The following is a 188,559-nucleotide window of genomic DNA, read 5'->3' as shown; positions in this document are numbered from 1 at the left end:
GGAAAAGGGAAAGGTTAATACAATATTATGCCGAAAGAATTATACAGGGAAAATTATTCCTTCTTCAATCATTATCATTAGTGGGCGGATGGTGAGTCAATGCGGATTGCGAGATTAAAGGTGAAAAATTTTAGAGGGGTCAAAGAAGGCGAACTCTATCTAACGGAAAGATGTGTTTTGGTAGGCGATAACAATATTGGAAAGTCAACTATCTTAGAATCAATTGATCTTGTTCTTGGCCCTGAACGATTATCAAAATACCCTGTCTTAGACGAACATGATTTTTATGCGGGGGAATACTTAAATAAAGAAGGTACCGAAAGGGATATACATATTGAAGTTGTTGTAGTGGGCTTAAGCGACGAGCAGACAAGGCATTTTAGGAATCATATTGAATGGTGGAACACATCAACGAACAATTTAATCGAAGGTCCACCGGCTAGTTCAACAGATGAAAGACAGGTATTACCCGCGCTTAGAGTTGGTTTTTCAGGAGCGTACGATCAAGAAGAAGATGACTTCGTCGGCAAAACCTACTATCTGTCTCCACAAAAAGATGATGGTACTTTTGATGTTTTTGGCACAAAGGATAAAAGAATGTGTGGGTTTTTATATTTGAGAACACTTCGTACGGGTTCAAGGGCTTTAAGTCTTGAAAAAGGTTCACTGCTGGATATCATACTAAGACTAAAGGAATTAAATCTTCCAATGTGGGAGGATATATTAAACCAATTAAGGGAGTTACCGGTTGCTGAAAATCCCGAACTTGGAATATCAGAAATATTAACTTCAGTTCAGAAAACGGTTCGAACATATGTTCCATCCGACTGGGCCAATAATCCTCATTTCCGAGTTTCTGATTTGACTCGCTCCAATTTGCGTCGGATTTTAACTGTTTTTATGGGCACTGGGGCTAAGAGGGAAGACGGAAATGAATATGCAGCTCCATTTCAACATCAAGGTACCGGGACAATTAATACATTAGTACTTGCACTGTTATCTATGATTGCCGAACTAAAGCAAAATGTCATCTTTGCAATGGAAGAACCCGAAATAGCAATACCGCCATATACCCAGAAAAGAATAATTCATAGTATTAGTCGAAAATCTGCCCAAGCGATATTTACATCTCATTCTCCATACGTCCTTGAAGAATTCGACCCATCAGAAATTCTAGTTATTAACAGAGTGAATGGAAAGTTAAAAGGTGTTGCGGCGAAATATCCACCTACAATAAAACCTAAGAAATATAGGGAGGAATTTCGGAGAAGATTTTGTGAAGCTTTACTAGCTCGAAGAGTACTGATTACAGAAGGTCGAACCGAGTTTGACTCGTTTCCCGCAGCAGCTCGAAGACTTCAAGAGCTTGGTGAATATAAGACTTTTGAAGAACTAGGAATCGCTATATTAAATGCAGAAGCTGAATCACAAGTGGCTCCACTCGGCGAGTACTTACAGTCTCTTGATAAAATAACGTTTGCAGTTTTTGATAAACAAACTGAGGAAAGTAAGACTGCCATCGTGAAAGCAGTTAATTTCCCTTTCGAAGCAAATGAAAAAGGATTCGAGGATGTAATTATTAATGGTTCCTCTCCAGAAGCGATTTTAAGGTATGCTAAGGGACTTGTTGAAAACGGTGAGTGGCTAAGTCATATGAAAGCCAATGAACCCAATGACCAAATGGATCTAGGCCAGCTTAAAACTGTAATGAGAGAGTTTTTTGTTAAAAATAAAGCATCAGGTGTTACTGCCGACTTTTTAGGACAATGTGAAATAAGTGAGATGCCGAGCTTTGTGGTTGAAACCATTGTCAGTATTCAATCTATTGTTGATGGACGATCTGATTCAGTCGGGTCAGATAGAGAAGTTCCCCCAGAGGATTAAGTAAGGAGAAGTGTATGTTCGAACTCTCAGAAGATAAAAAGCGATTGTTACAAACCAATGGTCATTTGCTAGTATTAGGTGGTCCTGGATCTGGCAAAACGACGATAGCATTACTCAAAGCAAATCAATTAATAATTAATAACGTCATCGAAAAGGGACAAAAGATTCTCTTCTTAAGTTTTGCGAGAGCAACTGTTTCGAGAGTTGAAGAACAAGTTAGATCTGTTATTTCAAGTAACATACAAAGCCAACTAGAGGTTAATACATATCATGGATTTATATGGTCGTTGATAAGAAGTCATGGTTATTTAATTAACAAGCGGCGAATTATTAAATTGCTTACTCCTCATGAGGCTGCATCTAGACTAGCAAATTTTTCTGGAGATAGAGAAGGAGAAAAAAAAAGACTATTTGAGGAAGAAGGCATTCTACACTTTGACTTGTTTGCAAAGTATGGAACACAACTATTAACCGAAAGCCAGGCGTTATCGAAGGTAATCTCCAATGCTTATCCGGTTATAATACTTGATGAGTTCCAAGACACAAATTTTGACGAATGGCAGTTTATCCAAGCAGTTGGACAACTTAGTACACTAATTGCATTGGCGGATCCTGAACAACGAATTTATGAATTTAGAGGGGCGGATCCTTCTAGAATAAGTGATTTTATTTTTATTTATTCCCCTCAACAATTTGATTTTGGTTCAGAGAATAACCGAAGTAATGGAACCGATATTGTTCAGTTTGGAAATGATCTAATTAGCGGGAAGAATGTTGGAAAACAATACAATCAAGTTAAGGTCAACTTATACCCTTTTCGTCAAGGATTGAGTCCTCATTTAGATTTAAAAGTCGAGGTACTGAAGGCTCGGAAAAGACTAATAGCAAACCATACAAATGATTGGTCTCTTGCTATACTGGTCCCATCAAAAAGATTAATGCACGAAGTTTCCCTATGTCTAGATACACACCATATCTTCGCAAATAATAAATCACTACCCCGAGTTAGCCATGAATTGGCACTGGAAACTGCTGCGCCGTCACTTGCTGCTGTATTAGTTTCAAATCTATTGGATCTTGGATCAAATTCTAGGGTGGAGCATACACAACTCATTGCTGATTTATGTGAACATATGCGTGGAAGGAACGGAGATGCTTCTGCACCAAAACAAAGCTTGGATATATCAAATGCCCTTCAAGAATTTATTACGACAGGTAAGATACGTGGATCAAAGCGACAAATGATACTACAAGACTGCATCAACTTAGTAAATGCTTGTTGCAGCCTTGAATTTACAGGAGATCCCAGTCAAGATTGGAAAAATGTTTGTAGTCTTTTGGATGGTGCCTCCTCGGATCAACTTAAGCAGGTCGGAAAAGATATCAAATATTTAAAAATGCTGCACAGGGGATCGGAATTAAGATCAAGATTAGCTTCACTTTGGCGCTTATACGGAAATTATAGTGGTGCTGGAGAAAGTATAAAAGCAGCTTTATTGCAAGAATACTTTGCCAACTCCTCAAAAGTTTGGAGAGGAGTTCATGTAATGACAATACACAAATCGAAAGGAAAGGAATTTGACGAAGTAATCGTCTATGAAGGTCTATATCAGGGGAAAATTGTTCGAAACGAATCTACGAAAAAGGAGATAGATCAAGCACGCTTAAATTTAAGAGTAGCGGTGACAAGGGCTCGCCAAAATGTTCTTATTATTACACCCATTAACGATGTCTGCCCGTTACTTCGGTGAGCGAAAAAAAAGGAACCCATATAGGGTCCTTTTTTAGTTAATCATTAATCCAGATAGTTCACTGGCAAGTGTCTTTGACCCAGATAAACCTTTTAAATATCGAAGATGACCCGTAGTAGACCAGTCTACCTTCCTAAGTTTCTGAATCGATTGAGCAAAAGAAGAATAATCCTTGGTCTTTTGCTCATTTGAGAAAAAATGATTAAGGATCGAACCTGCAGCTATTGATAATGCATCAAGACATACGATGTGAGTGAGCCTGTGACCGCCATAATCAAGCCATTCATAGGAAAATGTATCCTTTATGGTGTTAAAGTAAAACAAAGATATATTGAGCTTCTCTTCTTTGTTAGCAATGCGACGTCGTCCTTCTTAAATAAGAAATGGAGGGTTCGATAGAGATTTTGCAAAGTTATATGACGACCTTTTGCTCTTTTCCCGATAATGCTGCCAATATTGTAAAAAGGGCTATCTTTACGAACAAGCAGCTCGGTAGCAACCCAACTCAATTCATCAGAATCACGCCTCAGGTATTTACTAAGGGAAGATCCAATCCCTTTTGCTTTGGTGTTAATCGTATCGAACAGCCGAATTTCTTCATCTTCGTCCAGGGAATGAAACGCTAAAAAGGAACCATGATATCAGCATTCGTTTCTTGGATATACCGCTTAATACCCCCAAGGCGATGTTGTCCGTCCATCAGAGATGCCTTTCCCTTACAAAACAACCGGCCAAAGTTAGGACGCTGCTTATCATAAGCAACGAACTCCCAATTCGAACAAGCATTTAATAATACCGGTGTAAAAAGAGCATCATCACCTTTAGACAAGTACAAAGCAAAATCGTGACATCGCTTAGGATCCACTGGCCGTTGATATCCTTTTCCGGATTCATTATCATACGGTTTTACAAAGGTAAGGTTCAATGCTATAGATGCAGGTACATTGCTTTGATAAATAACTTTACCACGCATTTTGCTTTGAATGACATTTTCTATAACAACTTGTTGGGGTATGGTTTGATCCATGTGTTAGTCACTCCATGATGAATTTTCATTGATCCCAATATAAAACTTATAAGTTCTTTTTACAATGGTATTTATAGTATAATGGTCTGTCTTCATACTGCTTACCTACTTACGCTTATTTAAGGTGGTGGTATGAGTGGCGGAACTCGCAGAGCTTATAGGAGCTCGAATCCGGCAAATTAGAAAGTCACGCGGCTTAACACAAGAACAACTTGGTGAACGCGCTCAGTTACAAAGTACATATATCGGTGGGGTCGAACGGGGAGACCGAAATATCTCTGTGGACACTCTCGATAAGTTGATCCGTGCCCTGGAAGTAAGCCCCTCAGAGTTTTTTATTTCGGTGATAATCCTATTGAGAAAGATACGGATAAAACTAAACTGATCCACATTTTTATTTCAAAACTTATGAAGCAAAAAGCCAGAATATACGCAAGATGATTAATATTTATAAAGAGATATTCGAATAAGTTTCAAAGAAGGGTCGCCGAAAGGCGGCCTTTTGTTTTGCGTCAAATCATGGGTTTCATAAGAACCTTTGTCGAATCGCTTGATTATCTGAAAAGTCGCAATTATCGTTCAAAATATAGGGTGATACGGATGTACACACCGGTAAAAATGCCGAGGAACACAAAATACGGCAGTAACTACTGGAAGGCAACCAGTCGCAAGATTAAACGAAGAGTTGAGTTTTTAGTGATTTGGAATACGACCATTGGATTTTAGTCGAATCCAACCCCAATATTGTTTCTTTTTGTGAGCAGCCACTAAGAATAAGCATACCCATAAAGTGAGATTGTAGAGTCTGTTTTTGATATGTGGGTTTTATACTCAGATGGAACGGAAAAATTCATTGAAGTGAAATATGAGTGGATTTCGATTCAAGGAACCCTAAGTCAATTAAAACCATAAGACAAACAGGAGCACAAGAAGATTGGTGTCTCCTTAACAATAAACCATATGAAATCATGACGGATACAAAGATCCGATCTAATGCCTTACTTTTGTCCAACCTCAAACAAATTATTTCTTATACACGGAATCGATTGGTTCCTATAGAGCTCGACCAATTTCAAATTACCCGTTTAGTACGAAATCGCAGACTAACCATCGGAGAAATTCAGCGTGATTTACACAGTTTAAAACCTCAACGAATTTTAGAGTCAATTTGTAACCTGATCTACAGCGGACATTTAGATGCCAACATTGAAGAATGTTTAATTGGCCCATCTCTGGAGGTGTGGTTACATGGCGAGACGTAAGATCATTGAAAGTGAGAAATACGTACCTGAGGATCTGGATGTTAAAAACTGGCCAATCGTTTTGACTGATAATCTAAGTGACAAGGATAAGGCTACTTACTTAAAGAGAAAAAAAGCAGTTGAAATGTACTTAGGTAATCAACCAATTAAAGAAATCAGGTATGAAACAGGGATTGACTTTGAATCACTACGACGGCTGGTGTTACGTTGCATCGACAACCGAGACGAGAATGGCGTGATTTTAGGCTTTCGTGCGTTGATACCGAATAAAAGATTAAAGGCTACACAAGAAAATCGAAAGAGAACAACTCTCACTCAGGGAGGTTCACCGAACTTCTTGATACATTTCCCCAACTTGCTGAATTAATTGAAAAACATCATTTCCAAACTAACAAGCAGCAGTTCTCGGACCCGAAAATGAAGGCAAAATATATCCACAAAAAGTTTTTGGATGAGTGTAGAGCAATTGGATTAACTGAAAATCAGTACCCATTTACTACCGAAACATTGGCCAAACGTTCATTAGAGCGTTATCTTCATAAACTAAATAATAGACATTTTTCAAAAGCAGCTAGTCGATACGGAGACGCGGCAGCTACCCTCGCAACAACTACGGGGATAGGTAGAGAACACAATCTATCGATTCTCCGTCCATTAGAAAGAGTGCAATTCGACGGCCATCGGATCGATGGTATGTTTTCAATTACATTCCGGACACCTGAAGGAGATGAAATAACAAGGGTTCTTGAGCGTCTTTGGTTGCTTGTCATTTTAGATGTTGCCAGTAGCGGTCATTGGATACCATCTGAGTACCAATCGGGAATTTTCAGGTAATGATGTAGTGCAATGCATTCGTAACGCGGTGGTACCGAGGGAGAAGAGGGCCCTTACGATTCCTGGCTTAAGCTACAATGAACGGGGCGGCTTTCCGAGTGATTGCATCCCTGAAATGCAATGGGCACTGTGGGATGAGATGTTGTACGACAATGGCAAAGCTAATTTATCAAATTTCGTATCCGATCGCCTAGAACAAATAATAGGTTGTTCAACAAATGCTGGACCTGTTGCAGTACCGGTTCGCAGGGGATACATCGAAAGATTTTTTGGTGTGTTAGAAGAATGCGGGTATCACCGTATGATAAATACGACCGGCAGCAATCCACAAGATCCAAGGAGAAGCGATGCCGAGAAAAAGGCTGTCAAATATTCGATTTCATTTGAGCATCTAGAAGAGCTGACAGATGTACTAATATCGGACTATAACGGAACTGTTAATGAGGGGATAAACAACTTTACACCTCTTGAAGTGTTAAAACAAAGAATCGAACGTGGACTTATTCCTCGGGTAATGCCTGAAGAGCAAAGGGCGGAGGTGGTTTTCCTGTCGATGAAAGTACCCCGCAAAGTCAACGGTAACTTAAAAGAGGACGTCGTCCATTCATCCATTATGAAGGTGTAGATTATAGAAATGAGGTTCTCTCACGCAGTCCTGATCTCATTGATACAACCCTAACTATTCTTGTAAATGTAGATGACCTAAGGGTTCTCCAGGCATTTCTTCCGGATGGCAGTGAGTTTGGAGCACTTACGGCAACTGGAAAGTGGGGGATCGTTCCCCATTCGCTCAAAACGCGTAAAGAAATCAACAGACTTCGAAAGCGCAAACTATTATTTTTCACTTCCGAAGACAATCCTATAGATTGTTATCATCGCTATCTTGAATCGCACGCAGTAAATAATAGGGCAAGTCGTAACAAACTCGCAGAAGAGAGACGAAGAAGTCAAAAATCGAGCACTAAGGAAGAAGATTCAAAATCCTCCGCATCTCTTGATGAAGTTTTATCAGAAGATGATGCAACAAGAACACGACCTATCACGCGTATCAATAAGAACTTGAAGACCATCACCTTTTAAGGAGGCGTTCAAAATGGGTTTTTCTAGTTCTGATGCAGAAACATTAACCGTGGATGGCCGGCCATTTGTCCACCCAAAACACATCCGATTGAAACTGGACGTTACTTGCTTCAAACCAATCAAATCGAGTCATTAAAAGAGACCATCGTTAGATGGGTAGACAACCGTGTTCCTGGAGGGATCGTTTATGGCCGGCCTCGCCTTGGAAAAACAAGAGCTATTAAATACTTAATGCATGTCTTACCTGCTGAATTTGATCAGAGGATTCCTGTCTATAGCTTAAAATGCAGGCAATACAAAGTGATTAACGAGAATGTGTTTTTTGAAGATATATTGAAGGACATCAATCATGCATATCCTTCTTCGGGGAAAGCCTCCCAGAAGCGCGAGAGGCTAACAAAATATTTAAAAGAAAATGTAGAGTCATCAGGACAGCACAGATTGGTTTTTTTCTTAGACGATGCACAAAGATTAGCGGATATCCAGTACGGCTGGTTAATGGATATCAATAACGAACTCGATAGTTTGGGTATCAGTCTCACGGTAATTTTAGTAGGGCAAAAGGAATTAATTCATCAAAGAAGCGCCTTTCAACAAGCAAAAAAATTCCAACTAATTGGTCGTTTTATGATTGATGATTATCGTTTTTCAGGAGTCAAGAATGTTGATGATGCTCAAACTTGCCTGGCTGGATATGATCAATATTCTGATTATCCTGAAGGGAGCGGATGGTCATTCACACGTTACTTCTTACCTGATGCCTTTGCTCGTGGATTTCGGTTGGAAGATTGCGCTGCAGATCTGTTCGATTGCTTTTGCTCAGCACGAACCGAGGCTGGGTTATTTCAAAAAGCGGAAATTCCAATGCAATACTTCACATTAACCGTGGATTATGTGCTTAGGCGTTATGGTAGAAATGGAGAAGATCTAAATCAAATCAATAGGCTACAATGGAACAATGCAATAAAAAACTCTGGTTATATTAAGGCCGAAGTAAATCAAGGTGTAGAGGAATGAAAGCTGCTAACATCATTCTGCTACCTGGACCGGCCAATCAGGAAACCAACTATACCTGGAATCCTTTATGGGTGAAGGAATACGAATCACCATGGGGAGTGTTTGAGAAATTTAAATACGCGAACAACATAACATCCAAAGAATTTCTCAGAACATTTGGAACCGATGAACTTCGATCTGTAAAGCATTTATCACTATTTTATGTCAATGCTAACGTCCATACCATGGGACGATTAAGTGAAGATATAATCTTAAAAATATTAAAGGTTCCTGTTAAAGCACATACCAGCGAGATCCTTGACTTTGTTCAAAAGAGGGTTCTCATAGAAGAGCTATTACGGAGTGATTTAGCTTATTGCCGCTATTGTATGCGAAGTGGTTACCATAGTATTTTCCATCAACTTAAGTTCATTCACAGTTGTCCGTTTCATCCGCATGCCAAATTATACAATTCATGTCCGACGTGTAAGAAGTCTTTTAAATATATGATTAATGATCCTTTTAGTGCTTTTCGTTGTCAGTGTGGAACTGAACTTTTTAATAAGCCAGACTATCATATTGTTTGGAGAAATCATAAGCCGAACATTGTTTTTCAGCCATTACAGAAATTATTACAACTAAGCGAGAACGATATAACCACGTTAAAAGAGATGGAATTTGTTCACTACAACGATGTAGAGGAACATCCAAGATTCCTTGAGGCTTATTTAAGTCGTTTAGATCCGACCTTATTAAAAACCGAAAAGATTGAGCATAAAGTAATTGTTTCTAATGAAAATTTACTTCAACAAGGCAACAGACAAGAAGAATATAGAAAGGCATACTATGACGGTGATCTGTGGACGACGGAAGGAATAGATAATAAAATTGCTAATGAAATATATAAGAGCACAGTTGCCACCTATAATGCGTTGTGTAACCGGATTCGAAAAACTATTTTGAAAGGCCACGAAAAATGCCTTAAAGAGTTGTTACGTGAGAATTACAAAATTATTTGCCCCTACGCTTATGCTTATTTGAATTGGAGAGTATGTATAGAGGGACTAAGATACCATTCGGACATTGCTACGAATTACTATCGTAAACGCAGATCGACTGAGAATACTGGTATCGATACGATATCTAACATTGACGTCTCAGTATTTACCAATCTCAGACTCGCATGGGATGGTAGCTTAAAATATAATGACGGAAATAGACGATATAAAAGTTTGACAGCGACAATATGGCTTATTAATCATTTTTTATACAGGCTACTGATGAACCACTTCTATAATTGGCTTGAGTTCGCTGATAAAAAAAGATATAAGAAAAAAGGACACGTTTATTTTTACTTTAGAAATCAATTCAAATATGAAGGTATGCCGCTATTCGCATTTTCACAAAAAGGTGATCAAATAGAACTCCATATGTGGGAAGATGAGAACCCCAACAAAAATAAAGAATATCGGTGCCCATTCCATTCTGTTTAGAAGGAGACCATGGTTTATTATGGTCTCCTTTAACATTAGGAATGCACTTATTTTGCTGATCTGTAGAGTGACGGGGCGCTGGCTGATACGTAGATTTTTCACATTTTCATGTCCCTGAATAGGCTTTTCATACCGACCATAGTTGGATCGTCGTCGCCAGGCGAATCGTGAATTTGATTTGCGGGCTGCATGCCGCCGCGTAGATGTATGACAAGACCGGCCCATATAATTTATTCCACGCATATGCTTGACTTGGAGTTAACTCCATATGGGATAATATCGCGGTATGTATGGGCACCCATTTGAGAAAGGAATGATGATATGGAGTACGTGAAATTGGGGAATACCGGCTTGGACGTATCCAGGCTTTGTCTTGGCTGTATGAGCTTCGGCGATGTAAGCCGATGGACGCATCCATGGATTCTAGACGAGGAACACAGCCGTCCGATCATCAGGAGGGCCCTTGATCATGGCATCAATTTTTTCGATACGGCAAATGTGTATTCGACTGGTGCGAGTGAGGAAATCGTAGGCCGGGCTTTAAAGGACTACGCGAATCGGGATGAGGTTGTCATTGCAACAAAGGTTCATTTCCGCATGCAAGATGGACCTAACGGCGCAGGCCTATCTCGTAAGGCCATCTTAAGCGAAATTGATAAAAGCCTGAAGCGACTTGGAACCGACTATGTGGATCTGTACCAAATTCACCGCTGGGACTATGACACGCCCATCGAAGAAACGATGGAAGCTTTGCATGATGTCGTTAAGGCAGGGAAAGCAAGATACATAGGCGCTTCCGCGATGTTCGCTTGGCAGTTCCTCAAAGCTCTGCATGTTGCAGATCTACATGGCTGGACCCGGTTCATCTCGATGCAAAACCATTATAACCTTCAGTACCGCGAAGAAGAACGGGAGATGCTCCCGCTTTGCAAAGAAGAGAAGATCGGTGTGATTCCTTACAGCCCGCTGGCATCCGGAAGATTATTACGCGACCCAGTAGAAAGTACTGCCCGATCCGAAACCGATCAGGCGCAGAAATGGAAGTATGATGCGATGATGACGGCCGATCGGCCGATCGCGGAACGTGTTGCGTCCATCGCTGCTCTGCACGGTGTTCCTCGCGTTCAGGTCGCGCTCGCTTGGATGTTGCAGAAGGAGATCGTTACATCACCGATCATCGGCGTGACGGGTTTGTCTCAGCTTGAAGAAGCGGTACCAGCACTATCCGTCAAGCTGACTACGGAAGAAATCGCATCACTTGAAGAACCTTATGTGCCACATCCTGTCGTGGGTGCTATAAAAGCACGTTCATGACCTTGAACGATGTATAGACATGGATAAGGAGGGGAACGGCGGTATGGCGATGACGATTGCGGAAGTAAGTGAGAGATTTGGGTTATCCCAAGATACGCTTCGTTATTATGAACGCATCGGATTAATTCCGCCCGTTAACCGAAACAGAAGCGGCAACCGGGAGTATACCGAGGAGGATCTCAAATGGGTTGATTTCATTAAGTGTATGAGGCAGAGTGCAGGGCTTCCAGTCGAAGCATTGATCGAGTATGTGGCACTTTTTCAACAGGGAGACGATACGCTCGTCACCCGCAAAGAACTACTTATCGAGCAGCGTGACCGGCTTGCGGTCAAAGTCGAAGAAATGACAAACACCTTCATACGTCTCAATGATAAAATTGCTCGCTATGAACAAACGATTGTGTTGAAAGAAAAAACATTACACAAGAATGATTAATTTTCTCTGGTAAGGTTCCGTTTACATGAACGGAACCTTTTTTATATGATCTTTAAGCAACCCCCTAAGTTAGAGATATCAATATTATAATTTCAACCGCAATTCCTCTCCAACAAATCCCCTAATTGTTCTGCTAATGCTTGATGCGAAATTGGTCTTTCATTCATAAACCACCATTCCACCACCCCTACATAAGCAGAAGCCACAAATCGGATAAGCATATCCTCGTTGAGCCCCTTGTTTTTCCCTTTGGTTACGTCTATTTCATCTTTAAACTCATCAATCAAAAAATCGAGGAACCGGCTGCGAAAGTAAGGGGCTCCTTTACTTGCCAACATCATCGAGAAGAAGGGGTAGTTCTCTTCGAAATATTTGGTCCAGATGAGTGATCCGTCTGCGAAATCCAGATCAGCTGCAGCCTTGCATCGTTCCCCGAGTTCGTTTATATGCGATTCAATCAGCTTGTCGAGCAGGTCATACTTATCCAGGTAGTGAAGGTAAATCGTGCCCCGACTGACGTTGGCGCGGTCAGTCAGGTCTTGAATCGTAATGTCGTCAAAGCTCTTTTCAGCCATCAGTTCTAGTACGGCATTTTTTAAGGCATCTTGGGTTTTTTTTATTCTTCGATCGACTTTAACCATAGTGGGACACCTCGTTTAATGGATCATAGTTAGACAATTTAGCTCCCTTTGTTCATAACTTAACAAACCGAATGGATCTAACCATTGTAGGTCTATTGTATTTGCTTATAATTTTAAACATAAGTTCATTAATGTATCAAGTATCATTTTTAGGTTTCTTGACTTGGAGTTAGCTCCAGAAGATACACTACACTAGATCTCCATTTGGAAGATCGACAAATCTTAGGGATATATAAACCTGAGTAAGCACCAGTCAGATCACGATCAAACATTCATAATCGAAAGGATTGTTTATTCCATGTGTGAACTTCATCAGAGCGTAACGGTTCGTGCATTAAGTGTTCCAGGTGCGAAAGCACCCTTTGAACGAACGACCATTGAACGGAGAGAATTGCGGCCAGACGACGTCTTGATCGATATTCAATATTGCGGCATCTGCCATTCGGATATTCATAACGCGCATAATGATTTTGGCCGCGGCGTTTTTCCGATGGTACCCGGTCATGAAATTGCAGGGGTTGTCGCTGCTGTAGGCCGTGAGGTAACGAAGTTCGCTGTAGGTGATCGGGTTGGCGTCGGTTGCTTTGTTGACTCCTGCGGTGAATGTGAATTCTGCCGCAGCGGCGAGGAGCAATTTTGCCGAAAAGGCGTCGTTGTTGTATTCAACTCCATGGATTACGACGGAGAACTGACCTACGGCGGATACAGCCAAAAAATCGTGGTCAAAGACAGGTTTGTTGTCCGGATTCCGGACGGTTTGGCAATGGACGTGGCGAGCCCGCTGCTGTGTGCCGGTATAACCACTTACTCTCCATTGAAGCATTGGAACGCCGGGCCTGGAAAGAAAGTTGCCGTGCTGGGAATGGGAGGCCTGGGCCACATGGCTGTTCAGTTCGCCCATAAGATGGGGGCGGAAGTTACGGTGCTGAGTCATAGTCCGAACAAAAAGGACGAAGCCTTTGGCTTCGGCGCCAGTCAATATTATGTAACCACGGATCCAGTAACGTTTACGGAACAGGCAGGTCAATATGACCTGATTTTAAACACCGTGTCTGCCAATATCAATGTGGATGCCTTGCTCTCCATTCTAAAGGTGGACGGGGCCCTCGTTCATCTCGGTCTGCCGAACAAGCCGGAGCAGTATAATGTCTTTTCCTTATTTGCCGGGCGTCGGATCATTACGGCATCCAACGTTGGGGGTATCCGAGAAACTCAAGAGATGCTGGACTTTTCGGCGGAGAACGGGATCGCTCCTATGATCGAAGTGATCCGGGCCGACCAGGTTGACGAAGCATACGAACGCGTCTTGAACAGTGATGTGCGGTATCGGTTTGTCATCGATATGGCTACGCTGTAACCAATCCAAAGGAGGAGAACGATGAAAGTTACGGAAGCAGCCCAACGCTATCATGATAAAATGTTTCCGGGTTACGAATCCAAGTTCTTGGAGACCGATCTGGAGTTTATTGAGCGCTTCGATAATTTTGCATTTGATGAAGTCGTCAATCAGGACGATTTGGACGACCGTACGCGCATGATGGCCATATTGTCCGTATTAATCGGCTGTCAAGGGATTGATGAGTTCAGTGCAATGCTCCCGGCAGCGCTCAATTTCGGCGTAACGCCCGTGGAAGCAAAGGAAATCGTTTATCAGTCCGTACCTTATCTCGGCATTGGACGGGTATTTCCTTATCTGCATGCCGTCAATGAAATTCTGGTTTCACAAGGGATTGAACTCCCTTTGCCGAGCCAAGCAACGACAACAACGGAAAATCGTTTGGAGGCAGGGATTCTGGCGCAGGTGGACATCTTTGGAGAAAGCATGAGGGACTTTTGGCAATCAGGACCGGAAGAAAGCAGGCACATCAATCGCTGGCTGGCGGATAACTGCTTTGGGGATTACTATACCCGGAAAGGCTTGGACTACAAGCAGAGAGAGATGATTACCTTTTGCTTTCTGCTCGCCCAAGGCGGTTGTGAACCGCAGCTGACCAGCCATGCCGCCGCCAATATGCGTCTCGGGAACGATAAGTTATTTCTCATTAAGGTGATCTCGCAATGCCTTCCCTTCATTGGTTATCCGCGCAGTTTGAATGCGCTGCGGTGCGTGAATGAAGCGGCAGCGAAATCGGAATAAGGAGGACGTTACCATGAATAATCTTACTTGGCTGATCACGGGCGTAAGCAGCGGCTTTGGGTATGAACTGACCAAGCAGCTGTTGGAGAAGGGCGACAACGTCATCGGCACGGTCCGCGATAAAAGCAAGGTCAAAGATCTCATCGAGAAGCATCCGGAGACGTTCACTTGCGAAGTTCTGGACGTGACCGATGTCCCGGCCATCCATCAGCTTGTTGACCAGTCCTTTGAGAAATTCGGCCGGATCGACGTCATTGTGAGCAACGCAGGCTATGGACTTTTTGGCGCCGCCGAGGAGCTTACGGATACCCAGGTGGATCACATCATTGCAACTAATCTTACGGGATCCATTCAGCTCATTCGTTCGGCGCTGCCGCATTTGCGGGGCCAAGGCGGCGGCCGCATTATTCAGCTTTCTTCCTATGGCGGACAAGTGGCATTCCCGGGCAACTCCATGTACCATGCGACGAAGTTCGGCATTGAGGGCTTCTGCGAATCGGTAGCACAAGAGGTCGCCCCGTTTAACATCGGAGTCACCATTGTTGAGCCGGGCGGAGCCCGTACCGAGTTCCGATATGGAAGCGCACGGGTAGCGAATCTGATGCCGGAATACGAAGGTAACCCGGCACATGGGTTTTTGAGCATGCTGGACGCTTCCAACGGTCTTGCTCCAGGTGATCCTGCGCGAATGGCTGCCCGCATCATTGAAAGTGTCGACAAAGAACCAGCGCCACTGCGAATGGTGCTTGGCTCTCAAGCCTTGGCAAATACGATTTCGACGTTAAAAGCACGGATTGCCGATTACGAGAAACAGACCGAATTGGCAGCTTCTACGGACTTTCCAGCAGGGGAATAGCGACGGAATTAACGGGCTTTACGCGCGGAGCATGAATCGGGTTCAAGTTCCTAAATCTATTTATATGGGAGAGGATATCGTATGGATTACGTTAAGCTGGGGAATACAGGCATGGATGTTTCGAGGATTTGTCTTGGCTGCATGAGCTTTGGAGAAGTACAGCCAGGGGGGCATCAATGGGTACTGAATGAGGAGAGCAGCCGCACAATTATAAAAAGAGCGCTTGACCTCGGGATCAACTTCTTCGATACCGCGAACATTTATGCCGGCGGCACCAGTGAAGAGATTGTCGGACGCGCTTTAAAGGAATATGCGAATCGCGATGAGATTGTCCTAGCGACGAAGGTCTGGGGGCGTATGCATCAGGGTCCCAATAGTGCGGGGTTATCCCGGAAGGCGATTATGAGCGAAATCGATAAAAGCCTAAAGAGACTTGGGACCGACTATGTGGATCTTTACATTATCCACCGTTGGGACTATATGACGCCCATCGAAGAAACGATGGAAGCCATGCACGATGTAGTGAAGTCAGGCAAGGCCCGCTATATCGGTGCTTCCGCCATGTATGCATGGCAATTTCAAAAGGCTTTGCACGTAGCCGAGAAGAATGGCTGGACGCGTTTTGTTTCCATGCAAAATCATCTGAATCTCATCTACCGCGAAGAAGAGAGAGAGATGATGCCGCTATGTAAGGACCAAAAAATCGCGGTAACGCCTTACAGCCCGCTTGCATCGGGTAGATTGATCCGCGATTGGTCGGAAACCACGCCTCGATTCGAAACCGATGTTGTTCAAAAAGCTAAGTACGATGCGACGGCTGATAAAGACCGGTTGATCGTTGAACGAGTGGCGGAAGTGGCTGACAAGCGAAGCGTTCCCCGCAGTCATATTGCCCTTGCCTGGGTGCTGCAGAAGGAGCAGGTAGCGGCTCCAATCGTAGGTGTAACGAAAATGAAGCAGCTTGAGGAGTCAGTGGGTGCTCTATCCGTAAAACTAACCTCGGAGGAAATTTCATTCCTGGAAGAGCCGTATGTTCCGCATCCAATAGTGGGAGCTCAGTAATAGGGGAAATCGTTTACGGACAGGCAAGATCCGCCAGGGCTTGAGCAAGATATCTCACCCGGATTGAAAGGGGGGCGCAATATGAATGAGGACAAGCAAAAGATCCTCGCGGTTTTTCAACAAATTGATGCTGCTATGATAAACAAAGATACGGAATCATTGGCTCGCATACTGGATGATGATTATGTACTCGTACACATGACAGGGTATCATCAACGTAAGGCAGAATGGCTTAACCAAATAGAAAATGAACAAATGAAATATTTTAAAACTATGCCTCAGACCACAACCATCACCATAGACGGCAATACCGCCGTTCTCCTGTGCGACACCAAAATTGATGCCAGAATTAATGGATTTAGAAGCACTTGGCCTATGAAGATAGAGATGCATTTTGAAAAACGGGGATATGATTGGATTCCAATACATTCGGTTGCCAGTAGTAACTAATTCTTTGAAGGAAAAGAACGTGGCATATCATGCATGTATTTTGGCGTGTAGCGCCAGTTACTGTGGGTTAGGATTTATGTAGGATAGTAATGTCAGGTTGTTCAACGCTGAACGGAGTAAGCACTTGATCCTCCTTCGGATAGAGGGACTCCAACGTTGAACGAGCACTTTAATAGAAATCACACTGGAGGTACTGCTATGCAGCACGTAATCTTAAATAATGGCGTGGAGATGCCGATTCTAGGCTTTGGCGTGTACCAAATTCCGGACGGTCAGCAATGTGAGCAAAGCGTCTATGACGCGCTTCTAACGGGCTATCGGTTGATCGATACTGCAGCTGCATACCGGAATGAGGAAGCGGTTGGCCGTGCCATAAAGCGGAGCGGAGTGGCGAGAGAGGAGCTTTTTGTAACAACCAAGCTTTGGATTCAAGACACCGGGTATGAACGGACAAAGAAAGCATTTGAAAACTCCCTGGCCAATCTGCAACTGGATTATCTGGATTTGTACTTGATTCATCAGCCGTTCGGCGATGTGTATGGTTCTTGGCGAGCAATGGAAGAGCTTTATCGAGAAGGAAAGATCAGAGCCATCGGCGTCAGCAATTTTCAGCTAGACCGCCTAACCGATCTGATTATTCATAATGAAGTGACACCGGCCGTCAACCAGGTTGAAACCCATCCGTTCTGCCAGCAAATTGAGGGTGCCCAATTCATGCTGGAGAACAAGGTACAGATTGAATCCTGGGGTCCATTTGCGGAAGGGCGCAATAATCTTTTCCAAAATGAAGTGCTGCTCTCCATCGCCGGGAAGTACAACAAATCCGTTGCTCAGGTTGTGCTCCGCTGGTTGATACAAAGAGGGGTAGTGGCTATCCCCAAGTCCGTTCATAAAGAGCGGATTATCGAGAACTTCAACATCTTCGACTTTTCTTTAAGTCAAGAGGATATGGATAAGATCCAAACGCTGGATTCGAACAAAAGCTTGTTCCTGTCCCATAACGACCCGGAGATTGTGAAATCCCTAAGCAGCTATAAATTTTGATTCTTAACCAAAAGAAACTGTCGGCGCTTCCGCCAGTTTCTTTTTCAAGTCAAGCTCGCCCAACATATAAAATCGCTCGGTTTGAAATCATAAGCGTCAGCATCAATTTGGCATGTCAGGCTAGAACCTTGGCGTGTATCGCTAGTCAAATAAGAGTCTCAAAGGGGTAAAATGATTGTCGTTGAGCTGAATAACACTTGGAGCGAGGATGGCTAAGCAACACGTAAACAAGATTACACAAGGAGGAAATAGAATGACTCATACAAATGAGCAGGAATCACAATCCCGACTATATGACAGAATCGTTGAACTCGAACACGTAAGAGCCTTAAGAGAGCTTGTAGACACGTTTTCAATACTGGCTGATCAGAAAGATACGCAAAAGCAGACCACGCTTTTCACCGCGGACGCAACCGTTGACTCTATTGTTGACGGTAATGTGGTCTCAAGCTTGCGGGGAACGGACGAAATCGGAACTGCATTTGAAAGCTTCTTGAAAAATTTCGATATCGTTTATCATTTCAATGGCCAGCACAACGTGTCGATCAGCGGAAATACAGCCAAAGGGACGCTTTATTGCCTGGTTGACCTTATTGCTACAGTGGACGGCAAGAAGATCAACAACAAGAGCGGCGTACACTATGAGGACGAGTATGTTTTTGAAGATGGACATTGGTTAATCGCAAAGCGAACCTCGACCTTTGCATGGCAAGACCGTCAGGAAATCAATACATGAGAAGTCGCCGGTGAATGAAGCTGTCTTTAGAGTTGACGGCTTCATTCATTTTTATCCTATCGCTTACGGAAAGGAGGAAACGAAGCATGACGACTCATTCACTTGACCGAATTAAAGTACCGAAAGGATTTTGGCTTGGTCTGCGTCACCTCGACATAACGCCCCAAGATGTGGTTCGTAAAGCTGATCTCCCGCTTACCATCGTGAACGACCAAGCGATCGTAAGTACTGCGCAATACTTTGCGCTTTGGCAGGCTTTCTCCGAACTGCTACCGGATCCTGCAGCAGGAATCGTTCAACTCTCAAGCAGCTTCGAGACATCCCAGCTGCCGCCGAGCGTAATGGCACCGTATCATGCGCGTGACTACCGGGATGCACTAAGTCGTATGGCTCGATACAAACAGTTGTGTTCGCCCGAGCGCATTCATATGGCCGAACAAGGTGAGTTCTGTACGGTCGAGCTGGTATGGCTCTATTCCGAGCATCCTGAACCACCCATGCTCATCGGCGTAACTTTAGCCTCGCTTATGGAACTGGGGCGCCGCGGAACAGGGAAGGCATTGATGGCACACGCGGTTGAACTGTCCCGCCCTGAAGGAAATGTTCAGGCATTGGAAGCATTCTTCGGCTGTCGTGTCCGGGTGGGATCGGAACGGACCAGATTGATCCTTAAGCGAACTGATCTTGATCGTCCATTTATCACGTACAACGAAGAACTGCTTGCCATACTCACGCCTGTGCTTGACCGGTCCCTTGAAGAAAAGCAGCGCACCATTTCTACAACAGAAACGGTGAAATGGATCATGAAGCAAAGTCTGGCCGCAGGACGTCCCGATATTGGGCTCATTGCCAGTGAGCTTGGGATGAGCGACCGTACCTTGCAGCGCCGGCTGACCGACGAGGGCACGAACTTTAAACAATTGTTGTCAGATGCGCGGCGCGAAAAAGCATTGGAGTACCTCTCAGATCCGCTGCTTGATCTGAAGGAAGTGGCCTTCTTGCTGGGCTACGAAGACCAGAATTCATTTTTTCGGGCTTTCCGGCATTGGGAAGGCGATACGCCCTCTAACTGGCGAGCCGAACAATTTGGGTTTACCGAGTCCAGCGAAGATGCTTCACGTGCACCGAAACTTCATTAAGGAATCGCATCGATCTATAACGTCTGCAAGGACGATAATCGAAGGAGGATTGGTTGTGAACAAGGTGCTGATTTTAGGCGCTAACGGGAGTATCGCTCGCCATGCCATTGAACGCTTTTTAAATGACACGGATGTAGAGTTGACTCTTTATTTGCGGAACGCAGGTCGACTTGAGAAGATGGACGGCAGCCGCGTCCGTGTTGTGGAAGGCGATGTACTGGATAAGGAAACACTGAAACATGCGATGGAAGGTCAGGATGTGGTATATGCCAATCTGGACGGTGACTTGGAAAGAATGGCGCGTACCATTGTGGAGACGATGAATGAAACGGGCGTCATGCGGCTTATTTTCATCAGTTCTATGGGCATTTACGGGGAAGTTCCAGGACAGATGTATAGTCCCATTCTGGATCCTTATCGAAAGTCAGCGGAGATCATAGAAGCTTCTGACCTTACTTACACGATCATAAGGCCGGGATGGTTTACAAACAAAAACGAAGTGGAATACAACACCACGCATAAAGGAGAACCCTTCAAAGGGAGGGAAGTTTCCCGCAAAAGCGTTGCCGACTTCATCGTGAAATTGGCGACTACGCCTGGACTTGAAGTCCAGAGCAGCGTGGGGATCAGTAATTCAAAATAAGGAGTTAGAGATAAGGATGGAGAAGACGAAACCATACAACACACGGGCGATTATGTTTTCACTGCTCATGTGCAGCTTCATCGGCATGTTCAGCGAAACATCGCTCAATATCGCCCTTAGCAACTTGATGCATGTATTTCAGATATCGGCGGCAACCGCACAATGGCTGACGACCGTATACTTGCTGGTTCTTGGTATCTTAATGCCGATGAGCGGTTTACTGCTCCAACGTTTTACGACGAAACAGCTGTTCACCGCATCGCTGATCAGCTTGATCGTAGGGACATTTGCTGCTGCCATTTCCGTCAACTTTGAAATGCTGCTGGCGGCCCGCGTGCTGCAGGCATTCGGTATGGGGCTGCTTCTACCGCTTATGTTTCATACCATCCTTCTCATCTATCCCACGGAGAGAAGAGGAGCGGCAATGGGACTTGTCGGGCTGGTGATTATGTGCGCGCCAACCACGGGGCCTACGATCGCGGGAATTTTGATTCAATATTTGTCGTGGCATTATATTTTCTGGCTGTCTCTTCCGTTTCTGATCATCGGTTTGTTCGTGGGGCTTAAAAACCTGGAGAATATTACGGAGGTTTCGAAGCCGCGGTTTGATCTGGCTTCAATCATCATGTCGACCATCGGATTCGGGGGCATCGTCTACGGCTTCAGTAAGGCCGGGGAAGATACGGGAGGCTGGACGCATCCGGCTGTAATCGCATCCGTCGCCGTCGGTCTTGTTGCTCTGGTGTTATTCATCGTCAGGCAGATCCGGATGCGCGATCCCCTCTTGAACATGGGAGTATTCAAGCATCCCATGTACGTCATGAGCGTGGTGATGGTTGTATCGAGCATGCTGATGGCCATGTCTCTGGCGATTATTCTGCCACTATTTCTGCAGAATGGCAAAGGACTCACTACGTTAACCACGGGACTTATGCTGTTGCCCGGCAGCTTGCTGAATGGGATTCTATCGAATCGCATGGGCCAATTGTTCGATAAATTCGGTCCAAGACGGCTGGTGATCCCTGGATTAGTCATTGCCGCCGTTACTCTATGGTTCTTCACGAACATATCATTAGCTTCTACTGTGGCCTTTATTATCACACTGCACATGGTCATGATGATCGGCTTGGCGATGATTTGGGTTCCCGCACAAACAAATGGCCTCAATCAATTGCCGCCGCACTTGTATGCCCATGGCACCGCGGTCATGAATACCGTGCAGCAAGTTACGGGTGCCATTGCGACAGCTGTCTCCATCAGTATTCTTTCAAGCGGCACGGAGCGCTACCTACGACATTCAACTGCTCCTTCGCAGCCTGCTGAAATCGCAAACGCTATGGCCACGGGGTCTGAACACGTATTCTGGTTCACGTTGATCGTAGCGGTGGTTGGCCTTGTGGTTTCGCTCTTTATCCGGCGAGTCGTTATCAATCATGCGGTAGAAGCAAAGCCAACTCATTGATTTTATTCTTGAGGGGAGATAAAACATGGTAAACACAAGCGAACAAGTCTGGATGATTACGGGTGCCAATAAAGGCATTGGTGCGGCAATCGCGAAGGAAGCCTTGGCTCAGGGGTTCAAAGTCGTTGCCGCAGCCAGAAATACGGAGGGAATGGAAGCAGCCCTCGGCACCTCTCCGAATCTGATCATCACGAAGCTGGATATCACCAATGAAGAGCAAGTGCATGCTTCTGTTCAAGCGGCTCAAGAGAAATTCGGGTGTATCGACGTACTTGTCAACAACGCCGGATATGGTCAACTCGGTTACTTTGAGGAAATTACAGAAGAGCAACTCCGACAACAAATGGAAACCAATGTTTTCGGGACAATGAGACTGACCCGAACTGTGCTTCCGGTCATGCGCAAGCAAGGTTCGGGAACCGTCATGGTGTTCAGCTCCATGATGGGGCTGATGTCGATTCCGGGGGGGGCGGTATACAGTGCCTCCAAGTTCGCATTGGAAGGGTGGGCCGAGGGACTGAAGGCCGAGTTGCAGCATTTCGGCATTAAGGTCATGCTCGTGGAACCCGGCCCATTCCGCACGGACTTTACCAATAAACAGACGTCGGCCAAATTTTCCGAACTCCAAATCGACGACTATTCGGCCCAGAGAGATTCGATGCATGACTTCTACTTTGCAGGTGAACAATTCGGTGATCCAGATAAGCTCGCAAAGGCACTCATGAGGGTCGCAGATGATACGAATCCGCCTTTCCGCTGGCTAGCGGGCAAAGGCATGGTAGATGCTGTCATTCAGCATTATCAGCAGCGTCTGACCGAGTACGAATCCTGGCGCGAAGTGTCTGATAATACGAATTTTGATTGAGCTTTCATTCGCAAACATAAGGAGGAATCGGCATGCAAAAGGTCACTTTAAATAATGGGGTGGAGATGCCCGTTCTGGGCTTTGGCGTCTTTCAGATTCCGGACGCGGAGGAATGCGAGCAATGTGCTGTCGATGCCATTACTGCAGGCTATCGACTGATCGATACGGCGGCTTCTTATCAAAATGAAGTCGCGGTTGGCAATGCCGTTAAACGCAGCGGCGTACCCAGAGACGAGCTGTTCATTACGACGAAGCTTTGGATCCAAGATAGCGGTTATGAGCAAACGAAAAGGGCATTGGAAAAATCGCTTGCCAAACTGCAGCTCGATTATTTGGATTTGTATCTGATCCATCAACCCATAGGAGACGTTTATGGCTCTTGGCGGGCGATGGAAGAGATGTACCGCGAAGGCAAGATCAGAGCCATTGGCGTCAGCAACTTCACGGCCGATCGCCTCGTCGATCTGATCATTCATAATGACGTAACTCCTGCTGTAAACCAGGTAGAAGTTCATCCTTTTTACCAGCAGCATGAATACGCTAAATTCATGAGAGAGCATCATGTTCAAATGGAGTCCTGGGGACCATTAGTGCAAGGAAAGCACAATGTCTTTCAGAACGATGTATTGCAGTCCATCGCAGAAAGGCATCAAAAAACGGTTGCTCAAGTGATTTTGCGATGGATGACGCAAAGGGGAGTTGTGGCGATTCCGAAATCGGTTCGCAAAGAAAGAATCATTGAAAATATCAGTATTTTCGACTTTGAGTTAACGCAAGAGGAATTTGAGAAGATTGCAACGTTGGATACGAATCAAAGTCTGTATCCACAGGCTAATCGACCGGAAACCATTCAATGGCTTGCTGACCGTAAGCTAGATCTTTAAGGTTTCTAATTTTAACTCGCAATAATTGCGGCAAACATACCAGTCTAGGGTTGGGGAATCACGGATTCCCTGACCTGTTTTTTTCATGCTAATGTATATTCAATTCATGAGATGGAACAGTAATTCAAGTATGTTCACGTCGCATTTTTAAGCACGTTCATGTCGCTACTGGACAAGAACATTTATCCATTAACGACCACGTAGATCGCGGTTTTTTATTTTAAGAACATATGTTAGAGCACAGATTATTCCCGGTGTTTGGCGGAAAATTAAAGTAAAGAGGAGGAACCAAAAGTGGCAAAACATGAAGAAGTTAAAAACGGCGTCATTTTCCCGGTGGGGGAGAAAAATGAAGCCTTTGCGCAATACTTTGTGGGACAAAGCTATTTGAAAACGCTGGTTGCTGATCAGAACGTTAATGTAGGCGTCGGAAACGTGACCTTTGAACCGGGTTGCCGTAACAACTGGCATATCCATCGAAACGGTTTTCAGCTCCTTTTGGTAACAGGCGGCGAAGGCTGGTATCAGGAAGAGGGCAAGCCTGCTCAGTTTCTAAAGGCCGGCGATGTAGTTGTTACACATGATGGGGTAAAGCACTGGCACGGCGCCTCAAAAGACAGCTGGTTCGAGCATATTGCTATTACGGCGGGTAGGCCGGAATGGCTCGAGCCTGTATCAGACGAAGAATATAACAAACTTTAAGTGATAAATGCCAAGTAACGGCAGCCATTCAGGCTGCCATTACTATTGGCTGAGATTAATCCATAAACTCAATGCGATCGTATACGGCTCGTCTGCAACTTCCAGGCAATCGGCATAAACGTTTATGCAGTTTTAATGTATATCTTATTCATAAGATAGAACAGTAATTCAAGTAAGTTCATGTCGCAAAGAGGAATTCAAGTAAGTTCATGTCGCATATTCAAGTAAGTTCATGTCGCTACACAAATGCAGTCATATCAAGTGATTAGAGCGATTTAGTGACATATGTATAAAATCCGAATTTAGTGAATATGTGTAAATTTACTGATTCTAAACATAAAAAACCAAGTATAGATGTCTAGCGTGTGGTAGAAAGCGTCCCTTAAGCATATGGGGCTTTTGGTTTTAAGAGCTCTCGGTGTTACCTGGTGATATGCAGGGCAGTCATCTGCGTTAAAGCGTTAAAGTATTTTTCTTATTGTATTTGTCCCATCCGCACGATTCGTATGTCCACATGGACATCATAGGAAGCTGACTTATACATGTCATGCCATTTATCGCTCGTCAAGTTCGAGTGATACACCCGACTGCGGAAAAATTCTCCGAATCCGATTGGGTCCGAATCTAAGGAGATTAATTTTTTTAACAAAATTTGTATCTGTTTTTCTGATTCATCATCCAATTTCTTTTGCAGGGTTTGAATGACACCAACTTGTCTGAAATCAAGTTGCGCGGAACTTTCCGTAAGCACTCCTTTCATTTTAATATTAACCTGAAATTTAAGTGGGTTTTGGCTAATCAGCTTTTTAGTGCAAGAGCTAGCTATGTTCTCAATCACGATTCGAACGGTCTTTTCTTTGACGTTCTTAGCGATGTCTCCCAATTGATTCGTAGCTAACGATAACTCTATGCTTCCTGATTTATATCTATCCCGAATTGTCTTAAGAAAGAAAGCTTCCCTTGGTCCAACCGTGCCCACTAATTTATCACCATTGAACAGAGCCACATTTTTCAGTTCTACAGAATCACCTTTTCTTTGTAGAAGCGGCACCATAGGGTCTGCCGTCGAATATAAGGCTGAGAGAAATTCATGAAGTGTACCCGAAATCATCTGTTCTCCCAATATATTCTGTTGGATGTCATCTACAATAAACGAACCTACATCCGAAAATTGCGTGTATTTATGCGTTAATAAATCTTCTGCACTTTCTTTACTGACTGCCATATAAATCGTACTCGCAACGGACGCATCTCGAAATAAAGTATCAACCAACGTTGAAAGACCTGACTGTGCAAGTTTATAGTCATAAATGACAACTCGCATCTGACCGGCGACAACTTTTTTATGCGATTGGCGATTCGCCGCAACACGCGCTCCTTTACTGGTCAAGGACTCCGAAGTGATTGTCAAGATGGTGGATTTGGAACTTGGGTCTATCTGATGGAGCACATACGTGCCTTTTATTTTATTGCCATCCACTTTATCATATCCTGATGCAATCACCATTCCTAATTTCTCCAGCACATTTGCTTTCAAATGTAATGTGAAAGGCAGACTTAATACTAACACTACAAGGAAGATAAGATTGAATCTTTTCAAGGTATCACCTCTGTGTGGCTTCTTTTCTTTTGCTTCCAAGAATGAAAATTAACAATGACAAAGAGAACCACTGGATACACATAAACGATATAGACAGCCAACTTAGAAAAAAGATTATTTATCCGATTTATCTGTATTCGGGATTCAATCAAAGAGCAAGCGATGCAAGCAACTCCTATAAATACATACAACCAGTATTTTTGTTTCCATGCAAAAGTACGTTTGAGTCCTCTCGTTGCCGCCCAACTGTACATGAGCAGATTTGGCACAATGACGAGAAGCCACAAACTGACGCCAATATACTCAAACCTTTCCAGAAACGAAAATTTGATAATTTTCAGCATGGTAAAAGTAGCCCAGTCCGTCTTCAAGAGTTCACCGCCGCTGTAAAAGACAATAGTAACAAACATAACTACCGTGTACACGAAGGTGACACTCATTAAGCCAATTTGTGAATATCGCTGGACTTTGGACTTATCTTTGGCATACGCATATATGAAATAGAGAATTTCAAACCCTGCCATTGTAAAGGACATCGACAAGACCCCTTTACTCAGATGGCTCATATCCGTTTCCAGTATCGGCAATATCCCTGTCCAGTCCGCATATTTCAAAGGAAAGTATAGCAAGAAGATAAGCCATATCGTAATAGTTACAAATATGAAACATGCTCCGACAATCGTTCGTAAGCCGCCTGTTACCCCGTAAAACACGATACTTGCAATCAATAAAGTAAGTACCCATGTTGGGGCATTAGGGAATAACCAGACCTGTATCATTTCGATATAATTACGCATTACAATGATGGTTGCAAATAAGAAATAAACCGTGTAGATCAGATTTGCGACATTTCCAAGAAATTTCCCATAAACCACTAAATGAATGTCATAAAGGTCTTTATTTTCGAATTTCGCCAACGTTTTAATCATCATCCAGACCACGAGTTGAGTGATGATACCTGTAATCAGAACAGTTATCCAAGCATCATGACCGGCTAATTGGTACACAACTCTTTGATAGCCGGGAAGCCCTACTCCCACCTGAGCGTCATGGATAATAAATATGAGAAGAAAGCTACTGTACATATACGTTTGTCGTGTTTTACTCATCAATATCCGAGCTTCCCTTCGGATTATTCTCCTCTGTATTGGCGAATACAGATCGTTTCGGTGCCGAACTGAATGGCATCCGAACGAGTCCATCCCGTTTGTTTTTATTTTCGATTGTATAAGGAGGATAGAAATAGGGTTGTCCCACACTGGACTGCCGAAGCAAATGCAAAATTAAAAAAGCAATGCTCATAGTAATGCCTAATCCCCCTATGATACCTGCGGAAATAATAATCGAGAATCGAATAATTCGAATCGTATTAGACATGGCAAATACGGGTGTAGTGAACGAGGATAGAGCGCTTAATGCAACGATGATGATTAAAATATTGCTGGTGAATCCGGCTTGTACCGCCGCCTGTCCAATGACAATACCGCCAACAATCCCCATCGTTTGACCTACTTTGGACGGTAGCCTTGCCCCTGCTTCACCTAATAGCTGAATGATGGTTTCCAGCATCAACGCTTCAATAAGCGGGGGAAATGGAACTCTCGCACGGGATTGAGCAAGCGGAACCAGAAATGCCTGTGGGATTGTTTCATAATGAAAAGTAAGTGCCGCGACATAGACTGCTGTTGCAAAGAGTGAAATCATAATACCAAGAACTCGCAATCCGCGTAGAAATAAACCTACAGTCCACCTGTAATAATAATCTTCAATGGATTTAAAAAAATCTAAAAACGTAGTTGGGCATATGATTACATTTGGACTGCCGCTAACCACAATAACAACCTTTCCCTCCAACAAGGGGAATATTGCCCGATCTACCCTTTCTGTCGTAATCGTTTGAGGAAAAGCTGAGTTGGGGTTATCCTCCATCCATTGCGCTAGAACCGTTGCATCCAATAGCGATTCCAAATCCAAGGCTTGTATGGTGTTAAGGATATGTGTAACCATTTCTAAGTCGGCTCGATTTCTCAAATAGACGACACGAATATTGTTTTGGGTATTTTCACCCATATTTATTGCTATTTCGCTTAAATCAGGATTAGGCAAATATTGATGAATCAGCGCTAAATTGGTTTCCAAATTTTCCGTAAAAGCGATTTGCGGACCTAAAATTTGACTCTCATTTTCTGGCTTCGTCAGCGCCCGTTCTCTTTGTTTGGCTGTATTAACCAGAATGCCATACTTATAGCCGCTAATATGGATATACGTCCAGCCTTGCAAAATATATTGTTGCATGTGATTCCAATTATCATCCAACAGCAATTGTCCAATTGGAAGCAAATCCACCAGCTTCTCAGGTGAAAGCAGTTCTTCTATTTCAATTAATCGATTGAGGATTTCTTTATTAAGAAGCTCCGAATCCACTAAATTGCTTAGATAATAAACCCCAAATGTCACCTTATTGGTTAATTCTCTACTTACAAAATCAGGAAGCATACGAAATGTTTCTTGCAACTGTATGTTCATTTGAGCCATTTCAGTTGCAAAGGTAAATGACGAAGATTCCGTCGCGTTTGGCTTGTTGAACTTTGGTTTGGATTTGAACAACATATTTTTTATAAAAAACATGATCGTAGCCACCATTATCCTGACATCTCTATAGTGTGACTAACATGCCCATTATCGATGTAGATTATGCAAATGTCCCCAGCATCATAGTATAACTTCCCAATCCCTTGGGAACGTAGGCGGCGCACCAAGAACGTATGACAACTTTGGAAGCCGGGCCAAGTCGTCGGCTGGGTCGGCAGCTCCGGGTACGGGCGTCCGGGCACGCAGGGCAAATTCCCGCCTCACCTGCATTACGGCATCTACCGCGACCGCGGGCTTGTGGAGTGGTCTGTTTCGATCTCATCTACAGTCCACCAATGGCTTGCTGCTATTAAACCAATAGCTACGCCAAAGTGTTCAACAAGATCACTATCTTCCAATAAACGATATGACTTCCCTTTGCCATCCTCCCATGAAACAAATGGGAGCTGCTCTGCTTTTTGTGCATGTAATTGTCTTAATCTTATAGAGAGTGCTTCTAACCGTATTTCACTTGATGGGTTAGTTATTGAATCTTTATTTGGAACACTACCAGTCTGTTTTGTAATTAATAAAGAAACTAAGTCTTTCCATTCATTTTCGTTATATAACGACTCGATTCCCTCGACATATGCTGCTGCAGCCATTCCAAGGTTGTACCAGTATGGCTCCACCAAGAAATGCTTCCGCAAGATGTCTCGTGCACAATCGGAATGAGCCGATCACCAGCAAGGAGTGCCGAAAGTTCTTTATCAGCGATGCCCTCTGCTGGAAGGCGGCGTAGCATCGCTGGGGTCGCTGGGGTCTCCAGCACAATCCCAACTCGCGAGTTCGCCAAGCCCTTGTCGATGGCGCGAAGCAACGGCACGCCGAGGCCAACGTCCTAAATTCTGTAGCCAACGTCCTGGCACCGTTACTATCTGAAATAAAGACAGTTGAACAGAAATCGGAGCTTGATGAAATTACTGAAATTGTAAGGTCGAAAATTGGTGCAGTTAGTCAACCAGCACATACAAAGCTTGCCGAACTTATGGGAAAGCATGGAATAGTTCGTCTAGCTGTCTCAGCGATGCGAAGTGTAGAAGAATTTAAACCGGTCGATCAAAGCATGATGATGGTCGAACTTATTGAAAAACATGTTGGTGTACAACTCCCAAAATTCGTTTTTCATATCTCCGATCATGCCCAGCAACGCTGGACAGAACGTGGTAATGGCACGGATCTATTAACAAGAATTAAATCAACCCCCCTTCTATTTGAAGACGAGATCAACAAACGTCGTGTTTATGGTGACGGGCAATTTATCTTCCCATGCAGCATAAATGAATCAGGTGAAAATATCGTAAAAACTGTCACAGAATATGGTGGTTCATGACTTACGGCCGACGGGTCCCATACGCAAACGAAGGGCTGCCAATCGAGAAGATTGGCAGCCTGTTTCGTTCTGAGCTTGATCTATCCTTCAGCCTTATAAATGTCTTAACTACTCTTCAAATTATTTAGAATTCAATGGAACCTCTAAGATTAATTCTGCTTTAGTATTCTTTACATTTCCGAGATCTTTTGAAACGGGATACTTAATCATCTTGGCTTCAGGATAAGGATTCAAGAAGCTCAGAACCTTTTCGGTTTCATCGAATTTAGGATTAATCCAGTCCGCTGCTTCGGTGCCAGTTAAAATGACTGGCATCCGATCGTGCACCGTGGCCACGAGATCATTCGGGGTGGTTGTGATAATCGTGGATGTTTGGATTTCATCTCCTGATGCTGGATCGCGCCAGGTATCGTACAAACCTGCGAACCCGTAAACCCCTCTCGAAGCCAATTGGAATCGATATGGTTGCTTACCATCTGCCTCCTGTTTCCATTCTAGAAAACCATCGCTCACGATAAGAATCCTTCCGAACGCGCGTTAATCGTCTTGTAAGCGATTTTGGCATCCTTGGCCCAGAAAGGGACCAACCCCCATCGAAATCCTTCGAGAACCCGCTTCCCGTCGCGCTCAATGATACATGGGATCGTTTGGGTCGGAGCCACGTTTACACGTTTTGTGTATTCGTAATTAACTTCATCAATGGAAAAGGTTTTAACAATCTCATCCAATTCAGCCGTAATCGTAAATCTCCCGCACATATCGCATCCCTCCTAAACTATATTTACCCCGGAAGGTGCTATTCAGTCAACCTCGTGACTAATCGAAGCGGGATTAAGAGTAATCATTTGGATTTCACTCTCTATCAAGCACACCGAGCCAATTGAAACCTTGTGAGATAAGCATGTATTATTTACCTCAATCCACAAATGCCTTTGAGGTTTATAATGGGATTGGGTGATGAAAATGTTCGTATCTCCAATGCTATTGCAATATGCGGCTGGCAATGAGCCTTTTGACAAGGAAAACCACATCGCGGAACTAAAACTAGACGGCATCCGTCTCCTCGTATCTACGATGGATGGATTGCGGCTATATACGCGGCATGAAAACGACGTTACACATAAATTTCCGGAACTGCATAATTCTCCACTGCCTGCGGGCACGATACTAGATGGCGAGCTCATCGTTACCGATCAACATGGCAAACCAGACTTCGAAGCAATGATGAGCCGCTTCCAATCGCGCAGCAGCCGAGTACAGGCTACCTTCTGTGCCTTTGACATTCTTCGTTACAAAGGGATAGATGTCACGGGATTGCTGCTTTCCAGGCGCAAGGAACTGCTCTTTGAAGCGTTCACGGAAACAGAACGCTATACGAAAGTCATGCCGGCGAAGGGCAGCGCGGTCCAGTATTTCGCAGCAGCCAGTGCGCTTAGCCTTGAAGGGGTCGTGATTAAGGACCTCCGGTCACGGTATGCAGTCGGCACTCGCTCGTGGTCCTGGCAAAAAGTCATTAACTGGACGCGGGCTGAAGTGTTCATCACGGGGGCGCGCCGCGGTCAGCTAGGTTGGCTAACGTCGATTGAAGAAAATGGTCGCATGCGACCGGCTGGCATAATTGAATTTGGGATTAACGACGAACACAAGCGTGCGCTACGGAGCGTTCAGCACAAGCTCATTTATAAGGAAGACAAGTTCGCCGCTCACTTCAGGCCAATCATCCGCGCGCGGGTAAAAACACGAAACTGGACGAAGAACGGCATGCTGCGGTCACCAGTGTTCGAAGAGTTCATCTTATAGCAATTATTCCTGGGGGCGTCCAATATCGGCGGTCCTTTTTTGCATGACTCTCCCTCCTGGGAATGCCATTTACCCACTCCGTCTTCGGCGAATGTGCATAGATTATTCCTAATGCATGAAACCGCGGAGGATGAAATAGATGAAAAAAAGTGATAAGCCGAAAGCAACGCTTGTGAGGAAAAGAACAAAGAAAAATGAAGGATTTGCAAAACAACAAATTGATTCGAATATTAACGAACTCGAATGGTTAGATGAAAAACGTCCCGATCATAAGCGCAAGCCTAGGTATTAATTTCCCTCTTGCGTGACGAACGTATATTCGGGTTATAATAAGATCATACGTTCGTGTGGAGGGGTTTGGATGTCGCTTGAAAAATACGTAGGTTGCATGGTAAGGATCGTATACGTTGATCGCGAGAACAAAATGACGCAACGGCTGATCGAAGTGAGGTCGGTTGTTGACGGCCGTATCCGGGCTTACTGCTTAAAATCCCGTGGGCCGCGGATGTTCACTATTGAGAATGTCCTTGCATTTGAGCCGGTGCAAAGCTATGCAGGTTAATCAATGTATCATCTCAATAGAAGAACGAGATATCATTAGGGAGAACATCATCTTAAAGATGATGCAAGAACGGATTGAACACAACCTAAAGAAGATTAAGACTTCAAAAGACCTGCTCAGCCCAACCTATATCACCGCAACGTATCGCTTACTGGATCTCATTCTTTCCGACATAGCATTAATCAATGAGCGTCTCAACGAAGCTAGTATCGAATGGCTGGATGGGGAACACTCAGAATTATTTGTACGGTATCGCATTGTTTGCCGCGGCCTTGAGGAATCAGTTGCGATAAAGCGGGATGTCGCCGAGAAACAGCTATCAATTAAGTTCGAGGAGTATTTTATTCGATTCATGGGGTCGGTTAAAAAGCGAGTTGCAATTTCAGGAATACAACATGTTAGTGCGGCTCGTCGCTTGTAAAGGACTCTGTGATTGGTGAACCACTTGTATTGCATGAGAACCACTTAATAAAGGATGTATGATGTATGCAGGGATTTGATCCACTGATTTCGTTAAAAACACATGTTGCTCTTTTGAGCTTGTATGAAGAAGCGAAAAATTTCGTGGAAGATAAGAAAGGGTTAACTTCCGCTATCGGCAAAATTGTGGGTCAGGCCATCGTCACGGAGTTGGACGAATCTAAAAAGAAAATGCGAGAAAATAAAATGTGGATCGACGAAAATCCGTTGTTTGGCAAACGATATCGCTATTCCTTGAACGGACGGAAATTCGAATGCGATGTTTCAGAAGCTGACTTAACGTTTTATCAGAGCCTCGTACAGCAAACAATTGAAACGAAAATCAGTTCACTTCCCTGAGAGTCGAAAATCAAAGGCTCGATCCGGAATATCGTCCATAAAAAACACCATGCCCCTATAAGCCGGGGGCATCGGCATTTTGAGACCAACAAAACTCATCATTTTTCTACTGGGAGCGGGACGCTGATCGTGAGGCGCTCCATCGTTGCCGTATTATCGGAAGGAAGGCTCTTGCCCATCTGCAGGCGCGACTCAATTTCCATTTGTAGCAGATCGGCAGCATTGACGCGTACTTCTTCTAAAGAATCGCCCTGGACGCCAAGGCGAAGTGCTGGAATATATCCGATAAAATCACCCTGAATCTTGTCTTCCTCGATCAAAAGTTGAAAGCTCATTTCAGTTGTTTGTTGGTTCATAATTGACTCCTCCTAGAATCGTTTGTGTAAGGACTGCACGGGCAGCCTAGTTGGAGAACTGAAGCTTTTGCTTCAGAACCCCTCAAGAACGTCCGTACATCCTATATCGCAGTAAGCAGAAGCTTCTCTATAAGATTTGATTCAGTTTTGAATTCCATGACACGCCGGAGATCGCCTGTACGTGCGTTTAGTACATAGAGCTGGTCATCATCCAAATGTTTCTTTCCGGAGAGGACTTTCATGCCTCCGATCCATTCGCGCTGAAATTCAAGAACTGCATTCAAGTCCTTAAGCGGCATCAGGTGTGTTCCGCAATCGTAGACGTACCAGGCGTAAATGCCGGGTTGTTGGTCGATTGTGTTTCGATCGGCTACCTCAAAGTCAGATCTGAATTTGGGGTGAGCGACGACTTCTTCGACTATCGCACGCATCTTTGAAATTAGCGCCTCTGGCGCTTTACGGGCGGATGATTCTTTGAAAATTGACGACATGGAATTACCTCCTCGGAATGATTACCTATTGGATGGCTTTATTAGAAGAACGTGTACTGATCCTCTTTAATAAAGGCGCTGAGCGTGTGTGGGATGCCATCCTTGCTTTTCATCGTGTGGCCGAGCTCTTGCTCCATTTGCTTCAGATACGCCCAATCATCGGGAAAGAGCTGCGATGTGCGGCTCATTTCGGCAGACGTATTGAAAATGCAGAATTTGCACGAGCAGCGTGTCACCCATTCATAACAGGGATGGAGATCGATATCATTATCTGCGCAAAGCTGTCTGACCTCAGTTTTGAGCATGTCCTTGATCGGCTTCAGCCAATGTACAATCCGGCTCTTTTTACCGGTTGCATTTGCAGAATGAATCTTAAAGACTGGCTTCTCGGCTCGCGATTTCGATTCCTCGGATCGCTCTCCGGTCAGCAGCAGGATTTTAATGTTATCGAATTGTCTAACCCATTTCGCATATACGTCCCGCTTCAAGTACGATGTGCAAAAGCGGCAAGTGGACGATGGAAACATACCGCGTTCACGGATCCGTTCTTCCAGGCCCAATTCATCCCAGATTACAATCAAGGGAAGATCGAGTTTCTTGCTCATGTACTCCAGATAACCATCCGTTTGTGGCCAATCAAAGAGTTGACGCTTGCCCGAATTGGGATCACCATCGACTCGCATGTGCACGAGCTTGATTTTCTCCTTCGGAATTCGATAGCCATGAAGAGCGACAAGCACTCTCGCAACGCTATCAGCTCCTCCGGATACATTCACATGCACCTCATCGTACTCCTCGAGCTGCAGCATCTCGGAAGGTAAATCTTGAAGCGCAAATGCTTCTGCTCCGCGTTTCAGTTTCATCGCATTAATCATGGCTAGCCGACCTCCTGGCTTGTAAAAAAAGAGAAGAGATCGACATTAGCTGTAGGCTTTGGAAGAAGTGTAAATGCCCCTTTAGGAGAGAAGAATAGCCCTCCTGTGCCACGATCGACATTGAACGTCATGTGTTCTTTGTCATATCGGAGGCGTTCGCCTAATCGTTGCTGTGCATCGCTGAGCGCATCTTGGTTCTCGGGAAGATCAGATTCTTCCACGGTGAAGAACAGAATTTGATGCGATCGGGCTGTTACCCAACCTCGCGGATTACTTTTTCGGCTTGGCTTAACTTCCGTCCCCCAGAAGCCATCGACGATAACGAAGTGGCCTTGGTAGCAGCATGATTTCATGTGAATGCTCCAACATTTCTTCTGCAGGTAGTAATGAATGATGGCTTTGTACCCCGCCGCAGTAGCCATTCGAATTTCCTCCCCTGTTTTGGGCATAAAAAAAGCCCTGAAAACACAAAAAAACACCATCTAAAGGTGTTATGTGTCTCCATGGCAAAATAAGCCCTATATGAATGTACCGTGATCCGGTGAACCCCTTCTCCGTCGAAACAATAGCGACAAAGAAAACAAAATCGTAAATCGTAATAAGTCTATAATAGTACATCCAACATTTTCCGTCAATCTATTCGACAAAAAGCGGGTGCACTCGAGGTGCACCCGCTTCTGTTTATAACGTATGAAGGAATTTCAATGCATCATCAATGGTACTGATGTCTACCAGCTGGACGTGAAGACCCTTGTCTTTGGCTAAGGCAACGGCTCTCTTATAATCCTCATGGTCGATCAAGCAAAATTCAAACTTTCCTTTCTCGGCGGCATCGAGCTTCAAGGATAATCCTCCAATGGATCCGGATGAACCACTGAGGTCCATAGTACCGGTACCGCAAATCTTGTGACCCTTAAGCAGATCCTCTTCCCCGAATTGGTGGATGAGTTCAAGCGTTGTCATCAGGCCAGCAGAATTGCCACGTGTCCCCGCATCGATGAACAAATCCGCCGGGAGTTTTTTCTGCAGGTGAGCTTCGGCCACCGTAATGGCATGAACAAAGCTTTCCTCCTTGCTTGCCTCTAACGAATCAACTTCACTCTGATAAGACATGGCTGAGGATTTCGAGGTTTTAAGCGGCCGCAGTTCGAAGCTTCGCCCAGCCGACTTCAATTCCTCTACTCTCCGGAGGGCGTCAATTCTCTTGTAGACCTTACCGCCATCACCAGTCGCAAGTACGTAGAAGTGATCCTGCCGCAGCGTGCGATACTTTTCGGACATATTTTCCACGGTAGCCCATGAACCGGATCTGTCGGATACCGTGAAGTATACCGGCGATACGCTTATGTATAACGCAAAGCCAGGAAGACTTGCCACGAAGAGAGCAATTAGGTAATAAATAATTGCGATCGTCATTCTGCTGCTTCGGCTAGCTTCATTGCGATTCAGGCGCCTGACAAGGAAAAAACATCCAACAATCGGAAAGATAAGAAGCAGAATCTCAATGGCGATTGTAGAGTCTTCGTACATAAATGGTTTCATGATTTCACTCCTAAGTCATATTTCGACATTCTCCTGAAAAATTGAGGGCGCCGGCAGCTCGCCCCGTTTTTTTAAAATGCAAATTCGAATTGTCCGCTCTTGGATATAGAGGATACAAGGTCCGGTTCGCGGAACGTCGGAACATCCGCACCGTGCGGATGAACTGTAACGCCGTGCTTCGCGGCCAAGGCGTTAAGCAAAGCAAGCTCTTTCTGATCCGCTTTGCGAGCAAAATCACCTCGGATGTCCTCGGCATGTTCAAGTACGTACTCCCTAAGCCTCCGATTGAATTCCCCGTGTGATCCGTATCCCAAGTAGGGATATTGGGCGAAGTGATCGATGAAGGCTAGAAATCCTTCGCCCGCATAGGTCTCTCGATAGCCGTGGATGTCGTAATGGGCGATAAAGCCAGCATGCTGATAAAGATGATGGTACAGCACCTTATCAATTTTCTGACTATCCCGCGTATCGACGACTTTTTCGAACTTCTTGAACAAGCGCTCATAATCCACATCACTCATTTCCAAATACCTCCCCGTAATAAAAAGAACGAGGATGCAGATGCACCCTCGTTTCCTCCTTGCGTCTCTTCTGGCCAGCTACAGCATTGTCTCACTCTTGGTCCTGCAGCTCGTTGCCTTCATCCTGTTCGTCATCGTCTTCCGATGTGTCAGGATCGCTATTGAACGAAGCGGGATAAACCGCGACGTCTTCCGCGAATACGGGCCGGCATGCTGCCATTCGCGCGTTGAAATTAAGCACATGAACAAGAACAGAGTTCGTCGCGAACAATTCGTTCATGACGGCCGTAATCTGAAATGCGGCCATCTCGTTTGCGATCATTCGCTGCGGCTGGTAAGGCACGACACCGCAGCTGTGCGAAGGTGGAATAGCATCCTTCGCATCGATCGGGTAGACATCATTGAGCGGTGGAAGAACAACGTGACCGTTCTTCTTTACGCCAACAACGATCTGACCGGAATAACCGCTTTCCCGATGCTCCCGGTTCTCTTCTTCGGTCCATTCTTCTTCGGGCTTGGCACCGCCTCCCGGAAGCATGACGCCTTCAATGCCGGCATCGATATAGATCAGATCGTCTCTCTTATTGAAGAAATCGTTCATGATGTTCCGGGAGTAGTCGTTGTCTACCGCTCCGATAAGCACATTCTGGATAACCTGCCCGCTGGCATGCATATAGTCCGTATGCGAGAACAGGGCTTCCAGCTGCTCTACCGATTCGATATACCCATCAGACGAGGAGCCGATTTTAAGGCCGTAGGTTGCACCATAGCGTTTAGCCAGAATATCCGCTTTTTTCTTCCCGATATCTGAGTGAATAAAGGGTTGGCGAAGCAGATTCTTCTCCTCTACCGTGTCCGGATCAGCAAGCATGAGAAACGATTTTACATGCTCGAATGCGTATAGCATTTTGGTAATGCGCTGCACGGCATACCCGCCGTTCCCGCCGCAGCCGATCATGACGATATAGTAGAAAATCCGGTTCATCGAACCGCCGTAAATTTTTCGGGATTCCTTATGAAAATCCAGTAATTTAATCATGCGAATTACCCTCCATGGAGTCTCTTAGTTTCCAATGAGTCATGTGGACGCGTCCTGGCCAGCTGAGCGGATAGCGAACTGGATCCATTCGCTTTGTCTCTCCCTCGGGGTAGGCACCTTCAAGAACCGTTTCCGGGGAGAGTGAAATGAATCGCCCAGCGACGCCGGCACGGATCTTGAGGTCATAAAAGACCTGGTAGGTCCCTTTTTGCAAGCGTCCTACCACGCCATACAGCATAGTTCCAAGTTCGTCCGTATCGTCAATGTCGCTGAAATACGCGCTCATTGTGTTATGAGAATGAATTTCCGCTACCTTGATAATGTGCGGCGGGAATTCCGTATAACAGGCATCGACCCGGAATTTGGATACGGATTGCTGCGGAACGTCGAGAAAGTAGCGTTCGTTTTCGGTGTCCCAGTAGAAGACGCCCATCACTTCTACATCGAAACAGGCGTAATCATAGAAGAGGTTAACCAGTTGCGCGAACAAGAATTCCGGGATTTTTGGAAGACTCATCTTAAACCCTTCACGACAAGGTTCCAACTCTTCGACGACATTCGTCTTGGAGACGAATACGCCGATTGGGTTCTCTCGAACCTCATAGTAGCCATCTCTGGCAGCCAAAATGTTGATGGGTTCCTTGTGCGCAAAAAGGTCCTTCGAGCGGAAGAAGAAGCCTTTCAGTCCTTGACTGAAGAAGGAGCCCTTCTTTCCGCCGGTGACCATAGGGCAGATGAGATTCTTCTTCTCATCCCAGTCCATCTTAGTCCGCTGTTTGGACAACTCGGGAAAATCCTTCTCGAGACGTTTACGAACGGCTTCCAGATCAAGATCAGCCAGCTGTTCTGCGCTGAAAAACTTCGTCAGAGAAAGCGTGTGTCCCGCATACGCAATGAACGTAGCAAGGTTGAACTCTGGCTTTTTCTCTTCCTTTTTTACTGGGCCTCCGCTGCCGGCCGCTTTGTTGTCGGTTCCTACTTCAGCATTGCCGCTTCCGCCAGCAAGTTCCGCACGGTCTGCTGCTCCCTCATCCAATTCCTCATCCTCGGCTGACTCTTCTTCCTCCTCATCCTCACGATCCGCCGGTTCGTCTTCGCATCTATCCTCGCATGCGTCCCCTGCGCGTCCCCTGCGCTGCTCCTTCAAACGTTTAGCCGCTAGATTCACGATCTTGTTGCCTTCTTCGGAATTGTTCCCTTCCGAAATAGCCTGATTAGTGGCAGCTGCCTGCGTTTGATCAGCGGCGGGTTGCTCACTAGGCGCCGGCGAAGCGGGTTGTTGCTGTGACTCCTCTTGCTCGGGTTTGGAAGATGAGGAAAAAAGATCGATACCACCAAAATAAGAGAACAAATCTGGTCCATTGTCTTTAGACATACGAATTACCTCCTGGTTATATGTGATTTTCAAAGAGCTCCATTTGTTTGCTTAGATCGAAGATGACATGTTCCGGATCCATTCCTGAAGTGTGACACCGGCAGGCTTTAGATACTCGTCCGGGAAAGATTTCCCTTTGAGCTCTTCAACCAGTTCACGATATGGCTTCTTACTGTTATTTGCGTTGCTGTAGTAACAGTCGGAATTCGGGGAGTTGAAAAAGAGCTCCGGAATAGTAGCCAATTGAGACACTCGTTCAATTTCAGGAAGCTGCTGTCCACCAAAGCAAACGACAAAATCGTTGACATTGGTATACGGATAGTTGTATAGCTTCGAATCCTCATTAGGAATCTCCTGATCCTCGAGCGCGGCTACAAACATTTCTGCGATCTGCATCTTCTCTGCGCGTACATGCAATTCGAATCCGACAATCAGCCGCGGAAACGGAACGTTTTTGATTCTCGCCTTCGCCGTCATCTGATGATAATAGACATCGCGGCGCTGCGGGGGAATCTCAAGAAGGACAAACCTTCTTGAAGTCGATTCCGAATAAAAGATCGCGTTTCTCGGCAAAATGGGTGTCCGGTTCGCATTGGTTTCTAAGGAGTGCAGCAAGGCGATGGCAACTTCTTCGTGTGAGTACGAAGCGGCCCCCATACTTGCCCCATTATGAAACTCCTCCATCGTAGCCAAAGCGTGCTCATGGATCGTAATAACCATTTTCGTTCCGGATTCTCTTTCCAATTCTGCAGCTGTTGTATTCATGCCGCCACTTCCCCTCTATTAGTTTGAATTACCGCCTGATCAAGCACATTGGTCAGCATGGACTGCATCGTCTCGAAGGAAAGTTGATCGTCTGGAGTAAGAGTAAGGCTAATTCCGCATTGCCCCATAACCCGCGAGAAGACAACATTCAGATGGTCTTCGAGAGACGTCGAGATCACGGTACCGAGGCGGTCATGAACCATCTTCAGCAGCATAAGACCTCGCAGCTTGCTTGTAAGGAGTGCTCTACGAGCACGTATCAATGCCCTGACTTCATTTCGAATGTCCACCATGACCTTGAGAAGAGGCGAGTAGCTGCCATAGTCGCCCTCGATCGTAATAATGAAGCAGTCTTCGGCCAAGTGACCTTTCATCTCAAATTCACAAAATCGCTCATCTTGGTGATGGAGCTTTTCTTTGAATAACCTATCGAATGATACGCGTTCGTCAGCATTCAAGAGCGGGTAAAATGCTTTGAGCTCAGGAAGCGGGATCCGGTACGTGTTAGACTCACTGCCCCAATCCGTGTATCCTTCTTCGATGTGTTCGACGTCATCAAAAATCAATTGGACCATTCGCCAAAAGATTTCCACCTGACCACCTTGGTATCTTCGAAAAAAATCGATGGCTCGATTCTTAACGTCAATTCCCGCATCGTGAGCGATCTTAAGGATTACGAAAGCATCATACGTAACGCGCATCTGTTCGACTTGCTCATCACAAAAATAGGACTTTTCCAATTACCTCACATCTCCTCTCTTAGAAAAACTCCACGTCTTCGCCACGTTTCTCTGGACTGGCAGCCTTTAGCGCCCGTATCGTGTACTGCGAGAGCAACAGTTCGTGAATGGCATTTCCCTCGTTTGGTCGATCACCTGCAGAGTACCCATCCAATCCCTCTACACCTTCGTAAGCGCATGCCATTTCCATTGCTAACATTGCTTCTTCAAGCGTGAACGAATTCCAATCGACTTCATCACTGTAATGCGTGTTGTGAGCGAATTCGATTGCCCGAAAGAGCCCCGAAGTATACTCTTGCAAATAAGGAGTAGGGGTCGGTAAACTCTCTTTCAAGCGAGACAGGTTAATTCGCATATTCTTATTTCCTCCTCGTTTTGGACGCAAAAAAGGCCTGGAAACAAAAAAAGCTCGCCTAAATAGGCTTACTTCTGTTTCCAGGCCAATTACGTCTACATGCTAAACTTGCGGTAAAACCGCATTCACCCATTCTTCTCCGAAAATATAGCAGAGAAGAAAAATCAAATTACTCGTAATGGACAAATTATAGCACATTTTAGTACTTGAGAAAACAAAAATCGGGAAGGTTTACCATTCGGTAAGCCTCCCCGTTCCTACGCTTTTTCAGGTTCTTGCGGGATGTCCGTTCTCCGCGATTCTTCATCGAGCTCCTGCAAAATGAAATCAAGTTCTTCCGTGGACATCAGTGGCGTGCTCTTCGCCTGATTCTTCTCTGCAGCTGATGCCGCTGCCTGGTTAAGATGATAAAGCAACATAGGAACGACTTCCTTCAATGGGCTTTTTTTGAGCGGCCGAAAACATAAATGCCGGGAGAAGCGCGTCCCGGAAAATAACTGCCTGCAGCTCGCGGCTAGAGTTTACGTTGAGCTTCCGCTGGATACTGGCCACGTGATTTTTAACAGTTTTTTCGGACAGGTTCAGTTCGTCACTAAGCACTCGATTCGTTGATCCGTTCAGCATAAGAAGCTCGAGAACTTGCCCCTCTCTACGGGTGAGATTGAACTTTTGTTGTACGTCTCTGAAGAGCATGCTGACATAGGGATGCTCCTGCAGCTCACAAATATCGAGATTCATCACTAATCCCTTCCTCTCAAGTCATTAGATAGATCCGGTACGGAAAAATACGAGATATACAAGAGCAACGGTTAAAAGAACGAACCCGCTTTCTACGACGGAGCCCATCTTAGTGCCGGTGCTCATAAGATTCAATTTCAGACGCCATTCGAATGGGTGTAAGGGGCGAATCCCGCGATTGGTCAGTGAGTCGGCTAAGAGATGTAACAGATACGATAAACCGCCGGCTAGCCAGATGGTATCGTCGTAACTAGCCGTTGAAAAATAGAGGATCGCTGCCCATCCTGCTACTCCATACACCGTATGCGTTAGCCCACGGTGCGGAAGGAGCGCGCAGAGAATGATGAGGCTGCCGATGATGTAGCTCCACGGAATATAGGTATGTCCAAAGAGAATCAAGCCGGCGCCGATCAAGATCATTGCTACGTTACGCAGCGATCTGGTGGGCATGAAGGATACAACGCCAATAAGGGCAGCCAATACGATATTCCACGGGGCGTATGCCTGGCTAAAGAAGAAGAGAAAACCGCCAAGCGCGACAAGCGCCAGTTGGATAAAACGGAGGATACGAGTCGGGATCGTACGGGACAGCAGGAGCGAATTAGGTTCATCGATGTCCGGTAGAAGCGCGCTAACCACCGTTACCGCGGCGATCGGCAGCGTGATATGTTGATTGGCCATTCCTAAAACGCTCAAGGTGACGCCCGTACTGATAACCAAATGGGATTTTCCCATCATTGCGACCACTTCCTCTCAAACAGGTAGAATTTGTACGATATCTTCTAATCTCTCGCTGTATTTACACTTGGGAAGGCTCTTTAGAACTGTCTTGCCGTAACGTTTGCTCCTCATCCGACTATCCAGAATGATGACCGCGCCTTGGCATTTGACTGACCGATTAAGTCGGCCAAACCCCTGTTTAAGCTTTATCATCATCTTCGGGAACATGTAGTCCACGAAGCTGTTCCGATTCGCCTTTTCGATTAACGCTATCTGCGCCTGGATGAGCGGTTCATTCGGCTGCGGAAAAGGCAGCTTCACAATGACGAGCGTCGTCAAAGCATCCCCTGCAACGTCAACACCGGTCCAAAAACTGGTACAGCCGAGGACGATCGTCCTAGGATTTGTTTTCAGCTGGAGAATGATATTTTCCCGATCGCAACCGGGGAATTGTACGAGCAAGGTGTATCCACGATCGATGCAGTGCTGCTGGAATTTTCGAGCTACTTGGTTCATCGCATCGAAGCTCGTAAACAGGACCAGCATGCGGCCGCCGGAGTACATTAGCACTTCTTGCAATTTCTCAGCTGCATAGTCGAGAAATGCGGGGCTATCCGGCTCCGGAGCGTCGTCCGGACAGATGATCATCGTTTTCTTTTCGTAATCAAAGGGGCTGCCCACCATCAGGCTATCGTACTCCTTCACCCCGCAGCGACCGGCAAAGAAGGAAAACGTCCCGTTCGTAGAGATCGTCGCGCTGGCGAGTACAACCGGCACTTTATCAAACAAGCCGTTTGCGAGAACCGCTTTAGGGAATAATGGTGCTGCATGTAGCGAAACGTCTCCGCGGCCGCGTACGGTTGCCCAATATGCCCATGACTTCTTGGCATTTTCGCCAATGAAGTCTAAATCATCATTGGATTCGAAGAGTCGATCAAGTGCATCAGATACGCCTTTCATTTTTAACGATTTCGCCCGCTCGATGAAATCGCCAAGGATCGAGCAAACCTCGGAGACGTCAATCTTCTCATTAACGAGCTTGAATGCCTTGTTCTCCATCTCTTTCCCTACCGCCGCATATAGTTGATCCAACTTCTGCGAGAAGGATTGACGTAATTGGGTGAGCTCGAGTTGAAGACTCTTATCCAAATCATTGAGCGCTTCACGTTTGAAGAAGAAGTCGAATAGCTGCTCAAACTTGTTCAGGTTCACTTCCTTCTCGAAGATATTACAGCAGACATCCTCGAGCTCGTGTGCTTCGTCAAAGATAACGGCATCGTATGGCGGGAGCGAACCGTTCCCAGTCTTTTTCCGCATAATTAGATCGCTAAAGAAGAAGGCATGGTTTGTTACAATAATATGAGCCTTTTGCATCTTCTCTTTCAAATCTTCAATCATGCAGTTGTCAGGCTTCTTAATAGCCGGACACGATGAGGCAGATATCCGGTTCCACAGAGGGTCGTCGATATCAAACCCAAATGCAGCTCGGTCCGCAATCTTCTCTTTGCTGACCTTTGTGAAAATGCGCTGAATCATCTTTGATTCCTGGCTGTTGCTACGCAAGGACTCTTGCCAAAGACCTTCTAGTTTTTTATAACAGGCGTAATGGGCTTTTCCCTTTACGAGCTGATATTTAAGATTATGATTCTCCATCTTCAGGATCTGTTGAACCCGCGGAAGCTCGATGTTTACGATTTGTGTCATGAGCGGTATGGTGTGCGTGCAGACAACAACGGTTTTCTTGTTAGCGACCGCCCACTGAGCTGCCGGAATTAAATATCCCAGGGACTTCCCCGTTCCGGTGCCGGCCTCCGCCATCAGATGTCTTCCTTCTTCGAGGGCTTGTCCAACCTTTGATGCAATAAGAACCTGTGGCGCGCGCGGAATGTATCCTTGGACGAGCTTTGATAGATGACCACCATTACCAAGAGCCCGCTCAATAAAATCTTCCAACCATATCACCTCCGATATCGGTATATTAATTAACTAACATATTAGTATAGTACTATATTACTATTAAAAATCCAAACTTTTATCAGCTTTATTTTTGTTGTTGTGTGCAACTTCCTCTTCATCTTCATTCGGCGTCTTATCTATGGACAAAGTAAACTGTTCCGAGGAGAAATCATCAATTTCCGTATATTGAACATGTTCGACTTTTTTTCGATCGACATCGTAGAGAAGGACAGATTCAGTCATCTCATTGACACCGATCACACGCGCAGAAAAGTTTAGGAATTGTCCACGGCCTTTGACAATATTAACGCGAATAAGAGATGTGTTTATTCGTAGCTGTTCAAAACAAGCTGCTATAGAAGTATATGATTCCAGGATGCCCACTCCGTTCTCCTCATACTCTCTCTGTTTTCTGATAATCAATAACAATATGAAAAGGATCGATCGTTTCAGTTGAAATTAAAAATCGGCCGCTCGCCGGTATCGGGAGTTGCTCTTCGGAAATAACATTCATGTCAGAAGGAAGCTCCGTAAATTTGGTATCGGCAGAAACGATCATTATGCCTCCATTTTCCACGGTCAAGTTCTTTCCCTTGCGTTTTACACGAACGGCAGCATAAGGTTTTCCAATTGAGAAGATGCTTCCTGTCGTTACGGGGTGCATAGAATTGCCTCCTTTTAATAGTCTGAATTGCCTGATCCGGAATTAGATCCTCCATCGCCTGTTAAGTCCGGAGTATTAATTGAATCGATATTTTGTTGGTGGCCATTTTCGTATTGATGATGGTTGTGAGTATGAGATGGGTTATCGTCATTCTTATGGCAATTTTCTGTCGTAATAGAGGAAACGACTGCGGCTCCGAGAACAACATTCAGCGGAAAGGATTCGTTAGTTGAACCAGTAGCAGTTCCAGTGTCAGACGAATGACGGGAATTTTGATTTTGCTTATTCTCACGCGGTGCGACTGTATTCGTCGAAGATGAACTCGAGCGATTAGAGAAGGAGGAGTATTGCGTTTTAATATCAAACGTTTTTCGGTATATTCGAGGCGCGTCCTGCTGCTCTGCATAAGCCGTTTTCTTAGGCTTGCTCGTGTAGCTGTAACTACTAAGTAGCTTAGCGAGGAGAATGGTGATTAGGACTAGTAGGCACAATACGATAATCACAGTTATCATAGTTCCACTTCCTCCTCAGAGGCTGTTGTCTCAAGTCTGCGCAGGATTCCTGATTGAAGAAGTTGATAAACTAGTAAGTGGTCTGCCTCCGATTGCGTGGCTGCTGAAATGTACGACCGGTTATTTCATAATGGTACAGGCTCAGTGCATGCAGAGCAAGCGGAGAAGTTTTAAGCTTCCCTTCACGTAGGCCAACTACGACGACTCCTTATTGGGTACGCACGTAATCACCTGGTCGTAAGGAGGACATTTCCGGATCAAACTCCTTCTGATCAACCCACCGATACTTCCACGTTTTTCCGCAATCGCTACTAACCTGCACGCGCATTTTTCCCATGAACAAAACCTCCCTATCTTAATAGCATACCAGTGATCAATTGATGATTAAAGGTTTATCGAGCAGCCTTTTTCTTTAGAAACGCCTCTAGCGGATCAGTAGGAACCTTCTTTTTAATATGAGGAGGAATATGCTCAAAGCAGTATATCATTCGAGATCGATCGAGATTGGGTATCGTACCAAGCAGCTCCCACTCGTCGCGCGTCAGTTTGGCTCCGCAATTTGTAAAGATGCAGTGACGATCGACGATCTCTTGCATCTGTAAATTCAGTTCGGCATTACCGGGAGGCGCGAAAAGAAGAAGGTGCTTCAGAGCGGGGTTACTACCCCAGTCCTTTTCATGCTGATAATATGGCGCAAGGTCTTGCCAGCCGATTTCCCATGTATCCAGAGCTTCTCGCACCGCCTCAGCCTTTGCTTGGTCCACCGCGGTAGAAAGCTGCTTAGCGTTCCCGCTCCCATCTATAAGAATTTCGCTGAATCCAATTCCATCCCGCGAATGCGCGCCGATCGTCACCCGGGCAACGACTTTGACATATCGATGAGGGACATTTATTTCAACATCCCGAAATTCCTGATTCCATTGGCTCTGGGTGGCCTGCTCTACGCGATCGTTGTACACCTGATTCGGGATGTAAGCGCGGCCGTTATCTCCCCGTTGCCTAACGGTGCCGTCCGGAAAGCGGGCTTTAATTTTGGCGATTACATCCTGGTAGTTGAGCTCCTCGTTCATAAATAGTGTGCCTCCTATTTCAGATTCATTCGCCCGAATTTATCAATATAGGCGTCGATACGCTCGTATACTCGCTTTGCTTGCTTAACCCGCTCCGGCAGCTCGCCCTGCAGCAACATCTTCAGATACACGAGGCCGGCGTCGGTGATTTTGTAAAACCGATTGTACCGGTTATCTCCATCCCAATGCCGCGTGACGTGTCCAGCCTCATACATAGCAAATAGGCGTTTGCTAAAGTAAGCATCGTTGACGCCGACGCCGCCTAGGATTTGCGTGATGAGCTGTTCCATCTCGCTATGGTAGCGCTGGCCATTCATCAAATCTGAAAGGACAAAGAAGTCAATGACTTGATGAATCTTAACCATCTGGCCAAGCGAAGCTGATTTCTCGATGGGATTATCATTTCGTGGCATAGTGATTCACTCCTCTCGATATGTACGTACGATTAGTACTGCCATCTTCCGCTTCACTTCCTCGCTCAAACTAGTCATTGGTATGGTAGTTTGTACCTGACCCATGATCGATTCGCATGCTAGGCAGATCGGCGCGCCAGCATACGCAGAGTCTGATTCCTTCGTACAAATGAAGCAGCTTGGAGCGGGCGTCTCATTTAGTGTCTCAATGATGTTATTGTACATGCCCGTGTCCAAGACGCCGCGTACGATTCCGCCGTTCGCATCCAAGTACACGTAGGACCGCGTCCAATAATGCTTGTATGCATAAAGAGCATCTTCCTGGTACATGAACATGTAGTTGGCCGTAGATTCCTCTTGCTCAATCACCGTCAGATCCAGCCGCGCAAGAGCGAGAAAGAGGGGAGCGAACTTCTCTTTCTCCGCAGTATTTAACATCAGTTATACCTTCATTATAACGAACGTGCATTCCTCCCCCATATTATACCACACATATACTTCCTAGCACTATACTTCCTAGCACCCTTCTGATAGGCTCGCTCGCCCACACTCGATTCGTCGGATCTTCCCCCTTTATACCCGTCCTTCCCCTTCTCTCTGTATCTAGATTCGAACCTAGCTGCAGAGCTGCAGCTCTTCCACTGAATCCGTGTTTATCTTTTGGTTTTATCCGTACCCAGTTGCAGAACTCCTCCCTGCAGCTTTATCCGGATCAAGTTGCAGGTCTCGATCGTCGGGGGGGGCCGGCGCGGCGCGCGAAGACCGGGGTAAAAAAGGAAAGCCGACATGGGAAAATATGTAAGAGTTGCAGGATGGACGCCGTAGCTGCAGGTCTGCCCGCCGGCGTCGATAATCCACAAGGGAGTGGGATGTCTCAGGCAGCAGGAGCGGGACTAAGGAAGTGCGCCATGAAGCGGGAGGTGCTAGGGAACAATCAGGAAGCAGAAATGCAGAATGGATCAAGGGAGAGACCGGACTATCGGACGGAAAAAAAGAACAATAAGCGCGCCGGGGCGGCAGGCAGATACAAAGTGCGCCCGAAAGAAGGCGACGGAGCATGACAGAAGGGTGCTAGGAAGTATATTCCTAGAAAGTATGTGACGAATGCGTCTCAGGTCGGTGCGCGGCTGGTGACCGTCTTTCGGAGCGCGCCGCTCGCTTCGCAGGCAAAGGCGGCGCCGACTATTGCCCCTGCCGGCTGCCGGTAAGCAGATATACTTCATACTGTCTACGAAAAATAAAGTATTAGAGTAATGTTGGGGCTACATATGAGCGAAAGAACCGTGGAGATGACTTCCATACGGTGGACAGTTAATCCCTTCCCTGCCAGGCGCTCGATTATATTGGGTTCTATTGATTCCATTCAAAACATACGTTATCTTGGATAAAGCGACATCCAAAAATCGGGGGATTGAGATGAAATGAGTGCTCAAATTAATGTGTTTCCTAATAAGGGGCTTTTCGCAACCTATGAAGACAAACTCAACAATGTAAGAGAAATGGGTAAATCCATCCCTGTTGAAGATGGGATTATGGAAATTGTGGAGGCTATAAACCACTTACCCTTCTTTTTGACTGAAAGTTCGTGCGAAGGAAGGCGCGGCAGACGCACCCGCGAGCATCTTGAGCATCCATTCGAGTATCCATATGTAGGGATCGGTGTTTTATATAATCAAACTAGTTGGCTAGAAGAATTCGCTGTTACAATTATCCGTTCTTATCGCGATAGAGTGCATCTCTCGATCCAAGCTGGAAGAAAGCCGAATGAAATAAACGTCGAAGTGAAGCCCTATCGACTTTCTATTAAATTAGATATATATGATCTTGATGCTTTACCGGAATTAGTCGTAACAATTCAAGAATTCGGAAAAAACATGCCTGCAGCCGAAACTTTGATTGAGAGCGAATCAAAATTTCAAGCGGATGAATTGGCTAAAGAAGCTAGAGCTTATGAGTATGTAGAGCAATTACAACGTAGTGTTCAAGCAGTTACTAAAGAACAAATCGCTGAAGTTTTAACAGCTGCTAATTTAAATGTAAAATCTCTTGGTAGCGTAGAAGAAAGAAACGGATATCCCCGTGCCGAAAATATAACTTTTGAAACATCAAAGTCTTTTCCAGTTAGTGATTTCCTTCGATTGTATCAAATCGTAACAGGTGGAAACGGACTTTGTTTCTGTCACTTTTATATTGAAGAAGATGACAATATCACAACGGAAATTGCAATTTACGTTTTTGATCATTCTCTCCTCGGGGTGTTAAAAGCATTCTTGCAAGATTGGATACAATCTCCTGATGGAAAATTGATTTAAAGAAGAGGGCTGCCGAAGTGGCAGCCCTCTTCTTTATTCCCCATTAGATAACAAGTTCTTGAAATAAAGTATTTTGACTACAGGAGAAGCTAGAGCGTCAGCCAGTCATGCCAACCATCGGTGATGGTGCCGAATGCGAGCCGGGTGTGGCCCCCAGATAACCAGGAGCACGAGTTGCGACACATCAGGCCGCGCGACCGGTACACATAAGTGGACAATCCCTCCCTCCCTTCGTCTCACTTCTAACTTGTGATAATATGGAATTACGAGATTCTATTCGATATTTATTAGAAGGTGACGTAATTGCGAAGTACGGGAATTGTCCGCAAAGTCGATGAACTTGGTAGAATTGTCCTTCCGATCGAGTTGAGGCGTGTTATTGGGGTAGACATCGGGGCATCCATTGAGTTCTATGAGGATGGCAGGAATATCTGGATTGTCAACAGTAAATCAGACAACCTTTTTAAGGGCTTCTTGGCGATACTGAACAGCGTCATATAGCCTAATGTTCCATGAATGCGATGCTTGTTGAACCAATTAACATAATCGTTTAATTCCAGTTCCAAGTGTCGAAGACTCTGGAAGTTCATTTGGTTCACGAACTCTGTTTTCATGATTTTGTAGGTGGCTTCGGCTACAGCATTGTCGTATGGACAGCCTTTCGCACTTAGAGATCGGCCGATTTCAAAGGTCCCCAGAAGCTCGTCTATCTTTTGATTTTTAAACTCGCTGCCACGGTCCGTATGAAACCATTGAATATGACGCAAATCGCCCTGGACGCTCGCAAAGGCGCGGGAAATCAGAGCAGCGTCTTTATTCGGACCTGCACTGTGGCCAATGATTTCTCGATTGAACAAGTCGAGCAGCACACAGATGTAATGCCACCGGTTCTGAACCTTTACATAAGTCAGATCGCTGACAACGAAGCGCTTTGCTTCCTCCTGCTCGAACTCACGGTCCAAAACATTCCCTGTTGTTGCTTCATTAGGAGCGGTTTTATGGGGCTTATATTGAGCCACAGTGTAGGTAGAAACTAGCCCTTGCTCGTTCATAATCCGACCAATTCTACGTCTGGAAACGACGAATCCGCGTTCCTGGAGCTTTACCTTGATCTTCCTTGTTCCGTAAGCATTTCGATTGTTGTGGAATATCTCTACAATCGCTTCGGTTATATCGTCTTCGTTCAATTGTTCTTTCGTGTCGTAGTAAAACGTACTTCTTGCGATTTGCAGGACGTCGCACATTGCTGATACCGAGTATTTATCACGGTTATTCTGGATGATAGCTACTTTCGTCCCATGATCAGCGCTGCTTGCTTTAAAATATCCACTTCCATTTTCAGACGCTGGTTCTCTTTTCGTAAAGCGATCAACTCGTTCTTGAAGGAACCGCTTGTCTGATCTTGTTTGATCCAGCGGTCTAAAGCAGAGGCTGTGAGGTCATATTCCTCCACAATCGCCGCTCTGGACTTCCCATTCTTATAGAGCTCCACCAATTGTTTTTTGAATGCTGGAGTAAAGGTGCGTCGTTCTTGTTTTGGCATTGTAGAGATCCGCTCCTCAATGATGATAGGTTCATTCTACAAGCCCTTATTTTTTCTGTCCAACTAAGTGTAGACGATCTTCATGCTTAAGGTATATCAAGGGTACTCGTGTTCGTTCTGTGGTGACGCGGGGTCGAACTTGTTGCAATTCAAAGGTAAACTGATCTGTCTGTCCTGTCATGTTGAACTTAAGCCTCCCCCTGCGCCGGACCCGGAGATAATTATAGACGTCGGCCAAGAGTTTAGACCTGCGAAGCGAACGAAGAAATCGGAAATGCTGGACCACCTTCTGCAGTTGCTTCGCACCCACCCGAAGTCGTCCCAGAAGGAACTGGGCCAATTACTAGGCGTAACGGCGGGCCGGATAAGCCAGCTCTGTAAAGAGCTCAAGGAACAGTCGAAAATGGCTTAAAGTAACCCAGCCACTTGCTTCATGGACCCCAAATCAATCACGGTTAAGTATATAAGGATGAAAAAAGCCGTTTTCCAAAGAGGGCAACGGCTTTTATTTTGACGATGGGGCGTCAGAGAGTCCACAACAAGAATCGAACCCAAAAATAAAGTATTAGACTGTGCAGCTTCGCGAAGTATGGCTGTCGTAGCCGGCAGCCGAAGCCGAGTCTAATACGTTATTTGCTAAGTCTACATCTTTAATTTCTCCTACTTTGATTAGGAGTGGCTATTTTTATATTTCCGAATAAATTCAGCGACCTTATTCTTTTCTCTGACATTATCCATGTTGAATCTACTGAGCCTCCGGTCGAATGATTGTCCCAACTCTTCCTGGATAATTTGCAGTACAAATTCCACTTGGGGGAGGTGGTTAATATCGTCATCATCGACGGACCAAAATTCACCTTTACCGCCAAATCCCCCCCAAGACATCCCAACCTGTGTTTCGAATTGGTCATCTACCTGAAATTCGAACTTTTCATAAAAGCCCACAAGTTCTATGGAACATGACAGGCCAATGCCTTTGCACTTTGATTTTAACTGATTAAGCATGCCTGTAAAAACTCCTTGTCGGCGATAATCTGTAGCGACTACAGTACTGCAGATCGAAACATCATCAGCACACGTTCTGTCTTTGATATATAGTAAATATCCGATAACATTCCCGATCGTATTCTCTCCCACGATAATGTGCGTCTGATGATCGTCTTTTTTTTGTAGTCGATCAAAGTAAGCCGATGTTCTCATATTTTCACGCATGCTGATGTACTTATAGAATGGTGAGTTTTTTTCAACTACATAGGTGCCAACACTGTCGGTGTTTGCATCAACAAGGCTCAGGATTTCTTGTTTTTGTGAGTCTGTTAATGGAGTCGTAATCTCTCTAATTGTATACATGGGGTGCTCCTTTGATTAGCTGCAGATTATTCTTCATATATGTCTACTGTCATTTCAACACCCATACCTTCATGCAAGTAACCTTTATGGACTTGTGCTATATCCTTCATGCAACCTAAGTCTATTGGAGCAACATTTAGACGCTCAATAACTTCCTTTTTATTAGTTTTAATTATCACTCGTGCTTCACTTTGCTCTGCAAAGCGGATGTTTTTTACCAGTAATTCTTTATGGTATTTTGGGCCACCAAAATCCATCCAACCATTAGAACCGTGTGTCTCAAAATCAAAATATGATACATTCCCAATTAATATTTCAGCATCTTCCAAACCAAGTTGCCTTAACGCTTTATACAATCTATTCTTAAATTCCTCAAAGTCGGAAATGACTATCAATGCAGGTTGGTCTTCTAATGGCAACTTTTCAATATCTTCCGGTAAAGAGTTGTCTGAGAAGTCTCTAAAATATGAAGCTGGTATATTAGCGGTTACCCTGTGTTGTCCCTCACTATCAGGACAAGGAAACAAGCTGTTTTTCATGATGTACACACAAAAGCAAGGCAGCTCTAAACTTCGTTTATCTTTCATAAATAGTCTTCTTCCGCTTGTTTCCTTGAGTAATGGTCTGGTATTAGGATTTAAGATGCAGCCAGACTCATATTTTTGAGTTAATTCAGATATACGTTCAACATCTAAACTATCACAAAATGCCAGGGTTCCCTCATAGCTATCTCCTCGTCCATCTCCATATTTTTTTGAGTAATCAATCCACGATTGGGGGGTATTGAATTTGATTGATCCTTTATCTAAAAAGGCATCAGCATATTTCGAACTAGTTAATCTAAACACAGCAGAAAAATCATTAGGTTTTGCCCATTCTCCCATAAAGCACCTCTTTTATTCAACGTCGTTTCCACATCCAAAACAACATGGTCTTCCGGATGATCGTGCCAATTCCTCATTCGATCTCTTGCCTTTACACTGACTTCATCCAACCAAACTTCGTGTTCGCGCTTGAACAGATCAGTCCCTTCAAAAATAAAGGACCCACGGTTTTGCATCTCGGGCAAGTACGTGCATCCTCATGAGCTGTTCGTGCTTTCTCGAGCGCCGCAAGCTGCTTGGCTGTAGGTTTTCGTTTTGGATGGGCCTCGTCCTCGTGGAATAATTGGACAAGCAGCCGTCGACTTCTTAGGTAAATCGTTCCGTGGACGGTTGGGCCGGGCTTTAGCCCCTTCTCATTCAACGCCGTTTTACTGAATAGCCCTTCGGGCACATCGTCCCAGTTTTTTAATGGATCGGTCCAGTTTGAACGTCATTCAAGAGGTCCGCCCTCCAATCACGGAAAATTTATATAAATTGATTGATTATGCTATTCTTGCGGTAATAAATTAGAAGTGGTATGCTTAAACTAGAATTAAGACGGGGAGCCACCCCCGTCCCGGATAACAGAAGTGCATCCCACGATGCGCGACTGATTCAGATGCTAATCAGCAAAAAACCCACGCTCGGCGGTCAACCTTGGCGGCGGGTTTTTTGCTGCTTTTTGCGTTTTAGCCAGCGATAAAGCTTATGGATTCCGAACCATAAACTCAAGAGTGCGGCCAGTAGTCGGACTACTGCAATAAGCGCATCAAGGGTCAGGATGATCACCCCCTTTGCGGAGAGCTACATCGTGACCTACCCACCTGTTATCCTTCCTCTATTATATCATTTCGAGGTAAAATCAGGTAGTTTAAATAGAATAAATGTTCGCGTCAGATGATGAAGTGCTATTGGAAATATATAAGCGAACCTGTTCTAAATGCCCCGCTCCCGTGCACCAGATGCAATCCGGATCAATAGCGCCTTTATTGCAAACGGGACATTCGATACTATCAAAATGATCGCCATCAATAACAAACACCACCGCGCGACTCATCCATTCACACGCTCCTTCTACACCGGATCCTCAACGCTTTTATTGAAATCATCAATATACTTCTGAAGCACCTCTCGTAGTCGTTCGTTCTGGAACACCTGCAGCGCGGAAACCTGATCGGCGACTCCGCACCATTCCTCCCAATTCAAATAGAGGTCAATTTCCACTGGTTTTGCCAGTGGCGTCTCCGAAACGTGACACCCATAGAGCTGCGTTAATACGCCGGCAACATCCGTTTGATCCATGCCATACGTTTCCTCCAGCTCCCATGATTCAAGCTGGATAAATGCGACAAGCACATTCATCGCATCCGCCGTGTAAGGCCCATTCAAGTACAGCGGCCGCGGCGATTCATCGTGCGTATGGGTCAGAACAAAATGCGTACGCGTCGTCATTCCCTGCATCAGCCGGTTAACGTCATCACACTTCGCCAGCTCATTCAAGATTGCTTCCCTATATCCCCTTGTGAAAACAGACAATATAACCCCTCCAAAAAGTGGTATATTAGTATACTGATATACAAGTATTGTACCATATTATTCAGCAGTGTAGCTCTCGAACCTCTTGGTGTCTTTCCACATCTTCTCGAACTTCTACTGCCCATGCTTTCGCGGATCCGCTGAGTGCAGATGCTGCCCGCAGCTGGTGAAATTCAAGACGGAGACGAGATGCGCGCCCAACCTTTAATTTCATATCGTACTTGGCATTGCTTTTAAAACAAATCACGTCGCCAATTTCCAAACCAAGTCTCGGCGCGACATTGTGCCTCTTGGAACGTTTGACATTTATTAAATACTGCGACTTTCGTTTCTCTCGTCAGCCTATCTCCAGCGCCGTCAGAGGAGCTCGTTCTAATCGACATATACAGTCGCCATTCGCTGGCCCTTGATGCCGGTTGGTATAATCTTAGTCGAAGAGAATGACCAACGTCAGCTACAGTCCCAGGTTCAAACCGGGCTCCTTCATGTACCAAGGTATGCTCATTACCAAGTGCACCACCCTAATCACTGGATTACTTCTTCGATTTTCGCTTTGCAGCACTAAATCTAGCTCTAAATCGATCCAGCACCCATTCCCGTTCGTAATGGTTTTCATCTGCAACCTCGTCACATATCTGGAATACCTCTTCCACAAGCTCGTCAATACGTTTCATTGCGTGCTTATAGAGCTCATCGTCTTCCACCATGTACACCGCCTACTATGCGTCATGAACTTTATTTTCCTGTCTACGCTCATTCCGGTTTCTTTTCGCCGAATGTACTAATTGCCCATTCTTCGAGGCTCATTCCATGACGTTCCTGGAACCCCTTGGTTTCATCGTCAGCATCAAAAACGAGCAGCTGACTCTCTTCTTCATCGACGATAGGCTTGCCGGCGGGTGTGCGACCGAGATTGTATTCGTTCGGTTTCGCGTGAAGCATCCGTACATAGTCGCCCGATTTGCTACAAGCGTTACCGACGGCAGTATTGTCAACTTGACCTGTAGTGAGAGCTCCGAATATAGCGCAATGCGTTCCTTCGGCATTCAGCTTGTCACAAATTCGGCAGGTCGGATAAATTTTTGCTTTGGCCATGTAGACCAACCTCCTCTGCTATTTGAAACTATCATATAACGAAGATTCTGTTTCTCAAAATTTTTTGCAGAAAAACTTTTCAGGCCGAATGTCTGAAGAAAATAAAGTCCTAGAATACTGCTGTTTTACTGAACTAACAGCTTGCTAAAAACGTTTGATTCTTAAATAGAGTCAAGTGCCTGGCTATATAAATCAATATCCATTGCAGGGACGGTCCCCAGGTTTTGTAGTTGAGTAAACAATTTAATAAAAAAGAAAATTAAAGACTCTTCATTTGAACTGGATTCAAATGTCCCATCCGGTTGTAGGAGGAAAGAACCGCTGTCCAATGTACAACCGATATTAAGGCGCTGCCACGGTTTTAAAGCTCCAGTCACCTCATAAAATGGTTTTCCGAATGGCGGCGTCCAATCGGAAGATGTGGTAATTATTCCAGCCACGATGTCGAATACCGGTCTTGGCGGATAGGTCCCCCCAGCATGAACGATAGGCACGGATGTACGCTTGAGAGCACGGACCGACTCTGCCTTATCTGCAGCATACTCAATATGCTGCTTGTTTAGTGATTGCTTTACTTCAAAGATCGCGTATACGCTCTCAGCCGGAATGTACTTAACACCAGAATGAAAAAAGACAAAGGGGGAGTATTGCTGGTCGTATATAACCAGGTCAATCTGGTCGCTGCATTTACCTGTATTATCGACAACAAAGGCAGAATCTACTGAATATCGGTTCGGCAAATAAGTACTAAGAAACTCGATCCAGCTTAATTCAACCGCAGCTCCTTTAGTTGGTGCATGTGGAACATGCCTGCGTATTAAAGATAGTTTCTTAATCATTTCCTGTTGCATTTCATTTCATGAAATAAATCTTTCATGTTCACTTTATTAGTCATATCACACCGCCTACCAAATGATGTCTTCCCAGTATTTTTGAGAACGGCCTTCTCTTGCCTTTTTCTGGATAGCTTCTTTCTCATGCTTATACAAGTCTTCGGAGTTAACATTGCTTGAATTCGCAGGATCAACGACCTTTTTTCCAATAAACTCATCTCGCAAATAATCCAATAGTGATGAAAAGTTGTTTGCGGGGGTGTTTTTACTTTTGCCTTTTAATGCTTCTATAACGGTTAATTCCAAGTAGATTGATGGGAAGTTTAGTTTGTGTAGTTTACGCCAAATTTTTAACAATACGATTTCTGGTATCCTACCAGAATTCTGCACCATGTTAATATGTTTGATTACATTAGTTTGAGTCCATGTCTCCCGCTTGCTGAGGCAAAGACTGTGATCGTTTGTGTTACCTGGTCTTTTCTTTGCTGGAACCAAATCGACTTGCTTTCCAGCAATGTTCAAACCAATAGAAACATTTTGTTTGCGCGGTTTATATCCCGCACTGTCAAAATAACTATAAAGCGAAACATATATTTCCTTGAGCGTATTATTTGTAGTTGATTTAAGCGAGATAAACAAATCAAGGTCTGAAGACAAGTTGATCGCGGTACCTTTTGCCCTAGAACCTGATAAGTAAGTATCGTTAAGACAATCCCCGGCCCAATGGGATATGAGGCGATTTAACGGATTAATCACATTTGTTTGGGTCGATACATCAATAGCAGATTGAATATAATATTTATTTGCAATTTTAAGCACGTATTCGTCGGACATACTTACCTCCAGTGAAAGGATGAGATTTAAACTTTAATCTGCTTTGACTTTTTTCGACTTTATTTCAAGTTTCCTACACTTGGAAATTTAAGTCAATATATAACCACACTTGCTGCATTATTATCATGCCGAAAAGCCCCTTGGTACCTTTCGGTACCTTGGGGCGTGTGGGTTTATGGAATGCCACTCAAATTTGGCGCGGATCGCCGTCTCTAGGCGCGAATCGCCTAACAAATGTGCAACGCAGATCGTCGGCACTCACGAGCGCTCGTGTTTCGGAGAAATGCTTCATCACTGAAGAATGTTCGCGGTTTCCGTTACTCCCTGCATCCGTTTGTGGGAACGAATGGTGCGCACTACCAGGTTTCTGGACCGACAAAGCAATAGCTGGAATCTAGCATTCACCTACTCTATCAATGGTATAGCCATAAAATTAATAATCCATACAAAAAGACGCGAGGATTACCCCGCGCCTTCTTATTATGCACTACGTATGATTCGATGTTTCAATGATTTTCTGGTATTACTGGTGTCGGCAGGCTTCTTCCCTTCCGGATAAAGAATATCTGCCGCTTCTTTTTGAATCTCCTCGAGCTCATCTTTCAAGCTTTCGGCTTGTTCAAAAAGAGCATCGACATCTTCCCAACCTGTTCTGGTAATCATGCCTGAGCCACCCCTTCCGCACTTCCCATCTTTGAATTCATTATATCATAGACAAAGATTAAAGAACATGCGTGCGCGTAAAAGCGAAGCGTGCGCAGGTCTTGTTTACTGAAACCGTCAAGTACTTCTGATTGCACGCAGAGAACGCCCAGAACTTCACCGTTGATTCGGATCGGAACACCAACGATCGAAGAATACTCGTCGTTAGGCTTAAGCTGGCCCGCAAAAGATGGGTTCGCGGATATATCAGGAAGATACTGTGATTCCCCGATATCCCAAACCATGCCGGCGAATCCTTCGCCCTTTTTCAGACGCATTTTGCGCGCGGACGCTGCCGAAATCCGAATATAATGCTCAATGCGAAGTTCATCCCCATACACTCTGAATAAGGAGACGGACTTGTCACTCTGATCCTTCTCAAGACACGTCAAGCACTCGGACAGAATGTTATTCAGCATCTCACTTCGCCATACATCACCCATATAGGAGAGGTATGCTGCGGATCCAAGGAGCCGGCTTGCATTCTCATGATGTCGTATGAGCACGGTCAGCTTTTTGGAGAGTTCCTCGATGACTTGTTCTTTTTCCAGAGCATGTCGATTCAGAGAGCGTACAATCTTCTCTGCCCGTTTCCCTTCGGCAATAGCCTCAGCAAGATGACCTCGCATCTCCTCGATCTCATCTCTTAAAAAGTGCGGCGCCTGGATGAAATTCTCATCGAAAAATGGGTTCGGAAAATCCGTAAAACCTAATTTCAAATCTTCACTGCGGCTACGCCACATCCCCCCAATGAAGCGGGTAAAGAAGACAATTAAGAAGCCAAGTCCCGCAAATTCAAAGAGATCCCAAATTGAAAAGTGCTCGGCCCAGCTTTCAGGAAGAAGCGATCCTGCAGCTCCAATCAGTGAAGCCAAAATCAGTACGGTAAATAAGAATGCCGTCACATAACATGTCCAAATTTTCCAAAGGGGCGTCCGGCGGATTCGCGGAGCCTCCTGTGGTGACAACTGGCTTTCCATGCTGTCTCCTCCTCGTTCGTTTCGAATTACCCACAAAGTAAACCTAAGGGAGCGGCCACCCGCTCCCCTGGTTGCGTACAATTAGAAATTGAAAGCGTACTGGCCTTCGGAAACGTTGTAGACCTTTTTCATTTTGATCTTCGTTTTCTTTCCTTCGGCAATCAGCTCCAACGTCTTGCCTCCTCCGACAGAAGTCCGAGGCCGCTCCTCGACCGGTTTAACCGCAAGGTTATAAACCCATCGGCGGAATGATTCAGTTTCCATCGGTGCCTGTTCTGAATCCCATATCAATTCGATATCACCAAGCAAGGACAAGGAATTTGCAGTAAGCCCGCATATTCCTTTTAGCACGTTTTGCTCAACAAAGTTGATCTGTTGCTCAAGGCGAGTAAAGAGATCTGCTGGCACTGTATCCTTGGCCCAAGCGAGTAATGCCGATTGCAAGGATTCTGCTTGATAAGTCCGAATAGAAGAAACGGGATCGGCCTCATAAGAGATAATCGAATCTACCGGTTCTTCCGTCTCCATTGCCGGGGCTGCTGCCGGTTTAACAACTGCAAGCTTCGACGCATCGATCGTCATTTTGCCCCAGATCGATTCTGCACTCTCCACGCCCGAGATGTTATTTCCGACAAAGCGCTTGGCAATTTCAGTCGCAAGGCTGCCACCCGACCCTTCCGTCAATGCCGCAAGTCCTTCCTGGCTAAACTGTCCTTCAAGCGCCAACGCGGCGCTCATCTTGGCCGCCATTAGATTAATGGCAAGTTCTTGCATTGTATCTTTGTAGCCGCTATAAACCGTCTCACAGAGATTTTGCTGCCCAATTCGCCAATGACGTCGACTCGCCTGGCGGACGATATTAAGACGATAGCCGGTTTGGTAGAAGAAGAGGGATGGGAAACCTAGCAAATCAAGTCCCGTGGAAACTAGAATGGGGTTAGTGAGTAAAACCTGTACCCCTTCTCTCTCCCTCTCCGCTATCCATTCTTCCCGCGCTGGCCCCTCAATATCTGTTTCCAAGACAGCTGTTTTGATTCCACGTTCCTCCAGCAGCATTTGAAGACGCTGTAGTGTCCTCATCTTGCCAGTAAACGTTGCATAGACCCCTACTTTCCGGCCGGCATTAATTCGTTCTCTCACAAATTTGATCAGCTGCCGCTCTTTTGGATAGAGAACCCGACTGCTTAAGCGATAATTGGGAGAAACGATTTCTTTACCCGTGTCCGGATGATAGACCCCTTCGAAATTGAAAGGCACGTCCGGATAGCTAAGCAGCGTGCTGAGCAGACTGCCTAGTAAAACGGATTGACCGCCGCCTTCAAGCTCCTTCACAACCGCTTCCCGTAGCTTACCCTCCACTTCAGCGAGGTTGCTCGCCAAATACCACGATGGAGCTACAAGACGTGCGGATTTGGAAAGCGAACGTTTCTTCTGCCCCGACCGGCGCTCAATTCTTGTCATGCAGGAGATAAATTGACGATCACCGTGCAAGGAGACGTTCATTGGCCCTTCCGTCAGCTCCGGCAGCACTTCAAACATGTCTGACATCTGAATGAAGACAGCAACGTCACTCAGCATATCCGTAAATAGCTGCGGAGCGGCGGCTGGTAATTCCTTCACGCTGGCACGTTTATTGCCATTGCTTGAGCTGTTAAGAGCGACGTCATCCTTTCGGATCTTGGTCACCTTTTCACGGACACCGTACAAATCGATCCACCGGCCGACATCGCCCCACTTAAATCCATTCTCTATCAATCTATTAGGGAACATTCGAAAGAGTAGCTCAAATAAATTACTAGCGTACCCATTCATGAGGCTACCCGTCATTGCTAGAGAGTGCTTTGAACATTCCATCAGAACATGAAACGCGTGCGCTTGCGCGCTGCCTCCGGTTAACTCATGGCATTCATCTCCAATCGCAAGATCGAACTTGTTCTTGAAATACCGTTTGAACAAGTCCGCGGGCGATACTTTCCTCGGTGATGCGCCGCCGTAAGCCCGGGATTCGCCCGAGAAGCTCCGCCTGTCCTTGTTTTTCGCTTGCCACAAGGGCGTACTGCACTCTTGATACTCATCTTTCTCCGGATCGCTGTTTTTGTAGAGACGGACAAGGTTCCTGCAGACAAGATTGTTCTTCCGTCGCGCTGGCTTGCCTTGCTTGTTGAAGAAATCCTCATACTCCATCGGCACGATACTGCCTTCTTCTTCTTTCATGAGCTGTCCGCCGCAGCAAGGGCACTTCCACCCTTGGAATGCGGTTTTTTGGTTCAACCGCTCCTTACCATCGAAGATCGTGCGTTTCATATACGTCCGATCGACCCATGTTGCTGCCGGCTCGAAGATGTATCCGAGTTTCGCTGTATCCCGTGCGATGATATACACTTCGATTTTAGTCGGCGCGCTCTCCATCTTCCCCGAGTCGCGCAGCTTGATGACGTCCTTGTAGTCATTAAGGAAGGTCACCTCGAACAGATTTTTATCGAGGAGAATCCCTACTTCCCGCTTCGTCTTCTTCACCAGATGATTCGGTACCATGTATATGACTCGCCCTTTGCCGTCCAACCATTCCGTGAGCTCAGCAGCAATAAGGGCGAAAAACATCCCAATGGACATGGCCGTTTTACCGGTGCCCATCATACCGCACAAAATTTGATTCCGGTTCTTCTTGAATCCTTTGAAGAGTGCCGTGACCACATGTGCTTGGGCGCTGAAGAGAGGCCGGTTTAAGTTCTCAAGTACTTCAAGCGGCTTGTCCCGTCCAGGATGATGGACAGGAACATATTCCTCATCCAAACGTCTAATTAAATCGGCGCCAAAGAGGGAAAGGTAATCACCGATTGATTCGATTTCATCAAGTGAAGTAGGTTCCCCCGCACGAACGCTATCCGTCAGAAGCGGGATCGCTGTCTCGAGATTGGTTTCTGCTGATTCGATGGTCTCCATAGTCAATTCAAATTGCCTCCTTTTCGTCATCCTCGGTGAGCAGTATCCGACCGCTTCGAATGCCAGAGGAAATGTACCCATCCAGGACGTCCTCGCCTACAAGTAATTCGTAGGCAACCAAATCACGGTATTCGCCCGTAAAATCATGAACGACAAGCGGAACAAGCCACTTGTCCCTCACAAGTTGGTTAAAGAGGTACGACGTCCACTCTTCAAGCAGCGGCGTCTCGTAGTACGCCTCTATTGCCCAAAAAAGCTTCTGCTGAATGTTGCCATCCCACGCGAAGATCGCGAAACTGTCCTTCTGCCTCTCCAGCACACATTCACTGGCAACAAGACCGGTAACGAACGTCTCATTCTCTCGCTGAGATTGATGCTTGTACTTCCCATTCGGCTTAATGGACCAGTAGGATTTGTCATAGCCCGTTTCCCCGATTCTTGGCGCATGACTGATTGAGAAGCTTACATCACTCGCTTTGCGCGAATGATGAAACTGAGCAAATACAGCCTGTACCCGCGAGTCAATATCGATAAAGTTGGCATAGACCAACTCGTGCGTCTGCCCTTTCTCAACGAAGCGGGTGACGACAAGCGGGGTATGTACCCTGACGATAATATCCTTATGCTGGAATGACATATGTTTCATTTCCCAATTACCTCCTGATTGTGCTCGAATTGATTATCCTTGGAGCGTACGAATAATGCCCAATCGGTCAACGGTCTTAAAGGTGATTTTGAAGATCTCCGTATCCGTAATGATCGTCTCGTTCCTTTGTTCAAGTACCGTCTGGGAGATTTCCTTCTTCACGATTCCCTTGAGAACGTGGAGCATGGGACCTCGCCCTACCTTGCCGTTCAGTCGCCCACTAGCCATTCGCAGCACCCGGTGCATTTCCTTATCCGGTAATAACGGCTGCAGCCTGGCTGCCGGCTTCTTCGGCGTAGTCCACTCCATCCCCCGCTTGGTCAGCTGAGAGTTGACCGATACCTCACAGACCTGATCCACGTCCATATGACTGGAACGGAAATATTTCGGATTAACGTTTCCAGCGAGCACTTTAAATAGCGGCTCGCCTTGGATCGGCAGCCGCTCAAGGCTACTTCCTTCCTCCATCAAGTCCAAGATCCGCTGAACAGCATCCCGATCGTGGAATTTCTCTTTACGCTTCCTCCCGATCGCGTACACCTGATGATAAGTATCATCGTGCGACTGGAATACGTGAATGTCGTCCAGGTTCGAAACCAACATCGCCACGATATCCTTGGTCATTCTCCCACGCGGAATGTTGTAGACGAGAATGCCGTCTACGGCCACGTACTGCATGAGGTGACGCAGGAATCTCTTTTCTTTTCGCTCCACTTTGGCATCTACCGTCTCGCTGTCGGTATCGTAAGGAGGGTTGAGGTACATCAGTCGGAACGTATCCCGGCTGATTCTGCACTGCTCATAGCCGCCGAACAAGGCAAAGGGAATCCGCGAACGCAGCTCCAAGTACTTTTGCTCGTTAGGCTCAATTGCGAAGCCCACTCCAGATGATTCCTCCAACAGAAGCTCGAGCGGGTGCCCGCTTCCTGCGCAAAAATCCGCGACGGAAAACGGGCCGGCTGGGAATTGCAGAAGACTTCGGATCGATAGCATATCCTGATCCGTTGTCTCAAAATTCCCCATACGCACCTTGTTTCTGATGATTCGGTCAAACATGCCCTTCATGTTGTCTGCTGACATTCCAATTACCTCCTCTGGGAATAAAAAAAAGAGCCAGTCGCAAATGCGATCAGCTCTTTCATCCAAAATTATAGGCTCAAACAAAAAAAGGCATACCTAGGGTATGGTCCTCTTCAATCGTCCAAGCAACATGCCATTTCTCCATATGGAGAGTCCCGCTCTTCGCTAAGAATAAGGAAGCGAAGAAAATCAAAAGTAAGTCGTAATGCCTATATTATAGCACGATAATGAAAATGATTGATAGACAAAATAGACCTCTAAAATCGTTTGGAGAATTTACCAACTGGGTTTATACTAATCGTATCAACACTTTAAGAAAGGCGGTGCATCCCATGTCTGCAGATCAACCTACACGTACACCAGATAACCCTGAACTGGCAGCCCAGTTAGATGAATTGAAGGAACGGCTTCACCTTAAAACGGACGAGCAGTTAATCTCGAAGGCCCTGTCGCTGCTCACGCAGATGATTGAACTCGAAGACAAAGGGTATAAAATCGGCGCTTGGAAGGACAACCTTCTGGATCGTGACGTCATTACCTATCAAATCCTGCCCGAAAAATAAAACAAGGCACCTCCCCTTCATGCGAAGGAGAGCAGCCTTGTTTTTTGTTACCGTTCATCGGTCTCGCTTCTTGGAAACGAAGTGAGCGCCAACGAACGTGCCGAATATCGAGAAGACAGGAACCGAGATTGTGGTAAATACTTGAACCGTCTTATCGACGTCTTTTGTCTCCCACAATTGGTACAGAATCAAGAACAAGAAGCTGAGAATGAAGATGGCAAAGATGATAACTCCCACCAGCATGAGCAAATTACGCTCCTTCGCTTGCTGAATGATTCGTACCGATTCTCCAGCATCCTCCTTCGCTTTAGCTTTTGCGGCAGCCGACGTGCTTTTGCTCTTCTTAGCCGTGTTTTTAGCAGGAGTACGTCTCCCCTTGCTTGCCTTCTGTTTGTCCAGCTCTGCATCCAGAGTGACGACTTGAATTTCTTTCTCGTTAATGTTCATGCCAATTACCCCCTTATTTTAAAGTGAATTACCTCCTTCGAAAAGAAACCCCGTTTCACTGCCATGATCTCAAACCCTTTGTCCTCCAGCTCTACCCCCCAATGAATGAAGGATAGCGTCTTTGAAAAAAGATGTTCCACGCTCGAGACGTTCAGTTTCTCCGAGAGGTATGTAAGCGTCCGGCGAAGAGGAGACATTCCTTCTTCCTTGGCCGCGCTTGCTTCTAATTGCCTTCTTAACCGCGCGAGAAGCGGATGTTTCGTTGGCAGCTGACTGATCAGCTGGCGCAATTCGCTCGCCGTGAATTCCATTTCAATGCGAACCATATCATTCTCTGCGATTTCTTGTTCCTTAATGGCCACCATTGGTCCAACTCCCATGCAAAAGGATAGAGACCCGGCAGCATGTGCCAGGTCTCCTCTGGAATTCCGAATTACCGTACTGGAAGTGCCACGACTACGACAGATGCGTCGCCATCATATTCAATGAAACCAGGGAGGGAAGCCCCAGCGGTACGCAAGGTAATGTTCTTCACCTCGCGATCGCCTACCAGAAGGGCATCCCGCAAATACATGCCATTGAATTTGATGGTTGGGAACCCGTCCTCGACTTTTGCATCCGGAAAGCTTTCGCAAATCTCACCGGTTTCGGATCGGGAGTGAACCGTGAACTCTCCGCTCTCATTTACTTCGAGCGTTACGCGGTTGTTCTCCACGCCAACGAGTGAAAGCATCCGATTGAGTGTATCGTCCAACATTTCACGCGATACTGTAAGCGCAGAACCTTCCCCAATCTTAGCAAACACGTTAAGAATGTTCGGGTAAGCACCATCGAGCAATCTGCCAAAATAAACGACGTTTTTGTCACGGAGGACAAGGTAATCATTTGTGATGGCAAGACCAACAATCGGCGACTTGAGCGAATCGATAATTCCCTTGAACTGAACCGCTACAATCATGCCCTCTCGAAATGCCTCGGAATTCTCAATCTTAATGTCCGAAATATAGCGATAGACCCGATGGCGGTTCGTCGAAACAAACCCAAGTTTACCCTCGTCGTTATAGAGATTGACCGCGGTGATAGCCGGCTGGTTCTCATCCGATCCTGCGAACCTGGAAGCATGCGCCCCCTTACGAAGCATCTCAATCGGGCATGAGAGGAAACTCGCATTGCCCGGCTGCGGCAATTCAGGATACTGCTCCGAGTTGAGTGCTTTAAGATTAGCCCGGCCGCGTTCACCATAGTTAAGCGTCACGGTGGAATCTTGCTGCTTGAAAGACAGATTCCCGTCAGGCATCCGCTTCACGAGCTCAATAACCTCTTTCGCACTCAAGCAGTAGCTTGCATCCTCGCCAGCGTCGTTCGTAACTGAAAGATGTTGGAGAACCGCTTGCTTCGGCATATCCATCGCCGTAATAAAAAGCGTATCACCTTTCAGATCAAACTTGAGGCACTGAAGCAGCGGGATCGAATTTGATCTTGGAACAATCTTGGAGCAGAGCACCAGAGCATCCAAGAGATCATTTCGTTCAACGCTAAATGCTGCAGATCCCGTAGCAATCGTTCCAAGCTGATTCTCGAGTTTATCCGTCGTTTTCGTGTTCTTCTCTTTAGTAGCTGTAGCCATTCCAATTTCCTCCCTGGATTTGCACGCAAAAAAGCCACGAAGAAAATGAAAAAAACATACGTGTGGTATGTTCTGTCATTTCTCCGTGGCAGTTACGTGCCTAATTTGATTGTTGTCCGTTACCGGACACTCCTTCACGTGCCGAAAATAAGACGGCTGTGAAAATGATTGAATCTTCGTAATGTATCTATTTTAACATGATTATCCAATCGCCTCAATAGTGAATTGGAAGAACTAACATCCGTGATGTGGATCTCCACAATTACTCATAGACGCCACCATAAATCCAAATAAGAAAATATTAGAAAAAATTTTGAGAATTGCATCCTTCGTTATATGATGATTAATAGAGTACGATCCGAGGCGTTTAGATTACGGAATGAATGAAATACGCAGTTTTAGGCGATAACCCTGAATAGCGAATAATAAAAAGGTGTGATAGGCATGGGAAAGTCCACTGTCCAATGGACATCATATCAATTGTCGAACATTTGTGACTCCCCAACTAAAATGAGGTTACATTATAGTTGTGAAGCAAGAAAAGATCCAAATTAATAGTTACATTATAGTTGTGAAGTGATAGTAAGGTAATCCCTAAAACCATCAAAACGAAATCGATTTAGAACTATCAACATCTTTACATTTAATTTAGATATTGATTAAGTAGCTTGTTGTAGTAATCTGGATACTTTTGAACAATCCCCTTAACATTAAGGGCATCTAGCTTTAGCATTTTGGCAATGTCCTTTTTACTGTCATTCGTTTTATTTAATAAACCACTTAGTTCAATCGCCAATACTCGATCAGAAAAGCCCATTTCATATAAATTAACAGACGAGCGTGTAGGCAATCCATATTTTATTTTTTTCTGAAGCTCTCCTAATTGTTTCAGCAGCTTTTCAACCTGCTCATCACCTTGCTGGGATGTAAATATCTCCATGACTGCTGCTAGTATTAAATTCCCCTCATATGATACCGCACTATCACATATCTCCAAAAGATGTTCAAGTGTGATTTTTCGATTTTGTTTGTTTCCTAATATTAAAGCTCCCGATTTTTGAGCCACTTCATATAGCGAGTAATAAGGTTCTCCCTCAATCCACCCTTTGACGATATCCTTCAATATATCTTTCTTATTTCTTATCAAACTTACTGAAGGTACTATTTTCGATATGGGTAAGGAAAGCAGGCCATAATTTTTCTAACAATACACTTTCGTTGAGATCTGTAAGTAGTTCATCCAAATTTTGGGACGCCCACTGATTGATGCTAATCACCTTATTTAGGCCAAACAAGGTTTTTCCGTAAATCCGTTTCTTCTCCTCTTCAGGTATCTTTTGTTCAATATTATTAGCTACCAATTTAAACAGTTTAATAATTTGCTCTTGTTGCTGTTCATCTCCAATATGATAGGCTAAGGTCCCTTTTGCAAGATCCTCGATTTGAGTTGATAATTCAAGGCTAAGCCAATTACTCATAATGTAACTTTCCAAGACCTGAATCACCTGTATTTTTCGGCCTAACTGGTTTCTAATTCCCTTTTCCGAAAAATTTCTCGTAGCCCCTTTTTGAGCGAGATCTTTAATAAAGTTTTCATATACTTCTTCCGAATCGTAATATTGCTCAATGACTGCTAGGGGATCAGCTCTGTAGTAACTCTTGCTATCATCGCTTAATATACGATCAAAAATGGTGAATAAAGTGCTAATGCAGGGCTCCGAATTACCCGGATTTAAGATATCTCTAGTCTGGTCCCAGCGCCACTTTTCGTTACGGACCATTTTTTTATCATAACCCCTAACTTCGTCCTTGCTTACACAAACTCATCATACTCTCCAACTAATCCTGCATCACGAAGAGCCTCATCCACTGTCATACTTTTCATGCTGCCATCAGAAACAATGAACCTAATATCCTCTTTATCAAACTCTTGTATTTTTTTATTGACCGCTCTTTTCTTAGACTTTGGTTCCTCATCCTTATTTCCGACATTAGTGGACGGACCCCCAGCTTGGCCATTTCAAGATATAAAAACTCAACGTCATTGCCCGCTTCCCGATTTTGTACCTCTACCCGCTCCGCGTAGTCCAAGGCTGCGTTGGCCGGACAGCCCATTTTCATAGCAAATGCGGTTAATTGGTCAATCAATATCTTGCGATTATGTTGAAGTAAAATTAACTTATGCTCATCGGAAAGTTGTCCATCTATTGTGATCCGGTGCTGGGCCTCCATCAGATATTCCTTAAAAGTAATCCAATCCGGCTTTAAATCCTCATACTCCGCAGGATCGATGTTCTCTCCTGAACGTATTCGGTTCGATTTCACTCCAAACCGTAGATGAACATCCTTCTTAAATGCGAGTAACTTCATCGTCAGTTATCTCTTCATAGTTATGCTCTACTAATTTTAATTGTTTACTTGATACGGTCATACAGGAAATCGACGATATGCATGACTTTCAGCTGATCGCCGGCCATATGCCTATCCGCGCCAAGCTTCATTTGAAGCAAACAACCGGGATTGCTGGTAAGCAAATAGTGCGCTTGCGTTGCCTTAACGTGTTCCATCTTGTGATCCAGCAGCTCGTTTGCCATTTCAGGCTGGGTGACATTATAGATTCCCGCAGAGCCGCAGCAGCGGTCGGCTTCCTTCATTTCTTTAAAATCAGCGTTGGAAACTCCCTTGATAAGCTCTCTTGGCGCCGACCCGCTCTTCATTACATTCCGCAGATGGCAGGAGTCCTGATAAGTGATCACCTCGTGCCTCTCCCTGTCCGTCGCCTCAAATCTAGGCAGCCGGCCCCGGTCGATCAGCAGCTTGCTGACGTCAATCACCCGAGCCGCGAACCAGGCGGCGTCCTCGTTCCACGCCGCATCCCCATGCAGCAGATGGTCATATTCAATGAGCAGCGCACCGCAGCCGCCTGCGTTGGAGACGATATAGTCGACTCCCGTTTCCTTGAAAGCCTGAATATTGGCACGCGCCAGCTGCCTGGCGTCTTCCATCTCGCCGCTATGGGCATGAAGGGCTCCACAGCATACCTGGTTCGGCGGAATAACGACGTCGAACCCGGCTTCCGAGAGCAGCTTGACGGTATTAACGTTTGTGCCGGTGAACAGGACATCCATAATGCATCCCCGGAATAAGGCCACGCGGGCAATCGGCTGGCCTTTGGAGGGATAAAAGCCGCCCAGCTGCTCGCTAACGCCCCGCGCGGTAGCCTCCGGCAGAATGCGTTCCATCTCCTGCAAATGCGGGGGGAACAGCCGCATCATCCCTGTCCCTCTCGCTATATGCCGCAACCCCGACTTCTGGTAGAAGGCCAGCGACCTGCCCAGCCATTTCATGCGGCTGCGATGCGGGAACACGCCCTTGAACATCAGCTTGCGAATTCCGGTAACCGGCAGGTTGTGGTCCGCATGATCTTCAATCGCATCCCTCGCCTGTTCGATCAGCTGTCCATACTTCACGTCGGCTGGGCATACCGGCTCGCAGGCCCGGCAGCCCAGACAGGCGGAAGGCCTGGTCGGGATCCATCAGGCCGTCGGCGACCGCCTTCATCAGCGCGATCCGGCCTCGCGGCGACTCCGGCTCAACCCCCGTCTCACGGAATGTAGGGCATGCCGGCAGGCAAAAGCCGCAGCGCATGCAATTCGTCAACTGGTCGTAATCCAGCTTCTCCAGCAACGTCCGGGACAACGGATTGCCGTGTTCGATATCGGGCTTTCTCGCAGCCGCCCCTTTATCCATGATCGATAACCACCCTTTTGCGCGTTTCCTTCGCAAACATTTTGCCCGGATTTAAGAGATTGTCGGGGTCGAAGGCCCGCTTAATGCCTTTCATTAGCTCAATCCCGGCTGTCCCTACCTTCCACTCCAGGTACGGCGCCTTCACGAGCCCTACGCCATGCTCCCCGGTAATCGTACCGCCAAGCTCGATGGCGGCTTCGAAGATGTCTTCAAAGGCTCGCTCCACCCGCTCGATCTCCTCATGGTCCCTGGCGTCGGTAGTTGCCGTAGGATGAAGATTGCCGTCTCCCGCATGCCCGAATGTAGCAATTGTCACGTTGTGCTTTCGTGCAATCTCGTTGATCCGCAGCACCATATCCGCGATCTTGGATCGCGGGACGGTGGCGTCCTCCAGAATGGTCGTCGGCCGCAGCCGCGCCAGCGCCGTAAATGCGCTTCTTCTGGCCGTCAGGAGCTTCTCGGCTTCCTCCCGGGTAGCGGCCACCTCGACCCGGTCGGCTTGCTCAAGCTCGCATATCTGCCTGATCCGCTCGATATCGCGCTCTACCGTTTCCGGATCGCCGTCCTGCTCGATCAGCAGGATCGCCTCCATATCAAGCGGAAGCCCAAGCTTCGCAAAATCGTCAACGACACGGATGGTCGGGTTATCCATAAACTCGAGCGTCGCCGGAATGATTCGCGACTCGATAATCCGGGATACGGTTCTGGCAGCCCCGTACAGGTCGCGATACATCGCCAGCATCGTCTTCTTGCTCTTCGGCGGCGGAACGAGCTTCAGCGTTGCTTCCGTAATGATCGCCAGCGTTCCCTCCGAGCCGATAAGCAGTTTCGTCAGGTCGTAACCGGCCACATCCTTCATCAGCTTGCCGCCGGTACGGATAATAACCCCGTTAGCCAGCACGGCCTCCAGGCCGATGACGTAATCCTTAGTTGTCCCGTATTTGAGCCCCCGCAGGCCGCCGGAGCACTCCGCAATATTGCCGCCTATCGTTGAAATCCGCATACTGCCGGGATCGGGCGGATAAAACAGCCCAAACGACTCGATATGCTCGATAAACTCGGCCGTGATGACGCCCGGCTGAACCACAGCGGTCAGATTCTCCTGGTCGATTTCGAGAATGCGGTTCATCCGGTGCATCACCATAACGACGCCGCCTTCCACTGGTACCGTCCCGCCGCATAGATTCGAGCCCGAGCCTCTCGATACCAACGGAACTTTGCAGGCGGCCAGCAGTTTCATGATCTCGGCGACCTGCCCGGTGTTTTCGGGGTAAACGACCCCATCCGGCAGCGCCTGAAGCATCGGTGTCCCATCATAGGAATGGGCGATTAGCGCTTCCTTATCGTCGCGAAAGTATCTGTCACCGACAATGGCGCGAAGCTGATGAATGAGCGCAGAATTCAACACGGTGTGTACACGAACCTCCTAACACTATACAGGATTCTAACTCCACTTAATCGGGCCGGTCATCCGACGTGCCCGCCTCGAATCCGAACTCAATCCGGTTCTGCATTTGTTCATTGCCGTTCTATAGCACGTATGAGTCGAAACAACTGGACTGTGGTTTCTCTTAATCCTTTCATTGCTTGCTCTTTCTTCATAGCTTCGTCCAGAGTGATTGGACTGCGTATGATCGAGAATAATGAGGTGAAACCATTGCTGTTCAGAACGGATGCCTCTTCCGTTACTGTTCCGGCCAGTCCAAGTACGGGAACTCCATGCTTCCGGGCAATCTCCGCCACACCTAGCGGCGCTTTGCCCATCTGCGTCTGCCCATCGAGTCGGCCCTCACCGCTAATGACGAAGTTGGCATCCTTCAGCTTCTCTTCAAATTTCGCGAGCTCCAGAATAAGGCCAGCGCCGGATTGAAGCCTTCCGTTCAAAAAACCTGTGAACGCCCCACCTAGTCCGCCCGCAGCTCCCGCCCCGGGAAATCCGTTAATCTGTACACCAAGCTCAGACAAGCAGAATGCAGCGAATCGTCTTAAACCATGATCCAGCAGCTTCACCATTGAAGGATCCGCCCCCTTTTGCGGTGCAAAAATATATGCGGCCCCTTCACTGCCGTACAGATCGATACGCACATCACAGGCGATTGTAAACGTACATTCCTTCAACTCAGGCAATAGCCCTCCGGCATCGGCTGCATGCACATGCAGCAGACTTTGTCCGCCGATATAAGCCGAATCACCAGACTGGTCCTGAAACCGAAAGCCAAGAGCCTGAAGCATACCGATTCCCGCATCGTTAGTGGCGCTTCCCCCAAGCCCAATTATAAAATGTCTGCACCCCTGGAATACGGCATCAGCAATCATTTCACCCAGCCCATAGGATGTCGTGATCATTGGGTTCCGTTTATCAAAGGGAACGAGAGGAAGGCCGCACACGGCCGCGGTTTCGATGACCGCGGTTTTGCCGTCGCTCAGTACACCGTATGTGGCATGAATTGGTTCCATTAAAGGCCCTGTAACCGCAACCGTGCGACGTACGCCCCCGCAAGCGGCAATAATCGCATCGACCGTACCTTCGCCGCCATCCGCTAGCGGCACAATTTCTATATTCGCTGACGGGTAGATCTCCCTTATTCCTGCAGCAACTGCCTTGCTGCCTTCCGTTGATGACAGGCTGCCCTTAAAAGAATCGATCGCGATGATAACCTTCATTGATGTCCCCTTAAGCTTCCGCGATCATTCGATTGGTTAACGAGCCTAACTTCTCTATTTCAATTGTAACGACGTCGCCCTCTCTCAGATAAACCTGCTTCTCCGGCGGATAGCCCATTACGACGCCCTCCGGTGTACCGGTAAGAATGATATCGCCTGGAACAAGGGTCATATGTTGGGAGATGTAACTGACAATTTCGTCGCAGCGAAAAATCATGTCCGATGTGTTGGAATGCTGGCGCACCTCGCCGTTCACGATACTTTTGATTTCCAGATTATTAGGGTCTCCTACTTCATCAGCCGTGACAAGATAAGGACCAAGCGGTGAAAATTTATCGCACGATTTGCCGAGCAGCCATTGCTGTGTCCTCATCTGAAGGTCACGGGCGGACAGGTCATTTACATTGCAATATCCAAAAACATGATCGAAAGCCTCCGATACAGGTGTGTATTTGCACTGTTTACCGATCACGATAGCCAGTTCAGCTTCATAGTCCACTTGCTTGGTAACCTTAGGAAGCGGGATCGGCTCCCCTTGTCCCGCCAATGTGTTGACAAATTTGTTAAACAATATCGGATAAAGCGGGATCGGCGAATTTGTTTCCTCTGCATGTTTCCGGTAGTTAAGTCCGACACAAATGATTTTACTCGGGGCAGTTACACAGGGCCCGATGACTAAAGCGGATTCGTCACTCCACAGATCGCTTATGGACAAGGCCGCTTCCGAGAGAGAAGATAATGCGTCAATCACAGCCTGCCCGCCCGCGATCACCTCCTGAATCTCTTGAGGAATATCAGTTATGGATAACAGGGCCGTCGCGCGCCCCACGTCTAGAACGCCATTTTCGGTCTTAATGCCGATGGCCCAGGTGTTTTCTTTCCGAAACGTTAGCAACCTCATAATTAACTCAGCCTCCTTGGGGATGGGTACGTAAAAGTAAAACATGAGGAAACGGGCTGCTGCCGATTTCACCCATGTTTTTCGGAACCGCAACGATTATTCAGATAGAAGTCCGAATTCAACGATAAATTGCAGATAGACCTTGGCCGACAGTTCAAGTTCGTGAATCTCGACATACTCGATGTCAGCATGCGCACTGCTCTGATCCGGGCCGTGGCAAAGAGTTGGGATGGAAAGATCTTTGGCAAATATCCCGGCATCCGTAACAAGCTTCTTGCCTGCCGCCGGTAATGGAATACCTCTGACTTTTCGCGCAGCCTCAACCAGCGCATGGACCGCGGGATCGTTTTTGTCAATCCGATATCCATCACGAACCTTTTGAAGCTTCAACAGGATATCAACCTTATTTCTCCATGCGATGTCGTCAAGCAGTAAACGGAGCTCGCGTTCGACATCGTCGTACTCCGTCTCCGGGCCGTATCGCCTCACACCGGCCAGTTCGGCCGTATTCGGGTGCTGATTATAGAACTTGCCGCTCTGTATGGCGCCGACGAAATACGATGCATACCCGATATCCTCAATGTACGCAAGACGCAGCTGCTCATTTCGTTCATCCAATTGCCGAACAATTTCCGCCATTACGCTTATGGGGTGGGGGGTTCCCTCCGGTGTGTATAACTGGTGGCTCGGTTCCCCGTTCCGTTTCACCACAATTTCGAACGTGGCGGAACCGAATTGGGCAATGGTGCAATCCCGGGTCGCCCCTTCCATAACAACAGCGGCATCCGCCTGCAGGTTGACGTTTTCAACTAGGGCATACAAGTCTTCCCCGCGCCCTCCAGGGCTTTCATGCAGGCTGTTGGCAACGATAATCAGTCGTCCCTTCAGCTTGTCTCTGCTGTCCCGTATTACTCTGATGACCTCGACAATACAAGCAAGCGACCCTTTCATATCGTTGGCGCCCCTTCCGTATACGCGGCCATTCTCGATGCGTGCAGGACTGTGAGCCAGGGGGATCGTATCCAGATGCCCGTTAAACAGAATCGTCTTACCCGACAATCCCCCTTCAAACACAGCGACAAGTGTCGGATTGTTCGGGAGGAACTCATAACGGTCCACCCTGCAGCCGGCTTCGGCAAGCAGCTGTGCGAAATGATCGGCAACCTCTCGCGAATCACCGGTTGGGCTTGGAATTTCTACAAGCTGCAAGGTATCGGAAACAATCCTTTCGATGTTCACGCAATCCAGTAATGGCGTAGTCATGGCTAAGCTCACCTCTTATGAATTAAAAGTCGCCGGCATTCGCCATATGCCCGCCATCTACCAAGAGCGTCGTGCCGGTAATATAGGAAGCTTCATCGGATGCCAGGAACAGGAAGGCATTTGCCGCTTCTTCAATCGTCCCCAGCCGCCTCATCGGCGTACGGTCCGTCAGAACCAGGGATTCAGCGCTTTTCGCTTTCAGTTCACGGTCGAGAGGCGTATCGATAAATCCCGGAGCTACCGCATTCACACGGATTCCGTACGGCGCCAGCTCCACAGCCATGGATTGCGTAAGCAGCACGACGGCTCCCTTGGACGCATTATAATGGGCCAGCATCGAACTCCCTGCAAGGCCATTCTTGCTTGCCATATTGACAATCGAGCCTTGGATGCGATTCTCCATCATGCGCTTGCCGATGAGTTGGCTTACGAGAAACATGGCGTTAAGATTAATGTCCATTATTTTCAGCCAACGTTCATACGAGATGTCCTCAAAGTGCTCCCGTACGGCAATCGCCGCATTATTAATCAGAATATCAACGCCGCCGAACAGCTCCCATGCATTTGAAGCGGCTTTCGCAACCTGCTCGGGATCGCCCAAGTCGCAAACCAATGTTGCAACCTGCGGCGCTTCCCCCATTCTGCTATCCGCCTCCTGCTGAAGACGACGCGCCGAATCGGCAAGTTCATCCTCAAGAACATCCAATAGGATGACCGAGGCGCCTTCGCGCATAAAGCGTTCCGCTACCCCGAGACCAATGCCCCTGGCACTGCCCGTAATCAATGCCCTCTTGCCATTCAGCCTATTCAGAACGACCACCCCACTTCATGGTTTTTTCGTTATCCCCGGCCAATAATGGGAGGCACAAACCGGGCCTCTTCCTTGTTAGCGGGTTTAAGAAAGTCAAGATCGCAACCTTCGTCTGCCTGGAGCACATGTTCCCCAAAAAGCTTCAGATAGCCGCGGGGATACCGAGCAGGAGCAGGCTGCAACTCCCTCAGCCTTACCTCGATCGTCTCATCGGAAAGCTCCAGGTGAAGAATACCTTGCTCTACGTCAACGGCGATGAGGTCGCCGCTCCGGACTATAGCGAGCGGTCCTCCTGCTGCGGCTTCAGGAGCAACATGCAGGATAACGGTGCCGTAGCTGGTGCCGCTCATTCGGGCATCGCTGATCCGGACCATATCTGTCACTCCTTCTTTCAGCAGCTTGGCAGGTATCGGAATTTCGCCCCATTCCGGCATTCCAATGGCCGAAGGGCCGCAGTTGCTGAGGACCAGTATGGTTGATGCATCGACGTCCAGATCATCCCGATCGATCTGGCCCAGCATACTCTCGTAGCTGTCGAATACGTACGCTTTTCCGCGATGCTTCCAAAGCTCCCTGGAACTAGCCGAAGGCTTGAGAATGGCCCCGGAAGGCGCTAAATTGCCTCGAAGCACCCTAATGCCGGATTCGACCTTGAACGGCTGATCCAACGGAACGATTACACGCGGATTATCCGGGCGCTGTGTATAAACCTCGGCAAGCGGCAGACCGAGGGCGGTTAGACAACCCGAATCCAGGCGGGGCATTAATTCATATATGACGCCGGACAGCCCGCCGGCATGGTAGAAGTCATCCATGCTGTATTCACCGCTCGGCTGCAGATTTACGATTAAAGGGATATCTTTAGTCATTGAAGCATACTGTTCCAGATGGATCCGAATGCCCAGCCGCCCGGCGATTGCGGTGAGGTGCAGAACGGCGTTTGTTGACCCGCCAAGGGCAGCCAATAGCTTGATCGCATTGTGGAAGGCCGCTTCTGTCATCAATCGGGAAGGCGTTAAACCTTCGTAAACCATTTCAACAATCCGCTTGCCCGTCTTCTCGGCGGCAAGCCGCCTTCTCGCATCTGTAGCCGGAATCGCGGCCGTTCCCGGAAGCATCATGCCTATAATTTCGGATAGGCTCTTCATCGTGGATGCCGTACCCATGACCGGGCAGCCCCCGGCTGTACAAGAGATACTCGTCTCGAGTTCTTTCATATCACTTTCCGACAACAGGCCCGCCTTAAAGTCATCCATGTATTTCCACAGGTCGGTTCCATAATTTACTTTCTTGCCCCGAAACGTTCCGGATGACCTGTGTCCGGCTGCAAGCTGAAGAACCGGCAAGTCGCAGCTTGCCGCGGCCATCAGCTGTGCCGGCGTTGTCTTGTCGCACTCGCACAGCATAACGGCGCCGTCGATGGGCAGCGCGCGAATCAACTCCTCGACATCCATCGACATCAGGTTCCGGTAAGGCAAGTCGGACGGCTTCATAAAATCGGAAGGTGTCGTAATCGTATGCAATTCCAGCGGGTAGCCTCCGGCCAGCAGCACGCCCCTTTTGACATGCTCCACTAGCTCCTTATGGGGTGCATTGCAGCTGAGAAGATCGTTCCAGGAATTAAATATCCCGATAATTGGCCGTCCTTGGTATGATTCCGGATTGTGCCCGCAAGCCCGCATGGCAGAAGCGTGCTGAAAACGGGTCTCGAATGAAGGGTGATTGAACCACTCTTCACTCCGCAGTTTGATTCCATCCTTCCCCGGCCTGCTCATGGTTTGATTTCCGTTCTCGTTCCGTTGCCTTGAACAGCGGGAATGACACGGTTAAGCTGTCCGGCGAGAGCAATCCACCTGTCGAGATGACTGTCGTCGGCAAGCTCAGGGATAAATCCCAAATTGAGGTAAGTTTTGATCGCAGGTATTCTAAAGTCATCCGTATGCAGCACGGCCCGTGTTCTGCCTTCCCTTGCCATATAATGCAAGGCAGCGAGACTCACCGCGTAGCCAAGCTTCTTCCCCGCATGCTCCGGAAGAAGGCCGACCATATGCAAATAACCTGTATTCTCCTTCCATTGCGGCCGATACCAGGCGGATGCGGTTGCCACCGGCCCGCCATTCTCCATGGATATGAATCTGACGCGCTCCGGCTTATAAGGATCGTCTGCCGCTATTCCCTTGTCAAAACGGTGTTCTCCCCCGAAAGAGGCTGTAATAATATGTTCCCACCCATCCTCGTCTCCCGGGCGCAGACTATGTTCAACATAACCTTCAGGCAATACAAGATCGGGCAGCATGCCGAGATCTTCCCGTACCATGAGCAATTGCGGCTGTTGCTGCTGTTCCATTGCACATTCGCTCCTTCCAGGGCTATGGGTTACAATTTGATGATTTGATCCGCATGTGACTTACTGTTGCGGAAGTCCGGCACATCTATTGTGCGGCCGCCGTTCATTACGGACAATTCCGACAAAATCGCGACGGCCGTCCATTCGCATGCGTCATAGACATCGATGGCCGGCTTACGAAGCCCTTTAATTGCCGCTACGAAGTCTTCGACAATGAAATAATCGCCCCCCCAGTGACCCGCTGCCCGCTGTTCCTCCGTCACGTTCTTGTAACGCTCGGGGAGAAATTCGCTGTAGTCGCTCAGAGGACGCCATTGCTCGCGCTCTTCGGGGTCGCCCATACCATCAAGCCAGATTTTGTGAGTGTCGCCCAGCCCCCGAGGCGCCTCGTAACATCCTTTAGTCCCCTGCAGCGTGTAGTAGTTCATATTGTGCGGCCGCTTCGAAATACAATCTACCCGCAGTTTGATCAGCTTGCCGCTCTCCATTTGGCAAAGCGTTATCGAAGTATCCTCCTGGCGGAACCTTTTGTCCGTGTGCCATCCCGATCCGAAGCACGATATTGACCTGATCCGGTCACCGCCGAACCACTGCATGACCGGCCCCAGGCTGTGCGTCGGATAGAAAGCGCCGCGTTTGCCCAGCTGCCAGTAGTTGCGCCAGGTCGGCGCGCCCGCACCGGCACCCTCGCGATTGTGGCGGAACGCCAGGCTGCGGATGTCGTGCAGATATTCGCCTTCACCAAAGTAGACATCGCCGAACAGGCCGGACTTCACCATCTGCAGAATTTGCTGGTTTTGCGGAATATAGCAATAGTTCTCGGCCATCATATAAACCTTGCCGGAAGACTCGACGGTCTCCTTCAGCCACCAAAGTTCATCCATCGTGACACCGGCGGTCACTTCGCTAAGCACATGCTTGCCCGCTTGAAGCGCCGCAATCGCCTGCGGCACATGAAGCTGCATCGGCGTCGACACGACAACCGCGTCAATATCGGAATCGAGCATGTCCTCGAAAACCCGGTACGTGTGCGGGATGCCGTGCTTGGCCGCGGCCTCCTTCACATAATCACCGTCCAGATCGCACAGCGCGGCGATCTCGACGTCTGCGATACAACGGAAGCCCTGAAGCGTGCTCAGCCCCCTTGCCCCTACAATGCCAACTTTAATCGTCATTGAGATGTCCTCTCCTCCTGAATGCTAATCACCAAAACGATTTGACGGCATACCCCGAACGCCTGCTTTATATCGATAGAGCCCGCCTGCTCCCGGCTGTTTGCGTAATTGTTCACCGTCCAGGCCCATTCTTGCGGTGGTTATGTACAACTCGTCAAGTCCGGAACCACCGAAGGTGCAGGATGAGACGAGAGCGGCCGGTACGTCGATAACAGCCAATCGTTTCCCGGTTGATGGATTCCAACAGGAGACCCGCCATCCCCCCCACTGGGCAACCCAGAGATTGCCCTCCATATCGCTGGTCATCCCGTCTGGAATGCCTTCATCACTAGGTATCTCTACAACTGTCCTGCTATTCGTAATGGTTCCTGTTTCGACATCGAAATCAAACGCGGCAATCTGCCGGGTTGGTGAATCGATGTAATACATGAGCCTTTGATCGGGGCTCCAGGTTATCCCATTGGAGCAGGATACGCCGGTAAGCAATTTCGACATTCGTAAATCCGGATGCAGGCAATACAGCGCACCTGTTGGCGAGTCGCCGTTCATGTGCATCGTTCCGGCCCAAAACCTGCCTTTACGGTCACACTTGCCGTCATTGAATCGGTTGCTTGGCATATGTGATTCCGGGTCAGCCAAAGGTTCCAGCAGCCGCGAGTCGGGGTCATAGCGATAAAAACCGTGCTGCGCTGCGAGAATCATTTTCCCCCGAGTATCCTGGACAGCGGCTCCGAGAAACTGTCCTATCTCGTGATACTTATCCGATCCGTCCGAAGGATTGTACCAATGAATTCGACCTGCCGGGATATCCACCCACTGGAGAATGCTGTTCTCGGCATCCCAGTTGGGACCCTCAGCCAGCATCGCCTTCACATCCAGCACCAACTCGGCTTTCCCCATGATGCGCCTCCTTGCTGTCATCTCACGCCAACCAACTGATCTCTTCGTTATCCATTCATTATAATGCTTGAACGGATCCGTTCTATTTACATGTCTTGACTTTCGTTATCCGATATTGTGCAGTTTATCGGAACTCGTCGGGATAGGAACGGAGTATAGGTTCCCAACTCAACCTTCTTACCGTAAGATTCCGTATTTGAATAAAACTTGCATACGCCTCAAAGCCGACACCAGTATGGATCTGAGCGTCGATCGGCTCATGGTCTGTCAGCTCCAGCAGAAGTTTCCCGTCAACACAGACGAAGCAGTGCCCGTCGATGCTCCCTGCCTGAATGCGGTATGTACGTCCGGGATCAAAATCGAACAAAGGCGTCGCGGCATTCAGTGTGTATCCGGGAGACTTCTCAATGCCCACTTTCCCTTCCCACCAGCCTTCAATTCCGGCGACATAGGCAGCGCCGCGCTGCCCGGTTTGCTCATCCCAGCTTGCATTCCACATCATGTCGATATCGTGCGTGCTCGGCAACACCGTTCTGCCTTCGAATTCGATGAGAACATTTCCGGGAAAGCTCCGTTTGCTCATGATGACGCCGGGTGCGTTGGCCATGTTTTTTCCGTTTAACCAGCCATCTTCGGTCCACCAATCCCCGCCGTAAATGCGCCAGTCCTCCCTGAAGTCCTCATCGGCGAAACGCGTTTCGTGTAGTACTTCGCAGTTGTCAGGATCGAACTGTTTATTGATTAATTGAATCATGGCAGCCTCCTGTTCCCTTCCGCTTAAATGGATGCAGAACTTGCGCCGTCTACGTACAGGCATGATCCTGAGACGGCTGTTGATTCATCCGACGCAAGGAACAACACGGCGTAACCTACTTCTCTAACTGTTGCCATTCGTCCCAGTGGTTGCTGCCGCTTGATAAGCGGTTGCAATTTGTCCATTCCGCCCATGTCCTCAGCGACTTTCCGATTCATTTCCGTATCCACCCAACCGGGACAGATCGCATTACACCGTATGCCTTGCTCAGAATAGGACACTGCGATTTCTTTCGTTAATCCGATAATGCCGGCTTTTGAAGCCGTATATGCCGTATAGCCAGGCTCGGTCAGACCAGCCATAACGGACGACATGTTTACGATCGAACCGCCTCCTTGCTTAAGCATTTCAGGGATCACCATCTTGCACATCATAAACATCGACTTCAGATTGACAGCCATCACACGATCCCACGACTCGTCGGGGTATTCCGTCACAGGGCCTGTCGGCATGATTCCTGCATTGTTGAACACAACATCAATCTTTCCGTAAGTTTCGATCGCGCGCTGAACTGCCCTGGTGATCGTGTACGGCTCTGACACATCACCGCAGACGGATACACACTCCCCGCTAGCATCGTGGAGACGCGTAACGGCTTGCTCAAGCATCTCCGGTTGAAGGTCTACCAGCACGAGCTTCGCGCCTTCCTCCATAAACAGCTCCGCTGTGCCTAGACCAATACCGCTCGCGGCACCGGTTATGATAACCGATTTTCCCGCAAGTCTCCCTCGTTGCGCCAAGCCAATCCCTCCTCGTCATGATCCCATACCTTATTATTTGACGGCTCCGACAACCAGCCCTTTCCGGATATATCCTTGCAGGAAAACATAAAGTAGTACAGGCGGGACCGACACAAGCACTAAACCGGATAACAGCAATGGAAAATCATCGCCGAATCGTCCGAGAATGGTAGCCGTAGCCACCGTTAAAGTCTTCATGGAATCGGTTTGTAAATAGAGCAACGGTGTCAGCAGGTCGTTCCACCAGCCCGTAAGGCAGAAAATCGAAACGGTTACGATGCCCGGAATACTTAGTGGAAGTACGATAAGGAACATAAGCTGGAAATAGTTCGCTCCGTCCATCTTTACCGCCTCAAGCGTCTCGTCCGGCAGTCCGCGCATCAGCGACGTGAGCAAAAACGAATTACCCGGAACGCTGATCACGCCCCACATCAGGATTACGGATAAATACGAGTCAATCAAGCCCAATTTCGACATGATGAGATAGTTGGGAATGATGAACGTGATCCCCGGAATGGTCATCGTTGCAATCATGCCTATGAAGAGGGCTGAGCGAAAACGGAAACGAAGTTTCGCAAAGGCGTAAGACGCCGGTACGGATAGCAGAAGCGTCAACAGCAGGGCACCCAATGCGCAGATGATTGTGTTCCCGTACAGTCGAACCAGATCGAATCGAATGAACAAAGCCCTGTAATTTTCAAAATTCCAGACCGAAGGAACCCCAAGCGGATTGACGAAAAATTCGGTGGAGGTCTTCATGCTGCTGACAAGCATGTAGACAAGAGGCAAAACGGCGATCAAGGCGAAGAAAGCCAAAACCACGAAAATCAGCGATCGAACGATAAAGACACCGAATGTAACCTGCATCCTTCTTCCCCCTAATCGGAAAATCGTTCGGAGACCCGGAATTGCACCCAGGTAAAAACAAGAACAATCAAAAACAGCAAGACTGACAATGCTGAAGCATACCCCATGGCCCCGTCGGACTGAAAGCCTTTCAAATAGATCATAAAGTCGATTGGAGTGGTGGAGTACCCGGGCCCGCCGCCGGTTACGGAATAAGTAAGCGGAAACAGGCCGACGAAAATCCAGGTGATATTAATGAAAGTAAAGTAAAATAGAGAGGGCACCAGAGAAGGAATCACGATCCGAAGTAAACGATGTCCCCAATTCGCCCCGTCGATTTTGGCCGCTTCAAACATTTCATTTGAAATGGCGGCCATGCCTGCCAGCAGGATTAAGACGCCCTGCCCAAGGGATTGCCAATAATAGCAAAAGATTAGGATCATAAAGGCCGAAGTGGTATGCCCCAGCCAATCATGGGAGCCTAACCCGACACGATCCGCCAGGATGCTGAGAGCGCCATGCTCGGCAAACAGCGTCTTCATGAGAAAGCCAACTACGACGGCCGATAAGATCGTCGGGATGTAATAGACCGAACGAAAAAATTTCCAACCGGTCACTTCTTCATACAGGAGTACCGTAACTACAAGGCAGAGCAGTACGATTCCCGGCATGCTGAGCAGGAACACAAAGTTTGTCTTAAGCAGAGACCACAACTCACCATTCGTGAAGATTTTGACATAATTCCCGATGCCGACCCATTCCGTGTTTAATCCATCCCATTTCGTGAAACTGTGATAAATCGTACTTACGATAGGAATGCCAAAGAAAACGGCAATGAACAGGAAGGCCGGAATTATCGACGCATAACCCAGCAGGCTTTCTTTTTTCGCCAGATTCAATATCTTCACCACCATAATAGGGGTAAGCGCCCCGACAGACCATAGGGCGCCCCCCTTAATTTATACTTATTTTCCCAGCGTCTCCGCTACTTTTTGATCCACCTTTTTGAGGAACGCCTCAGCCGACAGTTGACCTTTGAGCGCGGACACGGATTGGCTGGTGATCTCATTGGCGACCTCCGCCGGGAGCGTGTTGTCCAGATAAAACAAGACGCTCGGCTCTTGGGCCCACTGCTGCATGGTTACAAGCAGCGGGTCGACGTCATACTTCGAAATATCGACCTGTTTGTTCACGACGAGCATGTTGCCTTCTTTCAGCTTCAACCTCTCCTCCGTTTCCTCCTTGCTTGCCAGGAACTTGAGGAACGCCACAGCTTCCTCTTTATTCTTGGAATAGTTGGAGACGACAATGGAGGTGCCTACGCCCCCGATACCGGAATCGGGCACCTTTACCCCTTCCTTAAAATTGGGGATTTTGATCATCCCAAGATCGTCGCCAAGCGCTTTCCTGGCATCCACGATAACCCACCCACCGCCGGGTACCATTGCCGTCTTCTTCTGTTGAAACAATTGGCCCGGCTGGTCGGTGGCGACTAAGCCTTTCTTGTAGATTTCGCTCCACTTTGCAACGACTTCTGCAATTTGGGGATCGTCAAATTTCTGTGTCCCGTTGGAAAGGCCGACGAGGCCCTCCTGACCGATCAACTGGCCGATCCAGTAAGCGGGGATAAACCAGAAGCCGTAATCGTCCCATGCGACCGGTTTCTCTATGCCTATCGCTTTCAACTTCTCCAGAGCCAAAATCCATTCATCCACGCTCGCCGGCGGGGAATTTTCGAAATCAAGCCCAGCGTCCTTGATCATTTTTTTGTTGTAGTACAGGGTGATAATCCCGTCATTGGCGAGCGGAAACCCATAGATTTTGCCTTTGCCTTCGATCAAGCCGTCGGTAACGGTATTCCAGCCGATCAAGTTGTTTCGCTCTTCATCAATGCCATAATCGTCGAGCGGTTCGAGAAACTGCTTCAGTCCCATCGTATAGCTCCCGGACCAAAGCGTCATAATGTCGGGTCCGTTTTTCGCGATGCTGGCGGTTTTGTATTTGGTAAAGCTTTCGGGTCCCCCGGGTATATCCTGGACCGTAATCGTTACATTCGGTTTCTTCTCTTTATACCGCTGAATAGCCTGGTAGAGATAGAAATCTTCTTTCTTCTTCGACTTGTCATTGTCGTCGATTGTCGGATACGCCGTGTTCCACATCACCAGTTTAACCGGCTTATTGTTATCTGCCGTAGTGCCATTCAACGTACCGTTACTCTTCTTCGTATTCCCGCCGTTCCCTGAGCAAGCTGCGAGCGATAAGGTTAGCAACATGATGAGTACAAGAATGACCGTTTTTCTCATGAGCGTTGACGACCACCTTTATCTAAAATAGTATGAAACCGCTATCATTTGTTTCGAATAAACCGCCTTGGGCGGTTTATTTCAGTTGTTGCTTTTGCAGCCCCTGCTGATAACCCAACAACACTTCACGCGTACGCTGAGCATCGCTTGCGAGAAGCGGAGTCCGCGTTTCAGCGCTGGAGAATAGGCCAAGGTGCTTGAATAGAGCCTTGGTCGTCGGAATTTCATCGCCAGGGCCGAACATGCTGATGAACGGCAGAAGCGTGCGGCTGTAAATGTCGAAGCTTCTCTCGCGATCGCCGTTAACATAGTGGTTCCAACACTCGCGGAAGGCTTCAGGAAATATAATCGGTGCGATAATCATATTGCCGTCCACGCCCGCCTCGAATGCACGGAAGCAGATAATATCATCGCCGCCAAATACACTCAGCTTCGTACGTGCTTTAAGCTCACGAATCTTGCCAAATGCGTGGTCCGTCATCTTGACGGCTTTAATGCTGCTCACGGCCTCAGACAACCGGATGAGGCTGTCAGCAGTAAATGTGGTTTTGGTTGTGACGGGATTATCGTAAAAGACGATATCGAGACCGGTCGCTTCCGCCAGCTTCCCCACATAATCGATAACCATGTCCAGGGAGTTCGGGAAGTAGTAAGGACTCGGCACAAGAGCGGATTTGATGCCGGCCTCCGCAGCGTCAAGCCCAAGCTCGATCGCATCCTCAAGCGAGGTATGCCCGAGGCCAATAACCAGTTCAAGCTGCTTGGGAGATTCCTTTGCAAAGGCACGGATTACATCCTTCCTTTCGGATGTTGTCAATGCTGGCGCTTCGCCCGTACTTCCGCAAACGACATAACCGTCGAGATGGGGTGCGGTTCTTTCGATGAGTCGGACAATACTTTCCTGATCAATCTTGCCGTTCAAGAACGGGGTAGGTACAACCGGAATATTTCCTAGAAGTGCCATGTCAATCGCTCCTTGTATGTAGGTTGAATACGTTGCTTGCAAACTAACGATAGTGGTTAACCATGTCCCTGTGATAAGGCAGAGCAAAAATGTCATCCATAAGCGCATCTGCCTGTTGTACCGAAGTCGTCCACTTGTCCATTAGTATCAGTTCGCGCAGATCCGCCCGGCTGCCGCGGTTAAAGGCTTCCAATTCCATCTCCACCGGTGCGACTCGATCTCGAAGAATCTGGGCGATCACTTGTTTGGGCAAGCCTCCTGTACGGATCCCTTGGATACCCCGCTTGCTCGCAAGCGTTGGAATTTCAACTTGGAAATCCTTCGGGATGCCGGGTACGAATTCCCCGGTGTTGAGAATGTTCGTTATAAAAACTCTGGGAATATCGCAGGCAATGGACTCAATCAGCGGGATCATCAATTCGTCCGTTGCAGACGGCGGGAAAGCTTCCGTTACTTTGACCGACTGGTCCGCCGAAACCCGTTTGATTTTCTCCATGCTGTCGTGAACCCAAGTAAAGTAATCATTCCAGCCGTCAATTGGCTGCTCCTGCCACTTTGCTTCCACTTCGTCTCCACTGTGATACCACCAAGGCCATGATGCGCCACTCCAGCTGGCGGTGTCGCCGATCGGAAGTACCCCGTAGCGCCTGTACAGGTCCACCCGCTTTCGGCTGAGGGCGCCTCCCTTACCCGAAGCCCAGTATGCTTCCGCCTCGCGTTCGATCCAGCTGTCGAGCAAAGGGAATGCGTTTTCCCCTTTGTAATAGAAATCCGTCAACCAAACATGATGGTTTACACCCGGGATCTGATACGTGATGGATTTGCGGTCGAGGCCGAGCGTTTCCGCAACCTCATATATTCCCGCATAACCATGGCACAAACCGACGACCTTAGCTGTTGGATATTTTCTCAGCAGATGGGTGACGCCGGTAATAACCGGATTCGCAACCATCAGGTGCCAAGCATTCGGGCAAATCTCCAGGATGTCCTCCGTCAGCGATTCAAAAAACTTCAGTTGATAATAATTGATCCAGAATGCTTCATCGTACATGACATGATAGCTTCCGCCGAAATGATAGCCGTGCTTCCTTGCAATTTCCCAGCCTTCCTGAAGTCTGGCATGGCTGGCGGTAAGTGCGGTATTAATCACAAAGTCGGCGCCTTGCAGAGCCTCACGGCGGTCAAGCGTTTTCTTCAAATGAAGATTCATGCCGCGTTCTTCCGCATATCGCTTACAGAGAGCAAACACGCCCTCCAGTCGATCGGAATCGATGTCCATGAAATGAACGGTGCTTCCTTCCAAGTTTGGCGTCAGGCACAAGTCACGAATCAAGCCAAGCGAAAAAGCTCCGCTGCCTGCTCCGATAATACTAATCTTCGGGCTGACCATACCGCCCCTCCTCATTCGATATTTTGAAATTATAATCTGTATTTAGAATACGGGATCAATTTATCATAGGAATAAAATCAGTGTCAATCCCTTATTGATTGATTTCATCCGCATTATATGGTTAAATGTATTCGAGGTATTAAACGAATATTTGTAATTTCAACATATCCGGAGGGATTATGGACAATAAATCGTCAAACCGATACGCCGTTCCCGCACTTGAGAAGAGCCTAAGTATCCTTGAATCCTTGGCTCAGTCCAGAGAGCCACTGAGTATGCCCGAAATTGCTGCGCGAATTAAGGTGCCGAAAACATCGATATTTATGATTTTGTCCACGCTAGAGGAACATGGCTATATTGAAAAAACAACGGAGGGCAAGTTCCGGCTTACCTTAAAGCTTTATGATTTGGGCCAGACGGTGCTTGACAAGCTGGATATAAGAGATATAGCCAGGCCGGTTATGCAGGAGCTTGCCGACCAGCTGGAGTACACCGTACATCTTGCTTCCCTGATCGATGGTAAGGCCGTCTATATCGAAAAAGTCCAAGGCCCTTCTTTTGTCCAATTCTCTACGCATATTGGGCAAGCGTGGCATCTTCACAATTCCGGCGTAGGCAAAGCAATTGCCGCTTTTCTTCCGCCGCAAGAGCTGGACCATATCCTCATGAAGCACGGCCTGCCTGCGACAACGCCAAATACGATGGTGAATGCCAACGAGTTTAAAGACTTTCTGGAATCCGTTCGATCGCTTGGTTATGCGATTGAAGATGAGGAAGGCGAGCAAGGCATACGTTGCATCGCAGCACCTGTGTTCGACCATAACGGGCGAGTGGTCGGCTCTGTCAGCATAACGTCGGTCAGGGTCAACCTGCCCAGCCAGAAGTTCTCGGAAGTGGGGAAACTTGTTCAGAATAAAGCGCTTCTTATTTCGTCGAAGCTTGGCTACAAAACAAATCAAACCAATCAATCGCTTGCGGCTGAGTAGGAGGAATTGCGGCAGATGGAACAAACCATGAAAGCACTTGTCTATGAAGGGCCAAAGGCGATGCGTATGAGAACTTTGCCTGTACCTGAACCAAAATATGATGAAGTCATTGTCCGCGTCGAGCGGGTCGGAATTTGCGGATCCGAACTAAGCGGATATCTCGGGCACAACTCGCTGCGTAAACCGCCGCTTGTGATGGGACACGAATTCGCAGGAACCGTCCACACGGTTGGTTCCGGGGTGACATCGTTCAAAATTGGTGCCCGCGTAACCGCCAACCCATTAATCTCCTGCTTGATGTGCCGGGATTGTATGGCCGGGAAGCCGCAACTTTGCAAGCAGCGGCAGTTGATTGGTGCGCACTGCCCCGGAGCATTCGCTGAATACGTGTCCGTACCCGCACGCAACGTATATCCGCTGGATGATTTGGCGTTTGACGAGGGAGCGCTCGCTGAGCCGTTCGCATGCGGCGTACACATCTGCAGGATTCTCAATCTTGATCCTGCGGATCAACTGATGATCATGGGCGCCGGCCCGATCGGCCTCTTCGCTCTTATTGCCGCGCAGCAGTTCGGCCTGCACAATATCGTAGTCATGGATTTGAACCAGGAAAGGCTGTCGATCGTGGAAAAGTTGGGAGGCAAACCTGCGGCAAGTACTGATGATCTGGAGCGTCTCACGCCGTCTGACGGTTTTGATGTGTCGATCGATGCTGTAGGGAGGGATGCAACTCGTCAACTAGCTGTCAAGCAACTGCGGCAGGGCGGACGTGTCTGTTTTTCGGGTTTACATGAGGCGAACAGTCCGCTTCCCATTAATTCGATAATTCGAAATGAAACAAGCGCGTATGGAGCATTTGCCTATGCACCTCGCGATTTTGAATGTGCCTTGGAGTGGTTGAAGCAAGGGAAAGTAAATCTGCAGCCATGGATCGAACTACGGCCTCTGGGAGAAGGCGGACCGGCATTCGAGAAACTGCTGAACGCTCCTGGGAGTACAGCCAAAATACTGCTTCATCTCTGATTAAACACGAAGTATCATCAATTCGCATAATTGAACCGGAAGGACCCCGCTGGTTGTCGGGGTCCTTCGCCAATTAGGCCTTATTCAGTCTGATTATTGATTGCGGGCACCGGCCCTGTCTGAATGCCGCGTCCAGGAAGTACCGAACCGCACTTCTCCTTGCCCACTGTGTGACCGCTCAGCACGACCAGTGTAACGGAATTAGCCGGGAAGCTGCGTTTTTTTCTCATGCGAGGGGATGTGAACTATTTTGTCGAGAAAACGGTCTATCCCCTCCGGTATGGAGACCTGATTATTACCAATGAGCCTGAAATTCATAAGCCTGCATTTGCTACGAATGCCGTTTATGAACGTGTAACCATCGAGTTTACCCCTATGCTGGCACAACTGTTTCAGACGGACACCTTCCGATCGCTGGACTGTTTCTACAATAGGGGCCCCGGCAACAGGAATCGCGTACGGCTGAATGCGAAAGAGATCGCCCAACTTACCTCTCTAGCAGCTAAATACGATTCGTTGCTGAGGCATCCACACGATGGGGCGCCAGTCAGTAAACTGAGCTGCTTATGGATATTCTGGTGTTGATTCATCGGGCATTCAGCGATCAGAGAGAGAGGGTATCTGACGGAGGGGAGGAGCTGCCGCAGAAGCTGGCACCGATCCTGGAATATATTGACCTCCACTTGCAAGATAGTATATCGCTGGAGTTACTTGAGAAGCAGTTCTATGTCAATCGTCATTATCTAAATCGGCTGTTCAAGAGTTATACAGGGAGCACCATCCATGAGTACATCATTTACAAGCGGATAGCGACGGCTAAGAGGCTTTTGGTCGAGGGAAGCACTGTTACGGAGTCTTGTTTGCAGTCCGGCTTCAATGATTACACGGCATTCTCAAGAATGTTTAAGAAGAGAAAGTTGGCGTCTTGCATAAGGACTACAAGAGAACCATGATGGAAAGCATATAGGAATTAACAAGACACGTTCTTACAACGTGCAGTCGGCACCGAAAATAATTGCGGGGATCTGGCTCAAGAATGCAGCAGGGGACGCCAAAAACGAAGGAGCTAGGCGAGAGAAAGCCGCTTAGCTCCTTCGTTTTTTCTTTTTAAATGTACATGTAAGACACCTTCTTGGTTACCACCTGCGGAACCATAAACGCCGGACATTATGGCCAAAGTAATGGAACCCGGCGAGGCGGCCCCCTTCGTAAACCAATTTGATGGTACCGTCCGGCCCCGTAAAACCTCCAACTCGATCTGCCTTAAACATCATGGGCTCCATCTTACGATGAACCATGCTGATTGAATCTTCGGCCGTTGTGAGCCGGTAGACAACGTCAAGTTCCTCGCTATAATAAATCCCATCTACCGCATCACTGCCAACGAGTACCGGCTGATCCTCCCCATCTTCCGGATGGGCCTGCACGCTGCCTTCGTTCGCATCCCCGGCTTCAGGAGCCGCCTCCAAGAAGGAGTCGGCCAAGTAAATCTCTGCGATCCGTTTAGCCAAACCTTCGGGATCGAACGGAGCAAGATTGGCCAGCACAATCACACCGAACCGCTGATCGGGAAAGCGGTAGAAGCTTGAGCGGTATCCCGCATCCGTACCTCCGTGTTCCACAACCTTCAACCCGCGGTACTCTCTTAATGCAAGGCCAAAAGCGTAGTTTGTCGGTTCTCCGCTGTTTAGCGGCATGCATTGATGCATAAGCCGCATCACCTCGGGCCCTCCGGCAATATGCGTATCGTAATTCATCATCCACTTAGCAAGATCCTCCGCGGTAGTGAAAAGACCGGTTCCGCCGATTGTGGCATATTGGATATCATATCGCCGGTAACCTCCAGACTCGACAGGCGTGTACGCATAAGCGCGGTTTGGGACGATCCGCCGGTGGTCTGAATGAAAATGAGTATTGTTCATTCCCAGCGGGCGAAAGGCTTTCTCGTTAAGGTATTCGTCCAGCGTCCTTCCGCTCGCTGTCTTCACCGCCTCGGCCAGAAGCGTATAGCCGGAATTACAGTATTGGATTTCGTCGCCGGGTTTGAAGTTCAACGCCTTCTGATGCCTAATCAATGTCATTACATCGTCCTGTGTCCTGACATCATCCAGCCGCCAGCCGGCCAGTTTCATCAGTTCCCACTGATCACGAAGTCCGCTCGTATGATGAATCAAATGCGAGAATGTAAGGGCTTCCCCGAAGTCGGGAAGACCGCTGACATAGCGGCGAATATCGTCTTCAAGAGAAAGTTTTCCTTCAACAGCCAGCATGGCGATTGCGAAAGCAGTAAACTGTTTCGAAATTGAAGCAACGTGGAAGATCGTAGACGGAGTAATCGGATGCTCGTATTCAAGACTTGCGCTTCCGTACCCTTTCCTGTAAACAATTTGCCCCTCCCGAACGACCGCTACTGCGGCGCCCGGTGAGGAGCAATAGTCCCACTCAGCAAACAAATGGTCTATGCGTTGGCCTATACGTTCCTCTTGCGACATCGGCTGCTGCACTCCTCCGTTGTATTAGATGGTTACAAACCGATCGCGGTATTCCTGGGGAGTTACGAAGTTTGTTTTTTTAAAAAACCGCGTAAAAGTAGGTGCCGACTCGTACCCGACGATCCTGGCGATTTCATGGATTTTAAGATTTGTATCTTTGAGCAACAAACGAGCCTTTGCCATTCTCACGCCAGTTATCTGCTCCGATATGCCGATGCCGGAGATTTGCTTGTAAAGCCGGGACAAATATTCGGGACTTAAATACACGAGTCCGGATAGCCTGGTGAGCGATAGATCTCCGTCGATGTGTTCCTCAATATACTGATTGATCCTGAGAACAATTTCTTTCGTTTTATCCCGCTGGTTCTTCTGCCGAATCGCAAACAGACTTTTGCAGAATTCCCGAAGGGAAGCAATGGCATCGCCGCGTGAAACGAATCCGTCAATTCGAACCAGCCGTTCGATGTCGGGAATATCTGCCGACTGGTAGAGTGAGGACCAGCGGTTCAGATGAGAGATGACGGCAGAAACGACGCCAAAGTAAAATTCAAGAAAAACCGGATAAGATATCGTTGTTTTCTCTTCTATTTGCCGATATACGAAATCAAACTCCGCTTCGCTGCCGTTGTCCAGGTACGTTTCGATAAGGTCCAGACGATTCAATACACTTCGAATTCCCAAGTCATTGTCAGGCTCCGTCATTTTGGGCTTATCGCCTGAATCCTGTTCAAACAAGAGCATTTCCTGATTGTTGCCCAAGCCGCTGCCAAGAAGCCTTGACAACTCTTCATACTTGATCGAAAGCCGCTCCCAGGTAGTGGCGGATCCGGAGCAGGCAAGGGAGAACGTTACCTGGAGCAGCTCCCTACAGGTCCGTTGAATGGTCTCCAATGTACCCTGCACGAACCGGACCCAAATCCGCAGTTGATCATGCTGCGGCTGCTCGTCCCGCGCAAGGGGCTGAAATATCCATACAAATTTGACTTTATCGATCATAACGCCGGTAAACCTCGACCCGGAGGAAATAAATTCTTGAGCGATATTCTGGACCGCATACAGGATCAGATCCTTGTCGAACGAAGAGACGATCTGGTTCCAATCGTCAATCCTTCCGACGGCAGCCATCACGGGGAGCTCGGCCGAAAGTCCGATTTGAAGCTCGGAGAGCCTCTTCTTAAGCGCGGCGTCCGCAGAAATCTCACCCTTCAACAGCTCGATGAGATAATCCTTCTGAAGAACGGGCAGCGCCGATCGAAGCTGTTTACGGACATCGTGCACGGCACTCTTCATTTCCCGTTCTTCTTCAATGCGGCGGATGACTCTCTCAACCGCCTGAATAATGGCCTCCTCGCCTTCGGTCTTGAGCAAATAATCGGCTCCCTGATTGCGGATCGCGCTTTGCACATACTCAAACTCGTTATAGCCTGACAAGAAAATCATCTTGCAATCCGGCCATTGCCTCGCGACGATCTCCTGCAGCTCGATTCCCGTCATGCCGGGCATTCGAATATCCGAAAGAATGATGTCGATCCGGGTTTTATTTAGCCAGGCTATCGCCTCCTCGGCTGAGAGAGCCAGATAAATATCAAGCTCCAGATGTGTGCATTCCTGGAATGTGACATGCATACCATTGACGATATAAGGCTCATCATCCACGATCAACAGCCGGTACATCGCGCATCCTCCTCTCTTTCGGTATCCGGATGCAGACCCGGAAGCCTCCCTGCTCACCATGGTCGACGGACAGCCCGGCCTTGTCTCCAAAATGCATTCTCAATCGATGATGCACATTAATGAGTCCGGTCGTCTCGGCCATTGGCATCGACGTGCCCATCGCACCTCGAAGCGCCGCAAGTTCTTCATCCGTCACTCCCTTGCCGTTATCCTCGACGAATATGCTCGCCATGCCGTCGGTATCTCCATAGTTCAGCCACAGCTTCGCCCCTCCTGCCATTTGCTCCAGCCCATGCTTGTAGGCATTCTCAACAATCGGCTGCAAGGTAAGCCGCGGAATCAACAGATCTCGCAGCTGCTCCGGCAATGGCTGCAAGGAGAGTTCTATCCGGTTATGGAACCGGATATTCTGAATTTCTATGAATGCCGTGGTGAACCCAACCTCTTGCTCGAGCGGGATATCGTCCTTGAAGTTTCGGGTGATAAACTGAAAGTAATGTCCGGTATGGCGAATAAACGGGCGAAGTGCTTCGTAGTCCTCCATCTTGACCATTTGATCCATTGTGAAAAAAATATTGTAAAGAAAATGGGGATTGATCTGAGATTGGAGCTGCTTGAACTCGGCGCGCTGTTTCAGATACTTCTGTTCGTAGACCTCGACGATAAGCTCCCGAATCTTGTTCAGCATGGAATTGAACTGGGTGTACAGATAGCCGAATTCATCCTTGCTGACGTGGCTGATGGTGAGGCCCAGGTTCCCCCGCTCCACCTGTTTGAACGTCCGCACCAGCTTGCGAAGCGGCCGATGAATCAACCGGTACACCCAGGACGAGAACAGCAGAATCACCAAGATGGAAGCGACAACAAGCAGTCTGAACCATTCATTGTAGGTACGGATCGGACCAAGCACTTGATCCATTGGGACGTAAAACAGTAATGAAATGGCGAGCGCTCTGGAATGGTCGAAAGTCAGGAAATAGTTTTGGCCCTCCAGTACGGTCGAGTCCATGGCCGATTCGACGCGCCCCATGTATTTTTGTTTAAACATGCTCTGTACGATACCGATATCGTCCACCTGTGGATCGCCCGCGATCGCCCAATCCAGCCTGTCGCTGAGCAGATACGCCCTGCCATTTTCGTTACCGGTAAATTGGGCAATGGCCTCCTGGATTTTCTTCTTGGACAGCTTGGTAACCAGGATAAAATTCGGGTTCTTAGCCAGCACAGGATTGGGTTCCCGCTGAATGATATAAATCGAATCGTTTAACGTCACGATTGGCGTAAGATTATGATTCGTCAGACTGTAAAAGGATGAATACAGCTTGCTTGGCATGTTGGTGAACATCTGATTCGACGTGATATAGCCGTCAATCGAAGGAACGAACACCGAAGCCTCTTCCACATACATGCTGGAGCTTTGAATCAGAACCAGGCGTTTCTGAAACCGCAGGATCGCTCGCACGCGCTCGTTGTCCGACATCGCTTCGCTCAGCACGCTCAAGTTGCGCAGGTCATCGTCTGTGATCAGCTCACGCTGGAGGCGCATCAACCGGTCAAGTTCCATCTCGAGCGAGTTCATATAGAACTCCACCCTCGTTTTCATGGAGTCCGTAATTTCCTTCTTGACGTTGTCTGCTCCCTTGCGCGTTATGGCAAGGCTTACCGTGTAAATCGGAATCGTCAGTGCAAGGAAGACGACAACTACCTTATAAAAGATGGAGATATGCGGCATTTTTCCTGCGTTCATCGCGCTCACCTGTGGTTTCGAAAGATAATCCCATTTTAACGCAAGTGTCAAGTCCCTGTCGCACCGCAGTGGGCTACTCCTTCACGCTTCCAAGCACAATACCATGCACGAAGAAGCGCTGCAGGAATGGGTAAGCGAGCAGGATCGGTAATGCGCCGAGGAAAATCTGTGCCGCTTTATAGGTTCGCAGCGATACGTTTTTGAATTGACCCACGTCGAACGCGGTGTCTTTCATCTGGCTCGGGTCGAGTGTGATCAGAATTGTTTGCAGATAGGTAGCCAGCGGATATTTCTCCGGCATATTCATGTAGATTAAGCCCGAGAACCAATCGTTCCAGTTGCTCACCGCGGAGAAAAGTGTAATTGTGGCGATGGCCGGAAGCGACAGCGGGACATAGATTTTCCACATCGACTGCCAGTGCGAAGCGCCTTCGATAAAAGCCGACTCTTCCAGCTCCTTTGGCAGGCTTCGGAAGAAATTCAGAAGTAGCACGACTAAATAGACCGGCACGGCGCCCGGCAGCACAAGCGCCCAGATCGAGTTGATGAGACCCGTCTTCATGACGATGATATAGCTTGGAATGAGTCCGCCGCTCACCAGCATTGTAATGACAAAGAACCAGACTAGAGGCGTGCGCCAGCGGAAGACTTCTGGCTCTTTGGACAGCGGATACGCCACCATGATCGTAAGCACAATGCTAATAGCAACGCCTAATAGAAGCTTCTGCAAACCAATCCCGAACGCCTTCAGAAATTCGGGCTTGTGAAACACAAAACGGTACGAATCGGTATTGAAGCCGATCGGCCACAATTTGACGTGTCCCGCAGCCACCGCCGCATTATCACTGAACGAAATCATCAGCACATTGACCAAGGGCAACACGCAGAGTACGGCCAAGACGGACAAAAAGAAATAGTTAAACAGATTAAAGACGATTCTGCCGGGCGTCAACGTATTCACTAGCTGCTTCCTCCTTAGAAAATCCGATAGTTCGCAAATCGCTTCGCAATGTAGTAGGAGACCGAAATTAGGATCAGCGACACGACAGATCGGAACAGCCCCGCGGCGGCCGCAACGCTGAATTGCGCCTGCTTAAGGCCCAGCCGGTAGACCAACGTATCAATGACGTCCCCGCTTTCGTACGTAATCGGACTGTACAGGTTAAAGATCTGGTCGAAGCCCGCGTCAAGCACGCGTCCGAGACTGAGCGTCACTAGCAGGATAACGATCGGCCGGATCCCCGGAAGCGTAACGTGCCACGTTTGTTTCCACCGGCCGGCACCATCGATCGCCGCGGCTTCATAGAGCGAAGGATTGACCCCAGTCATGGCCGCCAAATAAATGATCGTACCGAAGCCGAATTCCTTCCAGGTATCGGACAGAATAATTACCCAGGGAAACCAATGGTTATTGCCGAGAAAAAAAACAGGTTGGACGCCGAAAGCCTTGAGCAAGTCATTGACAATACCCTGGGACGGCGACAGGATGTCGATCAACACGCCGGAAATGATAACCCATGACAGGAAATGCGGTAGGTAAATCAGCGTTTGGATCGTGCGTTTGATCAACATTTTCCGCATTTCGTTCAGCAGCAGCCCGACGGAGAGCGGAGCAACAAGCCCGAATATGATTTTCATGATCGCAATGAAAAGCGTATTGCGAAGGGCATTTTTAAAATCCGGCAGCTGAAACAGGTACGTGAAATTATCCATGCCAATCCAAGGTGATCCGGTAAACCCCTTGGCCGGCGTGTATTGCTGAAACGCCATAACGGTGCCGAACATCGGCCCGTAGCTGTAAATGACCGTCAGGATGATGCCCGGTATAAGCAGCAGCAGAAAGGGCAGTTGTGCAGAGAATTTGCGGTTATTGCGGCTCATGCGGTTTTTCCTCCCATTAGGTGTTAATGAAAAAAGGCTGAAGATGGATTCAGCCTTTAGTCCGCAACTTCAACGTTCGTTTGATTAGGAATTGACGGATGCGCTCCAGTCGTTCACTTCTTTGGTGATTTGTTCCCCTCCGAGCTTGTTCCAATTCTGTACGAATTTATCGAAGTCTTCGATTGGTGCGCCCATGATGATTTTGGTGAACACTTCGAGTTCCATCTTGTCGAGTGTCGATTTGCGCGCGGCCATCGTAGCCGTTGCTGAACCGTAAAACTCGTTGATCAAGTAGTTATTCTCGTTTTGGAGATAGTTAAGAATGATGCCTTCGGAACCACCCTTCCCGAATACGCCGTTGTAGCCGTAGCCGTTGATATCCTTGTTGTCGAGCCACTTCTTGATATCATTGTAGTTCGATGTCTGCTCCGGATTCAGCTTCGATGCGTCGCCGGTCTTTAGCGCTTCGTTAATGGCTATATAGTTGTCTTGGTTTTTACCGCCGCTCTCGACCATAAACGGAGCCTGGAACCATACGGTAACTGACTTCTTGCCGCCTTTGCCGTCATCAACCGTGATTTCGCGAAGCTTAGCGTAATCTTCTTTGGTCGAGTGATCGCTCCAGAATTTTTCGGCATAGAAGTTGGCCAGCTTAATGATCACTTCCGGATGGGCAAAGCCTTTCTTGGCCGCGAAGTAGCCGCTGCTGCTGATGTCGGCGATCGGCATTGCCGGCTTGCCGTCGACGGATACGATCGGGTACGGCCGCCAGTCCGCCGCCGGATCGTTTTTCTTGTTGTCGGCGAATGGCCACAGCGGGAAGAACATTGCCCCGTAGGTCATGCCGATTTTGCCTGCCGCGAAATCCTGCGCCACCGTATCGGCTGTTTTGACGCCGAACTCCTTGTCCATGGCGCCGTCTTTATAAAGCTTCTGGGCTTCCTGCAGCGCGGTTCTCATTTCGGGCTGGATCGAGCCGTATACAAGTTTGCCGTTGCTGTCCTTGATCCATTTTTTCGGATAGGCATGATAGCCGTTTGCAAAACCGTCCAGCGTAAACGTGTTGCCGATCAGGTCTTTGTCAAGCGCAAGCCCGATCTTGCCGTCCTTCGCGAACGCCTGAGCGATGTTCTGAACGTCCTGCATCGTTTTCGGTTCGGGAAGCCCAAGCTTATCCAGCCAATCTTTCCGTACCCATAGCATGCCAAACGCGTCACCGATGCCGTTTGGCACGGTCAGTGCCATCAATTTTCCATCGAACGTTGCCGTCTTGAGCGCTCGCCCTCCGTCGGCTTCAACAATCTTCTTGAGCAGCGGCGTAGCATATTTGTTGTAGGCAGGATACAAATCTTCCAGCGATCCCGCATCCACCAGCTGTTTCAGCTGCGGCGCCGCAAGCTGTGAAATGTCAGGCAATTGATTGGATGCGATAGCAATATTGATTTTGTCTTCGTATTGGCCGCCTGGTATCGGTCCCCACGGATACTTCATGATGACGCCGAGTTCCTGCTCCAAAGCCGTCGCCCAGTTATTCTTCTCCATCGATTCGCCTGGCTGGAAAGTAGCGGTTTGATCAAATGGCCGGATCATACTTACCGTTATCGGCGGGTTATACTTCGAAATTGGCCCGTCTTCGTTCGCTGTTCCTGCAGTGTCCGTGTTGGCTGCGGAGTTCGTGCCCGATGTGCCGGCGCTGTTATTGCTTCCTGCAGACTGGCTGTTATTGCCCGAGCATGCCGCGGTCAGAATCAGTGATGCGAGCAGCACGCTAGCCGCTGTTTTTCTTAGTGTCAACGTTTTCATTTGAAGAACCTCCCACATCTCTTTAAAGGTAATTCCTATGGTTCAATTATAGAATCGTTGATGTTGACACTTCTACGTGCAACTTTTGACATTCCTTATCCACTCTTAGCTTCGATTACATCCCTGACAAGTACTCATGTGCCAGAATGAGAAACACGCTGGATGTCCAGGTGTAGGCCCTGTCGCGAAGGCCCCTCCCTGTCAGCGCATCAAAATTTTCGGCCATCCCGAACTTCGACGCCATGGCGCAGAACCGTCTCCCGATTTCCGACGCGAGCTCGGTCTCGCCGGATTCGCGAATACCGTCCGCGACAATCAGTGTCGACGGGGCCCAGATCGGTCCGCGCCAATATCCGTCAGGCTCATATTTGCTGCTGCCCGGACTTTCGGAAGCAAGACCATAAGGCGTAAGTAATTTTCCGCCCTCTTGCAACTGTGCAATCAAGCTTTGGCGAACCGATTCGGGCAGCCTCCGTCCCAGAATAATCGGTACGGTCAGGATCAAGCTGTCCGTCCGGATTTCCTTGTGATCCCCGTTCCGTCTCGCAACGAAGGATTCGCCCGTCCAGAAATGATCGAGCATGGCTTCGAGCAGCCGTTCCGCACGCTCCCTCCAGGCACGCGATTGATCTATTTTCCCGAGTTTGGCGGCAATGTCGGATAATACCTCCATTTGAATGACAAGGTAAGCGGACAAATCCGGGCTCTCGACCGGCACATCTTCAAAAATAGTGGAGTTGTCCCACCCGCTGTCGTTCCCATGATTGTACTGCGGGATGCCGTCCCCGTCGTCGTCGCGGAATTGAAACCACCATTCTGTCCACCGGCAGAGCGGGCCGTAAATTTCGGCAAGCTTGTCTGGGGTGCCGATGGCGACATTCCGCTCCATCATCCGTTTCAAAGCCCAGCCATGAACTGGCGGCTTCGTAAAGTTGCGGATAATCAGCTTGTCGTTCACCGAATCCGGCAGCATGCCGAACGCATCCTGATGATCGAACGGAAATATGAATTGTTCCCATGCAAGCGCGGGATCATGATACACCAGCGCCATCGCGTTGAAACAGTGGTCCCAGCTCCAGACGTTCGTCATGAAGTTCTTGGCCATAAACATCGCTGGCCGCTTGATATGGCCCGTCGGAGCGACCATGGAGGACCAGTTGATGTACCCGGCAAGGACGGCGGCATCGCTCGGCACACCGGGCGTATCCGGCATACGGTCCAGCCAAGCAGCGAACTCGTTCTCGATTTGCAGGCGCGATTCATTAAACGGATACACTTCATCCGGCTCAATCCACGACGTCTCGAATTTTCGGATGGAGAGTTCAAAGCACTCTCCGTCTTGCGGCACGGCTTCAATGACGATGGGTTCCACGCCAAGCTTACCGAAAGGCACATTTGTCAGCATAGTCCCTTGAAGCAGACGAAATCCGAATTGGCACCGGTTGCCGAACGCATTCACCTGCAGGCGGTCGCCCCCAAGGTGGATCGCATAGTCGGCATGCACATTCGGGTCGGGAACCGGCTTGAACTTGACGAACCGGATGCCGACAGCGCCGCTTCCCTGTACCCGAACGGTGTTGTCGTCCGGCAGGATAATCGCAACCGAGCCATGATCGGCCTCCAGGATCAGGCAGGATGGAGATGCTTTCTCGACGAAATCGACGGGGCGGCCCTCGTAAATGACCTCGATCCGAAACGACTCGGAAGGCGTCGCGTCCCCGTGCACGGTACGCAGATATAAACCCGCCTCTCCGCCTTCCCGGTCAGGAAGGCGGTTAAAGGCGATATAGGACCCATAGCGGCTGAACGGCACTTCACGAAGATCAAAGTTCATTCCGGCCTTCCTTTCTGATTGCAGTCCACGTGCCGGCAGCAGGTACGGCAAACTGATAGAGCCCTTTATGGAGCGGCAATTCCAACGAATGAACAATGTTGCCGAAGCAATCCCGAATCTCGACCGCCCGGTTTCCGATATCTGCTGCTAGATCCAACACGATGCCGTCTTCGTGTTTGCCGTTAACGACGATCCATTCATCTGGAACTGCAACCGGCGGCCGCACGACCATATTCGCATACAGACCCGCGATTAACTTGCGCTCGTTCGCCGCGTAGACGACCGGGTAAAGCAACTCCGGCCGCTCCGGCATCAGCATGCCGTCCAACAAAACGTCGCGGTGCTGTCTCCAGAATGAAAGCCAGCGACCGATCATCCGCCTGTGCGATTCGGGCACACGATCGAGCTTCACGGAAATCTGGGGCACACCGAACATCGAGTGTATAAGCTGCAGCGCCGCGCTTTGTGGCGGATCGTCCGGATGCCACATCATCATGTCGGCATGAGCGGCGGTATTGCCGGAAAGAAGACGGATATCGACCGTGCCCGCCCTGTTCAAACCGGTATCGTTCGGGCAATCGGCGACCCGGAATATGTTCCCGTATTTGCGCATCAAGGGGCCGATATAGCTCTGGCGGAACTCGATCATCACATCGGGCTTAAGCGCCCGTAAACGCTCCATCACATCGTTGAGCAGCCTGTCCACGGCCTCGGGTACCGAATCATAGTCACGTCCGCCGCCCAATTCAACGGCTGCGCCTTGCTTCAGATAAAAATTATCGACAAAGTCCAATTTGAAGCCGTCCAGCTCCCATTCGACCAGCGCTTTCTCATAGACGTTAATTAAATAATCCCGGACCTCCGGGAACCGGGGGTCTACAACGCCCGCACCATGCTCATCTTCAATGTGAAGCATTTTGCCCTCAAACCGCTTCCACGCTTTGGAATGAATGCCGACGAACGGGACGGAATACCACAGCAAATATTTCATCCCCAGCTGGTGAACGCGGCGGACGTGAGCCTTCATGTCCGGGATGCGCTCCGGGCTTACCTCCCAGTCGCCGCAATAGGCGTATCCACGCTCGTTGTTCGAGGTCTGCCAGCCGTCGTCGACGATAACCGCCTCGCAGCCCAGCTCTTTGGCCATTCTGCACTGCTCTTCCACTTCCTCCGGCGTCACCTGCTGGTGAAAGCTGTACCACGTCGAGTACATCGGCAGCCTCGCTGTATCGGGCACTGGAGATGGAAGGTATCCCGGCATGCCTGCCCACCATTCCCCAACTTCGCGGATGCTGTCATAGTACGGAATATCCCGGGTATCGATTCGGAGTGTCGCGCTATAATGGTCGATGGGCGCTCCCGGTTCCATGAACAGCTGGACGGAACACTCGTATTCGGCCGTTTCTTCGATAATCCACGCCACCGACTTAACTGGGTTCAACGCATCGGAGAAGGCGAAGGTCTGCCGGTTTCGCCCCGATGTGCTGTACAGGCTGATCACCGGAGCCAAAGAAGTCGATTTGGACACGAAGGCGGAGCCGATTCCTTTGTTTTTGCGGCTCGCGTTCGTATCCCATATGCCCTGGATATCGACTACCGGATGCGACCATTGCAGTTTGATCGACGGTGGAGGAAGCGGGCGGTCAGCCTCCAGTGTCAATTTGACCAATTGGACTCCCGTTATCGGTGAATCCGCAGTCAGTGAGACACGAAATTCACCGGGGTCGCCGGCAGCCTGAACGGTATATGAACCTGCGGTTACTTGTTTCACTTGATAAGTCCCTCCCGTATTTATGGTTGCACTCCCTGCATTGGACAAGCGGCGCTCATCCAGGAATGAACCCCGCTTGTGAATGCTGCTTACTTATTTTTGGATGCCACCCACTCGTCATACTGCTTCTGGGCTTCGGCAATGATCTTGTCCAGCTTGTTCGCTTTCAGCTTGTCGTTATATTTCTTGATCTGGCTCTCGGGCTCCATGCTGCCCGACAGCAGCAGCTTGTTGAACTCGTCCATGACCGAGCTTACCGCCGCGACTTCCGTTTTAACAGGTGTGGAATCGAAATAAAAGCCGAGCAGCGGCGATTCGACTGCCGTTTCGTTATATTTCTTGTACAGCTCCCATTTCTTCGGGTTGTTGGTGTCGAAGATAAAGTTGTTAAACTGATTGCCGAACATCCAGTCGGTTCCCGGGTCGTAGCCGGCTTCCTCCATATTCTTCTTGCCCGCCGGCAGCTTGATGACGCCGTCGGACACTTTCTCGTAATTTTTGCCTTCAATCCCGAAGTTCAGCAGGTTGAGCAAATGCTTGTCCTTATGCAGCAGATTGATCACCATCATCGCCCGTTCCGGGTCCTTGCAGTTCCGGCCGATCGCCATCATGGCCGCTTCTACCGAATCGGTGTCGATGACCGGGGGACCGTTAACTTCCGCACGCACATATTTCCTGCCCATCGAAGCAGACAGATCGCTCTCGCTGTCCGGCTTGCTGGATGTGAAAACAAACCAGGTTTTGCCCTGTCTTGCCGCCTCGTCAAGCGCGTCCTTCTGCGTTGCCGAATCCCGGTTGATATATCCAAGCTTGTACCATTTGTTCAGCAGCTTGAACATAGACGTATATTCGGGCGTCTCGAGATAGTTCACCATCTTCTTGTCCTTGCTGTCGAACATGATGACCGGGAACTTGCCGGCGCCGGGTCCGCCGATGATGTTCGTATACCGGTGGTTGTTGGCGAGCTGCTCCTTTGTTGTAAAGAAGGAACCGTTATCGCCGCCGACATAGAAAGGCACCAGGCCCGGTTCATTCTTCTTGATCGTCTCCAGCATCGGCTCCATGTCTTCCATCGACTTCAAATTCTTGTAATCAAACTTGTATTTGTCGACGATGTCCTGCTGCATGGCCATCATGCCGACGCCGGCGATTTCCTTCTCGACGGGCACGGCATACAACTTGCCCTTGACGCGCGGCACTTCCAGATAGAGCGGATTCATTTGCGCTTTCATGTCGGAACCGTACTGGTCGATCAGCTCGTCGAGCGGCTTGAAGGCCCCCTTCGCCGCATCCGAGTTGTAATTGCTCCAGCCGGCGGTGAAAATCAGGTCTGCCTGCTCGCCCGATTGCATAAGCAGCGGCATCTTCTGGAACCAGGCAGACCAATCGATCCCGTTCAATTCGAGCTTCGCATTGATCTTATCCTTCAGGTAGTTGTTGACTTCATTCTGCACCTGCTTGAAGTCGGGGCTTGTGCAACCGCTTCCGCATGGATAAAACATGCGCAGCTTGACGGGCTTCAGCTTGGACGCGTCCACAGCGGCTTCGGCGCCGCCGCTGTTGCCGATATTGCCGGTACTGCCGGAATTGTCGCCGCCATCGCCCTTGCTGCTGCAGCCGCCCAGAACCATTGCGGAGATCATGACAGCCGCCAGACTCCAACCAAACCATTTCTTCATCTCTCTACCCCTCCATAATGTCGTTTTCGTGTTTCCCACACGTTTGGCGCCGTTTTATTCATGCTGCAAGATCATCACCCCTTTACGGCGCCTACCGTCAGGCCGCTTACGAAATAACGCTGGAAGAAGGGATAGGCCAGGATAATCGGCCCCATCCCGACCATCGCCATCGCCATGCGGATGCTTTCGCTTGGAATCTTCACCTGTTGTTTGACATTGGAAGACAGCTTCAGATTCTCCTGAATGAACTGGAAGTCCAGCAGCGCCTTCATCATGACGTACTGCAGCGAAAACCACTTCCTGTCCGTAATAAAGAGCAGACTGTTGAACCAGTCGTTCCAGTAACTGAAGATGCTGAACAGCGCCATGGTTGCGAGCACCGGCAGGGACAGCGGCAGCACGAGCTGCAGGAAGATGCGCAATTCGCCCGCTCCGTCAATCGCGGCGGATTCGAGAACCTCTCCCGGTATGTTTTCCTTGAAGAACGTACGTCCGACGATCACCCAGAACGGATTCGTAACCAACGGAAGAATGAGGGCCCACACGGTGTTGTTGACGTGCAGTACGCTTACATATACCAGATAGAAGGACACCAGCCCGCCGTTGAACAACATGGTGATCAGGATGAACATCGTGAACGCTTTCTTGAACGGGAAATCCTGCCGGGAAATCGGATACGCGTACAGCGACGTCAGGATGACGTTCAGTATGGTGCCGACGACTGTGACCATGATCGTTACTCCGTAGGCTCGCGCCACGACCGAAAAATCGTGAAACAGATATCGATATGCGGCTAACGAGAACTTGGTTGGTATGAACTGGTATCCATGGCTGTATATGGACTGCTCGTCGGACAAGGAAACGGCAAGAACCAGCACAACCGGCAGGACGCAGATCAGTCCGATGATGATAAACGCTGTATTGAGCGCCACATGGGCCGGCTTCGAAAGACCGTTCATGGCAGCCGCTTTGCTTGTCGGCATAGCACTCCCCTCCTTAAAACATGGCGTTGTCGCTGTTGATTTTTTTGACGATCCAGTTTGCGCCCATAATACAGATGAAGCCGACGACCGATTGGTAGAACGACGCTGCAGACGACATGCCGATATCGCCCAGATTCATCAAGGCCCGGTAAACATACGTGTCGATGACGTCGGTCGTCGGATAGAGCGCGGCCGAATTCATCGTTGTCTGATAAAACAAACCGAAATCAGCCCGGAAAATATTACCTACAGCAAGAATGGTCAGGATGACCATGACGGGCGTCAGCAGCGGCAGCGTGATATGGCGGATCTGTTTCCATTTGCCTGCCCCGTCGATCACGGCCGCCTCGTAGTATTCCGCATGGATGCTCGTGATGGCCGCCAAATAGATGATGCTGTTCATCCCGACCGTTTTCCAAATATTGATGAATGGAAGAATGAAGGGCCAATACTTCGGTTCGGTATACCAATTGATGCCGGGGATGCCGAGCGGCTCCAGTATGGACCGGTTGATGTAGCCGCTATCGCTGCTCAGAAACGCATAGCCGACAAACGCGACGATGACCATGGACAGAAAGTTGGGCATAATCATGATCGTTTGGTACAGCTTGGGGAAAAACCGCGTTTTGATTTCATTCAGCGCAATGGCAATTCCAACGGATAATACAAGGCCGGAAAAAATAAACAGCAGATTGTATAAGATCGTATTGCGCGTGATGCGCCAGGCGTCGGTGGTCGTGAACAGGTATTCAAAGTTCCGGAATCCCACCCACGGACTTGTAAAGATGCCGTCTGTATAATTGATGTCCTTGAAAGCGATGAGCAGTCCGACCATCGGCAAGTAGGCATTGACGATGAATACGAGGACAGGGGGGAGCAGCATCAGCAGAAGCACTTTGTATTTCAGGACATTTCGGAGAAAAGCATGTACGCTTGACCTCGACTTCTTGCCTGAACGGGAGGCTGAGACGACGTGTTCGGCCAACCTGATCCACCTCCTTGTGGCGTTATTGACGCAACAGCTTGCGGCTTACGCCGCTTGCGCACGTTCATTATACGGTTGCCCGGATAGCGAATTATACGGTCAATCCTTGATATGTCTTATCCATTCTTAACTTTCCCCGGCGGCTTGCCCGCTTTCAGCTATTTTTCAACATGACCGCCTCGTCATACCGGATGGCCCGGAGGGCGTTTGACCGGAAGAATTCGGTTATACGGGGGTCCGCATACATCAGCCGTTCCCCGTTCCGCCCTCTCGCAATTTCTTCGCCTTCCGCCTCTGTTTCGCCGAGCATCCGCATTTCGTCGGTATCGAAGGCAGGATGGCCGATGGTGACATATTGTCCTGACTCTGCGGCCATCAGCTGCCTGATCAAGGTTGTCGCCGCGTCATCGCCATTCTCTGCCAGAGGGAGACTCCGGTAATAATGATGGTGGTACAACAAGCCTTCTTCGGTCGCCCATTGCTCCATTTCTTCCTTCAGACCATCGACGGCGCGCTCGAAAAACATATGCGAATCCAGATACGTCACCTTGAACCCGAGCTCGCGCAGCTTCGCCAGCTGTGCCCGAAGCTCCATCATGATCTCGATCCGGCTTGGCCGGTTTGCCGCAAGCTCCTCAGGCGTACGGAAGAAAAGGCCGTCCCGATCGACCAGGGAGGGGACCCTAGACGGGTCCAGCACCGGCCCCCACCTGACTGTCGTCCACTCCGAGTTCAACGTCGCATGAAGTCCGAAGCAAATGTCCGTCTCGGACGCCAGCATCTCGGCAGCTTCCTTGATATAGGCGCATGTCGCCATCAGCGATACGTTGCGAAGGACACCGTCCTTGCACGCCTGCAGAATACCCGCGTTGGCGGAGAGGCTGCTGCCGCAATCGTCCCCTCGCGTAATAACCGAGATCCTTTTGTTCATCTGCTTATGCCTCCCCTTGTTCGAGAAGCCGCAGCCGACCTCCCCCTTCATATCCGCTCGCGGCGAAATAAACGGTCTGCGGCGCGTTGAACGAGCCGGGAGTCACGAGATCCTCCGGAGCCTCGTCATGCGGCCCGAGCAGATTCTGCAGCGAGTTCATAACCTCGACTTCGATCTCGTTGATGCCGGCGCGAATCCATTTGGTCACATCCAGCGCGTTCGGCGCCCACCCGATCACGCCGGCTTCCGCGCCGTTGACACGCACGCGCAGCGCTGTGCCATGCCAGTCGCCCAGCTCCAGCACCACCCGTCCGGAAGGCTTGGCAGGGACCGACGCGCTTGTCGAATAGATGGCGGTTCCGCTATAGAAGGGATAGCCCTTCCGCGTCCAATCCCCCAACGCGAACGTTTCAGGCTCATTGGCAGCCGCGAACCGGCCGGCTTCAACGTCTCCTTCCAATCTGAAATCCCCGACGATATAAACGCTTTCCAGATTCACCGTCACACCGTAGCGGTCCGTCGACAGCACAATTTCATTCTTTCCTTCGACAACCGCCGGCTTGATATCGTATAACGCAAACGATGCGTCCACATAATGGCCCCCGGTCGCCTGGACCCGCCTGCCGTTGACCGTTACCTCGAACAGCCCCGCCGTTTCCGCGGCGGCAAGCAGTTCGCCATCGGGCAATTCTTTCATTTCAAACGTATATTTCGCCTGCAGCGGGAATGTCCGATTCTTCTCCTGCTCGTCGAACATCCAGGGCTGATTGCCGAAGATATTGCCCCGCTTCATCCCCAGTCGATCCTTCAGCCCATCGTCCGCTTCAACGGCATTCCGCTCTTCCTCCCAAGCTTCACCGTTAAGAGCAACGGAAACCCGGTTTAGCGTCCACGCATTTGTCATCGTCCGTTTTGCCCGCCATTCGTCCAGCGCAACGATGACTGCACCCGTTTCGGCAACGATGGACTCGCGTCCGGATGGCGTCACAGTTCGGCTGCGATCGATCAGCAGCAGTTGCGAGCCTACTGGTGGAAGAAAGACGTCAAGATATACAGCCCCGTTCTCCACGTAGGGCGCAGCCGCAGCGGTCTCTCCTGTCAACGCGTCCCATTGTTCGACGAACCAGGGCTGCTCCAGACGAACCCTCGCGTTCATCTGCTGCTCCACGCTATTGTTAAATAGGAACAAAACGTCCTCTTCTCCGTTCCGGCGCCGGTGTGCATATACGGAAGAAGGTTCGCCTTCATCCAGACATTCCAGTTGTACTCGAATGGCTCCGCAGCCATCCAGTGCGTTGCGAATGGCTTCCCTGCCGGCTCCAATCCGCATCACCTTGCTTGAGGCGAAGAATTCGCGCAGTTCGTCATTCGGCTCGCCGTCCAGCAAGTACGGCGTGCCCGCCGTGGCAAGGATCGCGCCGCCTTCATCCGCGAACCTCTTCAACAGGGAGAAGCTTGATCTTCGCATGACGGACATGGCGGGAAGCGCAAGCACGCGATACGCCGACCGCCCGATGATGAATTGTCCGTCCTTTACGCTCCCGTGCTCTTCCATGATTAGGTCATCGCCAAGCTCGTACTGGCAGTGAATACTCGAGAGCGTCCTGCAGAGCGACTTCAACGACTCGCCGATCAGCTTCAGCTCCGCTTCATCCTTATCATCCGGCCGGTACGCCGCCCACGTGGAGCTGGAGGAATGCAGAACGAGTACGTCGGCCGGATAATCCCCCTGCGCCAGCGCCCAGCTCAGCCGGCCGATGTAGTCGCCGAGCTTTCGGTACGTGGGCCACCATGGCTGATGATCGAGGAACGACAGCGGGAAATCGCGCTTCCGGTAGCCGCGCAGCGAGTAGTGAACGAGATGCTGCACGACAAGATTCACGCCGAGCGCGAACTGCCAATCAGCGATGCGCTTCATGTCGCGGTAGTTCAAATCCCAGCCCGACGCTCCGTAAGTCTCCGACATGACCCGGTGTTTGCCGAGCTGGTTCGCTACGCTCGACGCTTCCTTGACGATCAAATCGTTGCCGAACATATCGATATCCTTACCCGTGCTGCCAAGCACATCGATTCCGGGCGCATGGAGATACGCGTAATTCGGCATGGTGCTGCCCGTCTGCATCGGTGACGGAAACCCGTGCTCCCAGAAATGGCCCGTCAGCTCCAGTCCGTTCCGCTCGCACCAGTCGTACATCCGCCTGGTGAACGATTCCACGAACAGTCGTGTCAGCAGATCCCAATAATCAAACCGCACCTTGGCGGTATCGTCCGGACCGTCGATATAGAGCTTTGGAAGATGAGCCAGCAAGTCGTAACCTTTGCGCTCGCTGAAGATGTTCTCGAGGCCTTCGGTCCAGGGCAGAACGTTCTTCCCCCACTGGCCGAAATTCGGCTCGTCCGTGAATACGCCCGGTACGGCGCCGCCGAAATGTTCTCCTGCGACAGGCTTGTGCGGCTCCAACGTAATGTCAATGAACGCATCGACAGCGCCCGGATTCAGCAGATCGGTATTGGGCACATCGCCGAACTGTGGGTTTGAGTTGCCGACACGAACCGCGAAAACAAGCAGCTTCCGTCCATCGGCAAGTACGGCGTCCGCCTCCGTCTCCTGCAGTTCTCTATAGGTGCCGTCAGCTTCCGCCGCGAATAATTTCAGAAGCAACCCGCTATCGTCCTGCGCCTCCCGCCAATCCTCCAAAGACGCGATTTCCGTCATCTTCAGCGCTTTGGATGCGAATGCCGGATTGCGCCGAACGACCTTGCCGGCAGCATTGCCGCTGGGGCACCAGGATTCGTCGTATATCCAGGCCTTCATGCCAAGCCGTTCCGCTTCGGCCACGCAGTCGCGGATCCGTTCCATATAGGCTGCGCCAAGATACTCGTCCTCGATGCCGCCGCGCGGATGCATGAAGAAGCCTCCAATCCCCTGCCCGTACATTTCGTGGATCTGGCGGAGCAGCTCTTCCTTCTCTAGCTTGTCGTTCCATGACCAGAACGGTGCGCTGCGATAGGCCATATCGCCTTCCCGAAACGTTGTCTTATCCCACATGGTCCAAGTCACCTTCCCATTCATTCGTCTGCAGTTCTATCGTCAATGCACACGCATAGGCCGAACAATCGATCGAATAGAAGCCGTTCTCGCGCCGAACGGCAGCCTCGCCGCCGTTTACGAGTGCCCGTACAGGTGGCACATTCGCCGCGAAGGCAAAGACGCCGCCCTGCTTCAGGCGCACGATCGTCAGCTCCCCCCGACGCTCCACAGCTTCAATCGCAGCGGGCGACACATACTTGTCGGACAAGCCGATGACGGCCAACCCGCTCTCGTACGGCGCTATGACGTAATAGGCCAGTTCGTCGTTGTCCAGCTCCAGGGCGATTGCCTCGTCCCGCGCGATCGATACCACCGTACGCGCGTAATAATCGAATACGGCGAATCGGTCGCCGGCAAGTCCCGGCACGTCGGACGGCCTCATCCCGCCCCGAACCTTCTTCTTCTCCCGGTTAAGATTGAACGCGCCGACCACTCCCGCTGCACCGGCACGGTTCCATATTTTCAAAGGCGTCTCCGCTTGATTCGGGTCTGTCAGCAGACAATCCTCCGTAGGCAGGCCGGGCCCGTCGCAGCGCAGCACGCGTCCGTCAACCAGAATCAGGGGCCGCAGCATCTCGGGATCCGTCGCCCCGACCTTATCGCTGACGTATACCGGCCCTCCGCTGACGGCGCGAAGCACGGAATGGTTGCGCGCATACTCGTGCTTCGTCCACCACATGTCCCAATCCCCATGATAGAAGGCGCCGTGATAATAGCAGTTATAAGGATTCTGCAGCGCGTGCAGCTTGAAATGGTCCTCGATCTGGGGGAAGAAGTCCCCGCTGCTTCTCGACACTGACGAGCCCGGTCGGCTCCAGATATTTTCGGTCGCCATGCCCATGCAATTAATCATCCGCATGCCGAAGTGGGTGCCAGCCGATGCGTCAAGCGCAGCATGCGCCCCAAGCGCAGCCGTTCCGATCGGCAAGTTGTTCCGGAAGTACAGGACAAGCGATCCCTGATTGTCCACTTTGATGAAGTCGACGCCCTGACGGCGCAGGTATGTATGCCAGGCATTCCAGAACCCGAAGCCCTTGGCCACGTCCGGAAACGGCAGCAGTTTCCCGTGGTTTGTCCGGTACAGGTGATCCTTCATCTCGACCGCGAGCCGGCCATCGGGGTCGATGCCTTCCCAGAAGCCCGTAAACGCCTGCCATACGCCGACCCAATTCAACCCATAATCCGTTTTCGCCCGCTCGATAAGCGGACGCAGGCCGCCGGGGAACTTATCCCGGTTCTCGGCGAACGATTGCAGCTTGCCTTCCTTCGTCTCGGACCAGCCGCAATCGATCATCAGCCACTTGACCGGAAGTTCATGCCGCTTGAACTCCTCAAGCTTGTCTGTAATTCCTTGTTCCGTCACGTCGTCGTAAAAGGCGTCCCACGTACACCACCCGAGATATTCAAGCACGTCGGGGTACGCTTTGGCTGAACGCAGACCGGCGGCCGAGCCGCGGGCCTGCAAGCCAAGCGCTGCCGTCGTCAGAGGGAGCTCATACGGGTCGCCGCCCGATGCGAGTGCAAACGAGACGGTCTCGAGGTTGTTGTGCCCGTAATTGTACGCTGACAGGCGAATATCGATCCCGCCGTCTCGCCCGGCCAACTCCGTCCTTAGAACATCGCCGCAGACAGGAAGCAAGTGATGGTACACGCCCCCTAGTTTCCAGAGCAGAGAGATCGTATGATCAGGCATTTCCGCTGGATTGCTGCCGAAGGCGGGCTGCGTCCACCACCGTTGGAACTGGTAACTGGCCATGTATCCTTCCGGTGCGTCGAACCCTTCATCGCGCAGGGTGATTCCGCCTACGGACGCCAAATAGCGGGATGAATCGTTAAAGTTTTTATGCGCGCACACCAGATTAACCCGGCACAAGAGCGCATGCGCATAGGCCTCGATAATAATCGTAAGCTTCGTTTCGCCCTTCTCGTCTTCGTAGACAAGGGTATGATCGGTGCAGTCCCCGGACGTTCCCGATTTATCCGCTTCATAATGGCTTAGCAGCTTAAGCTGCGGCGTTGCTTCGTACGCGCCGTCCGCCTCAAACTTTACTTCGGGCTTGATCGGTCCGAGCAGCGGATCTCCATCGAGCAATATGGTGAATCTGTTGTTTGCGCAGCTGACGGCATACGGCGATTTCATAGGCTTAGGCTCCTCTACAATGGTACAAGCGGGGCTCATCCGCATGAACCCCGCTTGTTATATCCGAATCCGAGTGTATACACTATTATATGAACGCTGTTCTGCCTACGGATAGAAGCAGATCTTGTTCTGTCTTATCCGCTGTTGGCTTGTTGGCGTTACCGTTTACCAATCGGCTCCAGCGGCTGATGGTTGCCGCGCATCGGCTTCGCAGCACCAGAAGGTGCAGCCCACCGCACGGCGTTGCGGATGATCTTCAGCACGTTGCCGTCATAATAGGTCGGATACGATTCATGTCCAGGCCGAAAATAAAAGATTTTTCCTTGCCCTCGATGGAATGTGCAGCCGCTGCGGAATACTTCGCCGCCCTCGAACCAACTGACAAAAATCAGTTCATCCGGCGCAGGGATATCGAAATGCTCACCGTACATCTCTTCACGCTCCAGCGTAAAATGCTCCGGAACGCCTGCTGCGATCGGGTGGGCTGGATCGACTGTCCAGATTCGTTCCTTCTCGTCCGCCTCCCGCCATTTCAAATCGCATGTTGTCCCCATCAGCGCTTTAAAGATCTTGGAGAAGTGGCCCGAATGAAGGACAATCAGCCCCATGCCATCAAGCACACGCTGATGAACCCGGTGTACGATGGCGTCTTCAACCTTCTCGTGCCCCATATGTCCCCACCAAATGAGCACATCCGTCCGGTTCAGCGCTTCCTCACTCAGCCCGTGCTCCTGTTGTTCCAGCGTTGCCGTTCCAATCTCAAGATCTGCCTCCCCGATCCCGGCCGCAATTGCAGCATGGATGCCGTCCGGATAGACATCGGAAACCGCCTTATGTATTTTCTCATGCAAAAACTCGTTCCAGATCGTAACACGTATCATATATATTCCTCCATTTACGAAAATATCAAACTCGGCAATATCGACGGATGGTCCTTCATCACATGCAAAACCAGCGAGTTCGCTTCATATCGGCATCCAGTTGCCCTAATAATCTACACTTCATCCGCCATCGCACAGCTTTAACCGCCGATGTCCGGTAGGCCGTATATGCGGCTGCTCCCCCGGCATTCCCGCTTGCAATGGCGACGTAACGGTCGGCAGCGGACACGTTTTCAGGACATAGATAATCGTACGGTCCCGCTCGTGCAGGAACGCGAGCGACAGCACTTCCGGATCGTCGGACTCGCACAGAACCTGAACGGCTCCGGGGCGGATGTAACGGTAAAAATTGCTTCGACACGTTATACCTGGAGGTCGGTTGTCCTTCAATCAGGAGGCAATAAGCGCTTGAATCGGCGTCATCGCTGACGCTGATCTGCCACCAGACCCAATCCTACTTGACCGTACTTAAAGGCAACGTAGATCGCTTTGGCCAGCTTCATCGCATCGGTTCAATTGTCGTGATGGCCGGACGTTTCCGTCATCCAGAGAGGTTTGTTGGCTTTTACTGCTTGCACACGTCCATTATAAGATTGTCTTGTCTGGGTATCATACGGTCAATTCTTGATATGTCTTATCCATCTTTAACTTTATGAGATTATGGGTTCGTGATAGCATTTAATAAAACAAGTCCCGTCAACAAATGTTGACAGGACCCGGCGATACACGATTATTTGTCGGTTACGCTTCCACTGACCAGCGTGACGACAGATTTGGCGGGAATCGAAATTTTGTTTGCGTTCACTTCGCCTACCAGTCTGCAGTTGTCGTTGCTGTTGGAGGACGTAATGTAGTACTTATACTTATTCGGCATACCTTTGCCATTCAGGCTGACAGCCTTGAGATCGGTATTTTCCGTATTCACCAGAACAACGACCGTATTGCCCAGTTTGTCGTTCTTGTAGGCGGTTGTGAGAAGACCCGGATATTTGGGATTGGTTACCGTGCTTTCGATTCGCACGGAGTTTGGCCGTATAAACCGGTAGAACTGCTTGGACACTTCAAATTTCTTGTCGGTGACGGAGGACCATTGCTTCTCACTGGTGCCGTGCGTCAGGATATATTGCGTATCCCCGCTAAGCTGGTTCTCGCTGCCCTGCCACCACACCCACGCGGATACGTCTCCGTAAGCTAGCGCAGACTGGATGGCGATCCCTAGGTCAAAGGCTCCCGGCGTGCCGTCCTTGCCTCTCCACTCGTTGACATAGCCTGACGTTTCCGTCATCCAAGTGGGTTTGTGGGAGGGGTCACTGATCATTTGTTTATGCTTGGTCCAGTATGCCTTGTGATTCTCGATGGCCGACGCCCGGACGCCGTCGGAGTACCCGTGCACGGCAAACACGTCGATATTCTTAATGGCTTGCGGATCCTGAACGATTGCCTTATGAATCTGCATAACGTGCCAGTCGGTAACCTCATGCTCTAGCATGCCCTCGGCCCCGTAAATCTTGACGTTAGGATAGATTTTCTTGATCTTCGGCACAACGTTGTTCAGCAGTTCCACGTACCAAGCGGGCGTATACTGTGCCGAATTGTAAGGTTCATCGAACAGCGGTTCGTTCTGCAGACTGATGCCGTATAAATCCGCTCCGGCATCTTTGTACATCTTGATGCCGGCAATCAGCCAGTTCGCATAGTCCGCATAATTTTTCGGATTGAGTGTTCCGCCACCCTTCGTGCTGCCGTAGTACTCGGTGCGATCGCTGAACTGGTCTTCACTCCATGTATCGCCGGCCTTCACCTTCCATTCGCCCGGAGGGGACCACACCGTCAAAATAATTTTAAGCGGAATACGAAGTTGTTTTGCTTTTTTCACGATTGCTTGAACTGCAGGCTTTTGTGTTTTCCAGTCCTGCAGCGTACCGGTTGCATCGCCGTTAACTGGTATGTTAGGATACAGCTCGTTGCGCCATACCGTGGCCCCAAGATCCTTAAACATCGTATTGAGCCATTTCTCGTCGACCAGCGGAACGCCTCCGTCATCCTGCCAAACCTTCTGTGCGCCGAAGAAGCCGAATCCATCCATGGTCTGGTGTTTCCCGTTCGCATCAAGCTGTATCGACACCTTTGAATTGGAAACGGTCTTGTGGAAAATGGGCATCGACAGCTCTTTTGTCGTCTCGGTTACATCGCCTTTATTCAAGGTAACAGTAAACGTATAGACGCCATCTTTCGCTTTGGGGTCGCACGCAAAGGTCTCGTCAACGGCCGGTTGGTACCCGACCGTCGTGACGGTTTTCTTCATATCATAAACCGCCCACAATTCGATGGTGCGCGCTTCGTTGATCACTTTGCCGATGACGACATTTTGCAAATCCGATTCGTTTGCTATGTCGGTGCTGTTGATTTTATAAACGGCGTTCTCCGCAAAAGCTTTGACAAGTTTGACATCTCTCTCGTCCCCGGTGCCAACAACTTCGATCGACAGGCTCGCGGCTTTTTCTCCGTCCGTCGTGGTCGCGGTAATCGTTGCAGAACCCTTGGCCTTGGCCGTTACTTTCCCGGCTTGATCGATTGAGACAACCGATTCATCGGACGTAGACCATGCCACTGTCTTATCTGTCGCATCGTCCGGTGACACAATCACTTTGAGTTCCTTTTCATCACCTACGGCCAAAATATCGCTTGCTCGGGAGAACGATACTCCCGTGACTGCCTTATTGTCCGTCGACGGAGCGGCGATTGCTTGCGTGGATATCAGCATGACGACACAGATGACGGTGAGTAGCTTGATCATTAATTTTTTTGACGCTTTCATTGTCCAACCTCCAGCTCATTTGTGATAGAATGACCTCTGGCTTGCGCTGCAAGCGACCCATTTCACCTCCAACATGCTAGTACCATCTAATAAAGCGCTTTCATAAAACACATTATAACTGGCGCCCACGGCCCAGCCTACGTGCTATTCTTGATTTCCCTTATCCGTTCTTTACCTATTTATCCATCAATGCTGGACCAGTAGAGTCCCTTTCGTAGAGCTCGTCGAGACGGTCGCCGCCGAACACGCAGGACGTAACCCGCGCCGCCTGGAACGGCACCTTCAGCAGACGCTCGCCCGTGTCGGGATCGAAATCGCGAGAGGCAGAAGCCGTCCCATTGCGCGATCCAGAGCTTGCCTTCCAAGTCCGTTGTCATCCCGTCGGGCGTTCCCTCGCCCTCTGGAATAACGATGGCGATGCGGCCCTCGCCAAGGCAGTTTAAGCAGGTTGGATAATACACTTTCATCAATTTAAACTACTCTGCCTTCATCTTTACGCTTCTTAAAACCGTCTAATGAATTGTCAGACAATACTCCTTGATCTACGTATTATTAGAAGAAGGTACGTAAATAAATGATTTTTATAAGTTGCTGGTTTAACATCGGCTTGTCCCATTTGTTCAAGTCGCTTAGTTCAAGATACTCATATTTTTTCGTTTCTGGAAATTATTTGAATAATAACAAACCTCCAATGCTCGATCTGATTTTAGTCAGATACTTGCAATGGAGGTATTATGTGCTTCTGTGAATCCTGTGTGTTTCAACTAACTCAACAGGATTTCCACTTTACATTGGGTCTGTGTGTAACCCAGAGCCCTTAGGTAAGTAAAGATGCCTAACGCCTAAACGGAGGCAGAATGTCGGCATGCGCCTCGAGCATTCTTGTCAGGACTACATAACCTGCCTGCTTGTCCGTCACGGCGGGATCCAGCATGACCGCTTAGCGTGCAAGCTCCGCATTCCCTTTGGCCGCTGCTTCCGCCACGAACTCGTGGACATCGGACACTTGCCGCAGCAACGCAGCGAGGGGTTCCGGAAACGGAGGCAACACCTCCGGCTACCACGTCCCACCTGCGATCCGGACGACACTTCGACAATCCGTTCCGGCGGCAGCTGGGAGATGGCATTTCCGTTACGTACGTTCAAAATGTCGACTCGGGCGTCACTGCCCCCGGCGACCAGCGCCGCGACATCGATGGGACTTTCCCAGCTGCCGATCTTGAAGAGATCCTGCCATGGGAGCCGGCCGGACGCGATGCCCTTCAGCTCCTGTAGACGCTGGCGTCGTTCTTCATCCGTACCGTGAAAGGGCGGCGTCTCCGCGTAACGGATGTCGGGGCGGTATGCCAAATACTCGGCATGGTGATCAACCGCCCCTGCCGCAACTGCTCCGTACGTGTGATACCATTCTCTGAAAATATGCAGCTCACGCTGCATCTCCGAATCCATATCGGACCAGTCGCCTTGCTCGATATAAGGCGATCAATGCCGGAAGCAGATCCTCGCCCGATTTCTTGTCATGCACACTGAGAACCCATGCAAAATGGTTCAAACCGCCGGTGACGATCGCGAGCTCATCCGGCCGGCGCTTCAGGAATTGCGCCAGCAGCGCACAGTTATCCGGGGCGCAATACGCTATATTACAGAAGCCTGCACAACGAATCGCTGTATACCTCTCAATCATCCACGATTAAAAACCTTACGGTTTCTTACTTTTTGGACGCTAAGAAGCATCCAATTGCTTTTGCTTTTCTGCTATAACTTTATCAAGACCAGCCGACTTTAACGCCTTCTCAAACTGAGGCAGCATTTGTCGGGATCAACAGAGCCCGTTTCCAACGCCCGTTGGTACTGTTTATTTACATTGGCAAGCGCTCCGACTTCAGCTTTCACCGGTTCACTGTTAAACACAAATCCAAGCGCCGGTGAAGGTTTCGCGTCGCGATTGAACTCTTTAAATTGCTCCCACTTGTTGGGGTCCTCGGTATTCCACACGTGGTTCAAAAATTGGTTGCCGAGCTCCCAAGCGACTCCGGGAGCATAATTTCCAGACTGATCGGTCGGAGTCATTACATCTCCGTTCAACGTATAGTGCACACCCTCAATACCAAAGTTCAGCAGATTGACAATGTCATTGTCCGTATGAAGAAGATTAATGAACATCATGGCGCGTTCCGGGTCTTTCGACGTGGAGGAGATCGCCAGCATAGCACCCGCTGTTTCTCCAGTCGAAACGGTTTTGCCAATCAAATAAATCTGATCGAGTTTGCCGCCAAGACCGGCTGCGTTCGCCATTTCAGCCGCCTTGCCGGGTTTCAGCGGTACAATCTCGGAAAAGACGTTACCGGCCTTATAGGCATCACCGCCGGATAACTGCGTGGTGGCGGCATCTTTGTTAATGTAGCCTTTCACGTAATAGTCACGGGCCACTTTCAGGTAACGCTTGTAAACATCAAACGATTCAGCCGGTTTAACCGTTGTGTCATTCGCCTCTTTCGAGATGGCACCAGGAATGGTAGCATCACCCAGGAAGTCGAATTCGGAGAGGTGGTTTGCGAATATGTCGCCCTGCGTATAGAGCGGGATCATATTCGGCTTTTTTTCTTTGACGATCTTATAAACCGCATCAAGATCTTCAGCCGTCTTCACTTTCGTCATATCGATCCCAAGCTCATCGGCAATATCTTTCCGATAGACTACACCAGCTGAGGTGGCCAGCTCCTTGTTCGTCGGCACTCCATAGTTTTTCCCATTAATTTTCGAGCCTTCCAGGAAGGCTGGGTCAAGAGATTTTTGATGCCTTGACCGTACTTGTCGAGCAGCGGGCCTAGGTCGAGAAAAGCCCCTTTGGCGACATTTTTCGAATAACCGTTCCATTGTGCCGTGAAGAGAACGTCTACCGGCTCGCGGGAAGCGATCAGCAGATTCATCTTGTCGTCCCATGCGCCCCAGTCGATTGGTCTAAGATCAATCGTCGCATTGATTTTCTCCGTTAAAAGCTTGTTCAGCGCTTCTTCTACTTTAGCTTCGTCCGCTTGCGGCGGGCCTTCATAGACAACCTTCAGCTTGTACGGCTTCAACTTTGAAGGATCAATCGCACCGTCTGCAGACGTCGTTTCAGCATTAGTTGCTGCCGCATTGTCCTTGCTGCCCGTATCCGTGTTAGCGGCCGTCTGGGTGTTACTGTCTTTGCTGCCCCCGCTGTTGCTGCTCTTACCGCATGCGGATACGACAAGAGCGAGAGCAAGCAGAAGCATAAGAAGCGTCGAAGCCTTTTGTTTGGTGTGCTTCATGGTGGACCTCCCTAAACGATTTAATATATGCTCAACCAGTTACCCAGTTATATCTAAATTTGTTTTTGTAAACCTCTGTTGAAAGAGTTACAATTCAACCTAAAAACCAAGGGCGGTTGCTCTTGTCATGACCGATCAGCCTTTTACGGCGCCTACGGTCAAGCCTTTGATGAAATATTTCTGGAAGAAGGGGTAAGCGAATACGATCGGGCCAACGCCTACGACCACCAGCGCCATCCGTACCGTCTCGCTGGGGAAGTTGAACATCCCGCCGGCCCGCGCGATCTCTGCCGCCGCAGTCGGGTTACTCGAGAGGTACTGGATATTCGCCATCATCTTGTACAGGAAGTACTGCACGGAGATGTTGTGGTTGTCGGTGATGAACACCAAGCTCAGGAACCAGTCGTTCCAGTACGTCAGCGTCTGGAACAGCGCGACCGTTGCCATAACCGGCAAGGACAGTGGTAGCACGATCTGGAAGAAGATCCGCAGCTCGCCCAATTCATAATTCTGCTGTTTCTCTTTGTTCGAGCGCAGCATAGCAGCACCATCCGTTCGTATATGTTATTTATATTATAACATATTAACGCGGTGTCGCGTTAAATTATTTGAACGAATTAAAGGCTGTCGAGACTTTCTCGACAGCCTGAAGCTGACGCCGGTTGAATACCGACGTCAGCTTTCTGCCTAGCCAATCCGCCTACGCGGAGATCTAGAGGGGATCAGATCCGGCGACTGCGGATCATCTTCAGCCCCAACTCTTCCTCGAAAGCATTGCCACTCGTTGCGCGGGCTCGCTTCTTCTCCGCCCCATATCCAACTGGCTTCCCAACCGAATGCGTTCGCCTCCATTATATCAACCCAGCTTCCTTTAAATTAAGATAGCTGGCCGTAATCGTCTCGAATGCAGTTAAGTTGCGAAGCTGATCCTGTTCGACGACCATCCATTCGGTTCCGATATCCGCCGCCGTCGATATCGCTTCGCGCAACTTGACGATACCCGTACCGACGGTCGTGAATGGATGTTCCTGATTTTCAAGTCCGTGCAGATCCTTTACGTGAATGGCCGGCACGCGACCGGCATACTTCCGCAACATCCGTGCGGGATCTTCCCCGCCGTAGGTAATCCATGCAATATCCAATTCGAAAAACAATGCCGCTGGATCCGTACCTGCTGCTAGCAAATCCATTGCCGTCACGCCGCCGAACGCATTGCGAAATTCGTGATCGTGGTTATGATAGCACAGCTTGATTCCTTCGGCGGCCAGCTTGGTCCCGGCGGTGTTATACAACTCAATATCCTCTCGTATGCTTTCAGCCGAATCGCAAGGTGCCCACCAGATGGTGACGCGATTGGTATGCAGCTGACGAGCACGGAAAATCACGCCCTCCAGATCTTCACGCAGCAGTTCCCGGCTCGCGCTGCAGGTGAGCACCTGCAAACCAAGAGAGTGGAACCGTGCCACATTCTCCTCCGCGTTACCTTCGAGCAATTGTTCCGCTCCTTCAATGCCGCGATAGCCGATTCCGGCTACCCGCCCCATCGTGCACCAGAAGTCGCGCTTCGCTTCTTCTTCCACAATGCCGATTAGGCCGAGTTTCAATTTATTCGGCATTCGATTGTCTCCTTCCGAGTTCACCGGATTCGAGCATCGAGACAAACGGGTTGTCCGTGACGCCGTATAAGTCGTATAGCGGAAGACTTATCCGGCCTCTTTGGCGAACCGATTCATAGAAGGCGAAAATGATTTCCGTCGCTCGAAGCGCTTTCTTGTAAGATAGTTCCGGTTCTTCCCCCGTTACAAGACAATCGACGGCGTTGCGGACAACGCCGACCATCTGTTCCCCCGGCTTCGGTTCCGGAACTTCCAGCTTCCTTGCCGGTTCGTCATAGAGGACATACTTGCCGATCTCGCCGTCCCATCCGACCTCGATAAAGCCTTTCGTGCCGAACAGCCGTACGCCGGCGCCCATGTCGGCCCCTGGAACTCCTACAGACAGCGTCGCCCTTACCCCGCTTCGTAATGCAATCGTTCCGAATGCCATCGTTTCCGCTTTCACGTTGAACCACTCTAGGGGATCTGAAGCGTCGACGGCGCCGAGCACCCATTCCGCTTCCGCTTCGCTCAGGAAACTGAGCGCCTGATCGATTGTGTGCGTGCCGCAATCCAACAAGTTCGGCCAGGAGTACAAGTCCATTCGTAAGATATCTCCAAACACCTCTTGCCGGATCCATTCCCGCACTTGCCGATTGCCGGAAGCGAATCTGCGTTGGTGGCAGAATGTTAATTGACAACCTGTACGCTCCGCAATCGATGCCATTTCCAGGCTATCGCCCCAAGTCGGCGCCATCGGTTTCTCGGACAATACGGCCCGCACCCCTGCCTCCACGCAATCTCTGAAAACCGGCAAGTGCAGCGGGGTCCAGAGCGTGATCACGGCAATATCGGGCTTTTGTTCCTCAAGCATTTTTCGGTAGTCGGTGTAAACGTCAGCATCAAAGCTGAAATCGCGCTTCAAGTTCTCCGCCGCTTCGGCGTTCAGATCCACCAGAGCTGAAACACGACAGCGTGAATCCGCAACGAACGCAGGCGCATGCTCCCTCGCTCTTCCCCCACAGCCTATGAATGCAACTTGATATCGTCGGTCCGTCATTGGCGTTACTCTCCCCTCTAAAATCCAGAATATCATCACACTGACATCACTCGCTCGACCGTGGTTCAGCAAGCCCTAATTAATTTATAGTCAATCGCTCGCTCAAAGCCTACGTGCAGTTATTAATATCGCTTATCCGTTATTAACTTCTTCGAGGAAGGGCTGATAGCGTCCGCCACGATGGCGGGCTCCACAATTATCCTTTCACCGCGCCAAGCGTGATCCCGCCGACAAAATATTTCTGTAGAAAAGGATAAACCATAGCGATCGGCAGCGTGACAACGATCGTAGTAGCAGCGCGCAGCGTCACGGGCGATACCTTGCCGATCATTGCATGTAATTGCTCCTGGTCTCGTATCGTCTGCAGCGCTTCTACCTCGAGTAGCATGCGCGTCAGGTACACCTGAAGCGTATCCCACTCCCCGCTCGAATTGTACAGGACGACGTCGAACCAAGAGTTCCAGTGACCGACGGCGCTGAACACGGCGGTAGCGGAAAATACTGGCAGCGACATAGGGAAGATAATCCGGAAATAAATCCCCAGCTCGCTAGCGCCGTCCATGCGGGCTGACTCGGACACGGAATCAGGAAGATTTTGCATATACGACGCGATAATCAGCATGAAGTATACGTTGATCAACGAAGGAATCCAATAGACCGAGAACGTGTTTGTCATGTGCAGGCTGAGGATCAGGAGGTAACTAGGAATCAGACCGCCGCTGAAGTACATCGTGACCAGAAATAGCAGACGGAGAAACTTTCTACCCGAGAATGTCCTGATCGTGACGATATAGGCCAGCAATCCGGTGGCACACAGGCAGCTAAACGTTCCCACGACAACCCTGAGAATTGAAATCAGTATTCCATCGAGTAGCTTTTGGTTCTGCAATAGCAGTTTATAGGAATCGAGGCTGAATACCCTGGGGTAGAAATATATGCCACCTCTGGCGGCATCGGTGCCATCATTCAACGAAAGCGCGATCAGGTTAACAAACGGGTATAGAATAATAAAGGAGAAAATAAGCATGAAAACCACATTGGCAATATCGAACAGCCGATGGCGAAGAGCCGAATTCGTAAACAATTGCGGCATGGATTCTGCCTCCGATCTCAGAAAATGGAAGTGTCCAGCGTTTTCCGTGCTAAATGATTGGCGCTAAACACAAGCAAAAGCGCGACCACCGATTTCAATAGTCCGATCGCAACCCCGTACGAATAATTTCCGAGCTGGATGCCGTAACGGTAGGCATATGTGTCTAAAACTTCATGATATTCCCGCGTCTGATCATTGCCGATTAACAGTTGCTGCTCGAATCCTGCATTCAGTATACCGCCGATGCCGAGAATCCAGAGAAGAACGATCGTCGTCCGGATTCCGGGCAGTGTGATATGCCATACTGCTCCGAATCGCCCGAGACCGTCTACCTTGCCTGCCTCGTATTGCTCGGTGTCGATGCCCGCGATCGCCGATAAATAAATAATGGTCGACCAGCCCACGTCTTTCCAAATATTTGAGGCGGTTATGATGCTCCAGAAATATTTTCCTTCACCCAGGAAAGAAACAGGTGTATCGATCCACCCCAAATGAAGCATCAGTTGATTAACTATGCCCTCGTTCCCGAGCAGCATAAACAGAATGCTTGCCACGACCACCCAGGATATAAAATATGGCAGGTATGAGACCGTCTGCACGATGCGTCTGAACTTACGGCTTCGCAGTTCATTCAGCAGAATCGCCAGCAGGATGGGCGCCGGGAACCCAAACAAGATGTTAAGGCCACTTATGGCGAGTGTATTTCTCATAATGATTCCGAAATCTGGGGAATTGAAGAACGCCTTAAAGTGCTCCGTCCCCACCCAGTGACTCGTCAATAGATTTTGTCCGGGTAAGTAATCGACGAAAGCCATATAGAGTCCATACATCGGATAGTAGCTGAATAACAATACCCATGCGATCAATGGGATGGCAATCAGCCACAATTGCCTCTCCCTCAGGAAAGTTCGCCTCAAGCGATTCCACCGGGTATCTCCCCGTTTCGATACCTGAAAAGCTTCTTGCATCACTCTATTTGCCATGTCGCTCCTCCGATACGCATAGAAATAAAGGAAGAAGGAGGGCAATGCCTCTCCATCTCCTTGTTAAAGTTTATTTCCAAGTCTTGAGGCGCTGTTGATAAACCTCCGTCCGGTATTTTTCAAGGTCGTGCATGCCCATCTTGTTCACTTTGTCGCGCAGTTCCATAAACGCTTTTTCGCATTCTTCTGGTGACTTGCTCAAGACGGCCTTCGCCCACCCGGCGTTAAGCGCATCGGTAATTTGCTGGTCCTTGGTTCCAAGATCGCTCGTCGGCGGAATCGTGATGGACTGGAGGGTATTGTCAAAAACCGTTTCCTTCAAATTTTGATCCATCATGGCGCGCCACTTATTGAATTTGTTGAAGTATGCGTCGTAAGCGTAGGGAAAGTAAGACTCGCCGTTACTTACTACTGCGCCTTTGGATTGGGAAAGCGAGAAGCGGGTCGTCCCCAGTTTTTCCGTCAGGGTGAAGTCGAAATTGCCGTCCAGCATCTTCTTCTTTGGCCCTTCGGTGTACGTAAATTTACCATCCTTGTACGTCCATAGGGATTCTTCTAGGTTTGGCGGTCCCCAGCCGGTAATCATGCTCCCTGTATCGGTAATAGCGAAATTCAGCCATTTCATAATTGCTTCCGGGTCCTTCGCCTTGTCTGTAATAATGGTATATAGGCCTCCGCGTCGATTTTGCGGTGACAAATACGCTTTTTCCGCACTCGGCGCTTTAATGGAAATTTGGACATACCGTTTCTCGTCCGTCCAGTGGGGATCGCTCTTCTGCCAGACCTCGTGGCCGGCGTTCCAGCTAACCCACCATGGACCCAGCTCGCCCATGATCCGTTCATTGGAAAACTTCGCTTTCCAATCGTCATACTTATTGATGAACATATCTGGATCGAGGAGCCCTTCGACATTGTACCGGTTAATGTACTTCGTCATTTCCAGTCCTTCCGGCGTGTTAATCCAGTGAACTAGATTCCCGTTCTCTTCCTTGTAGCCGTCCTTAAGTCCCCAGATCCCGTTCAACATACCGAAAATATTGCCCCATCCGCTCATATCGAAGCCGGAAAGCGCATACGTTTTCTCGCCTTTCGCATTCTTCGGATGCGCAGCTTGCATCTTCTTCATAACCTCGAAATAATCATCGGGCGTATTGATAACTGGCGATCCCAGCTCCTTCCACCAGTCATAGCGGATATGCGCCGAAAAATCGGCGAAAGGACCGGCGTCAAAAAACTTCGGTATATAGAATAGCTTGCCTTCTTCGTTCAGGTATGATTTGTACAAATCGCCGAGCTTCTTCCGAATATTAGGTGCGATCTTGTCGATATACGGTGTCAGCTCCACTGCTTTGCCCCGGGAAATGAATCTCGCCGCTTGTTCCTCGCTCAAATTCGTGATTACTTCCGGATAGTCACCAGAAGCTAGCATCAAATTCAGCTTTTGATCCACATTGACGTCATAGTAGATACCGTTAAGCCTGACGTTAAAGTGGTCCAGCAGCCACTTTTGCAAAATCTCCTGGGCCTGCTTCTGCTTCTCGGGATTATCTTGTCCCGCATAGAAGTCAATGTTGATCGTTTTTTCCGGAACCGCCCATCCGAATTCGTTGGTAGTACCCTTCTCCTGTTGTGCCGTTTCCACGTTACCCGTGTTTGATGCTTTGTTCGTACCCTCCGTGTCGGCTTTTTTCTGCGCGTCATGTTTTTGCGTTGTGCACCCGGTGATAATGCTTGCCACCAATGCGACGCTTAAGACAATGCTCATCCATTTTCTCACATTTGATCCCCCTCAGAATAAATAATACATACGCTTGCAATCAGATTGTATCCGCTTTCAAAGTTGGAAGACATGTGTTCTTTCCAGAGAACTTGTGTATTTATGAACCTATCCGCTTACAGTTTTCGATACTCAACAGGGGAAACGCCATACATTTTTTTGAAAGTCTTGGAAAAATGGGGATAATCCATATATCCGGCTAAAGCGGCTATTTCGTGCGTTTTCAATAACGTGGTTCGCAGCATCTCCGCAGCTTTTTCCAGCCGCAGTCGCGACAAGTAATGAATAAATGTTACGCCCGTCGTTTCCTTGAAGAAGCGGCTTAAATAGGATGGAGATATGCGAGCAGCTTCCGCCGTACGCTCAAGCGAGAGTTCGGGATCGCTATAATGGTTGTCCATATAGGAGATGGCCTGACGGATGGAATATTGCTGATTCCATTTTCTCAGATTTCGGAGTTCCTCAGCGGCGCGTACTAAATTTTGTTTCATTTCCGCCTGCAGTTCTTCGTTCTGAACCGCGGATAGCCGTAAACTGATGGCCGGTCGTTTGTTGTTTCCTCCGCTGATCTCAGCTAACTCTCCGGCAATAACGGCCAGCAGTTGCTCCCCATACGTCTTGTATTCCGCACCTGTCAGAGCCAGCTTATTCATATCGGCGCAGATTTCCCCTAGTAGCTGAAGATATCCGCTCTCATCAAGACGCCAGAGCTTTTCGGCAATTCTGCGGCCGTCCGTGCGGCATCGCCATAACCACGTTTCGTTGAAAGCCTCCTTCACCTCTCTTGTCTTAAAGGTGTCGGCAAGCCATGTCAGAAGCCGCATCACATCGTAGGGGTTAACCGGCTTCAGCAAATACTCGGCGATGCGGTGCGGCAGCATGCGCTTCGCGTAATCGAATTCTGCAAACCCCGACAAGACGACGATTTCGGTCTGATAACCGCTAACCCGAACGGCTTCGATCAATTCCATGCCATCCATAACAGGCATGTAGATATCTGTAAACAAAAGATGAGGGTTAAGCCTTTGTACAAGTTCCAGCGCCTCTTTTCCGTCTTCGGCTTCACCGCAAACGATGAACTCTCCGCTGCTGTCTATGATTTTAGTCAAGCTTTTCTTGATCATCGGTTCGTCGTCGACGATCACAACGTTATACCTCACTTTATCCTGCCTCCGATGGCAATTCGGACGCATACGGCAGCCGCATCTTGATAACAGTTCCGGTTGTGTTTGATTCTGCAATTTCAATGCCGTATGCCGCGCCGAAAGTTAGCCGCAATCTGCTGTGTACGTTCCATAAGCCGATTGAATCCATCTGCGTTATGCCATCCGCGTTCACTTCACGATCCCAGGTAAGCATCAACGCCTCGTTGATCTTATTTTTACGCGCGTCTTCCATGCCCCCCCCGCGATCACGAATTTCCAGCACATAAGCGTCACCCTCGGGAATGCCGCGAATGCCAATGTAGGTCGGCCTCAACTTGTGATTCTCGTAGCCATGTTTAAACGCATTCTCTACAATGGGCTGGATCATCAGCCGGAGCGCACGCACCTTTGGAGCATCCTGATCTCCGACATGTACTTCATTCGAGAAATGAGGATAACGCTCAGTTAGGATCGTGAAATAGGTTTCTATATAGTTCAGCTCTTCAGTAAGCGCCACCTCTCTCCCTGAATTTCCGATACTATATCGAAAAATGTGGGCGAGTGCCGAGGCCATTTTGCTGATTGGCATGACCCCTTCCACAATTGCGTACGAGTTGATCAGCTCCAGCGTGTTGTACAGAAAATGCGGATTGATCTGAGCTTGCATCGATCGGTACATGGACTCACGATGAACGATTTGCATTTCTTTCTCTTTGAGCTCGGATTTATGCACGACTTCAACCAGCCGTCTGATTTCGCTGATCATCGCATTGAAGCTGTGATGAAGACTATCCAGCTCATGGAAGCTTCCCCCATAAGAAGCGTATACACTGAAATCGCCCAATTCAGCCCGTTTCATTAGCCTCTGCAGTGCAATAATCCTTTTGGTCAGCGATAATGAGAACCATCCCAATAAGAAAAGCGCTAACACAATCAGCATCAAACTTATGCCTGCGGTTATCGATCGGAAATAGATAAGTCCTCCGACAAGTTCGCGAATCGGCACTTGAGAATAGATATTAAGTCCCGTAATATTCGAATGAAGATAATTGATCAGAAGCTTCCCTCTTGACGTATGCTCCGTAAAACCGCCTTTTAGCTTTGTATCGAACTTATGCAGCAGCTTGGCGGAAATATAGGTTCCCCATTTGGACGAATCGGGATCATAGATGATTTGACCGTCCGAATCTGTGATCCGGATATATCCTGAACTTCCAAGTTTCACGCCTCTGCTTAATCCCGCTATCTCAGACAGTTTGATGTCTATAATCACAATACCGCTATTGCGGTACGTAATAGTATCGTAGAACTTCATGGCCAGCGTCAGGACCGGAACGCCATAAACACGGGTAAAGCCCATCAGCTGGTAGTCGCCATTCTCTTTAATTCGCCTATCGTATGCCGGGAAACGCTCTTTGGCGGACAGCACACTGAGATTGGAAGCGACAAGTCCGCTGTCGGATACAATGGACAGGGAGAGAATATCAGACCGTCCCAGTAAGATTGAAGGGAACAGTTCGTCCTGTAACGGTAAGGCCAAGCTGTATCTATCATAATTATCAGCACTGGGACCCGCCGAGATCATTTTTTGGGTCAACGGGTTGGAGATCAGGGGGAGCGTTATCCGCCTAATTTCCTGAAAGTAAATTTCCATTCTGTCATTCACCTGATTGTTTAACGTTTCGCTATATTGGATCGCATTATCCTCCAACGTCTTGGTGGACTTCTCAAACCAGAGAAAACCAAAAACGAATGACGGGAGACAAAGAAAGAAGAGCAACATCAGAAACAACTTGGTTCGGATGGACATGCGGTAAATTAAGCGTTCGTAAGTCACCGTCATCTTTCCTCTGCCTGTTTTTATCGGAATGCGTGGGGATTTGATCGGACTGAAGATTCTCAGATTATCCTTCTTACCGTAAGGTTCCGTAATTGAATAAACTAGCATACGTCTCTAAACCAACACCCGTATGGATCGAAGTGTCGATCGACTCGGGGTCTGTCAGTTCCAGCAGAAGTTTCCTATCAACACAGACGAAGCAGTGATTGTCGATGCTCCCTGCCTGAATTCGGTATGTACGTCCGTGGTCAAAATCGAAGAAAGGCGTGCGTGCTCGGCAACACCGTTCTGCCTTCGAATTCGTTTTTGCCTGTACTTGAACAAAAATATGATGAAGTCATTGTTCGCGTTGAGCGGGTCGGGATTTGCGGATCCGAACTAAACGGAGTAAACCGCCGCTTGTGATGGGACATGAATTCGCCGGAACCTTCCAAACTGCAGGATTTTCAATCTTGATCCTGCGGATCAACTGATGATCATGGGCGTCGGCCCGATCGGCCTCTTCGCTCTTATTGCCGCGTAGCAATTCGGCCTTCGTGATATCGTGGTCGTGGATAGACTGGGAGGAAGGCCCGCTGCAAGTACGGAAGATGCAACCCGTCAACTAGCTGTAAAGCAACTGTGGCAGGGCGGACGAGTCTGCTTTTCGGGTTTACATGAGGCGGACAGTCCGCTTCCCATTAATTGATAATTCGAAATGAAACAAGAGCGTATGGAGCATTTGCCTATGCACCTCGCGATTTTGAATGTGCCTTGGAGTGGTTGAAGCAAGGGAAAGTAAATCTGCAGTCATGGATCGAACTACGGCCTTTAGGAGGAGGCGGACAGGCATTCGAGAAGCCGCTGAACGCTTCTGGGATTAAAAAATCCTGCTTCATATTTGACTGGATAACACGAAGTATTGCCAGATCGCTTATTTAACCGAAAGGACCCCACTAGCTGCCGGGGTCCTTCGCCACTTAAGCTTTATTCAGTCTGATTGTTGATTGCAGGCACCGGCCCTGTCTGAATGCCGCGTCCAGGAAGTCCCGAACCGCACTTCTCCTTGCCCACTGTGTGACCGCTCAGCACGATCAGTGTAACGGAATTAGCCGGGAAGCTGCGTTTGATATTGACTCCAGCAACTTCTTGGTCCTGTTGACGTACGATCTGCGACAGGTTCGCTCCGCTATAGGTGTATACTTTAGCATTCTTGCTGTTCACCTTGAAATCATTGATCTTTAACGTGCTTTTCAGATCATCACCCGTCTTGTTAATAACCATAACCGTGAGTGCACCGTCGGACTGCCGCTGGGCACCGTACACGGCCAGCTTGTCTTGGTCCTCGCTCCATGATTCTACCCAGGTGTCGCCGTATTGCGAGCCTTTGCCGTCGTAGTTCCGGTACATCTTGAATGCAAATGCGCCCGGATCCGTCGCCTTGGGCGGCCCCCATAGCGTTGCCATATCCAATCCTTCCCTCCCGAAAATACCCAGGAGATCCGCTTGTGCCAACGCTCCATTCAAGGAGCCCAAGGCCCCGAAGCTATATTCGGTCATCGAAAGCTTCGTACCGGGATAATACGTATTGATCCAACCCCTCATGCGGGGAATAATATCCAGCTTTCCAAATGCTTCTCCGAAGCCGCTTGGATCAGTGAAGGTAGGATCCCACATGGACCGTGTTGAGATAAGGCGCCTCGTCTGTGTCTCGGGGTCGCCCGGATCGGGAGACGTCCATGTAAGTAAGTTCGAACCATTGGGATAATAATGAAAGTCCAGATAATCGATCAGCCGTCGTCCGTGCTCCGTCTCAGCCTTTCGCATCTGCTGAAGATAATACGGATACCACGCTTTACCGCCATGACTTTGTTGGTTGTCGGTAGCCGGACCACCCATATCATAAAACGACCACATGCAGCAATTGCCGGCACCGAGCACCTTCGCCCCCGGATCCACATCCTTGATCATCGCTGCGTAGTCGGTATTCAGCTTAACCAGCTCGTCGAAGCCTGTACCTTCCGGGTGGATGTCATGATGCAGATAGTTCCAACTCTCCGGCTCATTGTCCAGCTGGTAGTATTTCACACCGCCATCTGAGGCCGTGCCATGCGTTGCTCTCAAATGCTCGATCCAATCACGCATCCAAGCCGGGTCTACCTTGATGTAATTTCGCAGCGGATCCACGTCAGCCAACTGTTGTCCATCTTGGTCAGGATCCAGTCCGCTTCCGCACTTATCCCCGTTCATATCGGTAATAAAAGGGAAAAAGTCTGTCCAGCCGAATGCCACTCCCTGTTTTGGATACAGGGACGACGGATAAGAGCAGTTGTACTGGCTGTATTTGTTTACATAACCGGTAATCGGTACCGTAACGATGCTCTTGGATCCGTGGCTTTTATTAGCAGCTACGATATTGTCGTATTCGCCGCCTGGAGTCGGATGGTCGGTTCCATTCCCGCCAATGAAAAATTGGTCGGTACCCTTATTCGACGAATCAACCAGCCAATTATACGTTTCCGTATGATTGCCGCCTTCGCGGACCACCGGGATCGGAAATTCATCTCGCAGATTATCATCGATGGAGTAATGATTAATGCCGTAAATATCAGGACTAATCGCATGGCGTCCCGTTTGCGCACTTACCGTCAGTTCTATTGGCTTAACCTTGTAGGCATTGTCATTATCGACCGAATTGTCCGCTCTAACAGCCGTCAGCGGCCAGCCGGTCAGATTCAGCAATAGAGACGCCGCCGCTACCGTAACCATCCATTTCCACTTCATTATGCACCCTCCTGATCGGATGTTGTAATTCGGTCGGTCCTCCTTCCATAAGGATATCCCTGCACATTCTTCATTATAAAGCGATTACAAAGGTTATCGATTTACTTCTGTTGATATCCCTTATCCCATATTGACAGCTTTGCCGATCTTCCCAGAGAAAACTAAACCGTTCGAAACCGGTACCGGTTTCGAACGGTTTAGTTACCATCTGCGGAACCATAAACCAACCCGGGCTTTTTTCCTTGATCACCTGCAGCATAGGCTCCATGTCTTCCATTGACTTCAGTTTCTTGTAGTCGAATTTGTATTTCCACGATGTCCTGCTCCATCGCCATCTTTTTCTGCTTATAATATTCTTGATACAGCTTCATGGGCGCGCACTTTTATCGATCCGTGGGGCAAAATGCTCCTCCAGTTCTCCGTCTTTTTCCCAGACCGTATCGGTCATCATTTACGTTAACACTTTGCTTCATGAGGGTTTACACAAAATACTGGACAGACCCAAATTGTGCTTCTTTGTAAGGGCGTAACTTTCTCGTCATAACACCCCTACACTCGAAACGAAAATTGGCCGTCCTTACGTTGTAGGACGGCCATGATGTTTGATGTTTATAGAACAAAACATTATTGTAAGTTTGTAACTCAGAACAAATTTTTATTGTTCAGTACAACACTTTATTGTAATGAATCACTTAGCCTTCCATTTCAGTTTAAGCATTATGATTTCTTCAACCTCTTCTCTATCTAATTGTGATAACTTACGCAACTGTTGCAAAATATCAAATTCATATCCTGTAATTGAGAACTCTTTTTTGTGATCTAAGTCTGCCCGTGCCCTTCCAGTTAACAACCATTCAATATCGGTTTCGTATTTATCATGAATCCTCAAGATCACTTCAACGGAGGGATTATATTTATTCTGCTCAATTTCGCTTAAAGTCCCTTGTGAAACCCCAATCTGATCCGCAAACTCAATTTGAGTTTTTTCATGCAATTTTCTTATTTATTTTATCCGTTTTGCTAATGTATCCATAATACACCTCCAAGAAAGAAAGGATTCCGAATGATGTATCATCTTCGGAACCCTCTAAAGTGCACTTCATAACTTTAATGTCAACTTCACAACTATAATGTCCACTTCATAACCATGATGTAAAGTTCACAACTATAATGTCACCGAACATTTACATCCCTATTCAAGAAGCGTAGACACCTGCGGGAGGTATCCATTATCCAGCAAGTCGTCAATGCCCTTCCCGAGCGAAATGTCCCACATGGCAAGGCTGAGTTTCATGTCGGTCTCTCTGGCAAAAAACTCGACGCACTGCCCAAGGGCCATCTCAACTTCCGGCGTATTAACGACATCTGCATCATAAGCAAAAATGATGTGCTTGCAGCCTAGTGCCTTCAGCGGTTCAAGTAAGAGAGAGAAGGCACCAGCACCCGGAATACCAAAGACTGGCTTCAGCAAACCATCCGCAGCCTTGTCGGCTTTGAGTGGTCCCTCTGTAACCCAAACTTCCGAACAATCGAAAATAGCATCCGCGGTATCGCCGACTGTCCAGTACTTCAAACATGGACTTGGCAACGCCAGGTGTACCGGAAGCGGGCCGCCAATTGACGCGCCGTTATCCTTTGAGCCGCTGCTCCACCACCAATACCGTTGCCCCTGTTTGAGTTCAACGCTAAAGACAAATTGACCGGAAGCTGAAGACATGCACACTTTTTTATCCTTCTCGGTCAGCTCGACAATCAACGTCTTGTCTTGGACTTTGAGTGAGCACTTAGCCCGACGCTTCCCGCTTTCATCTCGCGGAAGTTCCTCCAGAATTTCTCCCTTTATCGCACCCTTCATATCCAACTCGAGGGGCGGATTATCCACCCTGATCTGCCAACCCGTAATTTCATTCGAGATGGTGCGGAACGGAATCATAAGACCCGTTCCGCCCGCCATCGTCCAGTAGGCCCCGTACTTCCCTTCTTGACAGAAGAAGCCCGGAACTCCTAGTAGATCGCTGCTATCGCTCAGTCGGCTAATGACGCTCTTTGCGACTTTGTAACGTTCTTGGACGGGCATCGTTCGATACTCGCGAATCTGAACGACATTCTCTTCCATTAACCGATCATTTAGCAGATGCGAGTAATGCATGGGGGATAACGGGAGCTCCTTCAACAAGGCACGATAAACGCGATTGAGATGGTAATCAGGCTTCTTATCGACAACCTTGTTTACTTCAATCTCGACCTTCGTCTTCGGAACGGCGTTGGGATCTAGGTAATGCCGGAATTGCCGGCCAATAACTGAATCAAAATGGTCATCGCTCGGCACCCTCATGCAATGAACGATCGTTTGCTCTCGGTTTATCCGGCACCAGCCTTTATGTCCACAAATTGGACATTGAGACTGGATCTCGTACCACCCGTCGTGCTTTGTTCTGCGAAGCTTCATGCCCCCAACTCCTTTTCTTACGATGCTTGAAGAATTGCGCCTATGCGCTCCTCGAGGAGCTGCAACTGGTCAAGGGATAGAGAGTTGAATTTGCCGTCCCAAGTTATCTGGAGAACAGACTGGATTTTGTTCTTCAAGTCCTGTTTCGACCAGTTCTTGGTGCCATTCATAAACTTGCTGACAAACTTATTTTTCTCCCTCTGGCGATTCTTCTCCTCCTGCCCGGCATGCCCTTGGTTTTGGTATCCGTTGCCCGAAGATGAAGGGCGCTGGCTGCCATTACCCTGATGCTGGCTTTGCGAACGGTTTGAATTCCCCTGCGACGTAGATTGTCCGCGTCCTTGCGATTGCTGCTGCCCGCTTCCTTGCGGTTGTGTCTCTCCGCCGCCGGTAGGAGTCCCGTCTTGACCGGAAGGTTGTTGACCCGCGGTTGGACCGGAATTATCCCCATCGCTTTTCAGCTTTTCAAGCGCTTTTTGCCGGGATATTGCGATATATACGTCCTCATAGGAAGATAATCCAGAACCGATATTGCCGTACCCGCCGTGTGAGAGCGCACGACCAACAGCGCTCGTCGAAGCATTTTCAATCGGGTTTGTGGAATCAACACCAGAAGTTGCGCCAAATCCAATGATTGAACGCTCTTTCGTCTTGAAGGGTTGACCGTGTTTATTCAGCCCCTCAAATTGGCATGTCATGACCCACCGATCGCCAATTTGCTCCGGGTAGATATCGATCTCATAGCTTTTACCGTGGGTTTGATGAACGGCAATCATCTGCTCAATCCGACCTTCTACATCGACATACGGACGAAACGTCTCAATGTACGTTTTACCATAATACGAGTGAAGACCATACTCCCTATGTTCTGCAGTAAGGGTAAACTGCTTGTCCATAATTTTCTCTTTCTGCCTTTCTGCGGAAGCAGACGAATGTGCTTATGGAATTCGCTCGGCACCAATTCATAAACCGACTGGATCGTCGCATGTGCAAGCGTCTTTTTCTCTTTTGCGAGACTTACTACGAGCCTGCCCTCCTCTCCCGCCAAGAAAGGATTGCCTCGCTCATGTCCTTGGTTTCCCATTCTACATTCCTCCAATTGTAATTTTCGAATTACCTCCAAATGCTGCAGCTGACCATTAAGGATCCATGATCATCAACGCCTCCTTCAAATTGCCATAAAAAAAGACGCATTCAGAAGTCGAATGCGTCTTTCATGGAAATGGAAACAAAAAAAGGACATACGGGTAGTGTAGGTCCGATAAGCTTCCATTTGCTTACTATAATGCCTTGAGGCGTCCCCATCTTCGTCATAAGGTTGACAACGAAGAAAATGAAATGATTGATGCTGTAATACTAGAATTATAGCATCTGTCTGAAAATAGGTAAAGTATGCCTACACAGGTTGCTTTCCCCTAAATGCACAAAACCCCGCTCCAGGTACGAGACCTAAAGCGGGGCATGCTGCGTGCTAGCGCATATTTGGTTGACTCTATTTTATCATGTAGCTAGCCGGCGGACAAGGCCAGATTTCCGTTTGCGGCAAGATTCGCCAATTAATGCTTTACCCAAATTAAAGAATTGGGTTATAATCTTCTTGCGTGCTGCCGGGTCAAGCCAACCTTTACTGGTTGATAGCTGACCTTTGCTTTATTGCACACAAATTTCATGTGTGTTTTTTTTATTACCTAAATTCGGCCTCTCGCAGAGCGATGATCCGTCGAAAACCCATCAAATAAAATAAAAAAAAGCCCCTACCAGGTTACATTCGTTGTCTTCCGGCCGCCAAGCGTTTAGACAATGAATGGTTCAGGAGTAGAAGCTTTATTACACACAAACTCGATATGAGCCTATTTTAGCATATCGTTTTTGAAAAATAAAGCCTCTTCTCTCTCTTGAGTATTGCCTTTTTGGTAGGCACGAGGGAGATTTTTTAATGTCAGAAAATAAAAATTTGAAGGAAGGATCAGCTCGTCTCCTCTACTATCGAGAACGTCCAACGGGAAACCGAACACCGAAGACACGGATGGTTAAGGGTAAGCCGCAAGCTTACTTCGAAGAAGAGCTAGAGCGGATCTATTTCAACGAAGAAGATATACGGAAGTTTTCGCTGGACAAGCATGGTCAGAATGTCCCTTACGTGGATGGCCACGTGACAATGATCAATAATTATATGTTCGATTACTGGGGATACATCCTTGGAGCAGAGGCGATCGCGCTCTATGCTCACCTGATGCGATACTGCTATGGGCAAAAGGATTTCTGTTGGCCTAATCTTGAGCTGATTTCTTACAAAATGAAAATGAGCCGCAATACGGTTAAGAAATATCTCGGCATCCTCGAGGAACATGGTTTTGTTTACCATTTCAACGTGCAAAATGCCGATTTGAACAATACCAATGAAAGCCCGCTGTTCAAGGTTCGGAAGCGGGTACCGCTCCTCACCCAAGAATTATGTGACCAGCTTCCTAAAGTGCTTCAGATCGATCACGAGAAATACCTGAATAAGCTGTTAACGACATGCGAACACGAGCTCGACCTTGATCCGAGCGTGGATTATAGCACTCTTTACGGTAATCTCATTGAAAAAGGGAAAGTACAGCGCAAAGCAAAGCAGCTCTCCTTGTTCGAGATCGATAAGCAATCAGCTTTAAAACGTCGGATCCTGGAAGAGGAACAAACGGAAGAGGACAAGATACGCTGGCAAGATTTCTTATCGGAAATGCTGAAAAAAATATCAAGGCCATCTTATGACAACTGGTTTGCTAATACATTTGCAATTAAACGGGATGGTATCCTGACGATTTACACCCCTCACAAGATGGTTACGGATTGGTTATCTGACAGATACATAGTAAAAATCAAAGATATCATTCATCCAATCGATGAAACAATCGAAGGCGTTGAAATTGAAACACTAGAAGTGATCACGTAGGAGCCGTACAGCGGCTCCTATTTTTTTCGACATTTTTCGGGATTCAATTATTGAAAGGCAGCATATAAAAAAGCGATATCCCTATCTCAATTTTTGATACCCAGCCTATAGAATTTTGAGAGGTGCCGCCTATCAAAATTTGATACCCGGGAAAACATGAAAAATCCCGCCTATAGAATTTTGACATAGAGGGGTCTAAAATCTATAGGCGGAATCCGCGTATCAGAATTTGAGACAGCCTTCGTCAAAATCTGAGATAGGCTTTCTCAAAATTTGAGACCAAATAAATACAATCTTTAAGAAGAACTGATTTTAAGAACTACAATCTTTAAATTATTCATCATCAATAGAAATCATGGGAGAAGAATCTTTCCATTAGGGCATTAATTAGCAGCTGCTGATTTCCTCGCCTGAGCTGCGCAATGAAGTCAACAAACAATACCGAGATCATCTCATCGAGCTCCATATGAAAATCGGGAAACGTGGTCTGAGCGTCATACAAGAAGACTTCCCCACGTTGCACGTTTTCGCGCAGGAATTGCACTTCGAGCAGCGCCCATCTCTTTGGATTAACGATTTGACTCATCGCCTCACTCTTCTTCGGACGCGGGAAATAGGTCTGCCGTTTTATTCGGAGATTATTCACGGTATCCTCTAAGGTTACGGCATCTGCTGACGTTTTGAATTCACTCAGATTTTCCCGTACATGAAGTAGAAAATCCGCGTAAAGGACATGAACCAGGTGCTCCACGGTTAGTTCGGCGAACGCGCCTTTCGTTTTCTTATTGACGTCTCCAATGAAAACCTCGGCACGCGCAAAATCAATTTCCTCAGCACGTACTTTTAAGCGGACAATGCGCTTGGAGCGTGAAAACAGACTGGTCCACGTTAGGTTTCCCGTTAAGTCCCTCAGCTTCTCGGAGACGTTCTGACTACTGCTGCTGACTCTTTCGATACGCATGTATATCCACATCCCCACGGTAAATGTAATTCATGATCAACCGGTAGACGGTTTTTCGAATGGATAGATTCAACTTCCTGGCTAGGGCCTCGACTTCCACATAATCCGGCAGCAGGAGCTCCGCATGCATATATTGTCCAGTGTCCTTATAGACGAGCGGCGGATAACGCTCTGGGAAAATGGCGTAATGCTCGAGAGCTTGTTTAAGGATTGCCGTATTCGAGATCGTTTCGTATTTCATCTCAGGTTTGCGATCGGCAATACGCAACTCGCTTGCCCGCTTCCGCAGGTCTTCCCTCTGTTCGGGTGTAACGGGGAACTTCATGTCCTTCTTCTTGTCAGAACGCTCTCTCCGCGTGCGTGCCTTATTCTTCGGTGCGGCAGCCGCCACGGGCGGTTCCGGCCTATACTGTGGTTTTGGAGGTGCGCTAGGGGGTGCAACGGGCTTTTGCGCTTTTGACGGCGGTGCCTTTACTTTCGGTTCACTAATCGGACTAAAAATACCATTCAGACTGTTAACCATTAGTCTGGTCCCCTCTTCGTAATAGAGTAGCGGTCAAAATTCCAGAATTCCATTTGAGACAAGTATATGAACGGACGTATGAAGAATAGAACGCTCGTCCGGAGTATATTCGAAACGGGATCGGTCGATGCTGAATAGTAATCGATTAAGAGGAGTGGTAGAGTATGGCAGCAACAAAAGAACTAACCCCTGAACAAGCGAAGAAATTGGCATCCCTCATGGTTAAAGTATCTTCGAAAATGGGCGGACCTAAATTGATAAAAAAATAAGCAGGCTGCTCAGCAGCCTGCTTATTATCGTCTTACTTTTTTACTGGAATCCCCAGTTGATCATATCGATTCAATAATCCATCGAGTTCTTGGGATTTTCGAATGACAATTTCGGACTGTATCCCGAACCGATCACTTAGCGTATGCATCTCTTTTCGCTTGCGTTCAATAGCTCTGCGAATATGAGTGAGTCTAGCTTTTGGCATGACGTTATCCCCCTATCAACGGTTATCCTCTACTCCATGTCTGCTCGTCCTGCAATACGCCGGAGGCAAGCAGTACCCTCCACCATTCACGAAATGCAGCGTTAACAGCAATTCGCTCTGAACCTTGAGGGTATGGACCTTCGCAGCGGGTACCGCTGACCAGGTAACTGTTCGTCATTCCCCGCTCGACAAGCTCGTCCTCTATCCAAGCTTCGAATGCGCGAGCAAAGAGCTCGTGATCGCGACGCCAGTATTCGCCGCGCTCCTTTGCGTCAAGAAAAAATGCGCTAAAGTCGGTTGGAATGAAAAATTCAGATGGTACTTCCCTACCAGCCTCTTTCAGCAGGTGGCAGTAATACATACCGAGATCGATCCATTTCTTTTTGCTACGGATCCGGTAGAGCCCTTTAAGTGACATAAGCGCTTTGGACACATCGTATTCAGCACGCTCAAGCTTCCGGTTGATTTCGGTGCCGTATCTCCCGTCGAGTGGTGGTAATTCGCTAGGAACAGAATGACGGATTGTCCCATTACCTTTCTTGATTTGCTCCATAAGTCGAGCAAACGCGGCCTTGATAGAATTCGCCGCGAGAGAATCATTTAACTTCGCCTCGCAGGCGGATAAGGGAGCCATCATTCCATTAGCGAATCCATGCGACCAAGAATTTAGATTGAAATCCAGCGCATGCGCCCATTCATGGCAAAGTGCCCCACCGCCATTCATCTTCGTCAGGTTAATTACGTTCCGAAATGGCTCAAAATGGGCACTTGCCTTGCCAGTGCCGCGCGAGCCGAAAGCAAGCCCTAACGCGCCGTAGAAACTGATAGAATGACGTGGGATGTTCAAGATTGCTGCAAGGTCTGCGTGAGCATTCCCGCTACACAGGACATGATAGCGACCGGCTGCATCTTCCATCCAATTCCCGAACTGAATACCTCGGTATCCGTAATGCGTCATTAAGTCTTCCGGCTTCTCAACCCCAGAAGGCTCCTGAGAGAGACGAATGACTTCCTTCGGCACTCGGCGTTCCCACCGCTCTTTCGACGAGCCCTTAACAGAGGAACGGGCCTTGGGCTCTGTCCATGTCCAGTCTTGCCCTTCCTCCGAAGAGAAAGCTTTATCGAAAATGCTTCTGTAGGCTGCTTCTTTCCCGCGACCACCAGAGAGGAACGTCCGATTAAACCGATCCCCAAGCGATAACCAAAAAGCATAGTTGGCGACGGTTGGATCCTTGAGCAACAAATGCTCATGCTTCGACCAAGTTGCCTTCTTAATGTCCGCCTGAAGCGTTTCAAAGGCGCTTCTGAACTCCGCTTCGGCATACGCTTCGGAGAAGACCTGCTTCAGTTCTGCAATCCCTTTAACGAAGTGCTCGCGGGCTAAGGTATTGTCTTCCGGGCGTTGGCATACACGATCCCATATTTGCTTAATGGCATAGGCCACTTCGGAAGAAAATCCTCTCTCGCGATATTCCTGTATCGGAAAAGCACCAAGCAGCTCATCCCTGCAGATAGCCTCGAAGGCCTGCGTAGGATCCTTCTCTAGCTCCGCGTACCATTCGGTAGAGAATTTAAGTAATGATGCGAGATGCTTGCGAGCTCCTTTGAGCTCTTCCCCGACATCGTACGAATATTGCTTGCGACCAGTATCTGGTGCTGCAGCTTCACTGGCCATAATCACGGCAGTGAGCACTGCAGGCGCCGCGGTACCGGAAAACATCCCCGGAAAATAGTCGAATAGTGACAATTGATTAGCTCCCATTTACGAATTACCCCCATAGGTCTCCCGCGCTGAGCGAGAGACGAATTTCTTCTCTTCTCCGCTCAGCCGGAGTACTTATGGATTAAACCACTGCGGTTTCCCGCTCCTTATCTTCAGCCATGATTCGTGCGATGGCATCTGCATCTGCTTTCGTAAACTGATCGACGCCGGTACCGAACGGATCAAAGATTGGATTACACAGCACCCCGCGAAAACCGCCAGTCACGCCGAGCAGCGCGTAAATCGCTTCTCGAAACCGGTCTGTAAGGGGGAACCCTTCTACCTCTTCGCGATGGAGCACCATCTGATAGGCCGTCAGAATCTCGCTTTCGCGCCATTCGATGCCTAGTCGGTGCATCGCCTCGAGAATCAAGGTTCTTGAGTCGATCGTTAGATCGCCTATACCGCGACCGATTTTTGACCGACCGACACGCTGAAGGCCCACAGTTCCGCCGTAACGAATGTCTTGTCCAATCCCCTTAAGAATTCCGCGGAAGCGGTAGTACTTCTCGTACTCGGGATAGGCGCTGACTAGATTCCCCATGCTGCGGTCATTCGATATCGTACAGGCGTAGCAGCCCGTTCGCGCCGACTTACCGCATTGCATCATTGCCTCGTTGTCATTGACCACTGCCGCACCAAGCGGGCATTCACTTCCCGCGGCGCTGCCGTAGAACTGCAGCAGCTCGGTATTCCGAGCCCCATACTTGCTCCACGGCGCGCGGTTGAATGCGAGATAGGTAACGATTTCTTGGCTAGTCCATTCCCGGATCGGACTACAGGTCCGGGTATTTCCGACCGGATGATGGCCGTAGAATTCGTCCCCAAAATACTTCTCCAGGCTCCTTCTACGATTCCCACTCTCGTTATCCCGGCTTCCCATGACCAAGCAAGTATCGTCGACTCCCTCTGTTAGGAAAACCGCCTCTAGAAAATCACGTGCCGGCTCAATTTTCAAACGCCGGACACAGTACTTGAAGGTTACGGATGGCGCTTGGTACCCCTTCCCAATGATGCAAACCATGAGCGTTTCATCTTCTCTCGGCTCTACAATGTGGAACTCTACCCAAGGCAACGCTTTGGCTAGTGCTTCCTTCATGTCGTGAATTCCTTTTGTAATTCCGGGATTTTCAACGAGTGTGTCCGAAGAAATGATCATGATTTTTTTGGTCGGATCCGGATTTGCAATGGCATGCTCAAGCATTAACTGCGCGACAGTTCTAGAATCTTTTCCGCCAGACACTAGCAGACCAATGCGAGAATGGTCATCGTAGACCTTCTTAATTCTCTCCCTAGTTACGGCGAGCAGCTCTTCATCTAATTTATCGAGGATGTCGAGTGTCTCCCCTTCAACTACGCGTGTACGCCCCTTTTTACCGCCATTGTCCAGCGATTCGAAGACAAACTCGAACGTCGGCTGGCAGCGATCAACGGGGTACGGTATCGCAGCCTCATGGGCGCCGTAAGGGGGAATCTGATTCTGCATATAGACTTCGACGAGCATGGCACAAGACGAATGAAAGCAGTACATTTGAAATTTGTGCTTTGGGCTTTGATAATGCCAATTGTCTCCATCATCAATCATAGCGTCGATCATAGCTTGAACAGGAATCATCAGCTGGAAGCCCGCTCGCTCCAGGAACGAAAATAGCTCCCCTGCGGACGAATCGCGCTCAAATATCGCATCCCACCGTAGATTGCTGTTCTTCTCGATGCATTCCTCGTGAGGCTTATCATTGAGGAACGTATGAAGTACGAAATAGGTGCCCTGGAAGAACACAGCAGACCAATCTCGAATAACCCCGTGAAAGGCAAAGCCGGCCATCTCCAAGAAATCCCAAACATCTGCAAGAATGAAATTATAATCTCGCAGTCGGTCCGAGACGCTGACCTTGTTTTTGCTATCGACGAATTGATATTGATCCATCCCAATTGCCCCCTTCTGAACGGAATTCACCTGCTGGAAACATAAGACCTTCGTAGATCCCGACGCACAACCCATCTTGCCTTGTGACGGTAATCATCTCGCTGGACGTGAAAGCATGCAGTTCATCAGGAGTTTCCAGAAAGTATTCGGCGTAGCTGCCATCAACCTCCGTAAAACACCGAATAAACCGGCGCCCGCACGAAGTAAGCAAGTACTTGGACAGTCCTCCATCCAGATGGACAACGCGTTCATTAGATTTCATCCCAATTTCCTCCTCATTTTCGGCACAAAAAAAACAGGTAGACGCAAAAAAGAACACACGTCTCCCGCATGTTCTAATGGTCTCCTGTTTATGAACCGTTACGTATTCGCTATTAAAAGCTTTGCTCCATCTTCGCCAAAAAGGATTGGCGGAGAAAATCATTGTGATTCGTAATAAGAAAATTATACAATGGCTACCAGCTGCTAGCAAGCACCGGGAATCAGCAACGGCCACACCAAAAGGAGTTTCTTTCTCTTATTCAAAAGGTGCCACACCTACGGGAGTCATGCCGGAGAAGAAACCGAAGCTACTCGCTGCACTGGGATGCTTAGAGAGAAGTGCCACATAAACGGGAGTGTTTTGCTCATGATTTAGAGATAGGCCACATCAAAAGGAGTCAGGTAGGCTCCAGTTTGCGATGAAAATGGTCTATTTCCTCCTCAGACTCCCATCGGCGTGGCAGTTCACTCCCTATTATGTGTTTGTCCACACCTCTTCGTGTGGCACTAGAGGTCCCTTATATGTGGCCGGTTACTCCCGTACGTGTGGCCTTTCTAACCTATGAGCCCAATAAGGACGCATAATCTCAGGTTTCGTAAACAATTAAAACAAAATACCTTAAAACATTAAAAATAAATATAAAAAAATAAACAATACGCGTCTAAAATACGAGATAATTATTACTATGACTTGAAAAACAGAAAAATAACTCCCGTACATGTGGCACTTCCATCTACTCTACTTTACGGCCACAAAAATGGAGCGGGATCAGCTAAATGAACTGAAAATAGCTCCCTTCAGCGTGGCTTTTGCATAATTTGACCAATTTCACTCCATTTCCGACACGTTTCCCCCTATAGATTACCAATTTCAACGATTCCGACTCCCGTTTATGTGGCACTAAAGCATGATTTTAACAGGATATAAATGCCACACGAACGGGAGTGGAAATCTCCCAATTTCTCATATATTGTGTTAGTAGAACAGGAAAGGATGGTGATCGGCAGATGACCGACGATGGAGACCAAATTTCATTTGATTTCGAAGCTGATAAAATCTCCGATCATTATATTGTGACCGAATCAAACGCCCTAATAGAATCCAGAACGAACTTAGACCTATACGAGGAACGACTCATTTACATACTGGCTTCACGGATCAACCCAGACGATACCCACTTCCAAAGCTGCTTCTTTAAGGTCAAAGATATTGCCGACAAGCTCGAACTCACCGAAAAAAACTTCTACAAGCGAATTCGGGAAATAATCCAGCGCCTGCAGCGTAAAACAGTCGTCATCGAGGACAAGTCGACCAATTCGACCATTGAAGCCCAATGGCTTTCCGCGTCGCGATATTTTCACGGCAAAGGAATGATCGAGCTCGAGTTTTCCCAAATGCTTGGCCCGTACCTCCTCCAGCTGAAGAATAATTTCACGAACTACAAGCTTTGGAACGTCCTCTATCTTAAAAGCTTTTATTCGTCCAAATTATATAAATTGCTCAAGCAATACCTGCCTCTTGGTAAACGGAGATTCAGTACCTTGAAAGAATTAAAGGATAAGCTTGAGATCGAAGAAGGCAATTACGAGAAATACAGCCACTTGAAAAATAGGGTAATCCTAACCGCGCAGCGCGAGCTCCTCGAGAAAACGGACATTAAGTTTGAACTCGAAGAAATCAAAAATGGCAATAAGATTGTCGGCGTCGTCTTTCATATCTTTCCGAATAGCAAGTCCCCCCGCCTAGCCCTGAACGACGCGGAATACATAGACAATGAACCTATCACCGATCTGCTCGGACGTTTCGAGATTAACCGGAAGGCAGCTTCAGAGTTGGTTAAAGAGTACGGCGAAAATCAAATTCGGATGAATATCAAATATGTCTTCGAGAAACAGCGTAACGCCGAAATCGGAAGTGTCTCCGGTTACATCATTAAGGCTATCAAAGAAAACTACGCTGCCATGAATCCAGAATATGTACCCGAGGATGATAAAGACCGAAATACCTCAATCGTTGAGCTTAATAAACGAATTGATGCACAGGTGCGCTTTTATGACCAGTGTGTAAAGGAGAAAATCCACACGAAGTCTGAAGCTGAACGCATGCAGCTTCAGGGCATCATCGATGAAATCAACAAAGTTTCCGACTGGCGGATCCGAAAGAAAATGCGCCCCCTCGTCGAAAATGACATCACCCTTCCAATCGGTAAGAAAGCGTTTGTTTTCCATAGCTAATGCAGAAAAGCTCTCGGTGGTGATACCCGAGAGCTTTTCTTCAAAATCTGCCTTACACCAAAAATCCCATTTGCCCGGATTGATCCAGTGAAAATGATAGAGTCGAAGTCTGCTCTACTCTACCGCAGGAGGACGGACCGACCAGCTGCTTCTTATTTTCCATCGCATAACGACGAAAAAATAGCGAGGCAATTTCATTCGCAAATGCCCGAATGACACGGCCACAAACGGATTGTCCTATTTGTTCGTAAATCCGAGTAATAGGAATGTGTGCCGGCCATTTGAACCATTCGGGGATCGAAAAGATACGTCGCAATTCACTCACGGTAAAGAATCTCCACTGCGTTCGATCTTCATTCAGAACGTAGGAGTTACTAGCAGAGTGGCTCCGGTACCTACGAGGAATGCATTGCAATACAGTAGCATTCTCGTCAACGAACGTTTTTTCCAAACCTCGGTCTGCCCAGGCATTATTGTTCTCCGCTTTCTCGCAAAGCTGTCCATCCACGAATCAAGGCTCTTCCATACATGGACTGTTGAGCGCGGATCCAAAAATTCCTTCAGTTTCTTATGTCGGACGATCGGCGGCTTCGGAATTCGGAAGAGATCAAAATCTGCCTTCTCCTGGAAGTAGACCGCGTACGTTCGATCACGAAGCGCAATGCTGCTGAAATCATGGCTTTGAAGCTGAATTGGGTCTACGATATACGGATAATCGTTACTTAGCAGTTCCCGCAAATCCTTATAGGTTCCGGATTCGTAAAAGCCGGGCACGTTCTCGAAAAATAGCACGCGCGGCTCAGCACTTTTCAAAATCTTGTACGTACCGAGTACGAGATTCCGGAAATACCCCTGATCGTAGTCCCCAATTGTAGAGTGCTCACAGCAATCCAGAGAAACGAAAGCAACATCTGCCTTGGCGACGGTATGACAATCACGAAGATCGCCTAAAAATAAATAACTGTGCGGGAAATTGTGATGCAGAACCTCCGCGCTATAATCTTCCTCGATTTCCACTTCCATCGTAGCAGAATAGTAATTTGTGTCTTGGAAGCAGGCACTTCCGATTCCCGCGCCCGCACAGATCGAGAGCAGCCGGATTCGTTCATCATCTGCTGCATCGAATGATTCCGGCTCAAACAGTTTAAATCGAAGCGGGCGTACAACAACCTGGCTGAAGTCACCGTTATGATATACCGAGATTTCGATTTTCTCTTGAATACAAAGGATCGTCGAGTATCGGTCACCGCAGGTATCCACCAGCGGCCGCGGCTGCCCACTTGTCCGGTTCATCCGGTGAGCAACACTGATTTCGTGCACGTTGTCAGCCCCATCAATCGCCTTGTTTTGAATGATAATCGAACGATCATCCTCATTTACCTGAACGAATAAATCGGCCCCCGGCACCCACTCCGGATGCCGCAACTGATCTTCCATCGCCTGCAGCACGATAGGAGCGAAGTCATTCGAACCCAGTATTTTCGCATTGAAGCCCGAAGGAAATGCGTAATACCGTCGACCAGACTCAACCTGCTCGTTGTAATCTTGAATAAGGCGAGCAGCCGTATGCAATCAATAAAGAACTCACTCTCATTCCCTTCAGCAATTAACCGTGCCCCGTCTGACTGTAATGACCGGAGCAGGTCAAGTTGGAAGCTGACTGCTTTCGTCCCTGACTGCTCCGCTACGGCATCAGCATCATCCAAGCCGATAAACGTCACGATTAGCGCATCTGCATCCCTTGTGAGCAGAGCTTGTGCTTGCATGTAGTCTCCCATATAGGGGGACTGCATCACATAAACTTTGCCCGGTTGGATATCGCGTAATTCGATGTTCCCGATCGTGGCTGGTTCTCCGTTGGTGACGATTGAAAATCTACCGGGAATCTATTCTCTCCTGGTACAGCGGGGGAGCATCTAGGAGGAAATAGGAATGAAGAACGCAACCACAGCGGGTTCTTACGGAATAAAATGACTATTCCCTTTCTGCTAGGATGATGGGCAGAACCATTTAAGAAACATCCATCATGCCATTTCTAAACTTCTTCCCTAACGATTGATAGAACGACGTTTTCACCATACAAAGCGTTGAGCTGCTGCTCAATCTCTTCTTCAGTGGCGTTGACGTAATCAATATCGCTTTCGTGAATCTTCGACCCGTTCTCTTGATTCAGAGGACCGATCGCATCCAATACATCGTCATAGGTAGTAGGCGTCACTGCGAAAAAGAATTGCCGATCGATACGCTTCCAATGTAGTTTAGAAGCAGCCAACCGCTCCTCAATCAATAGTTCGGACAGATACCAGGACTTGATGTAAAGGTTCTTCGTGTTCACGTTTTCCATCATTCGAAATGCCTCCTCGGTTTGGGGATCAACGCAAAAAAGAGCACAACAGGCATACGGATACCGTATGTCTCAATTGTGCTCCAAAGGTTGAACCTGTTTGATAATCGCTAAAAGCGTCTCCTGCCCTGCCCGGAAAAAAATTAACGGCAAAGAAAATTGGGTGATTCGTAATAAGTCTATTATATATGAAAAGAATTGGAACATAAAGTCCTATACTACTGCTGTTTTATTGAACTAACGTTCCCAGTTAGCTTAACGACGAGCAGCGGACATTTGTATATAACCACCTATTTTGTGAAGCAGTGGCCAGCAATTCGAAATACACTTCAAAGAAGGAGTGGTGTTAGAATGCTGGAACCAATTCAAATATTCTGTGCTTCCTGCAAACAGCTCAAATGGAGAGTAACCGAAAAACAGACGTTGTTCCCAAAGGAAAGTTTCCCTATTTCGGTCTGCTTTGATTGCGAAGAAGAGATTCTTTCTAAATTAAATGATTTTCTTAATAAAAAAGGTACCAAGGAGAACGAGTAGACCAGAGACGAGTGTCCCGTAAGCTTACGAAGGTCATTTGAACATCTTATAAATTGTAAATCCCATCCATATAGCGCAAACTAACCATATCCCTATAAACAGTGCTCCAACAAACCAGTTTTTGGGCTTACCGTTTTTCTTTATTTCTTCAGCCTTAGCCCTACAATCTACGAGGACTGGCTCAGGAATCATTTTTAAAGCAAGTGATATTCCCAATGGAACAATAATTAAATCATCAAGATAACCTAGAATGGGAATAAAGTCAGGAATCAAATCAATCGGGCTAAAAGCATAAGCGACGACTAGCAGAGCAACTATCTTCGCATACCAGGGAACCCTTGGGTCTCGGTAAGATAGGTAGAGTACGTACACGTTTTGTTTGATACTTCTTGCTGTATGCTTAAGTTTGTCAAGTGCAATAGACTTTTCCAATTGACGCCCCTCTCTACAGTTGTCATCTGCTCAGTAGTTACATGTCTTCCACCATTTTAGAGATTAATAATACACAATAAATTACAAGAGTTATCTCAGAGTTAATTAGGAAATTCTAAGCACTATGATACACTCCTCCCCGACCTCGATACCTTGCAAATAAAACGGCCCTCAGCGCATTATCGGCGGCGATGCTGGCCCAAACGGCGGGCAGGCCCCAACCCAAATTCCAAGCAAATAGGTATACGCCAAGCGTTCTAATTCCCCAAATGCCGATCGTGGTAACAATCATCGGGTATTTGCTGTTTCCGCCTGCTTGGATGGCGGAGGTGTCCACTAACGTTGATGCTAGAAATGGCTGTGAGATGGTATCGATGGCCAAAACGATAAGCAGCAACTGGATGACCTGCTGGTTGTCCGTAAAAAGCAAGCCGATCCACGGCGAAAAGATGCAAATGGCAGCGGTGATAACAGTCATCGAAATTGCCGACAGGATGTAGCTCCAGCGTCGGTACGATTGAACGGCGGCGACGTCTTTACTTCCGATGGCCTGCCCGATGGTCACGCTCGCAGCTGTGGCAAACCCCGCGCCGACTGTTGAAGCGAATACGGTCAGCGTGCCTGCAATGGTATGGGTCGCATACACGTTGATGCCCATACGCACGATCAAACCGAAGTAGATGACCTGCCCGAGCCGCATCGAGAGCCGTTCGGCTGCTGCGGGGACGGCGAATGAAATCATGTCGACCACTACCGAAGGCCGCCATGTGCAATCCTCTTTACGCAGGCGGATCGCCTCCACGCTTCGTGATTTCCAGTACAAGCGAAGCAGTGCGTACAAACGGGCAAGCACCATAGCCCACGCGGCTCCAGCCAAACCGAATCCTGGGATCGACCCAATGCCGAAAATCAGCACGTAATCGAGCACAACATGCACCGCATTCATTTCAACGGCTACTTTTAAAGGCGTTTTTGTATGTCCCGTAGCCCGAAACGCCGCCGATTGAGCGGTAAACAAAGCGATCAGCGGGGATATGCCGAGTACCACGCCAAAGTAAGGCAGGGCACTCGCCTCGAGTTCCCTATTCGCCCCCATGATGTGCAGCAGCGGCACCGCGAAACGGACGGTAGCTGCCGATATGATGAGTCCCAAAGCCAAAGCGATGATATAGCCGTGCCAGATGACCGAGCGACCTTGTTCCACGTTTTTTGCGCCGACGGCCCGAGAGAGAAAAACGGATAGGGCCGTGGACACCGCAGTGAAAACGCCGATGTAGGTGAGACTGTAGATATTCGTAACGCCGACCGCATTCACTGCGACAAGCCCGGTTCTGGCGATAAACCAGGCATCGATAACACCCAACAGGCTCTGTAAATAAGCTTCGCCAATGGCGGGCAGAGCGATGGATAACACGCGCTTTCCGGGAGCAGGCAGCGTTGTAAATCCCCTTTTAATAAGTTCTTTCCTCCAGTCTAATACTTTTATTTTTCAGTCTAATAATTTATTTTCTCAATACACTTACGATAAACTATGGCTGAATGAAAGCAGCTAATTCCAAGAATCAAACTAGATATAAGTGGTATTAACTCGGGTACAGTAAAGAATTCAGATTTCCCGTCTCCTACTGCGCCTAATTTCGGCTGATGTATATCCCAGTAGCCATACAGCATAAATCCTATGGGCACTATAATACACGCAGCACCTATAATTATAAGTAATGCAAACCTGTTCAAAAGCTTTCCTTCCTGGCGTAATAGACCCCTTATAATTCTCCATGTAATTTAATACCTTTCCTGCGATTGGAATATCGTTCCCAGTTAGCGCAACGACCGCACTAACGTTCTTCGTTATTGACGTGCAAGTTCGAAACTTTGCCACGATAAATAAATACATAATACTGCAATTGAAAAGAAGATAACAGAAAATTGAAGATTCCTTCGCATTTTGATGCCATAAACACAAAAAAAGAAAGCAGCTGCTAATTTCGCACAGCTTTGATAATACGTATTATCCGAAAAAAATGAACTGCTAAATAGAATTGAAATAAGTAAAGTCATAGGAATAAGAACTTTAAACCATAAAGGTTCTCTTAAAAATTGTCTATACATAAATTTAATTCGCTGCACTACATCATCAACCTTCCCAATATTCTTTCCTTATTCATTACGTTCCCATAGTTTGGAAGTTGGGCAAACTGCCCGATACTTAAATGGAAAAACGGCAACCAAAGATATGCTGGCTGCCGTCACACCTATTCAACTCTGGTTCACCGTTGAATACACTACTGAGCTTTTAGTTTACGACTCGATGGACGTAATGCCCAAGAAACGATAATCAGTACAAGAAATATTAATGGTGATGCAATCTCAACGAGGTTGTCCCCTGCGTAGGCATGAGATGCTGAAGCCGCGATAAGATCAATGACAAAGCCCGCATACGCCCATTCTTTCAGACGTGGAAAGCGCGGTATGACTATTGCGACAGAGCCCAGGATTCTTCCAATTCCAAGAAACGTTAAAATGTAGACCGGATACCCAAGATGATTCATTTCCTCTATTTGGTGCTCCCCCTGCATGATGAATAGAATGCCGCCGATAAATAAAAGTGCTGTAGCTGATATGGTGCTTACCCAGTATGCGATTGGTTTCATTGTTTCTCCTGTGATTTACCGATTATGATGTTTATATTTGATTCAATATCGGTTCTCATGAATGCTTTTGCTTCTTCATTTCCTGTTAGCTGAAGTAAAACTGGCTCGTCTGTGTTGCTTGCTATGACCTTAAACGTTAGAAATGGGCAGCATTTGCGTTCCATGCTTACCCATTCATTGACAAGTCGCAGCGTTTCCGCGTCTCCTGGGAAGCCATATTGGTACCCGTTTTCAAGCTCTGTGATGCCGAACCTTCTTGTTTCAAGCTCTCCCCAAATATGTTTGTACTCCATGCGTTGATCTTTCGTGAACACGGTATGACAACATGCGATCGGTATTTCTTTAATCATGGACACTATCCCCTTCCCGTAGCACAGGATTTACAAGCACATCCCGGCTTCATGCAGGAAGTGCCATTCGCTTTACGGCGCTGAAAAATAAAAATGCCTATGCTAATTAAAGCAATTGCCATTAGCACAATTACAATTGGATCAAAAAAAAATGAAGAAATTCCTACAATCGCAGCACTTCCGATTAAAGGAAGTGCACAGCATAATGCACACGCACCTATTATTCCAAGACCAGCTAACCAATCCCTTTTCTTCATTGCCTCACCGCCTTATATAATCTATACTGACATCATAAAACTTAAAGCTAACTTTAAGTCAAGGGGTGAAAAAAATGCCAGAACTTAGCATAGGGCAATTGGCAGCGATTGCCGACGTTAACGCTTCTACGCTGCGTTATTATGAATCCATTGGGTTACTTCCTTCACCTGAACGAAAAAACGGTCAGCGCCGGTATGCCAAGAGCCTGCTCGATCGGATCAACTTTATAAAAGTCGCGCAACAAACAGGATTCAGCATTCAAGAAATTACGGTTTTGTTAGAAGGGCTTGAAACCGTTGCATCGCTTTCGGAACAATGGGAGCTAATGGCTATGCAGAAGAGGTTAGAACTGGAGCAGCGAAAGAAACAAATCAATTCAATGATACAAATTCTCGATAGCGGCTTAAATTGTAAATGTCTGTCCTGGTCAGAGTGCTTAGAGAAAATAGAAAATGATGGATCTTGTTAGAGGAGAGGTCATGCATCATGTTATTAACCATATTGATTTTTGTCGTTGCTGGGCTTGCTGAAATTGGTGGAGGTTATCTGGTTTGGCTTTGGTTACGGGAATCGAAACCGCTTTGGTACGGTATTGTCGGTAGCCTCATTCTAATCGCGTATGGGATCATCCCCACACTTCAAAATTTTCCTTCGTTTGGGCGCGTTTATGCGGCTTACGGCGGCGTATTTGTGGTTCTCGCCGTGTTATGGGGTTGGCTTATTGATAAGAAGACCCCTGATATGTATGACTGGATAGGCGCCATGATTTGCATTGTAGGTGTTTCTGTAATGTTTTGGGCTCCTAGAAGTTGAAATATAGTCAGATACCACCACGCTAAACTGCCCTTCCCTCGGTTTTAAGGGTTTACCTCACATATACTCACTCATTCGCAGGATTTCATCACCTTGAAATAGATATGGAGGTGGAGAAAGCTATGGGCGGATGCCGTTAGCCCAGTAACTGGGTATGCGGGAACAAAGGAATTGCTTCAGCCATTCCTTTCTGCCTAACTCTACTGCACGCAAACTCCACAAGTACCCTGGTGTTTACCATCCCATGGCTCGACGGGTCTATGCCCTTACATTCCATCGTCATACGTATCCAAGGTGTGGAGACCGATTGCGTTTAGCGGACGGGTCTGAGCCCTTTTTGGGCAGGAACTCGGTTCTCCGTGCTTTCTTTTTCAAAATCCCGCGAATGAGTCAATATACGTGACGGATCAATACTTTAAGCTGCTTGTGAAACGAGATGGCTGGCTTTTTCAGATGAGAATGTTTCTGCCCGATGGACCATACCGATCAGAATTCGTGCCACTTTACCTACAAGCTTAAAGACAGACTGTTGCTTCTTCATGTGCTTTTTTTGAACATTGTGCTGATGTAATTCTTGAAAGATCGGATTAATTCCGATGAGCTGAATAGTCGCTAGATACAGATATTTCCTCAGACTGGAATCTCCTCGTTTGGAGATGACGATCTGTCCTTTCCTTTTCCCCGATGTACTTTCTGCTAGATTCAGACCGGCTTTGCGCAGTAACTGACGTCCATGTGCATACTGTCTAAGGTCACCAGCACCTGCCAGAATGGCCGCGACGAAGATCGGACCAAAGCCTTTAATAGAACGGAGCTGAGCGGCCATGGGAATCTCCTCTAGCAATGCGTGGAGCTGCTTTCCGATGTCTGCTAACAGTTCTGTAATTCGTTCAAACTCTGTGATTAGACGTACAAAATCTTGCTTTGCTTCGGCTAAAACTGTAATGTCTCCTACACTCCGCCTAGCTTGCGCAATGAGCTCAGCAGCCTTTTGTGTGCCTGTAGTGCCTCCTGCCCTCTGCATATGTGTTTTCCATATCGAAATGATCTCCGGTGTTGACCGTCCTGCAAGATCCTGAGGCGTAGGTAATTCCTTCAGTGTAGCCATCGAACGTTTACAGGTCCAATCCTTAAAAACCGAACTGTACTCCGGGAAACGAATATCCAGCCACCGAATGATGCGATTTTGCAGCCGAACGCTATTTGCAACCCAAAATTCTCGATCGCTCATCAGCGTTCTTAACCGCTGGAATACATGTGTTTGTTTCGTATGTTCATAGTAGTAGCCTCGGCTTACTACATCTGCTATGACAAGTGCATCTTTTGGGTCATTCTTGGATTGGCAGTTGTCGCGGTTTTCTTTATTACGCTTGGTCGTTGCAGGATTGACTAATACGACGTGTAATCCTTTACTGGTAAGCCAGTTGGCCAAGTTCCACCAATAATGACCTGTTGGCTCCATACCAATAATCACGCTACTTAGATGGTGCTTTTGCTGGATAGCTTCCATCCACCGTTATTCAAACCCCTCAATGGTGTTGTTAAACGATAGATGTCGATGCGTCAGCACGATTCCTCGGAAATTCGTAGCATCAAAAGATCGGTGGTTCCCAATCCGAGAGCGTGAAAGTTCGCCCGGTCCCCGAAACGATCAAATATCTTCGCGAAGACCCGTGCGCGTTCCTTCCGGCTAACGAAAACGCGCCGATGGCAATGACGTCGTGATCCTCTGAAACCATTTGCTCGAGTACCTCGAGTGGGTTTTGGACGTGAAATATAGGAATTGGCCGGCGGCCGACTTCCCGTTCGAGAAATTCCGTATTACGTCGTGTTTGAATCGGGTAATTAATTTTATCTGCTGTCAGGAATGCATGTATGACGTCTAAGTTAGCTACGACGAAATTCGCATAATCCTGAAGGTCAATCGGTTTTGGATGTTGTCATCCTGGTCTTCATAAATGTGTCCATGGCTATACCTGCTTTTCCTGAAATTGGTTTTCTCTTATTATATCAAATGAAGAGTAGACACAAAAACGCCGCTTTAAGAAATAGAGCGGCGTTATTAACTATTAGTTTGATTGCTGAGATGAGGTCTTCTGCCCAGTAGGAGGAACAGATTACATGGTCTCTACTATTTGAACGTTCTGATTGATAAATTCATTGATTTGTTCTGAAAGCAGTTCGTATCCAACTGCTTTTTTATCTTCAGCATCACTCGGCAAGATTTGAATAAGACGGATCATTTTTCTATACCGTTCCTCGTAGGCACTTCCCCTGTCCTGCTTCGGATACACGCATACCACTCGGTCAATTGCATCTCGCTTGATCTCTTTTTCAGGAGGGATGTAAGTGAAATGAGCATATGCTTTTAATTGCTCATTGACGTCTGTCGATTCCTTTTTAGCTTGAGGGTGAATTAAATAAACGTAATTTCGATGCTTGACCTCGATGATCATTGCTTTGATAAAAACACTTTTGGAATCGTATAAAGCAAGTAAAACGTCAGGACGATCGTTCTGTGATGTCGCTACAAAGCCAATGTGCTCCTCGCTTGCAAATCGCTGTACACGTCCATCATATATGAGTTGTAGACGATAACCATTAGCCAAATGGAAGCGCAGTTCGTCACCAGATTTGAGCTCACTAAACGTTGGAATTTCAGTATTAAAACCTGCGACCCAACCACTTTCCCAAAGCCAACCCTGTTCTTGCAAGATATCCGAAATCAAACATACCGTATAGACTTCCATGAGCTTCGCAGTGCCTAGATGAGGATATGTTATCTTTTTCGCACTCATATCTCGTTTCAAATTTTCCTTAAGCTGAACATAAATTCGATGCAAAGCGTTGAAACGTTGGTCCTTTCGCAAGCGAAGACTTGGGATGGTTCTCCCATTTGCTTCTCCCACCTGTGATAGCCAGCTATCATGAATGGTTCTAGATAGCCATCCCTTCATCCGTTTTAACTCCAATACGTTCGCATCAAACTTTGAAGCTTCATGTAATAGACGATCCCGTTTTTTCTTCTCTTCAAGGATCCGGCCATTCAATCCATGATTCCTATTTTTAAAAGCGTTTTGATACTTCAAGGTGCTAAACGAATCGAGTTCAATTTGCAGTTCTTGAAGAACAGCCGATGATGCAAGCACTTCATCATTTTTCGAACTTTGATACATCTCAAATCGCATTAAAATATCATTAATTTGACGTTCTAAAAAACGTAAAAACCATAGCAACCATCTGTTTTCAAGAATATCCAGCGTAAGGACAGAACGCTTTTCATAGAAGACCGATGGTTGGTGGATAATTGCATTTCGTTTTAACCCCCGACTTTGCAGCCATCTAATACTTTTACTGTCTGGATTCCGACTCGTTGAGTGCAAATTATAAGTCTTCTCTACGTCTTCTGGCGGGGATGCTATGATTAACTCTGTATGTCTTCGGATATTACCGAATTTTTCCATAATGCTGCGGTACATATTAAACCAAACCACACCATGTCCGATTTCTGGCCCCCACATCCCGCTCCTCCGCCGGATCAAGTCATAGGTAACACCAGATACCTTATCCTCCAAATATTTACGCATGGAGTGAATGTATTCCCATTCTAAATGGCGTGGTTCCACCAAATAGAGGGACTCCCACACGCCACTCGGCCCTTCAACACGCATGGAATAATGCCCCGGAGCGGGCATATTATTCGTGTCATTCAACCGAATAACAGTTTCGCTGTCTCCGGGACGCAACACTTTCTCAATATCATCAGAAAAATGATCAATGTAAAGGCAGTCATCCATGTTATTGGATTCAAATTCAATTTTAATGCTATCGTACTCATCTACCGAGACGAACGTAGCGTCCGCAGGTATAAGACCTGAGGGGTATAGAGTAACAAGTTCCCCCGTACCCCAGCTCTGATTATATGTGTTACGATGGAAAATGCGAATGCTAGGTTGCATAGTCATACATGTGCAGCTCCCTGGCCTTGCGTCTTATTTCATTCATGGTGTTGGAAAAGTCACTCATCGATAATGCGGTCGTATCCGTAAAATGAGCAAATAACTGACCATTGATAGTGCTCACTCCATCAGCAGCTACGCCTATTAGATCGCGGAATTGTTCACTTGATCCTCTAATCTTGGTCAATATGCGCTGCTTCACCTGTAGGTCAATGACAAGGCGTCGATCTAAGTAAGGCTGATTTTCACCGTTTAAAGGAATCGCTTTGATATACTCTGCAATTTTCTTCAGTGCTCGGAATGAAACTCCTTTTTGCGGGTCAGCATCATTGATAATGCGGTGTAGCCCTTCAAAGAAGTCCATTTCATCAACAGTAAATGCATTCCAAACATCAAAACCTGAAGCCCACCCTCTGTAAACATCGCGGTTCCGGTATTTATCAGATAACTCGCTACCATAATCGTCATCTTCATCTCGATTGTTAACTCTCGCTTCGAAGAATTCTTTAAATGATATTTTCTCCGGGACGACGATGTTTACACGATCAAGCAGACGATCGGAGAAATTTCGTGTGGTTTCATCCAAATTCGCAGTTCCGATGAACAACAGATTGTTTCCGAGTCGTACAGTTGGTGGATATTTGGCATTGTTATGACACACTTGATTAGATGAATACAGCTGTAATTCTTTAAGCTCTTCCGTCAACTCGAGCCGGCTGATAAATGGCGCAAACCAATGTTCAACCTGAGAAAGGTTCATTTCATCGAATATCACCATATACATGTTTTGTTCATCGTTTTGCGCTTGGATCAAGAAGTCAGCAAATCCTGTATCCGATGGTACATATAGATTTGTGGAGGCGTTAAGATGCCCCATTAAATCGTCAGGTTCGGTATAAGCTGGACTAATTGGAATGACTAGCATTCTGTTCTTTTCTCCCTCTAATAGTCCGGTTGAGGAATACAGACCAAGTGCCTCCGCGTACAACAGAGCCAGTCTAGTTTTACCTGTTCCGGACATGCCGGATAAGATTGTAACCGGATTAGTTTTTACGGAGATATGAAAATTTACTAACGTATCCATGGAATAATAAAGACCATTCTCACGCGTAATATTCCATAAATGCTCTAGAAATTGATGTTCTTCATGGGAAGATGGCTTATCGGACATTTTCGCTGTTTGTGGAGCTGATTGCTTACTCGAAGAAGTATCGAAAGTTTCGACAGGAGTTTCCTTCTCATCTTCTGCATGAATAGTGGCGATAGATTCCCACTTATGAGCTGGAATATTGGTTAAAAATGCCGTATCAATAAACCAAAGTGATTCTGTCCCAAAAATAAAGTGGTTGAACCATTCAACATTCGTTTTCGTGATAGCCGGCACGTTGTGCGGAGCCCATTGTTTTTGATCTAAAGACGCCCAGCCATTTTTGAAGTAATAGAGAAAGTCATCACAAATAACATATTGAGGCCCAATTTTGTTATAATCGAAGTCTTTTAATAGAATAGACTCCCCTTGTTGTAATTTGAGTTCAAATTCATCGGATGATAAGTTTGTAATTTTAGGAACAGGCTCATATTCAGTCCCTTCTTTCCACTCTTCTAAGTTGCCGGCAATCTCAAAGTTTTTGAAGATTTTCGTATTGTCCAGGTATGTAATCCGAGGCCGAAACAGGAACACTTTATTTTCAAACTTTTGTTTAAGGATCTCGACTTGTCTATCATGATTAGACTCGTACTTAAACGATGGCGGCAGGTGGGAACCAAGATGTTCTTTTGGTTTTCCGACGTATAATGGGCTTGATAAGTAGTTATCTAATAATGAAATAATCTCAGGCTCTTTCGAAATGGGGCGAATATACATTAAGATGCCAGTTCCCTTTGAGTTTACAGTGATCGGGTAATGATCTCTTGCTGAAGGATATCTATCGACATCGTGAGCTAGTACCCCGAGCACTAAGCTTGACCGCGTATTTTCAAGCGCCTTTTTTGTCTCATGGGTGTGTGGGTCGAACCGAATAGCTGTATCATATATTGACAAATAGAACACCTTCTCTCTTCTTAATTTCTTCTACATGTTCGATTAGCTCTTTATCGCCGGCTGCATTGAACGTAACAGCATGCTTGATCTTTTGATGTATCTCCATAAGTTCCCTAGTGCTGAATCCATCACGCTGTACGTAGATATGCGGGTACTGCGATAGTTCAGTAACGGAATGCTTCCATTCTTCTTTTGAAAAGGATGTAATTTCAGGATAGAGTTCAATAAAGATTTCTGTCTGTTGAGAGTAAATAATCGCAAACTCATGAACGGGATCTCTTTCACCGGCCCAACCTGCAATGCGGTCTAACCATGGAATCACATTGTTTTTGGCTTCTTGAGAATCCGCTTTAAGCGTTTCAAGGTGAGTTTCAAATTGAAGTTTAAGCGCATTCATTTGATTTTGGTGTTCTTCTCGAAGTTGTTGTTCCTTATCTGCTGCTTCTTTTATAAATCTAATATTCTTCTCTGTTTCTATAGCTAACGTTTCATTCGCGTCTTTAATCTCCTTTTTCATTAACCTCGTGCTCTTCTTTTGTGCGTTTACCTCATCATGTAAATGTTTCAGCATATCACTCTTTTCGTCAAACATTTGGATAAGTACCGATGTTGCATAGTAACACCTAACTTCTTGATCCAGGTCACTCCTTAATTTTGCAAAGGCAAAGTAAATGAGGGAGGATGAACACTCAAGTTCTGTCGTCAATACATTTTCAACCTTTATGATTTCATGCAATTCTAATGAATGAACTCGTTTTTCAATGAGAGCTAACTTTTCCTTTGCTGCACTATCCATCTTCTGCTCAACCAGCTCAATGAGTTTCGTCGAACGAACCTGGCTACCGATCAAATTGAAGCCCTTCACATGTTCTACAGCTTCACGTTCGGTTTCAATTTTGGTATTGTAATCAAACAAAACTTCGTTTTTTTCGTGTCGACTAATCAGATCCGGCAGAATATCTCGGCCGATATCATTACGTTTTGCCCACGTATAAGCAAACTTAACATGATCAGGGAATTTACATTCAGACAACACCGCTAAATATTGCTCGTTGCTGATTGTATCCATATGGGAAATGGTATATAAATTTAACACGTCTAGAAAGACAGTAGTACCTGGTTTACTTTTTTTTCTATTATCAGTTAGTCCTGTTCTAAAAATAGACTTCAATTTATCTCTCATTTTCCCTATTGGTGCATTTCCTGCTCTAAACCCTTCAATTACAACATTTAATTTCTTGACAACTCTATTAAGCTCTTTCTCATCAAGTAACTCCACAAATAAATCAGACTCATTCAACATAATCACTCCAAATTTCTTATTATTGGATCTCCTATAAAATCAATGGAAATAGGCTCACCACTCTTCTTATCCACATAAAATCTAAATACAGATATATATTACCATTTTTCGAGTTAATCCATATGAAAAATCCATGTAAGAAGTAAGCATTTTGTCCTAAAAATCCTCGGATGGAAAAAGGACGATTCTTAGGCAGAACATCGACATAAATGTAAAAAGTACCTTACATATCAAGGTTCTTTTCTTTACGGAGGTAGCGTCAAGAAGTTTGTGTAAGGTCGTGTAAGTATCCTCTGAAGCTTGTATGAACTGGCTGTCTTGGAGGGGGAGTTCTCCCTCCAAGACAGCCATGTAGAATCAATCAGTGCTAGCCTTTTTCTGCTCCATAGCGCGCTTCAAATAGCTCCGCTAGCTAGCTTGATCTCGGTATCGCCGAAGCCAGGGATTACGCGGTGCTCGAATCGCTCGTTGTAGGCCGTAACGTCTAAGTAAACAATTTTTTCTGCGGCATCCATATTCGTCAGGCTGTTCATTGGCTTTAGACGTTTCCGGATTTCTTTGTTCATGCGCTCGATCGGGTTGGACGTGTAAATGGCTTTCTTAATCTGCCGTAGGTACTTGTAAAAGGCTAACAGCGTCGTCAACTGGTCTTCCCAAGACGTCACTTCTTTTGCGTACAGCTTGTTCCACTTGGCTTTGAAAGTATCAAAGGCGGCAAGAGCACAGTCATGATCAGGCGCATTGTAAATCGTCTTCAACCCTTCAATAAAGTCGGTCTTGTGCTCTATTCGAATTTTGGGAAACGTGGAACGGACTTTATGTACAACACAATGCTGCACATCCGCTTTTGGATACGCTTCGCGAAAAGCGTCTTCTAAGCCCGGAAGCCCGTCAAAGACGCCTAGCAATACTTCTTGCACGCCTCGGCTGTACAGATCTTTCAGAACGTCTTTCCAGCCATTTGAGCTCTCTTGTCCGCCGATGTAGAAACCAAGGATTTGTCGATGGCCCTCTTCGTCAATACCCATCGCGAAATAGATGACCTCGCCGCTTACTGTGCTGCGCTTGAGTTTTACGTACATGCCATCCAAGTAAATCACGCTGTAGCGCTTGGCTAGCGGACGTTGCTGCCAGTTCTGGATATCTTCCAGGACAGTTGCCGTAATGTTGCTGATCGTCGTCGGAGAATAGTGACTGCCAAACATACTTTCAATAAAGCGAGCGACGTCACGCGTGCCCATACCGCTTTTGTACATTTGAATCACCGCCTCTTCTAGCCAGCCGTCTCGACGTTGATAGGGTTCAAACACTTGCGTCTGAAAAGCGCCATTGCGATCGCTTGGTACTTCAAGTTCGTCGATCTGACCGTACTTGGTGTGCAAGCCGCGCGTGTAATACCCGTTACGGCTATTGCGTTCTTCGGGATGATCGTTCATGAATTGCTGGATTTCCGCTTTCATGATGCCTTCCAAATTGTCCTTCACAAACTGGGTGACAAGATTTTCAAATAGGATTGTGAGCTGGTTTTCGGGTATGATAGTCATTGAGTAGAGTCCCTTCTCGCTGGTACACAAACAATTTTACGTCGTCTTTACGGACTATATTGTCGTTTTTTCACGACATAAATATCCCCATGTATCAGGCCGGCTTAGCTTGCTCAAAGTATTTCTAGAATTTCGCATCACTGCTTAATTCCTAGGTCACTTATCCGGCTTAAACGTTAAATAATGCGTAATTCATATATTGGCTTGCTTCTGAGCCGTGTCTCCAGCATATTTTATACCGTTGTATCCATTAATGCTGCAACAAGCACCCCGATTGTATAAATATACAATCAAACGAATGTGAGTTTTCTAGAAACAAAACTTACAGCTTTTCTTGAAACATTTACAACCAATGATGAAATATTACATTCGGATTTTTCCCCTTCTGAACCGCTTCATAGTACGATTTTCCGCCTGGATCCAGGATGACGCAACGTCCCTCATAACCTAGCTCGCGAAGACGTTGTTTCCAGCTGTAGGATGGGTCCGAACGTAAGTAGTAATAACTTAGGAGCAAAAATCTCCCTCCGTTTTCCCTTACAATGCGCGCATCATCCATTCCTTTACTGACTCCGCTGAAGATGTAGCGTAGTCCGCGCAGCGTCAATCGAACCGCCCTACTCTTCGTCTCCGTCACCTTGCAAATATCGCTCATAATCGTCTTTATCAGTCCGGCGATTGCACTGGAGAATGAATTAATTCGAATTAGCGCTTTGAGCGTCGTTACTCGGCGGTAGAAGAGCACCGACAAAGCGCGCCGAAGGCTTGCCCGCGGAATACGATTCGGTTTCTCGCTCTTTTCCGTTGTGACGTAAATGTAGTCCTTCGTGACCTTCTGAATCGTGTTTGGACGATGCCCTTTCACCGTAAAGAAGACGTATCCCTCTTTGCCAAATTTACGAAGAAATGTCCGCTCCTTCTCTGAAGCCTTCGCTTGATAGTGACCGGTCATATCATAGCCCTCCATGGATAGCAGGAAAATACGAATACCGGTACGCCAGAAGCCCACATCTTCTTTCGGATCCGTATAACCATCGTCTTCGTTATCAGGGCTATCTAATGTATCACACAGGTACACCGAATGAAGATGGCTCTCAATTTCCGCTTGTGAACACGTAGCTTCGATCGCGTCTTCAATGGAGAATGCAGCATTGCAATTGGCAATAGCGAGCACTTCTTCAATCGACTTGTCCGGATAGCGCCTATCACGAAACGAGGAGACAATGGCCAGAATATCTTGCGTTGTTAGAATTTCCTTTTTGCTCATTATATTGCTCATGCAACGAAGGCGGGAAACCCCGCCAATGTTGCAGCGGAGCTTCCCTCCCTTTAAGTATGAATTACCTACCTTGTTGCCTGATTTCTCGTAATTAGATTAGAGAAAATCGGCGCTTCATATTCTCCGAATCGCGGCGCTCGCTTCGTCATGCTGGCTGCCCTCGTTGTCTCAATGAGGACGATGATGTCTTGCCCGCCGGTCTGAGAATAAAGACTCCCCCATTTATGGCTGAGCGTGTACTGTGGGTCTGTCAATAATTATGTGTAAACTCATTTACAACAGTTTCTTTAACGGAGGTGCTGGCCGACGCGATCTGGGAAGAACACCGAGAGCTGAAGCAGCATTTGCCCCCAGTTCTGAACCCGGCCTGTCCACTTACGAATAACATCCATCGTGGAAAGATAGAGCATCTTTAACAACGCTTCGTCAGACGGGAAGATGCTCTTTCCTTTGGTAACTTTGCGTAATTGCCGGTGGTAACTTTCGATAATATTCGTGGTGTAAATGAGTTTTCGAATCTCAGGCGGGTACTTGAAGAACGTCGCGAGTTCGTCCCAGTTATTCCGCCAGGAACGGACGATGAGAGGGTACTTCGTGCCCCAGACTTCCTCAAAGCGATCCAGTTCCACCAGCGCAGCCTCTTCCGTCACAGCCTTGTAGATGGGCTTTAGATCTGCCGTCACTTTCTTGAGATCCTTGTAGGAGACGTATCGTGTAGAATTACGAATCTGGTGAATGATGCACTTCTGGATTTCGGTCTGCGGATAGCAGGCGGAGATGGCCTGTGAGAAGCCCGATAGGTTGTCCACGCAAGTGATGAGAATGTCTTGTACGCCGCGATTCTTCAGCTCATTGAGCACGCTAAGCCAGAACTTGGCCGACTCATGCTCGCCAATCCACATGCCCAAAACGTCCTTGTTTCCGTCCAGATCGATGCCAATGACCATGTAGGCAGCCTTGTTTACAATAGCGCCGTCCTGCTTGACTTTAAAGTGGATCGCATCGAGAAAGACGACCGCGTAAACGCCCTGCAGCGGCCGATTCTGCCATTCCTTGATGAGCGGGACAATCTTGTTGGTTACATTTGAGATGAGCGTTGGCGAGACGTCAATGCCGTACAGATTAGCCAGATGGTCTTGGATCTCGCGTGTGCTTACACCCTTGGCGTAGAGCGCTACAATTTGATCCTCGATGCCCGTTACGTTGGACTGATGCTTCTTAACCACGATGGGTTCGAACTCGCCTTGGCGGTCTCGTGGTACGCTAATTTCCTGCTCGCCGTATTCGCTGACGAGTGTCTTACGACTCTTACCGTTTCGACTATTTGATGTCGTTTTGCTCTTTACCTCATGTTTCTCGTAACCCAAATGGGTATCCATCTCCGCCTCCAGCATCTCTTGAATCGTCTCGGCGAAGAGATCTTTCAACGTATTCTGAGCATCTTGCGCGGTGACCAGCTTATTCTCTTTAATGAACTGGCGCAGCTGTTCCTTGGTCCATAATCCCATGTAACTCCCCAACCTTTCTTCTACTTCCATTTTAATAGGTTTAGGAGTTTACACAATTTATTTTACAGACCCTGTACTGTGATTGCCAATGAAGTCGAAGTGCCGCAGCCTCCCAGAAACCAACCTGACGCGATTTCTCGCATCTGTACTTCAAATAGTACCAACCGCCCGCTTCGCTGCCGCCATATGCCCGTGTGCACGTGTAGACGTTAATCCATTGAGCAATGCCGAACAGGTTATGGATGAGAACCCAAAGCCTGTATAGGCTTCGCTTCAGCTGCGATACACGAAGCATTGCTGGTAGAGGTGCCGCAGGAGCGGGACCTGCTTTCGCAATTTCGACTACCTGCAGGCAGCATTCCATCTCCTCGATATAGCTAAACAAGTTTGTTCCACGGTGATGGATTCCGGCATGTATTCTGCACGCTTCACCGGCTTATGGAAAGCAGCAAAACAAGTAGACAGCATGCTGCTGCATGTGAAATACCACTTGTAGCAAAAAGCGAAAAGTCGCTGCATGAGGCCAACGGAAGCGGGATCCGCTTTCCAGGCATCTGCAAAACTTGCCGAATCTCCTATCAGTCGATGTGGAAATGTCCGCAAAATCGATTGTTTCATCCGAAATACCTCCATAATCTAGTCTTCGTCGTTCATCGTCACCGTAACAACCGGCTCGAGCTCGTCACCGGGTAACAAAGTCACATATAAGGCATGCGATTTTGATAACCCGTCAAGATCAACTTCATGCGAGTACGCAAGCCAGTCGCCGCTTCCTCTGCGCATTTCATCACGCAGCATGGCGACAAAGCGGCCAAGCAAGGATATATGAAGCGGATTGTCCGGCTCAGTGACGGAAGACCAAACTTCGATGGAAACTGCGACGGGGTAAATAATGCCAGCCCGCGTTGTCCATCGCGTTATATCAACCAATTGTCCGTCGGCGATTGCCTCTGCGCGGCTGTACCGGTGGATTACTCTCTCGTTCGAAATACCATCCATATTTGGCACACTCCTCAAAATGTCTCTCGTTATATCCCGTGGAAACGGGAGGAAGCCCTAGGCGGCATAACGCTTCATCGCGGCCGTAGAACTTCACGTAATTGGACCAGACGGCAGCTACCTGCGGATCGAGCCGATTGTCGGCTTTTGCTTTCTCGTACCCTTCCCGGGTCCACCATTGGTGCTCCAAGTCGGCTCGAAACTGCTCGCCGTACAACCTTGTCGTCCTGCCGTCCATCCATTTCCGCTTCCGGTAATCGAAAAGGTTCGCCGCGGTAAACCAGCGCTTGCCATCGTGGTAGGTCACATGGTAGACGCGCTGCTCGTCCCCCTCGTATTCCATTAAGAAGACAAGGAGAACATCCGGGGGAATCATCTTCATGACTTCCTTCGGGATGCGAGAAGCGAGATGGTCATCGAAGACGGGATTGTAGACCTTCGGGAGGCGCGGGGTTTGATAAATATCCCGACTGACCTTCCCGTTGATCTTCATGCACCACAGTCGCGCGAGAAGCTCGAATAGACCTTCCCTGCATGCTTGATCCGAAATCCTTTGCCCGCTCCAATCGCTATAACAGAGTTCTCCTTGAGACGCGAGCTCCCGAATGCTTCGTTCCGCTTTGATATCGCCTTCGTAGCCAGCAGCGTTACGCTGATGACTCGATAGGGCTGGAATTCGCAATAGTAGTCATTCACGGAGACAGCCTCTTTGTTCATCATCCCGTTCCAATCAAACAACTCGAGTTGGACTGATCTCATGGCTTCTCTCCCACCAGGATGTAAGTCACCGGTATACGTCGGTGCACTTTTTGAATGAGATGAAGCACCCGCCACTTGCCTTCTACACGCCTGTAATTTGCGAGATTCAAGACGATAAGGAAGTCCCCCATGTAACGTGAGAACATCAACATCAAGCGGCTCGTCTCCACCGGCATGGCCCCGCGGGAGCGGGACACAAACGTCAGTGTATTCGCTATGAGCGTGAGATCCGGATATTCAACCTGAAACTTCCAGATCGCTTCCTTCCACAGGCGATGAAACTTCCGCTCCCCAGCATAGTAGAAACCGAGCATGGGCTGGTGATGGATCTCATAGACGCCGCTTTTCTTCCGTGAAATGATAAAGTACCGGTTCAGATAGCGGCCTCCTATGCGCGCCCGCAGCGTGACAATGAGAGCAGACATTGGGATTGCGATGAGTGTTAAAAGGAAGATGAAGATGAACATACCAATGGCATCAATAAACATTCGAATTACCCCCTGTGGAATAGAAAAAGAGGACCCGCGTTTGCGAGGCCACTGAAAAAGTCTTTAAGAACAATATATATGGCTTTTCAGAACATAAAAAATCCGTTTTCAGCCTGTGAGATGGCTTTAAACGGATTTTTTGCGTTTTTTATTTGACTTCACATATAAAAATCGATGATCTTTTGAAAAACCGTTAGTTCTTCAGTGGTCTCCGCGTTTGCAGCCCCCTTTTTTCCTCCAATGTATTAAGCTACGATTTCGCTAAATAGAGCGGCTTTCGGAACGACTGAAGCAACGAAGTACTGCGTGGCCGGAGCATCGAAGTCTTCAATTGATTCGGCGTTGTCAATATAAACTGGGTACGATCGGTTCTGTAACCGGTTTAATAGCCCCGCCATTTCAATTGAGCATCGAATCTTCTCCGACGTGCTCAGTGACTTATACTCGGTTCGCTCTTCCCCATACAAAATGGTGAAGTCGAGTGTCAGCTCGCCTGTCGCACCCACGTACTTGAACAATTGAATGCGTGCCAAGTTCAGGAACGTGTTCACGTAGTCGACCTGCATTTCCGCGTATTGGAGCATGAAGTTTTTGACGGCCTGTACATCGACCTTCTTCTCGTCCCGCTCCGTCACCGATTCCCCGTACACTTCGTGCTGCTGTTCGAGATCCGCAGCCATCCGCAGCTTTTGCGTGCGCTCAGCTACGATTAAAGAAAGGGCATCGATCTCGGCCTGTTTTGCCTCAATCGCATTCCCCCGCTCCGCCTCGTAGACAGCCGTCGCCACCGCATTTTCCGAATTACACCACTCGACTTCAGCAGCCAGTTGATACCTTTGCTCCTTTAGCGCTTCGCATTCCTGATGCAGCTCCAGTAATCGGGATCTACGTGCAGAAAGCTCAGCCATCGCATCCGCTTCCGTATGTGCGTGGTTGCATGATGGACAACGGTCGCCGGCTTGGGGCAGTGGCTTCTCCTTTAGCGCTTTGAACTCTCTAAACCGCTCGTCATATGCAAATCGCAGACCAACCTTTTTCTCCAGGAGCGGGGCGAGATCGTGAAGAACGGGCTTGCCGCCTGAATGCGCCAGCTCGCTCTTAAGGGTAGCCAGTCTCTCCTCGTCTCGCTCTACCACTCTAATAGGGACGTCCAGCATGCTGCTGATTCGCAGGTAGTCTATCTTCCCTTGTACGTTTTCGAGAAACTTGTCGAGTTCACTGATCTCCGCTCGCAAATTTCTCAACGTATGCTCCGGATTCACCATATCCAGCGCTTCGATTCTCACCTGATCGTCTTCATTCAGCTTCGCAACGACGTCCGTTTGATTAAGCTTCGGAAGCTCGACACCAGCATGTTGCGTGCTTTGGCCGGCTCCGATACGGCGATCGTTCCGAAATACCCTGGAATGAAGATGCTGAGGAATGGTTCCATCGGACCAAGAAGCGAATCGAATTCTGCCTGCTTGGATGCTTGTCCATCTAGAAAAAGTGATGTGACCTTTCCTTTACGGATCCGGCAGAATTCGAAAAGGACAATCGAGCCGTCACGCTGCGGCAGCTCGACGTCGATTCGAACCTTCGTTTCTTTAGCCTGCGTGTTCTTCAATCGGTCGAAGACTTCCTTCGTCTTGCCTGTCAAATCGCAGCCATAGAAGCACCACGCGATGGCTTCGGATATGGTCGTCTTCCCTTTCCTGTTCCCTCCGCCAATGCGATTCACTTTACCGAACGTGAACGATCTCATCGATCGATGCAGCTTAAAGCCGGAGATTTCAGTACTGAGAACATTCATTCGAATGACCTCCTAGAAATGGCCGAGTTCACGAAGACTGCTGTGTACCCTATCCCCGATAATGATGTGATCACTTAGCCCGATTCCGACAAGTTCCCCGGCTTCACAAAGCCGCTTCGTCAAATGAATATCTTCTTGAGAAGGCGTGGGAATTCCGGACGGATGATTATGCACCGCTACGATAGTTGAGGATCCATGCCGAATAGCAGCGCGGAATACCTCCCGAGGATGCACGAGGGCCGCATCAAGAGTGCCGATTGAAATCGTCTCTTTGGCGATCACATGATTCTTCGTGTCTAGGAACAAGCAGACAAAGTGCTCTTTTTCTAAAAAACACATATCCATCATCAAGTCCGCGACGTCGCCGGCCGATCGAATGATTACCCGATCTTCCTTTCGAGAGAAGTACTGCCTGCGGCCTAGCTCGAGCAGTGAAGCCAAGAAGAAGCTTTGGCGTTCATCTAGCCCATAGCGGAAAGACAGTTCATACTCGGAAAGCTCGGATAGGTCACGCAAGCCATGTTGGAGCAATTCGTCAGCAAGCAAAGACAATGATCGACTGCTTGTAACAGGCTCCATCAAGAGCACAATGAGGTCGCGAGTGGATAAGGATTTTACTTGACCGGTCAAGTAGTAGTTATTGCGGATCTCCCGAACGGCAAATGCGTTTAGCTCCTTTACTGACATTCCAATTCCTCCTTGATGATGGTATGAAAATGAAAAGGGACGCATTTCGCGTCCCCGTCCAGCCTTATCGAGACAACAACTTGCCGACGACAGTGTTTTTTTTCAACGCCTGGCGTCTTTGTTGTTGAAAGGATACCTTCATCAAGTGGATCTTGCTCATGTATTGTTCTTTCATACGTATGTCGCCCATGCCACGCTGCGGGGGTCACCCCGCGCCGAATGGCAGAGGGGCTTCCTCCTCACATAGTGGTTTTGTGGTTAACCTTCGAATTACCCCAATCGCTTAACGAGACAGCAGCTTACCCACGACCGTGTGTTTCTTGAGCGCCTGAAGCGCCTTGATCTTGCGTTCTGCTTGCATCATTTGAATTTTGCTCATACGATATCGCCCATGCCACGCTGCGGGGGTCACCCCCGCGCCGAATGGCAGAGGGGCTTCCTCCTCACATAATGGTTTTTTGGTAAACCTACGAATTACCCCTTCGGCTTAGAAAAACGGAATACTAACCGTCGTGTGGGAGCCGCGCCCACGCAGTCATGCTTAGTTACCTGGAACCTCCTCTAACCAACCATATCGAACGAGATTTGGTCGTCCGGCCGCTCGTAGCCGAGCAGATTATGCTTCAGCTCGTCGAGCCAGAGAGAGAATTTCTGGTGCTGGATCGCTTTCTTTACCTCCCGATTACGGACTTCGAAATAGTATAAGTCCTTCACGGGATAGAAAGAAAAATGATGCCCCTTCTCCTCTTTCGACCAAATCTTCGGCGAAGACTCCTTGTAACCGTGAAGTGGCCGGAAGTCGAGCTGATCGATAAACGCCTGCAGCCAGTTGACCGTGGTCTCTGCGTATTGGCTAGTTGTAAAAAACCAATCCGCGAGAATTCGGTCTAACCCGCCTGGATCAACCGCTCCCGTAGAACTCTCCCACCGAAGCCAGAAGAACGAACGTTCTTTGGTACTCATGTTGGGCCTGTACTCAACGAGCAGTTGATGATCACCGATGGAGCGGGACCAGATATGCCGCTTCGTCCGATCCGGGGATAGCCCGATCTGCCCTAATGCAGGGAGTATTCCTTCGAGCGGAACCTCCACCGTCCATTTGAATGCAATCGATCGTAGCCGCATCGTTTAGGCCCCCAGGCTGATGCCTTGCGCAATGGCCGTGCCAAGTGGGAGAGAGCCGCGGTAATTCTTTCCTGCGCATAGAATAATCGCTTCATCAGGTGTGAAGCCTTCCGCCTGCAGCTGCTCGTTGATCATCGAGGACCAAACGAATAGTTCCGCCGGCGAGAGCGATAGGACATTGACAGGAACGATGTGCGCACCCGCTTCCACCTTAACAAGGCCATCGCCAGTCAAGGAGTAGAGGACCTTTCCGAGCCCCTGAGCGATTTCGAGATTTTCGGTCATCCGAGATTCGAATCCGCCAAGATTAAGAAGCAAGCATACCTCTTTTTGCGTGGTTGGTTTCATATTCAAATTGCCACCTTTCGGGTTCGTTTTTGTTTGGTCGTCACGGGGACAACAACACTCAGCTTTTCGGAAACAGCATGCTTCTGAAAGAGAATGAGTAGTTCTTTCTCGTACATGTCCGCATCTTTTTCCGTAACCCGCTTCCCGCGGCCGGCAACAATGACTCTGAGCGGAATTGTCTTCACGACATCAAAGTAAATGGTGTCCAGTTCGCCATCCTTTTCAACAAGAGCATGGCCACCGCATATGGGTTGTTGGTTAAGCTGGATCGAAACCTTTTTGATCATCCGAATTACCTCCTGTTTGGGCATAAAAAAAGAAGATGCTGGCAGCATCTTCTAATGGTCGTCCCTGGAATGTATGAACCGTCATTGACCGAAAATTAAGAATCGGTCAAGCATGATTAATGCACCAACTACATAGCAGACGTACAAAAAAACCGTCTCCTTCTTGGAAGGTCGTGGCATCGTTCTTCATCCCTTTCTATTACGAATTACCTCCAGCCGTATGAGGCTCCCGCTCCGCTTAAGAGCTGAACTTGCTCTTTACCTCATAAAAGGCGACGTCGATATCGCCGAGAATATGCAGCTCATCCAATACATGAACGTACTTGTCGATCAGCTGTTGATCCTCTGCAGAAATCTCCGTATTTCCCTCCGGTAAAGGCACATCCGAAATCACAAGCGTACCACCCATGTAATGACGAGTGATCGTGGTAGACATGGCGCTCTCCTCCTTTTAGGATCCTAATGAAAAGAGAGAACAAATCTGCGGCTGCTAAGCTGCAAATCATTCTCTCCCACATATGTATTCGAATTGCCTCCCGCAGCTAGGATTGGATTTGCGGACGGATGAAATCCATCGGCCCAAACCGTTCCTTCAGCTTTCCGAGCGATACGGTGACCGCACCGATGATTCCGTTCTTCTCAAGCATCCCCTTGTATCCGTCCACGATTACACCATCGCCAAGAGCGATAAGCGTTTCGCATTCGCATTTCCGAGATGGGACGTCGATAACATTCAGAATACCTCCATCGAAGGAGACAACCTCCGTCGTCATCATATGCTGATACTCCCCTTTACACCGGTCACAATGCGTCATGAAATCAGCTCCTCATGACAACATTGTACCATCGAATTATTGTTCTCCCAAATTATTTTCCAATTTTGCAATCATCTGCTGATGTCGGTAAGACGTCTGCGTGCAGGTAATTACATGAAAATTTCTCGTGCTGACGAGCCCGACAACGACAATGAACCATTCGCCTTTTAAGCTCCTGCCGAGAATACACCGCGAAGGGGCTACGAGACCAGAAGAACGCGAACTACGCACTCGATTAGCCTCTGGAGAGTATCCTTCAACGATGATTCCGGTCAGAATAGCGCAAGCAATGTCCGTACGGTCAAAGCCACGCATTTCAAGACGATCGTCCGTGTAGTGTCTCGAGATGTCAGTTAAGTAACCTTCTTCTCCTGTTATGCCTTTGCGAATACAATCCAGCTCGTAAGGCCAGTTGTCCTGACGATAGTTCATCTTCCAATATCCCCCCTTTGCGAGTAATAGTAAATAAACGCAAAAAAGCCCAGGGAATAAAAAAAGGGCATAGCCAAAAAAGGCTTGCTCTTCTAATCCCTAGGCATCTTCCAATAGTTGTCTAACGACAACGCTCCGTCTTCGCTAAAAATAGGATCGGCGAAGAAATAGTAATGGTTAATCGTAATACTCCGATTATACTCTAAAATATAAATCTGGGCAATCGTTCCATATATGCCCCGGTAGTGCCGCCTTCCATTTACTTTAATCTCATTAAACACTCGCCCTTGGATACCAGGGGCGAGCGTAAGTTTCTAACCTTGATAATGCTGTGACAAGTTTAAACTCTCATAACCCCAGGATGCTGTGGCTCGCTCAAATAATTGCTCATACAAAGTGAGGTGCTCCTTAAACTCGTCAACAGTCAATTTAAAGAATTGAGTTAGGACTGGCCATTCTAAATTCTCTTTACTTCCATCATGAAAAAAATGATTTATCATTTGGGTAGCATCGTCGTCCCAACCAAAGCGGCCGGCAATGAATGAATCCGTCCCCGTTCTCCGCCGATCCTCAATGGTATAGAATAACGAAGATAGAATCTCAAAAATATTGAAAGCATCAGCAAACTCTTCATTTGTCGGAAGAATATGCGAAAACAGTGGTTTCAAGACATCATAAAGATGGTTGTTTGCGGCGGTATATTCATTAGCATTTGGTCTTGGAATATTAAGAGGAGCGGGAAATACCGATCGTGTTGAAATTTGTTTTATAAAAAAATCTGTTCGTTGTCGGTGTCGATCTACAATAGGCATTATTAAAATATTGCGCAACAAACTATAGTTTTGCTGAACGACAGCTGAAATACCAGCTGCATACATGCATAGCAGGGCGGGGTATTTTAACAACTGAAGTATGATTACCGATCCGCCCGCTGCCGGTATAGTGGTCAAACGACGGACGGTTTTTTCATAGATTGGAAATAACCGCTCATCATTCCTTGAGTAATAGCTTAACGTTAACAAACTTGCGACCAACGGAGTAGAGATTGATGTAAGGGTTTGTAGGTTCTGTTTGAAATCTTCCGCATTACCGTATTGAGGCAACATCAGCATCTTTTCACGAAGGGCATTGCTCTCGGAGATAAAATATTCTTCAAGCTTAATCCAATCTCCACGTCGCAAAAATTGTTTAACCATACCTACGACAGCATCCGTAGTGTAAGGATGAATTGTATTTGAAACGTTCATTCCTTCAACTCTTGTGCAAAGTTGAGTGATAAAGGAGCTCGCTCCTTCAATATTGATTACTTCTGCACGGCGATGCGCTATCAGTTCTTTCGCGCCATCCCTTACGCTGCCGACGGCAAGCCAATACCAGGAATATCTGCGACTAACCGTACGAAGCATGGCTGCTCGTAGCGCAACGTCCCACTCCCCGGACCAACCAACAATAATGAGACCGAATTCATCTAAAACACGGTCAAGTAATTGATTCTGCTCCTGCGAATAATTCGCTAATTCATCAGGCGTATTCAGGATTCGTGGATCTTTAAAATCTCCATGAAGCTTATAGATCGTACACCTGGTATGAACGAATGGGCGATTTCCTCGAATTGCCTCCGGAGATGATGCAACATCAAAATCTACGCCTTCATCCTGAAGGGCTGTCTCCATTAATCGATCGAAGTTCGTTGTTAAAATGATTCGAATAAAACCGAGTTTGACGAGAGAGGCAAGTGCGCGATGGGCAGGCGTTGGTAGCTTTATACCTTCCTCCATTTCGCTTTCAGTTGGAATGAAATACGATTGAAGCAAAGCTTGGCGTTCGTCAGGAGTTTTGCACAAGAGTTCAAGCAAAGCATCATACTTCGGTGCATGCCCATATAATTTTTCATACCATTCAGCAGGACTTTCCTCTTCAAAATTACCTTGCGCGGCTGCGATACGCCGGCACAAATCAAGGACGATCTCCCAACCCGTTGGAATTCTTGCATCTCTAGAAATACCGCTGCCAAGGAGAACAGCATAAACATCTGGGTTTGAATAAATCGAAAACGAAAGCGTTGTTATTGGATCGATCAAGGGGTTCTCCTCCTAGAATTTACGAATAAAAGTATATTGGACCGTCATTTTATTTCTCTATATGGAAATCAATTACCTGTTGTTCTTTAGAAAACTATCATCGATATTAGTTCAATCATGGACCAGGAATGAAAAATCCGGCTCCCATTTTGGGCAGCCGGACTTTTCAATACCTAAAAAACACCATGAAGAGAAGCGAAGATAGGATCCTCGCTGACCTTATCTTTTTGTAGAATAACTCCAAGATCAATAATGGCATTATCTATTCCTTGCATTTGTCGGGTATGCATCATGCGGAGGAGAAGCTGGTGAACCGGTTCTTCCACATCACACAGAGGGTGTATTTCTTCCTCAGAATCGTCCACTCTGTGTATTTGGAAAAAGACGTCCTCGTAGCGATAAACCACGATTCTAGCCATTTCTGCTTGCTTCTCGCTGGCGATGTGTTCGGGGAACAGCAGATTTCTAAAAAGAGTTGCATCGTCCATATGGACATCTGCCATTTCAAACCATGCGCGAACTCCACTAAAAGTAATCTCTAAATTCATCATCAAGTACGACTCTACGAAAAGGTTCTCCACCATCTGAGCGTTCATATTTTAATATTGCCCCTTTACAAATTCGACATGCGATACATGAAGGTCATCAGAAGAACTCGATTCTAGCGTAACCGAAATGGCGTCCGGAAGGTCCTTCACGTAAATGCTCGGCGCCTGGAGTTCTCCTGAATAAAATTGTACCACGTTTTTGTAGTTTTCCAAATTTATGACGGGTTTTCCGGTGTATGGATCGGTTAAATTCGTATAGGAGACTTGCTCCTCGGTTTCTTCGCTATCTTCGTTTGTGGATCCAGTGCCAATACCGCCTGTCGAAGTGCCTGTGACCGATGTCGAACCGGTGCTTGAGCTCGTACCCGTCTTTGGTGGTTTCGGCTTTGTTACCTTGGTGCGGTGAACTTGACGCCCGTAGGTACCATAGAGCTGCTCGATCCCGAAAGTGATGGTGATTGATTCCGACATATTCTCTTTAGCAGGCGTTTCCGGCTTTGAAGGCGTTGTCGGTTTAGAAGGAGTAGATGGTGGAGCTGGGACATAGCCATCATACGGAACATCCTTCCATGGTTCTCCAGTTTCTGGATCGATGCCGCGGTCCTGATCTAGGCTCATTAAGTTATCATTCATCATAAGGCTCTTCAGCTTGTTGGCATATTGCCAGTCGGTTGCATACGTTGCTCGCTGCAGCTCGTTTGCCCACTCAAAAGGATTCTTCTTGGAGCGGGTGACATTATAGCGCTGATTTTCAATTAAGAACTGCGCGTGGTCATCAAAGGATGCTGCGTAGCTTGGATATGCGCGGAAACCCGCATTGATATGATAGGATCCGTTCTCATCTTGTTCGCTTGTTCCTGCATAGCAAACTGGGCCCTTCCATGACCGATTAGCCTTGATGCCGAACACATTATTACAGATGTCGACGTTCCCCCAGGCTGACTCGAGCGCCATTTGGGCGAGTGTCACGCTGGCTTTAATCCCCGTTCGCTTCTCGGTCTCCATCGCATATAGCGCCCACTTAATGAAAAATGAACTATGCAGGACACCTACAGTCGAGGGAACACTAATAACAGGGCCTACGCCTCCTCCGCCTCCCCCACCCCCGGCGCCAGACCCGAGAATCGTTCCTGTATTCATATCTCTGGTGTAGATGGTGCCTGTTTCGCTGAATGCCGGCGCAGCAGACTCAACATAGACATTGCTGATATAAAGGAGCGGGTTTGTCTTATAGTCATATCCGTTCATTTCAGAGAAGTTCACATCGCCAAAGGCATCGAAAGCAGCTTCACTTGCGATATCGGTTATTTTGCTCATAAAGAGCACGTACGGTGAAGGATCGGTTGCCTCTTTTCCATCCGGAAGGTACTCATAATGAAGATGCGGCCCGGTCGTTCTGCCTGTATTTCCTGACAATCCGATAATTTGCCCTTTTTTTACGGTTTGTCCTGGGCCGACAAAAGAATTGCTTAAATGCAGGTAACGCGTCGTGCCGGGCATCTCCTCATCCGTACTCTCGATAGCTACGTTAATGCCGGCACTTTTTGAAGTGTCCGAATCGGAAACTTTCGGATAGAAAACGGTCTTTACGATCCCATCTTGAGAGCTTGATACTGGCGTGCCTACTGGCACACCAATATCAATTCCCGTATGGAAACTTTCTTCACTGGTAACCGGATGAACTCTCTCGCCAAACCCATCGGTGATGATACTTTCTAAATCCTGCTTATAAATCTGCGGAGGCAGGAACTTCTCCGTAAGGGTTGCACTAGCAGCTAGCGACTGGCCAGAAGAGATTACAGCTGCTATGAAGTAGAAGAAGATAAAGACACCCAGAATAATGGCATAAACCCACCATAAAGCGGCTAAATGGTTCATGAAGGCGGATCGGAGCTTATTCTTGATCTGCCTCATGGCTTCCTTCTTGAGCTGATCCTTCATGGCTCCCTTAGCATTTTTCATGTCTAGGAACGGTAATTTAAGAGAGGCCATCGTTCAGCCCCCTATTCCACAGTTGGGCGCTGCTGTTTCTTTCTGGTTTGCTGCGCCGTTTGCGTGTTTTTCTTAACGACGCTATTCGTACTCGCATTAACCGTCGCTTCTTGCAGTTTAGTGCCATTAGCCCGCTTCATGACCTTAAGCTCTTGGTCAAGTTTGGACAAATCCGTCGATACTTCATGTGATACGCGCTGCTTCAATGTCGTGAACACTTGAACATTGGTCTCGGTGTTGACTTCCAGACGATCCCCAATGTCCACCGATGCGGATTTTGAAAGCTTATCTTTAGCCGCGTTCATGTTATTCTTCAGCTCATTAGGCAGCTTTACGCGGCTCATATCGACTTCGCTTTGCACAACCGGCGTGGTTGTAAGTACGATCGGGACTTCCCGCTTCGAGGATGCAGTAGGCAGCGCCGGAGCGTTCTTTATGATAGATGCGGTGTTAAGAGGAACGGAAGTGTTGATAGGAGCTACAGGAGGACGCACCTCCTCGATAGTTCCCGTTGCCTTCCGGAACGCTTCGTTCGCCCGAAGCAAGTCACCTTTCTTCTTCCCAAACTCTGGCATTGACTCAAACTGTGATGCATAAGTGATTCGGCCTCTGCGGGTGGTCATCGTTTGGTTGATTTGATTCGTATTCGTCAGGCCAGCACCTTTGAAACGTTCGTCCATTTTCTTGACGAATTCGGAATGTTTGACGGGCTCTCCGGTCGCTGCCGAGGTATCGATCGCCGTTTTGTATTCCACCCTGTAGCGTTGGAACAGCTCGACCATGACAAAGTCGTTGACGCTCGTCTCGAGCTTGCGGTTTTTATTAAGGGTACCCGCACGTTGCAGCTGGCTGACGGCGGATTTCGGACGATTGACCATGAACGTGGATGCTTGACGAATGGCGTTCTCGTTGGAGTAAATCGTCGCGGCGACTTGTTGATCGTTCATGTCCTCGCTAATGCCCTGCGAGAGGATGGCTTGGCGGACGTCGCCCCCATCCTTCTGAACATCGGAGAGCCGGCCCTTCTCTTCTTTCCACTCCTTATCCATACCGCGGAATGGATTCTTCGTTCCGTTTCGAAGATTCTCGTGGACCTTGGCTACATATGGAGTGTACTGAACAGGCTGACCGGTTTCGGTGGCTAGCTGCTCAGATGCTTCTTTCTCCCGCTGATATCGCAGCTGCATGCTAGCCGTTGTCGCATCGTTCATATTGTCGCTAGACTTGGACAAGGCGCTTGGATTGAACGTATTTGGTACGCCTTCGGTTTGCTGTTTATTGAACATACCACTTACTGCAGTCATCCCTTTGTTATAAAGGGAGCGGGTCACATTGCGCTGTACAGCATCCAGCACCGTAGACTTGGCTTTTGCAGGCATCGGGATATGGCCAGCGGCCTTGGCAAAGACGGATCCAATTTCGTCTTTGTATTTGAAGACCACAAAGATCATGATGGCTTCAAGAAGCATACCGGTAAACCAACCTGCTTTTGCCTTAACTGCAACCAGGTTATAGGTCATGTGTCCGACCACCAATGATAGGTCCAAAAAGAACATTGTGAATACGCACATAAGCATAAGCCCGATTAATTTGAGGAATTGCGATCGGACGACAGAAATTCCCGCTTCCCTCCCCGGCAATAAGGAACCGAGAAGCGTAACCGCCATAACCATCGCATGAACTAATAGCCTTAGTCGAACATAGATGGTTGCAACAGCCCAGAAGCTTAATAGACCAAGAATAATCGCTCCAAAAATAGTGTTGCATAAAAGAACGATCATCTGTTCGTCTGATCGAACATCCTGCACAGCAGGAAAGTCGGATGAAACTGCCATTAGAGCCTCGTCTCGTTCGTCTGAGTACGGTTTTGTCTTAAGTACTTTATCGATTTGAGTAGGATGAGTTTCGTATGCGGAGGCATCATCGTACTGCAGCATACCATAAGGCTTCATGACCAATTCCATCCAAACCTGTTCGCTGATTGCTTGCACACCTGTCGTTGTTGAGGTGCTAAGTCCTCCTGGTTTAGCAAGTCCTGCATACATCGTTGCAGCAACTTCATTTCCCGTATCATTTAGAAACTTCAGGAACGTATCTGCTTGTGTGAAGAAGGCAAATGCCACTACCAGGGCAATTACGAATGAAATCATGGTCTGTAGCGAATCGAGAAATTTGAATCGAATCATTTGCCAAAGTACAGCCAGCATCGTAATGGACGCAAATACGCCGAACATCCCGCTCCATAGTCCGTTCCCTATGGTTCCATGGCTAATGCCAGATACGCTTTGAATAATGTCAGCCGCGCCATCAATAAGGCTGTCCATGTAGGAAAAAGTAAAGGCTTCTCGAGCGATAAAATTAAAGAAGCGGGTGATTTGAACACCAATCAAGAAAAGACCTGAGAGCGCCTGATCATAGATTCGGCTGACGCTATCATTAGCCTTGGCACCGATCTGCCAAAATTTCCGATCTGGCGAAAGCGTCTGGAACGAGTAATGAGAAGCTGAGTACTTGTTATACAGGGTGTTCGTTGTTTGATCTTTAGGAATCATTTCGTCCATGGAATCGGCGTACACGAGGCTTGCGGATACGATGAAAGCAACGAGCAGCGTCATGACGATGCTAGAGATGAAGAGTAAGCGCTTGGACGGTCTCTTGATCCTAATCCTCGGAATCTTCATCTTCATCTTCAAGCCCATATGTATCCTCCTCTCCTGAAGCAGCTTCCGCCTGATATTGCGCGAATCGCTCAAGCACCGAGAATTCATTCTCTTCCTGAACCTCATCATGTTCAGTTTCTGTCGTCTCTGGCGGTCTTGTATCGAAGCAATCGAAGAGATGCTGGAATACAACGTCAACGGATAGGACGCCCACACGGCCGTATATATCCTGCATGAGACATTGGCCGTTTTCAAGGTTTTTAATCAGGTCGATGTTGTCCTGTGTACGCTCCAAACCGAAATAGGCTAAGGTGTTCTTGATCTTCTCTGTGTCTTGATCGCGAAATGCAAATTTCATACCGATATTCCCGGCCAAGTCGCCGGCCATATCCGTGGCATTCTGCGTTGCAATACCGAGACCACCGTTCAGCGAGCGCCCCGTCCTAATGACGCGGTTTGCCATTTCCTTACCGATTTGAGTAGCTAAGATCGCCCACGCTTCGTCCATATTAGCGAGTGTAAAGATTCCTCGGTCGAAATAGATAAAGGAATCCATGAAGCTACCAATGGAATACATCGTCGCAATTGACATTTTTTCGATTAAGGAATAGTTTGCTGGGGATTTCTCAACAGGCGGCATTTTCAAGTTCTGAACCTGAAGAATGTTCATGGCATAATCCATGTTGATCGACTTTTGTTCGCCATTACCGAAGAGGAGTTTCGCGAATGATAGGTCCGCAAAGCTATTTAGTACCTCTGCGATAACCGCTGCCTCTTGTCGGGTCTCCCCCATCTCTCGGAGTACGTGAATGCATTTCGTGAGATATGGTTTAGGCTCGGATGCAACACGTATGACTGATTGGGAGATGTAACTGTATCCAATCGTATCCGTTTTAACGGAGCTGAGATATGCAAGGATATCCATAGCAGCTTCCTTGGCATCCTCGATATTCTTAAGCATGACGAATGGATCCAATTTACCGATATCAGCCGGCGCCGAGGAAAGGGTTGCAACTTGAATTTGTCCTTTAAGCTCAGGCAGCATGTCCGGCCAATGGGAACGTTCACCCTTCGGATCGAACATCAGTGTTTTGCCGCCACTTATCGAGTTGTGATAGCCGAGCAGATTCATAAGTACTGACTTGCCGCCCCCGAGTGTACCCGTAATGCTAAAGGAAGGTGAGCGATTAATTTGGCTAGCATGTCGAAGGTCCACATATACCGGGTTTTGGAGTGAGCCTGTTGTGCCAATATACAGGCCTTTACCATCACCAAGGTCTTGAGTCGCACCGATCATGCCGGCGGCAAGCGTTTCTGGCGGGATCCTCTGGATATAATCCGAAACATACCGGGGAGAGCCCGGGATAAAGTCATTAAATAAGAGCCACTGGTCACCCGCGGGTAATTCGATTTGAATATTCCCCATGTCACGGAAATGATCTTGAAAAATCCTTACATTGCTTTTCAACATATTGAGATCGGTATGGTACAGACCAAACGAGACATGCGTAACGAATGTTGGATTCTTGCGCTTCTTGTACTCATCCTCAAGGTATAATGCCTTCTCTTGCTTCTCTTGAAGGTCGAGTGGGACCTGTGCGTTAGCCTCGTTGATGTTCTTGACTTGGTTATCGATATCCATTTTCTTACGACTCAACTTCTTAATAGCGTCCCTAGACTCCAACACCTCGACTTTGATGCTCATTTGAACAGGGAATGGCAGAGTCGCAGCACTATACAGCCATTCACTTCCAGGATGGTCCATATTATCTGGAAGATCGGAGAGGGCTAGATACGCATGGTGAATTGTCTTGTCTTCTCCATCATGCGGCTGTGTAAGTGTCACCCGGCGCGCGCTGCTGGTATCAATATCACCTTCTGTAAGTGTAAGCACCTGGCGGGAATCGTATAGGAAGGTTTTGAGTCCACCACGCAGCCCTTTCGTTTTCTTGGGGCTCCATCCGTCGACATCTGAAGAACGAAGAGTAGGCTCCGCGATCCCCCACCAGAAATTACGTTTGATTAGCCACTCGATCTTTTCATGGTTAACCCGCTCTACCTTCAATTTTCTCGAGAGACGGTCGAAGATTTGCTTCTCTTTGATGCTGTAGGCTTGCCATTCATGTTCGAAAATCTCTGGTTCGTTAATGCCGGCAAAGTTTTCAATACTCCGCTTTGGATGAAGAACGAGTTTTTTAATTTCACCCGCTATTGTCCCAATTTGATCTACTAGCTCCTTGGCTTCGTTTTTCGGAAGGTAGACTGCTATAAATGCACGGTAATCTGCATTGTTAGTACCGGATACGGCGTTGTATCGCTCGTTTAGATAATTATCCATTGTATTGATAAATTTCTTGCCCCAATTCTTCAAGAGGCCCTGCAAGCGTTCTTTAAGTAGGTTGTGATGTTCGGTTATGTCATGAGTACGCGGCAGCCATAGAATATGAAACCGATCGGTAAGCAGTGTAAGAAATGAAGTATGAGAAATCAGCTTATCGATCTTTTGCTGATCGCTCAGGTGATCATAAACAAAAGCATCAATCTCGTAGATGGCCCATACGGATTTGTCATGATTAAAAGTTAGATTACCTTCGTAGTAAGCAATGGGAAATTCAATTTTCACTTTATTAACTTTTTTCTTCGCAGTCAGTGCCAATGTCTAACCCTCCTTGTAAAAAAAGGGGCGCGCTAAGCACGCTCCCTCTCCTTGCGATAAACCACTTTACTGCTGTACGTATAATGCTTCATGTGCTCAAATTTCCGATATCGGTGAAGCCGCTTGGGGCGCATCCAATAGAAGATCATCCCAAGGAGCCATTTATGAGGCGCTTTTCCATCAAGCTTCTGTTTTGCGATCAGCCATGTTGCCCCGATTGGAAACAGAATATGGTTGTATGAGAATGGCAGGAAGAAGAAAATGGTCTTTCCTAAAATCCAGAAAACAAATTGACAAACGAAGAAGATGCCGACGACTTTCAGGTTTGCCGGGATCGGCAGCTTCTTCCCCTCTAACGCGTATATCACAAAATCAAGATTCCAAATCCTCGTATAATTTGAAACCGTGACCCGCGGTGTTTCATTCTTATCGCTCATCGATTAAGCAAAGAAGCTGGTGTAGAGTCTAGTGGCAATGCCTTGAACCCATGTCCAGTTCATGAAAATAGCTACGAGCAGCGTAATACCGAATGCACTGAACATTTTGAACCAGTCGCGGGTGACGAGGAAGAATAGGCCGATACAGCCAAGTACAGCCGGGATCAACGAGTTTACGTTGGAGGTGATTGAGCCGCCTAGTTTTGCTCCAGGTGTATCAGCGAATGCGGCCGGTGCAACGATAGCGAAGATAGTCAAAGAAAGCAAAGCTACACGGAGAGCCAATTGAGCTTTTTGATTTTTCATTTGTGGTAAATCTCCCTTCAATTCTCATATTAGTTATTTAATAAACTGATATACTACTATTCTTCTGTTTTGGGGATGGTCTTGTTGTCAGTTGATGTACTTTCAGATTCCACTGGAGCGGGATCCTTCTTAGTTTCCTCAGCGGTGGCTACTGCATCTGTTGGAGTGATAATACCATTTGAAAGAACATATAGACGACCATCCTGCTGTACGACCTCAAGATTCCAGGAATTTGCAAACGGTTCGTCAATATCGCTATTTACGAGGACGTTAGCTTCAATACGATACTTTGTCTCTTCTCCTATTCCAGCCGGTAGCTCATAAACCGATACCTTATCGATTTTCTGATAAGTGAAAGCCGACTTTTGAATTACAACGGGCGCCTTTACGGTATCCGAGTAAAAGTATCGGAGTTGTCCTGCATTCCCCTCATACCAAGAGCGGAGATAGCTATCAGCGAGCTCCTTGCTTTTGTTGATCAGATCCTCGTCACCAACAAGCTTTCCGGTCGAAACATCTTCAACGGTCTCCCCTCTTTGCTGCTCAGAGACGAATCGCGGATAAGATTGGATGACAGGCCCCTCTTCCGCCAAGGTTACGGGGACGATCATGTAGGTCTTCTTTTTCACAACAGGTGGCATGACAGCTTTTCCCTGAGCCTCGAGTAATTGATCCGGAAGTTTTTGAACATCCCGCCAAACGACGACCGTCACGTCGATATGCTTTTGATCAATTTGATTCGTACCGTAAATTTCGGCAGATATTACTTTGCTGGAACCTTTAACGTCGAAATTCTTTAACCCCATATCAGGATCAATGCCCTTAATGAAATTTGAAAGTCGAGTTGTACGATCGCTCACAAAGTTCGAATCCCAGGTGAAGTATTCAGTCGCAAAATCGGCTGCGAAGCCCTTTACTGAATCAGCGATAATCGGAGTCGTATTTCCCTCTACAATTGTTTGGTTAATCGTCCGGTTACCTTGGGCAAAGGCTATTGCGCCTTTTAAGAGCAAAAGACTCGCAAATATCCAGAAGAATGTCCGAACCACTTTTTTAGCGGCCATTGCTTTTGGAGCCCGCGGCTTGATTGACTTGTCCTTTTTCGGCTTTGGTTCCTTCTTCACCTTGGAGGACGTCTTCACCTCTGAAGGATCATCACCACTCGTATTCTTTTTTTTAAAGAACGCCAAACGTATCTCACCTGCCTAGTGTTGTTTTCGCTTGCCTTTGCTTGCGTTATTTCCATTGACAATGACCCCTACTACCACCACCCCAACGACTATAAGTATGATTGCATACTTGGCGTCAAACTCCATCAACCAGTTCCAATAGTCAACCATGCGTTTCCAAACGCCCGGAGCCTTCTCAGATACAACATTTGATGCATCATCTATGATTCCAGCGACAACTTGGTGCGAATCGTCCATGTCTTTGTCGGTCGTCACTGGAGCGGGTTTCTGCGTCGGAGCCGGCGTTTCAATCTTCGGAGGCGTCGCCTGTTTTACCTTGGGTGCCGGATCTCGAATCATCAGAACCGCAACGATTAAGGCTAATAGAACACCGACACTAGCGAGTATGACCTTTCTGTTTTTACTCATTCGCTCACCTCCTCCCCGGGTGAAATAAACCAGTATGTTAGATAGTCAATAATATAACATACCACTATACTAATTAATATACGACTATTGGTAAATTTTAATGTACTAGTTGTTGTTGATCAGACGTAAATGATCCTTTCTTCGACGGCTGCCTTGAGCCGGAATTGGCTTGTTTTCCGCTACGCTAGCGCTTTTCATGATATGGAGTTGATCTTTAGTCAGCTTAATGAATCCATATGCCCGCTTCTGCTCCTGAATCATACTCTCGTAGTTCATGTGCCTAACCATCCTTCCTCCCCGCTGCGGCAAACCGTTGCGATAATACATCGCCAATAGTGCGTCCTACGAATACCTGTGTATCCAAGCCCTTAAATACTGTCTTCGCTGCGGCTCGAATGTTATTCAAGCGAGCGTCGTAAATCGCCTCTGGGACGATAAACGCAATAATGCCATTCTTTTGGATAATGGGTGCATCCTTATGATGCATTGCTGCCTTGTAGCGCTGTAGCTTATTTTCAATCGATACCTGGTGATCTTTGGCGCTGACAAATGGAGAACGCTGCACTGGCTCCGTTGAGCGATCAAGTTCGATGAAGAACACTTGTTCGTCAAGCCTGAAAACGGCATCTGGACGCACCTCGATATTCAAATCTTTGTTCCCGAAGATTGATAGTGAAGGATGCCAGTCCCAATCAACGAATTGCTTCGCTCCTATCTGCTCCAATTGGTTGTACTTAATTTCAAGGTAAACCTTTGCCAGCTCCCAGAAATGCTCCTTCTTCGCCCTCTCCATATCAAGTTCAAGCTTCGAAAGTTTAGATTCCTCCAATACCCCAATTTTTATTTCAACCAGTCGGAGGCCGCGGGTGGTCAAGTAATACCATGTCTCCCCTCTTACTCTCTCCCTAAGTTTTGGTGCTTTATCCAATTCATCAGGTAGAGCATTGGACTTCTCCAACACGCCTTTTGCATAAAGATCACGGAGATTCCGTTGCGCTCGGATTTTAGCAGTTTTCAGATTCTTACTGTCCAATTCCTCCTGCTCACCTTTTGGAATTGCAGCATAACCTGGATCCTCCGCAGGGTTATTCCAAAAATAGTGATGAACTATTGCAGACATCGGCATACACCTGCAAATGTAGAGATCAATCAAGAAGCGCCAATCTCTTGAACTAAGCCGATCCACAACAGCGCCAAATGATGCTTCAGAGGACGTGCGTCCTTTTTTCTTTTTAGATTCTCCACTTGCCGGAACATGCTCTAAACTCCCCTTCAAGGGGCCTCCACTCCTCTCGAACTAGACATGGCGACGGAAGCAAGATTCCAAGAACGCCAAAAATCCGTATTAGTCGCGAATTCGAAAATTGGGCGATTCCTTGGTACATCTGCATTTTCGAGGAATCTCAAACGAATTGCGTTAGCAATGTTCTACACGATAAAACTTCAAACGTAGAGACATGGCCGCGACTTATTAAATAGCATATCTTAATTTAATCACTTTGCAAATGTTGAAACACATAAAAACATCATAAAAATGCGCTGTGAATAAAAAAAATATGGCCTTCTCTCTTGCCCATTTTGAACTCAGTATAAATGGCGGTAAAACGGCATCGGATCTTCCGGAAAAGTGGAATTGTGGAATTATGACCGTGACATAGATAGCAAATCGAAGAAAAAAATCCTGGAGGAAGGGGTGGAATCTGTTTTAGGGATATTAACTAAGTTATAACTAAATACAAACTTCATTATAATTCAATTTGACTCCCGTTATAAAAAGTACTACAATTTTCGTAGAATGATATATTATCCTCGGGAGGAAAAAGAATGAAACTTCACTCTAACGCAGCAATTGATCTTGGTAACTCTGAGCTGGATGCTTACGTTAATGGCGTTTTGATCGTTCAACCAAATGTATTTGCAATAACCGGGAAGAACCCTTGGGCCGATGATGATTTAGATGTGCAGAAGAATCTCTCGAACATTTACGAGAATATCGTTGTTTCGATCATCTCTGGAGCTGCAAGGACAAATATGTATGCGGTTGGTACATATGCTCTGAAGACATTCGGTGAAAATGTCACGAACTTATATGTTAAAGGTAATAATGCCAAATCCGATCAAGAAGTTCCTTATGTAAATACACTTGCCATACTTGCAGCACAAGCAGTTGCACAAGCTCATGCGGAAGATCCGAATGTCAGCGAGATTGATTTGACTGTCGATATGGCAGCCGCGCTCCCAGTAAAACAACATACACCTAAGAATATCGATACTATGAAGAAGAAATTCATGGAGAACACGCATACAGTCTCCGTTCACCTTGGTTTGACGAAGAAGATCGATGTTAAAATTAAGATTGATTATGTTCACCTGCTTCAGGAAGGATCGCCGCCGGTGTTCGCTTTGCAAATGGACATTAACGGCGATTGGAGAACAGGCGGATATAACCCTGTTCAAGGGGAGAATGACTTGTTCACTGATTTCGCGAAAACATATGATCTTCCCTCAGAGACTGACGGAAGTTTCCTTGAAGGCAAAAACCTTTTGCATGTTGACCTTGGCGATGGAACACTTGACGATCCATTCACCAAAGGAGATTCGGTTGACAAGGATTTTTGCAGCGGTGTAAATCACGGTGTTGGACATGCAATAGCAGATTCTATTGATGATTTTTTGAGTCTTGCTCCGCACGCCTACAACTCCATCTCGCGTCAACAATACAGTGAGATACTGAGAAGCCAATATTCCGGCAAGAAAAACAAGTTTTTGAATGAAGCCTTATCGGCGTTCCGACCACACTGTGAAAACCAAGTGAACCAAATTCTCAAACATATTTCCGATCAGATTCTTAAAATTGGGGCAAATGAGATCGACATCATTCCTGTTTACGGCGGAGGCAGCATCTTGATGCGTGATTACCTCGAACCTAAGTTGAAACAGCTTTGCGACGATTCCAGAATTCAACTCTTCTATGTCCCAGCTAAATATGCGGTTACATTGAATGCAGAAGGACTCGATTTCTTCGTAAGAAGTGATATTTATAAGGCTTTGAAAGCTCAAGCAATTACGACGCCTGCTCCTGTTGTTGCAGAAAAGACTAAAAAATACGTAGCTGCTGCTAAAGAACAGTGAACAAATTGACCATGAAGAGTCACTAGGGGGTGATATTTTTGAAAAAAACAAAAACAGAAGCTTTCCCTGGTAAACCGATAGTCATGAAATTGCGAGAAGATGAAGAAACCGTCGTTCTAGATTGGATTAATTTACAGACGGTTTATAGTGATTCAATACGGTATCTGATTCAGAAAGAAATCGCAGAAAACGGTTTAAGAAACCTCCAACATTTTATTCCGCAGTTTCGGACGGTCGAAACGCTGAAATCAATAAATGTGATTTCGTCGCCTGAGAGTATTCGAATTGTAACTCAACATTCGGCTGCATTAAGGGAAGATCCACCAGTTTCAATAGAATCGGTCTCTCCCACATCATCTTCTCATCATCAAAAGGAAGAGAATGTAACTGCTGCAGATCTGGTATCGGATCGGCAACAAGAAACATCTCCAGCTATTGTGGATGCCGGCAATCAAAATAACGTAGTCAATAATAAGCCGGAAAGCAATAGCTCTACTACTGGTACGACGGATAATCAGTCGAGTTCATCCCATCCGGGGCCAAAGAAACCCAAGAAAGTTTTTGGTGACGACGTTACAAAGTCTTACGCTAACTGATTTTCCAGAAGAGACCCCCAACAACTTGTTGTTAGGGTCTCTTCTCTTCTTCGATCGAACCGTCAATTGAGATGGTGAAGAATTCAACTTTAGCCGCGATCTGCGTGCCCCTGCTCGTTACCGATAACGGCAAACTGTCGATGGACGGCTGAATTTTGCTACTTGACCTCCTCTTCCCACTTCCTGTCTGCGTTCCAGGGAGCGATATTCGG

Annotated in this window: 178 protein-coding genes and 7 pseudogenes; 41 read left to right on the top strand and 144 right to left on the bottom strand. The window is 47.9% G+C overall.

What is annotated here, in order from left to right:
* Positions 1 to 99 precede the first annotated feature (99 nt).
* The gene (locus tag GZH47_RS32530; RefSeq protein ID WP_162644998.1) at positions 100 to 1,884 is read left to right on the top strand and encodes an ATP-dependent nuclease; all 1,785 of its coding nucleotides are present in this window, start codon (positions 100 to 102) and stop codon (positions 1,882 to 1,884) included.
* A 14-nt stretch (positions 1,885 to 1,898) separates the two neighbouring features.
* On the top strand, positions 1,899 to 3,635 hold the full coding sequence (locus tag GZH47_RS32525) for a UvrD-helicase domain-containing protein (protein ID WP_162645743.1): 1,737 nt from the start codon (positions 1,899 to 1,901) through the stop codon (positions 3,633 to 3,635).
* 622 nt (positions 3,636 to 4,257) lie between these two features.
* Here the strand turns inward: GZH47_RS32525 and GZH47_RS34330 are convergent.
* Complete coding sequence (locus GZH47_RS34330; protein ID WP_225446629.1) at positions 4,258 to 4,662, bottom strand: DGQHR domain-containing protein; 405 nt, start codon at positions 4,660 to 4,662, stop codon at positions 4,258 to 4,260.
* 136 nt (positions 4,663 to 4,798) lie between these two features.
* On the opposite strand from GZH47_RS34330, the gene GZH47_RS32515 reads away from it, so the two are divergent.
* The 7 genes from GZH47_RS32515 to GZH47_RS32485 all read left to right on the top strand — a co-directional run bounded on the left by GZH47_RS32515 (position 4,799) and on the right by GZH47_RS32485 (position 12,077).
* Entirely contained in the window at positions 4,799 to 5,047 is a 249-nt protein-coding gene (locus GZH47_RS32515; protein WP_162645742.1) for a helix-turn-helix domain-containing protein, read from the top strand.
* Between the two features lie 863 nt (positions 5,048 to 5,910).
* The gene (locus GZH47_RS32510) at positions 5,911 to 6,291 is read left to right on the top strand and encodes a hypothetical protein (protein WP_162645741.1); all 381 of its coding nucleotides are present in this window, start codon (positions 5,911 to 5,913) and stop codon (positions 6,289 to 6,291) included.
* Positions 6,292 to 6,699: 408 nt separating this feature from the next.
* Positions 6,700 to 7,383 carry a hypothetical protein gene (locus GZH47_RS32505; RefSeq protein ID WP_162645740.1) on the top strand — a complete coding sequence of 228 codons (684 nt, stop codon included), beginning with the start codon at positions 6,700 to 6,702 and terminating at the stop codon, positions 7,381 to 7,383.
* A gap of 560 nt (positions 7,384 to 7,943) precedes the next feature.
* Entirely contained in the window at positions 7,944 to 8,855 is a 912-nt protein-coding gene (locus tag GZH47_RS32500) for an ATP-binding protein (RefSeq protein ID WP_225446628.1), read from the top strand.
* Complete coding sequence (locus GZH47_RS32495; protein ID WP_162645739.1) at positions 8,852 to 10,327, top strand: hypothetical protein; 1,476 nt, start codon at positions 8,852 to 8,854, stop codon at positions 10,325 to 10,327. Before GZH47_RS32500 ends, GZH47_RS32495 begins: the two co-directional genes overlap by 4 nt.
* Before the next feature lie 321 nt (positions 10,328 to 10,648).
* The gene (locus GZH47_RS32490; RefSeq protein WP_162645738.1) at positions 10,649 to 11,641 is read left to right on the top strand and encodes an aldo/keto reductase; all 993 of its coding nucleotides are present in this window, start codon (positions 10,649 to 10,651) and stop codon (positions 11,639 to 11,641) included.
* Between the two features lie 49 nt (positions 11,642 to 11,690).
* On the top strand, positions 11,691 to 12,077 hold the full coding sequence (locus GZH47_RS32485) for a MerR family transcriptional regulator (protein ID WP_162645758.1): 387 nt from the start codon (positions 11,691 to 11,693) through the stop codon (positions 12,075 to 12,077).
* 92 nt (positions 12,078 to 12,169) lie between these two features.
* Here the strand turns inward: GZH47_RS32485 and GZH47_RS32480 are convergent, their stop codons facing one another.
* Positions 12,170 to 12,718 (bottom strand): TetR/AcrR family transcriptional regulator, encoded by a 549-nt coding sequence (locus GZH47_RS32480; RefSeq protein ID WP_162644991.1) that lies wholly within the window; start codon positions 12,716 to 12,718, stop codon positions 12,170 to 12,172.
* 298 nt (positions 12,719 to 13,016) lie between these two features.
* Between GZH47_RS32480 and GZH47_RS32475 the strand changes: the two genes are divergently transcribed.
* The 13 genes from GZH47_RS32475 (at position 13,017) to GZH47_RS32415 (ending at position 24,698) form a co-directional block, all read left to right on the top strand.
* Positions 13,017 to 14,075, top strand: a complete 1,059-nt coding sequence (locus tag GZH47_RS32475) for an NAD(P)-dependent alcohol dehydrogenase (protein ID WP_162644990.1) — start codon at positions 13,017 to 13,019, stop codon at positions 14,073 to 14,075.
* A gap of 21 nt (positions 14,076 to 14,096) precedes the next feature.
* A complete protein-coding gene (locus tag GZH47_RS32470) occupies positions 14,097 to 14,855 on the top strand; it encodes a carboxymuconolactone decarboxylase family protein (RefSeq protein WP_162644989.1) in 759 nt (252 codons plus the stop codon).
* A 13-nt stretch (positions 14,856 to 14,868) separates the two neighbouring features.
* Positions 14,869 to 15,711: an SDR family oxidoreductase gene (locus GZH47_RS32465; RefSeq protein WP_162644988.1), complete on the top strand. Its 843-nt coding sequence runs from the start codon at positions 14,869 to 14,871 to the stop codon at positions 15,709 to 15,711.
* An 81-nt stretch (positions 15,712 to 15,792) separates the two neighbouring features.
* Positions 15,793 to 16,773, top strand: a complete 981-nt coding sequence (locus GZH47_RS32460) for an aldo/keto reductase (RefSeq protein WP_162644987.1) — start codon at positions 15,793 to 15,795, stop codon at positions 16,771 to 16,773.
* 81 nt (positions 16,774 to 16,854) lie between these two features.
* Positions 16,855 to 17,223: a nuclear transport factor 2 family protein gene (locus tag GZH47_RS32455; RefSeq protein WP_162644986.1), complete on the top strand. Its 369-nt coding sequence runs from the start codon at positions 16,855 to 16,857 to the stop codon at positions 17,221 to 17,223.
* 198 nt (positions 17,224 to 17,421) lie between these two features.
* Complete coding sequence (locus GZH47_RS32450) at positions 17,422 to 18,267, top strand: aldo/keto reductase (RefSeq protein WP_162645737.1); 846 nt, start codon at positions 17,422 to 17,424, stop codon at positions 18,265 to 18,267.
* A gap of 253 nt (positions 18,268 to 18,520) precedes the next feature.
* Positions 18,521 to 19,003, top strand: a complete 483-nt coding sequence (locus GZH47_RS32445) for a nuclear transport factor 2 family protein (protein ID WP_162644985.1) — start codon at positions 18,521 to 18,523, stop codon at positions 19,001 to 19,003.
* Between the two features lie 86 nt (positions 19,004 to 19,089).
* Positions 19,090 to 20,142, top strand: coding sequence for an AraC family transcriptional regulator (locus GZH47_RS32440; protein WP_162645736.1), 1,053 nt, complete (start codon positions 19,090 to 19,092; stop codon positions 20,140 to 20,142).
* 55 nt (positions 20,143 to 20,197) lie between these two features.
* Positions 20,198 to 20,785: an NAD(P)H-binding protein gene (locus GZH47_RS32435; protein WP_162645735.1), complete on the top strand. Its 588-nt coding sequence runs from the start codon at positions 20,198 to 20,200 to the stop codon at positions 20,783 to 20,785.
* 16 nt (positions 20,786 to 20,801) lie between these two features.
* Complete coding sequence (locus GZH47_RS32430) at positions 20,802 to 22,247, top strand: MDR family MFS transporter (protein ID WP_162644984.1); 1,446 nt, start codon at positions 20,802 to 20,804, stop codon at positions 22,245 to 22,247.
* A 25-nt stretch (positions 22,248 to 22,272) separates the two neighbouring features.
* The gene (locus GZH47_RS32425) at positions 22,273 to 23,112 is read left to right on the top strand and encodes an SDR family oxidoreductase (protein WP_162644983.1); all 840 of its coding nucleotides are present in this window, start codon (positions 22,273 to 22,275) and stop codon (positions 23,110 to 23,112) included.
* A 32-nt stretch (positions 23,113 to 23,144) separates the two neighbouring features.
* On the top strand, positions 23,145 to 23,996 hold the full coding sequence (locus tag GZH47_RS32420) for an aldo/keto reductase (protein ID WP_162644982.1): 852 nt from the start codon (positions 23,145 to 23,147) through the stop codon (positions 23,994 to 23,996).
* A gap of 294 nt (positions 23,997 to 24,290) precedes the next feature.
* Positions 24,291 to 24,698, top strand: a complete 408-nt coding sequence (locus tag GZH47_RS32415) for a cupin domain-containing protein (protein WP_162644981.1) — start codon at positions 24,291 to 24,293, stop codon at positions 24,696 to 24,698.
* A 475-nt stretch (positions 24,699 to 25,173) separates the two neighbouring features.
* On the opposite strand, the gene GZH47_RS32410 is transcribed toward GZH47_RS32415, so the two are convergent.
* From GZH47_RS32410 to GZH47_RS32400, 3 genes are read right to left on the bottom strand one after another with little or no spacing between them, the layout of a single operon-like run.
* A complete protein-coding gene (locus tag GZH47_RS32410) occupies positions 25,174 to 26,298 on the bottom strand; it encodes a Ger(x)C family spore germination protein (protein ID WP_162645734.1) in 1,125 nt (374 codons plus the stop codon).
* Entirely contained in the window at positions 26,295 to 27,407 is a 1,113-nt protein-coding gene (locus GZH47_RS32405) for a GerAB/ArcD/ProY family transporter (protein WP_162645733.1), read from the bottom strand. Before GZH47_RS32405 ends, GZH47_RS32410 begins: the two co-directional genes overlap by 4 nt.
* Positions 27,400 to 28,926, bottom strand: a complete 1,527-nt coding sequence (locus tag GZH47_RS32400; RefSeq protein WP_162645732.1) for a spore germination protein — start codon at positions 28,924 to 28,926, stop codon at positions 27,400 to 27,402. Before GZH47_RS32400 ends, GZH47_RS32405 begins: the two co-directional genes overlap by 8 nt.
* Before the next feature lie 150 nt (positions 28,927 to 29,076).
* Between GZH47_RS32400 and GZH47_RS33940 the strand changes: the two are divergent.
* Positions 29,077 to 29,229: pseudogene (locus GZH47_RS33940) on the top strand (peptidase M23); the annotation flags it as partial.
* Here GZH47_RS33940 and GZH47_RS32395 read toward each other — a convergent pair.
* Together GZH47_RS32395 and GZH47_RS34325 are read right to left on the bottom strand one after the other, a co-directional pair.
* Positions 29,169 to 29,534 (bottom strand): HD domain-containing protein, encoded by a 366-nt coding sequence (locus GZH47_RS32395; RefSeq protein WP_450091453.1) that lies wholly within the window; start codon positions 29,532 to 29,534, stop codon positions 29,169 to 29,171. The pseudogene GZH47_RS33940 and the gene GZH47_RS32395 sit on opposite strands and share 61 nt — an antisense overlap.
* Positions 29,535 to 29,578: 44 nt before the next feature.
* A pseudogene (locus GZH47_RS34325) lies at positions 29,579 to 29,770 on the bottom strand (toll/interleukin-1 receptor domain-containing protein); the annotation flags it as partial.
* A gap of 147 nt (positions 29,771 to 29,917) precedes the next feature.
* Here GZH47_RS34325 and GZH47_RS32390 point away from each other — a divergent pair.
* Entirely contained in the window at positions 29,918 to 30,262 is a 345-nt protein-coding gene (locus tag GZH47_RS32390) for a hypothetical protein (protein WP_162645730.1), read from the top strand.
* Between the two features lie 120 nt (positions 30,263 to 30,382).
* On the opposite strand, the pseudogene GZH47_RS32385 reads toward GZH47_RS32390, so the two are convergent.
* Positions 30,383 to 31,020 (bottom strand): annotated as a pseudogene (locus GZH47_RS32385) (SOS response-associated peptidase).
* Positions 31,021 to 31,219: 199 nt separating this feature from the next.
* Between GZH47_RS32385 and GZH47_RS32380 the strand changes: the two are divergent.
* From GZH47_RS32380 to GZH47_RS32365, 4 genes are all read left to right on the top strand, one after another.
* Entirely contained in the window at positions 31,220 to 32,062 is an 843-nt protein-coding gene (locus GZH47_RS32380) for an ATP-dependent DNA ligase (protein ID WP_225446627.1), read from the top strand.
* A 139-nt stretch (positions 32,063 to 32,201) separates the two neighbouring features.
* Positions 32,202 to 32,354 carry a hypothetical protein gene (locus GZH47_RS32375; RefSeq protein WP_162645729.1) on the top strand — a complete coding sequence of 51 codons (153 nt, stop codon included), beginning with the start codon at positions 32,202 to 32,204 and terminating at the stop codon, positions 32,352 to 32,354.
* A gap of 259 nt (positions 32,355 to 32,613) precedes the next feature.
* On the top strand, positions 32,614 to 33,045 hold the full coding sequence (locus tag GZH47_RS32370; RefSeq protein WP_162645728.1) for a YhjD family protein: 432 nt from the start codon (positions 32,614 to 32,616) through the stop codon (positions 33,043 to 33,045).
* Between the two features lie 65 nt (positions 33,046 to 33,110).
* Positions 33,111 to 33,443, top strand: coding sequence for a hypothetical protein (locus GZH47_RS32365; protein WP_162645727.1), 333 nt, complete (start codon positions 33,111 to 33,113; stop codon positions 33,441 to 33,443).
* A gap of 98 nt (positions 33,444 to 33,541) precedes the next feature.
* Here the strand turns inward: GZH47_RS32365 and GZH47_RS32360 are convergent, their stop codons facing one another.
* The 21 genes from GZH47_RS32360 to GZH47_RS32260 all read right to left on the bottom strand — a co-directional run bounded on the left by GZH47_RS32360 (position 33,542) and on the right by GZH47_RS32260 (position 48,013).
* Complete coding sequence (locus tag GZH47_RS32360) at positions 33,542 to 33,799, bottom strand: type II toxin-antitoxin system HicB family antitoxin (RefSeq protein WP_162645726.1); 258 nt, start codon at positions 33,797 to 33,799, stop codon at positions 33,542 to 33,544.
* Between the two features lie 101 nt (positions 33,800 to 33,900).
* On the bottom strand, positions 33,901 to 34,290 hold the full coding sequence (locus GZH47_RS32355; RefSeq protein ID WP_162645725.1) for a hypothetical protein: 390 nt from the start codon (positions 34,288 to 34,290) through the stop codon (positions 33,901 to 33,903).
* A gap of 41 nt (positions 34,291 to 34,331) precedes the next feature.
* The gene (locus GZH47_RS32350; RefSeq protein ID WP_162645724.1) at positions 34,332 to 35,165 is read right to left on the bottom strand and encodes a phosphoadenosine phosphosulfate reductase domain-containing protein; all 834 of its coding nucleotides are present in this window, start codon (positions 35,163 to 35,165) and stop codon (positions 34,332 to 34,334) included.
* 2 nt (positions 35,166 to 35,167) lie between these two features.
* Positions 35,168 to 35,587, bottom strand: a complete 420-nt coding sequence (locus tag GZH47_RS32345) for a hypothetical protein (protein WP_162645723.1) — start codon at positions 35,585 to 35,587, stop codon at positions 35,168 to 35,170.
* Between the two features lie 259 nt (positions 35,588 to 35,846).
* On the bottom strand, positions 35,847 to 36,707 hold the full coding sequence (locus tag GZH47_RS32340) for a hypothetical protein (RefSeq protein WP_162645722.1): 861 nt from the start codon (positions 36,705 to 36,707) through the stop codon (positions 35,847 to 35,849).
* Between the two features lie 71 nt (positions 36,708 to 36,778).
* The gene (locus GZH47_RS32335) at positions 36,779 to 37,228 is read right to left on the bottom strand and encodes a hypothetical protein (RefSeq protein WP_162645721.1); all 450 of its coding nucleotides are present in this window, start codon (positions 37,226 to 37,228) and stop codon (positions 36,779 to 36,781) included.
* Positions 37,229 to 37,319: 91 nt separating this feature from the next.
* Complete coding sequence (locus GZH47_RS32330) at positions 37,320 to 38,267, bottom strand: ThiF family adenylyltransferase (RefSeq protein WP_162645720.1); 948 nt, start codon at positions 38,265 to 38,267, stop codon at positions 37,320 to 37,322.
* Complete coding sequence (locus GZH47_RS32325) at positions 38,260 to 39,642, bottom strand: hypothetical protein (RefSeq protein WP_162645719.1); 1,383 nt, start codon at positions 39,640 to 39,642, stop codon at positions 38,260 to 38,262. The genes GZH47_RS32330 and GZH47_RS32325 overlap by 8 nt, the downstream gene beginning before the upstream one ends.
* A gap of 51 nt (positions 39,643 to 39,693) precedes the next feature.
* Entirely contained in the window at positions 39,694 to 40,407 is a 714-nt protein-coding gene (locus GZH47_RS32320; RefSeq protein WP_162645718.1) for a hypothetical protein, read from the bottom strand.
* Positions 40,404 to 41,147 carry a hypothetical protein gene (locus tag GZH47_RS32315; protein ID WP_162645717.1) on the bottom strand — a complete coding sequence of 248 codons (744 nt, stop codon included), beginning with the start codon at positions 41,145 to 41,147 and terminating at the stop codon, positions 40,404 to 40,406. Before GZH47_RS32315 ends, GZH47_RS32320 begins: the two co-directional genes overlap by 4 nt.
* A 19-nt stretch (positions 41,148 to 41,166) precedes the next feature.
* A complete protein-coding gene (locus tag GZH47_RS32310; protein ID WP_162645716.1) occupies positions 41,167 to 41,502 on the bottom strand; it encodes a hypothetical protein in 336 nt (111 codons plus the stop codon).
* Positions 41,503 to 41,759: 257 nt separating this feature from the next.
* Positions 41,760 to 41,921, bottom strand: a complete 162-nt coding sequence (locus tag GZH47_RS32305) for a hypothetical protein (protein ID WP_162645715.1) — start codon at positions 41,919 to 41,921, stop codon at positions 41,760 to 41,762.
* Positions 41,902 to 42,240 (bottom strand): response regulator transcription factor, encoded by a 339-nt coding sequence (locus tag GZH47_RS32300; protein WP_162645714.1) that lies wholly within the window; start codon positions 42,238 to 42,240, stop codon positions 41,902 to 41,904. The genes GZH47_RS32305 and GZH47_RS32300 overlap by 20 nt, the downstream gene beginning before the upstream one ends.
* 24 nt (positions 42,241 to 42,264) lie before the next feature.
* The gene (locus GZH47_RS32295) at positions 42,265 to 42,978 is read right to left on the bottom strand and encodes a metal-dependent hydrolase (protein WP_162645713.1); all 714 of its coding nucleotides are present in this window, start codon (positions 42,976 to 42,978) and stop codon (positions 42,265 to 42,267) included.
* Between the two features lie 15 nt (positions 42,979 to 42,993).
* Positions 42,994 to 44,922: an ATP-dependent DNA helicase gene (locus tag GZH47_RS32290; protein WP_225446626.1), complete on the bottom strand. Its 1,929-nt coding sequence runs from the start codon at positions 44,920 to 44,922 to the stop codon at positions 42,994 to 42,996.
* 54 nt (positions 44,923 to 44,976) lie between these two features.
* Complete coding sequence (locus GZH47_RS32285; RefSeq protein WP_162645711.1) at positions 44,977 to 45,300, bottom strand: hypothetical protein; 324 nt, start codon at positions 45,298 to 45,300, stop codon at positions 44,977 to 44,979.
* 10 nt (positions 45,301 to 45,310) lie between these two features.
* A complete protein-coding gene (locus GZH47_RS32280) occupies positions 45,311 to 45,580 on the bottom strand; it encodes a hypothetical protein (protein ID WP_162645710.1) in 270 nt (89 codons plus the stop codon).
* Between the two features lie 14 nt (positions 45,581 to 45,594).
* The gene (locus GZH47_RS32275) at positions 45,595 to 46,092 is read right to left on the bottom strand and encodes an OadG family protein (protein ID WP_162645709.1); all 498 of its coding nucleotides are present in this window, start codon (positions 46,090 to 46,092) and stop codon (positions 45,595 to 45,597) included.
* Between the two features lie 392 nt (positions 46,093 to 46,484).
* A complete protein-coding gene (locus GZH47_RS32270; protein ID WP_162645708.1) occupies positions 46,485 to 47,162 on the bottom strand; it encodes a hypothetical protein in 678 nt (225 codons plus the stop codon).
* Positions 47,163 to 47,176: 14 nt separating this feature from the next.
* Entirely contained in the window at positions 47,177 to 47,575 is a 399-nt protein-coding gene (locus GZH47_RS32265; RefSeq protein WP_162645707.1) for a PadR family transcriptional regulator, read from the bottom strand.
* Positions 47,576 to 47,581: 6 nt separating this feature from the next.
* Entirely contained in the window at positions 47,582 to 48,013 is a 432-nt protein-coding gene (locus tag GZH47_RS32260) for a hypothetical protein (RefSeq protein ID WP_162645706.1), read from the bottom strand.
* A gap of 983 nt (positions 48,014 to 48,996) precedes the next feature.
* On the opposite strand from GZH47_RS32260, the gene GZH47_RS32255 reads away from it, so the two are divergent.
* Together GZH47_RS32255 and GZH47_RS34750 are read left to right on the top strand one after the other, a co-directional pair.
* The gene (locus tag GZH47_RS32255) at positions 48,997 to 49,887 is read left to right on the top strand and encodes a hypothetical protein (RefSeq protein ID WP_162645705.1); all 891 of its coding nucleotides are present in this window, start codon (positions 48,997 to 48,999) and stop codon (positions 49,885 to 49,887) included.
* A gap of 303 nt (positions 49,888 to 50,190) precedes the next feature.
* A complete protein-coding gene (locus tag GZH47_RS34750) occupies positions 50,191 to 50,388 on the top strand; it encodes an AbrB/MazE/SpoVT family DNA-binding domain-containing protein (protein WP_162645704.1) in 198 nt (65 codons plus the stop codon).
* Here GZH47_RS34750 and GZH47_RS32245 read toward each other — a convergent pair.
* The 15 genes and pseudogenes from GZH47_RS32245 to GZH47_RS32185 form a co-directional block, all read right to left on the bottom strand.
* On the bottom strand, positions 50,298 to 51,302 hold the full coding sequence (locus GZH47_RS32245) for an IS3 family transposase (RefSeq protein ID WP_225446648.1): 1,005 nt from the start codon (positions 51,300 to 51,302) through the stop codon (positions 50,298 to 50,300). The genes GZH47_RS34750 and GZH47_RS32245 overlap by 91 nt on opposite strands.
* Positions 51,275 to 51,430 (bottom strand): annotated as a pseudogene (locus tag GZH47_RS34315) (transposase); the annotation flags it as partial. The gene GZH47_RS32245 and the pseudogene GZH47_RS34315, both read right to left, overlap by 28 nt.
* Before the next feature lie 669 nt (positions 51,431 to 52,099).
* Entirely contained in the window at positions 52,100 to 52,780 is a 681-nt protein-coding gene (locus tag GZH47_RS32240) for a GNAT family N-acetyltransferase (RefSeq protein WP_162645703.1), read from the bottom strand.
* A gap of 26 nt (positions 52,781 to 52,806) precedes the next feature.
* Positions 52,807 to 53,664, bottom strand: coding sequence for a hypothetical protein (locus GZH47_RS32235; RefSeq protein ID WP_162645702.1), 858 nt, complete (start codon positions 53,662 to 53,664; stop codon positions 52,807 to 52,809).
* A gap of 850 nt (positions 53,665 to 54,514) precedes the next feature.
* A complete protein-coding gene (locus tag GZH47_RS32230; RefSeq protein ID WP_162645701.1) occupies positions 54,515 to 54,700 on the bottom strand; it encodes a hypothetical protein in 186 nt (61 codons plus the stop codon).
* Positions 54,701 to 54,717: 17 nt separating this feature from the next.
* Positions 54,718 to 55,179, bottom strand: a complete 462-nt coding sequence (locus tag GZH47_RS32225; RefSeq protein WP_162645700.1) for a hypothetical protein — start codon at positions 55,177 to 55,179, stop codon at positions 54,718 to 54,720.
* A 533-nt stretch (positions 55,180 to 55,712) separates the two neighbouring features.
* Positions 55,713 to 55,886, bottom strand: coding sequence for a hypothetical protein (locus GZH47_RS33935; RefSeq protein ID WP_192043673.1), 174 nt, complete (start codon positions 55,884 to 55,886; stop codon positions 55,713 to 55,715).
* A 46-nt stretch (positions 55,887 to 55,932) separates the two neighbouring features.
* A complete protein-coding gene (locus GZH47_RS32220) occupies positions 55,933 to 56,274 on the bottom strand; it encodes a hypothetical protein (RefSeq protein ID WP_162645699.1) in 342 nt (113 codons plus the stop codon).
* A 161-nt stretch (positions 56,275 to 56,435) separates the two neighbouring features.
* On the bottom strand, positions 56,436 to 57,113 hold the full coding sequence (locus GZH47_RS32215) for a DUF6602 domain-containing protein (RefSeq protein WP_162645698.1): 678 nt from the start codon (positions 57,111 to 57,113) through the stop codon (positions 56,436 to 56,438).
* 66 nt (positions 57,114 to 57,179) lie between these two features.
* Positions 57,180 to 57,941 carry an SMODS domain-containing nucleotidyltransferase gene (locus tag GZH47_RS32210; RefSeq protein ID WP_162645697.1) on the bottom strand — a complete coding sequence of 254 codons (762 nt, stop codon included), beginning with the start codon at positions 57,939 to 57,941 and terminating at the stop codon, positions 57,180 to 57,182.
* A gap of 480 nt (positions 57,942 to 58,421) precedes the next feature.
* Positions 58,422 to 58,604 carry a DUF5320 domain-containing protein gene (locus tag GZH47_RS32205; protein ID WP_162645696.1) on the bottom strand — a complete coding sequence of 61 codons (183 nt, stop codon included), beginning with the start codon at positions 58,602 to 58,604 and terminating at the stop codon, positions 58,422 to 58,424.
* Complete coding sequence (locus tag GZH47_RS32200) at positions 58,601 to 59,623, bottom strand: GAF domain-containing protein (protein WP_162645695.1); 1,023 nt, start codon at positions 59,621 to 59,623, stop codon at positions 58,601 to 58,603. The genes GZH47_RS32205 and GZH47_RS32200 overlap by 4 nt, the downstream gene beginning before the upstream one ends.
* 81 nt (positions 59,624 to 59,704) lie before the next feature.
* Positions 59,705 to 62,566, bottom strand: a complete 2,862-nt coding sequence (locus GZH47_RS32195; RefSeq protein ID WP_225446647.1) for a DEAD/DEAH box helicase — start codon at positions 62,564 to 62,566, stop codon at positions 59,705 to 59,707.
* 7 nt (positions 62,567 to 62,573) lie between these two features.
* Positions 62,574 to 63,212 carry a hypothetical protein gene (locus tag GZH47_RS32190; protein WP_162645694.1) on the bottom strand — a complete coding sequence of 213 codons (639 nt, stop codon included), beginning with the start codon at positions 63,210 to 63,212 and terminating at the stop codon, positions 62,574 to 62,576.
* A gap of 33 nt (positions 63,213 to 63,245) precedes the next feature.
* Positions 63,246 to 64,268, bottom strand: coding sequence for a DUF6094 domain-containing protein (locus tag GZH47_RS32185; protein ID WP_225446646.1), 1,023 nt, complete (start codon positions 64,266 to 64,268; stop codon positions 63,246 to 63,248).
* A gap of 356 nt (positions 64,269 to 64,624) precedes the next feature.
* Here GZH47_RS32185 and GZH47_RS32180 point away from each other — a divergent pair, with 356 nt between their 5' ends.
* A complete protein-coding gene (locus tag GZH47_RS32180) occupies positions 64,625 to 64,855 on the top strand; it encodes a hypothetical protein (protein ID WP_162645692.1) in 231 nt (76 codons plus the stop codon).
* 54 nt (positions 64,856 to 64,909) lie between these two features.
* Here GZH47_RS32180 and GZH47_RS32175 read toward each other — a convergent pair whose 3' ends face one another.
* The 23 genes and pseudogenes from GZH47_RS32175 to GZH47_RS32065 all read right to left on the bottom strand — a co-directional run bounded on the left by GZH47_RS32175 (position 64,910) and on the right by GZH47_RS32065 (position 87,797).
* Entirely contained in the window at positions 64,910 to 65,302 is a 393-nt protein-coding gene (locus GZH47_RS32175; protein WP_162645691.1) for a hypothetical protein, read from the bottom strand.
* Between the two features lie 5 nt (positions 65,303 to 65,307).
* Positions 65,308 to 65,667, bottom strand: a complete 360-nt coding sequence (locus GZH47_RS32170) for a hypothetical protein (protein ID WP_162645690.1) — start codon at positions 65,665 to 65,667, stop codon at positions 65,308 to 65,310.
* 68 nt (positions 65,668 to 65,735) lie between these two features.
* On the bottom strand, positions 65,736 to 66,929 hold the full coding sequence (locus tag GZH47_RS32165; RefSeq protein WP_162645689.1) for a DNA polymerase III subunit beta: 1,194 nt from the start codon (positions 66,927 to 66,929) through the stop codon (positions 65,736 to 65,738).
* Between the two features lie 643 nt (positions 66,930 to 67,572).
* A complete protein-coding gene (locus GZH47_RS32160; RefSeq protein WP_162645688.1) occupies positions 67,573 to 68,052 on the bottom strand; it encodes a hypothetical protein in 480 nt (159 codons plus the stop codon).
* A gap of 10 nt (positions 68,053 to 68,062) precedes the next feature.
* On the bottom strand, positions 68,063 to 68,710 hold the full coding sequence (locus tag GZH47_RS32155; RefSeq protein WP_162645687.1) for a hypothetical protein: 648 nt from the start codon (positions 68,708 to 68,710) through the stop codon (positions 68,063 to 68,065).
* A 100-nt stretch (positions 68,711 to 68,810) separates the two neighbouring features.
* On the bottom strand, positions 68,811 to 69,299 hold the full coding sequence (locus GZH47_RS32150; RefSeq protein ID WP_162645686.1) for a hypothetical protein: 489 nt from the start codon (positions 69,297 to 69,299) through the stop codon (positions 68,811 to 68,813).
* Positions 69,300 to 69,343: 44 nt separating this feature from the next.
* Positions 69,344 to 70,679 (bottom strand): annotated as a pseudogene (locus GZH47_RS32145) ((Fe-S)-binding protein).
* Positions 70,672 to 72,087, bottom strand: a complete 1,416-nt coding sequence (locus GZH47_RS32140) for an FAD-binding oxidoreductase (RefSeq protein ID WP_162645685.1) — start codon at positions 72,085 to 72,087, stop codon at positions 70,672 to 70,674. The pseudogene GZH47_RS32145 and the gene GZH47_RS32140 overlap by 8 nt, the downstream one beginning before the upstream one ends.
* A gap of 110 nt (positions 72,088 to 72,197) precedes the next feature.
* The gene (locus GZH47_RS32135; protein WP_162645684.1) at positions 72,198 to 73,343 is read right to left on the bottom strand and encodes a glycerate kinase family protein; all 1,146 of its coding nucleotides are present in this window, start codon (positions 73,341 to 73,343) and stop codon (positions 72,198 to 72,200) included.
* Positions 73,344 to 73,353: 10 nt separating this feature from the next.
* Positions 73,354 to 74,244, bottom strand: coding sequence for a fumarylacetoacetate hydrolase family protein (locus tag GZH47_RS32130; protein WP_162645683.1), 891 nt, complete (start codon positions 74,242 to 74,244; stop codon positions 73,354 to 73,356).
* A gap of 96 nt (positions 74,245 to 74,340) precedes the next feature.
* Entirely contained in the window at positions 74,341 to 75,507 is a 1,167-nt protein-coding gene (locus tag GZH47_RS32125; protein ID WP_162645682.1) for a M20 family metallopeptidase, read from the bottom strand.
* A gap of 22 nt (positions 75,508 to 75,529) precedes the next feature.
* Entirely contained in the window at positions 75,530 to 76,327 is a 798-nt protein-coding gene (locus tag GZH47_RS32120; RefSeq protein ID WP_225446625.1) for an SDR family NAD(P)-dependent oxidoreductase, read from the bottom strand.
* A 20-nt stretch (positions 76,328 to 76,347) separates the two neighbouring features.
* Positions 76,348 to 78,093 carry a dihydroxy-acid dehydratase gene (locus tag GZH47_RS32115; protein WP_162645680.1) on the bottom strand — a complete coding sequence of 582 codons (1,746 nt, stop codon included), beginning with the start codon at positions 78,091 to 78,093 and terminating at the stop codon, positions 76,348 to 76,350.
* Positions 78,090 to 78,665: a GNAT family N-acetyltransferase gene (locus tag GZH47_RS32110; RefSeq protein WP_162645679.1), complete on the bottom strand. Its 576-nt coding sequence runs from the start codon at positions 78,663 to 78,665 to the stop codon at positions 78,090 to 78,092. Before GZH47_RS32110 ends, GZH47_RS32115 begins: the two co-directional genes overlap by 4 nt.
* Positions 78,666 to 78,694: 29 nt before the next feature.
* Positions 78,695 to 79,840 (bottom strand): Gfo/Idh/MocA family protein, encoded by a 1,146-nt coding sequence (locus GZH47_RS32105; RefSeq protein ID WP_162645678.1) that lies wholly within the window; start codon positions 79,838 to 79,840, stop codon positions 78,695 to 78,697.
* A 24-nt stretch (positions 79,841 to 79,864) separates the two neighbouring features.
* Complete coding sequence (locus GZH47_RS32100; protein WP_162645677.1) at positions 79,865 to 80,740, bottom strand: SMP-30/gluconolactonase/LRE family protein; 876 nt, start codon at positions 80,738 to 80,740, stop codon at positions 79,865 to 79,867.
* A 124-nt stretch (positions 80,741 to 80,864) separates the two neighbouring features.
* Complete coding sequence (locus GZH47_RS32095; protein WP_162645676.1) at positions 80,865 to 81,494, bottom strand: hypothetical protein; 630 nt, start codon at positions 81,492 to 81,494, stop codon at positions 80,865 to 80,867.
* Positions 81,495 to 81,517: 23 nt separating this feature from the next.
* On the bottom strand, positions 81,518 to 82,294 hold the full coding sequence (locus tag GZH47_RS32090; protein WP_162645675.1) for an SDR family NAD(P)-dependent oxidoreductase: 777 nt from the start codon (positions 82,292 to 82,294) through the stop codon (positions 81,518 to 81,520).
* Between the two features lie 33 nt (positions 82,295 to 82,327).
* A complete protein-coding gene (locus GZH47_RS32085) occupies positions 82,328 to 83,161 on the bottom strand; it encodes a carbohydrate ABC transporter permease (protein WP_162645674.1) in 834 nt (277 codons plus the stop codon).
* Between the two features lie 11 nt (positions 83,162 to 83,172).
* Positions 83,173 to 84,048 carry a carbohydrate ABC transporter permease gene (locus tag GZH47_RS32080; protein WP_404823836.1) on the bottom strand — a complete coding sequence of 292 codons (876 nt, stop codon included), beginning with the start codon at positions 84,046 to 84,048 and terminating at the stop codon, positions 83,173 to 83,175.
* A 57-nt stretch (positions 84,049 to 84,105) separates the two neighbouring features.
* The gene (locus GZH47_RS32075) at positions 84,106 to 85,443 is read right to left on the bottom strand and encodes a sugar ABC transporter substrate-binding protein (protein ID WP_162645672.1); all 1,338 of its coding nucleotides are present in this window, start codon (positions 85,441 to 85,443) and stop codon (positions 84,106 to 84,108) included.
* 76 nt (positions 85,444 to 85,519) lie between these two features.
* Positions 85,520 to 86,407, bottom strand: coding sequence for a dihydrodipicolinate synthase family protein (locus tag GZH47_RS32070; RefSeq protein WP_162645671.1), 888 nt, complete (start codon positions 86,405 to 86,407; stop codon positions 85,520 to 85,522).
* Positions 86,408 to 86,450: 43 nt separating this feature from the next.
* Complete coding sequence (locus GZH47_RS32065) at positions 86,451 to 87,797, bottom strand: family 4 glycosyl hydrolase (RefSeq protein ID WP_162645670.1); 1,347 nt, start codon at positions 87,795 to 87,797, stop codon at positions 86,451 to 86,453.
* A gap of 179 nt (positions 87,798 to 87,976) precedes the next feature.
* Here GZH47_RS32065 and GZH47_RS32060 point away from each other — a divergent pair, with 179 nt between their 5' ends.
* From GZH47_RS32060 to GZH47_RS34745, 3 genes are all read left to right on the top strand, one after another.
* Positions 87,977 to 88,783: an IclR family transcriptional regulator gene (locus GZH47_RS32060; protein ID WP_162645669.1), complete on the top strand. Its 807-nt coding sequence runs from the start codon at positions 87,977 to 87,979 to the stop codon at positions 88,781 to 88,783.
* Between the two features lie 15 nt (positions 88,784 to 88,798).
* On the top strand, positions 88,799 to 89,806 hold the full coding sequence (locus GZH47_RS32055; RefSeq protein ID WP_225446623.1) for a zinc-dependent alcohol dehydrogenase: 1,008 nt from the start codon (positions 88,799 to 88,801) through the stop codon (positions 89,804 to 89,806).
* A gap of 566 nt (positions 89,807 to 90,372) precedes the next feature.
* Positions 90,373 to 90,759: a helix-turn-helix domain-containing protein gene (locus tag GZH47_RS34745; RefSeq protein ID WP_162645667.1), complete on the top strand. Its 387-nt coding sequence runs from the start codon at positions 90,373 to 90,375 to the stop codon at positions 90,757 to 90,759.
* 183 nt (positions 90,760 to 90,942) lie between these two features.
* Here the strand turns inward: GZH47_RS34745 and GZH47_RS32045 are convergent, their stop codons facing one another.
* The 32 genes and pseudogenes from GZH47_RS32045 to GZH47_RS31890 form a co-directional block, all read right to left on the bottom strand.
* On the bottom strand, positions 90,943 to 92,298 hold the full coding sequence (locus tag GZH47_RS32045) for a serine hydrolase domain-containing protein (RefSeq protein ID WP_162645666.1): 1,356 nt from the start codon (positions 92,296 to 92,298) through the stop codon (positions 90,943 to 90,945).
* 24 nt (positions 92,299 to 92,322) lie between these two features.
* Positions 92,323 to 93,972 (bottom strand): response regulator, encoded by a 1,650-nt coding sequence (locus GZH47_RS32040; protein WP_162645665.1) that lies wholly within the window; start codon positions 93,970 to 93,972, stop codon positions 92,323 to 92,325.
* The gene (locus GZH47_RS32035) at positions 93,947 to 95,719 is read right to left on the bottom strand and encodes a sensor histidine kinase (protein WP_162645664.1); all 1,773 of its coding nucleotides are present in this window, start codon (positions 95,717 to 95,719) and stop codon (positions 93,947 to 93,949) included. The genes GZH47_RS32040 and GZH47_RS32035 overlap by 26 nt, the downstream gene beginning before the upstream one ends.
* 73 nt (positions 95,720 to 95,792) lie before the next feature.
* On the bottom strand, positions 95,793 to 96,680 hold the full coding sequence (locus tag GZH47_RS32030) for a carbohydrate ABC transporter permease (protein ID WP_225446622.1): 888 nt from the start codon (positions 96,678 to 96,680) through the stop codon (positions 95,793 to 95,795).
* A 14-nt stretch (positions 96,681 to 96,694) separates the two neighbouring features.
* The gene (locus tag GZH47_RS32025) at positions 96,695 to 97,600 is read right to left on the bottom strand and encodes an ABC transporter permease (RefSeq protein ID WP_192043672.1); all 906 of its coding nucleotides are present in this window, start codon (positions 97,598 to 97,600) and stop codon (positions 96,695 to 96,697) included.
* Positions 97,601 to 97,684: 84 nt separating this feature from the next.
* Entirely contained in the window at positions 97,685 to 99,403 is a 1,719-nt protein-coding gene (locus GZH47_RS32020) for an extracellular solute-binding protein (protein WP_162645663.1), read from the bottom strand.
* Between the two features lie 115 nt (positions 99,404 to 99,518).
* The gene (locus GZH47_RS32015; protein WP_162645662.1) at positions 99,519 to 101,237 is read right to left on the bottom strand and encodes an amylo-alpha-1,6-glucosidase; all 1,719 of its coding nucleotides are present in this window, start codon (positions 101,235 to 101,237) and stop codon (positions 99,519 to 99,521) included.
* Positions 101,227 to 103,008: a glycoside hydrolase family 36 protein gene (locus GZH47_RS32010; RefSeq protein ID WP_162645661.1), complete on the bottom strand. Its 1,782-nt coding sequence runs from the start codon at positions 103,006 to 103,008 to the stop codon at positions 101,227 to 101,229. The genes GZH47_RS32015 and GZH47_RS32010 overlap by 11 nt, the downstream gene beginning before the upstream one ends.
* Positions 103,009 to 103,097: 89 nt before the next feature.
* On the bottom strand, positions 103,098 to 104,687 hold the full coding sequence (locus tag GZH47_RS32005; RefSeq protein ID WP_162645660.1) for an ABC transporter substrate-binding protein: 1,590 nt from the start codon (positions 104,685 to 104,687) through the stop codon (positions 103,098 to 103,100).
* Between the two features lie 74 nt (positions 104,688 to 104,761).
* Positions 104,762 to 105,670 carry a carbohydrate ABC transporter permease gene (locus GZH47_RS32000; protein ID WP_225446621.1) on the bottom strand — a complete coding sequence of 303 codons (909 nt, stop codon included), beginning with the start codon at positions 105,668 to 105,670 and terminating at the stop codon, positions 104,762 to 104,764.
* Between the two features lie 13 nt (positions 105,671 to 105,683).
* Positions 105,684 to 106,655 (bottom strand): ABC transporter permease, encoded by a 972-nt coding sequence (locus tag GZH47_RS31995; RefSeq protein WP_225446620.1) that lies wholly within the window; start codon positions 106,653 to 106,655, stop codon positions 105,684 to 105,686.
* Positions 106,656 to 106,809: 154 nt separating this feature from the next.
* The gene (locus GZH47_RS31990; RefSeq protein ID WP_162645659.1) at positions 106,810 to 107,586 is read right to left on the bottom strand and encodes a ChbG/HpnK family deacetylase; all 777 of its coding nucleotides are present in this window, start codon (positions 107,584 to 107,586) and stop codon (positions 106,810 to 106,812) included.
* 4 nt (positions 107,587 to 107,590) lie between these two features.
* Positions 107,591 to 110,635: a glycosyl hydrolase gene (locus GZH47_RS31985; RefSeq protein WP_162645658.1), complete on the bottom strand. Its 3,045-nt coding sequence runs from the start codon at positions 110,633 to 110,635 to the stop codon at positions 107,591 to 107,593.
* Positions 110,625 to 112,817: a Sip1-related alpha-galactosidase gene (locus GZH47_RS31980; protein WP_162645657.1), complete on the bottom strand. Its 2,193-nt coding sequence runs from the start codon at positions 112,815 to 112,817 to the stop codon at positions 110,625 to 110,627. Before GZH47_RS31980 ends, GZH47_RS31985 begins: the two co-directional genes overlap by 11 nt.
* A 158-nt stretch (positions 112,818 to 112,975) precedes the next feature.
* A complete protein-coding gene (locus GZH47_RS31975) occupies positions 112,976 to 113,698 on the bottom strand; it encodes a ThuA domain-containing protein (RefSeq protein ID WP_162645656.1) in 723 nt (240 codons plus the stop codon).
* Between the two features lie 730 nt (positions 113,699 to 114,428).
* Positions 114,429 to 116,516, bottom strand: coding sequence for an Ig-like domain-containing protein (locus GZH47_RS31970; RefSeq protein ID WP_162645655.1), 2,088 nt, complete (start codon positions 116,514 to 116,516; stop codon positions 114,429 to 114,431).
* A gap of 179 nt (positions 116,517 to 116,695) precedes the next feature.
* The gene (locus tag GZH47_RS31965; RefSeq protein WP_225446619.1) at positions 116,696 to 116,983 is read right to left on the bottom strand and encodes an SMP-30/gluconolactonase/LRE family protein; all 288 of its coding nucleotides are present in this window, start codon (positions 116,981 to 116,983) and stop codon (positions 116,696 to 116,698) included.
* A 1,256-nt stretch (positions 116,984 to 118,239) separates the two neighbouring features.
* A pseudogene (locus GZH47_RS34470) lies at positions 118,240 to 119,252 on the bottom strand (ABC transporter substrate-binding protein).
* Positions 119,213 to 119,809 (bottom strand): type 2 periplasmic-binding domain-containing protein, encoded by a 597-nt coding sequence (locus GZH47_RS34465; RefSeq protein ID WP_263866933.1) that lies wholly within the window; start codon positions 119,807 to 119,809, stop codon positions 119,213 to 119,215. Before GZH47_RS34465 ends, GZH47_RS34470 begins: the two are co-directional and overlap by 40 nt.
* Positions 119,810 to 119,944: 135 nt before the next feature.
* Positions 119,945 to 120,349 carry an ABC transporter permease family protein gene (locus GZH47_RS31950; RefSeq protein WP_318653436.1) on the bottom strand — a complete coding sequence of 135 codons (405 nt, stop codon included), beginning with the start codon at positions 120,347 to 120,349 and terminating at the stop codon, positions 119,945 to 119,947.
* 311 nt (positions 120,350 to 120,660) lie between these two features.
* Entirely contained in the window at positions 120,661 to 121,425 is a 765-nt protein-coding gene (locus GZH47_RS31945; protein ID WP_162645653.1) for a sugar phosphate isomerase/epimerase family protein, read from the bottom strand.
* Positions 121,415 to 122,464 (bottom strand): Gfo/Idh/MocA family protein, encoded by a 1,050-nt coding sequence (locus tag GZH47_RS31940; protein WP_162645652.1) that lies wholly within the window; start codon positions 122,462 to 122,464, stop codon positions 121,415 to 121,417. Before GZH47_RS31940 ends, GZH47_RS31945 begins: the two co-directional genes overlap by 11 nt.
* A gap of 196 nt (positions 122,465 to 122,660) precedes the next feature.
* The gene (locus GZH47_RS31935; RefSeq protein ID WP_162645651.1) at positions 122,661 to 123,557 is read right to left on the bottom strand and encodes a carbohydrate ABC transporter permease; all 897 of its coding nucleotides are present in this window, start codon (positions 123,555 to 123,557) and stop codon (positions 122,661 to 122,663) included.
* Between the two features lie 17 nt (positions 123,558 to 123,574).
* Entirely contained in the window at positions 123,575 to 124,444 is an 870-nt protein-coding gene (locus tag GZH47_RS31930; RefSeq protein ID WP_225446643.1) for an ABC transporter permease, read from the bottom strand.
* 166 nt (positions 124,445 to 124,610) lie between these two features.
* Positions 124,611 to 126,317 carry an extracellular solute-binding protein gene (locus tag GZH47_RS31925; protein WP_162645650.1) on the bottom strand — a complete coding sequence of 569 codons (1,707 nt, stop codon included), beginning with the start codon at positions 126,315 to 126,317 and terminating at the stop codon, positions 124,611 to 124,613.
* Between the two features lie 116 nt (positions 126,318 to 126,433).
* The gene (locus GZH47_RS31920) at positions 126,434 to 127,462 is read right to left on the bottom strand and encodes a response regulator transcription factor (RefSeq protein ID WP_162645649.1); all 1,029 of its coding nucleotides are present in this window, start codon (positions 127,460 to 127,462) and stop codon (positions 126,434 to 126,436) included.
* Positions 127,463 to 127,478: 16 nt separating this feature from the next.
* Positions 127,479 to 129,299 carry a sensor histidine kinase gene (locus tag GZH47_RS31915; RefSeq protein ID WP_162645648.1) on the bottom strand — a complete coding sequence of 607 codons (1,821 nt, stop codon included), beginning with the start codon at positions 129,297 to 129,299 and terminating at the stop codon, positions 127,479 to 127,481.
* Between the two features lie 969 nt (positions 129,300 to 130,268).
* Complete coding sequence (locus tag GZH47_RS31910) at positions 130,269 to 132,065, bottom strand: glycoside hydrolase family 44 protein (protein ID WP_162645647.1); 1,797 nt, start codon at positions 132,063 to 132,065, stop codon at positions 130,269 to 130,271.
* A 197-nt stretch (positions 132,066 to 132,262) separates the two neighbouring features.
* A complete protein-coding gene (locus GZH47_RS31905) occupies positions 132,263 to 132,436 on the bottom strand; it encodes a hypothetical protein (protein WP_162645646.1) in 174 nt (57 codons plus the stop codon).
* A 317-nt stretch (positions 132,437 to 132,753) separates the two neighbouring features.
* Complete coding sequence (locus GZH47_RS31900; RefSeq protein ID WP_225446641.1) at positions 132,754 to 133,059, bottom strand: helix-turn-helix domain-containing protein; 306 nt, start codon at positions 133,057 to 133,059, stop codon at positions 132,754 to 132,756.
* 198 nt (positions 133,060 to 133,257) lie between these two features.
* Positions 133,258 to 134,514, bottom strand: a complete 1,257-nt coding sequence (locus GZH47_RS31895; protein ID WP_162645645.1) for a toprim domain-containing protein — start codon at positions 134,512 to 134,514, stop codon at positions 133,258 to 133,260.
* 17 nt (positions 134,515 to 134,531) lie between these two features.
* The gene (locus GZH47_RS31890) at positions 134,532 to 135,410 is read right to left on the bottom strand and encodes a hypothetical protein (protein WP_162645644.1); all 879 of its coding nucleotides are present in this window, start codon (positions 135,408 to 135,410) and stop codon (positions 134,532 to 134,534) included.
* 1,040 nt (positions 135,411 to 136,450) lie between these two features.
* Here GZH47_RS31890 and GZH47_RS31885 point away from each other — a divergent pair.
* Positions 136,451 to 137,449 (top strand): helix-turn-helix domain-containing protein, encoded by a 999-nt coding sequence (locus GZH47_RS31885; protein WP_162645643.1) that lies wholly within the window; start codon positions 136,451 to 136,453, stop codon positions 137,447 to 137,449.
* A 343-nt stretch (positions 137,450 to 137,792) separates the two neighbouring features.
* On the opposite strand, the gene GZH47_RS31880 is transcribed toward GZH47_RS31885, so the two are convergent.
* From GZH47_RS31880 to GZH47_RS31855, 6 genes are all read right to left on the bottom strand, one after another.
* Positions 137,793 to 138,410, bottom strand: a complete 618-nt coding sequence (locus tag GZH47_RS31880; protein WP_162645642.1) for a hypothetical protein — start codon at positions 138,408 to 138,410, stop codon at positions 137,793 to 137,795.
* Positions 138,382 to 138,933 (bottom strand): hypothetical protein, encoded by a 552-nt coding sequence (locus GZH47_RS31875; protein ID WP_162645641.1) that lies wholly within the window; start codon positions 138,931 to 138,933, stop codon positions 138,382 to 138,384. The genes GZH47_RS31880 and GZH47_RS31875 overlap by 29 nt, the downstream gene beginning before the upstream one ends.
* Before the next feature lie 301 nt (positions 138,934 to 139,234).
* The gene (locus GZH47_RS31870; RefSeq protein WP_162645640.1) at positions 139,235 to 139,408 is read right to left on the bottom strand and encodes an aspartyl-phosphate phosphatase Spo0E family protein; all 174 of its coding nucleotides are present in this window, start codon (positions 139,406 to 139,408) and stop codon (positions 139,235 to 139,237) included.
* A gap of 22 nt (positions 139,409 to 139,430) precedes the next feature.
* Positions 139,431 to 141,170, bottom strand: a complete 1,740-nt coding sequence (locus GZH47_RS31865; RefSeq protein ID WP_162645639.1) for an LPD1 domain-containing protein — start codon at positions 141,168 to 141,170, stop codon at positions 139,431 to 139,433.
* A gap of 82 nt (positions 141,171 to 141,252) precedes the next feature.
* Positions 141,253 to 143,097 (bottom strand): phosphoadenosine phosphosulfate reductase domain-containing protein, encoded by a 1,845-nt coding sequence (locus GZH47_RS31860; protein WP_162645638.1) that lies wholly within the window; start codon positions 143,095 to 143,097, stop codon positions 141,253 to 141,255.
* Positions 143,072 to 143,359 (bottom strand): hypothetical protein, encoded by a 288-nt coding sequence (locus tag GZH47_RS31855; protein WP_162645637.1) that lies wholly within the window; start codon positions 143,357 to 143,359, stop codon positions 143,072 to 143,074. Before GZH47_RS31855 ends, GZH47_RS31860 begins: the two co-directional genes overlap by 26 nt.
* Before the next feature lie 1,007 nt (positions 143,360 to 144,366).
* On the opposite strand from GZH47_RS31855, the gene GZH47_RS31850 reads away from it, so the two are divergent.
* Complete coding sequence (locus GZH47_RS31850) at positions 144,367 to 145,593, top strand: replication initiation protein (RefSeq protein WP_162645636.1); 1,227 nt, start codon at positions 144,367 to 144,369, stop codon at positions 145,591 to 145,593.
* A 52-nt stretch (positions 145,594 to 145,645) separates the two neighbouring features.
* On the opposite strand, the gene GZH47_RS31845 is transcribed toward GZH47_RS31850, so the two are convergent.
* The 3 genes from GZH47_RS31845 to GZH47_RS31835 form a co-directional block, all read right to left on the bottom strand.
* Positions 145,646 to 146,008 (bottom strand): DNA cytosine methyltransferase, encoded by a 363-nt coding sequence (locus tag GZH47_RS31845; protein WP_162645635.1) that lies wholly within the window; start codon positions 146,006 to 146,008, stop codon positions 145,646 to 145,648.
* Positions 145,951 to 147,165, bottom strand: a complete 1,215-nt coding sequence (locus tag GZH47_RS31840) for a DNA cytosine methyltransferase (RefSeq protein WP_162645634.1) — start codon at positions 147,163 to 147,165, stop codon at positions 145,951 to 145,953. The genes GZH47_RS31845 and GZH47_RS31840 overlap by 58 nt, the downstream gene beginning before the upstream one ends.
* 463 nt (positions 147,166 to 147,628) lie before the next feature.
* Positions 147,629 to 147,940 (bottom strand): hypothetical protein, encoded by a 312-nt coding sequence (locus tag GZH47_RS31835; RefSeq protein WP_225446640.1) that lies wholly within the window; start codon positions 147,938 to 147,940, stop codon positions 147,629 to 147,631.
* Positions 147,941 to 148,288: 348 nt separating this feature from the next.
* Between GZH47_RS31835 and GZH47_RS31830 the strand changes: the two genes are divergently transcribed.
* The gene (locus GZH47_RS31830; protein WP_162645633.1) at positions 148,289 to 148,471 is read left to right on the top strand and encodes a hypothetical protein; all 183 of its coding nucleotides are present in this window, start codon (positions 148,289 to 148,291) and stop codon (positions 148,469 to 148,471) included.
* A gap of 33 nt (positions 148,472 to 148,504) precedes the next feature.
* Here GZH47_RS31830 and GZH47_RS31825 read toward each other — a convergent pair whose 3' ends face one another.
* The 5 genes from GZH47_RS31825 to GZH47_RS31805 form a co-directional block, all read right to left on the bottom strand.
* Positions 148,505 to 148,903: a YkvA family protein gene (locus GZH47_RS31825; RefSeq protein WP_162645632.1), complete on the bottom strand. Its 399-nt coding sequence runs from the start codon at positions 148,901 to 148,903 to the stop codon at positions 148,505 to 148,507.
* A gap of 115 nt (positions 148,904 to 149,018) precedes the next feature.
* Positions 149,019 to 150,317: an MATE family efflux transporter gene (locus tag GZH47_RS31820; protein ID WP_162645631.1), complete on the bottom strand. Its 1,299-nt coding sequence runs from the start codon at positions 150,315 to 150,317 to the stop codon at positions 149,019 to 149,021.
* A gap of 868 nt (positions 150,318 to 151,185) precedes the next feature.
* Entirely contained in the window at positions 151,186 to 151,554 is a 369-nt protein-coding gene (locus GZH47_RS31815; RefSeq protein WP_162645630.1) for a DoxX family protein, read from the bottom strand.
* Positions 151,551 to 151,904 carry a hypothetical protein gene (locus GZH47_RS31810; protein WP_225446639.1) on the bottom strand — a complete coding sequence of 118 codons (354 nt, stop codon included), beginning with the start codon at positions 151,902 to 151,904 and terminating at the stop codon, positions 151,551 to 151,553. Before GZH47_RS31810 ends, GZH47_RS31815 begins: the two co-directional genes overlap by 4 nt.
* Positions 151,905 to 151,909: 5 nt before the next feature.
* Entirely contained in the window at positions 151,910 to 152,161 is a 252-nt protein-coding gene (locus GZH47_RS31805; RefSeq protein ID WP_162645629.1) for a hypothetical protein, read from the bottom strand.
* A 74-nt stretch (positions 152,162 to 152,235) separates the two neighbouring features.
* Here GZH47_RS31805 and GZH47_RS31800 point away from each other — a divergent pair, with 74 nt between their 5' ends.
* A complete protein-coding gene (locus tag GZH47_RS31800) occupies positions 152,236 to 152,631 on the top strand; it encodes a MerR family transcriptional regulator (RefSeq protein WP_162645628.1) in 396 nt (131 codons plus the stop codon).
* Between the two features lie 17 nt (positions 152,632 to 152,648).
* Complete coding sequence (locus tag GZH47_RS31795) at positions 152,649 to 152,975, top strand: YnfA family protein (protein ID WP_162645627.1); 327 nt, start codon at positions 152,649 to 152,651, stop codon at positions 152,973 to 152,975.
* 415 nt (positions 152,976 to 153,390) lie between these two features.
* On the opposite strand, the gene GZH47_RS31790 is transcribed toward GZH47_RS31795, so the two are convergent.
* From GZH47_RS31790 to GZH47_RS31640, 31 genes and pseudogenes are all read right to left on the bottom strand, one after another.
* Positions 153,391 to 154,485, bottom strand: a complete 1,095-nt coding sequence (locus GZH47_RS31790) for an IS110 family RNA-guided transposase (RefSeq protein ID WP_162645626.1) — start codon at positions 154,483 to 154,485, stop codon at positions 153,391 to 153,393.
* Between the two features lie 607 nt (positions 154,486 to 155,092).
* Positions 155,093 to 156,940, bottom strand: coding sequence for a DUF2357 domain-containing protein (locus tag GZH47_RS31785; RefSeq protein WP_162645625.1), 1,848 nt, complete (start codon positions 156,938 to 156,940; stop codon positions 155,093 to 155,095).
* Complete coding sequence (locus GZH47_RS31780) at positions 156,924 to 158,975, bottom strand: McrB family protein (RefSeq protein WP_162645624.1); 2,052 nt, start codon at positions 158,973 to 158,975, stop codon at positions 156,924 to 156,926. Before GZH47_RS31780 ends, GZH47_RS31785 begins: the two co-directional genes overlap by 17 nt.
* Positions 158,962 to 160,284, bottom strand: coding sequence for a hypothetical protein (locus GZH47_RS31775; protein ID WP_162645623.1), 1,323 nt, complete (start codon positions 160,282 to 160,284; stop codon positions 158,962 to 158,964). The genes GZH47_RS31780 and GZH47_RS31775 overlap by 14 nt, the downstream gene beginning before the upstream one ends.
* Before the next feature lie 361 nt (positions 160,285 to 160,645).
* Positions 160,646 to 161,822 (bottom strand): annotated as a pseudogene (locus tag GZH47_RS31770) (IS256 family transposase).
* 343 nt (positions 161,823 to 162,165) lie between these two features.
* Positions 162,166 to 163,089, bottom strand: a complete 924-nt coding sequence (locus GZH47_RS31765; RefSeq protein ID WP_162645621.1) for a hypothetical protein — start codon at positions 163,087 to 163,089, stop codon at positions 162,166 to 162,168.
* A 299-nt stretch (positions 163,090 to 163,388) separates the two neighbouring features.
* Complete coding sequence (locus GZH47_RS31760; protein ID WP_162645620.1) at positions 163,389 to 164,609, bottom strand: IS256 family transposase; 1,221 nt, start codon at positions 164,607 to 164,609, stop codon at positions 163,389 to 163,391.
* 342 nt (positions 164,610 to 164,951) lie between these two features.
* A complete protein-coding gene (locus tag GZH47_RS31755; protein WP_162645619.1) occupies positions 164,952 to 165,227 on the bottom strand; it encodes a hypothetical protein in 276 nt (91 codons plus the stop codon).
* 304 nt (positions 165,228 to 165,531) lie between these two features.
* Complete coding sequence (locus GZH47_RS31750) at positions 165,532 to 166,101, bottom strand: hypothetical protein (protein ID WP_162645618.1); 570 nt, start codon at positions 166,099 to 166,101, stop codon at positions 165,532 to 165,534.
* Positions 166,098 to 166,367, bottom strand: coding sequence for a hypothetical protein (locus GZH47_RS31745; protein ID WP_162645617.1), 270 nt, complete (start codon positions 166,365 to 166,367; stop codon positions 166,098 to 166,100). The genes GZH47_RS31750 and GZH47_RS31745 overlap by 4 nt, the downstream gene beginning before the upstream one ends.
* The gene (locus tag GZH47_RS31740; RefSeq protein WP_162645616.1) at positions 166,364 to 166,855 is read right to left on the bottom strand and encodes a hypothetical protein; all 492 of its coding nucleotides are present in this window, start codon (positions 166,853 to 166,855) and stop codon (positions 166,364 to 166,366) included. Before GZH47_RS31740 ends, GZH47_RS31745 begins: the two co-directional genes overlap by 4 nt.
* Before the next feature lie 245 nt (positions 166,856 to 167,100).
* Complete coding sequence (locus tag GZH47_RS31735) at positions 167,101 to 168,141, bottom strand: hypothetical protein (protein WP_162645615.1); 1,041 nt, start codon at positions 168,139 to 168,141, stop codon at positions 167,101 to 167,103.
* A gap of 14 nt (positions 168,142 to 168,155) precedes the next feature.
* Complete coding sequence (locus GZH47_RS31730; protein WP_162645614.1) at positions 168,156 to 168,647, bottom strand: AAA family ATPase; 492 nt, start codon at positions 168,645 to 168,647, stop codon at positions 168,156 to 168,158.
* A gap of 12 nt (positions 168,648 to 168,659) precedes the next feature.
* Entirely contained in the window at positions 168,660 to 169,334 is a 675-nt protein-coding gene (gene radC, locus GZH47_RS31725) for a RadC family protein (RefSeq protein WP_162645613.1), read from the bottom strand.
* Positions 169,335 to 169,895: 561 nt separating this feature from the next.
* Positions 169,896 to 170,459, bottom strand: a complete 564-nt coding sequence (locus GZH47_RS31720) for a hypothetical protein (RefSeq protein ID WP_225446638.1) — start codon at positions 170,457 to 170,459, stop codon at positions 169,896 to 169,898.
* Positions 170,460 to 170,462: 3 nt separating this feature from the next.
* Positions 170,463 to 170,807, bottom strand: a complete 345-nt coding sequence (locus GZH47_RS31715) for a hypothetical protein (protein ID WP_162645612.1) — start codon at positions 170,805 to 170,807, stop codon at positions 170,463 to 170,465.
* 2 nt (positions 170,808 to 170,809) lie between these two features.
* Complete coding sequence (locus GZH47_RS31710; protein WP_225446637.1) at positions 170,810 to 171,094, bottom strand: hypothetical protein; 285 nt, start codon at positions 171,092 to 171,094, stop codon at positions 170,810 to 170,812.
* Between the two features lie 238 nt (positions 171,095 to 171,332).
* Positions 171,333 to 171,530, bottom strand: a complete 198-nt coding sequence (locus GZH47_RS31705) for a hypothetical protein (RefSeq protein WP_162645611.1) — start codon at positions 171,528 to 171,530, stop codon at positions 171,333 to 171,335.
* 106 nt (positions 171,531 to 171,636) lie between these two features.
* Positions 171,637 to 171,870: a hypothetical protein gene (locus GZH47_RS31700; RefSeq protein ID WP_225446636.1), complete on the bottom strand. Its 234-nt coding sequence runs from the start codon at positions 171,868 to 171,870 to the stop codon at positions 171,637 to 171,639.
* A 75-nt stretch (positions 171,871 to 171,945) separates the two neighbouring features.
* Positions 171,946 to 172,341 carry a DUF4258 domain-containing protein gene (locus tag GZH47_RS31695; RefSeq protein WP_162645609.1) on the bottom strand — a complete coding sequence of 132 codons (396 nt, stop codon included), beginning with the start codon at positions 172,339 to 172,341 and terminating at the stop codon, positions 171,946 to 171,948.
* 314 nt (positions 172,342 to 172,655) lie between these two features.
* Positions 172,656 to 174,422 carry an SIR2 family protein gene (locus GZH47_RS31690; RefSeq protein WP_162645608.1) on the bottom strand — a complete coding sequence of 589 codons (1,767 nt, stop codon included), beginning with the start codon at positions 174,420 to 174,422 and terminating at the stop codon, positions 172,656 to 172,658.
* Positions 174,423 to 174,595: 173 nt separating this feature from the next.
* The gene (locus GZH47_RS31685; protein ID WP_162645607.1) at positions 174,596 to 175,018 is read right to left on the bottom strand and encodes a hypothetical protein; all 423 of its coding nucleotides are present in this window, start codon (positions 175,016 to 175,018) and stop codon (positions 174,596 to 174,598) included.
* Between the two features lie 3 nt (positions 175,019 to 175,021).
* Positions 175,022 to 176,962 (bottom strand): glucosaminidase domain-containing protein, encoded by a 1,941-nt coding sequence (locus tag GZH47_RS31680; RefSeq protein WP_162645606.1) that lies wholly within the window; start codon positions 176,960 to 176,962, stop codon positions 175,022 to 175,024.
* Positions 176,963 to 176,973: 11 nt separating this feature from the next.
* On the bottom strand, positions 176,974 to 179,661 hold the full coding sequence (locus GZH47_RS31675; protein ID WP_162645605.1) for a CD3337/EF1877 family mobilome membrane protein: 2,688 nt from the start codon (positions 179,659 to 179,661) through the stop codon (positions 176,974 to 176,976).
* Complete coding sequence (locus tag GZH47_RS31670) at positions 179,624 to 182,278, bottom strand: ATP-binding protein (RefSeq protein ID WP_162645604.1); 2,655 nt, start codon at positions 182,276 to 182,278, stop codon at positions 179,624 to 179,626. Before GZH47_RS31670 ends, GZH47_RS31675 begins: the two co-directional genes overlap by 38 nt.
* Before the next feature lie 32 nt (positions 182,279 to 182,310).
* Positions 182,311 to 182,715, bottom strand: coding sequence for a TcpE family conjugal transfer membrane protein (locus GZH47_RS31665; protein WP_162645603.1), 405 nt, complete (start codon positions 182,713 to 182,715; stop codon positions 182,311 to 182,313).
* A gap of 3 nt (positions 182,716 to 182,718) precedes the next feature.
* Complete coding sequence (locus tag GZH47_RS31660; protein WP_162645602.1) at positions 182,719 to 183,021, bottom strand: hypothetical protein; 303 nt, start codon at positions 183,019 to 183,021, stop codon at positions 182,719 to 182,721.
* A 56-nt stretch (positions 183,022 to 183,077) separates the two neighbouring features.
* The gene (locus tag GZH47_RS31655) at positions 183,078 to 184,211 is read right to left on the bottom strand and encodes a conjugal transfer protein (protein WP_162645601.1); all 1,134 of its coding nucleotides are present in this window, start codon (positions 184,209 to 184,211) and stop codon (positions 183,078 to 183,080) included.
* 15 nt (positions 184,212 to 184,226) lie between these two features.
* Positions 184,227 to 184,619 carry a hypothetical protein gene (locus GZH47_RS31650; RefSeq protein ID WP_162645600.1) on the bottom strand — a complete coding sequence of 131 codons (393 nt, stop codon included), beginning with the start codon at positions 184,617 to 184,619 and terminating at the stop codon, positions 184,227 to 184,229.
* 105 nt (positions 184,620 to 184,724) lie between these two features.
* The gene (locus GZH47_RS31645; protein WP_162645599.1) at positions 184,725 to 184,895 is read right to left on the bottom strand and encodes a hypothetical protein; all 171 of its coding nucleotides are present in this window, start codon (positions 184,893 to 184,895) and stop codon (positions 184,725 to 184,727) included.
* A gap of 4 nt (positions 184,896 to 184,899) precedes the next feature.
* Positions 184,900 to 185,895 carry a replication-relaxation family protein gene (locus GZH47_RS31640; protein ID WP_162645598.1) on the bottom strand — a complete coding sequence of 332 codons (996 nt, stop codon included), beginning with the start codon at positions 185,893 to 185,895 and terminating at the stop codon, positions 184,900 to 184,902.
* A gap of 548 nt (positions 185,896 to 186,443) precedes the next feature.
* On the opposite strand from GZH47_RS31640, the gene GZH47_RS31635 reads away from it, so the two are divergent.
* Complete coding sequence (locus tag GZH47_RS31635; protein WP_192043674.1) at positions 186,444 to 187,751, top strand: ParM/StbA family protein; 1,308 nt, start codon at positions 186,444 to 186,446, stop codon at positions 187,749 to 187,751.
* 38 nt (positions 187,752 to 187,789) lie between these two features.
* Positions 187,790 to 188,347, top strand: a complete 558-nt coding sequence (locus GZH47_RS31630; protein ID WP_162645597.1) for a hypothetical protein — start codon at positions 187,790 to 187,792, stop codon at positions 188,345 to 188,347.
* Positions 188,348 to 188,559: the final 212 nt, after the last annotated feature.

The organism is Paenibacillus rhizovicinus (assembly GCF_010365285.1).
Classification (GTDB): Bacteria; Bacillota; Bacilli; order Paenibacillales; family Paenibacillaceae; genus Paenibacillus_Z; species Paenibacillus_Z rhizovicinus.
The sequence above is the reverse complement of the archived record's forward strand: the minus strand, read 5'-3'. Positions and strand labels throughout refer to the sequence as shown.

Coding starts and splice junctions, on each gene's coding strand:
- GZH47_RS31695 (WP_162645609.1), bottom strand. CDS start 172,341: ATGAACTATCGTCAGGACAACTGGCCTTACGAGCTGGATTGTATTCGC.
- GZH47_RS32085 (WP_162645674.1), bottom strand. CDS start 83,161: ATGCAGGTTACATTCGGTGTCTTTATCGTTCGATCGCTGATTTTCGTG.
- GZH47_RS32040 (WP_162645665.1), bottom strand. CDS start 93,972: ATGTACCGGCTGTTGATCGTGGATGATGAGCCTTATATCGTCAATGGT.
- radC (WP_162645613.1), bottom strand. CDS start 169,334: ATGTCAGTAAAGGAGCTAAACGCATTTGCCGTTCGGGAGATCCGCAAT.
- GZH47_RS32525 (WP_162645743.1), top strand. CDS start 1,899: ATGTTCGAACTCTCAGAAGATAAAAAGCGATTGTTACAAACCAATGGT.
- GZH47_RS31805 (WP_162645629.1), bottom strand. CDS start 152,161: ATGAAGAAAAGGGATTGGTTAGCTGGTCTTGGAATAATAGGTGCGTGT.
- GZH47_RS32490 (WP_162645738.1), top strand. CDS start 10,649: ATGGAGTACGTGAAATTGGGGAATACCGGCTTGGACGTATCCAGGCTT.
- GZH47_RS31880 (WP_162645642.1), bottom strand. CDS start 138,410: ATGCGTATCGAAAGAGTCAGCAGCAGTAGTCAGAACGTCTCCGAGAAG.
- GZH47_RS31905 (WP_162645646.1), bottom strand. CDS start 132,436: ATGAAGCTGTATCAAGAATATTATAAGCAGAAAAAGATGGCGATGGAG.
- GZH47_RS31890 (WP_162645644.1), bottom strand. CDS start 135,410: ATGGACAAGCAGTTTACCCTTACTGCAGAACATAGGGAGTATGGTCTT.
- GZH47_RS32480 (WP_162644991.1), bottom strand. CDS start 12,718: ATGGTTAAAGTCGATCGAAGAATAAAAAAAACCCAAGATGCCTTAAAA.
- GZH47_RS32105 (WP_162645678.1), bottom strand. CDS start 79,840: ATGACGATTAAAGTTGGCATTGTAGGGGCAAGGGGGCTGAGCACGCTT.
- GZH47_RS32475 (WP_162644990.1), top strand. CDS start 13,017: ATGTGTGAACTTCATCAGAGCGTAACGGTTCGTGCATTAAGTGTTCCA.
- GZH47_RS32155 (WP_162645687.1), bottom strand. CDS start 68,710: ATGGTCCGTAACGAAAAGTGGCGCTGGGACCAGACTAGAGATATCTTA.
- GZH47_RS31975 (WP_162645656.1), bottom strand. CDS start 113,698: ATGATACGTGTTACGATCTGGAACGAGTTTTTGCATGAGAAAATACAT.
- GZH47_RS31895 (WP_162645645.1), bottom strand. CDS start 134,514: ATGAAGCTTCGCAGAACAAAGCACGACGGGTGGTACGAGATCCAGTCT.
- GZH47_RS31870 (WP_162645640.1), bottom strand. CDS start 139,408: ATGCCAAAAGCTAGACTCACTCATATTCGCAGAGCTATTGAACGCAAG.
- GZH47_RS31765 (WP_162645621.1), bottom strand. CDS start 163,089: ATGAGCAAAAAGGAAATTCTAACAACGCAAGATATTCTGGCCATTGTC.
- GZH47_RS32485 (WP_162645758.1), top strand. CDS start 11,691: ATGACGATTGCGGAAGTAAGTGAGAGATTTGGGTTATCCCAAGATACG.
- GZH47_RS31740 (WP_162645616.1), bottom strand. CDS start 166,855: ATGTTTATTGATGCCATTGGTATGTTCATCTTCATCTTCCTTTTAACA.
- GZH47_RS31970 (WP_162645655.1), bottom strand. CDS start 116,516: ATGAAAGCGTCAAAAAAATTAATGATCAAGCTACTCACCGTCATCTGT.
- GZH47_RS31990 (WP_162645659.1), bottom strand. CDS start 107,586: ATGAACAAAAGGATCTCGGTTATTACGCGAGGGGACGATTGCGGCAGC.
- GZH47_RS32325 (WP_162645719.1), bottom strand. CDS start 39,642: ATGTCTAAAGACAATGGACCAGATTTGTTCTCTTATTTTGGTGGTATC.
- GZH47_RS32215 (WP_162645698.1), bottom strand. CDS start 57,113: ATGATTAAGAAACTATCTTTAATACGCAGGCATGTTCCACATGCACCA.
- GZH47_RS32015 (WP_162645662.1), bottom strand. CDS start 101,237: ATGAACTTTGATCTTCGTGAAGTGCCGTTCAGCCGCTATGGGTCCTAT.
- GZH47_RS32510 (WP_162645741.1), top strand. CDS start 5,911: ATGGCGAGACGTAAGATCATTGAAAGTGAGAAATACGTACCTGAGGAT.
- GZH47_RS32210 (WP_162645697.1), bottom strand. CDS start 57,941: ATGTCCGACGAATACGTGCTTAAAATTGCAAATAAATATTATATTCAA.
- GZH47_RS31750 (WP_162645618.1), bottom strand. CDS start 166,101: ATGAAGATCAACGGGAAGGTCAGTCGGGATATTTATCAAACCCCGCGC.
- GZH47_RS32280 (WP_162645710.1), bottom strand. CDS start 45,580: ATGCACCCCGTAACGACAGGAAGCATCTTCTCAATTGGAAAACCTTAT.
- GZH47_RS32375 (WP_162645729.1), top strand. CDS start 32,202: ATGAAAAAAAGTGATAAGCCGAAAGCAACGCTTGTGAGGAAAAGAACA.
- GZH47_RS32380 (WP_225446627.1), top strand. CDS start 31,220: ATGAAAATGTTCGTATCTCCAATGCTATTGCAATATGCGGCTGGCAAT.
- GZH47_RS32465 (WP_162644988.1), top strand. CDS start 14,869: ATGAATAATCTTACTTGGCTGATCACGGGCGTAAGCAGCGGCTTTGGG.
- GZH47_RS32330 (WP_162645720.1), bottom strand. CDS start 38,267: ATGATTAAATTACTGGATTTTCATAAGGAATCCCGAAAAATTTACGGC.
- GZH47_RS34330 (WP_225446629.1), bottom strand. CDS start 4,662: ATGGATCAAACCATACCCCAACAAGTTGTTATAGAAAATGTCATTCAA.
- GZH47_RS32270 (WP_162645708.1), bottom strand. CDS start 47,162: ATGAACGAGGAGCTCAACTACCAGGATGTAATCGCCAAAATTAAAGCC.
- GZH47_RS31885 (WP_162645643.1), top strand. CDS start 136,451: ATGTCAGAAAATAAAAATTTGAAGGAAGGATCAGCTCGTCTCCTCTAC.
- GZH47_RS32150 (WP_162645686.1), bottom strand. CDS start 69,299: ATGAAGTTACTCGCATTTAAGAAGGATGTTCATCTACGGTTTGGAGTG.
- GZH47_RS32020 (WP_162645663.1), bottom strand. CDS start 99,403: ATGAAAACGTTGACACTAAGAAAAACAGCGGCTAGCGTGCTGCTCGCA.
- GZH47_RS32055 (WP_225446623.1), top strand. CDS start 88,799: ATGGAACAAACCATGAAAGCACTTGTCTATGAAGGGCCAAAGGCGATG.
- GZH47_RS32070 (WP_162645671.1), bottom strand. CDS start 86,407: ATGGCACTTCTAGGAAATATTCCGGTTGTACCTACCCCGTTCTTGAAC.
- GZH47_RS31785 (WP_162645625.1), bottom strand. CDS start 156,940: ATGACTATGCAACCTAGCATTCGCATTTTCCATCGTAACACATATAAT.
- GZH47_RS32195 (WP_225446647.1), bottom strand. CDS start 62,566: ATGGAGACCATCGAATCAGCAGAAACCAATCTCGAGACAGCGATCCCG.
- GZH47_RS32430 (WP_162644984.1), top strand. CDS start 20,802: ATGGAGAAGACGAAACCATACAACACACGGGCGATTATGTTTTCACTG.
- GZH47_RS32445 (WP_162644985.1), top strand. CDS start 18,521: ATGACTCATACAAATGAGCAGGAATCACAATCCCGACTATATGACAGA.
- GZH47_RS32255 (WP_162645705.1), top strand. CDS start 48,997: ATGAGTGCTCAAATTAATGTGTTTCCTAATAAGGGGCTTTTCGCAACC.
- GZH47_RS32425 (WP_162644983.1), top strand. CDS start 22,273: ATGGTAAACACAAGCGAACAAGTCTGGATGATTACGGGTGCCAATAAA.
- GZH47_RS32025 (WP_192043672.1), bottom strand. CDS start 97,600: ATGAGCCGCAATAACCGCAAATTCTCTGCACAACTGCCCTTTCTGCTG.
- GZH47_RS32460 (WP_162644987.1), top strand. CDS start 15,793: ATGGATTACGTTAAGCTGGGGAATACAGGCATGGATGTTTCGAGGATT.
- GZH47_RS32470 (WP_162644989.1), top strand. CDS start 14,097: ATGAAAGTTACGGAAGCAGCCCAACGCTATCATGATAAAATGTTTCCG.
- GZH47_RS32300 (WP_162645714.1), bottom strand. CDS start 42,240: ATGAATCTCGATATTTGTGAGCTGCAGGAGCATCCCTATGTCAGCATG.
- GZH47_RS31940 (WP_162645652.1), bottom strand. CDS start 122,464: ATGACGGACCGACGATATCAAGTTGCATTCATAGGCTGTGGGGGAAGA.
- GZH47_RS34745 (WP_162645667.1), top strand. CDS start 90,373: ATGGATATTCTGGTGTTGATTCATCGGGCATTCAGCGATCAGAGAGAG.
- GZH47_RS31715 (WP_162645612.1), bottom strand. CDS start 170,807: ATGAAACCAACCACGCAAAAAGAGGTATGCTTGCTTCTTAATCTTGGC.
- GZH47_RS31790 (WP_162645626.1), bottom strand. CDS start 154,485: ATGGAAGCTATCCAGCAAAAGCACCATCTAAGTAGCGTGATTATTGGT.
- GZH47_RS32295 (WP_162645713.1), bottom strand. CDS start 42,978: ATGATGGGAAAATCCCATTTGGTTATCAGTACGGGCGTCACCTTGAGC.
- GZH47_RS32450 (WP_162645737.1), top strand. CDS start 17,422: ATGCAGCACGTAATCTTAAATAATGGCGTGGAGATGCCGATTCTAGGC.
- GZH47_RS31685 (WP_162645607.1), bottom strand. CDS start 175,018: ATGAACGCTCAGATGGTGGAGAACCTTTTCGTAGAGTCGTACTTGATG.
- GZH47_RS31650 (WP_162645600.1), bottom strand. CDS start 184,619: ATGAGTAAAAACAGAAAGGTCATACTCGCTAGTGTCGGTGTTCTATTA.
- GZH47_RS32095 (WP_162645676.1), bottom strand. CDS start 81,494: ATGATTCAATTAATCAATAAACAGTTCGATCCTGACAACTGCGAAGTA.
- GZH47_RS32355 (WP_162645725.1), bottom strand. CDS start 34,290: ATGTCGTCAATTTTCAAAGAATCATCCGCCCGTAAAGCGCCAGAGGCG.
- GZH47_RS31875 (WP_162645641.1), bottom strand. CDS start 138,933: ATGGTTAACAGTCTGAATGGTATTTTTAGTCCGATTAGTGAACCGAAA.
- GZH47_RS32260 (WP_162645706.1), bottom strand. CDS start 48,013: ATGTTAAATACTGCGGAGAAAGAGAAGTTCGCTCCCCTCTTTCTCGCT.
- GZH47_RS31830 (WP_162645633.1), top strand. CDS start 148,289: ATGCTGGAACCAATTCAAATATTCTGTGCTTCCTGCAAACAGCTCAAA.
- GZH47_RS32200 (WP_162645695.1), bottom strand. CDS start 59,623: ATGGAAAGCCAGTTGTCACCACAGGAGGCTCCGCGAATCCGCCGGACG.
- GZH47_RS32035 (WP_162645664.1), bottom strand. CDS start 95,719: ATGAACGCAGGAAAAATGCCGCATATCTCCATCTTTTATAAGGTAGTT.
- GZH47_RS31795 (WP_162645627.1), top strand. CDS start 152,649: ATGTTATTAACCATATTGATTTTTGTCGTTGCTGGGCTTGCTGAAATT.
- GZH47_RS32065 (WP_162645670.1), bottom strand. CDS start 87,797: ATGGTCAGCCCGAAGATTAGTATTATCGGAGCAGGCAGCGGAGCTTTT.
- GZH47_RS32350 (WP_162645724.1), bottom strand. CDS start 35,165: ATGATTAATGCGATGAAACTGAAACGCGGAGCAGAAGCATTTGCGCTT.
- GZH47_RS31710 (WP_225446637.1), bottom strand. CDS start 171,094: ATGATCAAAAAGGTTTCGATCCAGCTTAACCAACAACCCATATGCGGT.
- GZH47_RS31720 (WP_225446638.1), bottom strand. CDS start 170,459: ATGCGGCTACGATCGATTGCATTCAAATGGACGGTGGAGGTTCCGCTC.
- GZH47_RS31680 (WP_162645606.1), bottom strand. CDS start 176,962: ATGGCCTCTCTTAAATTACCGTTCCTAGACATGAAAAATGCTAAGGGA.
- GZH47_RS31815 (WP_162645630.1), bottom strand. CDS start 151,554: ATGAAACCAATCGCATACTGGGTAAGCACCATATCAGCTACAGCACTT.
- GZH47_RS32505 (WP_162645740.1), top strand. CDS start 6,700: ATGTTGCCAGTAGCGGTCATTGGATACCATCTGAGTACCAATCGGGAA.
- GZH47_RS32340 (WP_162645722.1), bottom strand. CDS start 36,707: ATGAAACCATTTATGTACGAAGACTCTACAATCGCCATTGAGATTCTG.
- GZH47_RS31800 (WP_162645628.1), top strand. CDS start 152,236: ATGCCAGAACTTAGCATAGGGCAATTGGCAGCGATTGCCGACGTTAAC.
- GZH47_RS32420 (WP_162644982.1), top strand. CDS start 23,145: ATGCAAAAGGTCACTTTAAATAATGGGGTGGAGATGCCCGTTCTGGGC.
- GZH47_RS32265 (WP_162645707.1), bottom strand. CDS start 47,575: ATGCCACGAAATGATAATCCCATCGAGAAATCAGCTTCGCTTGGCCAG.
- GZH47_RS31635 (WP_192043674.1), top strand. CDS start 186,444: ATGAAACTTCACTCTAACGCAGCAATTGATCTTGGTAACTCTGAGCTG.
- GZH47_RS32045 (WP_162645666.1), bottom strand. CDS start 92,298: ATGTCGCAAGAGGAACGTATAGGCCAACGCATAGACCATTTGTTTGCT.
- GZH47_RS31665 (WP_162645603.1), bottom strand. CDS start 182,715: ATGAGCGATAAGAATGAAACACCGCGGGTCACGGTTTCAAATTATACG.
- GZH47_RS31950 (WP_318653436.1), bottom strand. CDS start 120,349: ATGCTGCGCTCGAACAAAGAGAAACAGCAGAATTATGAATTGGGCGAG.
- GZH47_RS31745 (WP_162645617.1), bottom strand. CDS start 166,367: ATGAGATCAGTCCAACTCGAGTTGTTTGATTGGAACGGGATGATGAAC.
- GZH47_RS31705 (WP_162645611.1), bottom strand. CDS start 171,530: ATGTCTACCACGATCACTCGTCATTACATGGGTGGTACGCTTGTGATT.
- GZH47_RS32230 (WP_162645701.1), bottom strand. CDS start 54,700: ATGAGTCGCGCGGTGGTGTTTGTTATTGATGGCGATCATTTTGATAGT.
- GZH47_RS31760 (WP_162645620.1), bottom strand. CDS start 164,609: ATGGGATTATGGACCAAGGAACAGCTGCGCCAGTTCATTAAAGAGAAT.
- GZH47_RS31730 (WP_162645614.1), bottom strand. CDS start 168,647: ATGAATGTTCTCAGTACTGAAATCTCCGGCTTTAAGCTGCATCGATCG.
- GZH47_RS32235 (WP_162645702.1), bottom strand. CDS start 53,664: ATGGGAGAATGGGCAAAACCTAATGATTTTTCTGCTGTGTTTAGATTA.
- GZH47_RS32170 (WP_162645690.1), bottom strand. CDS start 65,667: ATGGTGGCCATTAAGGAACAAGAAATCGCAGAGAATGATATGGTTCGC.
- GZH47_RS32345 (WP_162645723.1), bottom strand. CDS start 35,587: ATGGCTACTGCGGCGGGGTACAAAGCCATCATTCATTACTACCTGCAG.
- GZH47_RS32400 (WP_162645732.1), bottom strand. CDS start 28,926: ATGTTTTTTATAAAAAATATGTTGTTCAAATCCAAACCAAAGTTCAAC.
- GZH47_RS31645 (WP_162645599.1), bottom strand. CDS start 184,895: ATGAACTACGAGAGTATGATTCAGGAGCAGAAGCGGGCATATGGATTC.
- GZH47_RS31700 (WP_225446636.1), bottom strand. CDS start 171,870: ATGATGACGACGGAGGTTGTCTCCTTCGATGGAGGTATTCTGAATGTT.
- GZH47_RS32190 (WP_162645694.1), bottom strand. CDS start 63,212: ATGAAACATATGTCATTCCAGCATAAGGATATTATCGTCAGGGTACAT.
- GZH47_RS32060 (WP_162645669.1), top strand. CDS start 87,977: ATGGACAATAAATCGTCAAACCGATACGCCGTTCCCGCACTTGAGAAG.
- GZH47_RS32405 (WP_162645733.1), bottom strand. CDS start 27,407: ATGAGTAAAACACGACAAACGTATATGTACAGTAGCTTTCTTCTCATA.
- GZH47_RS32100 (WP_162645677.1), bottom strand. CDS start 80,740: ATGGGGAAAGCCGAGTTGGTGCTGGATGTGAAGGCGATGCTGGCTGAG.
- GZH47_RS32110 (WP_162645679.1), bottom strand. CDS start 78,665: ATGGAACAGCAGCAACAGCCGCAATTGCTCATGGTACGGGAAGATCTC.
- GZH47_RS32205 (WP_162645696.1), bottom strand. CDS start 58,604: ATGATTACCAGAACAGGTTGGGAAGATGTCGATGCTCTTTTTGAACAA.
- GZH47_RS31660 (WP_162645602.1), bottom strand. CDS start 183,021: ATGAAAAATCAAAAAGCTCAATTGGCTCTCCGTGTAGCTTTGCTTTCT.
- GZH47_RS32175 (WP_162645691.1), bottom strand. CDS start 65,302: ATGAACATTAACGAGAAAGAAATTCAAGTCGTCACTCTGGATGCAGAG.
- GZH47_RS32185 (WP_225446646.1), bottom strand. CDS start 64,268: ATGTTTGACCGAATCATCAGAAACAAGGTGCGTATGGGGAATTTTGAG.
- GZH47_RS31850 (WP_162645636.1), top strand. CDS start 144,367: ATGACCGACGATGGAGACCAAATTTCATTTGATTTCGAAGCTGATAAA.
- GZH47_RS32365 (WP_162645727.1), top strand. CDS start 33,111: ATGCAGGGATTTGATCCACTGATTTCGTTAAAAACACATGTTGCTCTT.
- GZH47_RS32370 (WP_162645728.1), top strand. CDS start 32,614: ATGCAGGTTAATCAATGTATCATCTCAATAGAAGAACGAGATATCATT.
- GZH47_RS32395 (WP_450091453.1), bottom strand. CDS start 29,534: ATGGCTGCAGCAGCATATGTCGAGGGAATCGAGTCGTTATATAACGAA.
- GZH47_RS31675 (WP_162645605.1), bottom strand. CDS start 179,661: ATGGGCTTGAAGATGAAGATGAAGATTCCGAGGATTAGGATCAAGAGA.
- GZH47_RS31935 (WP_162645651.1), bottom strand. CDS start 123,557: ATGCCGCAATTGTTTACGAATTCGGCTCTTCGCCATCGGCTGTTCGAT.
- GZH47_RS32305 (WP_162645715.1), bottom strand. CDS start 41,921: ATGTTGCTTTATCATCTTAACCAGGCAGCGGCATCAGCTGCAGAGAAG.
- GZH47_RS32335 (WP_162645721.1), bottom strand. CDS start 37,228: ATGAGTGATGTGGATTATGAGCGCTTGTTCAAGAAGTTCGAAAAAGTC.
- GZH47_RS31755 (WP_162645619.1), bottom strand. CDS start 165,227: ATGAAACAATCGATTTTGCGGACATTTCCACATCGACTGATAGGAGAT.
- GZH47_RS31865 (WP_162645639.1), bottom strand. CDS start 141,170: ATGGGAGCTAATCAATTGTCACTATTCGACTATTTTCCGGGGATGTTT.
- GZH47_RS31855 (WP_162645637.1), bottom strand. CDS start 143,359: ATGAAATCTAATGAACGCGTTGTCCATCTGGATGGAGGACTGTCCAAG.
- GZH47_RS32005 (WP_162645660.1), bottom strand. CDS start 104,687: ATGAAGAAATGGTTTGGTTGGAGTCTGGCGGCTGTCATGATCTCCGCA.
- GZH47_RS31860 (WP_162645638.1), bottom strand. CDS start 143,097: ATGGATCAATATCAATTCGTCGATAGCAAAAACAAGGTCAGCGTCTCG.
- GZH47_RS32530 (WP_162644998.1), top strand. CDS start 100: ATGCGGATTGCGAGATTAAAGGTGAAAAATTTTAGAGGGGTCAAAGAA.
- GZH47_RS32390 (WP_162645730.1), top strand. CDS start 29,918: ATGGGAAAGCATGGAATAGTTCGTCTAGCTGTCTCAGCGATGCGAAGT.
- GZH47_RS32455 (WP_162644986.1), top strand. CDS start 16,855: ATGAATGAGGACAAGCAAAAGATCCTCGCGGTTTTTCAACAAATTGAT.
- GZH47_RS32000 (WP_225446621.1), bottom strand. CDS start 105,670: ATGCCGACAAGCAAAGCGGCTGCCATGAACGGTCTTTCGAAGCCGGCC.
- GZH47_RS32360 (WP_162645726.1), bottom strand. CDS start 33,799: ATGAACCAACAAACAACTGAAATGAGCTTTCAACTTTTGATCGAGGAA.
- GZH47_RS31835 (WP_225446640.1), bottom strand. CDS start 147,940: ATGATGGAAAACGTGAACACGAAGAACCTTTACATCAAGTCCTGGTAT.
- GZH47_RS32135 (WP_162645684.1), bottom strand. CDS start 73,343: ATGAAGGTTATCATCGCGATCGATTCTTTTAAGGGCAGCCTGTCATCA.
- GZH47_RS33935 (WP_192043673.1), bottom strand. CDS start 55,886: ATGGTGGAAGACGATGAGCTCTATAAGCACGCAATGAAACGTATTGAC.
- GZH47_RS31980 (WP_162645657.1), bottom strand. CDS start 112,817: ATGAAATCGCCGTATGCCGTCAGCTGCGCAAACAACAGATTCACCATA.
- GZH47_RS31985 (WP_162645658.1), bottom strand. CDS start 110,635: ATGTGGGATAAGACAACGTTTCGGGAAGGCGATATGGCCTATCGCAGC.
- GZH47_RS32220 (WP_162645699.1), bottom strand. CDS start 56,274: ATGGCCAAAGCAAAAATTTATCCGACCTGCCGAATTTGTGACAAGCTG.
- GZH47_RS32075 (WP_162645672.1), bottom strand. CDS start 85,443: ATGAGAAAAACGGTCATTCTTGTACTCATCATGTTGCTAACCTTATCG.
- GZH47_RS32115 (WP_162645680.1), bottom strand. CDS start 78,093: ATGAGCAGGCCGGGGAAGGATGGAATCAAACTGCGGAGTGAAGAGTGG.
- GZH47_RS32125 (WP_162645682.1), bottom strand. CDS start 75,507: ATGACTACGCCATTACTGGATTGCGTGAACATCGAAAGGATTGTTTCC.
- GZH47_RS31945 (WP_162645653.1), bottom strand. CDS start 121,425: ATGCCGAATAAATTGAAACTCGGCCTAATCGGCATTGTGGAAGAAGAA.
- GZH47_RS32320 (WP_162645718.1), bottom strand. CDS start 40,407: ATGAATACAACAGCTGCAGAATTGGAAAGAGAATCCGGAACGAAAATG.
- GZH47_RS32275 (WP_162645709.1), bottom strand. CDS start 46,092: ATGATAACTGTGATTATCGTATTGTGCCTACTAGTCCTAATCACCATT.
- GZH47_RS32495 (WP_162645739.1), top strand. CDS start 8,852: ATGAAAGCTGCTAACATCATTCTGCTACCTGGACCGGCCAATCAGGAA.
- GZH47_RS32240 (WP_162645703.1), bottom strand. CDS start 52,780: ATGTATACAATTAGAGAGATTACGACTCCATTAACAGACTCACAAAAA.
- GZH47_RS32130 (WP_162645683.1), bottom strand. CDS start 74,244: ATGAGGTTGCTAACGTTTCGGAAAGAAAACACCTGGGCCATCGGCATT.
- GZH47_RS32180 (WP_162645692.1), top strand. CDS start 64,625: ATGTCTGCAGATCAACCTACACGTACACCAGATAACCCTGAACTGGCA.
- GZH47_RS32440 (WP_162645736.1), top strand. CDS start 19,090: ATGACGACTCATTCACTTGACCGAATTAAAGTACCGAAAGGATTTTGG.
- GZH47_RS31965 (WP_225446619.1), bottom strand. CDS start 116,983: ATGAAAGTGTATTATCCAACCTGCTTAAACTGCCTTGGCGAGGGCCGC.
- GZH47_RS31910 (WP_162645647.1), bottom strand. CDS start 132,065: ATGAAGTGGAAATGGATGGTTACGGTAGCGGCGGCGTCTCTATTGCTG.
- GZH47_RS32310 (WP_162645716.1), bottom strand. CDS start 41,502: ATGCGAATTAACCTGTCTCGCTTGAAAGAGAGTTTACCGACCCCTACT.
- GZH47_RS31810 (WP_225446639.1), bottom strand. CDS start 151,904: ATGATTAAAGAAATACCGATCGCATGTTGTCATACCGTGTTCACGAAA.
- GZH47_RS32165 (WP_162645689.1), bottom strand. CDS start 66,929: ATGGCTACAGCTACTAAAGAGAAGAACACGAAAACGACGGATAAACTC.
- GZH47_RS34465 (WP_263866933.1), bottom strand. CDS start 119,809: ATGAAGCACACCAAACAAAAGGCTTCGACGCTTCTTATGCTTCTGCTT.